This is a genomic window from Kluyvera genomosp. 1 (assembly GCF_001266615.1).
In the GTDB taxonomy this organism is placed as follows: Bacteria; Pseudomonadota; Gammaproteobacteria; order Enterobacterales; family Enterobacteriaceae; genus Kluyvera; species Kluyvera cryocrescens_A.
Window position 1 is genome coordinate 1 of record NZ_LGHZ01000005.1, and the last position, 171,525, is coordinate 171,525.

Annotated in this window: 156 protein-coding genes and 1 tRNA gene; 96 read left to right on the top strand and 61 right to left on the bottom strand. The window is 54.0% G+C overall.

All coding sequences use genetic code 11. From position 1 onward, the window contains the following. Nucleotides 1–578 precede the first annotated feature (578 nt). Nucleotides 579–1,877, top strand: coding sequence for an MFS transporter (locus KP80_RS03625; protein WP_052282225.1), 1,299 nt, complete (start codon nucleotides 579–581; stop codon nucleotides 1,875–1,877). A gap of 3 nt (nucleotides 1,878–1,880) precedes the next feature. Here the strand turns inward: KP80_RS03625 and KP80_RS03630 are convergent, their stop codons facing one another. The 5 genes from KP80_RS03630 to trxC all read right to left on the bottom strand — a co-directional run bounded on the left by KP80_RS03630 (nucleotide 1,881) and on the right by trxC (nucleotide 7,600). Next, complete coding sequence (locus KP80_RS03630) at nucleotides 1,881–2,207, bottom strand: YfiM family lipoprotein (protein ID WP_052282226.1); 327 nt, start codon at nucleotides 2,205–2,207, stop codon at nucleotides 1,881–1,883. A gap of 42 nt (nucleotides 2,208–2,249) precedes the next feature. Beyond that, complete coding sequence (pssA, locus tag KP80_RS03635) at nucleotides 2,250–3,605, bottom strand: CDP-diacylglycerol--serine O-phosphatidyltransferase (protein WP_052282227.1); 1,356 nt, start codon at nucleotides 3,603–3,605, stop codon at nucleotides 2,250–2,252. Nucleotides 3,606–3,713: 108 nt separating this feature from the next. Further along, nucleotides 3,714–6,365 (bottom strand): bifunctional acetate--CoA ligase family protein/GNAT family N-acetyltransferase, encoded by a 2,652-nt coding sequence (locus tag KP80_RS03640; RefSeq protein WP_052282228.1) that lies wholly within the window; start codon nucleotides 6,363–6,365, stop codon nucleotides 3,714–3,716. A gap of 35 nt (nucleotides 6,366–6,400) precedes the next feature. Further along, nucleotides 6,401–7,099 (bottom strand): tRNA-uridine aminocarboxypropyltransferase, encoded by a 699-nt coding sequence (locus KP80_RS03645; RefSeq protein WP_052282229.1) that lies wholly within the window; start codon nucleotides 7,097–7,099, stop codon nucleotides 6,401–6,403. Nucleotides 7,100–7,174: 75 nt separating this feature from the next. Continuing rightward, nucleotides 7,175–7,600: a thioredoxin TrxC gene (trxC, locus tag KP80_RS03650; protein WP_052282230.1), complete on the bottom strand. Its 426-nt coding sequence runs from the start codon at nucleotides 7,598–7,600 to the stop codon at nucleotides 7,175–7,177. Between the two features lie 204 nt (nucleotides 7,601–7,804). Between trxC and KP80_RS03655 the strand changes: the two genes are divergently transcribed. Further along, nucleotides 7,805–8,905, top strand: coding sequence for a tRNA/rRNA methyltransferase (locus KP80_RS03655; RefSeq protein ID WP_052282231.1), 1,101 nt, complete (start codon nucleotides 7,805–7,807; stop codon nucleotides 8,903–8,905). A gap of 81 nt (nucleotides 8,906–8,986) precedes the next feature. Here the strand turns inward: KP80_RS03655 and ung are convergent, their stop codons facing one another. Next, nucleotides 8,987–9,667, bottom strand: coding sequence for a uracil-DNA glycosylase (gene ung / locus KP80_RS03660; RefSeq protein WP_052282232.1), 681 nt, complete (start codon nucleotides 9,665–9,667; stop codon nucleotides 8,987–8,989). 319 nt (nucleotides 9,668–9,986) lie between these two features. Here ung and grcA point away from each other — a divergent pair, with 319 nt between their 5' ends. Beyond that, nucleotides 9,987–10,370: an autonomous glycyl radical cofactor GrcA gene (gene grcA / locus KP80_RS03665; RefSeq protein WP_052282233.1), complete on the top strand. Its 384-nt coding sequence runs from the start codon at nucleotides 9,987–9,989 to the stop codon at nucleotides 10,368–10,370. An 83-nt stretch (nucleotides 10,371–10,453) separates the two neighbouring features. On the opposite strand, the gene KP80_RS03670 is transcribed toward grcA, so the two are convergent. Beyond that, nucleotides 10,454–11,821 carry a PTS transporter subunit EIIC gene (locus KP80_RS03670; RefSeq protein WP_052282234.1) on the bottom strand — a complete coding sequence of 456 codons (1,368 nt, stop codon included), beginning with the start codon at nucleotides 11,819–11,821 and terminating at the stop codon, nucleotides 10,454–10,456. Between the two features lie 273 nt (nucleotides 11,822–12,094). Between KP80_RS03670 and KP80_RS03675 the strand changes: the two genes are divergently transcribed. Then, nucleotides 12,095–13,294, top strand: a complete 1,200-nt coding sequence (locus KP80_RS03675) for an enolase C-terminal domain-like protein (protein WP_052282235.1) — start codon at nucleotides 12,095–12,097, stop codon at nucleotides 13,292–13,294. A 1-nt stretch (nucleotide 13,295) separates the two neighbouring features. Here KP80_RS03675 and KP80_RS03680 read toward each other — a convergent pair whose 3' ends face one another. Together KP80_RS03680 and srmB are read right to left on the bottom strand one after the other, a co-directional pair. Further along, complete coding sequence (locus KP80_RS03680) at nucleotides 13,296–14,015, bottom strand: GntR family transcriptional regulator (RefSeq protein ID WP_052282236.1); 720 nt, start codon at nucleotides 14,013–14,015, stop codon at nucleotides 13,296–13,298. Between the two features lie 58 nt (nucleotides 14,016–14,073). Continuing rightward, entirely contained in the window at nucleotides 14,074–15,405 is a 1,332-nt protein-coding gene (gene srmB / locus KP80_RS03685; RefSeq protein WP_052282237.1) for an ATP-dependent RNA helicase SrmB, read from the bottom strand. A 128-nt stretch (nucleotides 15,406–15,533) separates the two neighbouring features. On the opposite strand from srmB, the gene trmN reads away from it, so the two are divergent. Then, on the top strand, nucleotides 15,534–16,274 hold the full coding sequence (trmN, locus tag KP80_RS03690; RefSeq protein WP_052282238.1) for a tRNA(1)(Val) (adenine(37)-N(6))-methyltransferase TrmN: 741 nt from the start codon (nucleotides 15,534–15,536) through the stop codon (nucleotides 16,272–16,274). On the opposite strand, the gene nadB is transcribed toward trmN, so the two are convergent. Continuing rightward, nucleotides 16,259–17,878 carry an L-aspartate oxidase gene (gene nadB, locus KP80_RS03695; protein WP_052282239.1) on the bottom strand — a complete coding sequence of 540 codons (1,620 nt, stop codon included), beginning with the start codon at nucleotides 17,876–17,878 and terminating at the stop codon, nucleotides 16,259–16,261. The genes trmN and nadB overlap by 16 nt on opposite strands. A gap of 417 nt (nucleotides 17,879–18,295) precedes the next feature. Between nadB and rpoE the strand changes: the two genes are divergently transcribed. The 11 genes from rpoE to acpS all read left to right on the top strand — a co-directional run bounded on the left by rpoE (nucleotide 18,296) and on the right by acpS (nucleotide 27,662). Beyond that, nucleotides 18,296–18,871: an RNA polymerase sigma factor RpoE gene (gene rpoE / locus KP80_RS03700; protein ID WP_052282240.1), complete on the top strand. Its 576-nt coding sequence runs from the start codon at nucleotides 18,296–18,298 to the stop codon at nucleotides 18,869–18,871. Between the two features lie 31 nt (nucleotides 18,872–18,902). Beyond that, nucleotides 18,903–19,553, top strand: a complete 651-nt coding sequence (rseA, locus tag KP80_RS03705; protein WP_052282241.1) for an anti-sigma-E factor RseA — start codon at nucleotides 18,903–18,905, stop codon at nucleotides 19,551–19,553. Next, complete coding sequence (gene rseB, locus KP80_RS03710; protein WP_052282242.1) at nucleotides 19,553–20,506, top strand: sigma-E factor regulatory protein RseB; 954 nt, start codon at nucleotides 19,553–19,555, stop codon at nucleotides 20,504–20,506. Before rseA ends, rseB begins: the two co-directional genes overlap by 1 nt. Next, complete coding sequence (gene rseC, locus KP80_RS03715) at nucleotides 20,503–20,979, top strand: SoxR-reducing system protein RseC (protein WP_052282243.1); 477 nt, start codon at nucleotides 20,503–20,505, stop codon at nucleotides 20,977–20,979. Before rseB ends, rseC begins: the two co-directional genes overlap by 4 nt. A 174-nt stretch (nucleotides 20,980–21,153) precedes the next feature. Then, complete coding sequence (lepA, locus tag KP80_RS03720; protein ID WP_052282244.1) at nucleotides 21,154–22,953, top strand: translation elongation factor 4; 1,800 nt, start codon at nucleotides 21,154–21,156, stop codon at nucleotides 22,951–22,953. A 15-nt stretch (nucleotides 22,954–22,968) separates the two neighbouring features. Then, complete coding sequence (lepB, locus tag KP80_RS03725) at nucleotides 22,969–23,943, top strand: signal peptidase I (RefSeq protein WP_052282245.1); 975 nt, start codon at nucleotides 22,969–22,971, stop codon at nucleotides 23,941–23,943. Between the two features lie 221 nt (nucleotides 23,944–24,164). Next, nucleotides 24,165–24,845: a ribonuclease III gene (rnc, locus tag KP80_RS03730; RefSeq protein ID WP_052282246.1), complete on the top strand. Its 681-nt coding sequence runs from the start codon at nucleotides 24,165–24,167 to the stop codon at nucleotides 24,843–24,845. Continuing rightward, nucleotides 24,842–25,747, top strand: a complete 906-nt coding sequence (era, locus tag KP80_RS03735; RefSeq protein ID WP_052282247.1) for a GTPase Era — start codon at nucleotides 24,842–24,844, stop codon at nucleotides 25,745–25,747. Before rnc ends, era begins: the two co-directional genes overlap by 4 nt. An 11-nt stretch (nucleotides 25,748–25,758) precedes the next feature. Further along, nucleotides 25,759–26,466 carry a DNA repair protein RecO gene (recO, locus tag KP80_RS03740; protein WP_052282248.1) on the top strand — a complete coding sequence of 236 codons (708 nt, stop codon included), beginning with the start codon at nucleotides 25,759–25,761 and terminating at the stop codon, nucleotides 26,464–26,466. An 84-nt stretch (nucleotides 26,467–26,550) separates the two neighbouring features. Next, complete coding sequence (gene pdxJ, locus KP80_RS03745) at nucleotides 26,551–27,282, top strand: pyridoxine 5'-phosphate synthase (protein ID WP_052282249.1); 732 nt, start codon at nucleotides 26,551–26,553, stop codon at nucleotides 27,280–27,282. Continuing rightward, nucleotides 27,282–27,662, top strand: coding sequence for a holo-ACP synthase (gene acpS / locus KP80_RS03750; protein WP_052282250.1), 381 nt, complete (start codon nucleotides 27,282–27,284; stop codon nucleotides 27,660–27,662). Before pdxJ ends, acpS begins: the two co-directional genes overlap by 1 nt. On the opposite strand, the gene KP80_RS03755 is transcribed toward acpS, so the two are convergent. After that, nucleotides 27,659–27,919: a YfhL family 4Fe-4S dicluster ferredoxin gene (locus KP80_RS03755; protein WP_052282251.1), complete on the bottom strand. Its 261-nt coding sequence runs from the start codon at nucleotides 27,917–27,919 to the stop codon at nucleotides 27,659–27,661. The two genes, acpS and KP80_RS03755, sit on opposite strands and share 4 nt — an antisense overlap. 93 nt (nucleotides 27,920–28,012) lie before the next feature. After that, complete coding sequence (locus KP80_RS03760) at nucleotides 28,013–28,861, bottom strand: MurR/RpiR family transcriptional regulator (protein ID WP_052282252.1); 849 nt, start codon at nucleotides 28,859–28,861, stop codon at nucleotides 28,013–28,015. 224 nt (nucleotides 28,862–29,085) lie between these two features. On the opposite strand from KP80_RS03760, the gene yfhb reads away from it, so the two are divergent. Both yfhb and tadA read left to right on the top strand, forming a co-directional pair. After that, the gene (gene yfhb / locus KP80_RS03765) at nucleotides 29,086–29,721 is read left to right on the top strand and encodes a phosphatidylglycerophosphatase C (RefSeq protein ID WP_052282253.1); all 636 of its coding nucleotides are present in this window, start codon (nucleotides 29,086–29,088) and stop codon (nucleotides 29,719–29,721) included. Nucleotides 29,722–29,754: 33 nt separating this feature from the next. Next, complete coding sequence (gene tadA / locus KP80_RS03770; protein ID WP_052282254.1) at nucleotides 29,755–30,303, top strand: tRNA adenosine(34) deaminase TadA; 549 nt, start codon at nucleotides 29,755–29,757, stop codon at nucleotides 30,301–30,303. Between the two features lies 1 nt (nucleotide 30,304). Here tadA and mltF read toward each other — a convergent pair whose 3' ends face one another. Further along, nucleotides 30,305–31,834 carry a membrane-bound lytic murein transglycosylase MltF gene (gene mltF / locus KP80_RS03775; RefSeq protein ID WP_052282255.1) on the bottom strand — a complete coding sequence of 510 codons (1,530 nt, stop codon included), beginning with the start codon at nucleotides 31,832–31,834 and terminating at the stop codon, nucleotides 30,305–30,307. A 245-nt stretch (nucleotides 31,835–32,079) separates the two neighbouring features. Here mltF and purL point away from each other — a divergent pair, with 245 nt between their 5' ends. From purL to glnB, 5 genes are all read left to right on the top strand, one after another. Continuing rightward, a complete protein-coding gene (gene purL, locus KP80_RS03780; RefSeq protein WP_052282256.1) occupies nucleotides 32,080–35,967 on the top strand; it encodes a phosphoribosylformylglycinamidine synthase in 3,888 nt (1,295 codons plus the stop codon). 578 nt (nucleotides 35,968–36,545) lie between these two features. After that, nucleotides 36,546–37,982 (top strand): two component system sensor histidine kinase QseE/GlrK, encoded by a 1,437-nt coding sequence (gene qseE, locus KP80_RS03785; RefSeq protein WP_052282257.1) that lies wholly within the window; start codon nucleotides 36,546–36,548, stop codon nucleotides 37,980–37,982. 17 nt (nucleotides 37,983–37,999) lie between these two features. Then, nucleotides 38,000–38,698, top strand: coding sequence for a two-component system QseEF-associated lipoprotein QseG (gene qseG, locus KP80_RS03790; RefSeq protein WP_231625903.1), 699 nt, complete (start codon nucleotides 38,000–38,002; stop codon nucleotides 38,696–38,698). After that, a complete protein-coding gene (gene glrR / locus KP80_RS03795) occupies nucleotides 38,685–40,022 on the top strand; it encodes a two-component system response regulator GlrR (RefSeq protein ID WP_052282259.1) in 1,338 nt (445 codons plus the stop codon). The genes qseG and glrR overlap by 14 nt, the downstream gene beginning before the upstream one ends. Before the next feature lie 68 nt (nucleotides 40,023–40,090). Further along, entirely contained in the window at nucleotides 40,091–40,429 is a 339-nt protein-coding gene (gene glnB / locus KP80_RS03800) for a nitrogen regulatory protein P-II (protein ID WP_002438074.1), read from the top strand. 60 nt (nucleotides 40,430–40,489) lie between these two features. Here glnB and hmpA read toward each other — a convergent pair whose 3' ends face one another. Beyond that, nucleotides 40,490–41,680: an NO-inducible flavohemoprotein gene (gene hmpA / locus KP80_RS03805; protein WP_052282260.1), complete on the bottom strand. Its 1,191-nt coding sequence runs from the start codon at nucleotides 41,678–41,680 to the stop codon at nucleotides 40,490–40,492. Nucleotides 41,681–42,007: 327 nt separating this feature from the next. Here hmpA and glyA point away from each other — a divergent pair, with 327 nt between their 5' ends. Continuing rightward, nucleotides 42,008–43,261 carry a serine hydroxymethyltransferase gene (gene glyA, locus KP80_RS03815; RefSeq protein WP_052282261.1) on the top strand — a complete coding sequence of 418 codons (1,254 nt, stop codon included), beginning with the start codon at nucleotides 42,008–42,010 and terminating at the stop codon, nucleotides 43,259–43,261. Nucleotides 43,262–43,327: 66 nt separating this feature from the next. On the opposite strand, the gene KP80_RS03820 is transcribed toward glyA, so the two are convergent. From KP80_RS03820 to hcaE, 6 genes are all read right to left on the bottom strand, one after another. Next, nucleotides 43,328–43,750 (bottom strand): DoxX family protein, encoded by a 423-nt coding sequence (locus tag KP80_RS03820; protein WP_052282262.1) that lies wholly within the window; start codon nucleotides 43,748–43,750, stop codon nucleotides 43,328–43,330. 173 nt (nucleotides 43,751–43,923) lie between these two features. Continuing rightward, complete coding sequence (gene hcaD / locus KP80_RS03825; protein WP_052282263.1) at nucleotides 43,924–45,126, bottom strand: phenylpropionate dioxygenase ferredoxin reductase subunit; 1,203 nt, start codon at nucleotides 45,124–45,126, stop codon at nucleotides 43,924–43,926. Nucleotides 45,127–45,135: 9 nt separating this feature from the next. Then, nucleotides 45,136–45,948 carry a 3-phenylpropionate-dihydrodiol/cinnamic acid-dihydrodiol dehydrogenase gene (gene hcaB, locus KP80_RS03830; RefSeq protein WP_052282264.1) on the bottom strand — a complete coding sequence of 271 codons (813 nt, stop codon included), beginning with the start codon at nucleotides 45,946–45,948 and terminating at the stop codon, nucleotides 45,136–45,138. Then, complete coding sequence (gene hcaC, locus KP80_RS03835; protein ID WP_052282265.1) at nucleotides 45,948–46,265, bottom strand: 3-phenylpropionate/cinnamic acid dioxygenase ferredoxin subunit; 318 nt, start codon at nucleotides 46,263–46,265, stop codon at nucleotides 45,948–45,950. Before hcaC ends, hcaB begins: the two co-directional genes overlap by 1 nt. Further along, entirely contained in the window at nucleotides 46,265–46,783 is a 519-nt protein-coding gene (gene hcaF, locus KP80_RS03840) for a 3-phenylpropionate/cinnamic acid dioxygenase subunit beta (protein ID WP_052282266.1), read from the bottom strand. Before hcaF ends, hcaC begins: the two co-directional genes overlap by 1 nt. Further along, nucleotides 46,780–48,141, bottom strand: coding sequence for a 3-phenylpropionate/cinnamic acid dioxygenase subunit alpha (gene hcaE / locus KP80_RS03845; RefSeq protein WP_052282267.1), 1,362 nt, complete (start codon nucleotides 48,139–48,141; stop codon nucleotides 46,780–46,782). Before hcaE ends, hcaF begins: the two co-directional genes overlap by 4 nt. 136 nt (nucleotides 48,142–48,277) lie before the next feature. Between hcaE and hcaR the strand changes: the two genes are divergently transcribed. Next, a complete protein-coding gene (gene hcaR / locus KP80_RS03850) occupies nucleotides 48,278–49,168 on the top strand; it encodes a DNA-binding transcriptional regulator HcaR (RefSeq protein WP_052282268.1) in 891 nt (296 codons plus the stop codon). 164 nt (nucleotides 49,169–49,332) lie between these two features. Continuing rightward, nucleotides 49,333–50,469: a 3-phenylpropionate MFS transporter gene (locus KP80_RS03855; RefSeq protein ID WP_052282269.1), complete on the top strand. Its 1,137-nt coding sequence runs from the start codon at nucleotides 49,333–49,335 to the stop codon at nucleotides 50,467–50,469. Here KP80_RS03855 and csiE read toward each other — a convergent pair. Beyond that, nucleotides 50,466–51,743, bottom strand: a complete 1,278-nt coding sequence (csiE, locus tag KP80_RS03860) for a stationary phase inducible protein CsiE (protein WP_052282270.1) — start codon at nucleotides 51,741–51,743, stop codon at nucleotides 50,466–50,468. The two genes, KP80_RS03855 and csiE, sit on opposite strands and share 4 nt — an antisense overlap. A gap of 116 nt (nucleotides 51,744–51,859) precedes the next feature. Between csiE and KP80_RS03865 the strand changes: the two genes are divergently transcribed. Next, nucleotides 51,860–52,498, top strand: coding sequence for a DUF1007 family protein (locus tag KP80_RS03865; protein WP_052282271.1), 639 nt, complete (start codon nucleotides 51,860–51,862; stop codon nucleotides 52,496–52,498). Beyond that, nucleotides 52,489–53,469 (top strand): nickel/cobalt transporter, encoded by a 981-nt coding sequence (locus KP80_RS03870; RefSeq protein ID WP_052282272.1) that lies wholly within the window; start codon nucleotides 52,489–52,491, stop codon nucleotides 53,467–53,469. The genes KP80_RS03865 and KP80_RS03870 overlap by 10 nt, the downstream gene beginning before the upstream one ends. Nucleotides 53,470–53,551: 82 nt before the next feature. Here KP80_RS03870 and suhB read toward each other — a convergent pair whose 3' ends face one another. Next, nucleotides 53,552–54,355 (bottom strand): inositol-1-monophosphatase, encoded by an 804-nt coding sequence (gene suhB, locus KP80_RS03875; protein ID WP_052282273.1) that lies wholly within the window; start codon nucleotides 54,353–54,355, stop codon nucleotides 53,552–53,554. Nucleotides 54,356–54,473: 118 nt separating this feature from the next. On the opposite strand from suhB, the gene trmJ reads away from it, so the two are divergent. The 11 genes from trmJ (at nucleotide 54,474) to sseB (ending at nucleotide 63,438) form a co-directional block, all read left to right on the top strand. Beyond that, the gene (gene trmJ, locus KP80_RS03880) at nucleotides 54,474–55,208 is read left to right on the top strand and encodes a tRNA (cytosine(32)/uridine(32)-2'-O)-methyltransferase TrmJ (protein WP_052282274.1); all 735 of its coding nucleotides are present in this window, start codon (nucleotides 54,474–54,476) and stop codon (nucleotides 55,206–55,208) included. A 247-nt stretch (nucleotides 55,209–55,455) separates the two neighbouring features. Beyond that, on the top strand, nucleotides 55,456–55,947 hold the full coding sequence (gene iscR, locus KP80_RS03885) for a Fe-S cluster assembly transcriptional regulator IscR (protein WP_052282275.1): 492 nt from the start codon (nucleotides 55,456–55,458) through the stop codon (nucleotides 55,945–55,947). Between the two features lie 162 nt (nucleotides 55,948–56,109). Then, a complete protein-coding gene (gene iscS / locus KP80_RS03890; RefSeq protein ID WP_052282276.1) occupies nucleotides 56,110–57,324 on the top strand; it encodes a cysteine desulfurase in 1,215 nt (404 codons plus the stop codon). Between the two features lie 23 nt (nucleotides 57,325–57,347). Then, entirely contained in the window at nucleotides 57,348–57,734 is a 387-nt protein-coding gene (gene iscU, locus KP80_RS03895) for a Fe-S cluster assembly scaffold IscU (RefSeq protein ID WP_004866383.1), read from the top strand. A gap of 18 nt (nucleotides 57,735–57,752) precedes the next feature. Next, nucleotides 57,753–58,076, top strand: a complete 324-nt coding sequence (gene iscA, locus KP80_RS03900; RefSeq protein WP_052282277.1) for an iron-sulfur cluster assembly protein IscA — start codon at nucleotides 57,753–57,755, stop codon at nucleotides 58,074–58,076. Nucleotides 58,077–58,155: 79 nt separating this feature from the next. Beyond that, nucleotides 58,156–58,671: a co-chaperone HscB gene (gene hscB, locus KP80_RS03905; protein WP_052282278.1), complete on the top strand. Its 516-nt coding sequence runs from the start codon at nucleotides 58,156–58,158 to the stop codon at nucleotides 58,669–58,671. Between the two features lie 15 nt (nucleotides 58,672–58,686). After that, entirely contained in the window at nucleotides 58,687–60,537 is a 1,851-nt protein-coding gene (gene hscA / locus KP80_RS03910; RefSeq protein WP_052282279.1) for a Fe-S protein assembly chaperone HscA, read from the top strand. 1 nt (nucleotide 60,538) lies between these two features. Then, nucleotides 60,539–60,874 carry an ISC system 2Fe-2S type ferredoxin gene (gene fdx / locus KP80_RS03915; RefSeq protein ID WP_052282280.1) on the top strand — a complete coding sequence of 112 codons (336 nt, stop codon included), beginning with the start codon at nucleotides 60,539–60,541 and terminating at the stop codon, nucleotides 60,872–60,874. 11 nt (nucleotides 60,875–60,885) lie between these two features. After that, entirely contained in the window at nucleotides 60,886–61,086 is a 201-nt protein-coding gene (gene iscX, locus KP80_RS03920) for a Fe-S cluster assembly protein IscX (protein ID WP_052282281.1), read from the top strand. A 133-nt stretch (nucleotides 61,087–61,219) separates the two neighbouring features. Further along, nucleotides 61,220–62,503 carry an aminopeptidase PepB gene (gene pepB / locus KP80_RS03925; protein WP_052282282.1) on the top strand — a complete coding sequence of 428 codons (1,284 nt, stop codon included), beginning with the start codon at nucleotides 61,220–61,222 and terminating at the stop codon, nucleotides 62,501–62,503. A 158-nt stretch (nucleotides 62,504–62,661) separates the two neighbouring features. Continuing rightward, nucleotides 62,662–63,438 (top strand): enhanced serine sensitivity protein SseB, encoded by a 777-nt coding sequence (sseB, locus tag KP80_RS03930; protein WP_052282283.1) that lies wholly within the window; start codon nucleotides 62,662–62,664, stop codon nucleotides 63,436–63,438. Nucleotides 63,439–63,489: 51 nt separating this feature from the next. Here the strand turns inward: sseB and KP80_RS03935 are convergent, their stop codons facing one another. The 4 genes from KP80_RS03935 to KP80_RS03950 form a co-directional block, all read right to left on the bottom strand. Next, nucleotides 63,490–64,263 (bottom strand): MurR/RpiR family transcriptional regulator, encoded by a 774-nt coding sequence (locus KP80_RS03935; RefSeq protein WP_052282284.1) that lies wholly within the window; start codon nucleotides 64,261–64,263, stop codon nucleotides 63,490–63,492. Continuing rightward, complete coding sequence (gene sseA, locus KP80_RS03940; RefSeq protein WP_052282285.1) at nucleotides 64,264–65,109, bottom strand: 3-mercaptopyruvate sulfurtransferase; 846 nt, start codon at nucleotides 65,107–65,109, stop codon at nucleotides 64,264–64,266. 73 nt (nucleotides 65,110–65,182) lie between these two features. Beyond that, nucleotides 65,183–66,547, bottom strand: coding sequence for a 6-phospho-alpha-glucosidase (locus KP80_RS03945; RefSeq protein WP_052282286.1), 1,365 nt, complete (start codon nucleotides 66,545–66,547; stop codon nucleotides 65,183–65,185). A 13-nt stretch (nucleotides 66,548–66,560) separates the two neighbouring features. Continuing rightward, nucleotides 66,561–68,105, bottom strand: a complete 1,545-nt coding sequence (locus KP80_RS03950) for a PTS transporter subunit EIIC (RefSeq protein WP_052282287.1) — start codon at nucleotides 68,103–68,105, stop codon at nucleotides 66,561–66,563. A 274-nt stretch (nucleotides 68,106–68,379) separates the two neighbouring features. Between KP80_RS03950 and KP80_RS03955 the strand changes: the two genes are divergently transcribed. From KP80_RS03955 to KP80_RS04030, 16 genes are all read left to right on the top strand, one after another. Then, entirely contained in the window at nucleotides 68,380–73,341 is a 4,962-nt protein-coding gene (locus tag KP80_RS03955; RefSeq protein ID WP_052282288.1) for an alpha-2-macroglobulin family protein, read from the top strand. Nucleotide 73,342: 1 nt separating this feature from the next. Next, on the top strand, nucleotides 73,343–75,661 hold the full coding sequence (pbpC, locus tag KP80_RS03960; protein WP_052282289.1) for a peptidoglycan glycosyltransferase PbpC: 2,319 nt from the start codon (nucleotides 73,343–73,345) through the stop codon (nucleotides 75,659–75,661). A 249-nt stretch (nucleotides 75,662–75,910) separates the two neighbouring features. After that, nucleotides 75,911–76,342 carry a nucleoside-diphosphate kinase gene (gene ndk / locus KP80_RS03965; RefSeq protein ID WP_052282290.1) on the top strand — a complete coding sequence of 144 codons (432 nt, stop codon included), beginning with the start codon at nucleotides 75,911–75,913 and terminating at the stop codon, nucleotides 76,340–76,342. A 170-nt stretch (nucleotides 76,343–76,512) separates the two neighbouring features. Further along, the gene (locus KP80_RS03970) at nucleotides 76,513–77,679 is read left to right on the top strand and encodes a bifunctional tRNA (adenosine(37)-C2)-methyltransferase TrmG/ribosomal RNA large subunit methyltransferase RlmN (protein ID WP_052282291.1); all 1,167 of its coding nucleotides are present in this window, start codon (nucleotides 76,513–76,515) and stop codon (nucleotides 77,677–77,679) included. 277 nt (nucleotides 77,680–77,956) lie between these two features. Then, nucleotides 77,957–78,973, top strand: coding sequence for a cytoskeleton protein RodZ (rodZ, locus tag KP80_RS03975; protein ID WP_052282292.1), 1,017 nt, complete (start codon nucleotides 77,957–77,959; stop codon nucleotides 78,971–78,973). 26 nt (nucleotides 78,974–78,999) lie between these two features. Next, entirely contained in the window at nucleotides 79,000–80,118 is a 1,119-nt protein-coding gene (ispG, locus tag KP80_RS03980) for a flavodoxin-dependent (E)-4-hydroxy-3-methylbut-2-enyl-diphosphate synthase (protein WP_052282293.1), read from the top strand. 91 nt (nucleotides 80,119–80,209) lie between these two features. Further along, on the top strand, nucleotides 80,210–81,484 hold the full coding sequence (gene hisS / locus KP80_RS03985) for a histidine--tRNA ligase (protein ID WP_052282294.1): 1,275 nt from the start codon (nucleotides 80,210–80,212) through the stop codon (nucleotides 81,482–81,484). Between the two features lie 33 nt (nucleotides 81,485–81,517). Continuing rightward, on the top strand, nucleotides 81,518–82,138 hold the full coding sequence (locus tag KP80_RS03990) for a YfgM family protein (RefSeq protein WP_052282295.1): 621 nt from the start codon (nucleotides 81,518–81,520) through the stop codon (nucleotides 82,136–82,138). A gap of 10 nt (nucleotides 82,139–82,148) precedes the next feature. After that, on the top strand, nucleotides 82,149–83,327 hold the full coding sequence (gene bamB / locus KP80_RS03995; RefSeq protein WP_052282296.1) for an outer membrane protein assembly factor BamB: 1,179 nt from the start codon (nucleotides 82,149–82,151) through the stop codon (nucleotides 83,325–83,327). A gap of 190 nt (nucleotides 83,328–83,517) precedes the next feature. Further along, nucleotides 83,518–84,996 (top strand): ribosome biogenesis GTPase Der, encoded by a 1,479-nt coding sequence (gene der / locus KP80_RS04000; RefSeq protein WP_052282297.1) that lies wholly within the window; start codon nucleotides 83,518–83,520, stop codon nucleotides 84,994–84,996. A 158-nt stretch (nucleotides 84,997–85,154) separates the two neighbouring features. Then, nucleotides 85,155–85,559 carry a VOC family protein gene (locus tag KP80_RS04005; RefSeq protein WP_052282298.1) on the top strand — a complete coding sequence of 135 codons (405 nt, stop codon included), beginning with the start codon at nucleotides 85,155–85,157 and terminating at the stop codon, nucleotides 85,557–85,559. A 147-nt stretch (nucleotides 85,560–85,706) separates the two neighbouring features. Next, nucleotides 85,707–86,189, top strand: a complete 483-nt coding sequence (locus KP80_RS04010; RefSeq protein WP_052282299.1) for a cold-shock protein — start codon at nucleotides 85,707–85,709, stop codon at nucleotides 86,187–86,189. A gap of 102 nt (nucleotides 86,190–86,291) precedes the next feature. Beyond that, nucleotides 86,292–86,537 carry a DUF2543 family protein gene (locus tag KP80_RS04015; RefSeq protein WP_052282300.1) on the top strand — a complete coding sequence of 82 codons (246 nt, stop codon included), beginning with the start codon at nucleotides 86,292–86,294 and terminating at the stop codon, nucleotides 86,535–86,537. Nucleotides 86,538–86,834: 297 nt separating this feature from the next. Further along, nucleotides 86,835–88,016: a cystathionine beta-lyase gene (gene metC, locus KP80_RS04020; protein WP_052282376.1), complete on the top strand. Its 1,182-nt coding sequence runs from the start codon at nucleotides 86,835–86,837 to the stop codon at nucleotides 88,014–88,016. Nucleotides 88,017–88,105: 89 nt separating this feature from the next. Then, nucleotides 88,106–89,197, top strand: a complete 1,092-nt coding sequence (locus KP80_RS04025) for a Gfo/Idh/MocA family oxidoreductase (protein WP_052282301.1) — start codon at nucleotides 88,106–88,108, stop codon at nucleotides 89,195–89,197. Between the two features lie 52 nt (nucleotides 89,198–89,249). After that, nucleotides 89,250–89,471, top strand: a complete 222-nt coding sequence (locus KP80_RS04030) for a zinc ribbon domain-containing protein (RefSeq protein WP_052282302.1) — start codon at nucleotides 89,250–89,252, stop codon at nucleotides 89,469–89,471. Between the two features lie 43 nt (nucleotides 89,472–89,514). Here the strand turns inward: KP80_RS04030 and xseA are convergent, their stop codons facing one another. Then, nucleotides 89,515–90,891 (bottom strand): exodeoxyribonuclease VII large subunit, encoded by a 1,377-nt coding sequence (gene xseA, locus KP80_RS04035; RefSeq protein ID WP_052282303.1) that lies wholly within the window; start codon nucleotides 90,889–90,891, stop codon nucleotides 89,515–89,517. Between the two features lie 160 nt (nucleotides 90,892–91,051). Here xseA and guaB point away from each other — a divergent pair, with 160 nt between their 5' ends. Together guaB and guaA are read left to right on the top strand one after the other, a co-directional pair. Next, a complete protein-coding gene (gene guaB, locus KP80_RS04040; protein ID WP_052282304.1) occupies nucleotides 91,052–92,518 on the top strand; it encodes an IMP dehydrogenase in 1,467 nt (488 codons plus the stop codon). A gap of 68 nt (nucleotides 92,519–92,586) precedes the next feature. Continuing rightward, nucleotides 92,587–94,164, top strand: a complete 1,578-nt coding sequence (gene guaA / locus KP80_RS04045) for a glutamine-hydrolyzing GMP synthase (RefSeq protein WP_052282305.1) — start codon at nucleotides 92,587–92,589, stop codon at nucleotides 94,162–94,164. 50 nt (nucleotides 94,165–94,214) lie between these two features. Here guaA and KP80_RS04050 read toward each other — a convergent pair whose 3' ends face one another. Both KP80_RS04050 and KP80_RS04055 read right to left on the bottom strand, forming a co-directional pair. Beyond that, nucleotides 94,215–94,739: a GNAT family N-acetyltransferase gene (locus KP80_RS04050; RefSeq protein WP_052282306.1), complete on the bottom strand. Its 525-nt coding sequence runs from the start codon at nucleotides 94,737–94,739 to the stop codon at nucleotides 94,215–94,217. Between the two features lie 27 nt (nucleotides 94,740–94,766). Beyond that, nucleotides 94,767–95,939, bottom strand: coding sequence for an MFS transporter (locus KP80_RS04055; protein ID WP_052282307.1), 1,173 nt, complete (start codon nucleotides 95,937–95,939; stop codon nucleotides 94,767–94,769). Nucleotides 95,940–96,036: 97 nt separating this feature from the next. Between KP80_RS04055 and KP80_RS04060 the strand changes: the two genes are divergently transcribed. Continuing rightward, nucleotides 96,037–96,921, top strand: coding sequence for a LysR family transcriptional regulator (locus KP80_RS04060; RefSeq protein WP_052282308.1), 885 nt, complete (start codon nucleotides 96,037–96,039; stop codon nucleotides 96,919–96,921). 9 nt (nucleotides 96,922–96,930) lie between these two features. Here KP80_RS04060 and mscS read toward each other — a convergent pair whose 3' ends face one another. Both mscS and KP80_RS04070 read right to left on the bottom strand, forming a co-directional pair. Next, the gene (mscS, locus tag KP80_RS04065; RefSeq protein ID WP_052282309.1) at nucleotides 96,931–97,809 is read right to left on the bottom strand and encodes a small-conductance mechanosensitive channel MscS; all 879 of its coding nucleotides are present in this window, start codon (nucleotides 97,807–97,809) and stop codon (nucleotides 96,931–96,933) included. Between the two features lie 361 nt (nucleotides 97,810–98,170). Further along, nucleotides 98,171–98,374 carry a YfgG family protein gene (locus KP80_RS04070; RefSeq protein ID WP_052282310.1) on the bottom strand — a complete coding sequence of 68 codons (204 nt, stop codon included), beginning with the start codon at nucleotides 98,372–98,374 and terminating at the stop codon, nucleotides 98,171–98,173. Nucleotides 98,375–98,725: 351 nt separating this feature from the next. Between KP80_RS04070 and KP80_RS04075 the strand changes: the two genes are divergently transcribed. Next, nucleotides 98,726–101,008: an EAL domain-containing protein gene (locus tag KP80_RS04075; protein ID WP_052282311.1), complete on the top strand. Its 2,283-nt coding sequence runs from the start codon at nucleotides 98,726–98,728 to the stop codon at nucleotides 101,006–101,008. On the opposite strand, the gene ppx is transcribed toward KP80_RS04075, so the two are convergent. From ppx to purM, 4 genes are all read right to left on the bottom strand, one after another. Further along, nucleotides 100,961–102,508 (bottom strand): exopolyphosphatase, encoded by a 1,548-nt coding sequence (gene ppx / locus KP80_RS04080; RefSeq protein WP_052282312.1) that lies wholly within the window; start codon nucleotides 102,506–102,508, stop codon nucleotides 100,961–100,963. The genes KP80_RS04075 and ppx overlap by 48 nt on opposite strands. A 3-nt stretch (nucleotides 102,509–102,511) precedes the next feature. Further along, a complete protein-coding gene (ppk1, locus tag KP80_RS04085) occupies nucleotides 102,512–104,572 on the bottom strand; it encodes a polyphosphate kinase 1 (protein WP_052282313.1) in 2,061 nt (686 codons plus the stop codon). Nucleotides 104,573–104,824: 252 nt separating this feature from the next. Next, nucleotides 104,825–105,466: a phosphoribosylglycinamide formyltransferase gene (gene purN / locus KP80_RS04090; RefSeq protein ID WP_052282314.1), complete on the bottom strand. Its 642-nt coding sequence runs from the start codon at nucleotides 105,464–105,466 to the stop codon at nucleotides 104,825–104,827. Further along, nucleotides 105,467–106,504, bottom strand: coding sequence for a phosphoribosylformylglycinamidine cyclo-ligase (gene purM / locus KP80_RS04095; protein ID WP_052282315.1), 1,038 nt, complete (start codon nucleotides 106,502–106,504; stop codon nucleotides 105,467–105,469). Nucleotides 106,505–106,792: 288 nt separating this feature from the next. Here purM and bglK point away from each other — a divergent pair, with 288 nt between their 5' ends. The 5 genes from bglK (at nucleotide 106,793) to KP80_RS04120 (ending at nucleotide 112,114) form a co-directional block, all read left to right on the top strand. Beyond that, complete coding sequence (gene bglK, locus KP80_RS04100; RefSeq protein WP_052282316.1) at nucleotides 106,793–107,671, top strand: beta-glucoside kinase BglK; 879 nt, start codon at nucleotides 106,793–106,795, stop codon at nucleotides 107,669–107,671. Between the two features lie 24 nt (nucleotides 107,672–107,695). Then, entirely contained in the window at nucleotides 107,696–109,126 is a 1,431-nt protein-coding gene (locus KP80_RS04105) for a 6-phospho-beta-glucosidase (protein WP_052282317.1), read from the top strand. Nucleotides 109,127–109,312: 186 nt separating this feature from the next. Further along, nucleotides 109,313–109,939 (top strand): uracil phosphoribosyltransferase, encoded by a 627-nt coding sequence (gene upp / locus KP80_RS04110; RefSeq protein ID WP_035891452.1) that lies wholly within the window; start codon nucleotides 109,313–109,315, stop codon nucleotides 109,937–109,939. Nucleotides 109,940–110,027: 88 nt separating this feature from the next. Continuing rightward, entirely contained in the window at nucleotides 110,028–111,317 is a 1,290-nt protein-coding gene (gene uraA, locus KP80_RS04115) for a uracil permease (protein WP_052282318.1), read from the top strand. Between the two features lie 95 nt (nucleotides 111,318–111,412). Beyond that, nucleotides 111,413–112,114 (top strand): DnaA inactivator Hda, encoded by a 702-nt coding sequence (locus tag KP80_RS04120; protein ID WP_072129040.1) that lies wholly within the window; start codon nucleotides 111,413–111,415, stop codon nucleotides 112,112–112,114. A gap of 59 nt (nucleotides 112,115–112,173) precedes the next feature. Here the strand turns inward: KP80_RS04120 and KP80_RS04125 are convergent, their stop codons facing one another. The 3 genes from KP80_RS04125 to celB are packed head-to-tail and all read right to left on the bottom strand — an operon-like array spanning nucleotide 112,174 to nucleotide 115,908. Then, nucleotides 112,174–113,631 carry a leucyl aminopeptidase family protein gene (locus tag KP80_RS04125; protein WP_052282320.1) on the bottom strand — a complete coding sequence of 486 codons (1,458 nt, stop codon included), beginning with the start codon at nucleotides 113,629–113,631 and terminating at the stop codon, nucleotides 112,174–112,176. A 3-nt stretch (nucleotides 113,632–113,634) separates the two neighbouring features. Continuing rightward, nucleotides 113,635–114,588 (bottom strand): N(4)-(beta-N-acetylglucosaminyl)-L-asparaginase, encoded by a 954-nt coding sequence (locus tag KP80_RS04130; protein WP_052282321.1) that lies wholly within the window; start codon nucleotides 114,586–114,588, stop codon nucleotides 113,635–113,637. Nucleotides 114,589–114,591: 3 nt separating this feature from the next. Further along, the gene (gene celB, locus KP80_RS04135; protein ID WP_052282322.1) at nucleotides 114,592–115,908 is read right to left on the bottom strand and encodes a PTS cellobiose transporter subunit IIC; all 1,317 of its coding nucleotides are present in this window, start codon (nucleotides 115,906–115,908) and stop codon (nucleotides 114,592–114,594) included. 166 nt (nucleotides 115,909–116,074) lie between these two features. Between celB and KP80_RS04140 the strand changes: the two genes are divergently transcribed. Then, the gene (locus tag KP80_RS04140; protein WP_052282323.1) at nucleotides 116,075–116,932 is read left to right on the top strand and encodes a helix-turn-helix domain-containing protein; all 858 of its coding nucleotides are present in this window, start codon (nucleotides 116,075–116,077) and stop codon (nucleotides 116,930–116,932) included. 6 nt (nucleotides 116,933–116,938) lie between these two features. Here the strand turns inward: KP80_RS04140 and arsC are convergent, their stop codons facing one another. Both arsC and bepA read right to left on the bottom strand, forming a co-directional pair. Next, nucleotides 116,939–117,298, bottom strand: coding sequence for an arsenate reductase (glutaredoxin) (arsC, locus tag KP80_RS04145; protein WP_052282324.1), 360 nt, complete (start codon nucleotides 117,296–117,298; stop codon nucleotides 116,939–116,941). An 11-nt stretch (nucleotides 117,299–117,309) separates the two neighbouring features. Next, nucleotides 117,310–118,773, bottom strand: coding sequence for a beta-barrel assembly-enhancing protease (gene bepA, locus KP80_RS04150; RefSeq protein WP_052282325.1), 1,464 nt, complete (start codon nucleotides 118,771–118,773; stop codon nucleotides 117,310–117,312). Between the two features lie 214 nt (nucleotides 118,774–118,987). Here bepA and KP80_RS04155 point away from each other — a divergent pair, with 214 nt between their 5' ends. Then, nucleotides 118,988–120,055, top strand: coding sequence for an AI-2E family transporter (locus KP80_RS04155; RefSeq protein WP_052282326.1), 1,068 nt, complete (start codon nucleotides 118,988–118,990; stop codon nucleotides 120,053–120,055). Nucleotides 120,056–120,102: 47 nt separating this feature from the next. Here the strand turns inward: KP80_RS04155 and bcp are convergent, their stop codons facing one another. Both bcp and KP80_RS04165 read right to left on the bottom strand, forming a co-directional pair. Next, nucleotides 120,103–120,573: a thioredoxin-dependent thiol peroxidase gene (gene bcp / locus KP80_RS04160; RefSeq protein WP_052282327.1), complete on the bottom strand. Its 471-nt coding sequence runs from the start codon at nucleotides 120,571–120,573 to the stop codon at nucleotides 120,103–120,105. Beyond that, entirely contained in the window at nucleotides 120,573–121,145 is a 573-nt protein-coding gene (locus tag KP80_RS04165; protein ID WP_052282328.1) for a glycine cleavage system transcriptional repressor, read from the bottom strand. Before KP80_RS04165 ends, bcp begins: the two co-directional genes overlap by 1 nt. 154 nt (nucleotides 121,146–121,299) lie before the next feature. Between KP80_RS04165 and dapA the strand changes: the two genes are divergently transcribed. The 6 genes from dapA (at nucleotide 121,300) to ypfH (ending at nucleotide 127,923) form a co-directional block, all read left to right on the top strand. Next, complete coding sequence (gene dapA, locus KP80_RS04170) at nucleotides 121,300–122,178, top strand: 4-hydroxy-tetrahydrodipicolinate synthase (protein WP_052282329.1); 879 nt, start codon at nucleotides 121,300–121,302, stop codon at nucleotides 122,176–122,178. Nucleotides 122,179–122,194: 16 nt separating this feature from the next. After that, nucleotides 122,195–123,229 (top strand): outer membrane protein assembly factor BamC, encoded by a 1,035-nt coding sequence (gene bamC / locus KP80_RS04175; RefSeq protein ID WP_052282330.1) that lies wholly within the window; start codon nucleotides 122,195–122,197, stop codon nucleotides 123,227–123,229. Nucleotides 123,230–123,402: 173 nt separating this feature from the next. Beyond that, nucleotides 123,403–124,116 carry a phosphoribosylaminoimidazolesuccinocarboxamide synthase gene (purC, locus tag KP80_RS04180; protein WP_052282331.1) on the top strand — a complete coding sequence of 238 codons (714 nt, stop codon included), beginning with the start codon at nucleotides 123,403–123,405 and terminating at the stop codon, nucleotides 124,114–124,116. A 142-nt stretch (nucleotides 124,117–124,258) separates the two neighbouring features. Beyond that, nucleotides 124,259–125,128, top strand: coding sequence for a neutral zinc metallopeptidase (locus KP80_RS04185; protein WP_052282332.1), 870 nt, complete (start codon nucleotides 124,259–124,261; stop codon nucleotides 125,126–125,128). Between the two features lie 19 nt (nucleotides 125,129–125,147). Beyond that, on the top strand, nucleotides 125,148–127,148 hold the full coding sequence (locus KP80_RS04190) for a tRNA(Met) cytidine acetyltransferase TmcA (protein ID WP_082221711.1): 2,001 nt from the start codon (nucleotides 125,148–125,150) through the stop codon (nucleotides 127,146–127,148). A gap of 76 nt (nucleotides 127,149–127,224) precedes the next feature. Beyond that, nucleotides 127,225–127,923 (top strand): esterase, encoded by a 699-nt coding sequence (gene ypfH / locus KP80_RS04195; RefSeq protein ID WP_052282377.1) that lies wholly within the window; start codon nucleotides 127,225–127,227, stop codon nucleotides 127,921–127,923. A gap of 80 nt (nucleotides 127,924–128,003) precedes the next feature. Here the strand turns inward: ypfH and KP80_RS04200 are convergent, their stop codons facing one another. The 3 genes from KP80_RS04200 to KP80_RS04210 are packed head-to-tail and all read right to left on the bottom strand — an operon-like array spanning nucleotide 128,004 to nucleotide 129,775. Next, nucleotides 128,004–128,204 carry a YpfN family protein gene (locus KP80_RS04200; protein ID WP_052282334.1) on the bottom strand — a complete coding sequence of 67 codons (201 nt, stop codon included), beginning with the start codon at nucleotides 128,202–128,204 and terminating at the stop codon, nucleotides 128,004–128,006. 29 nt (nucleotides 128,205–128,233) lie between these two features. Beyond that, the gene (gene dapE, locus KP80_RS04205; RefSeq protein WP_052282335.1) at nucleotides 128,234–129,361 is read right to left on the bottom strand and encodes a succinyl-diaminopimelate desuccinylase; all 1,128 of its coding nucleotides are present in this window, start codon (nucleotides 129,359–129,361) and stop codon (nucleotides 128,234–128,236) included. A 54-nt stretch (nucleotides 129,362–129,415) separates the two neighbouring features. Further along, entirely contained in the window at nucleotides 129,416–129,775 is a 360-nt protein-coding gene (locus KP80_RS04210) for an ArsC family reductase (protein ID WP_052282336.1), read from the bottom strand. Nucleotides 129,776–130,132: 357 nt separating this feature from the next. Here KP80_RS04210 and ypfM point away from each other — a divergent pair, with 357 nt between their 5' ends. Next, nucleotides 130,133–130,192 (top strand): protein YpfM, encoded by a 60-nt coding sequence (gene ypfM, locus KP80_RS23015; protein ID WP_001386977.1) that lies wholly within the window; start codon nucleotides 130,133–130,135, stop codon nucleotides 130,190–130,192. 122 nt (nucleotides 130,193–130,314) lie between these two features. Here ypfM and acrD read toward each other — a convergent pair whose 3' ends face one another. Then, the gene (gene acrD / locus KP80_RS04215; RefSeq protein ID WP_052282337.1) at nucleotides 130,315–133,428 is read right to left on the bottom strand and encodes a multidrug efflux RND transporter permease AcrD; all 3,114 of its coding nucleotides are present in this window, start codon (nucleotides 133,426–133,428) and stop codon (nucleotides 130,315–130,317) included. A 327-nt stretch (nucleotides 133,429–133,755) separates the two neighbouring features. On the opposite strand from acrD, the gene aegA reads away from it, so the two are divergent. The 3 genes from aegA (at nucleotide 133,756) to KP80_RS04230 (ending at nucleotide 137,527) form a co-directional block, all read left to right on the top strand. Beyond that, nucleotides 133,756–135,738, top strand: coding sequence for a formate-dependent uric acid utilization protein AegA (aegA, locus tag KP80_RS04220; RefSeq protein WP_052282338.1), 1,983 nt, complete (start codon nucleotides 133,756–133,758; stop codon nucleotides 135,736–135,738). A 58-nt stretch (nucleotides 135,739–135,796) separates the two neighbouring features. Continuing rightward, nucleotides 135,797–136,372: a GDP-mannose pyrophosphatase NudK gene (gene nudK, locus KP80_RS04225; protein WP_052282339.1), complete on the top strand. Its 576-nt coding sequence runs from the start codon at nucleotides 135,797–135,799 to the stop codon at nucleotides 136,370–136,372. 105 nt (nucleotides 136,373–136,477) lie between these two features. After that, a complete protein-coding gene (locus tag KP80_RS04230; protein WP_052282340.1) occupies nucleotides 136,478–137,527 on the top strand; it encodes a DUF1176 domain-containing protein in 1,050 nt (349 codons plus the stop codon). Here KP80_RS04230 and KP80_RS04235 read toward each other — a convergent pair. Next, a complete protein-coding gene (locus tag KP80_RS04235) occupies nucleotides 137,524–137,850 on the bottom strand; it encodes an EthD family reductase (protein ID WP_052282341.1) in 327 nt (108 codons plus the stop codon). The two genes, KP80_RS04230 and KP80_RS04235, sit on opposite strands and share 4 nt — an antisense overlap. A 227-nt stretch (nucleotides 137,851–138,077) precedes the next feature. Here KP80_RS04235 and KP80_RS04240 point away from each other — a divergent pair, with 227 nt between their 5' ends. After that, a complete protein-coding gene (locus tag KP80_RS04240) occupies nucleotides 138,078–138,989 on the top strand; it encodes a LysR family transcriptional regulator (protein ID WP_052282342.1) in 912 nt (303 codons plus the stop codon). A 245-nt stretch (nucleotides 138,990–139,234) separates the two neighbouring features. Then, a complete protein-coding gene (maeB, locus tag KP80_RS04245; protein WP_052282343.1) occupies nucleotides 139,235–141,514 on the top strand; it encodes an NADP-dependent oxaloacetate-decarboxylating malate dehydrogenase in 2,280 nt (759 codons plus the stop codon). A gap of 56 nt (nucleotides 141,515–141,570) precedes the next feature. Here the strand turns inward: maeB and hemF are convergent, their stop codons facing one another. Next, complete coding sequence (gene hemF / locus KP80_RS04250; protein ID WP_052282344.1) at nucleotides 141,571–142,470, bottom strand: oxygen-dependent coproporphyrinogen oxidase; 900 nt, start codon at nucleotides 142,468–142,470, stop codon at nucleotides 141,571–141,573. Next, a complete protein-coding gene (amiA, locus tag KP80_RS04255) occupies nucleotides 142,470–143,339 on the bottom strand; it encodes an N-acetylmuramoyl-L-alanine amidase AmiA (protein ID WP_052282345.1) in 870 nt (289 codons plus the stop codon). Before amiA ends, hemF begins: the two co-directional genes overlap by 1 nt. A 213-nt stretch (nucleotides 143,340–143,552) precedes the next feature. Here amiA and KP80_RS04260 point away from each other — a divergent pair, with 213 nt between their 5' ends. The 4 genes from KP80_RS04260 (at nucleotide 143,553) to KP80_RS04275 (ending at nucleotide 146,045) form a co-directional block, all read left to right on the top strand. Next, nucleotides 143,553–143,978, top strand: a complete 426-nt coding sequence (locus KP80_RS04260; protein ID WP_052282346.1) for a GNAT family acetyltransferase — start codon at nucleotides 143,553–143,555, stop codon at nucleotides 143,976–143,978. Next, nucleotides 143,965–144,414, top strand: a complete 450-nt coding sequence (locus KP80_RS04265) for a DUF2919 domain-containing protein (RefSeq protein WP_052282347.1) — start codon at nucleotides 143,965–143,967, stop codon at nucleotides 144,412–144,414. Before KP80_RS04260 ends, KP80_RS04265 begins: the two co-directional genes overlap by 14 nt. A 60-nt stretch (nucleotides 144,415–144,474) precedes the next feature. After that, nucleotides 144,475–145,050, top strand: coding sequence for an RpoE-regulated lipoprotein (locus KP80_RS04270; protein WP_052282348.1), 576 nt, complete (start codon nucleotides 144,475–144,477; stop codon nucleotides 145,048–145,050). Between the two features lie 95 nt (nucleotides 145,051–145,145). Next, a complete protein-coding gene (locus KP80_RS04275; RefSeq protein ID WP_052282349.1) occupies nucleotides 145,146–146,045 on the top strand; it encodes a Dyp-type peroxidase in 900 nt (299 codons plus the stop codon). 162 nt (nucleotides 146,046–146,207) lie between these two features. Here the strand turns inward: KP80_RS04275 and KP80_RS04280 are convergent, their stop codons facing one another. Continuing rightward, nucleotides 146,208–146,588 carry an endonuclease domain-containing protein gene (locus KP80_RS04280; RefSeq protein WP_052282350.1) on the bottom strand — a complete coding sequence of 127 codons (381 nt, stop codon included), beginning with the start codon at nucleotides 146,586–146,588 and terminating at the stop codon, nucleotides 146,208–146,210. A gap of 253 nt (nucleotides 146,589–146,841) precedes the next feature. Here KP80_RS04280 and KP80_RS04285 point away from each other — a divergent pair, with 253 nt between their 5' ends. From KP80_RS04285 to cysM, 8 genes are all read left to right on the top strand, one after another. Then, complete coding sequence (locus tag KP80_RS04285; protein ID WP_052282351.1) at nucleotides 146,842–147,858, top strand: sulfate ABC transporter substrate-binding protein; 1,017 nt, start codon at nucleotides 146,842–146,844, stop codon at nucleotides 147,856–147,858. Next, complete coding sequence (cysT, locus tag KP80_RS04290) at nucleotides 147,858–148,691, top strand: sulfate/thiosulfate ABC transporter permease CysT (protein WP_052282352.1); 834 nt, start codon at nucleotides 147,858–147,860, stop codon at nucleotides 148,689–148,691. Before KP80_RS04285 ends, cysT begins: the two co-directional genes overlap by 1 nt. Continuing rightward, nucleotides 148,691–149,566: a sulfate/thiosulfate ABC transporter permease CysW gene (gene cysW / locus KP80_RS04295; RefSeq protein WP_052282353.1), complete on the top strand. Its 876-nt coding sequence runs from the start codon at nucleotides 148,691–148,693 to the stop codon at nucleotides 149,564–149,566. The genes cysT and cysW overlap by 1 nt, the downstream gene beginning before the upstream one ends. Next, entirely contained in the window at nucleotides 149,556–150,659 is a 1,104-nt protein-coding gene (cysA, locus tag KP80_RS04300; protein WP_052282354.1) for a sulfate/thiosulfate ABC transporter ATP-binding protein CysA, read from the top strand. The genes cysW and cysA overlap by 11 nt, the downstream gene beginning before the upstream one ends. A gap of 216 nt (nucleotides 150,660–150,875) precedes the next feature. Then, a complete protein-coding gene (locus KP80_RS04305; protein ID WP_052282355.1) occupies nucleotides 150,876–151,736 on the top strand; it encodes a helix-turn-helix domain-containing protein in 861 nt (286 codons plus the stop codon). A gap of 141 nt (nucleotides 151,737–151,877) precedes the next feature. Beyond that, nucleotides 151,878–153,182, top strand: coding sequence for an MFS transporter (locus KP80_RS04310; protein WP_052282356.1), 1,305 nt, complete (start codon nucleotides 151,878–151,880; stop codon nucleotides 153,180–153,182). Nucleotides 153,183–153,205: 23 nt separating this feature from the next. Further along, on the top strand, nucleotides 153,206–155,887 hold the full coding sequence (locus KP80_RS04315) for a glycoside hydrolase family 78 protein (protein ID WP_052282357.1): 2,682 nt from the start codon (nucleotides 153,206–153,208) through the stop codon (nucleotides 155,885–155,887). Nucleotides 155,888–155,957: 70 nt separating this feature from the next. Then, nucleotides 155,958–156,869 carry a cysteine synthase CysM gene (cysM, locus tag KP80_RS04320; RefSeq protein ID WP_052282358.1) on the top strand — a complete coding sequence of 304 codons (912 nt, stop codon included), beginning with the start codon at nucleotides 155,958–155,960 and terminating at the stop codon, nucleotides 156,867–156,869. Here the strand turns inward: cysM and KP80_RS04325 are convergent. The 3 genes from KP80_RS04325 to ptsJ are packed head-to-tail and all read right to left on the bottom strand — an operon-like array spanning nucleotide 156,866 to nucleotide 159,296. Next, nucleotides 156,866–157,267, bottom strand: coding sequence for a YybH family protein (locus KP80_RS04325; protein ID WP_052282359.1), 402 nt, complete (start codon nucleotides 157,265–157,267; stop codon nucleotides 156,866–156,868). The two genes, cysM and KP80_RS04325, sit on opposite strands and share 4 nt — an antisense overlap. Before the next feature lie 9 nt (nucleotides 157,268–157,276). Beyond that, a complete protein-coding gene (locus KP80_RS04330) occupies nucleotides 157,277–157,987 on the bottom strand; it encodes a type 1 glutamine amidotransferase (RefSeq protein WP_052282360.1) in 711 nt (236 codons plus the stop codon). 13 nt (nucleotides 157,988–158,000) lie between these two features. Further along, nucleotides 158,001–159,296, bottom strand: a complete 1,296-nt coding sequence (gene ptsJ / locus KP80_RS04335) for a transcriptional regulator PtsJ (protein ID WP_052282361.1) — start codon at nucleotides 159,294–159,296, stop codon at nucleotides 158,001–158,003. An 84-nt stretch (nucleotides 159,297–159,380) separates the two neighbouring features. On the opposite strand from ptsJ, the gene pdxK reads away from it, so the two are divergent. Continuing rightward, on the top strand, nucleotides 159,381–160,247 hold the full coding sequence (gene pdxK / locus KP80_RS04340) for a pyridoxine/pyridoxal/pyridoxamine kinase (protein WP_052282362.1): 867 nt from the start codon (nucleotides 159,381–159,383) through the stop codon (nucleotides 160,245–160,247). Next, nucleotides 160,244–160,483: a hypothetical protein gene (locus tag KP80_RS04345; protein WP_052282363.1), complete on the top strand. Its 240-nt coding sequence runs from the start codon at nucleotides 160,244–160,246 to the stop codon at nucleotides 160,481–160,483. Before pdxK ends, KP80_RS04345 begins: the two co-directional genes overlap by 4 nt. Before the next feature lie 55 nt (nucleotides 160,484–160,538). On the opposite strand, the gene crr is transcribed toward KP80_RS04345, so the two are convergent. From crr to cysZ, 5 genes are all read right to left on the bottom strand, one after another. Further along, nucleotides 160,539–161,048: a PTS glucose transporter subunit IIA gene (crr, locus tag KP80_RS04350; RefSeq protein WP_052282364.1), complete on the bottom strand. Its 510-nt coding sequence runs from the start codon at nucleotides 161,046–161,048 to the stop codon at nucleotides 160,539–160,541. 40 nt (nucleotides 161,049–161,088) lie between these two features. Further along, nucleotides 161,089–162,816, bottom strand: coding sequence for a phosphoenolpyruvate-protein phosphotransferase PtsI (ptsI, locus tag KP80_RS04355; RefSeq protein ID WP_052282365.1), 1,728 nt, complete (start codon nucleotides 162,814–162,816; stop codon nucleotides 161,089–161,091). 45 nt (nucleotides 162,817–162,861) lie between these two features. Further along, nucleotides 162,862–163,119, bottom strand: a complete 258-nt coding sequence (gene ptsH / locus KP80_RS04360) for a phosphocarrier protein Hpr (RefSeq protein ID WP_002913505.1) — start codon at nucleotides 163,117–163,119, stop codon at nucleotides 162,862–162,864. A 381-nt stretch (nucleotides 163,120–163,500) separates the two neighbouring features. Further along, nucleotides 163,501–164,472 (bottom strand): cysteine synthase A, encoded by a 972-nt coding sequence (gene cysK / locus KP80_RS04365; protein WP_052282366.1) that lies wholly within the window; start codon nucleotides 164,470–164,472, stop codon nucleotides 163,501–163,503. A 197-nt stretch (nucleotides 164,473–164,669) separates the two neighbouring features. After that, entirely contained in the window at nucleotides 164,670–165,431 is a 762-nt protein-coding gene (gene cysZ / locus KP80_RS04370; protein ID WP_052282367.1) for a sulfate transporter CysZ, read from the bottom strand. A gap of 229 nt (nucleotides 165,432–165,660) precedes the next feature. Here cysZ and zipA point away from each other — a divergent pair, with 229 nt between their 5' ends. The 3 genes from zipA (at nucleotide 165,661) to KP80_RS04390 (ending at nucleotide 168,971) form a co-directional block, all read left to right on the top strand. Next, nucleotides 165,661–166,671 (top strand): cell division protein ZipA, encoded by a 1,011-nt coding sequence (zipA, locus tag KP80_RS04380; RefSeq protein ID WP_052282369.1) that lies wholly within the window; start codon nucleotides 165,661–165,663, stop codon nucleotides 166,669–166,671. Between the two features lie 70 nt (nucleotides 166,672–166,741). Beyond that, a complete protein-coding gene (gene ligA / locus KP80_RS04385; protein ID WP_052282370.1) occupies nucleotides 166,742–168,757 on the top strand; it encodes an NAD-dependent DNA ligase LigA in 2,016 nt (671 codons plus the stop codon). A gap of 1 nt (nucleotide 168,758) precedes the next feature. Beyond that, nucleotides 168,759–168,971, top strand: a complete 213-nt coding sequence (locus KP80_RS04390) for a DUF3820 family protein (RefSeq protein ID WP_052282371.1) — start codon at nucleotides 168,759–168,761, stop codon at nucleotides 168,969–168,971. On the opposite strand, the gene KP80_RS04395 is transcribed toward KP80_RS04390, so the two are convergent. Further along, nucleotides 168,968–169,963: a bile acid:sodium symporter family protein gene (locus tag KP80_RS04395; protein ID WP_052282372.1), complete on the bottom strand. Its 996-nt coding sequence runs from the start codon at nucleotides 169,961–169,963 to the stop codon at nucleotides 168,968–168,970. The genes KP80_RS04390 and KP80_RS04395 overlap by 4 nt on opposite strands. Nucleotides 169,964–170,052: 89 nt before the next feature. Between KP80_RS04395 and KP80_RS04400 the strand changes: the two genes are divergently transcribed. Next, the gene (locus tag KP80_RS04400; protein WP_052282373.1) at nucleotides 170,053–170,979 is read left to right on the top strand and encodes a LysR family transcriptional regulator; all 927 of its coding nucleotides are present in this window, start codon (nucleotides 170,053–170,055) and stop codon (nucleotides 170,977–170,979) included. Here the strand turns inward: KP80_RS04400 and KP80_RS04405 are convergent. Further along, on the bottom strand, nucleotides 170,970–171,311 hold the full coding sequence (locus tag KP80_RS04405; RefSeq protein WP_052282374.1) for a FlxA-like family protein: 342 nt from the start codon (nucleotides 171,309–171,311) through the stop codon (nucleotides 170,970–170,972). The genes KP80_RS04400 and KP80_RS04405 overlap by 10 nt on opposite strands. 120 nt (nucleotides 171,312–171,431) lie before the next feature. Then, nucleotides 171,432–171,507, bottom strand: a tRNA-Lys gene (locus tag KP80_RS04410). Between the last annotated feature and the right edge of the window lie 18 nt (nucleotides 171,508–171,525).

The window sequence follows — 171,525 nt, forward strand, 5'->3', positions numbered from 1 at the left end:
TTTTTGCGTCTGTATGTTGGTAAAAACCCGATCATAACGTAGAAATCAGCGAAAATATTTAAGCTGTTTCGTCCAAATTCCCTTCATAACCCAGATGCAGTAACCTGCTATCTTCGAAAAATTGACCATAAAAATGGTTAGAAAAGGTATTACACCCCTCAGCCTGCAGGTTCTGATTACACGACATTGCCAATCAGTGTTCGAAAATTGACCAGTGTAAGATTCAGAATTGAAGTACACCAGTTCCTGCCAGAATCCTTAATAGTATTAATTGCGTAGCCGGTAAAGTATTCCGTCCTCTTCTTTTTTTATGCAATCAGCACATGTATTTTAATTTCATTCGGCACGGTGCTAATAAGTCGTGCACTCAATGCACCAACAGCCTAACTACAATTCCTAGAGCATCAGTCTTTAAGCGCTACAGCTAATCCTAAATCGTGATCTTGCTAACAAAAAATGTGACATTCATCACTAATGCATTAATAACAATTGTATAACATTTCGTTTACTAAAATATCTGCTTAAGTGTCGTGGTACGACCGATAAGGCAGGAGTGCGCTTTTGGCAGGAGTTAATCAATGGCTGTAACCAGTGTTACCTCAGAAAGGACGCTAACCGACAGCGATACTCGCCGTCGCATCATGGCGATTGTCGGGGCTTCATCAGGGAATCTTGTTGAATGGTTTGACTTTTATGTCTACTCGTTCTGTTCCCTCTATTTTGCCCATATCTTTTTTCCGTCCGGAAATACCACGACCCAGCTTCTTCAGACCGCAGGTGTATTTGCGGCTGGATTCCTGATGCGTCCTATTGGCGGCTGGTTGTTTGGTCGTATTGCTGACCGTCGCGGTCGTAAAGTATCAATGCTGATTTCTGTTTGCATGATGTGCTTTGGCTCACTGGTCATCGCTTGCCTGCCTGGATACAGCGTCATCGGCACTTGGGCTCCGGCATTATTACTGCTAGCACGCCTATTCCAGGGACTATCCGTCGGCGGGGAATATGGCACCAGTGCGACCTACATGAGTGAAGTTGCCGTTGAGGGCCGTAAAGGCTTCTACGCTTCATTTCAGTACGTCACCCTCATTGGTGGTCAACTGCTGGCGGTCCTGGTGGTTGTGATATTGCAAAACATCCTCAGCAGTGAAGATCTGCATGCATGGGGATGGCGAATACCATTTGCGATGGGGGCGGTACTGGCTGTTGTGGCACTGTGGTTACGTCGCCAGCTGGATGAAACCTCTCAGAAAGAGACGCGGACATTGAAAGAAGCCGGGTCGCTCAAAGGGCTGTGGCGTAATCGTAAGGCATTCGTGATGGTGCTTGGTTTTACTGCGGCGGGTTCACTGAGTTTCTATACTTTCACCACCTATATGCAGAAATACCTCGTTAATACGGCTGGGATGAGTGCGAACCTCGCAAGTATGATCATGACCGCTGCGCTGTTTGTTTATATGCTGGTTCAGCCGCTTTTCGGCATGCTGTCGGATAAGGTGGGACGCCGTACCTCAATGCTGTGCTTTGGGGCTTTCGCGACATTATTCACGGTTCCCATCCTCACTGCGCTGCAAAGCGTTAGCTCTCCATACCTGGCATTTGCGCTGGTGATGTGTGCTTTGCTGATCACCAGTTTCTACACCTCTATTAGCGGTATCCTGAAAGCGGAAATGTTCCCGGCACAGGTGCGCGCATTGGGCGTTGGGCTCTCCTATGCGGTAGCAAACGCACTGTTTGGTGGTTCAGCTGAATACGTTGCGCTATCGCTAAAATCTGCGGGTATCGAGACGGCATTCTTCTGGTACGTTACCGTGATGGCTGCGCTGGCATTTCTGGTGTCATTGAAATTACACCGTAAAGGAAAAGGGTTGCGCCTGTAGTTCTTAATGCTGTGCCAGCTGCCACACCGCATAGCCGGTTGTGGCGCCGGCCACATCCCAGGCAAAGTCTTTCCAGCTCCAGCCGCTTCCAGCAGGGCGACTGTCCCAGAGCTCTTTTGAGGCACCAAGACTTACGGAAAACATAAAGCCGATTGCCGCACTGCGGTCGCGGCTTATGCCTTGATGCTGTGCGACTTCATTGCCAGCAGCGGCCAGCATCGCAGAAGCGATAAAGTGCTGAGCCTTATCTTGCCCACTCCAGGCGTCGTTAGCCATATGGCTACAGCCACTGAGTAAGAGCGTAGAGCAGAGAAGTGTAATTCGGGGCATAAAGACTCCTGAAAAAAAGCCCCGTCGTAACGGGGCTCTATTTTAAAGGATACGGCTAATGAGCCTATCGATACGAATACGGCGTAGACGGCGAATCAGTTTTCGCACTTTCACCGGATACTCGGCAATGCTTTGCAGCTCGCGGTAATGATTGACGACCGTGGTATGCTTGCGAATCAGCTCCAGTTCTTTCTGGCGCATCGAAGCCAGCTGCTTTTTCGGATCGTGAATCAGGACCGCATTTTCCAGATCCAGACGCCACGCCCGCGGGTTGAGGTTGTTGCCAGTCAGCAGCATCCATTCGTTATCAACCCACATGCCTTTCAGATGATAGCTGTTATCCCCGTCTTTCCACAGGCGAACCACCAACTGGTCAGTATTAATGTAATACTGCAGGCGGCTCAGGAAGCGGCGCAGGTTAATTTCATACAGATACGGCAGCGCACCAATTATCTTAAACGGTTCATTTTCCGGAATGTAAAAATCATTGGCGGTTTTATCGCCGACAATAATTTCCACCTTTTTACCTTCGCGCAGCAGACGAATGATACTGCGCACCAGCAGCGCAGGAAGGTTGAAGTATGGCGTGCAGATCGTGAGTTTTTCCTCAGTGCACGGCATGAGATGGAAAATAGTTTTGTTGAGATCGCTGGATTTACCCAGCCCAACAAGCGGTGTAACGGTCAGCTCTTCATCACTGGCGTTACCCTCAAAATGGTAGCTGGTATCACGCAATTCCTGGCGATACTGGCGGATATCATTTTTGATTTCTGGGCTCTTAGGACGTTCGCTATTATCCAGACGATTAACACCGCGCCCTTCAACCAGGTTTTCCGAAACCCAGTTAAACATAATGTCGGACATTTGCGGGTTACGAATGCATTGATAGCGGTCGTAACGATATTTATCGTGCTGATGCAGATAAACGTCGTTGATGCTGGCGCCGCTGTAGAGCACGCAGTCATCAATGATAAAGCCTTTGAAGTGTAGAACGCCGAGCGCTTCACGGGTATTGATAGGCACGCCATAAACCGGAACGTCTATCCCCGGATTCTCTTTGGCGGTACGGCAATACCAGTCTGCATTCGTGTTAGAGGCAGCGGCACCAATACGCCCACGCTGCGCGCGGTGCCAGTCTACCAGTACCCGAACATCAAGCTCAGGGCGCTGACGCTTGGCATCGTACAGGGCTTGCAGAATCGTCTTTCCGGCATCGTCCTGTTCAAGATATAAGGCAACGATACAAATCCGGCGCGTAGCGCTGGCGATTTTTGCGAGCAGAGCAACACGAAAATCTGCTGGAGTATAGAAAAACTCAACATCATCAACAGACTGTGAAAGCTTGGGTAGTTGGGCAAGGTGTTGTTGATGTTTATTACGCTTAAATTTTGACAACATCACAGTGCGTTTCTTCTCTGATTTAGTGAAGGGTCTTCTGTACCAGGCAGATGACGTAAGCGGTCAATGATACCACCTCTATCGAGCAAGGGTAGCATTTCCAGCAACTTAGTCATCACTTAGGCGTAATGATAGACCGACAATACCATCTTCCAGCTGAATATCTACATCAAAACCTAGCTTCCTCGCGAGCGCTATCATCCCGCGATTATTCGGCATGGTAATTCCGTTCAGCCGGGCTAAGCCGTGAGTACGAGTATAGGCAATGAGCTTCTCGAGTAGGCGTCCACCGAGGCCAAGGCCTTTTAAATCTGAACGCACCAGCACGGCGAATTCCGCGTCAATATTGTCAGGATCGGAGATCGCGCGCGTTACGCCCAGGATCTCTGTCCCATCCCCTGAGCCATACACCGCAACAAAGGCCATTTCCCGATCGTAGTCGATCTGCGTCATATTGGCTAAATCATCATGGGTAAATTCGTTGATCTCACTAAAATAACGGTAGTAGAGATCTTCTTTCGTGACTCGGGCGATGAACTGCTGAAGCAGAGGCTCATCTTCTGGCAGGATCGGGCGGAAGAGGCAGCGCTCGCCATTCTTCATTGTTACCCACTCCTCAAGATGTTGTGGGTAAGGGCGTACTGCCAACCGGCTTTCGCTTGCACCATTAAACGGTGCAATATCGAGGCTTACATCCAATGCGGTAAATTCGTTGCCGGAGGCGAGAAGCGGGTGAATATCCAGACGCTGGATCTCCGGACAATCGACAATCAGGTTAGATACCTGAACCAGCAGCTGGCTGAGGCCAGCGATATCCAGCGGGCGCAGTGCGCTACGCCCGCGTATTTTCTTGCTCTTGATCGCCTGAATCACCAGATAGCGTGCCAGGGTCATGTTTAGCGGCGGTAGGGCAACGGCTGCTTGATCTTCCGCGCGCCATTCGACGCCCCCTTCACCCAGCATGATCAACGGGCCAAACACCGGGTCGTGTTCAACCACCACGCGCAGTTCTTGGGCGCCGGCACGATTGGCCATGCTTTGCACCAGCAATCCATGAATTCTCGCCTGTGGCCAAGCCATCTTCACACGATCGAGAATCGCATCGGCCGCCTGTTGTACCTCGGCAGCGGTTCGAAGATAGAGCATTACACCCTGTACTTCCGACTTATGCGGAATATCGGGTGAGCGGAGCTTCAGCGCCACCGGATAACCTATTTGTTCAGCGATATGCACCGCTTCAGCGCTGTCGGCGGCAATCCAGGTCGGCAGCGTGTTCAGGCCATAGGCGTTTAATATCGGGCGCACTTCATGGGTATCCAACGCGCCAATTCCGTTATCAATTGCCTGTTGTAATAGCTCATGCGCCTGCGCGGTATTGGCAGTCAGGCTATGCGGTAGCGCAGGGGTTTCCCGTAGCTGTTTTTGGTTACGCCGATATTCCACCATATGCATAAAGGCAGTGATCGTCCCTTCCGGCGTCCGGTAAGTAGGAATACCGGCATCGCTAAACATGCGACGCGCTTCAATTGATGAATACTCGCCGCACCAGTTGGTTAACACACTGATAAATTTGCCCCGGGGATGCTGTTTGATCAGTTCAATCAGTGCGGCTGCGCTTTCGCTTCCCGTTGCCGTGGCGCTAGGTGCGTGGATGATCATCAGGGCATCTAGATCGGCACTATTGAGCAGAATATTTACCGCCGAAGAATAGTGGTTGATGCTGGCGTCATCGCGCAGATCCAGCGGGTTGTTCGCCTCGACGGTATCAGGTAATTCAGCCTGAAGCTGCTGACGGGTCTCTTCGCTGAGCGTCGCGAGTTTGCCATTGCGCGCCCAATGCTCGTCCAGCGCCAGCGCCGCAGGTGCCGCACCGTTGCTGATAATCATCAGCCGTTCGCCGCGAAGTGGGCGCATATGGCTGAGCGTTTCGACCGCGGAAAACAGTTCATGAGTATCCTGTACCCGCAGTAAACCGGCGCGTTGAATGGCGGCATCCCAGGCCGGATCCATACCTGAATTTACGTGCAGCAAGCGCTGAGCGGCTGGGCTGCGGCCGCTCTTGATCACCAGAATGGGCTTGTTGCGCGAGGCGCTTCGTGCCGCAGAAACAAAGCGTCGGGCATCGCTGAGCTGCTCAAGGTACAGCAAAATCGCGCTGGTTTTACTGTCTCGCGCCAGATAATCCAGCAGATCGTCAACATCAATATCGAGGCTATCGCCCAGCGCGATAAAGTACGAGAACCCCATTTCGCGCTGCTGTGCCCAGTCCAGAATGGTATTGGAGACGGCGGCAGACTGGGAAATAAACGCCAGTTTGCCTTTACGAATAGGAACCGGAGAGAAGCTGGCGTTCAGTCCCTGCCATGGCGCCAGCAGCCCGAGACTGTTGGGTCCAAGCAGACGCATTTGATAACGTGCGGCGCACTGTTTAAGCGCGCTGAATTGATCGGGCATGGACGAGAGGATAATGCAGGTTTTGCAGCCTTTTTCCCCTAAAGACTCTAATAATTCCAGATTGCGGTTAGCATGCGTGCACAGCACCGCCAGATCGGGAGAGAAGGGGAGGCTTTCGATCGTTGGCCAGGCCAGTACGCCCAGAACGGCTTTCCATGTGGGAGTCACCGGTAAAACCGGGCCGGCAAAGCCGCCGGCCAGCAGGTTTTTCATCATCAAAAAGCCGGCACGCTGTGGCTTCATTGAGGCACCCACCACCGCAATAGACTTTGGCCTCAGAAGTGCTTCCAGCCCACGTTGACTCATACCGGTCTTCCTTACGCGACGATAATCGTAAGAGTTTAACCGTTTTCCATGCTGGTGGTTGTGATGTTGCCCTGATGATGAGCTTTTCCTGCCAGATAGTGTTCACGAAAACGGGTGAAATGCTGGCTGAGCGCAGAGGCCGCGTCGGTATCATTGGCGAGATCCAGCAGCGCAATGGCGACTTCGGCAGTGCAGTACTGCCCTTCTGCGTGGACTTCGCGCAGGCTGTAGGCGGAAACACGCGAAAGGTCGACGGAAATCAGCGGCAGGTTGTCCAGCCACGGGCTTTTACGGAACATTTTGCGCGCTTCCGGCCAGGTACCGTCTAACATGATAAAGAGAGGCGGTTTACCGGATGGTGGGGCGCTCAGTACCCGACGCTCAGGCCCGGCATATGAAGAGGGGAACACCACCATCGGTTGGTAGTCCGGGTTTTTCACCAGATCGAGCAGTGCTTGCGGTGGTTCGGTGCGTGACCACTGAAATGCTTCCGTCTGCGGTAAAATATCGGCAATCAAACGGCCGGTATTGCTTGGCTTCATTGGCTCCGTGTCGAACATGACGAGGCAGAAGCGGCTGTTGGCCGGATGAGGCGCAATGGTGTCGCACAGGCAGTAGCCAGTAACCAGCAGGCAGCGCTGACAGCGACGAACCCGGTTACCGCGGGCAAGAAAAGGGCGAGTCGCGCGGGCTAAACGCTCGGCGCGCAACCGTAAAACGGCATTTTCAATCATGGGACAAGTGGGTGCGTTGCAAAAACGCTATTGTCGCAGAGGAGAATACGGGGCACAAGATGCGCCCCGTGAGGACTATTGTTGCAGGGCTTCGTTCAACCAGCTATCGAATGGCGCTTTAGGTACCGCACCGTTGAGCATATCGATAACTTCGCCATTTTTGAAAATCATGATGGTGGGAATGCTGCGAATGCGAAAACGCGCGCTCAGTTCACGTTCAGCTTCGGTATTCACTTTTACAAAGCGCACTTTCCCGCTACGCTCTTCAGCAACGTCTTCGAAAATTGGTGCAAAATTACGGCAAGGACCGCACCACGGTGCCCAAAAATCAACGACAACCGGGAGATCGTCCTTCAGCAGTTTATCCAGCGTGCTGTCTGTGGCGTTGATAACATCGCCATCAAACAAATCCTCACCACAGCGTCCACATTTTGCGACGTCGTTGAGACGCTCTTCAGGAATGCGATTAAGCGCCTGGCAGTGGGCACAAACGGTATTCATAACTCACCTCTGGGTCATCGTGTTGCAGGACGGCGATGTTGCCGAATGTTTCTATAATGTTACACATTATCAACGAGACTGTATTAATCAACAATGCGTTTTATCCAATGGGTACAATAGTCACCGTCTTTTTTATGAAGTAATGGCTAAGCGCTACCACATCAGGTAATCTGCGCGCTTCGCGCAGCGCAGGTGGAGAAAAAAATGAGCGACGAACTGAAGAACAAAAGCGGCAAGGTCAAAGTGATGTACGTCCGCAGTGACGATGACTCGGACAAACGCACCCAAAATCCTCGTACTGGTAAAGGCGGAGGCCGTCCGGGCGCATCCCGTGCCGGTGCTTCCCGTGCCGAAGGCGGTCGTCGCCCAGCCCGTGATGATAGAAAGGGTCCGAACAGCGAACGCGGCCGTGAACGTGGCCGTGGCCGTGATGTTGAACGTGACCGCGATCGCGGTGAAGGTTCCCCATGGCGTACCGTTTCGCGCGCCCCTGGCGATGAAGCTGCACCAAAAGCCGATCATGGCGGTATCAGCGGTAAAAGCTTTATCGATCCAGAAGTGCTGCGTCGTCAGCGTGCGGAAGAGACCCGCGTGTACGGTGAAAACGCCTGTCAGGCGCTGTTCCAGAGCCGTCCGGATGCGATTGTTCGCGCCTGGTTCATCCAGAGCGTTACCCCACGCTTTAAGGAAGCGCTGCGCTGGATGGCGGCAAACCGCAAAGCCTATCACGTGGTTGATGAAGAAGAGCTGGCGAAAGCGTCCGGTACTGAACACCATGGTGGCGTTTGCTTCCTGATCAAAAAACGTAACGGCACTTCTGTACAGCAGTGGGTTGCACAGAGTGGTGAAGACGATTGCGTACTGGCGCTGGAAGACGCGGGTAACCCACATAACCTCGGCGCGATGATCCGCAGCTGTGCGCATTTCGGTGTGAAAGGCGTGGTTCTGCAGGACGCGGCGCTGCTGGAATCGGGTGCGGCTATCCGTACCGCAGAAGGCGGTGCTGAGCACGTTCAACCGATCACCGGCGACAGCTTCATCGACGCGCTGGAGCAGTTCCGCAAAGCGGGCTATGCCATCGTGACGACGAGCAGCAACGGCAAAGGTATGCCGCTGTTTAAAGCCGAGTTGCCTAAGAAAATGGTGCTGGCGTTGGGTCAGGACCGTGATGGTGTTTCCGACGCGGCGGCAGCTATTGCCGATATGAGCGTGTCCATTGATGGCACCCGTGCAGTAGAAGGCCTGAACGTCTCCGTAGCGACCGGCGTACTGCTGGGAGAATGGTGGCGTCAGCATAAAGCGTAATATCGCGAGCTGAAAATGAAAAAAACCGGTAACGCCTGGCGTTTACCGGTTTTTTTATCTCTGCGGTGCGACGGCAGAAATTTATTCTGGCAGCACCGGCATCCAATCAATCGGTGCTTCGCCGCGCTGCTCCAGCCACTGGTTAGCCTGCACAAAGTGATTGCTGCCAAAGAAACCCCGGTGGGCTGAAAGTGGCGATGGATGTGGTGCTTTCAGTACATGGTGACGCTGTGTATCAATAATGGCACCTTTCTTCTGCGCATGAGCTCCCCAGAGTAAAAACACGACGCCCTCCCGGTGCTCATTAATCAGCGCAATGACCTTATCGGTAAACGTTTCCCAGCCAAGGCTGGCGTGCGAGTGGGCCTGGCCTGCGCGTACGGTTAATACCGTATTCAGCAATAGCACACCTTGACGCGCCCAGCTTTCCAGATAGCCGTGGTTTGGGCGCACAAAACCGGGAATGGTACCTTCCAGTTCTTTATACATGTTGAGCAGCGACGGTGGTGTCGCAATACCTGGCTGTACGGAGAATGCCAAACCGTGTGCCTGGTTTGGACCGTGGTAGGGATCCTGGCCCAGAATCACCACTTTGACATCATTGAGCTCGGTGAAACGAAAAGCATTAAACACATCTTTCTGTGGCGGATAAATCGTGACGCCAGATTGACGTTCGCTGGCGACGGTGGCCAGCGTATTCACAAAGTAGGACTGCTGTTTTTCAGTGGCCAGCACATCATGCCAGGTTAATGGGGTTGTCATCTCGCTCTCCTGCGATTCTTCATGACCATAGCTTAACTGCTTCTCTCAGCATCACAAAATCAGATGGTGTAACCCACTGCGTTTACTACAAAAAAAGTTGAATCTTTACAAAAATTTTTACTCTCAGCAAAGTGCGTAACTTGATGCAAAACAAGTATTTTCATCTATGACCTCTTTTGTGGTGTGGTTTTTATTGATTTAAATCAAAGAATCAAGGGTGTGCGAGGGGTATATATACACTCAAGCAACAATGGTTTTACCAATTGGCCGCGAGACGGTCGGTTAAAAAACGAATATAAAGAGCCTTGGGAGGCATCAAATGATTACAGGTATCCAGATTACTAAAACCGCAAACAAAGACCTGCTGAACTCATTCTGGCTGCTCGATAGCGAGAAAGGCGAAGCGCGCTGCCTGTGTGCAAAAGGTGGCTATGCGGAAGATGACGTGGTTGCTGTGAAAGATTTGGGCGACATCGAATACCGTGAAATCCCAGTTGAAGCGAAACCAGAAGTGCGCGTGGAAGGGGGTCAGCACCTGAACGTGAACGTTCTGCGTCGCGAAACTCTGATGGATGCGGTTGAACACCCAGAAAAATACCCGCAGCTGACCATCCGTGTTTCTGGCTATGCAGTACGCTTTAACTCTCTGACTCCAGAACAGCAGCGCGACGTTATCGCTCGTACTTTCACTGAAAGCCTGTAATTTTCAGGGCTGGAAAGTTGGCGTGTCGGGGTAACCTGACGACGTGATATCAATCCCCCGCAGGGTGCCTGCGGGGGATTTTTTTATTTCTCCCGTTCACGGCCGACGAGAATGGTGGTCAGGACGAAAGAGAGAACCAGAGCTATTGCGACGCCAGAAATGGCGAAGATAAAGTAGGGACCAATGTAGGCAGGCAGGCTGAAGATGCTTGATAAAATATAGCCGTACAGCCGGACGCCAAAGAAAGCGATAAAGGCTGACGCCAGTGAGCTGGCCACGGTAGCGGCAATAAACGCTTTTTTATAGCGCGTCAGAACGCCAAACAGTGCAGGCTCGGTGATTCCCAGTAGCGCAGAAATAGCGGCAGACAGGGTGACCGTACGGTTGTCTTTGTTCAAGCGCCAGATAGCAAAGGTCGCACCTGCGATAGCCATATTGGCCATAAACATCATCGGCATCAGCATATCGTAGCCGCGATCGCTGAAGTTTTGCAGAGCGATTGGCGTCATGGCGTGGTGCATCCCTGTGAGAATCGCCACCGGACGAATTGCACCGACCACCAAACCGGCAAAACTGGCCGACACGCCAAACAATCCTTCAATAAACCATGCCAGCATTTTTCCCAGCCAGATACCGATTGGCCCGATAATCACCAGCGCGGCCAGCGCACCGATAAACAGCGTCAGTGTTGGAGTGAATACCGTTTTCAGCACTTCTGGCATGATTCGATCCACTGACTGGTGGATATATTTCAGCGCAAGAATCGAGAAGATCACCGGGATCACGCTGGAGGCATAGTTAAACACGGATACCGGGATAGCATTCAACAGCCAGAGAGCGGTGACGGCACCATCCTGATGTGCTGCCAGCGCTTTGGCGGCGTCGATAAGCGTTGGATACATCAGGCATGCCGCCACGGCCACCGCGAGATATTCGTTGGTTTTGAAGATCTTGGCCGCCGACACGGCGAGGAAAAACGGCAGGAAGTAGAATACCCCGCTGGCGATAAGGTCGATAATCATCACCGTATCGCTTTTGGTGGAGACCAGCTTCAGCGCGATAAGACCGGCCAGCAGGCCTTTGATCATCCCCGCCCCGGCAATCGCCGGGACAATTGGGCCAAAGACGCCGGAAACGGTATCCATAAACAGAGACACCAGACTCTTGCGCGCTTTGCTTTTCTCGCTGGTAGCATTTAGACCGCGAGTTCCCAGCGTATCCTGCATCAATTCAAACCAGCTGCTGACCTTCGGGCCGATAATGATTTGAAACTGATCGCTCTGTAGCTGTGCGCCTAGTACGCCGGGCAGCTGTTTAATCTCATCCTGCGCAATTTTTTTATCATCGACTAAATCAAAGCGGAGTCGAGTCATACAGTGCCAGACTTTATTGATATTCTCCGGTCCGCCCACCAGACGAATAATTCTGCTGATAGCTTCTTGCGTCCCCATAACGGCTCCTGCGATACGTTTGTTGTGTTCTTTATGTCGCTGAATGGTAAATAAGCTAATCAATAAAAACAAACCAATAAAATATGATGATAATCACATTTCGCTATTTGTAAGGATTTAATTGGTGGTAATTTATATAATTGGTTCGTTTTTTAAATATAAATAAGCCTATTTGCAGACCAAAAAAATTAAATAATAAAAAGGTTTACCCGTTGCTAAAAATAGGGTGAAGATAATGTCATTCTTATTGTTATTTTCCACAGGGAGCCGTCTGTGAAACCGACGCTGATTACCGCGATTGAGTGCTTTATCACCCGTCCTGACCGCCATAATCTGGTGACGGTTCGGGTTACAACCGACAACGGAATAGTGGGGCTTGGCTGTGCCACCTTCCAGCAGCGGCCGCTGGCGGTCAAAACGCTGGTGGATGAATATCTGCAGCCGCTGCTTATTGGGCGTGATGCCAATAACATCGAAGATCTGTGGCAGATGATGAACGTCAACGCCTACTGGCGTAACGGCCCGGTGATGAACAATGCTATTTCCGGTGTTGATATGGCGCTGTGGGATATCAAAGCGCAGCTGGCGGGCATGCCGCTTTATCAGCTGTTGGGGGGCAAATCTCGCGATGCGATAGCCGCCTACACCCATGCCAGCGGTGAGACGCCGGAAGAGCTGTTTGTCTCGGTTGATAAACTCCTTGAGCAGGGCTATCGCCATATCCGTTGCCAGCTGGGTTTTTACGGTGGTACGCCGCGAGAAATGCAGACCCCGGAAAACCCTACGCCCGGCGCATGGTTCGATCAGGATGAGTATGTACGCAATACGGTGGAAATGTTCCGTCTGCTGCGTGCGCGCTACGGTCACCGATTCCAAATTCTGCATGATGTTCACGAACGTCTGTTCCCACAGCAGGCTTTGCAGCTAGCAAAACTGCTTGAACCTTACCAGCCTTGGTTTATCGAGGATATTTTGCCGCCACAGCAAAGTCCGTGGTTGGCACAAATTCGCCAGCAGAGCAGCGTGCCGCTGGCCATGGGAGAGCTGTTTAACAACCCAGCGGAGTGGCACGATCTTATTGTTAACCGACAGATTGATTTCATTCGCTGCCATGTTTCGCAGATTGGTGGCATTACGCCTGCGTTAAAGCTGGCGGTTCTGTGTCAGGCTTTTGGCGTGCGTTTGGCCTGGCATGGGCCGGGAGATATGACGCCTATTGGTGTGGCGGTCAACACACATCTGAATATCCATCTGCATAACGCGGCCATTCAGGAATTTATCCCGCGTTCAGTGACCACGGATGCAGTGTTCCCTGGTGCGCCTGAAGTACATAACGGATTTATCTACCCGCCGACTGCACCGGGTATCGGCGTCGGCTTTAACGAAGCGCTGGCATTAGCGCATCCAGTGGCATATCGCCCGCATGAGTGGACGCAAAGCCGCCTGCCGGATGGCGCCATTCACACGCCGTAGTTTACTCCGGTGGCTGCTGGCGGAAGGTGAGGTTGTCGCGGTTATGCGGGATCACGTAGGTGCAGGTGTAGTTGATATCGATAATATCGCTTATCTCATACACACGCCCACCGTCGAGGATCCCGCGGTTATTGATGTGCATCGCCGGGGCGCCTTTTTTACAGCCCAGCAGGGCAGCTTGCTCCCGGCTGACGCTCACCGCGCGATAGCTGGTCAGCAGGTGAGAAATTGGGTATCCCTTCTCCAGAACGTACTGTTGCAGCGAGCGTTCAATCACCTCCTGGTTTAGGTCGGTGAACATCGCGGTGGGCATGCGGGATATTTCGATTTGTGTGGCTATCTCATCGACAAAACGCAGACGGCAGAACTGCCAGATAAAATCGTCCTCGGTGAGGCCGAAAATCTGCTGGTCTTCACGGTCAGGGCGTTTTTTATGCAGACTTATCATGCGATAGCGCATTTGATCGAAGCGCTTTTCGGTAATCGAGTTGTAGACCAACGGGTTACTGCGCGTTTGCTCGTTAATCCAGATCCCTGAACCCTGCACAATACGGACGACGCCGATGCTGGCCAGTTTCTCCAGCGCCTGGCGAATGGTAAAGCGAGAGACGCCATATTCCTCCGCGAGCTGGCGTTCAGGAGGCAGTTTGCGCGCATCGTCGGTGTGCTGCTGGTAAATCTTACTGAGGAGATCCTGGGTGACAAACTCTTTTTTCTTCATGGCTGGCTGCCCTTATCCCTGAATACAAAAACGCCGGGAGGTTGTCCCGGCGTTTGCTTTACTCTTCGGTGCTCTGCTCAGCGGCACTCGTTCCGCTTGGCTTACGACGCTTGCCAATGTTCTTGGCATCGCGGTGACGTTTCTTCACGCGCGGTTTTTCTTTGTCTTTTTCTTTCTGTTCGGCGCGTTTGGCCAGCACTTTTTTCGATGGCTTGCCGGTCATCTTCTCACTTGGCGGGCGAGTCACCGGGCGCAGCCCTTCAATGACGCGGGCTTTGAGCGGTTCTTCAACGTAGCGGCCGATTTTCATCAGCAGCACGTAGTCATGAGCCTCAACCAGCGAAATCGCGGTACCTTTGCGGCCCGCACGGCCGGTACGGCCGATACGGTGCAGGTAGGTGTCCCCACTGCGCGGCATATCAAAGTTGATAACGTGGCTGACGTCAGGAATATCGATGCCGCGTGCCGCCACGTCGGTGGCAACCAGCACATTAACGCGGCCTTCGGTCAGACGCTTGATGCCTTCGGTACGCTTAACCTGCGCCATCTCGCCTTCAAGATAGCAGTTGTTGATACCCACGGAACGCAGCTTATCTGCCAGCTCGTGCACGCGCTCGCGCTTACGCACAAACACGATAGTACGGGTAGCATCTTCCTGCTTCAGCAGATGCTCAAGCAGTTTGAATTTATGGTCAAAGTCATCAGCGCGGTAGTACCACTGATGAATTTTCTTACGCTCGCGAGTGGACGGATCGGCAGACACTTCTACCGGATCTTCCAGCAAACGCTCAGCGAAGTCTTTAATCGCATCGCCTTCCAGCGTCGCTGAGAACAGCAGCGTCTGTTTACGCCAGCGGGTTTCACCGGCGATATGCTCGATATCCTGAGCAAAGCCCAGATCCAGCATGCGGTCTGCTTCGTCAAGGATCAGCGTCTCAACGGAACGGCAGTCGAAGTTCTCTTCTTTAATGTATTGCAGCAGACGACCGGTGGTTGCCACAACAATATCCTGGTTTTCGCTGAACACTTCAGCGTGGTTCATATACGCCACGCCGCCGGTGATGGTCGCAATGTCCAGGTGAGTATTTTTTGCCAGCTCGCGGGCATGATCGGCAACCTGCATCGCCAGTTCACGCGTCGGCGTGAGGATCAAAATACGCGGCGGGCCGGATTTTTTGCGCGGAAAATCGAGCAGGTGCTGCAACGCAGGCAGCAAATACGCCGCTGTTTTACCGGTGCCGGTTGGCGCAGAACCAAGAACGTCACGTCCTTCGAGCGCAGGCGGAATAGCGGCAGCCTGGATGGCAGTTGGGCGCGTAAAGCCTTTGCTCTGGAGGGCTTCCAGCAGGCTTTCGTCAAGTTCAAGTTCGGAAAAAGTCGTTACAGTCATGATTACCTCTGTGTGAGGCGGTGATTATAGACGTTACGGCTTTAATCTTCATCTGTTTGTATGGCTATCTGTTCTCGGGTATTGTTCATAACCGAAATATTATCCCGTTTTCATCGGCAAGGTCGCATATGACGTCTGAATCTAAATCCGTGCTGCGTCGCAACGGATTTACCTTTAAAAAATTTTTTGTCGCCCACGATCGCTGTGCGATGAAGGTCGGTACGGACGGCATTTTACTCGGTGCCTGGTCGCCGATAGTCCGCGTCCAAAGGGTGCTGGATATGGGGACCGGAAGCGGGCTGCTGGCATTAATGCTGGCGCAGCGCACCGACGATAGCGTCAGTATTGATGCTGTAGAGCTGGATGCGGAGGCAGCGGAGCAGGCAAGAGAAAACGTCGCGGAATCCCCGTGGGCCGATAGAATTCACATTCACACGGCTGATGTCCAGCAGTGGGTTGCCGGTCTGACGACACGCTATAACCTCATCGTTAGCAACCCGCCGTATTACGAACAGGGCGTCGAGTGTGCCACTCCGCAGCGTGAGCAGGCGCGATATACCACCACGCTCGATCACCAGACACTATTGACCTGTGCGGCAGATGCGATAACCGAAGATGGTTTTCTGTGTGTGGTGTTACCGGAGAATATTGGCCAGACTTTTACCGCACAGGCGCTGTCGATGGGCTGGCATTTACGTCTGCGTACTGACGTGGCTGAAACGGAAATGCGCCTGCCGCATCGGGTTCTACTGGCGTTTTCCCCGAAAGCGGGAGAGTGCTTCAGCGACAGGCTAGTGATCCGTGGGCCAGAGCAGCAGTACTCCGAAGGCTATACTGCTCTGACCCAGGCGTTCTATTTATTTATGTGAGTCAGTGGGGAGAGCACCGACGGGCCAGACTCAGCTAACAGCTCTGGATAATCCAGAGTGTAATGCAGGCCCCGGCTTTCCTTACGCATCATGGCACAGCGGACAATCAGTTCCGCTACCTGTACCAGATTACGCAGCTCCAGCAGGTTGTTGGACACACGGAAGCGAGAATAGTACTCGTCCAGTTCCTGTTGCAGCATGGTAATACGGCGCAGTGCGCGCTCCAGACGTTTGGTGGTACGCACGATGCCAACGTAATCCCACATAAACAGACGCAATTCGTGCCAGTTGTGCTGAATTACCACCAGTTCATCCGAGTTTTCGACGCGGCTTTCATCCCACGCCGGCAGTTGTTCCGTCTGGCGAGCGTAAGGCATGCGTTTATGAATATCTTCGGCGGCAGACCAGCCGTATACCAGGCACTCCAACAGCGAGTTTGACGCCATACGGTTAGCCCCATGCAAACCGGTATAACTCACTTCACCGATCGCATAAAGCCCATCGACATCGGTACGGCCATAGTCGTCCACCATCACGCCACCGCAGGTATAGTGCGCCGCAGGAACAATCGGTACCGGCTCTTTAGTGAGATCGATTCCCAGACCCAATAATTTTTCATAAATCATCGGGAAGTGCTGACGGACAAAAGCCTCGGGTTTGTGGCTGATATCCAGATACATGCAATCGACGCCGAGGCGCTTCATTTCGTGGTCAATCGCGCGAGCGACAATATCGCGTGGAGCCAGTTCACCGCGTTCGTCGAAATCCGGCATAAAACGGCTACCGTCAGGGCGTTTCAGGTGTGCGCCTTCGCCGCGCAGGGCTTCGGTGAGCAGAAAATTGCGCGCTTGCGGGTGATAGAGCGCGGTAGGGTGGAACTGGTTGAACTCAAGATTCGCCACCCGGCAGCCTGCGCGCCAGGCCATAGCGATACCGTCGCCGGAGGAGATATCCGGATTGGTGGTGTACTGATAAACCTTCGACGCGCCGCCGGTTGCTAATACCACCGATTTGGCAGCACAGGTCTCGACCTTCTCTTTATTGCGATCCCAAATCCATGCGCCAACCACGCGGCGAGTTCCCGGTAAACCAATTTTATCGGAGACGATAAGATCGACAGCATTGCTACGCTCAAGAACGCGGATATTCGGATGATTAAGCGCTTTGCTCACCAGCGTATTTTCGACTTCCCGTCCGGTGGCATCTGCGGCATGCAGGATTCGCCGATGGCTGTGGCCGCCTTCGCGCGTTAGATGGTAACTCTCTTCCCCGTTTGCCTGCACCTGAGTGTCAAACAGCACGCCCTGATCGATTAGCCACTGCACGCAGCTTTTGGCATTACTGGCCACAAACGATACCGCCTGGCGATCGCAAATCCCGGCCCCGGCAATCAGCGTATCTTCAATATGCGAGTCAATGCTGTCGGTTTCGTCGAACACCGCGGCAATACCGCCCTGCGCATAGAACGTAGAGCCTTCACTTATCGGCCCTTTGCTTAACACGATAACTGAACTGTGTTCCGCAAGACGCAGCGCCAGTGACAAACCGGCAGCACCGCTACCGATGATCAGGACATCACAAGAAAGTTCTGGAAGTGAGTTCATAAGATTTGTTTAATTTACTAAACACGGTAATCGCAGAGTAGCACTATAAAAGCGAGCTGTGCAGGATTTTTTTGCACTAGAGTTGTAATGGCTAAACATTTCCCGCGAAAGAGGAGAGATGACGGTAACGTGAAATAAGAAGAAAGCTACGCGCTGAGGCACCTATTTATGATGAAATAAAGGCCGGGTTACGTTACTCTTCACTGGATTTGCGTTTTTATTTCGCAACTTACGTATCGATGTGCACCGGCAGACTTATAATGACAGACAATGAAACGTCTGCTGCTAAACAAAAAACAAAGCGTAACGGAACTTTACGAAAATCGGACACTCTAAGTTTCTGCTTGCTCATAATGCAGTGGTGGAGTGGCATTCTGATTACGCATGGGAATAGGGTTTGGGGAGACATTACCTCGGATGAGCGAGCAGTTAACGGACCAGGTCCTGGTTGAACGGGTCCAAAAAGGAGATCAGAAAGCTTTTAACCTGCTGGTGGTACGCTATCAGCATAAGGTTGCGAGCCTGGTTTCCCGCTACGTGCCATCTGGCGATGTGCCGGATGTTGTACAAGAGTCTTTTATAAAGGCCTATCGCGCGCTGGATTCTTTCCGGGGAGATAGTGCTTTCTATACCTGGCTGTATCGTATTGCAGTGAATACGGCCAAAAATTACCTGGTTGCTCAGGGGCGTCGCCCGCCGTCCAGTGATGTTGACGCGAGCGAAGCTGAAAACTTTGAAAGCGGCGGCGCTTTGAAAGAAATTTCGAACCCTGAGAACTTAATGTTGTCAGAAGAACTGAGACAGATTGTTTTTCGCACCATTGATGCGCTTCCGGAAGATTTACGCATGGCGATTACCTTGCGGGAGCTCGATGGCCTAAGCTATGAAGAGATAGCGGCTATCATGGATTGTCCGGTCGGTACGGTTCGTTCACGTATCTTCCGTGCGCGAGAAGCTATCGATAATAAAGTTCAACCGCTTATCAGGCGTTGACGAAAGCGGGATACTGGAAAAGGTATTAGGCATGCAGAAAGAAAAACTTTCCGCCTTAATGGATGGTGAAACGCTGGATAACGAGCTGCTGACTGAACTGTCACGCTCGTCAGAGTTGCAGGAAACCTGGGAGAGCTATCACCTCATTCGTGATTCGCTGCGCGGCGACACGGCTGATGTGCTTCATTTTGATATCTCTTCTCGCGTCATGGCCGCCATCGAAAATGAGCCTGTCCGTCAAACGACAACACCGCTCATTCCTGAAGCCCAGCCAGCGCCACACCAATGGCAAAAAATGCCGTTCTGGAATAAGGTTCGCCCGTGGGCCAGTTCGCTCACCCAAATGGGTGTTGCGGCTTGTGTATCGCTAGCGGTTATTGTTGGCGTTCAACACTACAATGGGCAATCAGATACATCTCAACCTGAATCACCTGTGTTCAATACGCTGCCGATGATGGGCAAAGCCAGCCCGGTGAGTCTGGGTGTTCCTTCGGATGCTTCCGCAGGTAGCACTGGCCAGCAGCAGGTTCAGGAACAGCGTCGCCGGATTAATGCTATGCTGCAGGATTATGAATTGCAGCGTCGCTTGCATTCGGAACAGCTTCAGTTTGAGCAGGCACAAACTCAGCAGGCGGCGGTTCAGGTGCCGGGCTATCAAACTCTAGGAACGCAATCGCAGTAATGAAGCAACTTTGGTGTGCCATGTCACTTATGGCTGGTAGCCTGTTCTTCTGTGCAAACGCCTCGGCAGATGTATCGTCCGGGGCGTTGTTGCAGCAGATGAATCTGGCCAGTCAGTCACTCAACTACGAGCTGTCGTTCGTCAGCATCAATAAATCAGGCGTCGAATCGCTACGCTATCGTCACGCGCGTCTCAACGGACAGCCGCTTGCACAGCTGTTGCAAATGGATGGCCCGCGTCGTGAAGTGGTGCAGCGCGGTAGTGAAATCAGCTATTTTGAACCTGGGCTCGACCCGTTTACGCTGAACGGCGACTATATTGTCGATTCTTTGCCGTCGCTGGTTTATACCGATTTTAAACGCCTGGCACCGTATTACGATTTCATCTCCGTCGGTCGCACACGCATTGCCGATCGCTTATGTGAAGTGATTCGCGTAGTGGCGCGCGATGGCACCCGCTACAGCTACATCGTCTGGATGGACTCGGAAAGCAAGCTGCCAATGCGCGTCGATCTACTCGACCGCGACGGTGAGACGCTGGAGCAATTCCGCGTGATTGCGTTTGATGTCGGCGATCGCGTCGATAGCAGTATGGATAAGCTCGCGAAAGCAAGCCTGCCACCGCTGCTCTCCGTTCCGGCGGGAACGAAGGTGAACTTTAACTGGGCGCCAACATGGCTGCCGCAGGGGTTCAGTGAGGTTTCCAGCAGCCGCCGAAACTTACCAACCGTCGATACCGCAGTGGAGTCCCGACTCTTCTCTGATGGGCTATTTAGCTTCTCCATCAACGTCAATCCGGCGAATACCAATAGCAGCGAACAGCTCCTGCGTACTGGCCGCCGTACGGTGAGCACTACCGTGCGTAATCAGGCTGAAATCACGATTGTCGGTGAATTACCGCCGCCAACGGCAAAACGTATTGCCGACGGTATTAGCTTCAAGGGTGCGCAATGATTAAAGAGTGGGCCACCGTTATCGCCTGGGATAACGGTATGGCGCAGGTAAGCTGCGACGTCAAAACCTCATGTAACAGCTGTTCTTCACGTGCTGGCTGTGGGACCCGCGTCCTGAATAAGCTAGGTCCGCAAACCAGCCATACCATTTCCGTTCCTAGCGCTGAGCCGCTGGTGGCAGGGCAAAAAGTCGAGTTGGGTATTACCGAAAGCAGCCTGCTCGGTTCTGCCATGCTGGTCTATATGTCACCTCTGCTTGGACTATTTGTCGTGGCGACACTGTTTCAGGTGCTGTTTGGGTCGGATATCGCCGCGCTGAGTGGGGCCGTACTGGGGGGCGTTGGCGGCTTTTTGATTGCTAAAGGCCTCTCGCCCCGGCTGGCAGCAAAAGAAACCTGGCAACCCATCATCATCAGCGTCGGACTTCCCCCGGACCTGATTCGCACCGCGACTTCTTCTGAAATGAGCCAGTGATTACACTGGCTTTATTATTTTTAGAACACTCCTCGCAGGAAGCGCTATGCTTGGCGGGAAGAGCATTTCCTGGTTGCGCGGTTGTAGTGTAGAATGCGGCGTTTTCGAACGACACAAACGTCAGGCTCCGTACCGCGGCCTCAAAGTATTCGTAAGGCATAAATATATTAATATATGAAGAATATACGTAACTTCTCCATCATTGCACATATCGACCACGGTAAATCAACGCTGTCTGACCGTATCATTCAGATTTGCGGCGGCCTTTCCGATCGCGAAATGGAAGCACAGGTTCTGGACTCCATGGATCTGGAACGCGAACGTGGTATCACCATCAAAGCGCAAAGCGTAACGCTGGATTTCAAAGCGTCTGATGGGGAAACCTATCAGCTTAACTTTATCGACACCCCAGGCCACGTTGACTTCTCCTATGAAGTTTCCCGCTCTCTGGCTGCCTGTGAAGGCGCTCTGCTGGTGGTTGACGCCGGGCAGGGTGTAGAAGCCCAGACGCTGGCAAACTGCTATACCGCATTAGAAATGGACCTGGAAGTTGTGCCGGTTCTGAACAAAATTGATCTGCCAGCAGCCGATCCTGAGCGCGCAGCAGAAGAAATTGAAGACATCGTGGGTATCGATGCCACTGACGCAGTCCGCTGCTCGGCAAAAACCGGGCTGGGTGTGACTGATGTTCTGGAACGTCTGGTGCGTGATATTCCGCCACCGGAAGGCGATCCGGAAGGTCCTTTGCAGGCACTGATCATTGACTCCTGGTTTGATAACTATCTGGGCGTCGTCTCGCTGGTGCGTATTAAAAATGGCACCATGCGTAAAGGTGACAAGATCAAAGTGATGAGCACCGGTCAGGTGTACAACGCAGACCGTCTGGGCATTTTCACACCAAAACAGGTTGACCGTACCCAGCTGAACTGCGGCGAGGTAGGTTGGTTGGTGTGTGCGATCAAAGACATCCTGGGTGCACCGGTTGGCGATACGCTGACGCAGGCACGTAACCCGGCTGAAAAAGCGCTGCCAGGCTTTAAAAAGGTGAAACCGCAGGTTTATGCGGGTTTGTTCCCGGTAAGCTCTGACGATTACGAAAACTTCCGTGACGCGTTAGGTAAGCTCAGCCTGAACGATGCTTCTCTGTTCTATGAACCAGAAAGTTCTACTGCGCTGGGCTTTGGCTTCCGCTGTGGCTTCCTCGGTCTGCTGCACATGGAGATCATTCAGGAACGTCTGGAACGTGAATACGATCTGGATCTGATCACCACCGCGCCAACCGTAGTGTATGAAGTGGAGACGACCAGCAAAGAAACTATCTATGTTGATAGCCCATCCAAGCTGCCGCCGCTGAACAACATCTACGAACTGCGTGAGCCGATTGCCGAGTGTCACATGCTGCTGCCGCAGGCATATCTGGGCAACGTAATCACTCTGTGTATTGAGAAACGTGGCGTTCAGACCAACATGGTTTACCACGGTAACCAGGTTGCGCTGACCTATGAAATCCCGATGGCGGAAGTGGTACTCGATTTCTTCGACCGTCTGAAGTCCACATCTCGTGGCTATGCGTCACTGGACTACAACTTCAAACGCTTCCAGGCGTCTGACATGGTACGTGTTGATGTTCTCATCAACAACGACCGTGTCGATGCACTGGCGCTTATCACCCACCGCGATAATTCGCAGAGTCGTGGCCGTGATCTGGTTGAGAAGATGAAAGAACTCATCCCTCGCCAGCAGTTTGATATCGCGATTCAGGCGGCCATTGGTACGCACATTATCGCGCGTTCAACGGTCAAGCAGCTGCGTAAAAACGTTCTGGCGAAATGCTACGGTGGCGATATCAGTCGTAAGAAAAAGCTGCTGCAAAAACAGAAAGATGGTAAGAAGCGCATGAAGCAGATCGGTAACGTCGAACTGCCACAGGAAGCTTTCCTCGCCATTCTGCATGTCGGTAAAGACAGCAAATAATCTTAAGGAGTTGGCATGGCGAACATGTTTGCCCTGATTCTGGTGATTGCCACACTGGTCACGGGCGTTTTGTGGTGCGTTGATAAATTTATCTTTGCACCAAAACGACGGGAACGTCAGGAAGCAGCCCAGGTTGCAACCGATGGCTCATTAGATAAAAAGACGCTGAAAAAAGTCGGCCCTAAACCGGGCTGGCTGGAAACGGGCGCATCGGTATTCCCGGTGTTGGCTATCGTGCTGATTGTGCGCTCATTCATCTATGAGCCGTTCCAGATTCCATCTGGTTCGATGATGCCAACTCTGCTGATTGGTGACTTTATTCTGGTGGAGAAATTCGCCTACGGGATCAAAGACCCTATCTATCAGAAAACGATTATTGAAACTGGCCATCCGAAGCGTGGCGATATCGTGGTGTTTAAATATCCGGAAGATCCACGCCTTGATTACATCAAGCGCACCGTAGGTCTGCCGGGGGATAAAGTGACCTACGATCCTGTCGCGAAACAAGTGACGATTCAACCTGATTGCAGTTCGGGCCAGGCATGCGGCAACGCGTTGCCGGTGACTTACTCTAACGTTGAGCCGAGCGATTTCGTCCAGACCTTCTCCCGTAGCAACGGCGGCGAGGCAACCAGCGGTTTCTTTGAAGTACCGCAGGGTGAGAGCAAAGAAAACGGCGTGCGTCTGGCGCAGCGTCAGGAAACACTGGGTGAGGTGACTCACCGTATTCTGACTGTGCCAATTGCGCAGGATCAGGCTGGAATGTACTACCACCAGTCTGGCCTGCCGCTGGCTACCTGGATCGTACCGCCGGGACAATACTTCATGATGGGCGACAACCGCGACAACAGCGCAGACAGCCGTTACTGGGGCTTTGTGCCGGAAGCGAACCTGGTCGGTAAAGCGACTGCCATCTGGATGAGCTTTGAAAAACAAGAGGGCCAATGGCCAACTGGCGTGCGCTTAAGTCGCATCGGCGGGATCCATTAATCCTCTGTTCGACTTCACGCGGCAGCCTACTGACTGCCGCGTGAATTATTTAACGCTTAAATCCATTCAAACTAACGACATCCAATGTCGTTGCGTATAGAATATCCCCCCGAAGTTTCGGATGTCTCTGACCGGGAGACACGGCACACGAAACCGCATTGGTTTTCCTCAGGTCTGTTTCGTGTGCTGCATTGTTGACGCATTCATTTATTTGGTATCGCATGAACCCCATCGTAATTAATCGGCTTCAACGGAAGCTGGGCTACACTTTTATTCATCAGGAGCTGTTGCAACAGGCGTTAACGCACCGTAGCGCTAGCAGCAAACATAACGAACGTTTAGAGTTTCTGGGTGATTCGATTTTAAGCTACGTGATCGCGAACGCGCTCTATCATCGCTTCCCACGCGTGGATGAAGGCGATATGAGCCGGATGCGCGCGACGCTGGTTCGCGGAAACACGCTGGCAGAAATTGCTCGTGAGTTTGAACTTGGCGAATGCCTGCGCCTTGGGCCGGGTGAATTGAAAAGCGGCGGTTTCCGCCGGGAATCTATTCTGGCGGATACGGTTGAAGCGTTGATTGGCGGGGTATTCCTCGACAGCGATATTCAAAACGTTGAAAGACTGATCCTTTCCTGGTATCAGACCCGTCTGGATGAAATTAGCCCAGGCGATAAGCAAAAAGATCCAAAAACTCGCCTGCAGGAATATCTGCAGGGGCGCCATCTGCCGCTGCCATCTTATTTGGTTGTGCAAGTGCGCGGTGAAGCACACGATCAAGAATTTACTATCCACTGCCAGGTTAGCGGCCTGAGTGAACCGGTGGTCGGCACAGGTTCCAGCCGTCGCAAGGCGGAACAGGCTGCCGCCGAAGAGGCGCTGAAAAAGCTGGAGCTGGAATGAGCGAAGAAAAAAACTACTGCGGATTTATTGCCATCGTCGGTCGACCGAACGTTGGCAAATCCACCTTACTGAACAACCTGCTCGGGCAGAAGATCTCCATCACGTCCCGAAAAGCGCAGACCACTCGCCACCGTATCGTCGGTATCCATACCGAAGGGGCCTATCAGGCGATTTACGTCGATACCCCGGGCCTGCATATGGAAGAAAAGCGCGCCATCAACCGCCTGATGAACAAAGCGGCAAGCAGCTCTATCGGTGACGTTGAGCTGATTATTTTCGTGGTTGAAGGCACCCGCTGGACGCCGGACGACGAAATGGTGCTGAATAAGCTTAAAGGCGGCCGTGCGCCGGTGATCCTCGCGGTCAACAAAGTGGACAACGTGCAGGAAAAAGCGGATCTCTTACCGCACCTGCAGTTCCTTGGCAGCCAGATGGACTTCCTCGATATTGTTCCGATTTCGGCAGAAACCGGGCTGAACGTGGACACCGTTGCCGGGATTGTCCGTAAGCATCTGCCGGAAGCGACCCACCACTTCCCGGAAGATTATATTACTGACCGTTCACAGCGCTTTATGGCGTCAGAAATCATCCGTGAAAAACTGATGCGTTTCCTCGGTGCCGAACTGCCGTATTCCGTGACGGTGGAAATCGAACGTTTCCAGTCTAACGAACGTGGTGGCTACGACATCAACGGCCTGATCCTGGTTGAGCGTGAAGGGCAGAAGAAGATGGTCATTGGTAACAAAGGTTCCAAGATCAAAACCATCGGTATTGAAGCCCGTAAGGATATGCAGGAGATGTTCGAAGCGCCTGTTCACCTGGAACTGTGGGTGAAAGTGAAGTCAGGCTGGGCCGATGATGAACGCGCGCTGCGCAGTCTCGGTTACACCGACGATCTCTGAGGATAACCCCGATGGAGGGCTGGCAGCGCGCTTTCGTCCTGCATAGTCGTCCCTGGAGCGAAACCAGTCTAATGCTGGACGTCTTCACGGAAGAGTCGGGTCGCGTGCGCCTTGTTGCGAAAGGCGCACGTTCCAAACGCTCTAATCTCAAAGGTGCGCTTCAGCCCTTTACCCCCCTGTTAGTTCGCTTTGGCGGACGCGGCGAAGTCAAAACGCTGCGTAGCGCAGAAGCCGTCTCCCTGGCGTTACCCCTAAGCGGCATCACCCTTTACAGTGGTCTGTACGTCAACGAGCTTATCTCTCGTGTGCTTGAGCACGAAACTCGCTTCTCTGAACTCTTCTTTGACTATTTACACTGCATCCAGGCGCTCGCAGGCGCAACTGGCTCGCCGGAACCGGCGCTGCGTCGTTTCGAGCTGGCGCTGCTGGGGCATCTCGGCTACGGCGTTGATTTCCTGCACTGTGCGGGGAGTGGTGATGAAGTCGATGACACCATGACCTACCGCTATCGCGAAGAGAAGGGGTTTATCGCCAGTATCGTGATGGATAACAACACCTTTACCGGGCGGCATTTGAAAGCGCTGGCGAGCCGGGAATTTCCAGACGCCGATGTACTGCGCGCCGCGAAACGCTTTACCCGTATGGCGCTAAAGCCGTATCTTGGTGGCAAACCGCTAAAGAGCCGCGAACTGTTTCGCCAGTTTGTGCCAAAGCGATAACCCGTTTTACATTCGCTCCGCTTTCCCTACTAGAGGGCCGGAGTGAGGAAAAAGAACGTTAAAAATAAAAACACGAGGATTGTCATGGCTGAATTACTGTTAGGCGTCAATATTGACCACATTGCCACCCTGCGTAACGCACGCGGCACCGCATACCCAGACCCGGTGCAGGCGGCGTTTATCGCTGAGCAGGCCGGTGCTGATGGCATCACCGTGCATTTACGTGAGGATCGTCGGCACATCACCGACCGCGATGTACGCATTCTGCGCCAGACGTTGGATACCCGGATGAATCTGGAGATGGCGGTAACCGAAGAGATGCTGGCTATTGCTTGCGAAACCAAGCCGCATTTCTGCTGCCTGGTGCCGGAAAAACGCCAGGAAGTGACCACCGAAGGCGGTTTGGATGTGGCTGGTCAGCTCGACAAAATGCGCGATGCCTGCAAACGTTTGGCGGATGCCGGAATTTTGGCCTCGCTGTTTATCGATGCCGATAACGCGCAGATTAAAGCCGCTGCTGACGTGGGTGCGCCGTATATCGAAATCCACACTGGCTGCTACGCCGATGCGACGACCGACGCCGAACAGGCCAAAGAACTGGAACGTATCGCGAAAGCGGCGACCTACGCGGCAAGCCTTGGCCTGAAGGTCAACGCGGGTCACGGCCTGACCTATCACAACGTGAAGGCTATCGCCGCGCTGCCGGAAATGCACGAGCTGAACATCGGCCACGCCATTATTGGTCGCGCGGTCATGAGCGGCCTGAAAGACGCTGTTGCTGAAATGAAACGCCTGATGCTGGAAGCGCGCGGCTAATGGCCATTCTAGGGTTAGGTACCGACATCGTCGAAATCGCCCGTATCGAAGGGGTGATCGCCCGCAGTGGCGATCGTCTTGCACGCCGCGTGCTCAGCGATAACGAATGGGCAATCTGGGAAACGCATCAACAGCCGGTGCGTTTTCTGGCCAAGCGCTTTGCGGTCAAAGAGGCGGCGTCTAAAGCCATGGGCACCGGTATTCGTAACGGCCTGGCGTTTAATCAGTTTGAAGTTTACAACGACGAGTTGGGCAAGCCGAAGCTGCGGTTATGGGGCGAGGCGAAACTGTTGGCTGAACGGATGGGCGTGACGCATATGCATGTGACGCTCGCCGATGAACGTCACTATGCCTGCGCGACGGTGATTGTTGAAAGCTAGATTTTGTCCGCGTGGTGCATCTGGACAAACTTGTCCCACAGCTGCTCTTCGCTTTCCAGATGTGCCGGATCCTTCAAAATAGTATTTGGGATCGGGCACACTTTCTGACAGGTTGGTGTTTCATAATGGCCGATGCATTCGGTGCAGCGATTGCTATTGATCTCATAGATGCTATCACCCATCGAAATGGCCTCGTTGGGGCATTCCGGTTCGCACATATCGCAGTTGATACATTTTTTGGTGATTAACAGCGCCATCAGGAAATTCTCAGAAACATTATAAACAGGGCGCGCATTATACGCTCATTTTCCACTCAGGCCATACCTTTTCTGTGGTAATAGCACGGCCGATCAAACCAGCTTTTTCACTAACGCTTCGCTATGGCGAATACGCTCCGGTGCGTTTTCCAGGTCCTGCTGTACCAGCCCCATAAACAACAGATCCGTTAACATCATCTGAGCGCTGGTTGAGGAAATGGCCGCACTGCGCGTAGCCTGCTCTTCGGCAATGGTATACAGACAGTGCGTGGCCCGCTGCTGTAGGGCGTTGGGTGAAAAACCGGTAATGGCGAGAACCTTTCCACCGACGCGTAGCGTCTCGTCTGCGGCCAGATTGATCTCACGACGTGCGCCGGAATAGGAGATGGCTAACAGCAGATCGTCCTTGGTCATTGCCTGAACGGTGGCCAGCAGAGCGTGCATATCCTGCTCGCAAACGGCATTAACGCCGATTTTCATCAGCTTCCAGCTAAAATTCCTCGCCACCAGCCCCGATGCACCAATGCCGGTGAGAATAATGCGTCGCGCGTTGCGCAGCAGTGTCACCGTTTCTACCAGCTTATCTTCGCTATTCACGTCGAGCGACGCGTGCATGGCGGCTACGTTATCTTTTATCAACTTCTCGCCCACCAGACGCAGTGGGTCGTCGCCGCAAATCTGGTTATGTACCGGCACGGAATGAGGGTTGACGCTGCTGGCCATGGCTTCACTGAGCGCCAGCTTGAGTGCAGGAAATCCTTTAAACCCGAGCTTCTGAGCAAACTTCACTACGCTTGACTGGCTCACGCCGGCCTGGCTTGCCAGCTGCTGTGAACTTAAGTGACGGGCCTGATCCGGCTGCGCCAGAATAAAGTCGGCTAGCTTTCTGTCGCTTTGCGCCAGCTGAGGGTAGCGCTGACGAATACTGATTAAACAATTCATAATAACCTCACGGGCACAATGACCACTTATGTACCGAAACACCATTCTGCTCGTTTGAACGAATTATGTATTCTATTATAACTAGATATGGCGAATTAAATATTCCATGCGGGTAAAACACAACTCTTTTAGCGTCGGTGTTTGTTGAAGGCTCGTTTGGCGAAAGCGTGCGGGGGATCTGTTACTCTATTGCCTTCACTGATAGATAACGACAGGAGTCTCATTTGACCAGCCATTCCCGCCGCGTGGTGTTCTTTGATCTCGATGGTACGCTGCACCAGCAGGATCTGTTTGGCGCGTTCATCCGCTATCTGCTGCGCCGTCTGCCGCTTAACGCGCTGCTGGTACTGCCGTTGTTACCTATTATCGGTGCGGCCATGCTGCTGAAAGGTCGCGCGGCGCGCTGGCCAATGAGCGTGCTGCTTTGGGGCTGTACGTTCGCCCGGCGCGAAGCAACGCTAAACGCGCTGGAGGCGAGTTTTATTATCTGGTTTCGTGCCACGGTGACGCCGTTTCCCATTGTGCAGCAGCGTTTAGACAGCTACCTCAGTCACCATGATGCTGACGTTTGGTTAATTACCGGTTCGCCACAGACCCTGGTCGAACGCGCCTATGCCGATGCGCCGTGGATGTCTCGGGTGAATCTGATTGGCAGCCAAATGCACCGTGGCTTTGGTGGGCGGGTATTATCGGTACGCTGTTTAGGGCATGAAAAGGTGGTACAGCTGGAACAGCGTCTCGGCGCGCCGCTACGTTTATACAGCGGCTATAGCGACAGCAAGCAGGATAACCCACTACTTTTTTTCTGTGAGCATCGCTGGCGGGTCACGCCGCGCGGTGAGCTTGAGCAACTGGAATAAGCGGGCGCTGCGCTTTGATGGATATTGTGTATAATGCGCGGCGTTTTATCTTCTGGAGTCTTCACGTTGTCCAACATTGAACTGAACCATGAATACTGGATGCGCCATGCGCTGATGCTGGCCAAACGCGCCTGGGAAGAGGGCGAAGTGCCAGTGGGTGCGGTATTGGTGCACAACAACCAGGTGATTGGCGAAGGCTGGAATCGTCCGATTGGCCGCCACGACCCTACCGCACATGCGGAAATCATGGCACTGCGTCAGGGCGGGCTGGTACTGCAAAACTATCGCTTGATTGATACCACGCTGTACGTGACGCTGGAACCTTGCGTGATGTGCGCGGGAGCGATGGTACATAGTCGGATCGGGCATTTGGTGTTTGGTGCCCGCGATGCTAAAACCGGTGCGGCGGGTTCCTTAATCGACGTGCTGCATCATCCGGGTATGAACCACCGAATTGAATTTACCGAAGGGGTGTTGGCCGACGAGTGCTCTGGCATGCTGAGCGATTTCTTCCGCTACCGTCGTCAGCAGCAAAAAACGCTGAAGCAGGCCGCGAAAGCAAATCCTCCCGCTGGCCAGTAGCTTATTTTTTATGCCGTGACATTAAAAACGACACCGCGTCGTTTTGATTAGGTGACGGCATAAAGGAGAACAGGCTGTAGTGATTCTGATTGAGTTCATCTGCTGATACCGCCGGATAAGCCTGCGCAATTGCCATCTCATCCGTTGCCTTCTTCTCTTTTTCCTGTAAATAGCCGACCAGGCTTATCTGATACTTACGAATATTTTCGACATAAGCATAGGCTTCATGCCCGCGTGCGTAGCCGTAGGTTAGCTTGCTGTACCACGGTTTCTGGCTCAGCAGCGGCAGCCGCTGCTTGACGTCGGCCCAGCTGTCCGGATTTCCTTTTTGCTTTGCGGTAAGCGCGCGAGCATCGAGCATGTGGGCGTAGCCCATGTTATAGGCCGCCAGCGCAAACCATATTCGTTCTTCCTGCGGTACGCTATCCGGCACTTTGGTCATCATATCCTGGATATAACGCATCCCACCGCTGATGCTCTGCTCGGCATCAGTACGGTCGCTCAGCCCAAGGCTTTGCGCGGTATTTTTGGTCAGCATCATCAGACCGCGAACGCCAGTAGGGGAGGTGGCCTGCGGATCCCAGTGCGATTCCTGATACGAGATAGCGGCCAACAGTTTCCAGTCTATTTCACTGGCGTACTTTTCAAATAGCGGCTGCAGGTCCGGTAGGACGTTATCCACCGCGCGCAGGAATGAACGGGTATCGACGTAATCGAAATCGTCGCCGTGGCCGAGATATTTCTCTTCCAGACGAGCCAGGGTGCCGTCTTCATTAATATTGTTGAAGAAGTCGAGCATCGCCGCAGAGAGCGTATTGTCATCGTCCTGTAGACTAAACCAGGTGACCGGCTGCTCGTCGGTAATATCCAGCGCGACCGCAAGCTCGGGGTGAACGCGCTGGAACAGGCCAATGGCAACCGAGTCGGCGATGGTGTAGTCAAGTTTACCGTCAATGACGGCCTGCATCAGATCGACCGAACCGCGTTTTTCATCAACGGTCCACGACAGGTCGGGGTATTTCGTTTCCTTTAAACTTTGCAGATCGCTAATCACCACCTGACCTGGCGCGACGGTCAGTTGATCCGCGGAAATATTGCTCAGATTGCGCGGGCGGGTATTACCGACGCGATAAACCATCTGCTGAGAAACAGAATAATAGGTCGGGCCGGGCTGATAGCTTTTGCTGCGCTCGCTGTTATAGACCAAGCCCGCGGCGAGCATGTCGGCATTGCCATGGTCGAGGTCATCGAAAAGCTGGCTGATGTTCTGGCGTACGGTAATCTTCAGCTTCACGCCGAGGTAGTCAGCAAACTGCTGAGCCAGCTCGTAATCGAGGCCGATATCTTTATCATTAAAGGTGCTATAGGTCAGCGGAGAGAGGACGGTACTGACGCGCAGCTCCCCCCGCTCCTGAATCGCGGCGATGCGGTTTTCTGGTTTGCCAAACCAGGGAATGGACGGCCACAGGGCCGCTGCCAGCAACAGCGTCACGACGCCGATGAGCAGATAATTAATCTTTAGTTTTTTCAAATAGTTAATTCGCTGAGATGCTAAAGGGTATCCCTGACGACACTAAGGTTTGCTTCAGATTGAGCGGCATTTTGCTTAACATTACGCCAGTTGGCAACTGATTCGAGAGGTGAGTCACATCTATTGGTAAAGCACGACGATGATTTTATTTTGACGCAAACGGTTTCGTCAGGCCACAGGATTCTCTATAATAGCGCCCGTTCTCCCCCATTGCGCACACTGAAAGCTGAGAAGACGAGAGACTTATGATGGAAATTCTGCGTGGTTCGCCTGCACTGTCTGCATTTCGTATTAACAAACTGCTGACGCGTTTTCAGGCGGCCAACCTCCCGGTTAGCAATATATACGCCGAGTATGTCCATTTTGCCGATCTGGACGCGGCGCTGACCGAAGAAGAGCGGGCCCGACTCGAGCGACTGTTGCAGTATGGCCCAAGCCTGAACAGTCATACCCCTACCGGTAAACTGCTGCTCGTCACTCCTCGCCCTGGCACTATCTCCCCCTGGTCTTCAAAAGCTACCGACATCGCCCACAACTGCGGCCTGCAGCAGGTTCTGCGTCTTGAGCGCGGCGTGGCCTACTATATTGATGCCGCTAGCCTGACTGCTGAGCAAGTCGATGCTGTTGCCGCCGAGCTGCACGATCGCATGATGGAGAGCGTATTTGCCTCACTGCAGGATGCAGAAAAACTGTTTGCCCATCACCAGCCAGCACCGGTTGCCAGCGTTGATTTGCTGGGGCAGGGGCGTCAGGCGTTGATTGACGCCAACATCCGTCTGGGCCTGGCGCTGGCGGAAGATGAAATTGATTATTTGCAGGATGCGTTCACCAAACTGGGACGCAACCCGAATGACATTGAGCTTTACATGTTCGCTCAGGCGAACTCCGAGCACTGTCGTCACAAAATCTTCAACGCTGACTGGATTATTGACGGTGAAAAACAGCCAAAGTCGCTGTTTAAAATGATTAAAAACACCTTCGAAACCACGCCGGAACACGTGCTGTCGGCCTATAAAGACAACGCCGCGGTGATGGAAGGTTCGGAAGTGGGTCGCTACTTTGCCGATTACGCCACCGGCCGCTACGATTTCCATCAGGAGCCTGCGCATATCCTGATGAAGGTTGAAACCCATAACCACCCGACGGCGATCTCTCCGTGGCCGGGTGCAGCCACCGGTTCCGGCGGTGAAATCCGTGATGAAGGGGCAACCGGTCGCGGCGCGAAGCCAAAAGCGGGGTTGGTGGGCTTCTCCGTCTCTAACCTGCGCATCCCGGGCTTTGAACAGCCGTGGGAAGAAGATTTCGGTAAGCCGGATCGTATCGTCACCGCGCTGGACATCATGACCGACGGCCCACTCGGTGGGGCGGCATTCAACAACGAATTTGGTCGCCCAGCGCTGACAGGCTACTTCCGTACTTACGAAGAAAAAGTGAACAGCCATAACGGCGAAGAGCTGCGCGGCTATCACAAGCCGATCATGCTGGCGGGCGGGATCGGTAACATTCGCGCCGATCACGTGCAGAAAGGTGAGATTGTCGTCGGTGCTAAGCTGATCGTCCTCGGTGGTCCGGCCATGAACATCGGCCTGGGCGGCGGTGCGGCCTCTTCGATGGCTTCAGGACAGTCTGATGCTGACCTTGATTTTGCTTCCGTACAGCGTGACAACCCGGAAATGGAACGCCGCTGCCAGGAAGTTATCGACCGCTGCTGGCAGCTGGGCGATGCTAACCCAATCCTGTTTATCCACGACGTGGGTGCAGGTGGCCTGTCCAACGCTATGCCTGAGCTGGTTAGCGACGGCGGGCGCGGCGGTAAATTTGAGCTGCGCGATATCCTTAGCGATGAGCCAGGCATGAGCCCGCTGGAAATCTGGTGTAACGAATCCCAGGAACGCTATGTGCTGGCGGTTGCCGCTGACCAACTGCCGCTGTTTGAAGAGTTATGCAAACGCGAGCGTGCGCCTTATGCGGTGATCGGTGAAGCCACCGAAGAACAGCATCTTTCGATGAATGACCGTCATTTCGACAATCAGCCTATCGATCTGCCACTTGACGTGCTGCTCGGCAAAACGCCGAAAATGACCCGTGACGTCCAGACGTTGAAAGCGAAAGGCGAAGCGCTGGCGCGTGAAGAGATCTCGCTGGCCGATGCGGTGAACCGCGTGCTGCATCTGCCCACCGTGGCAGAGAAAACTTTCCTCGTTACCATTGGCGACCGTACTGTGACCGGCATGGTAGCGCGTGACCAGATGGTTGGCCCATGGCAGATCCCAGTGGCTAACTGTGCCGTTACCACTGCGAGCCTCGATAGCTACTACGGCGAAGCGATGGCGCTGGGTGAACGTGCACCAGTCGCACTGCTGGACTTTGCCGCTTCTTCCCGCCTGGCGGTGGGCGAAGCGCTGACCAACATTGCCGCCACGCAGATTGGCGACATCAAACAGATTAAACTCTCCGCGAACTGGATGTCTGCTGCCGGCCACCCGGGTGAAGACGCGGGCCTGTATGAAGCGGTAAAAGCCATCGGCGAAGAGATGTGCCCTCAGCTGGGCCTGACCATTCCGGTGGGCAAAGACTCCATGTCGATGAAAACCCGCTGGCAGGAAGGCAACGAGCAGCGCGAGATGACCTCGCCGCTGTCGCTGGTGATCACCGCCTTCGCGCGTGTGGAAGATGTGCGTCATACCATCACCCCACAGCTGGTGACTGAAGATAACGCCCTGCTGCTGATTGACCTCGGTAAAGGCCACAATACGCTGGGTGCGACCGCTCTGGCGCAGGTGTATCGCCAGTTGGGCGACAAGCCAGCTGACGTGCGCGACGTCGCACAGCTGAAAGGCTTCTACGACGCCATTCAGGCGCTGGTGGCACAGCGTAAGCTGCTGGCCTATCACGACCGTTCCGACGGTGGCCTGCTGGTGACTTTGGCAGAGATGGCGTTCGCTGGCCACTGCGGCGTCGAAGCCGATATTGCGTCCCTGGGGGACGATCGTCTGGCTGCGCTGTTTACCGAAGAGCTTGGTGCGGTGATTCAGGTGCGCGCCGCCGACCGTGAAGCGGTGGAAGCGATTCTGGCGGCGAATGGCCTGGCAGATTGCGTACATTACCTCGGACAGGCCGTCGCGGGTGACCGTTTCACTCTGACCGCAAACGGCCAGCCGGTGTTTAGCGAAAGCCGCACCCAGTTGCGTATGTGGTGGGCTGAAACCACCTGGCAGATGCAGCGTCTGCGTGATAATCCGGAATGTGCCGATCAGGAACATAATGCCAAAGCGGACGATAACGACCCGGGCCTCAACGTGAAGCTCACCTTCGATATCGATGCCGATGTGGCAGCGCCTTACATTGCTACCGGTGCGCGTCCAAAAGTGGCCGTACTGCGCGAGCAGGGCGTTAACTCCCACGTAGAGATGGCGGCCGCCTTCCACCGTGCGGGCTTTGATGCCATTGATGTCCACATGAGCGATTTGCTGGCCGGTCGTCTGGGTCTTGACGCCTTCGATGCACTGGTTGCCTGCGGTGGCTTCTCTTACGGTGACGTATTAGGGGCGGGCGAAGGCTGGGCGAAATCCATCCTCTTCAACAACCGCGTACGTGATGAATTCGCCACCTTCTTCCATCGTCCGCAGACGCTGGCGCTGGGCGTGTGTAACGGCTGTCAGATGATGTCTAACCTGCGCGAACTGATCCCGGGCAGCGACCTGTGGCCACGCTTTGTACGTAACCACTCTGACCGCTTTGAAGCACGCTTTAGCCTGGTTGAAGTGGCCAGCAGTCCGTCTCTGCTGCTGCAAGGGATGGAAGGTTCGCGGATGCCAATCGCCGTTTCTCACGGTGAAGGCCACGTAGAAGTGCGTGACGGTGCGCACCTGGCTCAGCTTGAAAGCAAAGGCCTGGTGGCACTGCGCTTTGTCGATAACTTCGGCAAAGTCACCGAAACTTACCCGGCCAACCCAAACGGGTCGCCAAACGGTATTACGGCAGTGACCAGCGAAAGCGGCCGCGTCACGATTATGATGCCGCACCCAGAGCGCGTATTCCGTTCAGTCGCTAACTCCTGGCACCCGGAAAACTGGGGCGAGGACAGCCCGTGGATGCGAATCTTCCGCAACGCGCGTAAACAACTCGGTTGAGTTCACACCGATAAATCAGGCCCCTCCGTGTGAGGGGCTTTTTTTTGCCCTCAGGGGCGATTCACACGTTGTGCTTTTCAAGACCGCTACGCTGTGTCGGGAAATCCCGACATTACCGCTATTGCGCTGTCGCTAAAAAGAGACATTTAATTTATTGATATGTAATGAATTTATACTTTAGTTGTACGAGTGTTGCTAATTAGCGACATAAAGGTCAAAAAATAGTCAGCACGGCATGGCGCCATTGCTAGTATATTTTCTATATTTATCATAATGTTAATTTAATGTTTTGTATTGTGGCACGCATCGTGCATAATAATAACCAGTGGCTCATTCACCTCCTTATGTCAGCCCCTTCGGGACGTGCTACATAAACTTCGAATGACGCACAACAAGGTGCCTGCCGTCCAGCAACTGATAACAGCTCTGCTTTATCAATCATCGGGCGAAACGTTGAGTTAGGCACCGCCTTATTCCAGAACAAAGCCGGGCTTATGCCCGGCTTTGTTCTTTCTGGCCTTTCCCTCTCCGATAACCTCAGTTAGCATTTCACTATGTTGCTTTATTGAGATAACGCCTTGAAACGCCCTTCACTTTCTCCACGTTCGCTGCGCCAACTGGTCACTCTGTCTTTTCTGTTGATCCTGTTGCCGCTGCTGGTATTGGCATGGCAGGCATGGCAGAGCTTGAATATGCTCAGCGCGCAGGCTGAACAGACCAACCGTACTACGCTTATCGATGCGCGACGCAGCGAAGCGATGGCCAATATCGCCCTGGATATGGAACGTAGCTACCGTCAGTACTGCGTGCTTGACGACCCGACGCTGGCGAAGGTGTATCAAAATCAGCGTAAGCGCTATGGCGATATGCTGGAGGCGCATGCGGGCGTACTGCCTGATGTTGCCCTTTATCAACAGTTGCGCCAGAGCCTTCATGATTTAGCCCAGTTGGAGTGCAACAACAGCGGGCCGCAAAAGCCAGCGGCAGAGTATCTGGCCGCCTTCTCCAGTGCCAACAGCGAACTGGTTCAGGCAACGCGTACGGTGGTCTTCTCTCGCGGGCAGCAGCTACAGCAGGCCATTGCCGAGCGCGGTCAGTTCTTTGGCTGGCAGGCGCTGGTACTGTTTCTGGTTAGTCTGGCGATGGTGCTGCTGTTTACCCGCATGATTATCGGCCCGGTGAAGGGTATTGAGAGTATGATTAACCGGCTGGGGGAAGGGCAGTCGCTTGACGGTGAAGTGATGTTCCGCGGGCCGCGCGAGCTGCGCTCCGTCGGGCAACGCATCGTCTGGCTGAGTGAACGCCTGTCATGGCTGGAGTCACAGCGTCATCAGTTTTTACGCCATCTGTCTCATGAATTGAAAACGCCGCTCGCCAGCATGCGCGAGGGCACCGAACTGCTGGCCGATCAGGTCGTGGGGCCGCTCACCGCGGAACAAAAAGAGGTGGTCGCCATTCTTGATAGCAGCAGCCGCAACCTGCAAACGCTGATTGAGCAACTGCTGGACTATAACCGTAAGCTCAGTGAAACGGCGATCCGCATGGAGCCCGTCACCCTCGCGCCGTTGGTCGAGATGGTCGTTTCCGCGCATAGCTTACCGGCGCGAGCTAAAATGATGCACACGCAGGTCGACCTCCAGGCCCCAGCCTGCCTGGCAGAACCCACGCTATTGATGAATGCGCTGGATAATCTCTATTCGAATGCGGTGCACTATGGCACTGAATCCGGTAACATTTATCTGCGCAGCTGCCGGGAAGGCGCTAAGGTAATTATTGATGTTATCAATACAGGAACGCCGATCCCGGATGCTGAAAAAATCATGATCTTCGAGCCTTTTTATCAGGGTAGCCACCAGCGCAAAGGCGCGGTGAAAGGGAGCGGTCTTGGTTTAAGCCTGGCGCGCGACTCGGTGCGTAAAATGCACGGCGAGCTCTATCTTATCGACGCACAGGACAGCAACGTCTGTTTTCGTATTGAACTCCCGGCTCCAGGGCTTGAAAAAACAACCACATGAATCGATATCGAGTGACTATGCCCCAATTTTTAACGCGTATGGGCCGGCGACAGCGGCCGTGGCGTGGCGGGTTATTTGGCCTCGCCTGCCTGGTTTTATCCGGGTGCAATACTTCGCTGGTACCCCATCATGGTGGATCCAGCAGTGACGGTAACGAACCGCGCCAGCAGGTAGCAGATTACCTGTCGACCGACTGTGATGATATCTGGGCGCTGAGCGGCGAGACGGCCGAAAACAACCCTCTTTATTGGCTGCGCGGCATGGACTGCGCAGACCGTCTGCCGGCGGCGCGTGCGCGCGCCGATGCCAATGCGCTCTCGGTGGAAAACTGGCAGGGGGCGTTCAAACGCGGCATCCTGCTGTCGGATGCGAAAATCACCCCAACCGAGCGTCGGCAGGTGGTGGCTGACATTGATGCCCACAGTTCGAGTATTCCTGCACGTATTCGCCCGCTATATCAGATTTGGCGCAATGACCAGACGCTACAGCTGTCGCTTGCCGATGAGCGTCAGCGCTACGGTAAACTTCAGGAAACCAGCGATGCTCAGCTGGACGCGCTGCGCGTGCAGCAGCAACAGCTGCAGGCGGAGCTGGATTTAACCACCCGCAAGCTGCAAAACCTGACGGATATTGAACGTCAACTCTCCAGCCGCAAACCGGGGGCCGATATGAGCCACGGCGGCGCATCTGACGAGGATAAACATGACGAACCGTAAACCCGCGCACCTGCTGTTGGTGGATGATGATCCCGGCCTGCTTAAACTGCTGGGCATGCGCCTAACCAGTGAAGGCTACCGGGTGCAGACCGCCGAAAGCGGCCAGCAAGGATTACGGGTGCTGGCGAAGGAGCGTATTGACCTTGTCATCAGCGATTTGCGGATGGACGAGATGGACGGTTTGCAACTGTTCAGCGAAATTCAAAAAGTACAGCCGGGTATGCCGGTTATCATTCTCACCGCCCATGGTTCTATTCCCGATGCGGTGGCAGCGACCCAGCAGGGCGTTTTCAGCTTCTTAACCAAACCGGTTGATAAAGACGCACTGTACAAGGCAATTGATGAAGCCCTGGAGCGCTCGTCTCCGGCGATGGATGAGCAGTGGCGGGAAGCCATTGTCACCCGTAGCCCGCTGATGCTGCGTTTGTTGGAGCAGGCGCAGATGGTGGCGCAGTCCGATGTTAGCGTGCTGATTAACGGCCAAAGCGGTACCGGGAAAGAGATTCTGGCGCAGGCAATTCATAACGCTAGCCCACGCCACGCCAAGCCTTTTGTGGCTATTAACTGCGGTGCGCTGCCAGAACAGCTGCTGGAATCTGAGCTGTTTGGCCACGCGCGCGGTGCGTTCACCGGTGCGGTCAGCAATCGTGAAGGGCTGTTCCAGGCCGCCGAGGGCGGCACGCTGTTCCTCGATGAAATTGGCGATATGCCCGCGCCGCTTCAGGTCAAACTGCTGCGCGTGCTGCAGGAACGTAAGGTGCGCCCGCTGGGCAGTAACCGCGATCTGGACATTAACGTACGCATTCTTTCGGCAACCCACCGGGATCTGCCTAAGGCAATGGCGCGCGGCGAGTTCCGTGAGGATCTCTTCTACCGTCTGAACGTGGTGAACCTGAAGATCCCGACCCTTGCCGAACGCACCGAAGATATTCCGCTGCTGGCTAACTATCTGCTGCGCCAGGCTGCGGACCGCCACAAACCTTTTGTCAGAGCCTTTTCGACCGATGCTATGAAGCGGCTGATGGCGGCAAACTGGCCGGGCAACGTGCGTCAGTTGGTTAACGTTATTGAGCAGTGCGTGGCGTTAACTTCTTCGCCGGTGATAAGCGATGCGCTGGTGGAGCAGGCGCTGGAAGGGGAGAATACCGCGCTGCCGACTTTCGTTGAGGCGCGTAATCAGTTTGAGCTGAATTATCTGCGTAAACTCCTGCAAATCACCAAAGGCAACGTGACCCATGCGGCCAGAATGGCCGGACGAAACCGTACCGAGTTCTATAAATTGCTCTCGCGGCATGAACTGGATGCGAACGATTTTAAAGAGTAGCACCGGACAAACGTCTGATTTATGATACGGTGAGCAACCGGTTACGCGATAAAAACGACAGGAACACCATGAAAAAAATTGATGCGATTATTAAACCCTTCAAACTCGATGACGTACGTGAAGCGCTGGCGGAAGTCGGTATCACCGGGATGACGGTAACGGAAGTGAAAGGCTTTGGTCGTCAGAAGGGCCACACCGAGCTGTATCGTGGCGCGGAGTACATGGTGGACTTCCTGCCGAAGGTTAAAATTGAAATCGTGGTGACCGACGATATCGTCGATACCTGTGTGGATACCATTATCCGCACCGCGCAGACCGGAAAAATCGGCGACGGTAAAATTTTCGTCTTTGACGTGGCGCGCGTCGTACGTATCCGTACCGGTGAAGAAGACGACGCAGCGATTTAATCCGCGTCGTTTCGTATGATTTTGAAGGCCCGAGAGCTTAACGTTCTCGGGCCTTTTTCATTACAGCACCTTATGCGGGCCGAAGCATTCGTAGTGGATACGCTCGGCGTTCACGCCCAGTTCCACCAGCTGCTTCGCCGCATATTGCATAAACACCACCGGGCCGCAGAGATAGAACTGCATCTGCGGATCCTGCAGGCTCGCTGCCAACGGTGCCAACGTCATCAATCCCTCAGTGTCAAACGCCTTGCCCTGACGATCGCTGTCGGTTGGCGTGCGGTACCACAGGTGGGAAGTGAAGTGAGGAAGCTGTGCGCCCAGCGCTTTCACCTCATCGGCAAAGGCATGAACTTCGCCGTTTTCCGCGGCGTGGAACCAGTTTACCTGTGCCGGATGTTGGCTTTTCGCCAACGTATCCAGCATTGCCAACATTGGCGTTTGGCCTACGCCGCCGGAGATGAGCGTCACTGGCGTTTGTGGCGTCACCTGCAGGAAGAAATCCCCGGCCGGAGCCGCCAGATAAACGACATCACCTTCTTTCGCCGCATTATGTAACCAGCTTGATACCTGACCGCCGTCTTCGCGTTTTACCGCGATGCGATAGCTTTTACCATCCGGTTTGCGGGTCAGCGAGTACTGACGAATTTCCTGGAACTCAAAATCTTCAGGTTTCAACCACACTGCCAGATACTGACCCGGTTGGTAGTCTGCGACCGGCTGACCATCGACAGGTGCCATTTCGAAACTGGTGATTAGCGCGCTACGTGGGGTTTTATTGATGATGCGGAACGCACGGGTGCCTTCCCAACCGCCAGTTTTGCTGGCGCTCTCACGGTAGATTTCAGCTTCGCGGTTAATAAACACGCCGGCCAGCACGCCGTAGGCTTTGCCCCAGGCATCCAGCACTTCCTGGCCCGGGCTGAACATCTCATCTAACGTTGCCAGCAGGTGGCCGCCGACGATGTCGTACTGCTCGGGTTTAATCTGGAAGCTGGTGTGCTTCTGCGCAATTTTTTCCACCGCCGGTAGCAGGGCCGCCAGGTTTTCAATATTGCTGGCGTAGGCGGCAATGGCGTTGAACAGCGCTTCACGCTGATCGCCGTTGCGCTGGTTGCTCATGTTGAAAATTTCTTTGAGCTCCGGATTGTGAGCAAACATCCGGTCATAAAAGTGGGCGGTGAGTTTTGGTCCGGTCTCAACCAGCAGGGGGATAGTGGCTTTTACGGTGGCGATGGTTTGAGCATCAAGCATGGCAGGTCTTCCTTTGATTATCACTTAATGTTGCATATTAAATGCATCTTATAAAAATACCCCTGCTTTGTAAATGGTTCTTTGAGATATTGCACCAACTCGGTTACAACATGAATTATTCGCATCACAATCCTGAAAAGAAATCGCCTTCCCGGCCGAAGGTCTTTATTCCTCAAGCCCTTGTGTGGCTTGAAGGTAAACGTTTGCGTAATTTCGTTTGTCAAGACCTGTTATCACAGAACGATTCGGTTATACTGTTGGCCGTTGTCCAACTGGACTGCCTTTTTCAGGGCAAAATTTTATTGTTAGCTGAGTCAGGAGATGCGGATGTTAAAGCGTGAAATGAACATTGCCGATTATGATGCCGAACTGTGGCAGGCTATGGAGCAAGAAAAAGTACGTCAGGAAGAGCACATTGAACTGATCGCCTCCGAAAACTACACCAGCCCGCGCGTCATGCAGGCACAGGGTTCTCAGCTGACCAACAAATATGCTGAAGGTTACCCAGGCAAGCGTTACTACGGCGGCTGTGAATACGTTGACGTGGTTGAGCAGCTGGCAATTGACCGTGCAAAAGAACTGTTTGGCGCAGACTACGCTAACGTGCAGCCACACTCCGGTTCTCAGGCTAACTTCGCGGTCTACACCGCGCTGCTGCAGCCGGGCGATACCGTTCTCGGTATGAACCTGGCACAGGGTGGCCACCTGACCCACGGTTCCCCGGTAAACTTCTCCGGTAAACTGTACAACATCATTCCTTACGGTATTGATGAGTCCGGTAAAATTGACTACGAAGACATGGCGAAGCAGGCTCAGGAACACAAACCGAAGATGATCATCGGTGGTTTTTCCGCTTACTCCGGTATCGTTGACTGGGCAAAAATGCGTGAAATCGCTGACAGCATCGGTGCGTATCTGTTCGTCGACATGGCGCACGTTGCGGGTCTGATTGCCGCAGGCGTTTACCCTAACCCGGTTCCACACGCTCACGTTGTCACCACCACTACCCACAAAACCCTGGCTGGCCCACGCGGTGGTCTGATCCTGGCGAAAGACGGTAGCGAAGAGCTGTACAAAAAACTGAACTCCGCTGTCTTCCCTAACGCTCAGGGCGGCCCTCTGATGCACGTTATCGCGGGTAAAGCGGTAGCGCTGAAAGAAGCGATGGAACCAGAGTTCAAAATCTATCAGCAGCAGGTTGCCAAAAACGCCAAAGCGATGGTGGAAGTGTTCCTGAACCGTGGTTACAAAGTGGTTTCTGGCGGGACTGAAAACCACCTGTTCCTGCTGGATCTGGTAGACAAAAACCTGACCGGTAAAGAAGCTGATGCCGCGCTGGGCCGTGCGAACATCACCGTTAACAAAAACAGCGTACCAAACGATCCGAAGAGCCCGTTTGTGACTTCTGGCGTTCGTATCGGTTCTCCGGCTGTGACTCGCCGTGGCTTCAAAGAAGCCGAAGTGAAAGAGCTGGCTGGCTGGATGTGTGACGTGCTGGACAACATCAATGATGAAGCCACCATCGAACGCGTGAAAGCGAAAGTGCTGGATATCTGCGCACGTTTCCCGGTTTACGCATAAGCGTTAATCGTCAGATGTGAAAAAGGCCGCGAAAGCGGCCTTTTTTGTGTTTAACAGAGCAGAGAATTAACGTCGGTCCAGCGATATTTTCCCTGGCCCAACAATCGCCAGCAGCAGGAATCCACCGGCAATACTGATATTTTTGTAGAAGTTAATCATGTTCGGCATCACCGCATCGCCGGTCATGTTCCAGAAATGGTGGCCAATCACCGCCGTCCCCAGCGTATAGAAGACAAAGATGACCGCCAGAGGGCGCGTAAAGAAGCCCAAAATCACCAGAATCACCGCCGGAACTTCCATCACAATGGCAATGACTGCCGCCAGTGAAGGCATTGGCGCGCCTGACGAGGCCATATACTGCACCGTGCCGTCAAAGTTGAGCATTTTGGGATAACCGGAAAGGATAAACAGCAGCACGATGGCGATACGGGCGATCAGCAGCATGAGATCGCGTGAAGCACCAAAGTCGAGATAACGAAGACAGTTCATGGCAGTTCCTTTGTGTAAGTACGTATGATTTAAACGTAATACACAATTTTGTGACCTGCCACACAGGAGAGCGAAATCAGTATTTCGGCTGGTGAGTCGTGGGTGTCGCGTTTCGCTGATGGTGCGAAAGTTTCCCTCGTCCTGGAGGGGAGGGAGTCTCTCGAGCTAACGTGCTACAGCGATTTCAACGCCACGCTTTCGTTGCGCAGCGCATCTTCATCCACCGGACGACCGGACTGAATCAGCTTACGCAATACGCGTACTTCACGCCCATTATTCAACGTTACCGCGCCGGTCAACGCACCGTCACGCAGGTTGAACCAGATGGCCTTTTTATCGCCTGGATTACCGCGCAGCAGCCACGTTTCGCCCTGCATATCGCCGACAAACTGCAGATTATCGCTGTACTGATCGGTCCAGAACCAGGCGGGCGCTGGCTCAGGCAATGGTTGGCCAAGCATTGCTGCGGCAGCCGTCTGCGCTTGTAGATTGGCATTTTCCCAGCTTTCGACCCGGCGCAGCGAGCCATCGGGCTGGCGTACGATCGCCACATCGCCGGCGGCAAAAATGGCCGGGTCCGAGGTGGTGCAGGTGGTGTCGACGATAATTCCGTTTGCTGTCTTAAGCCCTGCATCGCGCGCCAGCGCATCGTTGGCCACAATACCAATCCCGTAAATGACCGCATCGGCCATTAGCCTCTCGCCATTTTGTAGCGTTAGGGAAACAAACTCGCCGTTTTCGACGTGCTCAATCGCGCTATTTAACAGTACTCGTACACCCGCCAGCTGATGGCGAGCCAACAGATAGTCGCGTACCGGCGCCGGAGCATTGCGGCCCATCACCGTGGAGGCTAATTCGACAACCGTGACCCGGCAGCCACGCTGGGTAGCGCTGGCGGCGAGTTCAAGACCAATCGTGCCTGCGCCGATAACGACCAGCGATTTTCCCGGCTCAAGCAAAGGGCGCAGACGTTCTGCGTCGCTAGAGTGGCGCAAAGTGAAACAGCGTTCGCCCAGCGTGTCGAGAAGCGGCAGCGGTCTGGCCGCCGCGCCGGTAGCCAGCAATAGCTGGGTCCAGCGATAGGTTTGACCATCCGTCAGAACCAGGCTGCGAGTGGCACGGTCAATATGGCGAATCGTCACCCCCAGATGAAGCTGGACGTTATTCTCCTGCCACCAGTTTGCCGGCAGGACCGGCTGCAGCTGCGGGTTATCGTCGAGCAGCATGGCTTTCGACAGCGGCGGTCGTTCATAGGGTAGGTGCGTTTCATCGGAAAAAAGATGCAGTGTGCCGTGAAAACCCTGCTGGCGCAGTGCGGCAGCAGCCATCGCTCCGGCTTGTCCACCGCCAATAATGGCAATAATCGGTTCACTCATGACAACTCCTTAAAGATCCAGACCGGCGGCAACATGGCGGATCCCTCGGATCGCGAGACCCGCGTCAGCATTGATCATCACGCCGCTCAGCGTGCGGTTGTTGCGCCGCGAGGCCAGCATCAGATACGGGCCAGTAAAATCGGCGGGTTCCGGGAAAAACTGCAGCGGCAGGATGGCGGAAATTTTCTCTGGCGTCAGCGACTGCATAATGGACGTGTCGCTTTGCCCCAGCGCCTGTGGGCCGCGCAGGTCGGTCGCCATCCCGCAGGGGCCGACGCCATTGACACGAACTTTCGGCGCCAGCTCGTAGGCTAACTGGCGGATCAGGCCCGTCGCCGCGTGCTTGCTCGCGGTATAGAGCGGGCCACCACCGCCCGGATACCACGCCGCATTGGAAAGGGTGAAAATGATACTGCCTTCGCTGGCGATAAGCGCCGGAGCGCAGGCCTTGGCCCCCAGCAGATAGCCCAGCACGTTAACGTTAAACAGTTCGTGGAAGCCGCTCTCCAGCGAGTCGGCCGGGGTATTCATCAGTGACGCGTTATGATCCCAAATGCCGGCGTTACCAATAAAACAGTCCAGTTTGCCGAAGGTGTTGAGCACCTGTTCGACCGCGCGCTGGTAGTCGGCGTAGCAGGTCACGTTGCCCTCAACGGCCAGTACGTGCTCGCCAAAACGCTGGCGTAAGCTGGCGACTTTCGCCGCCGAGAGTTCGAGGGTGGCGACCTTCGCGCCTTCTTCAATAAAGCGTTCAACCAGCGCCAGTCCCAGGCCGGATCCACCGCCGGTAATAAACACCACTTCATCACGCAGATCGCTCATCATGCCTCCTCGGGAATATCAATAAACACGTCGCCACCGTCCACATGCACCGCATAGGTGGTGAGGGCATCGGTGGCGGGCAGGCACAGCGCTTGGCCGGTTTTCAGGCAGAAACTGGCGGCATGCAGCGGGCATTCCACCGTGGCGTCGTCCTCCAGATAGCCTTCTGACATGGAGGCGTTGCCGTGACTACAGCGATCGTTGATGGCATAAAACTCTCCGCCAATATGGAACAGGGCGATGACGGGAGAGGTTTCCAGGCGAAGGGCTTCCCCTTCCGGTAGCTCCGCAGTGGAGCAGGCAAATACACGATTCATCAGAAGAGTACGCTCAGGTTGTGGGAGGAGATCACCGCTTGATCGAGCACGATCTCACGTGCCAGCAGACGCCACTCGTCGCCCGGCAGGCGGCGGACTTTATCCACGCGGGTGCCGACGTAAAAGGTTTCGTCGCGCTCCTTTTGCGCGCGTGACAGCAAATAGTTGAGACGTACGGTAAACACATCCGGTTGGTCGGTTTCGCTCACCTGTAAATTGCTGATCAGGTGGCGGGTACGTGAAGGCGGTTCTTCTGCCCACGCCATCCCGGTTTCCAGACGAGCGATTCGGCGCTCGAGCTGATCTTTATTGTCGTTAAAAATCCAGGTGGTTGGCGGCTGTACGCCTTTGCGGCGGTCGCGAGTCTGGGCGTTGACGGTGGTGCGCATGGTGTAGCGAATATCATCGTCGAGCTGTGTCAGCCAGTCGCGGAACTGCCAGTCATCCAGCAGACGCGCTTCCTCAAACAGGAACTGGCTGATGCGATGATGTAGCTCAAGAGAGACGAAATGGCTCATTTCATCACCTCCTGCTGATAGGCGGCGGTTTTCTCGGTCACTTCCTGCCAGCTTTCGCTGTTGAGTAAATCGGCCCAGCGCTGGTACATACCGCGGGCGGCAGTCTCGGAGAAAATGTAGTTGGTGATCCCTGGAATACCATCGTCACGACGCTTCTCCTGGCCTAAGCCCATCTCCAGACACAGGCTGGTGTTACGCGCGCGGTTTCCTTTCAGCAGTTTTTGAATTTCACACCAGTTTTCCGAATCATCTTGCTCCAGGAATCCGGCCGGACCGAATGCGCGGGTCGCGCTGTTTTCAAAGGCGGCTTTGACTTCATCGGATGCGGCTTTATCGGTAATACAGAAGGCCCATACTTCTACTTGATCCGGGCCGCGCGGGTGCCAGACGCGCAGCGTGGCGGTGCCGTTAAGCCAGGAAAGCGTGGGGAAAATATTGTTGTGACCGGCGAGACGCAGGGCGCGCACTTTGCCCAGACGCTGCTCCGCTTCTGGGTAGGTCTCACGGTAATAGCTGGAGACTTCACCATCCACCCAGACGTTGGCGTCCGGCTGTTCAGTAAAGAAAAAGCCGCTGCCGTGCCCATCCTGACCAAACTGCAGCGCATCTTTGGCGGTTTCCCATACCGGGCGAGCGGTTTGCCCATCGCCCAGACGTTTGTCGCTACCGTCATCTTTTGCGCCAAGCACCTGCACGGCCGAAGCATGGCTAAACAGCGCATGGTACTGGTCGCTGGCAAACTGCTCGGCGGGGAATTTCCAGTTACAGTCAATAACCCACTTCTGTACGCCGCCGACGATTTCGGTACCGCCTTCGCGGCGATCCAGCACGCCGTCCAGATACCAGGCCATATCGCCTAGATAGTCGCGAAGCGTGGGTGCTGTCGTATCCCAGTTGCCGAAGATAAGCCCTTTATAGCTTTCGACGCACGGTACCTCGTTGAGCCCCCAGTGGGATTTGCACAACCCTTGCGGGTAGGCTCGCGGCTCCAGCGGCACGTCGATAAGTTCACCGTTTATACCGTAAGACCAGCCGTGATAGGGGCAGGTGAAGGCGCGGGTGTTGCCGCAGTCGGCGTAGCTCACGCGCATGGCGCGATGGCGGCACTGATTTAAAAACGCCTTGATGCTGCCGTCTTTTTGACGGACCACCACCACGGCGTCTTCGCCCATGTAGGTGTTAAAGAAATCGCCCGCTTTCGGGATTTGGCTTTCATGGGCCAGGAATAGCCAGCAGCGGCCAAAGATCCGCTCCATTTCGAGCTGATAGATGTCGGGGTCGGTATAAATTCGTGGGGTCACCCGACCTTGTTGGGTGTCTACCAGCGGGTAGACGTCGATTTTCGCTTTTGTGGTCATATTTTTTAATCCTGCAGGGTAAGAGGTATTGACCTTTTCATTTTTGTGTCATCCTTATGTTGCTTGTGGGTTATCGATATGTGAAATAGATAATTTCTACCAGCTGAGACGTTTTATCGATAACAAGGAGATGGGAATGGAGCTGAGGCATTTACGCTATTTCGTCGCGGTGGCGCAGGAACTCAATTTCACCCGTGCGGCGGAAAAACTGCATACCTCGCAGCCCTCCCTCAGCAGCCAAATTCGCGATCTGGAACAGTGCGTCGGTGTGTCTTTGCTGGAGCGTGATAAACGCAAAGTGACTTTAACCCGTGCGGGAGAGGGCTTTTTGGCCGATGCGCTGGCCATTCTTGAACAGGCGGAAATTGCCAAAATGCGTGCCTGCAAAGCGGCGCTGGATAACGATCATCTGGCGATTGGTTTTGTCCCTTCTGCCGAAGTTAACCTGCTGCCGCACGTGCTGCCGCTGCTACGCATGCGTCAGCCGGAGACGGACATTGAACTGGTGAGTCTGATCACTACGCAGCAAGAAGAGAAGCTGCGCAGCGGCGAGCTGGACGTCGGATTGATGCGTTATCCGGTTTTGGGGCAGGATATCAGCGTGGTTGAACTGTTCCACGAACCACTGGTGGTGGTATTACCGGCGGAGCATCCGCTGGCGAGCGAAAGCCGTATTTCCGCCCAGCAGTTGCATGGCGTTGACTTTGTGACCACCGATCCCGACTATTCCGGTGAGCTGTCGGCGGTGGTCAAAGCGTGGTTCGAAAAAGAGCACAGCCAGCCGAACATTGTGCAGGTGGCAACCAATATTCTGGTGACCATGAACCTCGTTGGTATGGGGCTGGGCGTGACTTTGATACCCGGTTATATGAATAATTTTAATACCGGCCAGGTGGTTTTTCGGCCAATTGACGGCGAGGCGCCGACTCTAGCGCTGCTGATGGCCTGGAAAAAAGGGGAGCTTAAGCCCGCGCTGCAGGATTTTATCGAACTGGCACAACGGCGACTCGAGCCCGTGCAGGCTTAATGACTGATTCTACAGCCGACTGCCCATTATCACGGGACTGACCGCGACGGGCAGAAAAAGGTTAAAAGTGATGTCCATCACAGTTCTCTGGTAAGCGAGATGGGTAATGCTCTTCGAAATGTGTGTTGAGTCAGTAGACTAAGGCCTCCATAACGGGAGGACCCATGGTTTTGCACTCCACGCGCTGGCTGGCGCTCAGCTACTTCACCTACTTCTTTAGCTACGGTATTTTTCTGCCTTTCTGGAGCGTTTGGCTCAAAGGAGCGGGGCTGTCGCCCGAAACCATCGGTCTTTTGCTCGGCGCGGGTCTGGTGGCGCGTTTTCTCGGCAGCCTACTGATTGCTCCGCGTGTTAGTGATCCTTCATTATTAATCCGCGTATTACGCATCCTCGCGCTGATGACGCTGCTGTTTGCGCTCATGTTTTGGGCTGGCACGCATGTCGCCTGGCTGATGGTGGTGATGATTGGCTTTAACCTGTTCTTCTCGCCGCTGGTGCCGTTAACCGACGCGCTGGCGAATACCTGGCAAAAACAGATAACCATGGATTATGGGCGAGTGCGCCTGTGGGGCTCCATCGCCTTTGTGATTGGCTCTGCGCTGACCGGTAAGCTGGTCAGCCTGTACGGCTATCAGGTCATCTTATTGATGCTGAGCCTGGGCGTGGCGTCCATGTTATTGGGTATGCTGCTCAAACCATCGGTTATGCCGCTCGGCGAATCTCGCCATCAGGAGTCGGTGGGCTGGTCGGCCTGGCGCACGCTGGTGGTACAAAACTGGCGATTCCTTGCCTGCGTCAGTCTGCTGCAGGGGGCGCACGCGGCCTATTACGGCTTTAGCGCCATATACTGGGAAGGGGCGGGGTATTCGGCATCGGCGATTGGCTATCTATGGTCGTTAGGGGTGGTCGCAGAAGTGGTGACCTTTGCGCTGAGTAAAAAGGTCTTTCGACGGTTTAGCGCCCGCGATCTGCTGTTGCTGTCGGCCATTTGCGGCGTGATACGCTGGGGGCTGATGGGCTGGACGACGAGCCTGCCGTGGCTCGTTCTGATTCAGATCCTCCACTGCGGTACCTTTACCGTCTGCCATCTGGCCGCGATGCGCTACATTGCAGCGCGCCAGGGCGGCGAAGTTATCCGCCTGCAGGCCGTCTATTCTGCGGTAGCGATGGGCGGCAGTATTGCGGTGATGACGATGTTTGCCGGCTTCCTCTACCAGCATCTGCATCAGGGGCTGTTCTGGGTGATGGCGCTGGTGGCGCTGCCTGCCGTACTGCTGCGGCCCAAGACCGTGGCACGCTAAGTCTCGAGTATTTTACAGATATGCTGCTGCTGATGTTCGCTGAGCGCCTGCTCTGCGTGAATCAGCGGCGGCGAAAACAGCGGCAGAACGATGGCATAAGGTGAAATCACCAGCGTGCTGTCCTTCGGAGCGCCCTGTTTCTGGAAGACGGGCACCGCCAGATATTTCACATTGAGCGGCAGCAGGGTCAACTCTCGCAGCTGTTGCTCAATTTCCTGTTCCAGCGATGGATTATCACCGGTTAATAACACCACCTGTTTTTCGTGCAATTCGCTCTCCTGCATTAATCCTGCTCCAAAAATTACCGCAATCAACGCCGCTTCATCATCGCTAAAACGCAGGGCAAAACGCGCTTCAAACTCGCGCAGCGCTTCGCGAGTGGTGCGGATAAGCCGCGGGTAGAGGCGGTGGATCTCTTCGGATAAATGGTTGTCGATACCGATTTCATAAACGCAGCGATTAAGCGCCTGCGCTAGATGAATATAGAGGTGATGGATCAAGCCTTTTTCATCGGTGAAGCGGCAGCCGGCGGTTTGCTGAAAGTGGCTAACAAGCTGCGCGACGGCCTGCTGGAGCTGTCGATCCTGTTCATGTTCATCATGGTGTGGGTCAGGGATTTTCAGCAGCATAAACAGCAGCGCCAGAAAGTGCTGTTCGTTGTGGTTAGGAATTTGACGTACGCGCCGCTGCCAGTGGCGCACAATCTCTGCTGCCGTTTGAAATTCAACGGTTGAGCTGGCCCATGCGCTTTGCTGCGGATTAAAGTGCGGGCTTTCCCCTTGATGATGCTGTAATAAACAGTATTGCAAATAGAGGCGTAAAAACTGCCCATCGCGGGATTCAAACTGCCGCTGCAGGCTACGCCCACAGCGGTTGACCAGCGCCTGAAGGTTGGTCTCGTCATAGAGGTTACGGGCGATTTTCAGCTGTTTAAGCTGCGTTTTGATCGCGGGCGTAAAATGATGGCTGATGAAATACGGACACAGGCGCAAGGCGCGGCGAAGCCAGTGCAGTAAGCACAGGCGCAGGTCGAGATTGGTGCCTTCAATCCGATAGCTGCCATCCGCCTGAGTGGCGATCGCCAGACGATGGTAACGCTCGATCTCCTGACCGGCATCAACGATATCTTGCCGGGCCGTTGAAACATCGACATTATTCACTTTGCCAATGTATTCCGGCGTAATGACATGTCCTGGGAGATACAGCATCAGCAGCGCCTGGCAACGGCGCTGCGGACTGGAAAGCACAGATGGCGGTTCGAGTACGGTCATCATCTGTTGGCATCCAGCAGCAGGTATTAGGAATAAGCGTAGACAAAAGATAACGGCAGCTAATGGGCTTTCGCTTAGGAATGCTGGAGGCGGTCACAGAATTTTTCACTGAGGAACGGATGAAGAGAGTGAAACAATGCGTGGTTCTGGTGTTTCTTGCGGTTTTATCGTTAAGCGCCCGTGCGCATCCGCACAGTTTTATTACCATCACCAACCAACTGGTGGTCAGTGACGGCCAGCTTACCGGCATGAAAATGCGCTGGACGATGGACGAACTGACCTCAGCCGATCTGCTTTACGATGCTGGAAATGCCAAGCCAGGAGATGAAGTGTGGAAAAAACTGGCGGCGGAAGTGATGGCCAACGTGCTGGGGCAGCACTATTTTTCTGAATTTTGGCATAACGGCCAAAAGGTGAAGTTTGACAATTTGCCCACCGCCTATGGCCTGGCACGCCAAGGGCACCAGGCAGTACTGACCTTCACGCTACCGCTTGCCAAACCGCAGCCGCTGGCGGGGCAGACCTATATTTTCTCCACTTTCGATCCGACCTATTACGTCGATATGAGTTATGAAAAAGACGGCGATGTTACCTTTGCACCTGATTATAAAGGCGCATGCAAAGTGAGCGTGCATACGCCAAAGCCTAATGAAGATATGCTCCTGTACGCCCAGTCGCTCGATAAAGAAGACGCACCGGCAGAGGACATGGAGTTAGGTAAGCAGTTTGCGCAGAAGGTGACCATACAATGTCCGTAATCTCCGTTAACCGTCGACCCGCGCGCCGCTGGCTACAGCTATGGCCCTTGTTGATTTTTGCTATCGCGGCCGTCGCCGGTTTGCTATGGCTGTGGCAGGTCTGGCCGCAGGTGATGCTCAAAAGCGTTATCTGGCAGCGCGAAGTTAACCAGCAGATGAGCAGCCTGCTCAAAGCGGTGGCCGCCAATCCGGGGCAGGCGGGGATGACGCTGCTGCTGTTTAGTTTCACCTACGGCGTGCTGCATGCGTTAGGGCCGGGACACGGCAAAGTGGTGATCACGACATGGCTGGCAACGCATCCCTCAAAATTAAAGTCGAGCATTGGCCTGACTCTGGCCTCGTCTTTATTGCAGGGGGTGGTGGCGATTGTTCTGGTCGTGGTGGTACTGAGCGTTCTGCAATTACCCGCACGGCAGCTGCACCTCAGCAGTTTTTGGCTGGAGAAAGCCAGCTATGGGCTGGTGGGCATACTGGGGCTGATGCTGTGCTGGCGGGCGCTGAAAAAGCTACGCACGCTGCTGCGAAAGCCGAAATTCACCGCGTTTATACCCCACCATGTTCATCATGACGGCTGTGGATGTGGACATCAGCATATGCCGAATCCCGACCAACTTGCGCGTGACGACGACTGGCGCGCCAGGCTGATGATTATTCTTTCAATGGGAATGCGCCCGTGTTCAGGGGCGATTATGGTGCTGTTGTTCAGTAAAGTGATTGGCGTATTTGCCTGGGGAATGGCCTCGGCGCTGGCAATGGCGGCGGGCACATCATTGACTATCACCTCGTTAGCGCTGCTGGTACATGCGTTTCGCACGCTGGCGGTCAGACTTAGCGGCAATAAAGCGCCGGTGCTGTGGCGGCAGGTGGGCTGGAGTACGTTGGCGTTAGCCGGGGGCGTGATTCTGGTGGTGGCGGCGGTGGTGATGTGGGGAAGTGCGGTTCCGGCGGGTCGCGGGCTGCGTCCGTTTTAAAAAAAAGGCCGGATAGCGGCTGACGCCCTATCCGACCTTCAATCTTGTTGCACCGGTAAGCATCACGCTACCGGGCAATCACTTAGCGCTTCAGCGCTTCGCTCAGTTCGTCACGCATGTTCGCCAGCATCGCTTTCACGACGCGTGGGTTACCGGCAACGATGTTGCCGGTCATCATGTAGTTGTGGCCACCGGTGAAGTCGCATACCAGTGCGCCTGCTTCACGAGCGATCAGTTCGCCTGCGGCGAAATCCCATGGCTTCAGGCCAATTTCGAAGTAGCCGTCAACGCGCGCTGCGGCAACGTAGGCCAGATCCAGCGCGGCAGAACCAGAACGACGGAAGTCCGCGCATTCGGTAAACATGTTGCCGAGGATCTTCATGTACGCTGGTGCGTGCTGCTTAGCTTTGAATGGGAAGCCGGTAGCGATGATGGTGCCATCCAGATCGCGAGCGATGCTGCCGCGCAGACGGTAGCCGTTGAGCTGTGCGCCCTGGCCGCGGGTAGCGGTGAACAGTTCGTTACGCATTGGATCGTAAACAACGGCGACTTCAGTACGGCCTTTGATGCGTACTGCGATGGATACCGCGAAGTGCGGCAGACGTTTGATAAAGTTGGTGGTGCCATCCAGTGGATCGATAACCCATTGAACATCCAGATCTTCGCCAACATGTTCACCGCTTTCTTCGGTGATAATGGTGTGTTGCGGGTAAGATTTGCGGATCGTTTCGATAATAATCGCTTCGGCGGCTTTATCGACGTTAGTCACGAAATCGTTACTGCCTTTCTGGCTCGTTTCTACTGAGTCAGGCGTTTCATAGTGTTTGGCAATTACATTACCCGCCTTGCGCGCTGCGCGCACGGCGATGGTCAGCATCGGATGCATCGGTCTCTCTCACTGGATGTTAAAGAACGGGAAAACGGCGCAGAGTATAGCAGCGAGAAAAGAACATGTCTTCGTTTTATGATAATATGGCCGAATAATCTTTAGACGAAGAATGACAATGCTGCAAAATATCCGAATCGTACTGGTCGAAACATCCCACACTGGCAACATGGGCTCCGTGGCCCGCGCTATGAAAACCATGGGCTTAACCAATCTGTGGCTGGTTAACCCGCTGGTCAAACCGGACTCGCAGGCCATCGCCCTCGCGGCAGGTGCCAGTGACGTTATTGGTAACGCGCAGATCGTCGATACTCTCGACGAAGCGCTGGCCGGATGTAGCCTGGTGGTGGGCACCAGCGCGCGTTCCCGCACGCTGCCGTGGCCAATGCTCGATCCGCGTGAATGCGGCCTGAAAAGCGTAGCTGAAGGTGCACACGCGCCGGTGGCGCTGGTGTTTGGCCGCGAACGCGTTGGCCTGACCAACGACGAATTGCAGAAATGCCACTATCACGTAGCGATTGCTGCGAACCCAGAGTACAGCTCGCTGAACCTGGCGATGGCGGTGCAGGTAATTGCTTATGAAGTGCGTATGGCCTGGCTGGCCGCGCAGGAAAGCGATGCCCCGGTCGTTGAACAGGATGAAACCCCTTATCCGCTGGTTGACGATCTGGAACGTTTTTACGGCCATCTGGAGCAGACGCTGCTTTCTACCGGTTTTATCCGTGAAAACCATCCAGGGCAGGTGATGAATAAGCTGCGTCGCATGTTCACCCGCGCCCGCCCGGAAAGCCAGGAGCTGAACATCCTACGCGGCATTCTGGCGTCGATTGAGCAGCAGAATAAAGGCAAGTAATCGCCGAAGGCCGGATGGCGCTTTGCTTATCCGGCTGACAGGCCGTGTTATTTACCGTCTGGTCAGGTCAGTCATGACGAGAAGCTGTTCATTATCAATAGCGCACGGAACGCCAAATACCTGACTAATTTACTCAAGTAAATAGTTGACTGTTTTAGTCGGGAATGTCAGACTTGGCCCTGCTATGCAATACCCCCACTATTATTAAAAACCCCGGGCAGGGGCGAGTTTTGAGGTTAAGTAAGACATGAGACTGACATCTAAAGGGCGTTATGCCGTGACCGCGATGCTGGACGTTGCACTCAACTCCGAATCGGGCCCGGTACCGTTGGCCGATATTTCTGAACGTCAGGGAATCTCACTCTCCTATCTGGAGCAGCTGTTTTCCCGTCTGCGTAAAAATGGTTTAGTGTCCAGCGTTCGCGGACCAGGCGGTGGTTATCTGCTGGGGAAAGAAGCTATCCACATCGCTGTGGGTGAAGTGATTAGCGCAGTGGACGAGTCCGTTGACGCAACCCGCTGCCAGGGTAAAGGTGGCTGCCAGGGCGGCGATAAATGTTTAACCCACGCACTGTGGCGCGATCTGAGCGACCGTCTGACCGGTTTCCTGAACAACATCACTTTAGGTGAACTGGTGAATAACCAGGAAGTTCTGGACGTGTCTGGCCGCCAGCATTCGCATGACACCACCCGCAACAATCGCGTACAAGACGCAATCGACGTTAAGTTACGTGCATAATCAACCGGCCCTGCCGTGTTCCGCGAAGGAACATCTGGCAGGGCAGGCTAAATAAAAAAGAGATTTCAGAGTCAGGCCGGGATTCACCTCCCGTCAACACGGTCGTACATCCAGCCGGTTGCCTGATTCCTTGCATTGAGTGATGTACGGAGTTAAAGAGCAATGAAATTACCGATCTATCTCGACTACTCCGCAACCACGCCGGTGGACCCGCGTGTTGCCGAGAAAATGATGCAGTGTCTGACCCTGGACGGAAACTTTGGTAACCCCGCTTCCCGTTCACACCGTTTCGGCTGGCATGCTGAAGAGGCGGTAGATATCGCCCGTAACCAGATTGCCGAGCTCGTTGGTGCAGACCCGCGTGAAATCGTATTTACTTCCGGTGCGACTGAATCCGATAACCTGGCGATTAAAGGTGCTGCCAACTTTTATCAGAAAAAAGGCAAGCACATCATCACCAGCAAAACCGAGCATAAAGCCGTTCTGGATACCTGCCGTCAGCTTGAGCGTGAAGGTTTTGAGATTACCTATCTGGCGCCACAGCGCAATGGGATTATTGACCTGAAAGAGCTCGAAGCGGCGATGCGTGATGACACCATCCTCGTTTCCATCATGCACGTGAACAACGAAATCGGCGTGGTGCAGGATATCGCGACTATCGGCGAAATGTGCCGTGCGCGCGGCATCATCTATCACGTTGATGCGACTCAGAGCGTGGGCAAACTGCCAATCGACCTGAGCCAGCTGAAAGTTGACCTGATGTCCTTCTCCGGTCACAAAATCTACGGTCCAAAAGGTATCGGCGCACTGTACGTTCGTCGTAAACCACGTATCCGTATCGAAGCGCAAATGCACGGCGGCGGTCACGAGCGCGGTATGCGTTCCGGTACTCTGCCTGTCCACCAGATCGTCGGTATGGGTGAAGCTTACCGTATCGCGAAAGAAGAGATGGAAACTGAGATGGCGCGTCTGCGCGGTCTGCGTAACCGTCTGTGGAACGGCGTGAAAGATATGGAAGAGGTTTACCTTAACGGTGATCTCGAGCAGGGCGCACCAAACATCCTCAACGTCAGCTTCAACTTTGTTGAAGGCGAGTCGCTGATCATGGCGCTGAAAGACCTGGCCGTCTCTTCCGGTTCTGCCTGTACTTCCGCAAGCCTTGAGCCATCCTACGTGCTGCGCGCGCTGGGTATGACTGATGAGCTGGCGCATAGCTCTATTCGTTTCTCTTTAGGTCGTTTCACTACCGAAGAAGAGATTGACTACGCCATCAATCTGGTTCGCAACTCCATTGGCCGTCTGCGCGACCTTTCTCCACTGTGGGAAATGTTCAAGCAGGGCGTGGATCTGAACAGCATTGAATGGTCACATCATTAATCGGTAGATAAGGAGAATTCATCATGGCTTACAGCGAAAAAGTAATCGATCACTACGAGAACCCACGTAACGTCGGTTCCTTCGACAACAGCGACGATAGCGTCGGCAGCGGCATGGTCGGTGCACCGGCCTGCGGCGACGTGATGAAGTTGCAGATTAAAGTCAACAATGAAGGTATCATTGAAGACGCGCGTTTCAAGACTTACGGCTGCGGTTCCGCCATTGCTTCCAGCTCTCTGGTTACCGAATGGGTAAAAGGGAAATCGCTGGACGAAGCACAGGCGATTAAAAACACCGATATCGCAGACGAGCTTGAACTGCCACCAGTGAAAATTCACTGTTCTATCCTGGCAGAAGACGCGATTAAAGCCGCGATTGCGGACTACAAAAGCAAACGTGAAGCAAAATAATTAAGAGTTGAGGTTATTATGTCGATTTCCTTAAGCGACAGTGCAGCAGAGCGAGTCAATACCTTCTTGTCAAACCGCGGTAAAGGGTTTGGCCTGCGCCTGGGCGTTAGAACGTCCGGCTGTTCAGGTATGGCCTATGTACTGGAATTTGTTGACGAGCCGGCGGCAGAAGACACCGTATTCGAAGACAAAGGCGTGAAGGTTGTCATCGACGGTAAAAGCCTGCAATTTCTTGATGGTACGCAGCTGGACTTCGTGAAAGAAGGTCTGAACGAAGGGTTTAAATTTACTAACCCGAATGTGAAAGACGAGTGCGGCTGCGGCGAAAGCTTTAACGTCTAGTGTTGAGTCCTGCCAACCCCACTCATGGTTTCATCGCTGTGCGTGGGGTTTGTTTTAAATAGTTAACCCTGAGATCGTCATGGATTACTTTACTCTTTTTAGTTTGCCAGCCGATTATCACGTAGACACTCAGGCCCTTGCGGCACGTTTCCAGGACCTGCAGCGTCAGAATCACCCCGACCGTTTTGCCAGCGCCAGCGACGCCGAACAGCTTGCTGCGGTTCAGCGCTCCGCCAACATTAACCAGGCATGGCAAACTCTGCGTCACCCGCTGACGCGTGCGGAATATCTGCTCTCCCTGCACGGTTTTGACCTCTCATCCGAACAGCACACCGTCCGCGATACCGCGTTCCTGATGGAACAGCTGGAACTGCGCGAAGAGCTTGATGAGATTGAACAGGCGAAAGATACAGACCGCCTTGAAAACCTGCAAAAACGCATTAAAACAATGTATACCCAACGCCAGCAGCAGATGGTGGCGGAATTAGACGCTAAGACGTGGGATGCGGCGGCGGATACCGTGCGTAAGCTGCGTTTTCTCGATAAACTCCAAAGCAGCGCTGAATTACTCGAAGAAAAGCTGCTCGATTTCTGATTTTGGAAGCTTAACATGGCCTTATTACAAATTAGTGAGCCGGGGCTGAGTGCCGCACCGCACCAGCGTCGTCTGGCGGTGGGCATCGATTTAGGCACCACCAATTCCCTGGTGGCGACCGTGCGTAGCGGCCAGGCTGAGACGTTGGCTGATAGCCAGGGGCGTCACCTGCTGCCGTCCGTCGTGCATTACCAGGCACAGGGTCACGTCGTCGGCTACGATGCGCGTGCTAACGCCGCGCAGGATCCGGCCAATACCATCAGCTCCGTAAAACGCATGATGGGGCGCTCGCTGGCGGACATTCAGGCGCGTTACCCACATCTGCCGTATCAGTTCCAGGCCAGTGAAAACGGCCTGCCGATGCTGGTGACTGACGCCGGCGTCCTGAACCCGATTCGCGTCTCCGCTGATATCCTCAAAGCGTTGGCCGCACGCGCAACGGAATCCCTTGCGGGTGAACTGGACGGCGTGGTGATTACCGTTCCGGCCTACTTTGATGATGCCCAGCGTCAGGGCACCAAAGACGCCGCGCGTCTGGCGGGCCTGCACGTTCTGCGTCTGCTCAATGAACCGACCGCAGCAGCCATTGCCTACGGCCTTGACTCCGGTCAGGAAGGCGTGATTGCCGTTTATGATCTCGGCGGTGGGACGTTTGATATCTCCATTTTGCGTCTGAGCCGTGGCGTGTTTGAAGTGCTGGCGACCGGCGGTGATTCCGCGCTGGGCGGCGATGACTTTGACCACCTGCTGGCTGACCATATCCGCGAACAGGCGGGTATTGCCGATCGCAGTGACAACCGCGTACAGCGCGAGCTGTTGGATGCTGCTATCGCTGCCAAAATTGCGCTGAGCGACGCCGATAGCGTTACCGTTGAGGTGGCCGGCTGGAAAGGCGAGGTCACTCGCGAACAGTTTAACGAACTCATTTCTGCGCTGGTGAAGCGCACGCTGCTGGCCTGTCGTCGCGCGCTGAAAGACGCGGGCGTGGAAGCCGAAGAAGTGAAAGACGTGGTGATGGTCGGTGGTTCAACTCGCGTGCCATTGGTGCGTGAACGCGTGGGCGAATTCTTTGGCCGCACGCCGCTGACATCTATCGACCCGGACAAAGTTGTCGCCATCGGCGCAGCCGTTCAGGCCGATATTCTGGTGGGCAACAAGCCGGACAGCGAAATGCTGCTGCTGGATGTGATCCCACTGTCGCTGGGCCTCGAAACCATGGGCGGCCTGGTGGAGAAAGTGATCCCGCGTAATACCACCATTCCGGTGGCGCGTGCGCAGGAGTTTACGACTTTCAAAGACGGCCAGACCGCGATGTCCATCCACGTGATGCAAGGGGAACGTGAACTGGTGCAGGATTGTCGCTCGCTGGCTCGTTTTGCGCTGCGCGGTATTCCGGCATTACCGGCGGGTGGCGCGCATATTCGCGTGACCTTCCAGGTCGATGCCGATGGTCTCCTCAGCGTTACGGCAATGGAGAAATCCACTGGCGTTGAATCCTCCATTCAGGTGAAACCGTCCTACGGTCTGACCGATGGCGAAATCGCTACCATGATTAAAGATTCCATGAGCTACGCCGAGCAAGACGTGAAAGCACGCATGCTGGCGGAGCAGAAAGTGGAAGCCGCTCGCGTGCTGGAAAGCCTGCACAGCGCGCTTGCTGCTGATGCCGCGCTGTTAAGCGCCGCAGAGCGTCAGGACATTGACCGCGTCGCCGCCGAACTGAGCGCGGCAGCCGAGGGCGATGATACTGACGCCATAGAACAAGCCATTAAAAACGTTGACAAACAAACCCAGGAATTCGCCGCTCGTCGTATGGACCAATCCGTCCGTATGGCGCTGAAAGGCCAATCCGTGGACGAGGTTTAATATGCCAAAGATTGTGATTTTGCCTCATCAGGACCTGTGTCCGGATGGCGCGGTTTTGGAAGCTGAAAGCGGTGAAACTATTCTCAACGTTGCTCTGCGTAACGGTATTGAGATTGAACATGCCTGTGAGAAATCCTGTGCGTGCACCACCTGCCACTGCATCGTCCGCGAAGGTTTTGATTCGCTGGCGGAAAGTACGGAAGACGAAGACGACATGCTGGATAAAGCGTGGGGTCTGGAGCCGGATAGCCGCTTAAGCTGTCAGGCGCGCGTTGCCGACGAAGATCTGGTGGTCGAAATTCCGCGTTACACAATTAACCACGCGCGCGAGCACTAACAGGGGATAGTATGGGACTGAAGTGGACTGACAGCCGCGAAATCGGCGAAGCGCTGTACGATGCCTTCCCGGACACCGATCCGAAGACCGTACGTTTCACTGACCTGCACCAATGGATTTGTGACCTCGAAGATTTTGATGATGACCCTCAGGCATCAAATGAAAAAATTCTTGAGGCAATTCTGTTAGTCTGGTTGGATGAAGCAGACTAATTTCGCGTCATGATTCACGTTGCAGATGCATTGGCTGCGTTTACTGGTCAATTTCCTGTAACGTGAAGCATTGAGTGAAAATTTCTTAACGGGCTGCCATTGGGCGGCCCGTTTGCTAATAAGGATAAATAAAATGACAGAAGCGATGAAAATTACCCTGTCTACCCAGCCAGCCGACGCGCGCTGGGGTGACAAAGCGACTTATAGCATTAATGACGACGGCATTTCCCTGCACCTTACCGGCCGTGATGACGCGGGCCTGATTCAGCGCGCAGCGCGTAAAATTGACGGCATGGGCATCAAGCACGTTGCGCTTGCCGGTGAAGGCTGGGACGTTGAACGCGCCTGGGCTTTCTGGTCTGGCTATAAAGGGCCGAAAGGCAGCCGTCAGGTTGAGTGGCCTGAACTGGATGATGTGCAAAAAGCCGAGCTGGATAACCGTCTCACCTATATTGATTGGGTACGCGACACCATCAACGCCCCAGCGGAAGAGCTCGGGCCAGAGCAACTGGCACAGCGTGCTGTTGATCTGCTGTGCGGCGTGGCCTGTGACCACGTTTCCTACCGTATTACCAAAGGCGACGATCTACGTGAGCAGAACTATATGGGCCTGCACACCGTGGGACGTGGTTCCGATCGCCCACCGGTTCTTCTGACGCTGGACTACAACCCAACCGGCGATAAAGAAGCGCCGGTTTATGCTTGCCTGGTGGGTAAAGGGATTACCTTCGATTCCGGTGGCTACAGCATTAAACAGAGCGCCTTTATGGATTCGATGAAGTCCGATATGGGCGGTGCGGCAACCGTAACCGGCGCGCTGGCATTGGCTATCACTCGTGGCCTTAACAAGCGCGTGAAGCTGTTCCTGCTCTGTGCCGACAACCTGATCAGCGGTAACGCCTTTAAGCTTGGCGACATCATTCACTACCGTAACGGTAAAAATGTCGAAGTGATGAACACCGATGCCGAAGGGCGCTTAGTGTTAGCGGATGGTCTGATTGATGCCAGCGCGCAGAAACCAGAGCTGATTATTGATGCGGCGACCCTGACCGGAGCGGCAAAAACCGCGCTGGGTAACGACTACCACGCACTGTTCAGCTTCGACGACCAGTTGGCGAACCGTCTGCTGGCAAGCGCGCAGGCAGAGAACGAAGCCTTCTGGCGTCTGCCGCTGGCCGAGTTCCACCGTAACCAGCTGCCGTCCAATTTTGCTGAACTGAACAACACCGGCAGCGCAGCCTACCCGGCCGGTGCGAGCACCGCAGCGGGCTTCCTGTCCCACTTCGTGGAAAACTACCATAAGGGCTGGCTGCATATCGACTGTTCGGCAACCTACCGTAAATCTGCCGTTGAGCAGTGGTCGGCGGGTGCGACCGGTCTGGGTGTGCGCACGATTGCCAATCTGTTGACCGCTTAGTCATTTTCGCTCCTCACCCTAACCCTCTCCCCAAAGGGGAGAGGGTACTGATCGACTCTTTCCCTTGACGCATAAGCTGAAGTGAGGAGCCGGCTTTCTCCCTCGCCCCTTTGAGAAGAGGGACGGAGTGAGGGGAATTCATGCCATCTGGAACCACTATGTCCGAAACCAAAAACGAATTAGAAACCCTGCTCGAGCAGGCTGCCACAGAACCTGCTCACCGTCCGGCGTTCTTCCGCACGTTGCTGGAATCCACCGTTTGGGTACCGGGTACCGCTGCTGATGACCAACAGGTTGTCGACGACAGCGCGCTTGAGCTACAGCACTGGGAAAAAGATGATGGGACTTCGGTTATCCCTTTCTTTACCTCGCTTGAGGCCTTGCAGCAGGCGGTGACCACCGAGCAGGCGTTTGTTGCCATGCCGGTGCGTACGCTGTTTGAGATGACCCTGGGTGAAACACTGTTCCTGAATGCGAAGCTGCCGACCGGCAAAGAGTTTACCCCACGCGAAATCAGTCATCTGATTGGCGAAGAGGGCAACCCGCTCAGCACGCAGGAAGTTTTAGAAGGCGGCAGCGCGCTGCTGCTCTCTGAAGTGGCGGAGCCGCCAGCGCAAATGGTGGAGTCGCTGACCACGCTGTTTAAAACCCTGAAAACGGTGAAACGCGCGTTCCTATGCTCAATCAAAGAGCATGCGGATGAACAGCCAAACCTGCTTATCGGTATCGAAGCGGAAGGGGATATCGAAGAGATTATTCACGCCGCCGGCAGCGTGGCGACTGATACCTTGCCGGGTGATGAGCCGATTGATATCTGTCAGGTGGTTGAAGGCGAAAAGGGCATTAGCCACTTTATGCTCGCCCATATCACGCCGTTCTATGAAAAACGCTGGGGTAGCTTCCTGCGTGATTTCAAACAAAACCGCATCATCTAAACGACGGCTCACGCCGCTTATTAGCCCGTAATCAGGCCGATAAGCGGCAAGTTATCCCGTCGCTTCCAGCAGCAGTAAATCCATCAGCAAAACCAGATTCGACTCGAATGAGGTGACGCCTGCGGCCTCTGCGGCGAAGTGCACCGCTTCGTCATAGAGCGCAAAATGCAAGTCGGCGAGGCCGGCCAACGTATTCGCCGAGACGCGGGTAAATGCCACCACCGTCATGCCGACGTTGCGGGCGATACGCGCTTTATCCAGTACCTGCTCCGTCTCACCGCTGCGCGAAACGGCGATAAACACCTGATAGCGCGCGGCGTTGCTGAGAAAAATATTGCGGCTATCGCCCGGCCCGGAAATAAATGCCGTCTTGCCCAGCACCTGCAACTTTTTGGTCAGATACTCGGCGAACAGATAGGAAAAGCCTGCGCCGTAGAGAAAAAAATGCTCCTGCTCGCGTAACAGACGGGTGAACTGCTGACGTTTTTCTGCCGTCGCCCACTGGAAGGTGAGCTGGTAATTGGCCAGGAAGTGGTTGAACAGCGCCGAGCTTTCACCGGCGTTGTCCGGCTGCTGTACGGCAATGTGCGGAGTCTCCGCCAGCAGCGTTTTGCAGTGCCAGATAAACTCGCTGTAGCCACTAAAGCCCAGCTTCTGACACAGACGCATAATAGTCGCCGTGGAGACAAAGGTCGCTTGAGCCAGCTGGCGGACGGTGATGTTGCCGACCAGTAACGGGTGTTCCGTGAGATGAGCCAATACCCGGTACTCGGCGCGTGTTAAGGAATCCCCGCGCGTCAGCAGCGTCGCCAGCCGATTATCCATTTACTGGGCAGGCTCAATCGGCAAGTCGGCCCGCGCACCCCATTCGCTCCATGAGCCGTCATACAGCGTGACGTCAGGCGCGTCCAGCGTCGCCAGCGCGAGGGCAACAACTGCCGCCGTGACGCCGGAACCGCAGCTGACGATAATCGGTTTCGCCAGATCAACGCCCTGGTGCGCAAAGATGGCTTCCAGCTCATCGGTGGTTTTCAGTTCGCCATTGATAACTAAATCGCCCCATGGGACGTTGCGCGCTCCTGGGATATGGCCGCGACGCAGGCCCGGACGCGGTTCGTCCACCTGTGCGTTAAAGCGCGGCGCGGGACGTGCATCGACGATTTGCGCAGTGCCTTCGTGGCTGGCCAGCAGCACATCGGTGAGGCGTTTGACGGCTTCCGGGGTGAATTCTGCGTCAAACTCGCCTTCAGATTTCCTGGCGTCGCCCGTTTCCAGCAGCAGATCGTCGCGCTGCCAGCCAGCCAAACCACCGGCCAGAATCGACACCCGCTGTGCCCCGAAGGTGCGCAGCATCCACCACGCGCGTGGCGCAGAGAACAGGTTGCCTTCATCGACGATAACCAGATGTTTGTCGCGACTGACGCCCAGTTCGCGCATGGCGACGGCAAACGCTTCCGGGCGCGGCATCATATGCGGCAGGGGAGAGGTATGGTCGGAGAGGGCTTCAATATCAAAAAAAACGGCGCCCGGCAGGTGCCCGGCGCGGAATTCTGCGTTGAGATCGCGGTGTTCTTGCCCCGGGGGCGCCATACGGGCGTCAATAATCTGTACTTCCGGGTCATCAACGTGCTCTGCCAGCCAGTCGGCGGCAACAAAAAACGAAGTGGTCATATTACCCTCCATTGATGAATAACAAAGGGATTGTCGGTGTTTTTACTCACACCGACAAGTGACCAGCGGTTTATTAGCGCGTTGCTTCACCATTTTGCCAGGCGCGTTGCAAATGCGGCCAGTAGTCCTGATTGGCGGTAATCATCTCATCGAGGATCGCTTTGGCGTGTGCCATGGTGGGTACCGTCCGGTTGAGAGTGAAAGCCTGCAGCGCTTTTTCGTAGCTGCCCTCAAGCGTGGCTTCAACCAGCAACTGCTCTGAGGCCAACTGCTGCATTAGCAGCGTTTGGTGGAAGAGCGGCACGTTGCCCATTCGCACCGGCTCCGGGCCATTGGCGGTGATATAGGCCGGGACCTCAACCATCGCGTCGTCCGGCAGATTGGCGATAGCCCCCTGGTTTTCCACAATCACCAGATGACGCTGGCGCAGGTCGAACGCCAGCGAGCAGGCAACATCGACAATAAATGCGCCGTGCACGCCTACGTGGAATGCGTCGGGCAGAATGCCGGTGTTTTTATATTCCACCGCCGCGGCAAACAGCTTTTTCTCACGCCCGTCCATCACCTCATTGGCGCGGGTATAGTCCGGGTTTTGATGTTCAACAATTTGGTTGGGCATCAGGTAGTACTGCAAATATGGGTTTGGCAGATACTCCGGGAAGCAGTCCATGATTGGCTGAATATTACGCCAGGTTTTCACCCACGATGGGTCGGCGTGCTGCGGGTCGGTTTGCGCCGCATCTTCCGTCAGTAGGCCAAATTTTGCGACATGGCGGCGCAGTTCCGGCATTTTGTCTTCGCCATCGACGCGGACCTGGGTAAACCAGCCGAAGTGGTTGAGGCCAAAGTAGTCAACGTCGAGTTTATGGCGGTCCACGCCAAGGATGGCACCCATATTACGCATCGCCGCCACCGGCATATCGCAGATGTTCAGTACGCGTGCATTTGGGCGCAGGCGGCGGATCCCTTCCGCGACGATCGCTGCCGGGTTGGAGTAATTAACGATCCACGCTTTCGGAGAGGCATAACGCTCCACCAGATCGATAAGTTCGGCCATCGGCAGGATCGTGCGTAAACCATAGGCCAGCCCGCCGGGGCCACAGGTCTCCTGGCCAACCACGCCGTGACGCAGCGGGATTTTTTCATCCAGTTCGCGCATTTTGTACTGCCCCACGCGCATTTGTGCAAAGACGAAATGGGCACCGCTGAACGCCGTTTCCGGGCAGGTGGTGACGGTAAATTTAATACTCTGGCTGTGGTCGCGAATGACCTTTTCCACTACCGGGGCAATGGTGTTCTGGCGGGCTTCATCAATATCGTAGAGACGGATTTCCGCCAGCGGGAAATCGGCCAGCCGCACCATCAAACTTTTCACGATACCCGGCGTGTAGGTACTGCCGCCACCGGCGATAGCCAGAATAAATGGGGATTTCAACATGGTATAGCCTCCTTCAGAGAACCGCTTCAACGGCTTCTCGCATTTTTTTGACATGCAGCCCGTAGACCACCTGAACGTTATTACCCTGCTTGATGATGCCCTTGGCACCGGTCGCTTTAAGCTGTGGTTCGTTAATCTGCGCCACGTCTTTCACCGTGACGCGCAGGCGGGTGTAGCAGTTGTCCACCACCTCAATGTTGTCGCGGCCGCCCAGCCCTGCAATGATGCTGGCACCCAGACCGTCGTTATTGCCCTTTGCCTGATACTCTTGCTTGCTGTAGAGCTTCGTCTGCTGGTCGTCCTCTTCACGGCCCGGCGTATTCATGTCAAAGCGCAGGATCAGGAAGCGGAAGATAACGAAGTACAGCGTGAACATGATGAGTCCTACGACGATGTACATCGGCCAGTTGGATTTGGCGGTGCCCAGCGGCAGGTTGTAGAGAATGAAATCGATAATACCGTTGGCACCGATGGCGTGGACGCCGAAGAGCGAGAACAGCATCATGCCGATACCGGTCAGCACCGCGTGCACCACAAACAGCAGCGGGGCGACGAAGAGGAAGGAGAACTCAATAGGTTCGGTTACGCCGACCAGCATCGAGGTTAGCGCCGCCGGGATAAGAATGGCTTTTGCCGCCGCTTTACGCTCCGGTTTGGCGGTGACGTACATCGCCAGCGCGGCGGCCGGCAGGCCGAACATTTTGCTGATACCGCGCGCATCCCACACCACGGTGCTGCTTAATTGGGCCACATCAGGACAGGCCATCTCGGCGAAGTAGATATTCCTCGCGCCCTGATACATCGTGCCGCACACCTCTTGCGTCCCCCCCAGCTCGGTATACAGGAACGGGGTATAAACCAGATGATGGAGTCCGGTTGGCACCAGAATGCGTTCCAGGAAGCCGTAAATCGCTACGCCGAAGGGACCGGAGCCTTTAATCGCCAGCGCCAGCGCACTGATACCATGCTGCGCCCATGGCCACAGTTCGCTCATGACCACGCCGAGTACTATCGCCACCGGCAGGATAATAATGGTGACAAAGCAGTGGCCGGAGTAAATTGCCATCGCGCCGGAGAACTGCACGCCGGAGTAGCGGTTATAAAGATATCCTGTCAGCGCGCCGGTCAAGATCCCGGCAAAGACGCCCATCTCCAGCACCTGCACGCCCAGCACCACGCTTTGTCCTGCGGTACGCATCTGGTCGGCCGGAGCCAGTTCGCCTTGCAGTTGCAGCGTGACGTTCATGGCGTTGATAAACACGATAAAGGTCACCAGCCCCAGCAGGGCGGCATAGCCTTTGTCGCGGGCGGCAAGGCCAATAGGGATACCGACGGCGAAAATCATCGCCAGGTTTACCAGTAGTGACACCGCCGATTTGGCAATCAGCTGCCCGAGATTTTGCACCGCCGGGTAGCCCAGCACGTGAATATATTCGGCCAGACTGCCGTTACCCAGCACGTTACCAAAAGCGATAAACAGGCCAACGATAGGTAGGATCAGCACCGGCCCATAAAGAGATTTACCAAAATTTTGTAGGGCATTAACGGCTCTTTTCATTCTGTTCTCCAATTTTTGAACCGCATAGATAAGGGGATAAGACCCGCTGACGGTAGCAGTAGTCCACGACGTTAATCTAGCTATCTTGTTGTTTTAAAAACAAAGTACGCGTAACGTCACATGTTACGTTACGCGATGTGATCGCAGTAACATCCTGGACAGGTGAGGAGATGAAGAGGGATTTTGGGAGTTTAACAACTACTGGCGGCCTACGGCCTCAGGCATAATACTGTGTTGACCACACAATCAGACATCACCAGTCAGAGGTTACAGGATGAAACCCTTTCGTTTGGCCACGCTAGCCCTCGCGCTGGCAATGACGTTCACGCTGGCGGGTTGCGACAATAATAATGACGACACACCCACCGTTTCCGCCGCGCCTGGCAGTGCTGACGGCGCAAAAAGCCCTAATGCTGCACCGAAACTGGATGCCGCCAGTCTGGAAAAACTGGCGCAGCAAAGTCAGGGAAAATCGCTAACTCTGCTTGATGCTTCTGAAGTTCAGCTCGACGGCGCAGCGACGCTGGTGTTGACCTTCTCAATTGCGCTGAATCCTGAACAGGATTTCAGTAAAACCGTTCACGTGGTGGATAAAAAGAGCGGCAAGGTCGACGGCGCCTGGGAATTGTCACCCAATCTTAAAGAGTTGCGCTTACGCCATCTTGAACCGAAACGTGACCTGATTGTGACGGTTGAACCGCAGCTGGTGGCGTTGAACAAAGCCACCTTTGGCACTAGCGTTGAGAAAACGCTGACCACCCGAGATATCGCACCGAGCGTTGGTTTTGCCAGCCGTGGTTCGCTACTGCCGGGTAAAGTGGTCGAAGGGCTGCCGGTGATGGTGCTTAACGTTCTGCACGTCGACGTTAACTTCTTCCGCGTGAAGCCGGAAGCGCTGGCGGGATTTGTCAGCCAGTGGGAATACCGCAGCTCGCTAAGCAACTGGGAATCGGACGAGCTGCTAAAAATGGCCGACCTGGTCTATACCGGGCGTTTTGACCTGAATCCGGCCCGCAATACCCGGGAAAAGTTGCTGCTGCCGTTGAAAGACATTGCGCCGTTGCAGCAATCCGGCGTCTATATTGCGGTGATGAACCCAGCCGGGCAGTACAGCTATAGCAATGCCGCGACGCTGTTTACCCTGAGCGATGTCGGCGTGTCGCTGCATCGCTACCACGATCAGCTGGATGTCTTTACCCAGAGCCTGGAAAACGGCGCTGCCCAGTCGGCGGTTGAGCTCACGCTGCTCAACGACAAAGGGCAGACGCTGGCGCAGGCGACCAGTGATGGTAAAGGGCATGCGGCGCTGAAAACGGATAAAGAGGCCGCTTTGCTGCTGGCGCGTAAAGAGGGGCAAACCACGCTTCTCGATCTCAAACAGCCAGCGCTGGGTCTGGCTGAATTCGATATCGCCGGCGCCCCGGGCTACCGTAAGCAGTTCTTTATGTTTGGTCCCCGCGATCTCTATCGTCCTGGGGAAACGGTGATGTTAAACGGCCTGCTGCGCGACAGCGATGGTAAACCGCTGCCCGACCAGCCGGTGAAACTGGATGTGGTGAAACCAGACGGTACGGTAGTTCGCAGCGTAGTGAGCCAGCCGGTCAACGGCCTGTACCAGTTTAACTGGGCGCTGGACAGCGGAGCGGCCACCGGTATGTGGCACATTCGCGCCAATACCGGCGACAACCAGCTGCAGGAGTGGGATTTCCACGTCGAAGATTTTATGCCGGAGCGTATGGCGTTGAATATCACGCCGCAGAGCACGCCGCTGGCAGCGGATGATGACGTAAAATTCAGCGTGGTGGGTTATTACCTCTACGGCGCACCGGCCAATGGCAACAGCCTACAGGGCAAACTGTTCTTACGTCCGCTGCGCGATGCCGTGGCGGCGCTGCCGGGCTTCCAGTTTGGTGATATTGCCCAAGAGAATATTAGCCGCAGCCTTGATGAAATGAACCTGACGCTGGACGACAAAGGGCACGGCGAAGTGACCACCGCCAGCCAGTGGCAGGAAACCCACTCACCGTTACAGGTGATTTTACAAGCCAGCCTGCTGGAGTCGGGTGGCCGTCCTGTTACACGTCGGGCGACACAGGCAATCTGGCCTGCCGCCGAACTACCGGGGATCCGTCCGCAGTTTGCCAGCAAAGCGGTGTATGACTACCGCACGGATACTACCGTCAACCAGCCCATTGTTGATGAAAACGGTCAGGCAGCGTTCGATATTGTGTACAGCAATGCGCAGGGGGATAAAAAAGCTGTCTCCGGCCTGCAGGTGCGGCTGATTCGCGAGCGTCGTGACTATTACTGGAACTGGTCTGAAGGCGATGGTTGGCAGTCTCGATTTGATCAAAAAGATCTGGTGGAAGGCGAAGAAACGCTGGATCTGAAAACCGATGAAACCGGCAAAGTGAGCTTCCCGGTGGAGTGGGGCGCTTATCGTCTGGAGGTGAAAGCGCCGAACGATGCGGTCAGCAGCGTTCGTTTCTGGGCGGGCTATAGCTGGCAGGATAACAGCGATGGCAGCGGGGCTGCGCGTCCTGACCGCGTCACTCTGAAACTGGATAAGCCGAATTATCAGCCAGGTGACACCATTAAGCTGCACGTTGCCGCACCGGCGGCGGGCAAAGGCTATGCGATGGTGGAATCCAGCGATGGGCCGCTATGGTGGCAGGAAATTGATGTCCTGGAAAACGGGCTGGATCTGACGATTCCGGTCGATAAAAGCTGGAATCGACACGATCTCTATTTGAGTACGCTGGTGGTGCGTCCGGGGGACAAATCCCGTTCAGCGACGCCGAAGCGGGCCGTGGGGGTACTGCATCTACCTTTGGGCGATGAACAGCGTCGGCTGAATGTTGCGCTGGATGCGCCGCAGAAAATGCGGCCAAACCAGCCGCTGACCGTCAAAGTGAAGGTCAACCGCAAAGAGGGAGCCGCTCCGAAACAGGTTAACGTTCTGCTGTCGGCGGTTGACAGCGGAGTTCTCAATATTACCGATTACACCACCCCGGATCCGTGGCAGGCCTTCTTTGGCCAGAAACGTTACGGTGCGGATCTCTATGACATTTATGGCCAGGTGATTGAAGGCGAAGGACGTCTTGCCAGCCTGCGCTTCGGCGGGGATGGCGATGAGCTTAACCGTGGCGGTAAACCACCGGTCAACCATGTCACCATTATTGCTCAGCAGGCGCAGCCGGTAAGGCTGGATGACAATGGTGAAGGCACGATTACGATGCCTATCGGTGATTTTAACGGCGAACTGCGGGTGATGGCGCAGGCGTGGACGACGGAAGATTTCGGCAGCAGCGAAGACAAAGTGGTGGTTGCCGCACCGGTGGTTGCCGAGCTGAATACGCCGCGCTTTATGGCCAGCGGTGATAGCGCTCGTATGACACTGGATGTCACCAACCTGACCGACCAGCCGCAAACCCTGACGGTGCAGATTGCCGCCAGCGGTCTGCTGCAGTTAAACAGCGCTCAACCGTCGCCATTGACCCTAGAGCCGGGTGTACGCAGCACGCTGTTTGTGCCGATTAGCGCCGGTGAGGGTTATGGTGAGGGTGAGGTCAGTGTGAGCGTATCAGGTATGAATCTGCCGGGTGAAACGCTGACAGATATACATAAACAGTGGAAGGTTGGCGTACGTCCGGCATTCCCGGCGCAGACGGTGAGTCTTGGGGCGGTGCTGCAGCCGGGCGAAAGCTGGAGCCTTCCGGCAAATCAGAATGCGGCATTTTCACCGGCCACATTGCAGGGGCAGTTGCTGCTGAGCGGCAAGCCGCCACTGAACCTGGCGCGCTATATTCGTGAGCTGAAAGCCTATCCATACGGTTGTCTTGAACAGACCGCCAGCGGTCTTTTCCCACAGCTTTACACCAACGCTGAACAGCTTAAAACGCTGGGCATCGTCGGCGACAGTGACGATAAGCGCCGTGCCGCGGTGGATATTGGTATTTCACGTTTACTGCAAATGCAAAAAGATAACGGCGGTTTTGGCCTGTGGGACAAAGAGGGGCCGGAAGAGTATTGGCTGACCGCCTACGCGATGGACTTCCTGGTGCGTGCCGGTGAACAGGGCTACAGCGTGCCGGCCGACGCAATTAACAAAGGCAACAACCGCATGCTGCGCTATTTGCAAGAGCCGGGGCTGATGAGCGTTCGCTACACCGACGATACCGCAGCCAGCCGTTTTGCCATTCAGGCTTATGCTGGCCTGGTACTGGCGCGGCAGCAAAAAGCACCGCTTGGCGCGCTGCGTGAACTGTGGGAGCGCCGTGAACAGGTGCGTTCCGGCCTGCCGCTAATGCAGCTCGGTATTGCCCTTAAAGCCATGGGGGATGCTCCGCGTAGCCAGCAGGCTATTCAACTGGCGCTGACCACCAAACGCGCGGACTCGCCGCGTTGGCTGGCGGATTACGGCAGCACGCTGCGCGACAACGCGCTGATGCTCTCCCTGCTCGAAGAGAACAAGCTGCTACCGGACGTGCAGAATATGCTGTTGCAAACGCTCTCGGAAGAGGCATTTGGTGAGCGCTGGCTGTCGACACAGGAAAACAATGCGCTGTTCCTGGCGGCCAAAGGGCTGTTGAGTCTGCCGGGCAGCTGGCAGGCGCAGACGTCTCTGGACGCACAGCCGCTGCAAGGCGACAAATCTCTGACGCGTAATCTGGATGGGGATCAGCTTTCGGCGCTGCAGGTGACCAACAAAGGTGAACAGCCGTTATGGCTGCGCCTCGACAGCAGCGGTTATCCGAACAGCGCTCCGGCAGCGGCAAGTCACGTTTTGCATATCGAACGCCAGTTCTTTGGTACCGACGGGCAAAGCAAATCGCTCTCTTCGCTGCGCAGCGGCGATTTGGTGCTGGTGAAGCTGGAAGTTAAAGCCAGCCAGAACGTACCGGATGCCCTGGTGGTCGACATGTTGCCTGCCGGCCTGGAGCTGGAAAACCAAAATCTGGCCAACAGCAGCGCCAACTTGCAGGATAACGGCACGGCAATACAGGAGTGGTTGAATCAAATGCAGCAGGCGGATATCCAGCATATGGAATTCCGTGATGATCGTTTTGTGGCGGCAGTTGCGCTCAACGCCGACCAGCCGTTAACGCTGGTGTACCTGGCGCGCGCGGTGATGCCGGGCACCTACCATGTGCCGCCGTCACAGGTCGAATCCATGTATGTTCCTGGCTGGCGCGCCACCGGTGGGGCTGACGATATGCTGATCGTCGTGCCGTAACATGCGTTTTAGCGGGTTGAAACGCCGCGGCTGGCGCTGGCTGGCCGTGGCGATGGTCATTGCGGTTTTAGGAATTGTGCTGGCGGATAGGCTGTGGCCGCTCCCGCTGCGTGAAGTTGCGCCTGCGCGCGTGGTGGTGGCGGAGGATGGCAGCCCGCTGTGGCGCTTTGCCGATAGTGAGGGTATCTGGCGTTATCCAGTGACTATCGAAGAGGTTTCACCACGCTATCTGGACGCGCTGATCCAGTATGAGGATCGCTGGTTCTGGGATCATCCCGGCGTGAATCCATTTTCAATCCTACGTGCTGGCTGGCAGGATCTGACCGCCGGTCGCGTGGTCTCCGGTGGCAGCACGATAACCATGCAGGTGGCGCGGCTGCTCGATCCGCACCCCCGCACTTTTGGTGGTAAAGTGCGCCAACTCTGGCGCGCTTTCCAGCTGGAGTGGCATCTCTCCAAACGTGAAATCCTCACCCTTTATCTTAATCGTGCGCCGTTTGGCGGTACGCTACAGGGCATCGGCGCGGCAAGCTGGGCCTATCTCGGCAAGCCGCCCGCTGAGCTTAGCTACGCCGATGCCGCGCTGCTGGCGGTGTTGCCACAGGCGCCAAGTCGTCTGCGTCCGGACCGTTGGCCGCAGCGCGCGCAGGCGGCGCGCAATAAAGTGCTCGATCGTATGCTGACCCAGCAGGTGTGGTCGGCAAACGTGGTTAATGAAGCTAAAGAAGAGGCCGTTTGGCTGTTCCCACGGCAAATGCCCCAGCTGGCACCGCTATTCTCACGATATATGCTGGCGCGCAGCCAGGACGAGAAAGTGGTGACGACGCTGGATGCCGGGCTCCAGCGTCAGTTAGAAGAGCTGGCGATGAGCTGGAAATCGCGCCTGCCGCCGCGCAGTTCGTTGGCGATGGTCGTGGTGGATAACCGAGATATGAAAGTCCGGGGCTGGGTCGGGTCGGCAGATATTGCCGACGACAGCCGTTTTGGCCACGTCGATATGGTGACTGCGATTCGCTCGCCGGGCTCGGTGCTGAAGCCGTTTTTATACGGCATGGCGCTGGACAGCGCGCTGATCCATCCGGCGTCGTTATTGCAGGACGTGCCGAGAAAAGTTGGCGACTATCGGCCCGGTAACTTTGATAGCGGTTTTCATGGTCCGGTGAGTATGAGTGAAGCGCTGGTGCGTTCACTCAACCTGCCCGCCGTACAAGTGCTTGATGCCTATGGTCCGAAACAGTTTGCCGCGCGTCTACGAAATGCCGGGCTGCCGCTGATTTTACCTACCGGGGCTGAGCCTAACTTATCGTTGATTCTTGGTGGTGCCGGGGCTCGACTGGCGGATATTACCGCCGCCTATAGCGCATTTTCTCGCCACGGTAAGGTCGGTAAACTGCGGATGCTGGCAAGCGATCCGCTGGTGGAACGCCCGCTGCTTTCGCCCGGTTCCGCGTGGATCATCCGCCGCATTCTGGCCGGAGAAGCACAGCCGCTACCGGATGACGCGCTGCCGCAGGTGGTTCCGCTGGCGTGGAAGACAGGCACGAGCTATGGCTACCGCGATGCGTGGGCGGTTGGCGTTAACGCGCGCTACAGCATCGGTATCTGGACCGGGAGACCTGACGGCACGCCGGTTGCCGGGCAGTTTGGTTTTGCCAGTGCGATACCGCTGCTAAACCAGGTCAGTAATTTGCTGCTTTCGGGGGCTGCACGCCGGACGGAAGACCGCGACCCGCGCCCCGAATCGGTGAGTGCGGCTGAGATTTGCTGGCCCGGTGGACAGCCACTGCCCGCCGGTGACAGCAACTGCCGTCGGCGTTTATCAACCTGGGTGCTGGACAACGGCCTGCCGCCGACGCTGCTGTTACCGGGGCAGGAAGGCGTGCAGGGGATTCATTTCCCGCTGTGGCTGGATAAATCCGGGCAACGGGTGGCGGCAGACTGCCCGGATGCGCGTGAAGTCAACATGGATGTGTGGCCGCTGCCGCTGGAGCCCTGGTTGCCCGTCGGAGAGCGTCGGGCGGCGCGACTGGCTGTCGCTTCGACGGCGTGCCCGCCACGGCAGCTGCAGAATGCCGCACCGCTGATGCTCACCGGTATCCGCGAAGATGCAGTGATACGTCGTTTGCCGGGCGAAGCCAGTGCAACCGTGGTGTTGCAGGCTAGCGGAGGGGAAGGGCGGCGCTGGTGGTTTATGAACGGCGAGCCGCAGAATGGCGCGGGGAACAATTTGGCGCTGGCGCTGAATAATTCGGGTCGCTATCAACTGGTGGTGATGGATGACGCCGGGCAGATGGCGGTGGTGAATTTCACTTTGCAGTAAACCATATTGCCAGGTAGCGTTAGCAGGAGTTCTGCGGGGGACTGGGCAAGCGTCATGCCAATGGACGTTGTGAGGAGCACCAGGATGAAGGCGAATTTGTTACACAATGTGTTGCTTAAAAGTGTTTTATTTTAAAAAAATGTTACCTTCATCCATAGGCAAGGGCGCAACGGGTCATTATAATCCGCGCCAGGTCATACAACCGCTGTATGCACGACAACAGAACAAATTTTATTATTAGAGGTAATCATGGCAATTGAACGTACTTTTTCCATCATCAAGCCAAACGCGGTGGCAAAAAACGTTATTGGTAGCATCTTTGCTCGCTTTGAAGCAGCAGGGTTCAAAATCGTCGGCACCAAAATGCTGCACCTGACCGTTGAGCAGGCTCGCGGTTTCTATGCTGAGCACGACGGTCGTCCATTCTTCGACGGTCTGGTTGAGTTCATGACTTCCGGCCCAATCGTAGTTTCCGTACTGGAAGGCGAAAATGCCGTTCAGCGTCACCGCGATCTGCTGGGTGCAACTAACCCAGATAACGCACTGGCTGGCACTCTGCGTGCAGACTACGCGGACAGCTTCACTGAGAACGGCACCCACGGTTCTGACTCCGTTGAATCCGCCGCGCGCGAAATCGCTTTCTTCTTCGCTGAAGGCGAAGTGTGCCCACGTACCCGCTAAGGGCACGTTTACACTTTATTTAGCGAATGCCGCGTGCAGACGTGGCATCCATGCGCCAGAATTTGTACAATGCAGCGCCCCCGGACGAGCAGACCGCTTTCCTGGGGCGCTTCTTTTTATCATTCACCCTCCAGGGGCCATAACGTGTAACAACGAGGCCGGAATAGAAAATGTCTGAACAAATTGTCACGCCTGAGAGCGCCATCCCGGCGGTTCCCAATAAAGATGGAAAAATTAACCTGCTGGATCTTAACCGTCAGCAGATGCGCGAGTTTTTTAAAGACTTAGGCGAAAAACCCTTCCGCGCCGATCAGGTGATGAAGTGGATGTATCACTATTGCAGCGATGACTTTGATGATATGACCGATATCAACAAAGTTCTGCGTAACAAACTGAAGCAAGTTGCAGAAATTCGTGCTCCTGAAGTGGTGGAAGAACAGCGCTCCTCCGATGGCACTATCAAATGGGCGATTGCGGTAGGCGATCAGCGCGTTGAAACCGTCTATATCCCGGAAGACGATCGCGCGACCCTGTGCGTATCTTCACAGGTTGGTTGTGCATTAGAGTGTAAATTCTGCTCTACGGCGCAGCAGGGCTTTAACCGTAACCTGCGCGTTTCAGAAATCATTGGCCAGGTGTGGCGTGCGGCGAAAATCGTTGGCGCAGTCAAAGCAACCGGCGTACGCCCTATCACCAACGTGGTGATGATGGGCATGGGTGAACCGCTGCTGAACATGACCAACGTGGTTCCCGCGATGGAAATCATGCTTGATGATTTCGGTTTTGGCCTCTCTAAACGTCGCGTCACGCTGTCCACTTCAGGCGTAGTACCTGCACTGGATAAGCTGGGCGATATGATTGACGTTGCGCTGGCTATCTCTTTGCACGCGCCGAACGACGCGATTCGTGATGAAATCGTGCCGATCAACAAGAAATACAATATCGCGACCTTCCTGGAATCCGTGCGTGGCTACATTTCGAAGTCCAACGCCAACCAGGGCCGCGTCACCATCGAATACGTTATGCTGGATCACGTTAACGACGGCACCGAGCATGCGCATGAGCTGGCTGAGCTGCTGAAAGATACGCCGTGCAAGATTAACCTGATCCCATGGAACCCGTTCCCGGGTGCGCCATATGGGCGTAGCTCCAACAGCCGCATCGATCGCTTTAGTAAAGTCCTGATGGGCTATGGTTTTACGACTATCGTGCGCAAAACCCGTGGCGATGATATTGATGCTGCCTGTGGCCAGCTGGCTGGTGATGTTATCGACCGTACCAAGCGTACAATGCGTAAGCGTATGCAGGGTGAATCTATCTCGGTCAAAGAGCTGTAATGCGGTGCTGTGTGCGCCTGAAATGGCGCACACAGAGTTAAGTGCTTAAGGATTAGGCGAAACGTACTGATCTGGTTAATAATTACGGTGCGTTTCCTCACGTATTGAGGCAGTATGTAGCGTTGCCATAACAGCGCCAATAGGGCTTTTGACGCTGCTTTGCCATCGGATAAACGCGGACAGCCTGTCTGCCTTATCTGTATACGAACGGATGTTTCGCGGTGTGAACGCTGTTTGCACCAGAATCTTAAATTTCACGAATCAGCAGCTGTAGCGAATGAATACTGAAACCAACCACGACCAACCAGAAACACAAACTACGGGTGTCCGTTTGCGTAATGCCCGTGAACAACTCGGACTCAGTCAGCAAGCTGTTGCAGAACGCTTGTGCCTGAAGGTTTCCACCGTTCGTGATATTGAAGAAGATAAGGCGCCGGCTGAACTTGCTTCAACATTCTTGCGTGGTTATATCCGTTCCTATGCTCGTCTCGTGCATATTCCTGAAGAAGAACTGCTGCCGATGATGGAAAAGCAGGCTCCGGTACGGGCAGCGAAAGTTGCGCCAATGCAGAGTTTTTCTTTGGGCAAACGCCGTAAAAAACGCGATGGCTGGCTGATGAGCTTTACCTGGCTCGTGCTGTTCGTGGTGATTGGTTTAACCGTCGCCTGGTGGTGGCAGAACCATAAAGCGCAGCAGGAAGAGATCAGCACCATGGCCGATCAATCCTCCGTTGAGCTGAAAGCCAGCGGCAGCGAATCACAAAATATTCCGCTGAATACAGGTACAGACGCTATCTCTACCCCGGCGGCAACCGATACAACAGCTACCGCTGACAACAGCGCGGCGACGCCGGTTGAAACTGCACCAGCAGCGACCGCAGCGCCAGCGGATACTGCACAGAATAACGCCGTGGTGTCTCCGTCCCAGGCGAACGTTGACGCGACCGCAGGTCAGACGACCGCTACAGCACAAACCGCTGCACCAGGCGCGCTGCCAACCGACCCGGCGCAGACTGCTATACCGGTTGTCGATGCTAACGCGTTGGTGATGAACTTCTCCGCCGATTGCTGGCTGGAAGTGACCGATGCAACAGGTAAGAAACTGTTCAGCGGTCTGCAGCGTAAAGGTGGTAACCTGAATCTTGCAGGCCAGGCGCCATACAAACTGAAAATTGGTGCACCGGCTGCAGTACAGATCGAATTCCAGGGTAAACCTGTCGACCTGAGTCGTTTTATCAGAACTAACCAGGTTGCGCGCCTGACGGTGAATGCTGAACAATCACCGGCACAATAATAGACGCGTAATGCGGGAGATTTTTCATGCACAATCAGGCTCCTATTCAACGTAGAAAATCCACACGCATTTACGTTGGGAACGTGCCGATCGGCGATGGGGCTCCTATCGCCGTCCAGTCGATGACCAATACGCGTACGACGGATGTCGAAGCGACGGTCAATCAGATCAAAGCGTTAGAGCGCGTTGGTGCGGATATCGTTCGCGTATCCGTTCCAACAATGGACGCTGCAGAAGCTTTCAAACTCATCAAACAGCAGGTTAATGTCCCGCTGGTCGCTGATATCCATTTTGACTACCGTATTGCGCTGAAAGTGGCGGAGTACGGCGTTGATTGTCTGCGTATCAACCCGGGCAACATCGGCAGCGAAGAACGCATCCGCATGGTCGTTGACTGCGCGCGCGACAAAAACATTCCTATCCGCATCGGCGTTAACGCCGGGTCGCTGGAAAAAGATCTGCAGGAAAAATACGGTGAGCCGACGCCTCAGGCGCTGCTCGAATCTGCCATGCGTCACGTCGATCATCTCGATCGTCTGAACTTCGATCAGTTCAAAGTCAGCGTGAAGGCATCGGATGTTTTCCTGGCGGTTGAATCCTATCGCCTGCTGGCATCACGCATCGATCAGCCTCTGCATCTCGGCATCACTGAAGCGGGCGGTGCTCGTAGCGGATCGGTAAAATCAGCGATCGGCCTCGGCCTGCTGCTGTCCGAAGGGATCGGTGATACGCTGCGCGTGTCGCTGGCGGCAGATCCGGTTGAAGAGATCAAGGTGGGGTTTGATATCCTGAAATCGCTGCGTATTCGTGCGCGCGGGATCAACTTCATCGCTTGCCCAACCTGTTCACGTCAGGAATTTGACGTTATCGGTACGGTCAACGCGCTGGAACAGCGTCTGGAAGATATTATTACCCCGATGGATGTTTCCATTATCGGTTGTGTAGTGAACGGTCCTGGCGAAGCGCTGGTGTCGACACTTGGCGTGACGGGCGGTAATAAGAAAAGCGGCCTGTATGAAGACGGCGTGCGTAAAGATCGCCTCGACAATAACGATATGATTAGCCAGCTTGAAGCACGTATTCGTGCAAAAGCGACGATTCTGGATGAAACCAATCGTATCGATGTTCAGCAGGTTGAAAAATAACGAGATGGGAAGCGGCTTGCTTCCCGTGTATGATTGAACCCGCTGGCACTGTGGTGCTGAGGGTTCATTTTTATATATAAAGAGAATTAACGTGGCAAAAAACATTCAAGCCATTCGCGGCATGAACGATTATCTGCCTGGCGAAACCGCCATCTGGCAGCGCATTGAAGGCACACTTAAGCAGGTGCTCGGCAGCTACGGTTATAGCGAAATCCGTTTGCCGATTGTAGAGCAGACCCCGTTATTCAAACGCGCCATCGGTGAAGTGACCGACGTGGTTGAAAAAGAGATGTATACCTTTGAAGACCGCAACGGCGATAGCCTGACGCTGCGTCCGGAAGGTACTGCGGGCTGCGTACGCGCCGGCATCGAGCATGGTCTTCTGTACAATCAGGAGCAGCGTTTGTGGTATATCGGGCCGATGTTCCGCCACGAACGTCCGCAGAAAGGGCGCTACCGCCAATTCCATCAGTTGGGCTGTGAAGTGTTTGGCCTGCAGGGACCGGATATCGATGCTGAGCTGATTATGCTGACTGCTCGCTGGTGGCGTGCGCTGGGTATTTCTGAACACGTTAATCTGGAACTGAACTCCATCGGTTCTCTGGAAGCGCGCGCAAACTACCGCGATGCGCTGGTTGCATTCCTCGAACAGCACGTTGAAGTGCTGGATGAAGACTGCAAACGCCGCATGTACAGCAACCCGCTGCGCGTGCTGGACTCCAAAAACCCAGATGTTCAGGCGCTGTTGAATGACGCACCAGCGCTGGGCGACTATCTGGATGACGATTCTCGTGAGCACTTTGCTGGCCTGTGTGCACAGCTGGATGCTGCGGGTATTGCTTACACCGTTAACCAGCGTCTGGTTCGCGGCCTGGATTACTACAACCGTACCGTTTTCGAATGGGTCACCAACAGCCTCGGCTCACAGGGTACCGTTTGTGCGGGCGGTCGTTATGATGGTCTGGTTGAACAGCTGGGTGGTCGTGCGACCCCGGCCGTTGGCTTTGCCATGGGTCTTGAACGACTTGTTTTGCTGGTTCAGGCAGTTAATCCGGAATTTAAAGCCGATCCTGTTGTCGATATATACCTGGTCGCTTCAGGCACCGATACTCAGTCAGCTGCAATGCGTCTGGCCGAGCAGGTTCGTGATGCGTTACCGGGCGTGAAGCTGATGACCAACCACGGCGGCGGCAACTTTAAGAAGCAGTTTGCACGTGCTGATAAATGGGGTGCTCGCATTGCCCTGGTGTTGGGTGAGTCTGAGGTTGAACAAGCCACTGTTGTCGTGAAGGATTTGCGCTCTGGTGAGCAGACAACCGTAACGCAGGAAGGCGTTGCCGCGCATTTGCGCACTATTCTGGGTTGATCTCCAGAACATTATTATCAGGAGAAGGGCTGCGTGGAAATTTACAATAACGAAAATGACCAGGTTGATGCGATCAAACGCTTCTTTGCTGAAAATGGCAAAGCGCTGGCCGTTGGGGTGATTTTGGGGATCGGTGCGCTGGTTGGCTGGCGTTACTGGAATTCCCATCAGGTAGACTCGGCCCGGGAATCTTCCGTGGCTTATGAAAATGCCGTTTCTTCTCTGTCCTCAGGGAAACCAGAAGCGCTGGCCTCTGCCCAGAAGTTTGCGGCAGAGACGAAAAACACCTACGGGGCGTTTGCTTCTCTGGAACTGGCGCAGGCCTTTGTTGATAAAAACGATCTTGCACAGGCGGAAAAGCAGCTTCAACAGGGTTTAGCCGCTGCGGCTGATGAAAATCTGAAGTCCGTGATTAATCTGCGCCTGGCGCGCGTTCAGCTGCAGATGAAGCAGGCTGACGCGGCGCTGAAAACGCTGGAAGGCGTGAAAGGTGAAGGTTGGACGGCGATTGTTGCTGATTTACGCGGGGAAATCCTGCTCAGTAAAGGTGACAAACAGGGTGCTCGTGCAGCGTGGGAAGCTGGCGCTAAGAGCGATGCATCACCGGCGCTGAGTGAAATGATGCGCATGAAAATTAATAATTTGTCCGTCTGAGAGGGACCCGATGCAATTGCGTAAAGTACTTTTGCCAGGACTGCTTTCTGTCACTCTGTTGAGTGGTTGTTCGTTATTCAGCGGCGAAGAAGACGTTGTTAAAATGTCTCCTCTGCCTACTGTAGAAAACCAGTTTACGCCATCGACCGCATGGGATGTTTCCGTCGGTAGCGGTATTGGTGATTTCTATTCGAACCTGCATCCGGCTTATGCCGACAGCGTGGTCTACGCGGCCGATCGTAAAGGCACCGTTAAGGCCGTAAATGCTGATGACGGTAAAGAAGTCTGGTCCGTGAACCTGGCGGAAAAAGACGGCTGGTTTAGTCGTAAACCCGCGCTGCTGTCTGGCGGTTTGACCATCGCCGGCGGTCACGTATACGTGGGCAGTGAAAAAGCGCAGGTCTATGCGCTCGATGCCGGCACTGGCGCTATCGTCTGGCAGACCACCGCAGCGGGTGAAGTTCTGTCTCGTCCAACCGCAAGCGATGGCCTGGTTCTGGTACACACCAGCAACGGTCAGCTGCAGGCACTGGATGAGAACAGCGGTGTCGTCAAATGGACGGTGAACCTGGATATGCCTGCGCTGTCTCTGCGCGGTGAATCTGCACCGGCCGTCGCCTACGGCGCAGCCATTGTGGGCGGCGACAACGGTCGCGTGAGTGCGGTACTGATGCAGCAGGGCCAGCTTATCTGGCAACAACGTATCTCTCAGGCTACCGGTTCTACTGAAATCGACCGTCTGAGCGACGTAGATACCACACCGGTTATCGTGAATGGCGTTGTTTACGCCTTAGCCTACAATGGTAACCTGACGGCGCTGGATCTGCGCAGCGGCCAGATTCTGTGGAAACGCGAGCTGGGTTCGGTGAACGATTTCATCGTCGACGGCAACCGTATCTACATTGCCGACCAGAATGACCGCGTACTGGCGCTGACCACCGACGGTGGCGTTACCCTGTGGACGCAAAGCGATCTGCTGCACCGTCTGCTGACCGCTCCGGCGCTGTATAATGGCAGCCTGGTTGTGGGTGATAGCGAAGGTTACCTGCACTGGATTAATCCAGAAGATGGGCGCTTCGTTGCCCAGCAGAAGCTTGACAGCTCTGGCTTCCTGACCGAGCCGGTTGTTGCTGACGGTAAACTGCTGATTCAGGCGAAAGACGGTACGGTTTACGCGATTACGCGTTAACGTCTGTCGTTTTTTTCAGCAATGGACGGCTCCTGTTTAGTCAGGGGCCGTTTGCTATTTGTATTGCTACTGATTTTTATGCCCGATGGCACTTCACTTATCGAGCCTGCTCCAACCGCGCAGACCGGATAAGCGAAATGCCACACGGCAAAGCAAATTGTCACAAATTTTGAGTATATGAGGCTTTATCATGGTTCCTGTGGTCGCGCTTGTCGGGCGCCCTAATGTCGGAAAATCCACGCTCTTTAACCGCTTGACGCGCACTCGTGATGCGCTGGTCGCGGATTTCCCGGGTCTGACTCGTGACCGTAAGTACGGTCGTGCTGAAGTTGAAGGGCGTGAGTTTATCTGTATCGATACCGGCGGTATTGATGGTACGGAAGAAGGTGTGGAAACGCGCATGGCTGAACAGTCGCTGCTGGCGATTGAAGAAGCCGACGTTGTGCTGTTTATGGTTGATGCGCGTGCGGGGCTGATGCCTGCGGACGAAGGTATCGCTAAACATCTGCGTTCGCGCGAAAAGCCAACCTTCCTGGTCGCGAACAAGACTGACGGGATTGACCCGGATCAGGCCGTAGCCGACTTCTGGTCGCTGGGTCTTGGTGAGATTCACGCAATCGCTGCTTCTCATGGTCGTGGCGTGACAACGCTGCTGGAAACCGTTCTGCTGCCGTTCGTTGACGACGTCAACCCACCGGAAGAAGTGGACGAAGATGCGGAGTACTGGGCGAAGTTTGAAGCCGAGCAGAACGGCGGTGAAGTTGAAGAGCCAGAAGATGACTTCAACCCGCAGGATCTGCCGATCAAAATTGCTATCGTAGGCCGCCCTAACGTTGGTAAGTCAACGCTAACTAACCGTATCCTCGGCGAAGACCGTGTGGTGGTTTACGATATGCCGGGCACCACCCGTGACAGTATCTATATTCCAATGGAACGCGATGAGCGCGAATACGTGCTTATCGACACCGCGGGTGTGCGTAAGCGCGGGAAAGTGACTGATACGGTTGAAAAATTCTCCGTTATCAAAACGCTTCAGGCTATCGAAGACGCCAACGTCTGTCTGCTGGTTATCGATGCCCGTGAAGGTATCTCTGACCAGGACCTGTCCCTGTTGGGCTTTATCCTCAATAGTGGGCGCTCACTTGTCATCGTCGTCAACAAGTGGGACGGCCTGAGCATGGAAGTCAAAGAGCAGGTGAAAGAAACCCTGGACTATCGTCTGGGCTTTATCGACTTTGCTCGCGTGCACTTCATCTCCGCACTGCACGGCAGCGGCGTCGGCAATCTGTTCGAATCTATCCGTGAAGCGTATGACAGTTCTACCCGCCGCGTAGGTACGGCGATGCTGACACGTATCATGAGCATGGCAACCGAAGATCACCAGCCGCCTCTGGTGCGTGGTCGTCGCGTGAAGCTGAAATATGCTCACGCCGGTGGTTACAACCCGCCGATCGTGGTTATTCACGGTAATCAGGTCAAAGACCTGCCGGATTCTTACAAACGTTATCTGATGAACTATTTCCGCAAGTCGCTGGATGTTATGGGTACACCTATCCGTATCCAGTTCAAAGAAGGGGAAAACCCGTATGCGAACAAACGCAATACGTTGACTCCGACTCAGATGCGTAAGCGTCAGCGTTTGATGAAACACATCAAGAAGAGCAAGTAATTAGCCAATAAGGTTAATGACTGCTAAATGTGATGAAAAGCCCGCGCGATGCGGGCTTTTTTATTGCCTGGTACCGTTTTTATCATTGGGCCAGATGACGGTGATTTGTGGTAAAAAAGTGCTTACAAACAATGATGACTAAACGCAACGGAGCAGAAATGAGAACGCAAAAACGGTGTCTGGGGCATATCGCGGTAGTGGTCGATGATTACGACCGTGCCATTGAGTACTACACGGATAAGCTCGGCTTTACCCTCGTGGAGGATACGCCGCAGCCAGGGAAACGCTGGGTTGTGGTGACGCCGAATCCGGAAAGCGACTGCCGTATATTGCTGGCTCGTGCCTCAAATGAGAGACAAACGGACTTTATCGGCAACCAGTGTGGCGGTAGGGTGTTTTTATTCCTGCAAACGGATGATTTTTGGCGTGATTACCATCAGATGAAAGCAAAAGGTGTCCATTTTTGCGAAGAGCCTCGCGAAGAAGAATATGGCACCGTGGTGGTCTTTGAAGATTTGTATGGTAACCGCTGGGATCTCTACCAGAATGCACTCGAGCAGTAAGGTGCTTTTAGTACTGTAGAGTGGCTCGGCGCTCGCGTAGCCGAAAATTATCGTCCAGACTGATAGCAAAGACATGGTCTGGGCGGGCATTGTGCTTTACACTGCGCGCTGCAAAAACTGAGTAGATAAACGATTAAGTAGGCGGTAATGGCGATGAACGGAACGATCACAACCTGGTTTGAAGATAAAGGTTTTGGCTTTATCAAAGATGAAAACGGCGATAACCGCTATTTTCATGTGATTAAGGTTGCCAACCCTGAATTGATTAAGAAAGATGCGGCGGTCACTTTTGAACCGACGACCAACAACAAAGGCTTGTCGGCGTATGCGGTGAAAGTCGTCCCGGAAAGCAAGTATATCTATATTGCAGGCGAACGAGTTAAGCTCACGGCTATCAAATCTTACGTGGTTTACCGCGAAGAAGTGCCCGCAGAGACGCGGATTGATAAAGAAAATGCAGTGCTGTCCGTCGGGGCGTTGATGAATAGCATCAAGCCAAAATCGGCGGTGAAGCCGGGTGATATGCGCTCAATACAAAAACTGGCAATCACTACCTTCCAGGGGACGACGTTAATCTTCTCGGAAGATGAAGTCGATATCGCTGAAACGGTAAAAATGCTGAAGGTCTGAAACCATTCGGACTCACCCTGTGCCAGATTTATTCACGCTCTTAAGCGGGATGCTGGCGCAGCGGGCGATAATTGATATAGACGTTAATCCGGGGAGTAATTTATGAACCATGAAGTAGACATCAAATATTATGACATCGCTGACGAGTACGCGACGGAATGTGTAAAACCGGTAAGCGACTCAGAACGTGATGCGCTAGCACACTATTTCCAGCTGCTGCTGACCCGCCTGATGAATAATGAAGAAATCAGCGAAGAAGCGCAGCAAGAGATGGCCCGTGAGGCGGGCATCGAAGAGCAACGCATTGATGAAATTGCTAATTTCCTCAATGAGTGGGGCAACGAGTAGTCTTTACTCTGACGACCCATCGCTAATAAGATAAACGCGGCGTGTTAATCATGCCGCAGATTTCCCCCCGCCGGTTTGGCATCACTATTTCGTTAACGCCGATGCTTGCGTATGGCAACGTAACGATTTTCTCACGTCGACATAACTCTTTCCCCGCACTCAAACGGTAATCCTCTCAATGTGAAGACGCGCGTTGACTTCGCTGCGCGTAACGCAGGATAGTTATCATTTTGCCACTATTCATCACTGACGATGGATATGACTAATGAAATCTCGCTGAAATTTATGGGGTCATTTATGGGTCACCGTTCCACCTCCGATTTTAACGTCAGCACGCAAATCACGCAGCTAGGCCGGGATGTCTCGAAGCAATCGGGCTTTGTGAACGCTCCGGTATACCGGGGATCGACGGTCATTTTCCCCACGGTTGACGATCTCGAGCATAATCGTGCCGAGTTCAATTACGGCACCATGGGCACGCCAACGATTTCCAGCCTGGAAAATGCCTGGAGCACGTTGGCGGGAGCGGCGGGAACCGTACTATCACCCTCTGGTCTTGGGGCGATCGCGCTCTCGCTTCTGACTACGCTTAAATCCGGCGACCATCTTTTGATGCCGGATAGCGTGTATCGACCCACGCGCAATTTCTGCGCTGGGATGCTGGCCAAAATGGGAATTGAGACCACCTATTATGATCCGCTGATGGGTGCCGAAATTGAGTCCTTGTTCCGGCCCAACACCACCACGCTGTTCCTGGAATCGCCGGGTTCACAAAGTTTTGAGATTCAGGATGTTCCGGCAATGACCCGGGTGGCAAAAGCCCACGCTGTCACCACCATTATTGACAATACCTGGGCGACGCCGATTTTCTTCCGCGCTCATGAACATGGCTGCGATCTGTCGCTGGAAGCCGGTACCAAATACCTTGGCGGTCACTCCGATCTGCTGATGGGGCTGGTGTCAGCCAACGAAGCGTGGTGGCCTAAGCTTCGCAAAACTTACGATTTAATGGCAATGCTGCCGGGAGCTGAAGACTGCTTCCTGGCGCTGCGTGGCCTGCGCACGATGCATATTCGACTCAAAGAAGCGGAAAAGCGTGGCCTCGAAATGGCGCACTGGCTGCAATCACGTCCAGAGGTTTTAAACGTTCTCCATCCTGCGTTGCCGGAGTGCCCGGGGCACGAGATTTGGAAACGCGATTTCACCGGCTCTTCAGGATTATTTTCCCTGGTGTTAAAGCCGGAATTCACCAAAGCCGGTGTGGCAAAGATGCTGGATAACATGAGTATTTTTGGCATGGGCTATTCGTGGGGCGGCTTTGAAAGTCTGATTATTCCATTTAATTGTGCCGACTACCGTACGGCAACGAACTGGCAGCCGGGTGGTTTAACGCTGCGGATACAAATGGGACTTGAAGATATGGACGATCTGAAAAACGATCTCGCGGATGGGTTTGAGCGGTTACGCTCGGTGTTGTGATGCAATTGGCCGTCGCGCGCAATATTTTGCGATGGCCGCTCACGCATAATAATTCGTGATACCACTTTCCTGTTTGTGAGTCCGAAATTATGAATATAGGTTTTGTCGGCCTGGGCGCTGTTGTTGAAACGGCCTGGCTCCCTGCGCTCCAACGGCTGTCTTTACCGGGATATAGCCTATGGGGTTATGACCTTAATGCCCAGCGCACGTTACCCGGCGTGACCTGCTGTGAGTCACTTGAGGGACTGCTGGCTAAGCCTATCGACACGCTATGCATCACCACCGCATCACTGCAACACTTACCGATTTTAGAGGCGGCATTAGCGACCCCGATACCGCAGATTGTGGTCGAGAAACCGATTGTCGCGACGCTTAGCCAAATCAGCCGCTTACGTTCACTGCTTTCAATGTCGGAAAATGCGCCGCGCGTACTTGCACTGGATCACTGGATGGCACGGGACGGGGCGCTGTGTGTTGCTCAAGGCAAAATGGATAAGCGCTGGCTGGCGGATGGCCAGGCCGTGTTAGCTGAACCGCCGGTCACCACGCTTGATGATATCGTTGGTATTGACGGCTTTCTGTTGGAGCCGAGCGGTTTTAATGCGGCTGGCGAACCTATTGCCCTCAACTTTGCTACCGGTGAACCGGATACCCGGCAATTTACGCATCCGGACGGGGTTATTGTGGATGTGGGTACCCACGTACTGGCGATGATGCGCGAGGCGCTGCGCTATCTTGGCGGCAGCGATGATCTACATCTGAATGTGCTGACAGCAAAAGACCGACTGGGAAGGCCGATTACCCACGGTGACTGGACAACAGCGGAGGGCGAGGCTCACCTGCAGGGGACGCTATCTGGACTGCCGGTTAATCTATGGCTCAATAAATATGCCGGGCCAGGCGTTGAGCGTAAGGGGATTCGCATCACTCTTCGCGATGGGCGGGTCATCAGCCAAAATCGCTGTCCGGGCGGTGAACGAGTCGAATTGATAACGGGTGACCGTGTGATGAACTGGACGCGGGAAGGGGCGGTTTACGCCCATTGTTTGGGAGAACATATTTTTGGTGCCAATAGCCTTTTTGCGCGAGCACCACAAGAAGTGGCCAGATTGACCCAGCGACGCATTGCCGAAGTGGAGGCGTTATTACAGCTTCAGCAGGGGCTTCGTGGCGTACACTAAAGTGCGAGCCGTGGTAAAATAGCGGCACAAAAAATAAAGTTAAGGAGTCGCTATGGAATTCATCTGCCCAATCTGTCAGACCTCGCTGGAGGTGCAGGGAAACCATGCGCATTGCCAGAGCTGCGAAAAAGAGTACACCCTCGAGGCGCGCTGTCCTGAGTGTCATAAACCGCTGGAAGTGTTAAAAGCCTGTGGTGCGGTTGATTTCCTGTGCCAGAACGGTCACGGTCTGGTGTCGAAAAGAAAGGTCGAGTGGGTTTCTGTCAGCGAATAAATTCGAAGTATGGCCGGGCGAACTGGCCCGGTTATTTGGCATCTCAGACGGCTTTTTTGCGCGCGCGGGTTTTCTTTTCCGCTGTCACCGTCGTAATTTCGCTCTCTACCCAACCATCGGCTAAGCGCGTGGTCAGCCGATCGCCCGCTTTGGCCTGTTTAGTCTGCTTCAGCACTTTGCCATCGCTGACGGTGGTGACGCTGTAGCCGCGTGCCAGCGTCGCCAGCGGGCTGACGGCCTCCAGATGGGTTACCGCGTTGCCAAAACGCTCACGTTGTTCGCTGAGACGGGTGCGAACGTTATCTGCCAGACGATATTCCAGCTGCTGGATGCGAGATTGCGCGCGGTGAATGCGCGGCTGTGGATTTTGCTGGTTCAAACGTTGCAGCACGCGCTGCTGACGCTGATTGGCCTGTTTGATTTGGTTTTCCAGCGCAAAACTCATGCGTTGGCGCAGCCGTTCCAGCGTGGTTTGCTGGCGAGCCAGACGCAGCTGCGGGTGCTGTTGCTGAAGGCGGTGGAACATCTGCGTAAAGCGGCGGCTGCGATTAGCAAGGTAGTAATCCATTGCCATGCCCAGACGCTGCTGAACGGATTGAATTTGGCGCAGTAATTCCTGCTGGTTGCGGCTCACGATTTCGGCCGCCGCAGATGGCGTTGGCGCCCGCAGGTCGCCGACGAAGTCAGCGATGGTCACGTCAGTTTCATGGCCGACAGCGCTGACCACCGGAATGCGGCTGGCAAAAATGGCCCGCGCGACGCGTTCGTCATTAAAACTCCATAAATCTTCCAGTGAACCGCCGCCGCGCCCAACGATGAGAACATCGCATTCATTGCGGGCGTTGGCCAGCTCAATTGCGCGGACGATTTGCATCGGCGCATCGTCACCCTGTACTGCCGTGGGATAAATCACCACCGGCAAAGAAGGGTCCCGGCGTTTGAGAACATGGAGAATATCGTGCAGCGCGGCCCCGGTTTTTGACGTTATCACGCCAATGCAATGAGCTGGGGAAGGAAGCGATTGTTTGAACTGCTGATCGAACAACCCTTCGGCCTGCAGTTTGGCTTTTAGCTGCTCATATTTTTGCTGCAACAGCCCTTCACCCGCTGGCTGCATGCTTTCCACAATAATCTGGTAGTCGCCGCGTGGCTCATACAGCGTGATATTGGCGCGTACCAGCACCTGTTGCCCGTGCTGCGGGCTGAACGTCACGCGGCGGTTACTGTTGCGGAACATCGCGCAGCGCACCTGGGCGTTATCGTCTTTTAAGGTGAAGTACCAGTGACCAGAAGAGGGCTGGGTAAAGTTTGAAATCTCGCCGCTAATCCACACTTGCCCCATTTCTTGCTCGAGCAGCAGACGAACCGACTGATTCAGGCGGCTAACGGTAAAAATTGAGGGGGATTGAGAAGGTAACATGTGAGCGAGATCAAATTCTAAATCAGCAGGTTATTCAGTCGATAGTAACCTGCCCAACGACGATCGCAAGTATTTTTTTAAGAAAAGTGTAGATGCAATCGCTTACGCTCTGTATAATGCCGCGGCAATATTTATTAACCTCCCAGGTGAGATATTGCCCATGCTACGTATCGCAAAAGAAGCCCTGACGTTTGACGACGTCCTCCTCGTTCCCGCTCATTCTACCGTTCTGCCGAACACGGCTGATCTTGGCACCCAGCTGACTAAAACTATTCGTCTGAACATTCCTATGCTCTCTGCGGCAATGGATACCGTGACTGAAGCGCGCCTTGCAATTGCACTGGCACAGGAAGGCGGCATCGGTTTTATCCACAAAAACATGTCCATTGAACGCCAGGCTGAAGAAGTTCGCCGCGTGAAAAAACACGAATCCGGCGTCGTGACCGACCCGCAGACCGTTCTGCCAACCACTACGCTGCACGAAGTTAAAGCGCTGACCGAGCGTAACGGCTTTGCAGGCTATCCGGTTGTGACTGAAGACAATGAACTGGTGGGTATCATTACCGGCCGTGACGTTCGCTTCGTGACCGATCTGAACCAGCCAGTCAGCGTGTACATGACGCCAAAAGATCGCCTGGTGACCGTTCGTGAAGGTGAAGCACGTGATGTGGTCTTCGCCAAAATGCACGAACGCCGCGTAGAAAAAGCGCTGGTTGTTGACGCCAGTTTCCACCTGCTGGGCATGATCACCGTTAAAGACTTCAAAAAAGCCGAACGTAAACCTAACGCGTGTAAAGATGAGCAGGGCCGTCTGCGCGTGGGTGCAGCAGTTGGCGCGGGTGCAGGCAATGAAGAGCGCGTTGATGCGCTGGTTGCCGCAGGCGTTGACGTGCTGCTGATTGACTCTTCTCACGGCCACTCTGAAGGCGTTCTGCAGCGTATCCGCGAAACTCGCGCTAAATACCCTGATCTGCAAATCATCGGCGGTAACGTGGCAACCGGCGCTGGCGCTCGTGCGCTGGCAGAAGCTGGCTGCAGCGCAGTGAAAGTAGGTATCGGCCCAGGTTCTATCTGTACTACCCGTATCGTTACCGGCGTAGGTGTTCCACAGATCACCGCAGTTTCCGATGCGGTTGAAGCGCTTGAAGGTACCGGTATTCCGGTTATCGCTGATGGCGGTATTCGCTTCTCAGGCGACATCGCAAAAGCTATCGCCGCTGGCGCCGCTGTTGTGATGGTGGGCTCGATGCTGGCCGGTACCGAAGAATCCCCGGGTGAAATCGAACTCTACCAGGGCCGTTCTTACAAATCCTATCGCGGTATGGGCTCTCTGGGCGCGATGTCCAAAGGTTCTTCCGATCGTTACTTCCAGAGCGATAACGCTGCGGACAAACTGGTACCAGAAGGTATCGAAGGTCGCGTCGCGTATAAAGGTCGCCTGAAAGAGATCATTCACCAGCAGATGGGCGGCCTGCGCTCCTGTATGGGGCTGACCGGCTGTGGTACCATTGACGAACTGCGTACGAAAGCTGAATTCGTTCGCATCAGCGGTGCGGGTATCCAGGAAAGCCACGTTCACGATGTGACCATCACCAAAGAGTCCCCGAACTACCGCATGGGCTCCTGATAAGTTTCCGCGCCCGGTTTTAACCGGGCGTTTTGTTATTGTTTCACTTGCCTCGGAATTAACGTCAAATGACTGATAATATTCATAAACATCGCATTCTTATCCTTGATTTCGGATCGCAGTATACGCAGCTGGTAGCACGTCGCGTACGTGAACTGGGCGTCTACTGTGAACTGTGGGCATGGGATGTTACTGAAGCACAAATCCGTGAGTTCAATCCGAGTGGTATCATTCTCTCCGGTGGCCCGGAAAGCACCACCGAAGACAATAGCCCGCGCGCACCAGAATACGTCTTCGAAGCCGGTGTACCGGTCTTCGGCGTATGTTACGGCATGCAGACCATGGCGATGCAGCTGGGTGGTCATGTTGAAAGCTCTAACGAACGTGAGTTTGGCTACGCACAGGTTGAAGTGAAAACCGACAGCGCGCTGGTTCGCGGTATCGAAGATGCACTGACCGCAGACGGTAAACCGCTGCTGGACGTGTGGATGAGTCACGGCGATAAAGTTACCGCCATTCCTGCGGACTTCGTGACCGTTGCCAGCACCGAAAGCTGCCCGTTCGCTATTATGGCTAACGAAGAAAAACGCTTCTACGGCGTGCAGTTCCACCCGGAAGTGACCCACACTCGTCAGGGTCTGCGCATGCTTGAGCGTTTTGTTCGCGATATCTGCCAGTGCGAAGCGCTGTGGACTGCGGACAAAATTATCGAAGATGCGATTGTGCGCATTCGTGAGCAGGTGGGCGATGACAAAGTCATCCTCGGCCTGTCCGGTGGCGTTGACTCCTCCGTTACCGCGATGCTGTTACACCGTGCTATCGGCAAAAATCTGACCTGTGTCTTCGTAGATAACGGCCTGCTGCGCCTGAACGAAGCTCAGCAGGTTATGGACATGTTCGGCGACCACTTCGGCCTCAACATCGTTCACGTGGAGGGTGAAAAACGTTTCCTGGACGCGCTGGCGGGTGAAAACGATCCGGAAGCTAAACGTAAAATCATCGGCCGCGTATTCGTTGAAGTATTCGATGAAGAAGCGCTGAAGCTGGAAGACGTGAAGTGGCTGGCCCAGGGGACTATCTACCCTGACGTTATCGAATCCGCTGCTTCCGCGACCGGTAAAGCACACGTCATCAAATCTCACCACAACGTGGGCGGCCTGCCGAAAGAGATGAAGATGGGCCTGGTTGAACCGCTGCGTGAGCTGTTCAAAGATGAAGTGCGTAAAATTGGTCTGGAACTGGGCCTGCCGTACGACATGCTTTATCGTCACCCGTTCCCGGGTCCAGGTCTGGGCGTCCGCGTGCTGGGTGAAGTGAAGAAAGAGTACTGCGACCTGTTGCGTCGTGCGGACGCTATCTTCATTGAAGAACTGCACAAAGCCGACCTGTACAACAAAGTGAGCCAGGCGTTCACCGTGTTCCTGCCAGTGCGTTCCGTTGGCGTGATGGGCGATGGCCGTAAGTACGACTGGGTAGTTTCCCTGCGTGCTGTTGAAACCATCGACTTTATGACCGCACACTGGGCGCACCTGCCGTACGACTTCTTGGGCCGCGTATCCAACCGCATTATCAACGAAGTGAACGGCATTTCCCGCGTTGTTTATGACATCAGCGGTAAACCACCGGCAACGATTGAGTGGGAATAATTTCCCCTTTGCGTTAGTGCTAAAAACCCTCTGCTGAGCAGAGGGTTTTTTTATGCCCGCGATTCACGACGCAGCATGAACATCAGGCTGGGCTCTTCTCCCGGTACATCATCAATCTCTCTTATCAGAGTCAGGCCACATTTTTGCAGCACTTTCTGTGAGGCAAGATGATTCTTGCGCACAATGCCGACGAGATCCTCAAGCTTCAGCGTATTGAATGCGTAGTCGATAGCCAAAAGTGAAAACTCGGTCGCCAGCCCATTTCCCCATGCTTCAGTGGCAAAGCGATAGCCTAGATTGTTTACGGTGCCGTCAGGATATTCCACGCGGCGCAATCCGCCGAAGCCGATGACATGGGAGGGGGAGTCCCGCAGGCTGATGGCCCAGTTGCCGAAGCCGTGAAGGGCAAAATGTTCAAGCCAACCCTCCAGCACGCGACGGGAATGTGTGATATCCACGTGTGGGCCTGCGGGATTAAATCTATTGGTTGCTGGATCGCCGTAGATTCGATACAGCGCGTCGGCATCGTTTGTCGTCACCGGGCGGAGGATGAGGCGTTCAGATTGCAGGTGCATGGTGATTATCCTTGTCGATTAGCGTGGCTATCGGGACTGTTTTTTTGTCTGCTTAGACTGACATATTGCTATCGACACCGCCAGCCCGGCCACGATGGTCGCCAGCGCGGCAGAGATCGCTAGACTTCCCTGTATCCCCACCGTCTGGTTTAACCAGGCATAAGAGAATGGCGATGCGGCGGCCAAAAGTTGGGCCGGGATCAGTAACGTGCCGGTGCGTCGGGCATACTCTTCGGCGCTGAACAGCTGTAGCGGCAAAGTGGCCTTAAACACCGTTGTCAGGCCGTTAATCGCTCCGTAGCCAAACACAAATCCCGTTGCCGCCCAGAGGGTGTATCCGCTGCTCATGCCGAGGGCAAAGCAAAATGGGATGAGTAGAGTGGTGACTAGCGTGAGCCTCATCGGCGTGAGCGCCGAGCCGGAGGCGACTTCCAGAAAACGCGCGCCGGTTTGTCCTACCCCCCACAGCATGCCGATTGCAACAGGTAGGCCGTGATTGGCGATAAATTCCGGTAGATGCGTTGAGGTACCGTTGGAGATAAAGGTCACCAGCGCGATGAGCAGGGCGTAGAGTAATCCAATACGGCGCTCGTGAGCCGAGCTTTGAATTGGACGATGCGCGGCTGAAAACGGCGGCTTTTGATTGGGCATCCACCAGAGCAGCAGGGCGCTACATAATCCCAGCAGACTATAGACCAGCAGCGCGTCGCGCCAGTGGATGACCGTCAGCAGAGACTCACCCAGTGGCCAGAATAGCGCAGAGGCGAGACCTCCTGCTAAGGTGACGCGGGAAATAGCAAGTCTGGCCCGCTGGCCATACAGATTCACCAACGCTGAGAAGAGTCCGTCGTACAGTGCCAGTCGCATGCCGCAACCGGTGATGAGCCAGGCGGTGTACCAGCCGACCAGCGTATGGGTGGCAGACATGATGAAACAGCCCGCTGCGATCATCAGCGTTCCACCAACGACGACGCGTTGGCCGCCAAATTGGGCCAATAGGCGGGCAACCCACGGGGAAACTACCGCCATCATCAACATCGCCAGCGTGAGACCGAAGTAGATATAGGTAGGCATCCAACCGGTATCCAGTGCGATGGCGCGAGCAAAAGTGCCGGGAAGATAGAAAGAAATCCCCCAATTAATGAGCTGATTGCCACCGGCGGCGAGGGTTACGCGGAGCGGTACGGCTGCTGATTTCATTATATTCTCGCAAGTTATACAGTTGCTGGCAGCATAACGTGCACGCTATTGTGCAGGCAGGGCCCTCCGTTTATGACCTGAATAAGAGAAACTTTGAATGACGACGCTGAATCTGGGAAATCTGGCGACCTTTCGCCTGGTTGTGCAGCGCGGCAGCTTTTCGGCGGCCGCAGAAGTACTGGGGATTTCGCAGCCTGCCGTTAGCCTACAGGTGCGTCAGCTTGAGCAGTTTCTACAGACGCGGTTGCTTGAACGCACTGGGCGGGGCATTAAGGCAACATCGGCTGGGCTGACGCTGTTGCTGCACGGTGAGCGTATCGATCAGGCGGTGAATGAAGCGGTCCAGTCGGTTAATGAATGCAGTGGGAGCGTCAGTGGTTCGGTGTCGATAGGAACCGGGGCGACGGCCTGCATCCACCTGCTTCCCCCATTGTTACAGCAGCTTCGTGAACGTTATCAGCGATTGACGGTTGGCGTGACCACTGGCAATACGCCGGAGATCGTCCGGGCAATTGAAGAGAACCGACTCGATCTTGGCTTGGTGACTCTACCTGTCAGTGGGCGAAATCTGGAGGTGATGCCCGTGCAGCGCGAGGAATTCGTGCTGATCATTGCCCCACAGCTCAATAAGCATTCTTTGCAGGTCACACCTAACGGGCTGATGGCCTTGCCGCTGATTGCTTTTGAACAGGGCAGTGGCACCCGTGACCTCATCGATGACTGGTTTCAGCATGCGGGCATTCAGGCCAGACCGGTTATGCAATTGGGCAGCATTGAAGCGATTAAACGTATGGTAAGTGCAGGGCTGGGCTACAGCATTATTCCCCGGATGGCTGTAGAGGCAACGCGCGATCGAGAGGGGCTGCATGTTTGTTCGCTTACACCACCGCTGTATCGACAACTCGCGGTGGTGATGCGTCAGGACAGGGTGCTCAGCAAAGGGATTGCCGAGATTGTTCGTCTGCTAAAAAGCCCTGCTTAGCTTTGTGAGTTAATCGACGAGCTTTAATGGAGCGGGGACATTGGCAGCGACTTTTTTGACGTGAATATCCATCTGTGGATAGGGCAGGTCAATATGGTTGGCGTCCAGCGCCTCTTTGATTTTCTCCAGCATGTCGTAATAAGTATTCCAGTATTCAGCATTGGGTACCCATACGCGGACGTAGAAGTTCAACGATGAAGGCGCGAGCTCTCCCAGGCGCACGACGAAACCACGGCTTCGATCAATGCGATGGTCCTGCTCAATAATGTCCGTAATGACGTTTTTTACATCGGCAATCCGGCTGCGGTAGCCGACACCGATGACCAGATCGATGCGGCGCATTGGGTGGCGAGAGTAGTTGATGATATTGTCGGCGATAATTTTACCATTAGGGATGACAACCGATTTACTGTCGCCGGTCAGTAAGGTGGTTGAGAAGATATGCACTTTTTCAACCGTACCGATAATGGTGCCAATCTGTATGATTTCACCCGCGCGGAAAGGGCGTAGGGAAACCAGCATGACGCCAGCGGCAAAGTTAGACAGAGAGCTTTGTAACGCCAGACCAATCGCTAAGCCTGCTGCACCAATCACGGCAATGATGGATGAGGTTTCAATGCCGATACGGCCAAGCGCGGCGACGGTAAAAAATGCGAGAGTGATATAGCGGACCAGAGCGGTAAAAAATTGCACAATGGTGATATCGACGCTTCGTCTTATCAGGAGTTTTTCCAGCCCATGAGCGAGTAGGCGAGAAATATATTTACCGACAAACAATAAAATGAAAGCGGCCACAATGCTCCAGCCGAACTGGATGACCGTGTCGCTGTGCTCAAAAACCCACTCAATACTGCTTCTTATTTTCGGGAATAATGCAAAACCACTCATGGTATTACCTTGCCATATTTAAAAAATATATATAAATATTCAATTAAAAATTAAGCCGCATATGAATAAATAATATTCTATATGCCGCTTATATTTTCAGCTGTTATGAATTAGCGGCAATTAGTGCCGTATTGGTGTTTTTTATGTTCAATAAATAGCAACAGAAAAAATCTGCGGAATGGTGAGGCTAAGCAGGAATTAAAGATTGAGTAATTGTGCGAAAAAGAGGGGGAAGCGTGTGCGAAAGCGTACTAGACATAGGGTAAAGGAACTCAAATCCCTTACCGGATGGTTAATCGTTCTTCGTTAGCCATCCGGTAAGGAATCTTGATACAGATGAAGTGACGGCGGATCTCAATTTTCAGCGATCGTCGGTTTGCGCTGGAGGAGTCTGCTGTGACAGGCTGGTTTGCTGGGATTCTTTTTTATCCTGGTGGTGATGCCACGCACCGATAGAGGAGTAGATGAAGCGGCCGAAGAAGAAGATAAAACTGATAAGCAGTACGATTCGGATCATGCGACCGTTAAATTGGTGTCGTTTTCGTAGGCTGGTAACCTGGCTCACAAAGGGGTCCTTAAGCAATGCCCATGCAAGGGCGATTACTACATTAACGCACAGAGTTGCGTAAGGGTCAATTGCAGGGAATGTAAAAAACCGTCAGGAATAATATTAATTAATGTTATATAAGGTATTAATCATATTCACAAACATGAAATTATGCCTGCGTCATTGCACGAAATAGTGATTTATTATTTAGATGTGCATATTTTTTTGACGCATATCAAACTTCATTCGTAACCGCTAACTAAAATATTTCCTCTGACCCGCGTATTATCTTTTCTCGCGGATTTTCTAGCCAGGGTGGATGCCTGTCTAAAAATACCCAGCAGGATTTGGGGTATCCATTGAGTCTCTATGAATTTCTGTAAATGCTATAAGCAATATCGCGATCGTTGGTGGGGCCTGCCCCTGGTTCTGCCTCTCCTGATATTACCCATAATTAAAAACGCAAATACCTACACCTATGTGGGTGGCGGTAAGACTTACCTTTATTATCTTCCGTTACCTTTTCTGCTGTGCATGATGTTGTTTTTTGGCTGGAAAGCACTACCTGGGCTCATTGCGGGCGTTAGCTGTTTCCTTACTCGAGACCTCAGTACCGCAGAAGAAATCGGCATTACGCTGCAATTTCTTATTCCTACGCTGGTGGCCTGGGGCGGTTATCAATATTTCAATGACGGGCGGAGAATGATTTCGCACGGCGACACACGTCTGATGGCGAATCGGTTACTCTGGCAGATGTTTGTTCCCGCCTCGTTGTTTATGTGCCTGATACAGTTCACGCTGTATATCGGTGTGTATCCGAGTCTTAGCGACGTGCAGTTGGCATCACCGCTAACTGAACGTAATTTGATTAACTACCAGTCGCTGCTGATGGGCTATCTGACAGGCGTGCCGCTGTGCTATTTACTGATCCGGCTTATCCGTAACCCCTACTACATTCGGGGCTTCATCTCTCAGGTACGACTCGATTTCGACCCGAAGGTGAAATGGCCAGAAATGCTGGTATGGGGAGCAGTGGTACTGGGAATCTTCTCCATGCTGATGGTTCCGCTGAATAACACTAGCACCATTTTTAGCACCAACTACACCATTTCGTTGCTGCTGCCGGTGATGCTGTGGGGCTCAATGCGTTTTGGCTATCGGTTTATTTCCATCGTCTGGACGTTGATGCTGATTGTGGCTATTCACTACCATCATCACTTCGTACCTCATAACGCAGATTACAGTACGCAGTTGGCTATCACATCGTCCAGCTTCCTGATTTTCTCGTTTATTATTGCCTATATGGCGATGCTCTCTAGCCGCCAGCGTGCGATTCATGAACGAGTACGGCGTATGGCCTTTATCGACCCAGTCGTCAATTTGCCGAATATGCGGGCGTTGAGCCGGGCAATTAACAAAACGCCGTGGTCGGTACTGTGTTTTTTACGTATGCCAGACCTTGAAATCCTCGCGCGTCACTATGGAATTATGCTGCGTATTAACTACAAGCAAAATCTGGCGGAGTATCTGCGCGACGTCTTACGGCCTGGCGAAGGAGTCTATCAACTGACCGGTAGCGATCTGGCGGTAAAGCTGCATACCGAATCCTATAAAGAACGGATTGATGAACTTTATGCCCGTCTAAAAATGTTTCGCTACAGCTGGAATGGAATGCCGCTACAGCCGCAAATAGGGTTGAGCTACTGCTACATTCAGGCACCAATCGCACATCTTCCGCTAATGCTAGGTGAACTCAATACGGTGGCTGAACTGTCGCTGGTCACCGATCGTCCGGAAAATATGCAACGGCGTGGAGCGCAGCATCTTCAGCAGGAGCTGAAGGGAAAAATTGCGATGATGGTCCGGGTTCAGCAGGCGCTGGAAACCGATGGTTTCCGCCTGATGGCACAGCCTATCGTTGGCACCCGCGGAGATGATTATCATGAAGTTTTGCTGCGGATGTTGGGGGATGACGGTGAGCTCATTTCGCCCGCGTTGTTTTTACCCGTCGCACACGAATTTGGCATGGCATCACGTATCGATCTGTGGGTGCTTGAGCATACGCTGCGCTTTATGGCCAGCCGCCGCGACAGTCACCCTGGATTGCGTCTGGCGGTGAATCTGTCGCCGTCGACGGCCAGCGGGCTGGGCTTTGCGCGTAAAGTAGGGCTGCTGCTCAATGAATACAGCATTGAAGCGTGGCAGCTGGTGTTTGAAATTACGGAAAGCCACTCGCTGGTTAACGTTGAGCAAGCGCGGCAGACCTTACGTGAATTGCAGGAGCTGGGATGTCGGGTAGCGATTGATGATTTTGGTACCGGCTACGCCAGCTATGCGCGATTGAAGCATATCAGCGCGGATATTCTCAAAATTGACGGCAGCTTCATCCGCAATATTGCCACCAGCAGTCTCGACTACCAGATAGTGTCGTCAATCTGTCATTTGGCGCGGATGAAGAAAATGCGTTTGGTGGCGGAATTTGTTGAGAATGAAGAGATTCGTACGGCGGCAATCGCGCTAGGTATTGATTACCTTCAGGGATATGCCATCGGTAAGCCAGCTCCTCTGGAGGAGCTGGCGATGCCGGAACGAGAGGTTAAGGTATCAAGCGGCGACCACTTCGTCGGGCGCACGCTCCTCAGTGATTTTTAGCAGCCAGCCGGTGACGCTCTCCCAGTACTGCTGCTCTTTCTCCAGATCGAGCAGTACCAGCGCGTTCTGGGAAAACCAATCGTATGGGAAACAGAGCGTCCAGTGGTTAGCCTCAGTGGTCAGCTTCAACGTTGGCGGCGTTGTGGTCGCCTGCCGCTGATTGTTCAATAGCACGCCCAGGCGCAAGAGCTGAATCATTGGCAGGAACTGCTTCTTCTTGAATAGCGTGAAGCGTGGCAGTTCATCAAGCTTGATGGCTTTGCGATGGAAGCGCACCAGCGTTGCCATCAGGTATTGTTGCTCCTGATTAAAGCCGGGCAGGTCGCTGTTTTGCAGAATATAGGCCGAATGACGGTGCATCCCGCTGTGGTTAATGTTCAGCCCCACTTCATGCAGCATGGATGCCCACTTCAACAGCGCGGTCAACTGTGGGTTACCCAATTTTGGATTCTGCTCCAGCCATTGCTCGTAGATATGCGTAGTGGTTTCCAGAACTCGCTGTGCCTGCTCACGATCGATGTTGTACTGGTTTGCCAGGCTTTGCGCTGTACGGCTACGGACGTCCTGATGACGGAAGCGGCCTTCCATTTCATACAGTACGCCTTCACGCAGCGCGCCGTCTGAAAGACGCAGCTCTTTAATGCCTAGTGCGTCAAACACGCCGCAGAGAATAGCCAGCCCCGGTACGAAGACGTATTTACGCTCTTCAGAAAGGCCTGGCAGACTGAGTGAGTTGAAGTTTTTACTCTTCAGCACTTCTTCAACCAGCATTTCGAGGCGCTCAGGAGTGATAAAACCGTCCTTCTCGCCCATTGCTAGCAGCACTTCATGGGCCGCTTTAATGGTGCCGGAAGCCCCCATCGCCACATTCCAGCCCTGAATGCGGTACTGCCATGCCAGCGTTTCCAGCTTCTGTACTGCTGCAAGGCGTGCGCGCTGGAAGTTTTCCCGGTTGATGGTACCAGCGAGGAAGAACTGCTGGCCGAAGCTCACGCAGCCCATACGACGACTTTCAACCAACATCGGTTCGAAGTCTTCGCCGATGACCAGTTCGGTAGAACCGCCGCCGATATCAATGACCAGCTTGCGGCCTTTTTCCGGCTGTGTGTGCTCAACGCCCATAAAGATCAGACGCGCTTCCTCATTCCCGGAAATGATTTCAATTGGGTAGGGGATAACTTTTTCCGCGCGCTTCAAAAACTCGGTGGCGTTTACCGCCTGACGTAACGAGTGCGTGCCGACGATACAGACGCTGGAGGCGGAGAAGCCTTGCAGTCGCTCGGCAAACAGCGACAGGCAGCTTAGACCACGTTCCATTGCATCTTCGCTCAGCATGTTGTTCTCATCCAGACCATCGGCCAGATGAACGCGCTGTTTCAGACGGCCGATAATCTGCATGGCGCCATCAACCACGCGTGCGATGACCATATGAAAACTGTTTGAACCAAGATCAACCGCCGCAAACTCCTGCGGCCGGGGTGCTTTGCTTTTTATTGGCATAGGTTAGTCAGGCTGTTCAAGTGATTTGAGATAATCGTAGATCGCTTGCTGCGCGCGGACTTTACGTCGGTTACCACGCGGTACATAGCGATTACTCAGTTCTTTATCGACATAACGGGCTTTTACCGTGTCGCTAAACAGGATATCGATAATATCGAGGATCCGTTGTTTGAGACGCGGGTCGAGTAGCGGTGCTGCGACTTCAATACGGTAATCAATATTACGGGTCATCCAGTCAGCGGAGGAGAGATACACGCGTTTATCGCCGCCGTTATCAAAAATATAGATCCTGTCGTGCTCAAGGAAACGGTCAACGATGCTGATCACACGAATATTATCGCTGATCCCTTCTAATTCGGGAATCAGAGAGCACATTCCGCGGATCAATAGGTTCACCTGCACGCCGGAACTGGATGCGGCATACAGGCGATCGACCAGCCCTTTATCCACCAGGTTGTTGAGCTTAAGGGTTATCCCCGCCGCTAACCCGTTCTGGGCATTGGCAATTTCCTGGTCAATCATGCTGTACAGTAGACGACGGGAGTTTTGCGGCGACACCAGCAGGTAGTCGAAGCTCACCGGACGGTACGGGTTTTCGATAAAGTTAAATACCCGGCGCACTTCGTTGGTAATGCGTGCATCGGCGGTTAACAGAGAATAGTCGGTATAGATACGGGCGGTTTTTTCGTTAAAGTTACCGGTACCGATGTGGGCATAGCGCACCACGTCGTCACCTTCTTTACGCGAAACCAGGAACAGCTTAGCGTGAATTTTTAGCCCTGGTGCCGAGAAGATTACGTGCACGCCAGCCTCGGTGAGGCGCTTCGCCCAATGAATGTTTGCCGCCTCATCAAAGCGCGCCTGCAGCTCAACCACCACGGTCACTTTCTTGCCGTTATGGGCGGCATGAATCATGGCATCGATAATCCGCGAATCTTTGGCGACGCGATAGATATTGATTTTGATGGCCAGCACGTTTGGATCGAACGAAGCCTGGCGCAGCAGTTCCAGTACGTGCTCAAAAGTGTGGTACGGATAGTAGAGCAGCACATCGCGTTCGCGAATAGCATCAAAGCCGTTGCGGAATTTATCAAACCAGACATGACGCAGTCGTGGCATCGGTTTGTTGACCAGGTTGGCTTTGCCGACGTTCGGGAAGCCAATAAAGTCTTTAAAGTTGTGGTAGCGGCCGCCAGGCACGATGGAGTCATAGCGCGAGATAGTAAGTTTTTTGCGCAGCATTTCGACCATCGCATCGGGCATATCGCGCTGATAAACGAAGCGTACCGGCTCGGCGGTCAGACGCTGCTTGAGGCTTGAGGACATCAGCTCCATCAGACTCGATTCCATTTCGTGCACCAGATCGTACTCGGCGTCGCGGGTCATCTTCATCGAGTAGGCATTCAGGGCATCGTAGTCGAAGAAGCCTTTAAAGATATCATCCAGACAGTAGCGCAGGATGTTATCCAACAGGATCATTGGCTTACGGCGACGCGGCGTTTCCGGCGGCAGATTGACAAAGCGCGGTACTTTATCCGACGGGATTTCCAGCAGCGCATAGTTAATTTCATCGCCGCGAATAATTTCCACCGCCAGGTAGGTGTAATCGTCCTTCAGGAACTGCACCAAATCGGTTTCCCGGTTCAGCAGAATTGGGGTGATATGCTGGCGTAAATGTTGTTTGAAATAGTGGCGCAGCCAGCCTTGTTGGTTAACGGAAAGCTGACGTTCGTTAATCAGAAAGATTTGGTTGCGTGCCATTTCCAGCAGCAGTTCGTTGTACAGGCCATCAAACTCCTGATCGGCTTTCAGCACGCGTGCCTGAATCCGGCTCAAAAGGTGGCGGGAATGTGTGGTCACACCCTGTTCTTCGCTAATGATAATCCGCCGCTTAAGTTCAGCGAAGCGGACCTTATAGAACTCGTCGAGGTTGTTGGAGTAAATTCCCAGAAAACGCATACGCTCAATCAGCGGATTGCTTTTGTCTGCCGCTTCCTGAAGGACGCGCTCGTTGAATGACAACCAGCTTAGTTCTTTTTCGATGTACAGTTTTTCCTGACCCATTACTACTCACACTCCGGTTTGTTCACGGGACGCGGCAAAGTCGTCTCACTGTTTATATTGCTAGCTTTGCCGGACGATGTCCAACTGTGTCAGCTAAGTATGACAGTTATCCTATTTTCCATGAGAAAATATTCATTATTCTTTTTGATATCTAAGTCTTTTTTACCGATTTCACTAACGCTAAATGGGCAGATTACGGGCATAAAAAAGAGGGCCATAGTGGCCCTCCTGAAATCGTGTATCGGTGCGATGTTATTCGTCCGCCGCGTAGCCAGCTGGGGGCAGCCTGACGCCGTCCATCCATGCATGATTATCCTGCATTTTCAGCCGCCCTTCGAGGAACCAGCCCACCACCAGCGGGTAGATAGCATGTTCCTGAACCTGCACTCGCGAGGTGATTTCGTCTTCGTCGTCACCGTCGAAAACCGGCACTTTGGCCTGTAAAATCACCGGCCCGCCGTCCAGTTCTTCAGTGACAAAATGCACCGAAGTACCGTGTTCGGTATCGCCGTTTTCCAATGCCTGACGATGGGTGTTCAGCCCAGGATATTTTGGTAGCAGGGAAGGGTGAATGTTGAGCAATTTACCCTGATAGTGCTGAACAAAATCGGCGCTAAGAATGCGCATATAACCCGCCAGCACCACAACATCGGGGGCATAAGCGTCGATTTCATGCATCAACTCGCGGTCGAAGGCTTCCCGGCTGGCAAACTGGCTAGCCGCCAGCGCATGCTGAGGGATACCGGCTTCACGCGCACGCTCAAGACCGAACGCATCGGCCTTATTGCTGAAAACCGCCCGAATGGTGCCATTAATCCTTTTTTGCTCACAGGCGTCGATAATTGCCTGTAAATTGCTGCCGTTGCCGGAAATCAGCACCACGATGTTTTTCATTTATTCGATGACCACACGCTGTTCGGAATCAGTGGCTTTGATATAGCCGATTTTCCACGCGTTTTCACCTTTTTCGTTCATCAGCGCAATTGCTTTGTCTGCCTGGTCGGCGGCCAGCGCAATCACCATACCGACACCACAGTTAAAGGTGCGGTACATTTCGTGACGGCTTACGTTACCGGCATCCTGCAGCCAGTTGAAGACCGCTGGCCACTGCCAGGAGGATTCGTCGATGACGGCCTGGGTGTTATCTGGCAGAACACGTGGGATGTTTTCCCAGAAACCGCCGCCGGTCAGGTGCGCGATAGCGTGAACATCAACGCTGGCAATCAACTCGAGAATAGATTTTACGTAGATGCGGGTTGGCGCCAGTAGATGGTCGGCCAGCGTTTTGCCTTCCAGCTGCGTGGTGTCAGGGTTACAACCGCTGACTTCCACGATTTTACGCACCAGCGAGTAGCCGTTAGAGTGCGGGCCGCTGGAACCCAGGGCAATCAGCACGTCGCCGTCGGCAACTTTGCTGCCGTCAATGATTTCAGATTTTTCGACCACGCCCACGCAGAAGCCGGCAACGTCGTAGTCTTCGCCGTGGTACATGCCCGGCATCTCGGCGGTTTCGCCGCCCACCAGCGCACAGCCGGACTGCAGACAGCCTTCGGCAATCCCGCTGATCACGCTAGCGGCGGTATCGACGTCCAGCTTACCGGTGGCATAGTAGTCGAGGAAAAACAGCGGCTCGGCGCCCTGGACCACCAGGTCATTAACGCACATGGCGACCAAATCAATACCGATGGTATCGTGACGTTTTAAATCCATCGCTAAGCGTAACTTTGTGCCAACGCCATCAGTGCCTGAGACCAGTACCGGTTCGCGATATTTTTGCGGCAGCGCACACAGGGCGCCGAATCCACCTAATCCACCCATCACTTCCGGACGGCGAGTTTTCTTCACCACCCCTTTGATACGGTCAACCAGAGCGTTTCCTGCGTCAATATCAACACCGGCATCTTTATAGCTGAGAGAGGTTTTGTCGGTCACTGCTAAGTCTCCACGCGTTTGCGTTAGCAAGAAAAATCGGCGCAATTCTATCAGTCCAGGCAAACGTTTGCGAGCCTATTCTGCACCCATTTTTTAACACCTGATTTTTACGCCTTTTCAGTCAGTAAATCGGTCAAATATGATACTGCTCACGAAAATGAAACCGGGTACATCCTTGTCCTTGCATCCACCGCACAGAATCCACATCATATGACTGAAACCGGTTTCTGTTTTTTGTTACAGATGCCCAACTCATTGAATAGCATGCGGCCAGAAGGGATGAATGGAATGAAAATCGCTGCCTTTGATATTGGTGGTACGGCGTTAAAAATGGGTGTAGTGGACAGCAACGGCGAACTGCTGGAAAAGGGAAAGCAGCCCATCAGCGAGAGCGATGGGGAGCAAATACTTGCCGCCATTGAAGCCTGGATTGCCGCTCACCCTGAATGTACCGGCGTCGCCATTAGCGCTCCGGGCTACGTTAACCCGCACACCGGTTTTATCGAAATGGGTGGGGCGATTCGCCGCTTCGACAACTTCGCCATTAAAGAATGGCTCGAAGCGCGCTGCGGTTTACCGGTTGCCATTGAAAATGACGCCAACTGTGTGCTGCTGGCCGAACGCTGGCAGGGCAAGGCGGCTGAAATGGCAAACTTCCTGGTACTCACTATCGGTACGGGTATTGGTGGCGCGATTTTCTGTAATGACCAACTGGTACACGGCGCGCGCTTTCGCGCCGGTGAATTTGGCTATATGCAAACCTCACGCCCCGGCGGTCGCGATGTGCGCCGCTACACCATGAACGAAAACTGTACTCTGCGCGTTTTGCGCTATCGCTACGCGCAGCACTTGGGCAAACCGCTGGACGACGTGACTGGCGAAGAAATTTTCGACGGTTTTGATGCAGGGGATGCTGTTTGCCAGCGATTGGTGGCGGAGTTTTTCAACGGCCTTGGCACCGGACTCTACAACCTGGTCAATCTGTTTGACCCACAAACCATTCTCATCGGCGGCGGCATCGTTGAACGCCCCGGTTTTCTGGCACTCATGCGTGAGCATCTGGCCTGGTTTGGCATCGCCGACTACATCGATACGGTCAGCCACGGTAATGACGCCGGGCTGATTGGCGCGGTTTATCATTTCAATCAGCAATACTCGCAGCGATAACTTACTGATTAACGAGGGAAAGATATGTCTGGATTTAAAGCAGGGTTTCTCTGGGGCGGCGCGGTAGCTGCGCATCAACTGGAAGGCGGCTGGAAAGAGGGCGGCAAGGGCGCAAGCGTCGCGGATGTGATGACTGCCGGTGCACACGGCGTCCCGCGTGAAATTACCGACGGTGTGCTGCCGGGGAAAAATTACCCAAACCATGAAGCCATTGATTTCTATCATCGCTACAAAGACGATCTGAAGCTGTTCGCTGAGATGGGATATAAATGCTTCCGTACTTCTATTGCCTGGACGCGTATTTTCCCTAATGGCGACGAGCTGACGCCGAACGAAGCCGGTCTGCAGTTTTATGACGATCTGTTCGACGAATGCCTGAAGCTGGGTATCGAGCCGGTGATTACGCTGTCTCACTTCGAAATGCCTTATCATCTGGTGACCGAGTATGGTGGCTGGCGTAACCGTAAGCTGATTGAGTTCTTCGTCCGCTTTGCGAAAGTGGTGTTTACCCGCTATCAGCACAAAGTGAAGTACTGGATGACGTTTAACGAAATCAACAACCAGGCCAACTATCACGAGGATTTCGCGCCATTCACTAACTCCGGTCTGAAGTATCAGCCGGGTGAAGACCGTGAGCCAGTGATGTATCAAGCGGCCCACTACGAGCTGGTGGCCAGCGCTTTGGCGGTGAAAGCGGCACGTGAAATCAATCCTGCACTGCAGGTGGGTTGCATGATTGCGATGTGTCCAATCTATCCGCTGACCTGTGCGCCAAACGATATGATGATGGCGATGAACGCCATGCATCGTCGCTACTGGTTCACCGACGTGCACGTGCGCGGCAAATATCCACAGCATCTGCTGAACTACTTTGAACGTCGTGGTTTTGAACTGGATATCACGGAAGAAGACCGCCAGGCGTTGACACAGGGCTGCGTCGACTATATCGGCTTTAGCTACTATATGTCGTTCGCGACTAAAGCGACGGCAGATAACCCGCAGCTGGACTACGATGAAACCACCAGTCTGGTCTCTAACCCATACGTACAGAAATCAGATTGGGGTTGGCAAATTGACCCAGTCGGCCTGCGCTACTCGCTGAATTGGTTCTACGATCACTACCAACTGCCGCTGTTTATCGTTGAGAACGGTTTTGGCGCCATCGACGTACTGGAAAAAGACGGTACGGTAAATGACCAGTATCGTATCGACTATCTGGCGGCGCATATTGCTGAAATGAAGAAAGCGGTTGTTGAGGACGGTGTGGATCTGATGGGGTATACCCCATGGGGCTGTATCGATCTCGTATCCGCCGGTACCGGCGAGATGAAAAAGCGTTACGGCTTTATCTATGTCGATAAAGACAACGAAGGTAACGGTACCCTGGCCCGCAGTCGCAAAAAATCTTTTGCCTGGTATCAGCAGGTCATTGCGACCAACGGCAGTGAGCTTTAACTCTCTGAATATGAAAAGTAAAACCCCGCTTGTCGGGGTTTATTTTTATCCTGACTTATACTTTCAGCAGCCCCATTCGCCGCTTTGATTGATCCTGGTCAAGCATCATGGGTATGGCGTCATCAAAAAAAAGCGGTATAATCCGGCGATTTTTTTTGTGGCTGCCCCATTCAAAGGAGAAAGAGAATGAAGATTGTGGAAGTTAAACACCCACTCGTCAAACACAAGCTGGGCCTGATGCGCGAGAACGACATCAGCACCAAACGCTTCCGTGAACTCGCCTCCGAAGTCGGTAGCCTGCTGACTTATGAAGCCACCGCCGGTCTGGAAACCGAAAAAGTGACTATCGAAGGCTGGAACGGCCCGGTAGAAATCGACCAGATCAAAGGTAAGAAAATTACCGTTGTGCCAATCCTGCGCGCAGGCCTGGGCATGATGGACGGCGTACTGGAAAATGTTCCAAGCGCGCGTATCAGCGTTGTCGGCATGTACCGCGACGAAGAAACCCTGGAGCCGGTACCTTACTTCCAGAAACTGGTTTCCAACATTGATGAGCGCATGGCGCTGATCGTTGACCCAATGCTGGCAACCGGCGGTTCCGTTATCGCCACTATCGACCTGCTGAAAAAAGCGGGCTGCTCCAGCATCAAAGTGCTGGTACTGGTTGCGGCACCGGAAGGTATCGCAGCGCTGGAGAAAGCGCATCCGGATATCGAACTGTATACTGCGTCAATTGACCAGGGCCTCAACGAGCACGGATACATTATTCCGGGACTCGGCGATGCCGGTGATAAGATCTTTGGTACTAAGTAAACGAAAAAATAAAAAGAGCCGACTTTGAGAGTCGGCTTTTTTTTGAATAAAAACAACTGGGCTAACTACACAACAGAGGAAACACACCATGACGCGCCGTGCCATTGGGGTAAGTGAAAGACCACCGCTTTTACAAACTATCCCGCTTAGCTTGCAGCATTTATTTGCCATGTTTGGCGCAACCGTGCTGGTGCCGGTTCTCTTCCACATTAACCCGGCTACCGTGCTGCTGTTTAACGGCCTCGGTACGCTGCTGTATCTGTTTATTTGTAAAGGTAAAATCCCGGCTTATCTGGGCTCAAGTTTTGCCTTTATCTCTCCGGTATTGCTGCTGTTACCGTTGGGCTACGAAGTGGCGCTGGGCGGCTTTATTATGTGCGGCGTGCTGTTCTGTTTGGTCTCCTTCATTGTGAAAAAAGCCGGTACCGGCTGGCTGGATGTGATGTTCCCTCCGGCGGCGATGGGCGCAATCGTTGCCGTTATCGGTCTGGAGCTGGCGGGCGTTGCGGCGAATATGGCCGGCTTGCTGCCACCAGATGGTCAATCTGCTGATTCCAAAACCATCATCATTTCTCTGGTCACGCTGGGCGTAACCGTTTTTGGCTCCGTCCTGTTCCGTGGCTTCCTGGCGATCATCCCGATTCTCATCGGTGTTCTGGTTGGTTACGCGCTCTCCTTCGTGATGGGTGTCGTCGATACCACTCCAATCGCCGAAGCGCACTGGTTCGCGCTGCCAACCTTCTACACTCCACGCTTTGAGTGGTTTGCTATCTTCACCATTCTCCCTGCAGCGCTGGTGGTCATTGCTGAACACGTCGGTCACCTGGTGGTGACGGCGAATATCGTGAAGAAAGATCTGATTCGCGACCCGGGCTTGCACCGTTCGATGTTTGCTAACGGCCTGTCCACCGTGATTTCCGGTTTCTTCGGCTCTACGCCAAACACCACCTACGGTGAGAATATCGGCGTGATGGCGATTACCCGCGTGTACAGCACCTGGGTTATCGGTGGTGCGGCGATTATCGCGATTCTGCTCTCCTGCGTCGGTAAGCTGGCGGCGGCTATCCAGATTATTCCACTGCCGGTCATGGGCGGCGTTTCTCTGCTGCTGTACGGTGTGATTGGTGCATCCGGTATCCGTGTGCTGATCGAATCGAAAGTGGATTACAGCAAAGCGCAGAACCTGATCCTGACCTCCGTCATTTTGATTATCGGCGTGAGTGGGGCGAAGGTGCACATTGGTGCCGCGGAGCTGAAAGGCATGGCGCTGGCGACCATCGTCGGGATCTGCTTGAGCCTGGTCTTCAAGCTGATTAGTGTACTGCGCCCGGAAGAAGTGGTGCTGGATGCTGAAGATAGCGATCAAACTACCCATTGATCCTAAAGCCGGGCGGGATCGCCGCCCGGTTCTCTAGACGCTTATTTCTGTGTTAAACTCACCGGGTTTTTTCGTAAGCCCATGTTGAGGTCTCTCTGAACGCACCGGCACAGCTCTCTTTGCCACTTTATCTTCCCGATGATGAAACTTTCGCGAGTTTCTGGCCGGGTGATAACCCCTCTTTACTTGCAGCCGTACAAAACGTATTGCGACAGGAACACAGCGGATACATCTATATCTGGTCGCGTGAAGGCGCTGGCCGCAGCCACCTGCTGCATGCTGCCTGTGCCGAACTGTCTCAGCGCGGTGATGCGGTAGGCTATGTACCGCTGGATAAGCGCACCTGGTTTGTGCCGGAGGTACTTGATGGGATGGAGCAGCTTTCTTTGGTGTGCATCGACAATATCGAATGTGTCGCCGGTGATGAGCTGTGGGAGATGGCAATTTTCAATCTGTATAACCGGATCCTCGAATCGGGCAATACGCGGTTATTGATAACCGGCGATCGGCCGCCGCGCCAGCTTAATCTGGGCCTGCCCGATCTGGCTTCTCGCCTCGATTGGGGACAGATTTATAAGCTTCAGCCGCTATCGGACGAAGATAAGCTGCAAGCGTTACAGCTACGTGCGCGCCTGCGAGGGTTCGAAATGCCGGAAGACGTGTGCCGTTTTCTGCTTAAGCGCCTGGATCGTGAAATGCGTACGCTGTTCTTAACGCTCGATCAGCTCGATCACGCTTCCATTACCGCTCAGCGCAAACTGACTATTCCATTTGTGAAAGAGATCCTTAAGCTCTAGTACGCGAAAAGGCCTGATAAGCGTGATCCCCATCAGGCCTTTCGTCATAACGCGATACCTTATTCTTCCATCGCCAAATCGTTTAACAGATGCTGCATCAGCAGTGGAATGGGTCTGCCAGACGCGACGCTTTTCCCGCCTTCTCGCCACAGCGCCGTGCCGCTGACATCAAGATGTGCCCATGGAATATTGGCCGGACAGAAGTGGTGCAATAGCCACGCGGCAGACGCGCTGATTGCCGCATTATTGGTTGGCGTGTTGCACAAATCGGCAATGGCGCTTTCGGTTTGTTTTTTCAGTCGCGCATCCAGCGGCAGCGACCACACTTCATCACCGCTCTGTTCTCCGGCGACGGTCAGGACGCTTCGCAGTGCGTTGTCCTGCGTCATCAACCCGCTCAATTCGTAACCCAGCGCTTTGACGACGGCACCGGTTAAGGTGGCTAAATCAATGATGTAGCGCGTCTGCTCATGGCGCTGACTGGCCCAGGCAATGGCGTCTGAGAGCACCAGTCGACCTTCGGCATCGGTGTTGTTGATCTCTACCGTCATGCCGTTACAAGCGCGAGCCACGCTACCCGGCTGCATGGCGTCAGGCCCGATAGCATTTTCCGCCAGCGCCAGCACGCCCATGACGCGCACTGGCAAACTTAGCTCGGCAATACTCAGCATCAGCCCAAGTACGTTGGCCGCGCCGCACATGTCGTACTTCATGGTGTACATGCCCGCGCCTTCTTTCAGCCACAGCCCGCCGGTATCGAAGGTTACACCTTTACCGACGTAGCTACGTACTGGGCCGCTGCTGGCTCCATCGTAATGAATTGCCAGTAGACGAGGCGGGCGGTTTGCGCCTTTACCTACCGCATACAGAAGACCAAGGCCTTGTTCAACAATGGCGTGTTCATCCAGCACCTCACAGCGCAGGCTAGGGAAGGCGGCACACAGCCGCTGAGCTTCCTCCACCACAAACTGTGGTGTGCACTGTTCAGAGGGGATATCCGCCAGCCGACGTGCCGCAACCATGCCGTTAGCGATGGCCTGCTGCTGGCTGAAGATGGTCTCCAGACGCGATGCGTCGGTGCCCGCGCAATAAGCGTTGATACGGCGAAGACGCACGCTGTCGCCAGGCAGTTTTTTTAATCCCAGGTCGGCTAAGTTGTGTGCCTGGTTGAATAAAAAACGCAGCGTTTTCACCAGTACCGTGTCATTAATATTGGCGCAGTCCAGCAGCACGTCATCACAAACCGGAGTAGCAAACAGTGGGCGCAGATGCGTCAGCAATGAGTCGGTTAGGCTATCTTGCCATGCGCTCAGTGGGATCAGAGTGATACGCGCAAATGGGCCGCAGCCGAAGTGAGTATCCGCAAGTTTTCCCTGTTCTGCCTGGGCCGTCATTTCTGCGACAAGTGGGATGTCCTGTAACCGCTTTTCCTCAAACAGGGGGCTGCCGGGGAAGGTGATAAGATGGCCCTGAGCAATGTCGCTGGATAGCGACGTGCATAGACGGTAGTTAATCATTTTTTACTCCTCGATGGGGGCGCGGATGCGATCGGCATAAGCCTGCATCCAGGCATCGTCCACCGGCTGGTAGTGGGTTTTCTCTTTTACGCGTTCCGCACGGAAAACCGTTAGCGGCTGGGTGGCGGTCGCCACGACAAAAGAGAAGGTCTTAATATTGGTAGCTGCGCCGAACTCGCCTTTACGGTTCATACAGACCACGGATAGGTCCCCCGCGCGGCCAAAGCGTGACATCAGCTTATCTTCCAGTTCGCACACCACGGAATCTGCCGCCTGCTGCGGGGTCATGCCTTGTTCCATACGACGGACGATTTCATAGCTGGTGCAGCCTTTCATCAGATCTTCACCGACACCGGTGGCCGTCGCCGCACCGATTTCGCTGTCACAGTAGAAGCCAGAACCGATAATCGGCGAGTCGCCAATACGCCCGCGTTTTTTCATAAACAGGCCGCTGGTGGAGGTGGCCACGCTCATCGAACCTTGCTTATCCAGTGCGATAACGCCGACGGTGTCATGACCGTCATACGGGCTAAGCCCTTTATCCAGCGTTTCGCGGCAGCGCTTACGGTAGTGCTGCATTGCCCGCTCGGTGAGCATCTTTTTATCGCTAAACCCCTGACTCAGAGCCCATTCACGCGCTCCCTGGCCGACCAGCAGCGAGTTATAACGCTGGCGACCCAGAGCGTGGGCCACTTTGACCGGGTTGGCGATATCGACCAGATTACCCACCGCGCCGAAGGCTAGCGTGTCGCCGTCCATCCAGGCTGCGTCGAGTTCGACTTCGCCGTTCTCGGTCGGCAGGCCGCCGTAGCCAACCGACTTGTAGAATGGAAAATCTTCGACGGCAACCACGGCGTCTACCACCGAGGTTGCTGCTTTATTTCCGCTAGCCAGCGCCGTGGCTGATTCGCTAACCCCTTCCAGCGCCATACGCCAGGTTGCAATTATTCCCCACATCTCTTACTCCTGTTTTGCTAGCGTATTGGATCCCTGAGCTTCACTCATTTCTGCACTACGGTACTGCTTGTCGAGAATGCGCATGAACGGCAGATAGAGCATCGCGCCAATCAGCAGATTCAGTATTTGCATCACACTCCCGGAAATATGCCCGGTAACGATAAATCCGCTGATGACCGGCGGCAGCGTCCACGGGATAAAGACCCCGGTGGTGACAGCTACCATGCCGATTTTCATTGCCACATATTGAATGGTGACCAATACCAGCGGCACCAGGTTGAACGGAATCAGCATGATGGGGTTCATGATAACCGGCAGACCAAACAGTACCGGTTCGTTGATGTTGAACACCGATGCCCCCGCGCCAAGACGTGCTACTTCGCGCATGCTTTTACTACGGGCAAAGATAAGCATGGCGATGACCAGCGACAGCGTCGCCCCGGCACCGCCCATCCAGATCATGTCGAAGAACTGCTCGGTAATAATGTGTGGCGGCGTGACGCCGGCCTGAATGGCGGCGATGTTATCGGTTTGGTTTTCCATCCACAGTGGGCGAATGATGCCGTTGACCATTGAGCCGGAGTTAATCCCCACCGACCATAAAATGGTGATGCTAAAGACGGTCATCAGCGCGCCAAAATAGGACGTACCGAAATGGCGAACCGGCGTGGCAACCACCTCATAAATAAACTGATGGATGGTTTGATAGTGGGTGTTTTCAAAACCGATACGAATCGCCAGCACCAGAATCATGACCAGTAGCGCCGGGATTAACGCCGCGAATGATTCCTGCACTGCAGGCGGCACGCCTTCTGGCATCTTGATGACCAGTTTTTTGCGCTTCAGCCAGCAGAACAGCTCGGTCCACAGAAGAGAACCAATCATGGCGACAAACAGGCCTTTAGTCCCGATCCACTCCACCGGCATCACGGTGATACCGCCGTTATCGGCGACTTTGATAAATGGCGTTAGGATCAGGAAGCTGACTAGTGCCAGGATGCCGCATGAGATCCGATCTCCCTCATAATGCTCAGCCAAACGATAGGCGACAAGGAAGCTGATAAATAGCGACATGGTGGAGAACACCGCATTGAACGGGATCTCGATGATGGCACTCCAGTTGTCACCAAAGCTGTGAGACATAAATTGCTGATAGCTTTGATTCGGGAACGACGAAATGACCAGCAGGATTGAACCGACGATGATGAAAGGCATAAAGGATACATATGCGCCACGAATGGCACCGAGATGACGTTGCTGTGCGGTTTTCGCCGCAATCGGCATCAATTTCTCTTCTAAAAATCCCAGAACATTGTTCATTGTGAACTCCGTATAAGATTAACGGACATTGTGTGTGTTATGTATTAGAAAACGACGAAAGGATTATCGAAGAAAGCTAACGGCGGAAAGGTGAAACGGGTCACATCGTATCGACTTGATAGATATAAATCTCATATGATTGGTTATCGTTATAATTAAGGTTTTTATGGAAATAAAGCTGCACGCTAATGCAACAACGACACCCAGGGTCAGGAAATATCTACAGGAATCGGATAAAAGTGACCGCGAGCTGGCACGTGAGCTGGGTATTTCAGTAACAACGGTGCGGCGCTGGCGAAACCGGCAACAAACGGCCGATCGCAGTACGACACCCACGGTTGTACACAAAGCGATGAGACAAGAGCAGGTTGTGCTCATTAATGCTCTGCGGGAAATCCTCAAGGCGCCGCTGGATGACCTGCTGTTTATGGTGGTAGAGGGGCTGGAAATCCCCCTCTCTCGCGCCACCCTGAACCGTTATCTGAAGCCTTCCTATCATCGCGATTCACCTGAGAGGCTCTGCGGTAAAAAAGCGCTAAAGGCAGGGGTTAAGGCGCAGTCGCTAACGCTGCACTACCGGTTTTTATCGCTGCATATGGATGATGATGGCGACCATCATTTGCTATGGGCGCAGGAACCCGTAAGTGGCTGGTGTTATGCACGCGTTTATTCCGGGATGTCGGCTCCGCTGGTGGCTAACTGGCTGGAGGAAGTGTTGATGAATTTTCCGGGTGATATCCAATCTGTTGAGATACAAAGTGAAGATGGGTTGAGCGAGGGGCTGGTGAATGCGTTTAGAATGCATCTCGAAGATCGAGGGATTTCTGCACGAACAACATCGGTAACCACTAAGCGGTTAGCGGTGCAGGTGACGCTACCGCTGGCGGAGATTATTCCCGCCGCGCGAGTGTGTTCACCCGACGAGCTGGTCGTCAGGTTGTGCTTGATATTTAATAGCGGGAAAGAACAGAAAAAGCTGGGGAATATGACGCCGCAGGCTTTTTTAGACGCGCTGCGGCAGTAGCTAAGTTTAGCCGACGATTTCCAGCACCTGCTCCGGTGGGCGACCAATTCGCGCCTTGCCGTTATGAACAACAATCGGGCGCTCAATCAGTTTCGGGTTTTCTACCATTGCCTGGATTAATGCCTCTTCACTGAGCTGACTATCGGCAAGGTTCAGCGATTTATAGAGGTCTTCCTTTTGGCGCATCAGTTCACGAGCACTGGTCATACCCAGCATCTTGAGCAGTTTGCGCAGCGTCGTGGCATCCGGCGGTGTCTCCAGATAAAGCACGACGCTTGGTTCAATACCGTTGTCCTTCAGCAGACTTAAGGTCTCGCGGCTCTTTGAACAGCGCGGGTTATGGTAGATGGTGACCGAATCCGTCATAGTCTCTCCTGTTACATTTTCTGATAAGGGCGGAAGCGCTCTTGCAGCTGGCGTAGCTGGTCGATGCGGGCGTCGTAACGCGCCTGCTGGAGGCTACGTAATTTCACCTGCGCACTGGCGGCGCTCAGTAGCGAAATCGCCTGATCCAGCCGGCCAACCAGCGCCATGTTTTCGGCGCGGGCCGCTAACTCCTGGTCGCGGTTACCCAGTTTATTCTCCGCCTGAGCCAACAGATCCCAGCCGTTGGTATCTTCTTTATTCGTAAAGGTGTAGCGATTTAAAATGGTCGCGGCTTCTCCTGCCTGGCCCGCCTCAAGCAGGGCGTTGGCCAGGTTTAACTGCAACACCGGGTTGGTGCGCAGTTCGCGGGCATTCTTCAAACGATTGACCGCTTCCGCCGTTTTGTTCTGTCCGAGATCGATATCGGTGGCAAGATCGAGATACCAGGCGTTTTGCGGCTCGGCGCTTAACAGCGGCTGCAGTTGCTTGCTGGCCTCAGCATAATTCTTGGCTTCCATCGCCAGCAGTGCCCGGCCGTACTGAGCGGCATGCTGTTCGCGAATATTACCTTTTGACCAGCTATCGAGAAGGTCGGTTCCTAGCTGGTTTTTGCCGGAATTGTACATACCAAGCGTACGTGCTTTAGCGAAGTAGAAATCGGCTGAAGACTGTACCACGACCGGACGCATCTGGTTGGCGCGGTTACGCGCATCCGACAGGCGGCTTTCCGGGAGGGGGTGGGTGAGCAGCATTTCCGGCGGCCGCGATGAGTAGCGCGACTGATCGAGTAGTTTTTCCATAAAGGCCGGCATAGCCTGTGGGTCGAAGCCTGAACGCTGAAGCACCTGAATACCAATGCGATCGGCTTCTTCTTCGTTCTGACGAGTAAAGCTGATAATGCCCTGCTGGGTGCCAGCCAGAGTACCGCTTAACGCCGCCATACCGGCCTGCGGGCTGGCCATCGCCAGCAGGATAGAGCCCAGCGCGCCAACCCATGTCAGCGGGGCGTTACGCTTCTGATCTTCCATGGCACGCGCCAGGTGGCGCTGGGTCACGTGTGAAATTTCGTGCGCCATGACCGATGCCAACTGGCTTTCCGTATCCGAATAGCGGAATAGCGCGGAGTGCAGTACCACGTTGCCGCCAAAGAAGGCGAAGGCGTTAATGTCATCGTTGTTGATCAGGTAGAAATGAAACGGCGTGCGGACGGAGTAAGCGTGCGATACCAGCCGCATACCGAGAGAATTAATGTATTGAACTAACAGCGGGTCATTAATCAGCGGCGCGCTTCCGCGCAGTTGTCGAACATAGTAATCCCCCATCTGCATCTCCTGACCGATGGAGAGCGTGCTTCCTGCGGACGTGCCCATATCCGGCAGATTGTCCGCGGAGTCCGCAAATGCGGGGGCAATTTGACCGAGAGCAAGCGTCGCAATAAGGGATGCCAACAGCGTTTTTTTCAACTGCCTGAACATAACCTCTGTCCTGTAATGTGGGATGTGCCTGTTTTGACCAATAGCGTACCGTTACGTTCCGTAAAAAGCCGCTCTGCGAGTGTATCTATCTGCTTCGGCATTGAAAATGATAATTACATGATTGTGGGATAATTATAAAAAGCGGAGTCTTTTTTGTGACACTTAGATACAATTCACCTTCTGTATGAAAACACAGGCCTCAGGGAATAGATTTATGCTCGAGATGTTGATGCAGTGGTACCGTCGCCGATTTAGCGACCCCGAAGCGATAGCGTTGCTGGTTATTCTGGTGGCCGGTTTTTGCATTCTGTTTTTCTTCAGCGGCCTGCTGGCTCCGCTTTTGGTGGCATTGGTACTGGCATATCTGCTGGAGTGGCCGACGGTGCGTCTGGAGCGTATGGGGTGGTCGAGAACCTGGGCGACCAGCGTGGTACTGGTGCTGTTCGTCGGCATTTTCCTACTGATGTCCTTCGTGGTGATGCCGATTGCGTGGCAGCAGGGAATAAACCTTATCCACGATATGCCCGGTATGCTCAATAAGCTGTCGGACTTCGCTGCTACGCTGCCGCGCCGCTATCCGGCGCTGATGGACGCTGGCATCATCGATGCGATGGCTGAGAATATGCGTAGCCGTATGCTGACCATGGGCGACTCGGTGGTGAAATACTCGGTTGCTTCACTGGTTGGTCTGCTGACGCTGGCGGTCTATCTGGTATTGGTGCCGCTGATGGTTTTTTTCCTCGTCAAAGACAAAGAGCAGATGCTCAATGCCGTACGCCGCGTGCTGCCGCGTAACCGCGGGCTAGCAGGGCAGGTGTGGAAAGAAATGAACCAGCAGATCACCAACTATATTCGCGGTAAGGTGCTGGAGATGGTGGTGGTGGGGATTGCCACCTGGCTTGGTTTCCTGATGTTTGGCCTGAATTATTCTCTGCTGCTGGCAGTGTTGGTGGGGCTATCCGTACTCATCCCGTATATCGGCGCCTTCGTGGTGACGATTCCGGTCGTCTGTGTGGCGCTGTTCCAGTTTGGTCTTGGCACCGAGTTCTGGAGCTTGTTTGCGGTTTACCTGATTATTCAGGGGCTGGACGGCAACCTGCTGGTGCCGGTGTTATTCTCCGAAGCGGTGAACCTACACCCGTTGGTCATTATTCTGTCGGTGGTGATTTTCGGTGGGCTGTGGGGATTCTGGGGTGTTTTCTTTGCCATTCCGCTTGCCACACTGATTAAAGCAGTCGTTCATGCCTGGCCAGATGGGCTGGTGGTGGACGAAGAATCCTGAAAATAAAAAAGCCGACATCACGTCGGCTTTTTTGATTTATTCGTTTATCACGCGTTAGCTTGCAGCCAGCCCAGCACGATGTCGTGGTGATTGCTGGTTTTGAAGTCATCAAACACATGTTCAACTTTGCCGTCAGCATCCACCAGGAAGCTGATGCGGTGAATACCATCATAGGTTTTACCCATGAAGGTTTTTTCGCCCCAGATACCAAACTGTTCGCAGACCTGATGGTCTTCATCGGAGAGCAGCGTAAAGTTCAGCAGCTCTTTTTCGGCGAAACGGGAGAGCTTTTCTGGTTTATCGGTGCTGATACCCAGAACTTCTACACCCGCTTTTTTCAGTTCATCCATATTGTCGCGAAGGCCGCAAGCCTGCACGGTGCAGCCAGGAGTCATCGCTTTCGGGTAGAAGTAGACCAGAACACGTTGTCCCTGGAAGTCGGTCAAATTTACTTGCTCGCCGTCTTGATCGGGCAAACTAAATTTCGGTGCGATATCACCGGCTTTCAGTGGGTTCATTACTCATCTCCATCCTGTTCGTCATGCTGTGAATAATTGATCACGTTTATACTGCCTTGTGCTTTCAATTCTGTACATAGGGCTTTGAACGCTTGCTCAATATTTGATGCATTTTGCGTAGCAGGACTATGAGCCGTAATCTGGATGAACAACTGGGCAGCAACGTCGTCGGTCCCCGGCTGAGTTCGTGAAACCAGTTCGGCGATGTTCATTTCCCAGCTATCGAACAACGCGGTAAAGCGCTCGATGATGTGCGGGGAGTCGGGAACTTCCACCTGAACCCACACGGTCGCGGGCATTGCCGGACGCGGGCGAGCGGTCGTACGCTTCATCACAATCAGCAGATCCAGCTCTGCTCCTTTGAGCGGCAGCGTCGATTCAATAAGGGTAATTGCGTTCCAGGTGCCGGAAAGCAACATAATAAAAGTGAACTCATCCCCCAGCATGGCCAAACGACTGTCTTCGATGTTGCAGCCGCAGCTGCTGACGTGACGGGTGATCGTATTGACGATGCCAGGGCGATCCGCGCCCAGGGCTGTAATGACCAGATAGTGTTGTAATGAGGCTGTCAAACCTGTTCTTCCTTTAAAAAGGTGCGGTATACCCTAGGAAAGCATAAAAAAAACCGGCATACAACATTCTGAAGGGCTTCAGTCTCTTGCTTTTATTACAAGACCAAACGTACCATTGAGACTCATGTCCGCACGTCAGCACAGAGGATGGCCCATGTTCACGGGAAGTATTGTAGCGCTTGTCACGCCGATGGATGAAAAAGGTAATGTCGACCGTTCAAGCCTGAAAAAACTGATTGATTACCATGTCGCCAACGGAACCTCGGCGATTGTGTCGGTAGGGACTACCGGCGAATCCGCAACGCTCAGCCACGACGAGCATGGCGACGTGGTGATGACCACGCTGGAACTGGCCGATGGCCGTATTCCAGTTATTGCCGGAACGGGGGCAAATGCAACCGCAGAGGCCATTAGCCTGACCCAGCGTTTTAACAATACCGGTGTTGTCGGCTGCCTGACGGTCACCCCGTATTACAACCGTCCGACTCAGGAAGGCCTGTTCCAGCATTTCAAAGCGATTGCCGAGCATACTGACCTGCCACAAATCCTGTATAATGTGCCGTCACGTACTGGCTGCGATATGCTGCCGGAAACCGTAGGTCGCCTTGCGAAAGTAAAAAATATTATCGCGATTAAGGAAGCCACGGGGAACTTAAGTCGTGTTCACCAGATCAAAGAGCTGGTTTCAGACGATTTCATCCTGCTTAGCGGTGATGATGCATCCGGTCTGGACTTCATGCAGCTGGGCGGTCATGGCGTCATTTCGGTGACGGCGAACGTTGCTGCACGTGATATGGCTGAAATGTGCAAACTGGCAGCAGCAGGTCAGTTTGAGCAGGCGCGTATCATTAACCAGCGTTTGATGCCGCTACACAATAAATTATTTGTCGAACCCAATCCGATCCCAGTGAAATGGGCATGTAAGGAGTTGGGACTTGTGGCGACCGATACCATGCGCTTGCCGATGACACCTATCACCGACCACGGTCGTGATGTTGTGGCATCCGCATTGAAGCATGCCGGTTTGCTGTAAAGTTTAGGGAGATTTGATGGCTTACTCAGTACAGAAGTCGCGCCTGGCGAAGGTTGCGGGTGTTTCGTTGGTTCTACTGCTTGCAGCATGTAGTTCTGACTCGCGCTATAAGCGCCAGGTGAGCGGTGATGAATCCTACCTGGACGCCGCACCGTTAGGTGAACTTCATGCCCCTGCGGGGATGATCCTGCCGATTGAAAATGGCGACTACAACATCCCGGTCGCCAACGGCAGCGGTGCTGTTGGCAAGGCGCTGGACATCCGTCCGCCGGCTCAGGCGCTGGCGCTGGTTTCCGGTGCTCGTACCCAGTTTACCGGTGATACGGCCACGCTGCTGGTTGAAAATAGCCGTAGCGGCTCCCTGTGGCCACAGGTTGTTAGCATCGTTCAGGCGAAAAACTACACCATTACCAAACGTGATGATGCTAGCCAAACGCTGACCACTGACTGGGTTGACTGGAACCGTCTTGATGAAGATCAGCAGTACCGCGGTCGTTATCAAATCTCCGTGCAGCCTCAGGGCTATCAGCAAGCGGTGATGGTCAAACTGATTAACCTGGAACAAGCAGGGAAAGCCGTTGCCGATCGTGCTTCGCTGCAGCGCTACAGTGCTGAAATGCTGAACGTGATTTCTGCCGGTCTGGATAAGAATGCCACCGATGCGGCGAATGCTGCTCGTGGTACCGCTGGCGCAACCTTCGATGTTCAGAGCGCTTCTGATGACACCGGTCTGCCGATGCTGGTCGTTCGCGCACCGTTTAATCAGGTGTGGCAACGTCTGCCAGGCGCACTGGAAAAAGTGGGCATGAAAGTGACCGACAGCACCCGTTCTCAGGGTAGCGTAGCGGTGACCTACAAACCGCTGTCTGACAGCCGCTGGCGCGATCTTGGCGCAAGCGACCCGGGTCTGGTCTCCGGCGACTACAAACTTCAGGTCGGCGACCTGGACAACCGTAGTAGCCTGCAGTTCATCGATCCAAAAGGTCACACGCTGACGCAGTCGCAGAATGACGCACTGGTAGCCGCATTCCAGTCCGCATTTACGAAGTAATTTAAAAGGGCTGGAGCAATCCAGCCCTTTTTTCTGTATAGTGACGCAAACGTGTGCGTACGCTGAAAAACACAAATTTTTAGGCTCTATATCTTCCAGGTTGCAGGAACGTATCAATACGACCTGACGTGGAAAGACGACGAGTATCGTTAATCATCACTGGAGTGACAAAGATGCAAAAGCTAGCTGAGTTGTATCGTGGTAAAGCGAAAACCGTATACAGCACCGAAAACCCGGATCTGTTGGTACTCGAATTCCGTAACGATACGTCAGCAGGAGATGGTGCCCGCATTGAACAGTTCGATCGTAAAGGCATGGTGAACAACAAGTTCAACCATTTCATTATGAGCAAACTGGCGCAAGCCGGTATCCCGACTCAAATGGAAGCGTTGCTGTCCGATACCGAATGTCTGGTGAAAAAGCTGGATATGGTGCCGGTTGAATGCGTGGTGCGTAACCGTGCGGCCGGTTCGCTGGTGAAACGTTTAGGGATTGAAGAAGGTATCGAGCTGAACCCACCGCTGTTCGATCTGTTCCTGAAAAACGACGCGATGCACGACCCGATGGTTAACGAATCCTACTGCGAAACCTTTGGCTGGGTGAGCAAAGAGAATCTGGCGCGTATGCAGGAGCTGACCTTCAAGGCTAACGACGTACTGAAAAAACTGTTTGATGACGCCGGGCTTATCCTGGTCGATTTCAAGCTGGAATTTGGTCTGTTTAAAGGCGAAGTGGTTCTGGGCGACGAGTTTTCCCCGGATGGCAGCCGTCTGTGGGACAAAAAGACCATGGATAAAATGGACAAAGACCGTTTCCGCCAGAGCCTGGGCGGCCTGATTGAAGCTTACGAAGAAGTCGCGCATCGTTTAGGCGTTAAGCTGGACTAAGTTTTACTCCCTCTCTCCGGCATCGTGAGGCCTGCACAGGTGACGCGATGCCGGCATGACGCATCATACATTTCCAGTGGTAATCCCGCCCGTAACCGCCTACGATCTACCAGTATATTGATAAGATAAGATCGAGGTAGTTATGCGTTGGCAAGGTCGTCGTGAAAGCGACAATGTGGAAGACCGGCGGAACAGTTCCGACTCTCAGGGAATGGGGCGCGGCCCCGGCTTTCGTATTCCTAGCGGCAAAGGCGGGATTATTCTGCTGATTGTCGTGGTGGTCGCGGGCTATTACGGCGTGGATTTAACCGGTTTAATGACCGGCGAGCCGATTGGACAGCAGCAATCCTCCCAGCACGTCAGCCAGCCAAAAGATGACGAAGCCGCCAAATTTACCTCGGTGATCCTTGCCACTACGGAAGATACCTGGGCTCAGCAGTTCAAAGAGATGGGCAAAACCTATCAGCCGCCGCGCCTGGTAATGTACCGTGGTGCAACCCGCACCGGATGCGGTACCGGCCAGTCGGTTATGGGGCCGTTCTACTGCCCTGCGGATACCACGGTCTATATCGATCTCTCTTTCTATGACGATATGAAAAATAAACTCGGCGCGGGCGGTGATTTCGCGCAGGGCTACGTGATTGCGCACGAGGTCGGCCATCACGTGCAGAAGCTGTTGGGGATCGAACCGAAAGTTCGTCAGATGCAGCAAAATGCCTCTGAGGCCGAAGTGAATCGCCTTTCTGTTCGCCTGGAATTGCAGGCTGACTGTTTTGCTGGCGTTTGGGGCCACAACATGCAAAAACAGGGCATTCTTGAAGCGGGTGACCTGGAAGAGGCGCTGAACGCTGCCGAAGCGATTGGCGATGACCGTCTGCAACAGCAAAGCCAGGGCCGCGTGGTTCCCGATAGCTTTACTCACGGGACTTCCCAGCAGCGCTACACCTGGCTGAAACGCGGCTTTGATAGCGGCGACCCGGGCCAGTGCAATACCTTCAGTAAATCACTCTAATCATCAAATGACGGACGTCATGGATGAGTTGTTCGCGCAGTCTGCGCGAATGGCGCAGGCGGGAATTCGCCGCCTGCTGGTGGTGAGCGGGGAAGCAACATGGTGCGTACGGCAGGCTACGGCATTCCGCCACGCTGCTAATGCGGATGTGCTGTGGGTCGGCCCGACGTCCATGGACGCCCCTTTCTGTCTTCCTTCAAAATTCACCACGCTGCTGGGACGTGAGTTCCAGCATGCAGTCTTTGACGCCCGCAACGGTTTTGACGTTTCAGCGTTTGCGGCCCTGGCCGGTACTCTGCGCGCCGGAAGCTGGCTGCTGCTGTTGGTACCAGAGTGGGAGAGCTGGCATTTGCAAACTGATGCTGACTCTGTGCGCTGGAGTGACGCTTCAGAACCGATCGCCACGCCTCATTTTGTCGAGCATTTTCGCCGGATGGTCACCGCGAGCGCGCAGACGCTTGTCTGGCGTCAGGGCCAGCCTTTGCCTTTACAAGCCGATACCCTCCGGACAGACTGGCAGCGCGCGAACGGCCAGCCGGAGCGTGAACAGCAGGCTATTTTGCAGGTGTTGTCGAATACTTCAGCGAAAGTGTGCGTTGTCACGGCCGAACGGGGGAGAGGCAAATCGGCGCTGGCGGGGATGCATATTCAGCAGCTTCAGGGCGATGCTATCGTCACTGCACCTTCGCGCGCGTCGACTGACGTGATTGCCGTGTTTGCCGGCGAGCGCTTTTGCTTTATGGCTCCTGATGCGCTGTTGGCGTCCGACGCCGTGGCTGATTGGCTGGTGGTCGATGAAGCCGCAGCCATTCCTGCCCCATTGCTGAAAAAGCTGATTGCTCGCTTTCCCCATACGCTGTTGACCACCACAGTTCAGGGTTATGAAGGCACCGGCCGAGGTTTCTTACTGAAATTTTGCGCCGAATTTCCGCAGCGCGAAGCCTTTACCCTTATGCAGCCTATTCGTTGGGCTGCGGGGTGCCCGCTTGAGGCGGTGATTAACGATGCGCTTATTTTTCACGATGATGCCTTTAGCGTATGCCCCGAGGGTGCGTTGGCGTTGCAGGCCGTCGAGCAGTCGAGCTGGCAGAGTCAGCCTGAACAACCCGCCGCGCTCTATCAGCTTCTCTCCGGAGCGCACTACCGTACTTCACCGTTGGATCTCCGTCGCATGATGGATGCGCCAGGCCAACACTTTCTGGTAGCGCAAACCGCCAACGGTCCGGCGGGGGCTCTGTGGTTGGTCGATGAGGGTGGATTAACGCCTGAACTCAGCCAGGCCGTCTGGGCCGGTTTTCGTCGCCCAAGAGGCAATCTGGTGGCGCAATCGCTGGCAGCGCACGGCGGTAGCCCACTGGCAGCCACGCTTATCGGGCGGCGCATCAGCCGTATCGCTGTGCACCCGCTTCGCCAGCGAGAAGGCATCGGTCAGCAGTTGGTGGCGAAAGCGTGGGAAGAGGCAGATAGCTGCGACTATCTGTCGGTCAGCTTTGGGTTTACCGATGAACTCTGGCGTTTTTGGCAGCGCTGTGGCTTTACGCTGGTGCGCATTGGCACCCAACGTGAGGCCAGCAGCGGTTGCTATGCCGCCATGGCGCTGCGACCGATAACGGTGGCGGGAGAGGCGTTGATGCAGCGGGAACACGCCCGCCTGTGCCGCGAATGGCGTTGGCTCCAACGCTGGATTGATGAAAAAATCCCGCTGCCCGATCTCCCGACCGCTATTCTTAATGATGATGACTGGTGGGATCTGGCTGGTTTTGCCTTCGCCCATCGCCCGCTGCTGGCGGTGTTGGCGAATTTGAATCATCTTGTCGAGTTGGCAGCACTACCGCTCCCGGCGCTGCGTGGCCGCCTGAACGGTGATTCTGAAGCTGAGCTCTGCTCGCGCCTGGGGATTAATGGGCGTAAATCGCTGTTGCTGCGTCTGCGTGATGAAGCGCAGCAGGCAATGCGTAGGGTGAATGGCGAACGGACAAATCAGCTCATGGAACAGATTCGACAACTGCAATTTTTTTAACTGACTCATTCAGTTAAATGGCATGGTCATTATTCTGGTGCGGCGTAAACTGACCGACAAAACCAAGGAGACAGCCATGACACACGATCATTTTGTTGTTCAAAGCCCCGCGAAGCCCGCTCAACAGCTGCTGCTGTTGTTTCATGGCGTGGGCGATAATCCGGTGGCAATGGGACAAATCGGCAGCTGGTTTGCGCCGTTGTTCCCGGACGCGCTCGTTGTTAGCGTCGGCGGAGCCGAGCCGTGCGGACCGGCTCCGGGCCGCCAGTGGTTCTCTGTGCAGGGTGTGACGGAAGAAAACCGTCAGGCGCGCGTTGATGCAATCATGCCGACCTTTATCGAAACGGTGCGTTACTGGCAAAAGCAAAGCGGTGTAGGCCCGCAGGCAACCGCGCTTATCGGTTTCTCTCAGGGCGCGATTATGTCGCTGGAAGCGGTTAAGGCCGATCCTGACCTGGCCTCGCGAGTCATTGCCTTTAACGGTCGCTATGCCACATTACCGGAGAAGGCTAGCACTGCCACTACCGTACACTTGATTCACGGCGGTGAAGATAGAGTGATTGACCTGGCTTGGGCAGTGAAGGGACAGGAAGCGATTCTGGCAGCAGGCGGCGATGTGACGCTGGATATTGTTGACGATTTAGGTCACGCCATTGACGATCGCAGCATGCAGTTTGCGCTAGACCACCTGCGTTATACCGTGCCGAAACACTATTTTGATGAAGCATTGAGTGGCGGAACGCCAAAAGATGACGATGTTATTGAAATGATGTAGGAATTCGATGCTATCGAGTTTAGACGGGCTACCACTGCGGTAGCCCGTTTTCATTGTGGGGCGTCGGTATCTGCCGCGTACTATTTCTTTGGCTGATCCTTCTTCGGCCAGTCGTCGTCGTCATCCCACTTGTCGTTGCAGTCGCGATGAGGCGGCAGCTCCGGCTTGTTGGCGAGAAACTTCTTATGATCGACGCGGTTAAGGTCTTTAATCACGTTGATGATGACCCCTACCAGAAACACCAGTACCAGAATCCACCAGTATTTTGTCAGCCAGTCCATGCGTATACCCCTTACTTATCGTTACGCCCTTAAGCGACGAGTTGTTCCATTATCCGTTGATACATCCGTGCCAGCATCTGCAGGTCGGCGGCGTTGACGCACTCATTAATTTTATGAATGGTGGCGTTCACCGGCCCCAGTTCGACCACCTGTGCACCCATCTGGGCAATAAAGCGCCCGTCGGAGGTACCGCCGGTGGTCAGCAGCTGCGGTTCTATTTCATTATAGTGCGCGATGGCATTTACCACTGCATCCACCAGCTTGCCGCGCGAGGTCAGGAACGGCTGCCCGGAGATCCACCAGTCGAGGGTGTAGCGCAGCTCATATTTTTCCAGCAGTGCAATGACGCGGGCTTTAATCATCTCATCCGTCAGCTCGGTGCTAAAACGGAAGTTAAACTGAACAAACAGATCGCCTGGGATCACGTTGTTACTGCCGGTACCCGCCTTAATGTTGGCAATCTGCATGCTGGTAGGTGGGAAAAATTCGTTGCCTTTATCCCATTCAATAGAGACCAGCTCGTTCATCCACGGCGCGGCGCGGTGAACCGGGTTGTCTGCCAGGTGCGGGTAGGCGACATGCCCCTGTACGCCGTGAATGGTCAGGTTGCAGGTCATTGAACCGCGACGGCCGTTTTTGACCACGTCTCCCACCACTTCGGTGCTGGATGGTTCACCCACCAGACAGTAGTCCAGGCGCTCGTTGCGCGCCATCAGCGCTTCCACCACTTTCACCGTACCGTTTGTTGCGCTGGCCTCTTCATCGGAGGTGATGAGAAATGCCAGACGACCTTTGTGGTTCGGATGCTGGGCGACAAAACGCTCGGCGGCGATAACCATAGCCGCCAGCGAGCCTTTCATGTCGGCGGCGCCGCGGCCAAACAGCATGCCGTCGCGAATGGTAGGTTCAAACGGTGGATTGATCCAGCGATCGGCATCGCCCGCAGGTACCACGTCAGTGTGGCCTGCAAATGCCAGAGTTTCCCCTTGGCCACGCCATGCCCAGAAGTTCTGGGTATCACCAAAATCCATCGGTTCAACAGTGAATCCTACCGCACGCAGGCGCTCGATCATTAATGCCTGACAGCCCGCGTCATCTGGGCTAAGAGAAGGGCGGCGAATAAGCTGCTGAGCCAGCTCAATGACTGGGCATGACATAAACTAGACCTCGTTATTTTTCGTTATCTGTAAAAAGTAAAACAGGGAACGGCGTTAGCGCGTCTGCGCGAGCCACTGGCTATAGCTGACGTCGCTAAAACCCAGCAGCATAGGCTGTGCTGGCGCGCAGAGCAATGGGCGTTTGATGATCGCCGGCATTTCCAGCATCAGGGCGGCGGCGGCCTCGGCATTGTTTACCGAAGTGCGAACGCTTTCATCCAGTTTACGCCAGGTGGTGCCGCGGGTATTCAGCAGCGCTTCCCAGCCCAGTTCTGCAATAAAGGTTGCCAGTAGCTCAGGTGAAAGTCCATCGACGCGATAATCATGAAAACGATATTCAACCTGATGGTCATCCAACCAACGGCGGGCTTTTTTAATTGTGTCGCAGTTCTTTATTCCATAGAGAATGGTCATGTTCCACCTTTATATCAGCAGGTTTTAGGGGGTTCGAATATACACGTTATTCTACACGTCGTTGGTTTTAATTTTTGTCGCGCAAAGCGGTTGAAAAGCGTTCAGTTTATCATGCTATATACAACTTTAGTTGTAGTGGTTTCGTATTGACTTACTTAAAATCATTATCATATGATTCACATCTTCATAACTATTTCAGAATGTTGCTGTGCGTCACATTAAATGTCCAGCTTCCGGCCCATAGTGGCCACAAGCAGTAAACATATGTTGGCAGAGGTAATCAAAGTAATCGGATAAACCGTATTCACAGGTCATACATTAGTACGTAAAATACGCATAATAATAAGAGAGGTAGTTATGATCGAACGTGAACTAGGGAACTGGAAAGACTTTATCGAAGTGATGCTTCGTAAATAATTTCAGCAATGTGAATTAAGCGCTGTGTCCTTTCAATAACCATGATGGTGTTGTTGTCGTACAGAGTAGTGAATCACATAAAGAAGAAAAAAGGCGACATTCATATGTCGCCTTTTTGTTTTTTACTCCGGCTTCTCTTTTAGCGGGAAGCGCCGGCGTACCAGTACGAAGAACAGCGGGACGAAGAATATCGCCAGGATTGTGGCTGATACCATCCCACCTACCACGCCGGTGCCGACCGCATGCTGTCCGCCGGAGCCGGCACCCGTGGTGAGCGCCATCGGCAGAACGCCGAAGATAAAGGCCAGCGAAGTCATCAGTATCGGACGTAAACGCTGACGACAGGCTTCGAGCGTCGCCGACATCAACTCTTCACCTTGTTGGTTTCGCTCGTTAGCAAATTCCACGATCAGAATGGCGTTCTTCGCCGATAGCCCGATAACCGTGAGCAGCCCGACCTGGAAGTAGACATCGTTTTCCAACCCGCGCATCCAGGTCGCCAGCAGCGCGCCGATAACCCCCAGCGGAACCACTAACATCACAGAGAACGGTACAGACCAGCTTTCATATAGAGCGGCCAGGCACAGGAAGACGACCAGCAGCGAAATGGCATACAGCGCCGGGGCCTGCGCGCCGGAGAGGCGTTCCTGGTAGGACATTGCCGTCCATTCCAGGCCAAAGCCGGTCGGCAGCTGTTGCACTAAGTTCTGCATGACATCCATGGCGGTCCCGGTACTGACACCCGGTGCCGCTTCACCAATGATTTCCACCGCAGAATAACCGTTATAGCGTTCCAGACGCGGCGAACCGGTTTCCCAGCGTGAGGTGGCAAACGCAGAGAATGGCACCATCTCGCCTGCGTTATTGCGCACATACCACTGATTGATGTCATCCGGCAGCATGCGGTATTTGGCCGCCGCCTGGACGTACACTTTTTTCACGCGGCCACGATCCATAAAGTCGTTTACGTAGCTTGAGCCCCATGCGGTTTGCAGCGTGTCGTTAATATCATCGATGGAAACGCCCAGCGCCTGAGCCTTACGCTGGTCGATATCGACCTGTAGCTGCGGGCTATCATCAAGGCCGTTGTGTCGTACACGAGTGAGCTGTGGGTCTTTGCTAGCCAGTTCTAGCAGCTGGTCGCGTGCCGCCATGAGCGCGTCGTGCCCGGCTCCAGCGTGGTCCTGTAATTCCATATCGAAACCAGCAGAGCTGCCCAAACCGCTAATCGCTGGTGGGCTACTGGCGAAAACACGTGCTTCCTTAATTTTATTCAGTGCCTTGGTGGCGCGCTCAATAATGGCAAATGACGTTCCGGTGGTGCTGTTACGTTCATCCCAGTCCTTCAGACGCACGAACATACGCGCTACGTTCTGACCATTACCACCGGGTCCAGAACCGATAGTGGCGAAGATAGAGGTGATATTGTCTTTTTCGTTTTTAAAGAAATAGTCTTCAACCTGTTCAACAACCTTGAGTGTCTGTTGCTGAGTTGAGCCGCTTGGCAACTGCACGGAGGTGGTAAACATCCCCCGATCTTCCAGCGGTAAGAAAGAAGAGGGCAGGCGCAGGAACAGAAACACCATGCCACCTAAGAGCAGCACATAAATCAACATCCAGCGCACGCTGCGCTGCAGAATTTTGGCCACGCCTGATTCATAACGATGCGAACTGGCATCAAACTTACGGTTAAACCAGCCGAAGAAGCCTTTGGTCCCGTGCGTTTCGCCTTTATGGATAGGTTTCAGGAGAGTGGCGCACAGCGCCGGAGTCAGAATCATTGCCACCAGCACCGAGAGCACCATTGCCGATACGATGGTTATCGAGAACTGACGATAAATTGCCCCGGTGGTGCCGCCAAAGAAGGCCATCGGAATAAACACCGCCGACAGTACCATAGCGATGCCCACCAGAGCGCCCTGAATTTGCCCCATCGATTTACGCGTAGCCTGCCTTGGCGTGAGCCCTTCACTACTCATTATGCGTTCGACGTTTTCGACGACCACGATGGCGTCATCCACTAATAATCCGATAGCGAGGACCATCGCGAACATCGTCAGGGTGTTTATGCTGTAGCCGAAGGCGTAGAGGACAGAGAATGTCCCCATCAGCACCACCGGGACGGCGACCGTAGGAATTAAGGTAGCGCGGAAGTTCTGCAAGAACAGATACATCACCAGGAACACTAGCAGCACCGCTTCCAGCAGCGTTTTGACTACGTCTTTGATGGATGCTTTGACGAATGAGGTAGTCTCGTAGGCCACTTTGTATTCCAGCCCGTGCGGGAAGTACTGCTTGAGTTCATCCAGACGCTGGATAACACGCTCGGCGGTAGCCATTTCATTCGCGCCGGACGCCAGCTTAATACCCAGGCCAGACGCAGGGTTGCGGTTATAGCGGCTGAGGTAATCGTATTTTTCTGCACCCATCTCAACCGTGGCGACATCGCCCAGCGTCACCTGTGAACCATCCTGGTTTACGCGCAGGGTAATATCACGAAATTCCTCAGGTGTTTGCAGCAATGACTGCGCATTGATGGTGGCGTTCAGCGCCTGATTATCAACCGAAGGTGTACCGCCTAGCTGGCCGACTGCAATCTGCGCGTTCTGGGATTTGATGGCGTTAGTGACATCCGCTGCGGTGAGCTGGAAACTGTTGAGTTTGGCCGGATCGAGCCAGATACGCATGGAGTACTGGGAGCCATAGGCGTCGATATCACCCACGCCGTCCACGCGGCTGATGGGATCCTGAATGTTACTGGCGACATAATCGGAGATATCTTGCTTATCCATACTGCCGTCGGTGGAGACGAAAGCGATGGTCAGAATGTTGGTATCGCCGGTTTTACGCACCGTAACGCCCTGCGTCTGTACCGCCTGCGGCAGTTTGTTCATGGCCGTTTGCAGTTGGTTTTGCACCTGCTGCACGGCTTCATCCGGATCGGTACCTGCGACAAAGCTCAAGGTAATGCTGGCCTGGCCGGTGGCGCTACTCTGCGATGACATATACATCAGGTTATCGATGCCGGTCATGTTCTGCTCGATAACCTGAGTGACGGTATTTTCCAGGGTCTGCGCCGATGCCCCCGGATAGTTGGCGGTCACGCGCACATTGGGCGGTGCGAGGTCAGGATATTGCTCAACGGGTAATGAAAAAATAGCCAGCGTACCGGTCAGGCACAATAAGATTGCCAGCACCCAGGCAAAAATGGGGCGATCAATAAAGAAATTCGCCATCAGGATCCGGACCTCATGTTATTCATTTTTATATGTACTGATTTGCGTCAAACACTGTAGCCGTATGGCTGTCAGCAAACGTGGAGAAAAAAAGGAGATAATGTAAATTATCGTGCCGCTTTACCGTGTTGATTTGCGCATCCTTACGCAGCCCTTCGACGGATGTATGAAACGTAATTTCATTTAAGCTGAAATTTATTGATCTGCCACATCATACAGACAAATAGTCGTTGTTTCTGGGCAATTGGACATTGCCTGCACGGGGGCTCCTCGGCTAATAAATAGGTCTTATAAATATAAGGTTTTTTAACCATAGGCTGAGAACGTATGAACCGTTTTATTCGGGTAGATAGCCAAAAATGTATTGGATGTAAGGCATGTGAAGTTGCCTGCGTAATGTCGCATAACCAGGAACAGCATGTCCTGAACGTATCACAGTTTGTTCCGCGGATTACGGTTGTCAAGATGAACAACCAGCGTGGCGCCGCAACCTGCCACCATTGTGAAGATGCGCCCTGTGCGCGGAGCTGTCCAAATGGTGCGATACGTCAGGCCGATGACGCTATTCTCGTCGATCAGGCGAAGTGTATTGGCTGCAAGTCCTGCGTCGTCGCCTGTCCCTTTGGCACAATGCAAATTGTCCTGACGCCAGCGAAAGATGGGCGAGTCAAAGCCAGCGCCCATAAATGCGATCTTTGCCATGATCGCCCTGCGGGCCCGGCGTGCGTGGCAAATTGTCCCGCCGACGCGCTGCAATTAATGACCAGCCAACAGCTCACGAATATCGCCAGCGCGCGTCGCCTGCAAACTGCCTGCCGTGAGGCGCAGCCGTGGCACAGCGATACCCTCGCCATTGCTCCAAAGATGCTTCGTAGCAAGGTCCAGCAGATGGCGGCAACGCCTCCGCGCGGTGAGGCAGATAAGCTGAATCTGGCGGCACGAAAAACCGGCTTTGCCGAAATTTATCTGCCACTCCAGGAAGAGCAGGCGCAGCAGGCGTCATCGCGATGCCTGACCTGCGGTGAGCACAGCATCTGTGAGTGGACCTGCCCGCTGCATAATCATATTCCTCAGTGGATTGAACGGGTTAATGCCGGAGATATCGACGGGGCGGTAGAGCTTTCGCACCAAACCAACCCGCTGCCGGAGATTACCGGGCGGGTGTGCCCGCAGGACAGGCTTTGTGAAGGCGCCTGCACTATCCGCGACGAGCACGGAGCGGTCACCATAGGCAATATTGAACGCTATATTTCCGATCGCGCGCTGGCCAAAGGCTGGCGCCCGACCATCGGCAATGTGGTCAGCAGCGGTAAGCGTGTGGCGATTATTGGTGCGGGGCCTGCAGGGCTTGCCTGCGCGGATATTCTGGTGCGCCAGGGCGTTGAGCCCGTTGTATTTGATCGCCATCCGGAAATCGGTGGTCTGCTGACCTTCGGCATCCCAGCCTTCAAGCTGGATAAATCGCTGATGGCCCGCCGCCGCGAGATTTTTAGCGACATGGGCATTCGCTTTGAGCTCAACTGCGAGATTGGCAAAGACATCATGCTCAGCACGCTGTTGGAAGAGTACGACGCGGTATTCGTGGGCGTTGGTACTTACCGTTCGATGAAAGCCGATCTGCCTAACGAAGATGCGCCGGGTGTCTACGATGCGCTGCCGTTCCTGATTGCCAACACCAAAAATGTCATGGGCCTGGGCGAGCAGCCCGATGAGCCGTATATCGACACCAAAGGTCTGAATGTGGTGGTGCTTGGCGGTGGCGATACGGCAATGGACTGCGTGCGTACCGCACTGCGCCACGGTGCGCTGAAAGTCACCTGCGCCTACCGTCGCGACGAAGCCAATATGCCGGGCTCGAAAAAAGAGGTTAAAAACGCGAAGGAAGAGGGCGCTGAATTTGAATTCAACGTGCAGCCAGTGACGCTTGAGCTGGATAGCGAGGGACGCGTGAGCGGTATCCGCTTCCTACGCACTCAGCTTGGTGAGCCTGACAGCAATGGGCGTCGCCGCCCAACGCCCATTCCCGGCAGCGAGTTCGTGATGCCTGCCGATGCGGTGATCATGGCCTTTGGTTTCCATCCACACAGCATGCCGTGGCTCAATGCACAGGGCGTTGACGTTGACGATTGGGGCCGTATTCGCGCGAATGTCAATTCGCAGTTCCGTTATCAGACCAGCAATCCGAAAATATTTGCGGGGGGAGATGCGGTGCGAGGCGCGGATTTAGTGGTGACCGCGATGGCGGAAGGCCGCCATGCGGCGCAGGGGATCCTCGAGTGGCTGGAAGTTAAAATCACCCGCGCGCATTGACGTTCCCCCGGCTCCACGGCGTAAGATGGTTCATCCGTATTATCGCCGTGGAGCCGGAATGTCCCTTAACATCAACGTCATCAAAGACAAAATCCTTTCTGAGAACTACTTCGTTCTGCGCAATATTACCTACGATTTAACCCAGCGAGATGGGCAGATAGTTCAGCATAAGCGTGAAGTCTACGATCGCGGTAATGGTGCCACCGTTTTGCTGTTCAACCGCCAGAAACAGAGCGTGGTGTTGGTGCGCCAGTTTCGGGTTGCCACCTGGGTGAACGGCAATGCTGACGGCATGCTGATTGAAACCTGCGCGGGGCTTTTAGATGATGATGAGCCGGAAGATTGCATCCGCAAAGAGGCGATTGAAGAGACCGGCTATCAGGTGAAAAACGTACGTAAAGTCTTTCAGCTGTATATGTCGCCGGGCGGCGTGACCGAAATCGTCCACTTCTTTATCGCTGAGTATGACGACCGTTTGCGTGAGAACGCCGGGGGCGGGGTTGAGGATGAGGCGATTGACGTGCTGGAACTGCCATTTAGCCAGGCGCTAACAATGATTCAAAATGGTGAAATTTGCGATGGTAAGACGGTGATTTTACTTCAATATCTGCAAAATTCGGGGCTGATGGCGTAAATGAGAACCACGCTCAATCCGACAAATCCGATTGAGCATTGCCGCCTCGCTGGTGAAGATACCCTCAGTAAGTTGATGCTTTTTTCTTCTGGGGTAGTACCGTCCATGCGTTACCGCGTTTTCCTTTTATTCTTCTGCATCGGGTTGCTCCCGACGTCGTTGACGTGGGCGGCCCCGGCGCAGCAGCTTTTTTCCGACTGGTTAGTCACCTGCAATAACCAGAATTTCTGCGTGACCCGAAACGTAGGCCTGCACCACGGTTTGGTCATGACGCTGAGCCGTAGCGCGGGTGCGCACACCGACGCGCAGCTGCGAATTGAGTTGGGCGGACTGGTCAATCCGGTAGCGGCGGTGCCTGCCATCGAGCCACGGCTGTTGCTGGATGGCAAACCGCTTAAGCTTGATGGCGAGCACTGGAAGATCCAGCCAAAGCTGGTCACTACCGGCGACAGCGTCACGATTGATGCTTTCTTACAGCAGATTCAGGACGCGAGCGCGATTACGCTGGTGAAAGGCGTGCAGGTGATGTCGCTGCAGGGACTGAAAGCCGCGCTGCTGTTTATTGATGCTCAGCAAAAGCGCGTCGGCAATGAAACTGCGTGGATCCGTAAAGGCGACGAGCCACCGCTGAGTGTACCGCCCGCGCCAGCGTTAAAATCAGTCGCGAAGATGAACCCCGTTCCCACGCCGCTGGGTCACGATGAATACAACGATTTGCTTGATTTTGGCACCTGGCGAATGAACAACAACCAGTGCTCGCTGGATCCCCTGCGTCGCGAAGTGTGGATAACTGCCCTGACCGACGATAAAGCGCTAATGATGACCAGCTGCGAGTCCGGTGCCTACAACACCATTTATCGCGCGTGGCTGGTATCGCGTAAAAAGCCGTTCGTCACCACACCAATACGGCTGCGTTTGCCTTTCCTTCCAGGTGGGCGCGAAGGGCGAGATATCGAACTGATGAATCTGACCTTCAATGAAAAAAGTCGCGAGCTCATTACGTTGGAGAAAGGGCGCGGGCTAGGCGATTGCGGCGTCCAGACGCGCTGGCGTTTTGACGGCCAGCGTTTTCGCCTGGCGCGCTACGCCGCACAGCCGCAGTGCGATAACTGGCAGGGAGCGGATGCCTGGGCGACGCAGTGGGTCTCTGGTTAACGTTTCCTGACTTCCGTAATGTAGGTCACCGCGACGTGGTCGGCAAAATTGGGCACATCGGCGAAGGCTTTCTGCCCAACCGAGGAGTCAAAAGCCGCTATCGCCGCGTCGAGGGAATCAAACCACAGTTCTGAGAAGCCATCGATAGGGGAGTCTGGATAGATTCTTCTGTCGATAGGATTCAACACATAGCCACGCAGCCCCGGTAGCTCAAGGGCGATTTTGCTGTGCACCTCCTGCCAGTGCGCCAAAAACTCCTCGAAACTCTGCCCCTCTTTCTTCGTCAGCAGGCCGACATGTTTAAACCCGTTTGCCGTTGTCATCGCTTACTCCACTGTTGGTAATGATGTATTAACATCATGATTAATTTAATAATTTAAGATGATGGCTTAACGTACCCGCTTTGCCACATGATGAGGGCGCGTCATCATGCGGCATACTATGATTGATTTAATAAGAGTGATAAACCGGGGTTATGTCGCAACTTTGTAGACATAAATACTCCAATGCGGTACAGCTTAGTGATTTCTTATTCAGTAGGCTCTTCATCATGCGTACAACAGATAATCTGGGCGGGATCACGGCCTTTGTGACGACGGCACAGCTGGGAAGTTTTACTGCGGCGGCTGAACGGCTAGGGCTAACCAAGTCCGCCGTAGGAAAAAGCGTTAGCCGCCTTGAAATACGTTTAGGGCTTAAGCTGTTTCATCGCTCAACGCGGCGCTTAAGCCTGACGCCGGATGGTGAAACATTTTTGTCTCGTTGCCAGCAGGCTATCGATATTCTTGAACAGGCCGAAGTGGAGCTGACTTCGCACGTTGTACAGCCCGCGGGACGCCTGCGTGTTGATCTGCCTTCCGCATTTGGCCGACAGCGTATCCTGCCAATTTTGCTGCCTATTGTTCGCCAATTCCCGGCGTTAACCCTCACCGTTACCTTCAGTGAGCGTTTTGTTGACCTCATTGAAGAAGGCATCGATCTGGTGGTGCGGATTGGCGAACTGGCAGATAGCAGTGGCCTGGTGGCCAGGCGTTTAACGACGCAGAAGCTGGTTATTTGCGCGGCGCCCGCGTATCTCCAGCGCAATGCTGGGCCCAAAATTCCTGACGAAATCTCTGAACATCAATGCGTTGTCGGCTTGCGTCGTCATCAGCCTGTTTCCTGGTTGTTCAAGGAGACGAATGGGCCGACGGTTCGCGTGACGCCACCAGCAACGTACGAGTTTGCTGACGGTGACGCCATGCTTGCGGCGACGCTGGCGGGATGTGGCCTCTCTCAGCTCCCTCGCTGGCTGGTGGGGGAACATTTGCAGCGCGGTGAATTAGTGGAGGTTCTTGCGGATTATGCCGGCGGTGAAATGCCCATCAGCGCCGTATGGCCGAAAGCGCGTCAGCCGCTGCCGAAAATACGCTATGTCGTGGATACGCTTATTCGCGCGGCAGAGGAGGGGCAACTGGATTAACGCCATGTCAGTTTAGTTATGGGCGGCATAACAAAAAAGCATATCGGGAAATCATGATCTTGCTAGCGATAATTGATAACATACGAACAATAAATCAATAACAAAACATGGCGTGTTCGCAAGAGTATGGCGGCCTTCAAAGTTTACCGGGCGGTCAAAGGCGATACTAGGCGCTTCCTTCGGGAGTGCATCAGGAACGTCATTGCGCTTCACCCTTTTAGTTCGATACGTGAAAGGAACCCTAAATGGACGACCAATTAAAACAAAGTGCCCTCGATTTTCATGAATTCCCCATTCCAGGAAAAATTCAGGTAGTGCCAACCAAGCCGTTAGCGACTCAGCGCGATCTGGCGCTGGCCTACTCGCCGGGCGTTGCGGCACCGTGTCTGGAAATCGAAAAAGACCCGCTGGCGGCGTATAAATATACGGCGCGCGGAAACCTGGTGGCGGTGGTATCAAACGGTACTGCCGTACTGGGTTTAGGTAATATCGGCGCGTTGGCCGGTAAACCGGTTATGGAAGGCAAGGGCGTTTTGTTCAAGAAATTCGCCGGTATCGATGTATTTGATATCGAAGTGGACGAACTGAATCCTGACAAATTTATTGATGTCGTTGCGGCGCTTGAGCCGACGTTTGGCGGTATCAACCTTGAAGACATTAAAGCGCCGGAATGTTTCTACATTGAGCAGAAGCTGCGTGAACGCATGAATATTCCGGTGTTCCACGACGATCAGCACGGTACGGCGATCATCAGTACTGCGGCTATCCTCAACGGCCTGCGCGTGGTCGAGAAGAACATCTCCGATGTGCGGATGGTGGTGTCCGGTGCGGGGGCGGCGGCGATTGCCTGTATGAACCTGCTGGTGGCGCTGGGCATGCAGAAACACAATATTGTGGTCTGCGACTCGAAAGGCGTTATCTACGAAGGCCGTGAGCCGAACATGGCCGAAACCAAAGCTGCCTACGCGGTGCAGGATGACGGTAAACGTACGCTGGACGATGTCATTGCTGATGCCGATATCTTCCTCGGCTGCTCCGGCCCGAAAGTGCTGACTCAGGAGATGGTTAAGAAGATGGCGCGCGCGCCGATGATTCTGGCGCTGGCTAACCCGGAACCGGAAATTCTGCCGCCTCTGGCGAAAGAAGTGCGCCCGGACGCCATTATCTGTACCGGTCGCTCGGACTATCCAAACCAGGTGAACAACGTACTGTGCTTCCCGTTCATCTTCCGCGGCGCGCTGGACGTTGGTGCCACGGCGATTAACGAAGAGATGAAGCTGGCGGCCGTTCACGCGATTGCTGAACTGGCGCATGCCGAGCAGAGCGAAGTTGTGGCCTCGGCATACGGTGACCAGGATCTGAGCTTTGGCCCGGAATACATCATTCCTAAACCGTTCGATCCACGCCTGATCGTTAAGATCGCCCCAGCGGTCGCGAAAGCGGCGATGGACTCCGGCGTGGCGAATCGCCCGATTGCCGATTTTGATGCCTATATCGAGAAACTGAGCGAGTTCGTTTATAAAACCAACCTGTTCATGAAACCGATTTTCTCTCAGGCACGTAAAGAGCCAAAACGTATCGTGCTGGCAGAAGGTGAAGACAACCGCGTACTGCACGCGACGCAGGAACTGGTGACGCTGGGCCTGGCGAAACCGATTCTGATTGGTCGCCCGAGCGTCATTGAGATGCGTATCCAGAAATTGGGCCTGCAGATTAAGCCGGGCGTCGATTTTGAAATCGTCAACAATGAGTCGGACCCACGCTTTAAAGAGTACTGGCAGGAATACTACAGTCTGATGAAGCGCCGCGGCATTACGCAAGAGCAGGCGCAGCGTGAGATGATCAGTAACACTACCGCCATCGGCGCCATCATGGTTCAGCGCGGTGAGGCGGATGGGATGATCTGCGGCACCATCGGTGACTACCACGAGCACTTTAAAGTGATTAAGCCGCTGTTCGGCTACCGTGATGGTGTCCACACCGCCGGAGCCATGAATGCGCTGCTGCTGCCAAGCGGTAACACCTTCATTGCTGATACCTACGTCAATAACGACCCGACGCCGGATGAGATTGCTGAAATCACTCTGATGGCGGCAGAAACCGTGCGTCGTTTCGGTATCGAGCCGCGCGTCGCGCTGCTGTCACACTCCAACTTTGGCTCTTCCGATTGCCCATCGGCCAGCAAAATGCGCGATGCGTTAGAGCTGGTGAAAGCGCGTGCGCCTGAGCTGATGATTGATGGTGAAATGCACGGCGATGCCGCGTTGGTTGAGAGCATCCGCAACGACCGGATGCCGGACAGCCCGCTGAAAGGCTCCGCTAATATTCTGGTGATGCCGAATATGGAAGCGGCGCGTATCAGCTACAACTTGCTGCGCGTTTCCAGTGCGGAAGGCGTGACCGTTGGGCCGGTACTGATGGGCGTAGCGAAGCCGGTGCATGTGCTGACGCCGATTGCCTCCGTTCGTCGTATCGTCAATATGGTCGCGCTGGCGGTGGTTGAAGCGCAGACGCAGCCGCTGTAAAACAAAAAGCCCCGGACATCCGGGGCTTTCTTCTTCGCTGCTGTGAGCGGCTCCGCTTAGACCCACTCTTTGACTTTTATAAACTCATCCAGTGCCGCTTCCGGGCTACCGTCTTCCGGTTGGTAGTTATACTCCCAGCGCACCAGCGGCGGCATCGACATTAATATCGACTCCGTGCGCCCACCGGTTTGCAGGCCGAACAGCGTCCCGCGATCCCACACCAGATTGAACTCAACGTAACGCCCGCGGCGGTAAAGCTGGAACTCTCGTTCGCGCTCGCCGTACGCCATCGCTTTGCGGCGGTTGACGATAGGCAAGTAGGCCTCGGTAAAGCCCGTGCCAACAGCCTGCATAAAGCTAAAGCATTGAGCGAAATCCGGCGTATTGAGATCGTCAAAGAACAGACCGCCAATGCCGCGTTGTTCGTTGCGATGTTTGAGATAAAAATAGTCGTCGCACCACTTTTTATAGCGCGGATAGACGTCATCGCCGAAGGGCTGACACAGGCCACGCGCGGTGGTATGCCAGTGAACGGCATCCTCGGTAAACCCGTAGTAGGGGGTTAAATCAAAGCCGCCGCCAAACCACCACACCGGTTCGGCTCCCGGTTTTTCAGCAATGAAAAACCGCACGTTGGCATGGCTGGTCGGGACGTATGGGTTACGCGGATGCACAACCAGCGAAACCCCCATGGCTTCAAAACTACGGCCCGCCAGCTCGGGGCGGTGCGCAGTAGCAGAAGCGGGCATCGCATCGCCATGAACGTGAGAGAAATTGACTCCCGCCTGCTCAAACACCGCACCGTCTCGCAGCACGCGGCTGCGACCACCGCCGCCTGCTTCACGCTGCCAGTTATCTTCAATAAAGGCACCGCCGTCCACCGCGGCAAGCTGCTGACAGATATCATCCTGGAGCTTGAGCAAGAACGCTTTGATTTGTTGAACGTCAATGGTCATTAGCGTTTCCTGGCGTGCGCTTTCTGGTTATCAAACCAGTGGAAGTAGCTGATGATGCCGGAAGCAATAGCATTAGCAATTTTCTGTCGGAAAGCGGCAGTGCCCAGCAGGCGTTCTTCGGCCGGGTTGGTAATAAACGACGTCTCTACGAGGACTGACGGAATGGACGGCGATTTCAGCACCACAAACGCCGCCTGTTCTGTGCCTTTGCTGTGCAGCTTATGCACTGGCTTAATATTCTTTAGAACATGCGAGCCGAGCGTCAGGCTGTTTTTGATGGTGTCAGTTTGCACCAGGTCGAACAGTACCTGTTGCAGCAGATGATCTTTGTCCTTGGCTTTTTTACCCGCCAGTTCATCCACGGCGTTCTCTTTATCCGACAGGTATTTCGCCATGGCGCTACTGGCACCACGGTTCGAAAGGGCAAAAACGGATGCTCCAGCGGCGGACGGATTGGTAAAACCGTCAGCGTGAATCGACATAAACAGATCGGCGCCGTGCTTATGGGCAATTTCAACCCGGTCATACAGCGGAATAAAAGTGTCGCCGGATCGCGTCAGTTTGGCGTCGATACCGTTTTTTTGCAAAATCGCCCGCACGTTTTTGGCAATCGCCAGAACCACGTGTTTTTCTTTAGAGCCACCGTGGCCAATCGCGCCGGTATCAATACCGCCGTGGCCGGGATCGAGCATCACCAGGCGTCGGTTTGACGATTTTTTAGCAGGTTTACTGTGGCTATTGGCGGTTTTTAATGGGGCTTCTTTTGCCGCTGCCTGAGCGGCAATACCGGACAATGTTAGCGCAGCCAATCCGGCTTTTAGCACCTGTCGGCGCGAAGTCAGTGTTTTTAAAGGTTTAAAAGTGCTCATTCCGGCCTGAGTTGTAAAAACAAGAATCTATATGTTATATCGTATCGCGTATTCCGTTACGACTGCTCGTGATGAGAATTGTTTTACTTTTCATTTCAATACGTGTCTGTACCTTATTATGCCATTTTTTTCACTGCGCCGCGTCAGATATTGGCTAAATCGGCCGTTCGCGCCATAATCACTGTTTTTAAACCTGAAAAGGTGGTTAATACCATGGAGATACGCGTTTTTCGCCAGGCAGATTTTGAAGAGGTCATCACCCTGTGGGAGCGATGCGATCTGCTGCGCCCATGGAATGATCCGGAAATGGATATTGAGCGTAAGGTCAATCATGACGTGAGCCTGTTTTTGGTGGCTGAGGTCAACGGTGAAGTGGTTGGCACGATTATGGGTGGCTACGATGGCCATCGCGGATCGGCCTATTACCTTGGCGTGCACCCAGAATATCGCGGACGCGGTATCGCCAATGCGCTGCTGAATCGCCTGGAGAAAAAGCTCATCGCCCGTGGTTGTCCGAAAATCCAGATTATGGTGCGGGAAGAGAACGATGTGGTGCTGGGAATGTATGAGCGCCTGGGCTACGAACATGCCGATGTGCAAAGCTTGGGTAAGCGTCTGATTGAAGATGAAGAGTACTGATTTCTCACCCGTTGATTTCGACTCCCACGGTCGTCTGCGTTTGCCTTTCTTGTTCTGGTGCTTGTTGCTGCTTCAGGCCAGAACGTGGGTGCTGTTTTTTATGGCCGGTGCGTCACGCGATCAGGGCGACGCGCTGCTGAATCTGTTTTACCCCGATCACAACCTTTTTTGGATCGGACTGCTGCCCGGTGTTCCCGCTGTTTTTGCCTTCTTACTGAGCGGGCGACGTCACAGCTATCCCCGTGTCTGGCACAGGCTGCGGGCGTTACTCATCGTCGCACAGCTGATCTTGCTGTGCTGGCAGCCCTGGCTGTGGCTTAGCGGAGAGCCGCTTTCTGGCATTGGTTTGGGGTTGTTTTTACTGGATATTTTTGCGCTGTGGTGGCTTTTGACCAACCCACGCTTGCGGGCCTGCTTCAATGAAGTCGCAGAATAAACGGCACTTATTGCGTTTATTGCACTCCAATAGGCCTGACTTACATAAAAGGAAGTATCAATGAAATCGCTGCGTTTATTATTGTGCGCCCTCCCGCTGGCTTTGACCGGCTGTTCTACGCTCTCTGCGGTTAACTGGTCTGCGGCTTATCCGTGGAACTGGTTTGGCTCTTCTGCGGCTGTGAGCGAGCAGGGTGTGGGCGGGCTGACGGGCTCAACGGCGCTGAGTGAACAGGCTATTGGCGATGCGTTGGGTGGCGACTATCGACTGCGCAGCGGCATGAAGGCCCAGAGCGGCGGCGTGGTTCACTATTTCGAAGCACTGCGTGGTGACAAGCTGGCTATGGTCATCAATGGTGATGGCGGCACGGTAAGTCGTATTGATGTGCTGGATGATAATGTGGCTGCGGCCGATGGCGTAAAGGTGGGCACGAAATTTAGCGATGTCTACGATAAAGCGTTCGGCCATTGCCAGGCGGCCACCGCCGACGAAAGCAACGTGGTGGAGTGTAAAGCGAAAGACAGCACGCATATCAGCTACCAGTTTTCCGGAAACTGGCAGGGGCCGCAGGGGCTGATGCCACCGGACGATACCCTGAAAAACTGGACGCTGTCGAAAATCATCTGGCGACGCTAAATTTGACCGTAGTCGCCACGGCCTGTTGAAAAGCGGGTACAATATGTGAGGTTTTTATATGCCACGATGTCGTGGCATTTTATTTAGGAGGAGCGATGTCTCAGGTTCAGAGCGGCATTTTGCCGGAACATTGCCGCGCGGCGATTTGGATTGAAGCCAATGTGAAAGGGGACGTCAACGCCCTGCGTACCGGCAGCAAAATTTTTGCCGAAAAGCTGGCGGCGTTCCAGGATAAGTTCCCGGATGCCCATTTAGGTGCGGTTGTCGCGTTTGGTCATAATACCTGGCGCGAGCTGAGCGGCGGGGTTGGCGCGCAAGAGCTGAAAGATTTTCCTCCGTATGGCAAAGGGCTGGCGCCATCTACGCAATTTGATGTGCTGATCCACATTCTCTCCTTGCGTCACGACGTTAACTTCTCTGTGGCGCAAGCCGCACTGGCCGCCTTTGGCGATGCGCTGGATGTGAAGGAAGAAGTACACGGTTTCCGTTGGGTTGAAGAACGCGATCTGAGCGGCTTCGTTGACGGTACTGAAAATCCGGCGGGCGAAGAGACGCGTCGTGAAGTCGCGGTCATCAAAGACGGCGTCGATGCGGGCGGCAGCTATGTGTTTGTCCAGCGCTGGGAGCACAATCTCAAACAGCTGAACCGCATGAGCGTCCCGGATCAGGAAATGATGTTTGGCCGTACCAAAGAAGCCAACGAAGAGATTGACGGCGATGAACGCCCAGAAACCTCGCACCTGACTCGTGTTGATCTAAAAGAAGACGGCAAAGGGCTGAAGATTGTTCGCCAGAGCCTGCCGTACGGCACCGCAAGCGGCACCCACGGTCTGTATTTCTGTGCCTACTGCGCGCGTCTGCACAATATTGAACAGCAGCTGCTGAGCATGTTTGGCGATACCGACGGTAAACGCGATGCGATGCTGCGCTTTACCAAACCGGTGACCGGCGGTTATTACTTCGCGCCTTCGCTGGATAAGCTGGTGGCGCTGTAAGGCTGAGGTTTCCCCCTCACCCTAACCCTCTCCCCACAGGGGAGAGGGGACCGCCCGGTATACTTTGTTGTATTGAAATCGAAGGTGAGATTAGCCATTTTCGCCCACTCTCGTCGGTTGGGTGGCGGTGGGCTGCCATGACTGAACCAGAGGTTAGGCGGGCTACTCCCCCTCTCCCTTCCAGGGAGAGGGCCGGGGTGAGGGTGCCTGCGACACAAGCGCCTCAAGAATCCTCGCCAATACCGCCTCCTCATTCTCTATCAACTCATTATTCCAGAATCGCAGCACCCGCCAGCCATGTAAAGTCAGCCACGCCGTTCTCCGGGCATCATACCCGGCCCTTGCATCATGCTGCCCACCATCCAGCTCAACTGCGAGATGAACGCGACAGCAGGCAAAATCCAGAAAATAAGGTCCAACCGGATGTTGGCGGCGAAATTTAAAATGTGCGAATCGGCGATTGCGTAGTAAATACCATAACCTGCGCTCTTGCGGCGTGAGCTGGCGTCTTAGCTGTTGGGCGAAGTCATATTTGCTTTCCATTGCGGCACTCTGTCATCGAGAGTGCCGATTGTCTGAAGCGCGTTATCATCATGGAATCAGGCTTCAGAAAAGCGCATTAATCCTGACACCGTTCGCCCCGGGTAACTCAATCTTGAACTCACGGTGTTAGCATTAATCCCCTTATTCTCTTTTCAACTTCCAAATCACCAAACGGTATATAAAACCGTTACTCCTTTAGTACCCGTTATAAATACACTGAGGCTTAGAAAGTCCTCACACTATAGGGTGCGTAATGGCGATGAACTTACTGAAAAAAGGATACCTGACGCTCGCGGCTTCCATGCTGCTGGTTGCACAGGTGCAGGCGACAGAGCTTTTGAACAGCTCTTATGACGTTTCCCGCGAGCTGTTTGCCGCCCTGAATCCGTCGTTTGAAAAACAGTGGGCGAAAGACAACGGTGGCGATAAGTTGACCATCAAACAGTCCCACGCCGGTTCATCTAAACAAGCGCTGGCGATTCTGCAGGGCTTAAAAGCAGACGTTGTAACTTATAACCAGGTAACCGATGTGCAGATCCTGCACGACAAAGGCAACCTTATCCCAGCGGACTGGCAGTCTCGTTTGCCCAACAACAGCTCGCCGTTTTATTCCACCATGGGATTCCTGGTGCGTAAGGGCAACCCGAAAAATATCCACGACTGGAGCGATCTTGTGCGTCCGGACGTGAAGCTGATTTTCCCTAACCCGAAAACTTCAGGCAACGCGCGTTATACCTATCTGGCGGCGTGGGGCGCGGCGGATAAAGCCGACGGCGGTGATCAAGCGAAAACTCAGCAGTTCATGACCCAGTTCCTGAAAAACGTTGAAGTCTTCGACACCGGTGGCCGCGGTGCGACCACCACTTTTGCTGAGCGTGGCTTAGGCGATGTTCTGATAAGCTTTGAGTCGGAAGTGAATAACATCCGCAAACAGTACGAAGCTCAGGGCTTTGAAGTGGTGATCCCAAAAACCAACATCCTGGCGGAATTCCCGGTCGCGTGGGTGGATAAAAATGTGAAAGCCAACGGCACAGAGAAGGCGGCAAAAGCTTACCTGAATTATCTCTACAGCCCGCAGGCGCAGACGATTATCACTGATTATTACTATCGCGTGAACAACCCGCAGGTGATGGACAAATTGAAAGATAAATTCCCGCAGACCGAACTGTTCCGCGTGGAGGATAAGTTTGGCTCCTGGCCTGACGTGATGAAAACCCATTTCGCCAGCGGTGGCGAGTTAGACAAGCTGTTAGCGGCGGGGCGTAAGTAATGTTTGCAGTTTCTTCCAGACGCGTGCTGCCGGGCTTTACCCTGAGCCTCGGCACCAGTCTGCTGTTTGTCTGTTTGATTCTGCTGCTGCCGCTGAGCGCGCTGGTTATGCAGCTGTCTGAAATGAGCTGGGCGCAGTACTGGGAAGTCATTACCAATCCGCAAGTGGTTGCCGCCTACAAGGTGACACTGCTGTCGGCGTTTGTGGCTTCTATCTTTAATGGCGTATTTGGCCTGCTGATGGCGTGGATTCTTACCCGCTATCGTTTCCCTGGCCGTACGCTGCTGGATGCGCTGATGGATTTGCCGTTTGCGCTGCCGACGGCGGTGGCTGGCCTGACGCTCGCCTCGCTGTTTTCGGTCAACGGTTTCTACGGCGAGTGGCTGGCGAAGTTTGATATCAAGGTGACCTACACCTGGCTGGGTATCGCGGTGGCGATGGCCTTCACCAGTATTCCGTTCGTAGTACGAACTGTGCAGCCGGTGCTGGAAGAGTTAGGCCCAGAATATGAAGAAGCGGCGGAAACGCTGGGTGCGACCCGCTTGCAGAGTTTCCGCAAAGTGGTACTGCCGGAGCTTTCCCCGGCGTTGCTGGCGGGTGTGGCGCTGTCATTTACCCGCAGCCTCGGCGAGTTTGGTGCGGTGATCTTCATTGCCGGCAACATCGCCTGGAAAACGGAAGTGACCTCGCTGATGATTTTTGTCCGCTTGCAGGAGTTTGACTATCCAGCGGCAAGCGCGATCGCATCGGTGATCCTCGCGGCATCGCTGCTGCTGCTGTTCTCTATCAATACCTTGCAAAGTCGCTTTGGTCGGCGTGTGGTAGGTCATTAATGGCGGAAGTGACTCAATTGAAGCGTTATGACGCACCCCGTTTTAACTGGGGTAAATGGTTTCTGATTGGTACCGGGATGTTGGTTTCTGCCTTTATCCTACTGGTGCCGATGATTTACATCTTTGTGCAGGCGTTCAGCAAAGGGCTCATGCCGGTGCTGCAAAATCTGGCCGACCCGGACATGCTGCACGCCATCTGGCTGACGGTGATGATCGCGCTGATTACGGTGCCGGTGAACCTGGTGTTTGGCGTACTGTTGGCCTGGCTGGTGACGCGCTTTAACTTCCCAGGTCGTCAGCTACTGCTGACGCTGCTGGATATCCCGTTTGCGGTTTCGCCGGTGGTCGCGGGTTTGGTTTACCTGCTGTTTTACGGCTCCAACGGCCCACTTGGCGGCTGGCTGGAAGCCAACAACCTGCAAATTATGTTTGCCTGGCCGGGCATGATTCTGGTCACCATCTTCGTCACCTGTCCGTTTGTGGTGCGCGAGCTGGTGCCGGTGATGCTAAGCCAGGGCAGCCAGGAGGACGAAGCGGCGATTTTGCTTGGCGCTTCCGGTTGGCAGATGTTTAAACGCGTGACCCTGCCGAATATTCGCTGGGCGCTGCTGTACGGCGTGGTGCTGACCAACGCCCGTGCGATTGGTGAATTTGGCGCGGTATCGGTGGTTTCCGGCTCGATTCGCGGCGAAACTCTCTCGTTACCGTTACAGATTGAACTGCTGGAGCAGGATTACAACACCGTCGGCTCCTTCACCGCGGCGGCGTTGCTGACGCTGATGGCGATTCTGACCTTATTTTTAAAGAGTGCGTTGCAGTGGCGTTTGCATAATCAGGAAAAACGCGCGCAACAGGAGGGAAATCATGAGCATTGAGATTGCCAATATTAAGAAGTCTTTTGGTCGCACCCAGGTGCTGAATGATATCTCTCTGGATATCCCTTCCGGCCAGATGGTGGCGCTGCTTGGACCGTCCGGTTCCGGTAAAACCACGCTGCTGCGTATTATCGCTGGTCTGGAACACCAGACCAGCGGACATATTCGTTTCCAGGGAACTGATGTTAGCCGCCTGCATGCGCGTGATCGTAAGGTCGGTTTCGTGTTCCAGCACTATGCACTGTTCCGCCATATGACGGTATTCGACAACATCGCTTTTGGTCTGACCGTGCTGCCGCGTCGCGAGCGCCCAAATGCCGCGACCATTAAGGCCAAGGTCACCAAGCTGCTGGAGATGGTGCAACTGGCGCATCTGGCAGACCGCTATCCGGCACAGCTTTCCGGTGGGCAGAAACAGCGCGTCGCGCTGGCTCGTGCGCTGGCGGTAGAGCCACAGATTCTGTTGCTTGATGAGCCGTTTGGCGCGCTGGATGCGCAGGTACGTAAAGAACTCAGACGTTGGCTGCGTCAGCTGCATGAAGAGCTGAAATTCACCAGCGTCTTCGTCACCCACGATCAGGAGGAGGCGATGGAAGTGGCCAATCGCGTGGTGGTGATGAGTCAGGGCAATATCGAACAGGCCGATGAACCAGAACAGGTGTGGCGTGAGCCCGCAACTCGCTTTGTGCTGGAGTTTATGGGTGAAGTTAACCGCCTGCAGGGCACTATTCGCGGCGGGCAGTTCCACGTCGGTGCCCACCGCTGGCCGCTAGGATATACGCCGTCGTATCAGGGGCCGGTGGATCTGTTCCTGCGCCCGTGGGAAGTTGACGTCAGCCGCCGTACTAGCCTCGATTCGCCGCTGCCGGTACAAGTGCTGGAAGCCAGCCCGAAAGGCCACTATACCCAATTAGTCGTGCAGCCGCTGGGGTGGTACCACGACCCACTGACGGTAGTGATGCGCGGTGACGATACGCCGCTGCGTGGCGATCGTCTGTTTGTCGGCCTGCAGAACGCACGTCTGTATCATGGGGATGAGCGTATTGAAGGTATCGAAGGAAGCACTGTCATGCCATTTGCAGAAACGGCCTGAGTCGTTCTTTTTTCACCATAAAAAGGTGCACGAGCAATCGTGCACCTTTTTTGTTTTTATTAATCGGAACCGGCTAATGAATAAAAATGATGGTAGCGTCACAGGTATTTACTTGTGGCTGCCATTTCAACGTAATGACTTGTCACTCCCCTTGCTGTTTAATGTTGGTATGCCGCAGTGCTGCGGGTTAAATATAAAAATCATGAGCGAGGGGCTATGGCGGATATTAAATTTCCTGAGGATTTCTTTCCCTCGAATGAACATGCCTTTTGTGTTTTTTTACTCGATAACCAATCAATGTTTGATCTACATGGCCATGAGTTTGATGAGCTTGTTATTGTGCGTAGCGGTAGCGGGTTTCATATTGTCAACGATCAGGCTGAAATGATTCGACAGGGGGATTTCTTTTTTGTGACGGCGAATGATGTACACTATTATGAGGCGACTAATTCATTGTCGTTGATAAATGTACTCATTCATCGCAAGCGGCAATTTAAATATATTAAAGATATTGAATGTTTTCTTGAGTTGATCGCTACAAATACCCGCCCATTTAGTTCTGTTTATCAACCATTAGCCGAACTGCACTTAACGATGGTTGTTGAACTGGCTGAGAATATTAGCCAACGGCGTGATGACACATTTGACGCCCTCTACTTTTCCAGTACTGAATCGTCGTTTTTGCAAATGTTAACACTCCTTTGCCAACGTATTGGCACGGTAAAGTCAGCGTCCAACGATGAGGGGAATCGAGCCTGGTTGCTGGATTATATTCGTCAGCACTATGTTCAGGAGATCAACTGGCGAGGAGTTTGTGAAGAGCGTGGGATCGCGATACGCACGCTCTACCGCTATTTTCAGATGATGACCGGGAAGACGCCTGAGAAATTTCATCAACTGTACCGTTTGCTGAAAGCACAGGAGCTTTTACGGACTACCGATATTTCTGTTGGGCGTATCGCGACGCTCTGTGGGTTTATGACGCCGTCGCGCCTGACTGAAGCCTACCATCGCTATTTTCAACACACGCCCTCTCAGGAGCGGCAGTTAAGTTCTTCAATTCATAAGAATACGTAACGATAGACTCGTCTTAATTATATCAATGGTGTATTCCGCCATTGGTTCAATATGTGATATCTGGATTTATTAATAGATTTTAATGCGTTATTGGATTGGGAGCCTGTTTGTTATTTAGATAATATAAATGGAGTGTATATTATGTCTGGAATAAAACAGCCAAATCCCTGGTATGTTGGTGTGGTATCAGGAATGGCGTCCTATATCGATTCTGCGGCAATTGTTTCAAACGGAACCGCATTAGTGATATATCAAAAAGCGTTAGGAATTACGTCCGCTGAAATTGGTATTCTTTCTGGGATATTAACGTTGTGCATTGCCTTAGGCGCTTTCTTTGGCGGGCGCCTGGGGGATTATTACGGTAGGCGTAATGTATTTATTATTACTATGGCAATGGTGTTAATGGGTTCGTTGTTATTGGCCTTTAGCGCACATTTTATGTTTCTGCTGGTGGGTACGGTTTTGGTTGGCTTGGCGACCGGAGCCGATCTTCCTGTATCTCTGGCAACGATCTCTGAAGCGGCAACAGATAATAACCGAGGTAAAATTATTGGTTTGTCTAATTTACTCTGGTTTGCCGGTATTTGCGCCACGATGGCTATTTCTGCCCTGGTTGGCGGATGGGGAAAAACCGGGGCGCAGACGCTATATCTGCATGTTGGTTTAGTTGCCGCTATTTTGCTGGTGCTACGTTGGTCATTACCGGAATCACCAATGTGGCTGGTTGCGCACCAGGAACGTTTAAGCGGCAAAGCAACCGTACGTGCGCAGAAGAACTCCTATGCCGATTTAATCCGCGGCAAATACCTGTGGCCATTTATGGCATTAAGTCTGTTCTATATGTTCACCAATCTCGCGGCGAATACCGGTGGACAGTTTGGTGCATACGTTGCGGTGAATATTGTCGGTATTAGCGTTGAGAAAAATGCGCTGTGGAATCTGCTGTTGATGCCCGTAGGCGTGCTGTCCGGTCTGTTATTTATGAAGCTGGTGGACACGTCGAAGCGAATGCTGGTGTTTATCATCGGTGCCTGCTTCTTTGCCGGAGGATTCTTCATGCCAGTCGTGCTGAATTTTTCTTCTATTTCCTGGTTCTGCTGTTTGCTGTTTACCGCTATCGGCAGCGGCATGGCGTTCGAAGGAATGATGAAGGTCTGGTCGCAGGAGTCTTTTCCCACCATGCTGCGCGCCACTGCTCAAGGGGCCATTGTCGGTCTCGCTCGTCTCACCTGCGGTGTGTTGGCTTTTGTCACGCCGGTGCTGCTCGATGCCGGGCCTGTCGTTCTCTATAGCATCCTTTCTACCGTGGTGGCCTCCGGCATGTTTATCGGCTGGCTGTGCTTTCACGGCAAGCAGCGTAATGAATTTTCCAGCGAGGCGGAAATTCTCAGTGATAAGTCACCAGACTTTTTGTCTACGTCTACCCATTCCGCAACAACGAATTAATCTCTACTTGAGGAGTTTTCATCATGCTTTCAGTTAGTCATCTCACATTGAACGGCGAGCTAACGTTGACCGGCGTGGACAGGTTGCCTGCCGTGGGCTGGAAAATTCACAGCCATAGAAAAAATGTGCAGCAGCGTTCATGGCGGCTGCAGTGCAGCAGGACGATAGAATTCTCGCATCTGATATACGACAGTGGCGACGTTTTTAGCGAAGTATCTCAAAATATTGAGCTGAGTGGTGTCACGCTGCAACCCTCCACGCGCTACTGCCTACGGGTATGCATTACGGATAACCACGGTGAAGTCAGCGCCTGGAGCCCGATCGGATTCTTTGTCACTGGCATGCTTAACACGCCGTGGCAGGGGAAATTTATCTCGGCAGAGTCGGCGCAGGATAAAGGCATTTCAAAGGCGACGCTGCTGCGTAAAGCATTTTCCCTTGACCCCAATAAGGTGGTGACGTCCGCCTGGGCGCACGTGACGGCGCTGGGTATCTATCAGTTGTTCATTAACGGTGAACGTGTGGGGCATGACGAATTAACCCCCGGCTGGACCAGCTATCGCCATCATTTGCTATATCAAACCTATGATCTTACCGGATTATTGCACCGTGATGAAAATACAGTCGGTGCGGAACTTGGTGCTGGCTGGTTTAAGGGGGATATGGGCTTTAGCCGTCACCGCAACTACTACGGTGAACAAACGGCGCTGCTGTGTCAGATTATTGTCCGGTATGACGATGGCACACAGCAGTTCATCGTTTCTGATGATTCATGGCGAGGGAGTGATTCCGCACGCTTGTTTGCAGAAATCTATGACGGGGAGCGGTTTGATGCTTGCTGGGTCCAGGATGGCTGGAGCCAAACTCACTTTGATGATTCATCATGGCAACCTGTCTCGGTGGTCCACTGGGATAAACAGGCGTTGGTTGCGCAGGGGGCGGGGACGGTCAAACAAATCGAGCGGCGACCTGCTGTGGCTCTGATCGTTACGCCACAGGGGGATAGGGTCCTCGACTTTGGTCAGAACATGAGCGGCTGGGTTGAGTTTAGCGTGAGCGGAAAGCCCGGGGATTCGGTGGTATTGAGGCACTTTGAAACGCTCGACGCTGACGGCAATGTCTATCTGGAAAACCTGCGCAGTGCGCAACAGAAGATAGAATATTGCCTGAAGGGGGAGGGACGTGAGGTGTGGCATCCACGGTTTAGCTGGCAGGGTTTCCGTTACGTGAAAATTGACGCGTATCCGGGAGAGCTTAAGACTGAGAATTTCACGGCAATCGTACTCCATTCAGCCATGGCGCCAACCGGGCACTTCTCTTGCTCGAACCCCGATCTGAACCAACTGCATCACAATATTTTGTGGGGACTTAAAAGCAACTTTGTCGATGTCCCGACCGATTGCCCACAGCGCGATGAGCGGCTCGGTTGGACCGGCGACGCACAGATTTTTTGCCGAACCGCCAGTTATTTGATGCAAACCCAGACCTTCTTCGCGAAGTGGTTAACCGACCTCAAACACGATCAAACCGCAGAGGGCGGCGTGCCGCATGTTATCCCCGATATTCTGACGGGCCATTGCGATCACGACAAGTTTCTTGCCGAAGGCGGCACGCATTCGGCAACGGGCTGGGCAGATGCAGCGGTCGTCAATCCGTGGACTATGTACCTTATGTACGGGGATAAGCGCGTGCTGGAAAATCAGTACGCCAGTATGAAAGGCTGGATTGATTTTATGCAGGCGCATGCGGATAACGATATCTGGCGCTATAAGCTGCAGTTTGGTGACTGGGTTGCTTTGGATGCGCAGGAGGGCAGCTATTTTGGCGCGACGCCAGACGATCTTATCTGCACGGCGTGGTATGCCTGGTCGACATTGCTTTTTGCAAAGGCCGCGAAAACGCTAGGACGTGAAGACGATTACCGTTATTACGCAGCGTTACAAGCCCGTATTGTGGCGCGTTTTCAGGAGTGCTTTTTCACGGCCAGTGGGGAGTTAACGGCCCAAACGCAGACGGCACATATTCTTGCACTTTGCTTCAATCTTGTACCGGAGGCTTTCCGTGAGCGTACCGTTAACGGCCTGATATCCCTCCTGGATGAGCATGACGGACATCTGGTGACCGGCTTCTTGGGTACGCCATACTTCTGCCAGGCGCTGAGTCAGAATCAACGTTATAAAGAGGCATGGGCACTTTTGCTAAAAGAGGATTTTCCTTCCTGGCTGTATCAGGTGAAAGCTGGAGCGACCACAATTTGGGAACATTGGGATGGCATTAAACCCGATGGTTCAATGTGGAGCCCGGATATGAACTCGTTTAACCACTATGCCTATGGCGCAGTGGGCGAGTGGCTCTACCGCACCGTTGCTGGGATTGAGGCCGATGAAACGGCTCCCGGTTTCAAACATGTCGTGATTTCTCCGCTGCCCGGCGGTGGGCTTAACTGGATGGATGCGAGCTATGAGTCAATTTACGGTGAAATAGCGGTGAATTGGAAGGCGGTGGATGGGCGTATCGTGTTGACGTGTCGTATTCCTGCGAATACGACGGCGACAATCAACCTGCCGTTTGCAAAAACGATTGTCACAGCGGGAGGGCTGCATTTTTCCCCTTCAGGTTCCGGATGGACGGCAAACTGTGGTTCAGGAGAATACGGCATAGAGTATCAGCCCAATGAATCGGTAGACCTGACCTACGTAGACTGATAGCTTAACGTCTGCACACTGAGCAAGCGGCCTCTGTGGCCGCTTTTTCTATGAAAGTCTGGGTAGCGACGTGAACACATTAGAACAAACCATCGGCAATACACCATTAGTGAAACTGCAGCGTTTGACGCCGGATAACGGCAGCGAAATTTGGGTCAAACTTGAAGGCAACAACCCCGCGGGCTCGGTGAAAGACCGGGCGGCTTTGTCGATGATTGTCGAAGCGGAAAAGCGCGGCGAAATTAAGCCGGGCGACGTGCTTATCGAGGCGACCAGTGGCAACACTGGAATTGCGCTGGCGATGATTGCCGCGCTTAAAGGTTACCGCATGAAGCTGCTGATGCCGGACAACATGAGCCAGGAACGTCGTGCCGCGATGCGTGCCTACGGTGCCGACTTGATTCTGGTGACCAAAGAGCAGGGGATGGAAGGAGCGCGCGATTTAGCGCTGGAGATGGCGCAACGTGGGGAAGGCAAACTGCTGGACCAGTTCAATAATCCGGACAACCCGTACGCGCACTACACCACTACCGGCCCGGAAATTTGGCAGCAGACGGGCGGCCGTATTACCCATTTTGTCTCGAGTATGGGCACAACCGGCACCATCACTGGCGTTTCGCGTTTTCTACGTGAGCAGGACAAATCGGTTACTATCGTCGGTTTACAACCGGAAGAAGGCAGCAGCATTCCTGGGATTCGTCGTTGGCCTGCGGAATATATGCCGGGGATATTTAATGCTCAACTGGTCGATAGCGTGTTGGATATCCACCAAAACGATGCGGAAAATACCATGCGTGCGCTGGCTGTGCATGAAGGCATCTTTTGCGGCGTGAGCTCCGGTGGTGCAGTTGCTGGCGCTCGACGGATTGCCGAGCATAACCCTGGTTCGGTGGTGGTGGCGATCATCTGCGATCGCGGCGATCGCTACCTTTCCACCGGCGTATTTGGCGAAGAGCACTTCAGCCAGGGCGCAGGGATTTAAACCTCCTGGCTATCCAGAAGGTCAGTGCCGTAGGAGTTATCAACGGTGCATAGCCAGCGGTCTGCCTGCTGGCGAAACACGTAGGTTGCGCGACGCGTGACCTGCGTGGTGCCCCCTTCGGCCAACGGAATATCCAGATGGGTTTCCATAATCACCAGCGCGTTGTCGCCACCTTCGATAATCTCCATTTGTCCCTGAGTAACCACCAGCCGATGCTGAAAGTAATCCGCAATGGCAATAAACGCTTTGCGAATATTCTCTTTACCGTTCACCACCATGCCTGGTTTGACGACCAGGCTGGCGTCATCGGCGTAGTGCTCCATCAGCGACTCGTAATCTTCCTGTGAGATAGCGCGGTCGCAGGCTTCGATAACGGCTTTTAACGATGATCCTGGCATCGGTACTCCTTACTTTGCGTCAGTTAGCTTATCGAGGAACGACCACAGTTTCTGGTTCATTTCGCGGTAATCGTGGCTACGCATCTCTTCAACGGAACGAATAAACGGTTTACCTTTAGACTCTGCCAGTTCTTGTTCCGAATGCTGAATAAGCCCTTCAACCGCCTCGGCGGTAAACTCCATATGACACTGAAAACCATAGACCTTATCGCTAAACTGCACAATCTGGTGCGGGCAGCCGGCACTTTCGGCAAGGATGACGGTTTCTACGGTCAGTCCCGGCATATCGTTATGCCAGTGGCCAACGGTGAGCGGCGAGCCAAAGTCACTGAGTAACGGATGTTCTGCGCCGGCGGCGGTGAGGGTAATCGGGTAATGGCCAATTTCCTTATTTGGACTTTGGCGTACCTCCGCGCCTAGAGCTTCACCAATCAACTGTGATCCGAGGCAAATACCGACAACAATGCGCCCGGCGTCAATGGCCTGGTTAATCAGTTGTTGTTCCGCTTGGGAATCAAAATACGGACACTCGGCAAGCGTTGTCCGTGGTGACTGCGGCCCGCCAAAGACCACGAGCATATCAAAACCGTCGGCATTAGCCGGGACGGATTCGTTGTTGTAAACGTGAGTCCAACTGACCTGATGGCCGCGAGATTGGGCCCAGGGTTGATAAGCGCCTGCAGATTCGAATGATTCATGAATAACAAAATGGACTCGCACGGAGGTTCTCCTGTCAGGAATTAAGCGCCCGCTGAATATCGGCGGCAAGTTGCGTGATGTTGTTGTCGTCAAGGGTGGAAAGGGTGATACGTAAACCGTGCGTTGCCGCGTTGACGCCGAAGGCTTCACCTTCACGCACTAGCCAACCTGATTTCGCCAACGCAAAGGCAATGGGCTGGCTTGCATTTGTCAGCGGCAGCCAAATATTAAGCCCGTCGCCAGGGCTAACGTTATCAATGCCCTGTTCACGTAAGGCCTGCGCCAGTTGATGCTGTCGGCTGGCATAGAAAAGTCGAGTCTTGACGAGTGACTGCAGATAGTCCTCATCGGTTAAGCAGGCGTAGGCCAGGTCCTGAAGTAAATGGCTGACCCACTGGCTACCTGAATTGAGCCGTAGCCGCAGCTTTGCCGATGTTGCCGCGTCGCTGGCGACAAACGCCAGCCGCAGATCGGGGCCGAGCGTTTTAGACATTGAGCGCACAATGGCCCAATGCAGCGTCTGTGGGGAAATCACCGGATACCAGGCAGCGGAAGAGAGCGGGGCGAAGTGGTCGTCGACAATCACTAAAACCTGCGGATAGCGGCTGAGGATTTCTTCAAGTGCGGCGGCGCGCGCCTGACTCAGGCTGTAGCCGGTTGGATTATGGGCGCGTGGCGTTAAGATCACTGCGCGAGCCCCTTTATTCAGCGCCTGCTCGAGCATTTCTGGCCGCATTCCCTGGCTATCCATGCTGACTGGCGTGGCGTTAAAACCACTGTATCGCAACATGCTGATGCTGCTTAGAAAACACGGGTCTTCTACCGCCACGCTGTCGCCCGGCAGCAGGTGGGCGCAGAGAAGGCGCTCAATAGCGTCTATCGCCCCGCTGGTCAGGTCGATTTCGCCCGCACCCGGCATTGCTTCCTGCATCCAATCGCTCGCCCAGCGGTGAAGCTGAGGAGTGACCGGTGCATCACCGTACAGACGCGGCGTACGGTTGATACGCGATAAATAGCGATTGAGGTCAGGAAGGCGGTCGGCGGCTGGGTTACCGCTGGAAAGGTCGGTCAGTGGGGTGTGTGGATCGCCGCCTTCCAGCGCTACCGGCTGCAACGTCTCTTTGACCACCGTACCGTTTCGCCCAAGGCTAAGCGCTAGCCCCGACGTTACCAGCCGTTTGTAGGCGGCTGCGACGGTATTGCGGTTAACGTCAAGCTGCATCGCCAGTTCACGGACCGGCGGCAGCGTTTCACCCTTGGCCAATTTGCCGCTGGTAATATGCTGACGAATACTGTCAAAGATTTCGTTGGCGCTTTTTCCGTCGATCATTATTGACCTATGACAAAATGAATTTTAGCATATGACGATAATAGTGAGGCGTGAGCCCGCTGTCCAGAGTCAGAGGAGAAGGTGATGGGTCAGGAGAGTGAAATACAGTCGGTGCTGTTTAATGACAAGCACCGGGCACTGCAAACGGATATTGTCGCCGTGCAGTCGCTGGTGGTTTACGGCAGTGTTGGCAACAGTGTTGCCGTCCCGGCGATTAAGGCTCATGGCCTGCGGGTCACCGCTGTGCCAACGGTGCTGTTTAGCAATACGCCGCACTATGACACCTATTATGGTGGCATTATTCCCAGCGAGTGGTTTGGCGGCTATCTGCGCGCGCTTAATGAGCGAGACGGGCTGCGTGAGCTGAAAGCCGTCACCACCGGTTATATGGGCAGTGCGGAGCAGATTGCGCTGCTCGCCGAGTGGCTTAAAACGGTGCAGCAGTCGCACCCGCAGATCCCGATTCTGGTTGATCCGGTGATTGGCGATGTGGATAGCGGTATCTATGTGCAGGCCGAAATTCCGCAGGCCTATCGTACTCATCTGCTGCCGCTGGCGCAGGGGTTGACGCCAAATGTCTTTGAACTGGAGATGTTGAGCGGTAAACCTTGCCGGACGTTAGATGAAGCGGTTACAGCGGCACAGTCACTACTTACCGAGACGCTGCAATGGGTGATTATTACCAGTGCTCCGGCCCGTCATGCAGACAATATTACGGTTGCCGTCGTCACCTCGGATGCGGTGGATATCATTGAGCATCCACGTCTGGAAACCGATCTCAAAGGGACCGGCGATCTGTTCTGCGCCGAACTGATTAGCGGAATTGTGCAGCAAAAAACGCTCGCAGACGCTGCGCGGGATGCCGCCGAGCGCGTACTTGAGGTGATGAGCTGGACGCAGAAATGCGGCTGCGATGAATTAATTCTGCCACCGGCAGGGGAGGCGCGATGAAGAGTTATCGTCTGGTTGTTCGCCATAACGGGCGTTTGGTTGGCCATTTTGATACCAGCGGTCAGGATGCGCTGGAAGATGCCTGCGTGGCGCGCGCTATTTTTGGTGTTACCGGCGGTTATCAATGTGAGTTGCAGGTGTCTGATAGCGAGCGAAGAATGCTGGAAAGCGGGCCTGAAGGAATGAAAATCCTGATGCGCGAGCCGTGCTATCGTCCGGTGACGTCGGCGATATAAGGCTGCAGGCAAAAAAAATGGCGCCAATCGGCGCCATTTCTCTATGCAGCAAGAATTACTTCTTGATGCGGATAACCGGAGTTTCACCAACGGTTACGCTACCGGAAAGCTTAGTCAGCTCTTTGATCTCGTCCATGTTGGAGATAACAACCGGAGTCAGGGTAGACTTAGCTTTCTCTTCCAGCAGGGCCAGATCGAACTCGATCACGGTATCGCCAACTTTAACGCGCTGGCCTTCTTCCGCGATACGTTTAAAACCTTCGCCTTTCAGTTCAACGGTATCGATACCGAAGTGAACGAACAGCTCGATGCCGCTATCGGATTCGATAGAGAAAGCATGGTTGGTTTCAAAGATTTTACCGATGGTGCCGTCAACCGGCGCAACCATTTTGTTGCCAGTCGGTTTGATAGCAATGCCATCACCAACGATTTTCTCAGCAAACACTACATCCGGCACGTCTTCGATGTTGACGATTTCGCCAGAGAGCGGTGCAATAATCTCAATTGTTCCTGTGTCTTTCTTGTCATCAGAAACCAGAGATTTCAGTTTATCGAACAAACCCATGATCTTCTCCTAAGCAGTAATTTGGGCCGCATCTCGTGGATTAGCAGATTGTTTTTTCTTCAATGAACTTGTTAACCAGCGCCATTAACTCGTCCGTTGTTGGTTGAGCAAGAGCTTGCTCTGCTAATACCTTCGCATCTTCGAAGTTCGTGTTACGGATAATCTTCTTAATGCGCGGGATAGAAATGGCGCTCATAGAGAACTCATCCAGACCCATCCCCAGCAACAGAAGTGTAGCACGTTCGTCGCCTGCAAGCTCACCACACATGCCAGTCCATTTGCCTTCAGCATGAGAAGCATCAATAACTTGCTTAATCAGCGTCAGAACAGAAGGTGACATTGGTTGGTAAAGATGCGAGATCATATCATTACCACGGTCAACTGCCAGAGTATACTGCGTTAAATCATTGGTACCGATACTAAAGAAATCAACTTCTTTGGCTAAATGACGTGCAATTGTTGCCGCAGCCGGTGTTTCCACCATCACGCCAATCTCAATCGCTTCGTCAAAGGCCTTACCTTCGTCACGCAGTTCCTGTTTGTAGATCTCAATCTCTTTGCGCAGTGCGCGAACTTCTTCAACAGAGATGATCATTGGGAACATGATGCGCAGTTTACCGAAAGCGGAAGCACGCAGGATGGCGCGAACCTGGTCACGCAGGATCTCTTTACGATCCATTGCGATACGCACGGCACGCCAGCCCAGGAACGGGTTCTCTTCTTTCGGGAAGTTCATGTACGGCAGCTCTTTGTCGCCACCGATGTCCATGGTACGGACGATAACCGCTTGCGAGCCACAGGCTTCAGCAACGGCTTTGTATGCAGCAAACTGCTCTTCTTCAGTTGGCAGTGCATCGCGGTCCATGAACAGGAATTCTGTACGGTACAGGCCAACGCCTTCCGCACCGTTACGCTCAGCACCGTCGATATCACGTACGGTACCGATGTTGGCGCAAACTTCAACCTGGTGGCCATCAAGGGTGATTGCCGGCAGATCTTTCAGTTTTGCCAGTTCAGCTTTCTCAGAAGCGACCTGCTCTTGTACGGCACGCAGCTCTTCGATTTGCTCATTGGTTGGATTGACGTAAACCAGATTGTTCACGGCATCCAGAATCAGATAGTCGCCATTTTTCACCTGAGAGGTGACGCTACCAGTACCTACGATCGCTGGCAGTTCGAGAGAACGCGCCATGATAGAGGTGTGGGAAGTACGTCCGCCTGCGTCAGTAATAAAGCCCAGCACCTTCTTCAGGTTCAGCTGTGCTGTTTCGGATGGCGTCAGGTCAGCGGCAACCAGGATAACTTCGTCCTGAATGGCGCTAAGGTCGATGATGGCCAGACCCAGGATGTTGCGCAGCAGGCGCTTACCGATATCACGTACGTCAGCCGCACGTTCTTTCAGATATTCGTCATCCAGTTCTTCCAGGGCAGTTGCCTGACCTTCGATAATTTCATGCGCAGCTGCGTCAGCCGTCATGTGCTTATCTTTAATCAGGGCTATGATTTCCTGCTCCAGCTCCTCATCTTCGAGCAGCATGATATGCCCTTCGAAAATGGCTTCTTTTTCTTCACCGAAAGTTTCGCCAGCTTTGGTCTTGATAGCTTCCAGCTGCGCGGACGCTTTAGAACGACCGCTCAGAAAACGCTCAACTTCCTGCTCAACCTTATCGGCAGAAATTTTCTTCCGGTCGATGACAATCTCATCTTCTTTCAGCAGCAATGCGTTGCCAAAAGCGATACCCGGGGATGCTAAAATGCCTGAAATCATAACCCTACCTTACTTGTGACTGATATTTAAAAGAACTCTTTGAACTTACTCGAGTTCAGCCATCAGTTTAACCAGATGTTCAACTGCTTTCTGCTCGTCTTCACCTTCTGCGGACAGGGTGACAACGGTACCCTGAGTCAGGCCCAGAGTTTGCAGTTTGAACAGGCTTTTCGCGCTAGCGCTTTTGCCGTTGGAAGTCACAGTGATCTCTGAAGTGAAGCCTTTAGCTTCTTTAACAAACTGAGCAGCAGGGCGGGTATGCAGACCGTTCGGAGCGGTAATAGTAACTTCTTGCTGGAACATTATATTTCCCCAACTTATAGGTTTAGTGTTGTGGAACTAAAGTCTAGCCTGGTGGCCACACTTTAGCCTGTATTACTCATTAAGCGACGCCCGCTAATCAGCACTACCATCGGAGACAAACACCCGACGCAGACGCTTCTGTCCTTTGACGTTTCGCTTATCATTAAACATTATGCCGCGAAAGCAGGATTTGAACCAAATCATAAAATCGATTCAGCACTGGAAAACCTGTCACGAATAATTTCGCGGCTCAAAATAAATATGATGGTTAAATACCAGACCTACGGAGGTGAAGCAATGCCAGGGGGGGTAAAAGTTTGATGTACGCCACAAAAAAGCACCCAGGAGGGTGCTTTTTTACACGATTTTAACGTGATGGCATTACTGTTGCAGTTCTTTCTCAGTGAAGAGATCTGCGAACAATGCCGTGCTCAAATAGCGTTCACCCGAAGACGGTAGGATAACCACAATATTCTTATTGGTAAAGGTTTCATCTTCCTGAAGTTTCAGCGCCGCAGCTACCGCCGCACCGGAAGAGATACCCGCCAGAATGCCTTCTTCTTCCATCAAACGACGGGCAGTAGAAATTGCTTCTTCATTGGTGATGGCAACCACTTTATCAATCAGTTTCAGATCGAGGTTACCCGGGATGAAACCGGCACCGATCCCCTGGATCTTGTGCGGGCCGGGTTTGATTTCTTCACCTGCCAGCGCCTGGGCGATGACCGGAGAATCAGTTGGCTCAACGGCAACGGCGATCAGATCGGTTTTGCCTTTGGTGCCTTTAATATAGCGAGTGACGCCAGTCAGCGTACCGCCGGTGCCTACGCCGGCAATAAATACGTCAACCTGGCCATCGGTATCTTCCCAGATTTCTGGGCCGGTGGTTTTTTCGTGAATTTCCGGGTTAGCCGGGTTGCTGAACTGCTGCAGCAGCAGGAATTTTTCTGGATTGCTGGCGACAATCTCTTCCGCTTTCTGGATGGCACCTTTCATGCCTTTCGCGCCTTCGGTCAGCACCAGATTCGCGCCCAGCGCTTTCAGCAGCTTGCGGCGTTCGATACTCATGGTTTCTGGCATGGTCAGAGTCAGTTTGTAACCGCGAGCAGCGGCAACGTAGGCCAGAGCGATACCGGTGTTACCGCTGGTTGGTTCCACCAGCTCAACGCCTGGTTTCAGTACGCCACGTTTTTCGGCATCCCAAATCATATTGGCACCGATACGGCATTTGACGCTAAAGCTTGGGTTACGTGATTCAACCTTCGCCAGGATGCGCCCGTTACCGATGCGGTTCAGTCGTACCAGCGGCGTATGACCGATAGTCAGGGAGTTATCTTCAAAAATCTTACTCATGGCCTGTCCTTAACTGTATGAAATTTGGGGTACTGGACCAGCATACCTGCTTAAAGATTCTGCGGAAGTAAGGATTTCGCATATCTATATACTGAAGGGAAATAATGGTAAGCCGGATGGAATAAGGCAAGGTATAAGCCCCATCTTTTCAGAGTGGGGCTGATGAGCTGGATAGCGCACGTTAACGTGCGGCCAGATTACTTCCACATCGCGTGTTTATCGCGGTAGCAGTCAACCCACATCGCCGTTGCGCCGCAGATAGCGACCGGGATGATGACCAGGTTTAACACGGGGATCAGTGTGAACAGGCTGGCCAGTGCGCCAAATTGCATATTGGTGACCTTACGGGTGCGTAAAGCCTCGCGCATGGTTTTAAACGGCACTTTATGGTTATCGAACGGATAGTCACAGTACTGAATGGCCAGCATCCAGGCGCTGAACAAGAACCACAGCACCGGCGCCACTGTTTGACCAATGCCGGGAATGAAATACAGCAGCAACAGGACGATGGCGCGTGGAAGGTACCAGGCGAGCTTTTGCCATTCGCGCTTCATGATGCGCGGCAGATCTTTCATGATGCCAATGATGCCGGTATCAGGCGGTGTCGCGCCGGTTAAGCGCGCTTCCAGCTGTTCGGCCAGCAGGCCGTTAAATGGCGCGGCGATCCAGTTGGCGATGGTCGAAAAGAAATAACCGAAGACCAGTAAAATGGAGAGCACGATGACAGGCCACAGGAGATAGCTCAGCCACTGCAGCCAGTCGGGGATGCGGCTCATTAAAGAGGGGATCCAGCTTCCCAGTTTGCTGAACAGCCACCAGAATGCGCCGCCCATCAGGATAATATTGACTAACAGCGGTAAAATGACGAAACGTCGGATGCCCGGCAAGCCGATCAGTTTCCAGCCCTGAGAAAAATAGTAAACGCCGCTGCGTGCAGCAGGGGTGGACGATGAAACCATGGTCAGGTGGAGCTCCTTTGTCTGACTACATTAAAAGACAGCTGTATTTTATCGACTTGTTGGACAATGACCAGTTAGGAAATGTTCGAAAAACCAGCAAAAAGCACGATTTAGTCCATCTTTATGCAGTGAATGTCTTAAGTACACTTGCACTTGACGTGATGGGCAAATACTCTTAGTGAGTAAATGTTTGCCGTGGTGGCAAGGTGTTAGAACAACAGAGAATATAATGATGCAGGATTTGCGTCTGATATTAATCATTGTTGGCGCGATCGCCATACTCGCTTTACTGGTTCATGGTTTCTGGACGAGCCGTAAAGAACGTTCTTCGATGTTTCGCGATCGTCCAATAAAACGTATGAAGTCTCGTGACGCCGACGATGAGTCGGAAGAGGACTTTGATGACAATGTTGAAGGCGTGGGTGAAGTACGTGTCCACAAGGTCAATCACGCCCCTGGGGTTGCTGGGGAGCATGACGCGCCTCGTCCGCCTCAACACCAGTACCAGCCGCCTTACGAGCGTCAGGCGCCTCAGCCTGTGCGTCCGCAAGAGCCGGTACAGACGCCGCCTGTGCAACAGCCGTATCAGCCTGTGCAGCATGCGCCGGTTCCACCTCCACAGCAGCCGGTACAGCAACCTGTCCGTCAGCCAGTGGTTGAACCGCAGCCTGTACAGCATGCGCCAGTGGCTCCTCAGCCCGTCGCGCCGCAGCCTGTTCAGCCAGCAGAAGCGCCGGTAGCCCAGCAGCCTGCACCGAAGCCTCAACCTGCACCGGTTGAACCGCCAGCAGCAGAACCTGTGCCGCCGGTGAAAGAGCGTAAAGAGACCGTCATCGTGATGAACGTCTCCGCTCATCAGGGCTCGTCAATTAATGGCGAAGTGCTGCTGAACAGCATTCAGCAGGCCGGGTTTAAATTTGGCGACATGAATATTTTCCATCGTCATCTCAGCCCAGACGGCAGCGGCCCAGCGTTGTTTAGTCTTGCCAACATGTTGAAGCCAGGGACATTTGATCCGGAAAACATGGGCGAGATGCAAACGCCAGGCGTGACCATCTTCATGCAGGTGCCAGCCTACGGTGATGAGCTGCAAAACTTCAAGTTGATGCTCCAGTCAGCACAGTTTATTGCTGACGAAGTCGGTGGCGTGGTGCTGGACGATCAGCGTCGCATGATGACCCCGCAAAAAATGCGTGAGTATCAGGATCGCATCCGCGAAGTTATCGACGCCAACGCCTGATAGGTCTACGCTTTTCCAATCTTTCCTGAACCCCCGCCTGTCGGGGGTTTTTTATCATTGATGGTGTGATATGCAATCAATAGAACAACAACTGACAGAACTGCGAGCGACCCTTCGCCATCATGAATACCTTTATCATGTCTTAGATACCCCGGAGCTTCCGGATGCGGAGTATGACCGGCTGATGCGCGAACTGCGCGAGCTTGAGGCGCAGCATCCAGAACTTATCACTTCTGATTCGCCGACCCAGCGCGTGGGGGCGCAGCCGCTGGCCGCATTCAGCCAGATCCGCCATGAAGTACCGATGCTGTCTCTGGACAACGTTTTTGATGAAGAAAGCTTCCTCGCTTTTAACAAGCGCGTTCAGGACCGTCTGAAGAGCACGGACAAACTGACCTGGTGCTGCGAGCTGAAGCTTGATGGCCTGGCGGTCAGCATCTTGTATGAAAACGGTGTGCTGGTGAGCGCAGCGACGCGCGGCGATGGTACCACCGGTGAAGATATTACTTCCAACGTCCGTACTATCCGCGCCATTCCACTCAAGCTGCGCGGCGACAATATTCCGGCGAGGCTGGAAGTGCGCGGCGAGGTCTTTATGCCGCAGCCTGGGTTTGAAAAAATCAACGAAGAAGCACGCCGCACGGGGAATAAGGTGTTTGCTAACCCGCGTAACGCTGCTGCGGGTTCACTGCGCCAGCTTGACCCGCGTATTACCGCGAAGCGACCGCTTACTTTCTTCTGCTATGGCTGGGGTGTGCTGGAAGGTGGTGAATTGCCTGACACCCACCTTGGGCGTCTGCAGCAGTTTAAGGAATGGGGCCTGCCGGTCAGCGACCGTGTGAAGCTGTGTGATTCGCCGGAGGAAGTACTCGCTTACTACCACAAAGTCGAAGATGAGCGGCCAACGCTGGGCTTCGATATTGACGGTGTGGTGATTAAGGTCAATTCGCTGGCCCTACAAGAACAGCTCGGTTTTGTCGCGCGAGCACCGCGCTGGGCCGTGGCGTTTAAATTCCCGGCTCAGGAGCAGATGACCTTCGTCCGCGACGTCGAGTTCCAGGTTGGCCGTACTGGAGCCATTACGCCAGTGGCGCGTCTGGAACCGGTTCAGGTGGCGGGCGTGCTGGTCAGTAATGCCACGCTGCATAACGCCGATGAAATCGAACGCCTGGGGCTGCGTATTGGCGATAAAGTGGTGATCCGCCGGGCGGGTGATGTTATCCCGCAGGTAGTGAACGTGGTGCTCTCTGAGCGGCCGGAAGGAACACAGGAAGTGGTCTTCCCGACCCACTGCCCGGTGTGTAACTCTGACGTTGAGCGCGTTGAGGGAGAAGCCGTCGCGCGCTGTACTGGCGGTTTGATCTGCGGCGCGCAGCGTAAAGAGGCGCTCAAACACTTTGTTTCCCGCCGTGCGCTCGATGTTGACGGTATGGGCGACAAAATTATCGACCAACTGGTGGAGAAAGAGTACGTCCATACGCCAGCCGATCTGTTCACCCTGACTGCTGGCAAACTCACCGGGCTTGACCGCATGGGGCCTAAATCGGCGCAGAATGTGGTGAGCGCGCTGGAAAAAGCCAAGCAGACAACCTTTGCTCGCTTCCTCTATGCATTGGGTATTCGCGAAGTCGGTGAAGCGACAGCCGCTGGGCTGGCAGCATTCTTCGGTACGCTAGAAGCCCTGGAAGCGGCATCGGTTGAAGAACTGCAAAAAGTGCCTGATGTCGGTGTAGTGGTGGCCAATCACGTGTTTAACTTCTTTGCCGAAGAGAGCAACCGTGACGTTATCCAGCAGTTACTCAAAGAAGGCGTGACCTGGCCGGCGCCGGTGGTTATCAATGCCGACGAGATCGACAGTCCGTTTGCGGGTAAAACCGTGGTGCTGACCGGTAGTCTGAGCCAGATGTCCCGCGACGATGCTAAAGCGCGATTGGTTGAGCTAGGCGCTAAAGTTGCCGGAAGCGTGTCGAAAAAAACGGATCTGGTGATTGCCGGTGAAGCCGCGGGCTCTAAGCTTGCAAAAGCGCAGGAACTGGGTATTGAAGTGATTGACGAGGCTGAAATGCTGCGTCTGTTAGGAGTCTAAGGTGGATAAAGAACAGCTCATTGAGATAGCCAACACCGAAATGCCGTTTGGCAAATATAAGGGACGGCGTTTGATTGATGTGCCTGAAGAGTATCTGCTGTGGTTTGCCCGGAAGGATGAGTTTCCGGCCGGGCATCTTGGCGAACTGATGCAGCTAACGTTGTTGATCAAAACCGAAGGGCTGAGCCAACTGGTGCAGCCCCTTAAGCGTTAACTTCCAACGCGGGCCTGTTCTTTGGCCTGCAACTTCTCTGCCTGTGCTTTGTAACGGCGCGCCAGTACCGCACAGGTCATCAGTTGGATCTGATGGAAAATCATCAGTGGCAGCACCATCATCCCCAATACCGACGTCGGGAAGAGAATATTGGCCATCGGGATACCATTGGCCAGACTCTTTTTCGACCCGCAGAAGACAATCGTAATTTCATCCGCTTTATTGAAGCCCAGTCGGCGAGCGACGACGGTGTTGATCAGAATCACCAGCGCCAGCAGCACAATGCTCACTACCACGATAAACAGCAGCGAACCGACGCCAACCTTGTGCCAGATACCGTTCACCACCGCCTCGCTAAAGGCTGAATAAACCACCAGCAGAATGGATGTCTGGTCAGTTTTCGCAATCCACTTCTTATGTTTGGTCACAAATGCCGCCGTCCACGGACGAGAGAGATGGCCGAGCACAAACGGCAGCAGCAGCTGCAGCATAATTTTGCCCACCTGCTCAAGGCTACCGCCCGCGCCGTGAACGTTCATCACCAGACCTACCAGCAGCGGCGAGAGGAAAATCCCCAGCAGGCTGGAGGCCGAAGCCGAACAGACCGCGGCGGCTACGTTACCGCCGGCAAGTGAGGTGAAGGCGATGGCCGACTGTACGGTCGCTGGCAGAATACACAGGTACAGGAAACCGGCATACAGCTGCGGATCAACATTAATTGGTGCCCACCAGGCAAACAGTACGCCCAGCACCGGGAATACCACGAAGGTGCTGCACATCACCCACAGATGCAGCCGCCAATGGCTACCGCCAGCGATGATTGACTCACGCGACAGCTTGGCGCCGTGCATAAAGAACAGCAGCGCGATGGCGGCGGTGGTCAGGTTTTCAAAGAAAGGGACAAAGTCGCCGCGCGCCGGGAAGAAGGTGGCAAGCAGGACGACAGCGATAAGGGTCAGCGTAAAGGGATCCAGAATGCGGAAAAGTTTCATAAAAACTCCTGAAGATCGATGCAGACATTTTGCTTTTTTATTTTTGAGAAATAAAATTGATTTATTGCATCCATTCATGAATAAAACAGATGAATTATTCGCTACGACAGTTAAAAGTGTTTGTGACGGTGGCTCAGGCGAAAAGCTTTAGCCGAGCAGGGGAGATAATCGGCCTCAGCCAGTCGGCGGTAAGCCACAGCGTGAAGGAACTGGAGAGCCAAACCGGCGTACGTCTACTGGATCGTACCACCCGTGAAGTCGTCCTCACGGAAGCTGGGCAGCAGCTGGCACAGCGGCTTGAGCGTCAGCTTGACGAGCTACACAGCACCTTGCGCGAGGCGGGACGCATTGGGCAGCAGCTCAGCGGGACGGTGCGTGTGGCTGCAAGCCAGACTATTTCGGCACACCTGATTCCCCAGTGTATTGCCCAGAGCAACCGGCGTTATCCGGACATTCGTTTTGTGCTGCACGACAGGCCTCAGCAGTGGGTGCTTGAGAGTATTCGACAGGGGGATGTGGATTTCGGCATCGTTATCGATCCCGGCGCGGTTAGTGATTTGCAGTGTGAAACCGTGCTGTCGGAACCGTTCTTTTTGCTCTGTCGTAATGATCATCCCTTTGCTAATTTACCGAGTGTGAGTTGGCAGGCGCTACAGGGAGCGAAGCTGGTGTTGCAGGATTATGCTTCCGGTAGCCGTATGTTGATTGATGCGGCTCTGCGTCTGCATGATATTGACGCCAATATTGTGCAGGAGATTGGTCACCCGGCGACGCTGTTTCCGATGGTGACGGCGGGCATTGGTATCAGCATTATTCCAGCGCTGGCGCTGCCGCTGCCAGAGGGGAGCCCACTGGTAGTGAAACGTCTGGCCCCAGGGGTCGAACGCCAGCTAATGCTGGCGCGGCGCAAAAAGCGCTCGCTTTCAACGGCAGCGCAGGCGCTATGGGACGTGGTTCGCGAGCAGGGCCAATGCCTGATGGATGAGCGCTTACAGGACCCGCTGTATCAGATATAGACATCAATTTGATGCGCGTCACTAGGGTTGTTGACCCCTGTGATGGCTGCGGCGGCGCTCTCCTGTTTTTCCTGCGCTTTTTCCGCCTGCTGGTTCTGAAGCTGAGCCAGTTGTGCTTCCAGCATCGCAATTTGCTCTTGAATCATCTCTGCCTGCTTCTGTTTTTCCTCGGCACTGCCGCTGCCGTCGGCAATTTCTTTGAGCTGCTGGGTGAGTTTGACGATCTGCTGGGTAATTCGTGCCATCTGGGAGGCTGCATCGTTATTGCTTGAGATGCTGGAACTGCCGGAGTTTTGTAACGTCGCAACTGCAGACGCGCTGATAGAGCTCATGATATCGACCTTTTAAAGGGAAATATAAACAATATCGGCAGGATGGGGCAGGACTTGAGGAAGACGTAAAAAGGTAAATTGCGCATAGCAAAAAGGCGCCTTTAGGGCGCCTTTTTACATTGGTGGGTCGTGCAGGATTCGAACCTGCGACCAATTGATTAAAAGTCAACTGCTCTACCAACTGAGCTAACGACCCGAAGTGGTGGGTGATGAC

Coding starts and splice junctions, on each gene's coding strand:
- KP80_RS04200 (WP_052282334.1), bottom strand. CDS start 128,204: ATGGACTGGCTGACAAAATACTGGTGGATTCTGGTACTGGTGTTTCTG.
- zipA (WP_052282369.1), top strand. CDS start 165,661: ATGATGCAGGATTTGCGTCTGATATTAATCATTGTTGGCGCGATCGCC.
- KP80_RS04275 (WP_052282349.1), top strand. CDS start 145,146: ATGTCTCAGGTTCAGAGCGGCATTTTGCCGGAACATTGCCGCGCGGCG.
- trmN (WP_052282238.1), top strand. CDS start 15,534: ATGACGTCTGAATCTAAATCCGTGCTGCGTCGCAACGGATTTACCTTT.
- ndk (WP_052282290.1), top strand. CDS start 75,911: ATGGCAATTGAACGTACTTTTTCCATCATCAAGCCAAACGCGGTGGCA.
- glrR (WP_052282259.1), top strand. CDS start 38,685: ATGACGAACCGTAAACCCGCGCACCTGCTGTTGGTGGATGATGATCCC.
- aegA (WP_052282338.1), top strand. CDS start 133,756: ATGAACCGTTTTATTCGGGTAGATAGCCAAAAATGTATTGGATGTAAG.
- der (WP_052282297.1), top strand. CDS start 83,518: ATGGTTCCTGTGGTCGCGCTTGTCGGGCGCCCTAATGTCGGAAAATCC.
- iscR (WP_052282275.1), top strand. CDS start 55,456: ATGAGACTGACATCTAAAGGGCGTTATGCCGTGACCGCGATGCTGGAC.
- rpoE (WP_052282240.1), top strand. CDS start 18,296: ATGAGCGAGCAGTTAACGGACCAGGTCCTGGTTGAACGGGTCCAAAAA.
- KP80_RS04235 (WP_052282341.1), bottom strand. CDS start 137,850: ATGACAACGGCAAACGGGTTTAAACATGTCGGCCTGCTGACGAAGAAA.
- KP80_RS04130 (WP_052282321.1), bottom strand. CDS start 114,588: ATGTGGGGAATAATTGCAACCTGGCGTATGGCGCTGGAAGGGGTTAGC.
- KP80_RS03760 (WP_052282252.1), bottom strand. CDS start 28,861: ATGAATTGTTTAATCAGTATTCGTCAGCGCTACCCTCAGCTGGCGCAA.
- pepB (WP_052282282.1), top strand. CDS start 61,220: ATGACAGAAGCGATGAAAATTACCCTGTCTACCCAGCCAGCCGACGCG.
- hcaF (WP_052282266.1), bottom strand. CDS start 46,783: ATGAGCCATTTCGTCTCTCTTGAGCTACATCATCGCATCAGCCAGTTC.
- ptsH (WP_002913505.1), bottom strand. CDS start 163,119: ATGTTCCAGCAAGAAGTTACTATTACCGCTCCGAACGGTCTGCATACC.
- ppx (WP_052282312.1), bottom strand. CDS start 102,508: ATGCCAATAAAAAGCAAAGCACCCCGGCCGCAGGAGTTTGCGGCGGTT.
- KP80_RS03870 (WP_052282272.1), top strand. CDS start 52,489: ATGTCCGTAATCTCCGTTAACCGTCGACCCGCGCGCCGCTGGCTACAG.
- celB (WP_052282322.1), bottom strand. CDS start 115,908: ATGAACAATGTTCTGGGATTTTTAGAAGAGAAATTGATGCCGATTGCG.
- iscA (WP_052282277.1), top strand. CDS start 57,753: ATGTCGATTTCCTTAAGCGACAGTGCAGCAGAGCGAGTCAATACCTTC.
- upp (WP_035891452.1), top strand. CDS start 109,313: ATGAAGATTGTGGAAGTTAAACACCCACTCGTCAAACACAAGCTGGGC.
- KP80_RS04305 (WP_052282355.1), top strand. CDS start 150,876: ATGGCGGATATTAAATTTCCTGAGGATTTCTTTCCCTCGAATGAACAT.
- pdxJ (WP_052282249.1), top strand. CDS start 26,551: ATGGCTGAATTACTGTTAGGCGTCAATATTGACCACATTGCCACCCTG.
- cysW (WP_052282353.1), top strand. CDS start 148,691: ATGGCGGAAGTGACTCAATTGAAGCGTTATGACGCACCCCGTTTTAAC.
- KP80_RS04270 (WP_052282348.1), top strand. CDS start 144,475: ATGAAATCGCTGCGTTTATTATTGTGCGCCCTCCCGCTGGCTTTGACC.
- KP80_RS04005 (WP_052282298.1), top strand. CDS start 85,155: ATGAGAACGCAAAAACGGTGTCTGGGGCATATCGCGGTAGTGGTCGAT.
- purN (WP_052282314.1), bottom strand. CDS start 105,466: ATGAAAAACATCGTGGTGCTGATTTCCGGCAACGGCAGCAATTTACAG.
- tadA (WP_052282254.1), top strand. CDS start 29,755: ATGCGCGGCGTTTTATCTTCTGGAGTCTTCACGTTGTCCAACATTGAA.
- hcaR (WP_052282268.1), top strand. CDS start 48,278: ATGGAGCTGAGGCATTTACGCTATTTCGTCGCGGTGGCGCAGGAACTC.
- dapA (WP_052282329.1), top strand. CDS start 121,300: ATGTTCACGGGAAGTATTGTAGCGCTTGTCACGCCGATGGATGAAAAA.
- KP80_RS04015 (WP_052282300.1), top strand. CDS start 86,292: ATGAACCATGAAGTAGACATCAAATATTATGACATCGCTGACGAGTAC.
- purL (WP_052282256.1), top strand. CDS start 32,080: ATGATGGAAATTCTGCGTGGTTCGCCTGCACTGTCTGCATTTCGTATT.
- guaB (WP_052282304.1), top strand. CDS start 91,052: ATGCTACGTATCGCAAAAGAAGCCCTGACGTTTGACGACGTCCTCCTC.
- trxC (WP_052282230.1), bottom strand. CDS start 7,600: ATGAATACCGTTTGTGCCCACTGCCAGGCGCTTAATCGCATTCCTGAA.
- bcp (WP_052282327.1), bottom strand. CDS start 120,573: ATGAACCCACTGAAAGCCGGTGATATCGCACCGAAATTTAGTTTGCCC.
- bamB (WP_052282296.1), top strand. CDS start 82,149: ATGCAATTGCGTAAAGTACTTTTGCCAGGACTGCTTTCTGTCACTCTG.
- KP80_RS03630 (WP_052282226.1), bottom strand. CDS start 2,207: ATGCCCCGAATTACACTTCTCTGCTCTACGCTCTTACTCAGTGGCTGT.
- KP80_RS03670 (WP_052282234.1), bottom strand. CDS start 11,821: ATGGGGACGCAAGAAGCTATCAGCAGAATTATTCGTCTGGTGGGCGGA.
- hemF (WP_052282344.1), bottom strand. CDS start 142,470: ATGACCATTGACGTTCAACAAATCAAAGCGTTCTTGCTCAAGCTCCAG.
- KP80_RS04050 (WP_052282306.1), bottom strand. CDS start 94,739: ATGCACCTGCAATCTGAACGCCTCATCCTCCGCCCGGTGACGACAAAC.
- KP80_RS04025 (WP_052282301.1), top strand. CDS start 88,106: ATGAATATAGGTTTTGTCGGCCTGGGCGCTGTTGTTGAAACGGCCTGG.
- srmB (WP_052282237.1), bottom strand. CDS start 15,405: ATGACTGTAACGACTTTTTCCGAACTTGAACTTGACGAAAGCCTGCTG.
- bepA (WP_052282325.1), bottom strand. CDS start 118,773: ATGTTCAGGCAGTTGAAAAAAACGCTGTTGGCATCCCTTATTGCGACG.
- KP80_RS03865 (WP_052282271.1), top strand. CDS start 51,860: ATGAAGAGAGTGAAACAATGCGTGGTTCTGGTGTTTCTTGCGGTTTTA.
- KP80_RS04400 (WP_052282373.1), top strand. CDS start 170,053: ATGAATTATTCGCTACGACAGTTAAAAGTGTTTGTGACGGTGGCTCAG.
- amiA (WP_052282345.1), bottom strand. CDS start 143,339: ATGAGCACTTTTAAACCTTTAAAAACACTGACTTCGCGCCGACAGGTG.
- trmJ (WP_052282274.1), top strand. CDS start 54,474: ATGCTGCAAAATATCCGAATCGTACTGGTCGAAACATCCCACACTGGC.
- lepA (WP_052282244.1), top strand. CDS start 21,154: ATGAAGAATATACGTAACTTCTCCATCATTGCACATATCGACCACGGT.
- cysZ (WP_052282367.1), bottom strand. CDS start 165,431: ATGGTTTCATCGTCCACCCCTGCTGCACGCAGCGGCGTTTACTATTTT.
- iscS (WP_052282276.1), top strand. CDS start 56,110: ATGAAATTACCGATCTATCTCGACTACTCCGCAACCACGCCGGTGGAC.
- maeB (WP_052282343.1), top strand. CDS start 139,235: ATGGACGACCAATTAAAACAAAGTGCCCTCGATTTTCATGAATTCCCC.
- KP80_RS03680 (WP_052282236.1), bottom strand. CDS start 14,015: ATGAAGAAAAAAGAGTTTGTCACCCAGGATCTCCTCAGTAAGATTTAC.
- KP80_RS03935 (WP_052282284.1), bottom strand. CDS start 64,263: ATGGATAATCGGCTGGCGACGCTGCTGACGCGCGGGGATTCCTTAACA.
- metC (WP_052282376.1), top strand. CDS start 86,835: ATGGGTCACCGTTCCACCTCCGATTTTAACGTCAGCACGCAAATCACG.
- KP80_RS03755 (WP_052282251.1), bottom strand. CDS start 27,919: ATGGCGCTGTTAATCACCAAAAAATGTATCAACTGCGATATGTGCGAA.
- pdxK (WP_052282362.1), top strand. CDS start 159,381: ATGGGTCAGGAGAGTGAAATACAGTCGGTGCTGTTTAATGACAAGCAC.
- sseA (WP_052282285.1), bottom strand. CDS start 65,109: ATGACCACTTCGTTTTTTGTTGCCGCCGACTGGCTGGCAGAGCACGTT.
- KP80_RS03970 (WP_052282291.1), top strand. CDS start 76,513: ATGTCTGAACAAATTGTCACGCCTGAGAGCGCCATCCCGGCGGTTCCC.
- rodZ (WP_052282292.1), top strand. CDS start 77,957: ATGAATACTGAAACCAACCACGACCAACCAGAAACACAAACTACGGGT.
- cysA (WP_052282354.1), top strand. CDS start 149,556: ATGAGCATTGAGATTGCCAATATTAAGAAGTCTTTTGGTCGCACCCAG.
- KP80_RS04345 (WP_052282363.1), top strand. CDS start 160,244: ATGAAGAGTTATCGTCTGGTTGTTCGCCATAACGGGCGTTTGGTTGGC.
- hcaB (WP_052282264.1), bottom strand. CDS start 45,948: ATGAGCGATCTGCGTGATGAAGTGGTGTTTATTACCGGCGGTGGATCC.
- KP80_RS04010 (WP_052282299.1), top strand. CDS start 85,707: ATGGCGATGAACGGAACGATCACAACCTGGTTTGAAGATAAAGGTTTT.
- iscX (WP_052282281.1), top strand. CDS start 60,886: ATGGGACTGAAGTGGACTGACAGCCGCGAAATCGGCGAAGCGCTGTAC.
- crr (WP_052282364.1), bottom strand. CDS start 161,048: ATGGGTTTGTTCGATAAACTGAAATCTCTGGTTTCTGATGACAAGAAA.
- KP80_RS03645 (WP_052282229.1), bottom strand. CDS start 7,099: ATGATTGAAAATGCCGTTTTACGGTTGCGCGCCGAGCGTTTAGCCCGC.
- hcaC (WP_052282265.1), bottom strand. CDS start 46,265: ATGAATCGTGTATTTGCCTGCTCCACTGCGGAGCTACCGGAAGGGGAA.
- KP80_RS03625 (WP_052282225.1), top strand. CDS start 579: ATGGCTGTAACCAGTGTTACCTCAGAAAGGACGCTAACCGACAGCGAT.
- KP80_RS04315 (WP_052282357.1), top strand. CDS start 153,206: ATGCTTTCAGTTAGTCATCTCACATTGAACGGCGAGCTAACGTTGACC.
- nudK (WP_052282339.1), top strand. CDS start 135,797: ATGTCCCTTAACATCAACGTCATCAAAGACAAAATCCTTTCTGAGAAC.
- hcaE (WP_052282267.1), bottom strand. CDS start 48,141: ATGACCACAAAAGCGAAAATCGACGTCTACCCGCTGGTAGACACCCAA.
- nadB (WP_052282239.1), bottom strand. CDS start 17,878: ATGAACTCACTTCCAGAACTTTCTTGTGATGTCCTGATCATCGGTAGC.
- sseB (WP_052282283.1), top strand. CDS start 62,662: ATGTCCGAAACCAAAAACGAATTAGAAACCCTGCTCGAGCAGGCTGCC.
- dapE (WP_052282335.1), bottom strand. CDS start 129,361: ATGTCATGCCCAGTCATTGAGCTGGCTCAGCAGCTTATTCGCCGCCCT.
- glyA (WP_052282261.1), top strand. CDS start 42,008: ATGTTAAAGCGTGAAATGAACATTGCCGATTATGATGCCGAACTGTGG.
- KP80_RS04055 (WP_052282307.1), bottom strand. CDS start 95,939: ATGAAATCAGCAGCCGTACCGCTCCGCGTAACCCTCGCCGCCGGTGGC.
- KP80_RS03955 (WP_052282288.1), top strand. CDS start 68,380: ATGAAACCCTTTCGTTTGGCCACGCTAGCCCTCGCGCTGGCAATGACG.
- bglK (WP_052282316.1), top strand. CDS start 106,793: ATGAAAATCGCTGCCTTTGATATTGGTGGTACGGCGTTAAAAATGGGT.
- KP80_RS04140 (WP_052282323.1), top strand. CDS start 116,075: ATGGAAATAAAGCTGCACGCTAATGCAACAACGACACCCAGGGTCAGG.
- ypfH (WP_052282377.1), top strand. CDS start 127,225: ATGACACACGATCATTTTGTTGTTCAAAGCCCCGCGAAGCCCGCTCAA.
- KP80_RS04240 (WP_052282342.1), top strand. CDS start 138,078: ATGCGTACAACAGATAATCTGGGCGGGATCACGGCCTTTGTGACGACG.
- bamC (WP_052282330.1), top strand. CDS start 122,195: ATGGCTTACTCAGTACAGAAGTCGCGCCTGGCGAAGGTTGCGGGTGTT.
- KP80_RS04210 (WP_052282336.1), bottom strand. CDS start 129,775: ATGACCATTCTCTATGGAATAAAGAACTGCGACACAATTAAAAAAGCC.
- KP80_RS03820 (WP_052282262.1), bottom strand. CDS start 43,750: ATGAACTGTCTTCGTTATCTCGACTTTGGTGCTTCACGCGATCTCATG.
- cysK (WP_052282366.1), bottom strand. CDS start 164,472: ATGAGTAAGATTTTTGAAGATAACTCCCTGACTATCGGTCATACGCCG.
- era (WP_052282247.1), top strand. CDS start 24,842: ATGAGCGAAGAAAAAAACTACTGCGGATTTATTGCCATCGTCGGTCGA.
- KP80_RS04030 (WP_052282302.1), top strand. CDS start 89,250: ATGGAATTCATCTGCCCAATCTGTCAGACCTCGCTGGAGGTGCAGGGA.
- KP80_RS03640 (WP_052282228.1), bottom strand. CDS start 6,365: ATGAGTCAACGTGGGCTGGAAGCACTTCTGAGGCCAAAGTCTATTGCG.
- guaA (WP_052282305.1), top strand. CDS start 92,587: ATGACTGATAATATTCATAAACATCGCATTCTTATCCTTGATTTCGGA.
- lepB (WP_052282245.1), top strand. CDS start 22,969: ATGGCGAACATGTTTGCCCTGATTCTGGTGATTGCCACACTGGTCACG.
- pbpC (WP_052282289.1), top strand. CDS start 73,343: ATGCGTTTTAGCGGGTTGAAACGCCGCGGCTGGCGCTGGCTGGCCGTG.
- KP80_RS04125 (WP_052282320.1), bottom strand. CDS start 113,631: ATGATTAACTACCGTCTATGCACGTCGCTATCCAGCGACATTGCTCAG.
- KP80_RS04405 (WP_052282374.1), bottom strand. CDS start 171,311: ATGAGCTCTATCAGCGCGTCTGCAGTTGCGACGTTACAAAACTCCGGC.
- rseB (WP_052282242.1), top strand. CDS start 19,553: ATGAAGCAACTTTGGTGTGCCATGTCACTTATGGCTGGTAGCCTGTTC.
- qseG (WP_231625903.1), top strand. CDS start 38,000: ATGCCCCAATTTTTAACGCGTATGGGCCGGCGACAGCGGCCGTGGCGT.
- arsC (WP_052282324.1), bottom strand. CDS start 117,298: ATGACGGATTCGGTCACCATCTACCATAACCCGCGCTGTTCAAAGAGC.
- KP80_RS04230 (WP_052282340.1), top strand. CDS start 136,478: ATGCGTTACCGCGTTTTCCTTTTATTCTTCTGCATCGGGTTGCTCCCG.
- KP80_RS03655 (WP_052282231.1), top strand. CDS start 7,805: ATGAGCGACGAACTGAAGAACAAAAGCGGCAAGGTCAAAGTGATGTAC.
- KP80_RS04280 (WP_052282350.1), bottom strand. CDS start 146,588: ATGGAAAGCAAATATGACTTCGCCCAACAGCTAAGACGCCAGCTCACG.
- KP80_RS04105 (WP_052282317.1), top strand. CDS start 107,696: ATGTCTGGATTTAAAGCAGGGTTTCTCTGGGGCGGCGCGGTAGCTGCG.
- KP80_RS04285 (WP_052282351.1), top strand. CDS start 146,842: ATGGCGATGAACTTACTGAAAAAAGGATACCTGACGCTCGCGGCTTCC.
- rseC (WP_052282243.1), top strand. CDS start 20,503: ATGATTAAAGAGTGGGCCACCGTTATCGCCTGGGATAACGGTATGGCG.
- KP80_RS04075 (WP_052282311.1), top strand. CDS start 98,726: ATGAATTTCTGTAAATGCTATAAGCAATATCGCGATCGTTGGTGGGGC.
- KP80_RS04260 (WP_052282346.1), top strand. CDS start 143,553: ATGGAGATACGCGTTTTTCGCCAGGCAGATTTTGAAGAGGTCATCACC.
- mscS (WP_052282309.1), bottom strand. CDS start 97,809: ATGAGTGGTTTTGCATTATTCCCGAAAATAAGAAGCAGTATTGAGTGG.
- acpS (WP_052282250.1), top strand. CDS start 27,282: ATGGCCATTCTAGGGTTAGGTACCGACATCGTCGAAATCGCCCGTATC.
- KP80_RS04060 (WP_052282308.1), top strand. CDS start 96,037: ATGACGACGCTGAATCTGGGAAATCTGGCGACCTTTCGCCTGGTTGTG.
- KP80_RS04325 (WP_052282359.1), bottom strand. CDS start 157,267: ATGCCAGGATCATCGTTAAAAGCCGTTATCGAAGCCTGCGACCGCGCT.
- hmpA (WP_052282260.1), bottom strand. CDS start 41,680: ATGCTTGATGCTCAAACCATCGCCACCGTAAAAGCCACTATCCCCCTG.
- ppk1 (WP_052282313.1), bottom strand. CDS start 104,572: ATGGGTCAGGAAAAACTGTACATCGAAAAAGAACTAAGCTGGTTGTCA.
- hscA (WP_052282279.1), top strand. CDS start 58,687: ATGGCCTTATTACAAATTAGTGAGCCGGGGCTGAGTGCCGCACCGCAC.
- cysT (WP_052282352.1), top strand. CDS start 147,858: ATGTTTGCAGTTTCTTCCAGACGCGTGCTGCCGGGCTTTACCCTGAGC.
- ptsI (WP_052282365.1), bottom strand. CDS start 162,816: ATGATTTCAGGCATTTTAGCATCCCCGGGTATCGCTTTTGGCAACGCA.
- KP80_RS04395 (WP_052282372.1), bottom strand. CDS start 169,963: ATGAAACTTTTCCGCATTCTGGATCCCTTTACGCTGACCCTTATCGCT.
- uraA (WP_052282318.1), top strand. CDS start 110,028: ATGACGCGCCGTGCCATTGGGGTAAGTGAAAGACCACCGCTTTTACAA.
- ptsJ (WP_052282361.1), bottom strand. CDS start 159,296: ATGATCGACGGAAAAAGCGCCAACGAAATCTTTGACAGTATTCGTCAG.
- csiE (WP_052282270.1), bottom strand. CDS start 51,743: ATGATGACCGTACTCGAACCGCCATCTGTGCTTTCCAGTCCGCAGCGC.
- glnB (WP_002438074.1), top strand. CDS start 40,091: ATGAAAAAAATTGATGCGATTATTAAACCCTTCAAACTCGATGACGTA.
- hcaD (WP_052282263.1), bottom strand. CDS start 45,126: ATGAGTGAACCGATTATTGCCATTATTGGCGGTGGACAAGCCGGAGCG.
- acrD (WP_052282337.1), bottom strand. CDS start 133,428: ATGGCGAATTTCTTTATTGATCGCCCCATTTTTGCCTGGGTGCTGGCA.
- hscB (WP_052282278.1), top strand. CDS start 58,156: ATGGATTACTTTACTCTTTTTAGTTTGCCAGCCGATTATCACGTAGAC.
- grcA (WP_052282233.1), top strand. CDS start 9,987: ATGATTACAGGTATCCAGATTACTAAAACCGCAAACAAAGACCTGCTG.
- KP80_RS04265 (WP_052282347.1), top strand. CDS start 143,965: ATGAAGAGTACTGATTTCTCACCCGTTGATTTCGACTCCCACGGTCGT.
- pssA (WP_052282227.1), bottom strand. CDS start 3,605: ATGTTGTCAAAATTTAAGCGTAATAAACATCAACAACACCTTGCCCAA.
- KP80_RS04190 (WP_082221711.1), top strand. CDS start 125,148: ATGGATGAGTTGTTCGCGCAGTCTGCGCGAATGGCGCAGGCGGGAATT.
- KP80_RS04185 (WP_052282332.1), top strand. CDS start 124,259: ATGCGTTGGCAAGGTCGTCGTGAAAGCGACAATGTGGAAGACCGGCGG.
- KP80_RS03950 (WP_052282287.1), bottom strand. CDS start 68,105: ATGAAAAGAGCCGTTAATGCCCTACAAAATTTTGGTAAATCTCTTTAT.
- ung (WP_052282232.1), bottom strand. CDS start 9,667: ATGACAACCCCATTAACCTGGCATGATGTGCTGGCCACTGAAAAACAG.
- iscU (WP_004866383.1), top strand. CDS start 57,348: ATGGCTTACAGCGAAAAAGTAATCGATCACTACGAGAACCCACGTAAC.
- rnc (WP_052282246.1), top strand. CDS start 24,165: ATGAACCCCATCGTAATTAATCGGCTTCAACGGAAGCTGGGCTACACT.
- purC (WP_052282331.1), top strand. CDS start 123,403: ATGCAAAAGCTAGCTGAGTTGTATCGTGGTAAAGCGAAAACCGTATAC.
- KP80_RS03945 (WP_052282286.1), bottom strand. CDS start 66,547: ATGTTGAAATCCCCATTTATTCTGGCTATCGCCGGTGGCGGCAGTACC.
- recO (WP_052282248.1), top strand. CDS start 25,759: ATGGAGGGCTGGCAGCGCGCTTTCGTCCTGCATAGTCGTCCCTGGAGC.
- xseA (WP_052282303.1), bottom strand. CDS start 90,891: ATGTTACCTTCTCAATCCCCCTCAATTTTTACCGTTAGCCGCCTGAAT.
- ligA (WP_052282370.1), top strand. CDS start 166,742: ATGCAATCAATAGAACAACAACTGACAGAACTGCGAGCGACCCTTCGC.
- KP80_RS04155 (WP_052282326.1), top strand. CDS start 118,988: ATGCTCGAGATGTTGATGCAGTGGTACCGTCGCCGATTTAGCGACCCC.
- rseA (WP_052282241.1), top strand. CDS start 18,903: ATGCAGAAAGAAAAACTTTCCGCCTTAATGGATGGTGAAACGCTGGAT.
- fdx (WP_052282280.1), top strand. CDS start 60,539: ATGCCAAAGATTGTGATTTTGCCTCATCAGGACCTGTGTCCGGATGGC.
- suhB (WP_052282273.1), bottom strand. CDS start 54,355: ATGCATCCGATGCTGACCATCGCCGTGCGCGCAGCGCGCAAGGCGGGT.
- ispG (WP_052282293.1), top strand. CDS start 79,000: ATGCACAATCAGGCTCCTATTCAACGTAGAAAATCCACACGCATTTAC.
- KP80_RS04310 (WP_052282356.1), top strand. CDS start 151,878: ATGTCTGGAATAAAACAGCCAAATCCCTGGTATGTTGGTGTGGTATCA.
- KP80_RS03855 (WP_052282269.1), top strand. CDS start 49,333: ATGGTTTTGCACTCCACGCGCTGGCTGGCGCTCAGCTACTTCACCTAC.